The following is a 230,686-nucleotide window of genomic DNA, read 5'->3' as shown; positions in this document are numbered from 1 at the left end:
AAATTCCACTACTTCTGCGCCCATCAATGCAATAAAACGACCGTCTGACGTGCCACCACCTGTTTCGGCCTTTGGCGTTATGCCTGTGATTTCCTCAATAGCGGAGGTTATCGAATCTAATAATTTACCCGGTTTTGTTAAAAACGGTTTACCTGATAAATTCCATTCAATACGATATTTCAAATTATGTTTTTCTAGCATTTCAACCACTTTTTGCTTGATGATTTCATCTGTTACTTCTGTGCAATAACGCAAATTGAACTGAATATATAACTCGCCTGGAATCACATTATTACTTCCTGTACCCGCATGAATATTAGCAATTTGTAGGCTTGTGGGAGGGAAAAACTCATTGCCTTCATCCCATTGGTAAGTTGTTAATTCTTGCAAAAATGGGGCTGCTTTATGGATTGGGTTTTCGGCTAAATGCGGATATGCCACATGCCCTTGAATCCCCTGAATATAAAGATTTCCTGTAATTGAACCGCGGCGACCATTTTTGACAACATCGCCTAAGTTTTTAGCACTCGATGGCTCGCCAACCATACAATAAGTAATTTTTTCACCACGTGCCATTAAAGCTTCAACCACACGCACTGTACCATCTTTTGCAGCAGCCTCTTCATCAGATGTAATCAATAATGCAATGGTGCCCTTATGATTAGGATTTGCTTTTACATATTCTTCTGCCGCAACAATCATTGCAGCAAGGGAGCCTTTCATATCCGCCGCACCGCGACCATAAAGCATGCCATCAATAATTTCAGCAGAAAACGGCGAATATGACCATTGATTTTCATCGCCTGTAGGCACAACATCCGTATGTCCCGCAAAAGCAATCACAGGCTCACCCGCTCCGTGCTTTGCCCACAAATTCAGCGTATCATTAAAAGGCATCCATTCAATTTGAAAACCTAACTTTTCTAAACGTTCGGCGATAATTTGCTGACAGCCTTCGTCATTAGGGCTAATAGACGGTCGACGAATTAAATCTTGCGCCAACGAAACCACTTTTTCTCTCATAAAAACTCCTAAGAAAATAACCGCACTCTAGGCAAAAGCAGCCTGATATTCCTTCTCATTAAAACCAATTAATGCCTTCCCATCTTGTAAAATAATTGGGCGTTTAATCAAGGTTGGATTCTCAGCCAACACGGAAAGTGCGGTAGCTTTATCAAGAGAATTTTTAACTTGCTCAACCAAATTACGCCAAGTTGTACTACGTTTATTTACCAACACATCCCACCCAAATTGAGCTTCCGCTTGGACTAAAAAATTTGAATCTAAACCATCAACACGGTAGTCGTGAAGTTTGTGTTCAATATTGTGATCCGCCAGCCATTTCAACGCTTTCTTCACCGTATCGCAATTTTTAATGCCGTAAACTGTAATCATATTTCACCTAAAAAAGAAAAATCCCCAATCTAATTAGACTGAGGATTTTAACCCTTATACTACTTCATCTCAAATGAATTAACCTAACAACTTATTGATACGTTTAATAAACGCAGCTGGATTTTCCAAAGATCCGCGCTCTGCTAACATAGCTTGTTCAAGTAATAATTCCACCCAATCAGCAAATTCAGCTTCATCTGCAATATCAGCCACTTTTTTCACTAAGTGGTGTTCTGGATTCAGTTCAAAGGTGTATTTTACTTCTGGAACGGGTTGCCCTGCGGCGGCAAACAATTTCGCCATTTGGGTCGTCATTTGATCATTATCCGTAGAAACCACCGCTGGTGTATCCGTTAAATTGTGAGTTAAACGCACCGTTTTCACACGTTCACCAAGCAAGTTTTTCACACGCTCAATAAAACTACCAAAGGCTTCATCTTGTTGTTTTTGTGTTTCAGATTCTTTATCTGCTAAATCACCTAAATCCAAATCGGCTTTTGTAATACTTTGTAATTGTTTACCATCGAATTCAGTTAAATAGCTTAACATCCATTCATCAATGCGATCGGAAAGCAATAAAACCTCAATGCCTTTTTTATTGAATAATTCCAAGTGTGGGCTATTTTTCGCTGCAACATAGCTGTCCGCTGTAATGTAATAGATAGCTTTTTGCCCCTCTTTCATACGCGAGATGTAATCTTCTAAAGACACAGTTTGCTCGCTACTATCATTATGTGTCGAAACAAAACGCAATAACTTAGCGACAGTTTCTTTGTTAGCAAAATCTTCTGCAGGGCCTTCTTTCAAGACTAAACCAAACTCTTTCCAGAATTGAAGATATTTTTCTGCATCATTTTTTGCTAATTTTTCTAGCATTTGTAATGAACGCTTAGTTAATGCTTTGCGTAATGCAGCCGTAATTTTGTTATCTTGCAAAATTTCACGAGACACATTTAATGGCAAGTCATTGCTATCGATTAAACCACGCATAAAACGGAGATAATTCGGCATAAATTGCTCAGCATCATCCATAATAAATACACGTTGAACATAAAGTTTTAAGCCGTGTTTATGTTCGCGATTAAATAAATCCCAAGGTGCTTTAGCTGGCACATAAAGCAAACTAGTATATGCTTGATTTCCTTCCACTTTGTTATGCGCCCAAGTAACAGGATCAGCAAAATCATGGCTTAAGTGTTTATAAAACTCTTTGTATTCCTCATCGGAAACATCATTTTTAGAGCGCGTCCAAAGTGCATCGGATTTATTAATTTTCTCCCATTTTTCACCGCACTCTTTGCCTTCATCATCGTATTCTTTCGTCAGCATTTCCACTGGCAAGCCAATATGGTCAGAATATTTACCGATAATTTCACGCAAACGCCATTCGTTTAAAAATTCTTTTTCATCTTCGCGTAAATGTAAAATCACATCTGTGCCACGGGATTTTTTCTCAATATCCGCTACAGAATATTCGCCTTCGCCCGCAGATTCCCAAAGTACGCCTTTATCAGTTGCCTCACCTGCCGCACGGGTTTTCACCGTGACTTTATCGGCAACGATAAACGCCGAATAGAAACCTACACCAAATTGCCCAATAAGTTGGCTATTTTTTGCTTGGTCTTGGCCAAGTGCGGTTAAAAATTCTTTTGTTCCTGATTTCGCAATCGTACCCAAATGATCGATGACTTGCTCGCGAGTCATACCTATGCCGTTATCGCTAATTGTGATCGTTCCTTTATCCGCATCAAAGCTAACACGCACACGCAAGTCGCCATCGCCTTCATATAAAGCAGGGTTGGAAAGTGCTTTAAAGCGTAATTTATCTGCTGCATCAGAGGCATTAGAAATTAATTCACGTAAAAAAATTTCTTTGTTGGAATACAAAGAATGGATCATTAATTGGAGAAGTTGTTTGACTTCAGATTGGAAGCCGCGAGTTTCTTGATTTTGTGACATAATTTTTTCCTTCATAAAGATAAAAATTGAACGTCATAGATATAAGAATAAAAAGAAAGATTTCAAGGAAAAGCAAAGTGCGGTGAATTTTCACCGCACTTTTATCAAGCTAACATCAATTACTCTTTTCTTTCCTTCACATTTTCAACCCAGCGTTCTATTAATCGTTTCGCCTCTTGATCCGAACCAAATTTGATGAAATCAATATCAATCAATTTAAGTTTCGCAGGATCAGAAAGATGTGGATGCGCTTTGGCATGAATATTTGTTGGCAGTTGGTAAGAATCCGCCTCACGCCAAGGAATTTCTTGAGCTTCTGCAGAAAGAACAAAATCGACAAAGCGTTTAGCATTATCTAAATTGCGTCCATTTTTAATGATACTGACCGCCCCTAACGTATAGCCAGTGCCTTCGCAAGGTAAAGCACCAATAACCGGTGCACCTTTATCCTTTTCACGCACATAAGTATGCATAAAACCAATATCAACAGCGGCTGCGCCCGTAGAAATATTAGCCGTTGCTAATCCAGTTTTCGTGTATTGAGCAATGTTTTTGTCAAGTTCTTTCAAATAAGCAAAGGCTTTATCTTCGCCCATAATTTCAATTAAAGTTGTAAGAATAGTGTAGCCAGTACCCGATACTCGAGGATCTGGATATTGAATTAACCCTTTAAATTCTGGTTTTAATAAATCAGCATAACATTGAGGTTTCGCGATATTTTTTTCAGCTAGCAGTTTTTCATTCATCCCAATGCCAAGCTCCATAAGATAAATAATCGACGTAGTATCGCCACGTTGTTCCGTGAGCTTTTTGAATTGAGGCATAATTTCTTTTTGCAGAGGCGAACGATAAATTTCTAACAAACCTGCATCTCGTGCTTGAAAGTGCGGTTCCAATGTACCGCCATACCAAACGTCTGCTTGTGGGTTTTCTTTTTCAGCTTTGATTTTGCCTAATACAGTCCCTGTGCTATTACGCACAAACTGAGTGTCCACATTATATTTTTTGCTAAAAGCGTGAGCGACTTTTTCACAAGTCGTGTTTTGGACGCTGCAATAAAGCACTAATTTGCCTTCTGCTTGAGCAGGCGTTGATAAACTTAATCCTAATAAGCCGCAACCAAGCACGCTGGAAAGTGCGGTCAATTTAAAAGAATTTTTTAAAGAAAAAGAGAGTGTCATGATGCATCCTTACTTATATGAATACAGAAAAAAGTAAGTCAGCCCTTTAAGTAAGAAGGAGAGATTAGTTTCCTACGCCAGTGCTAACTGTTTCAGGTTCACGGGTATTTTCTCAGCGATGTCCGCACCCCGACTAACCTCGAATCAATATAAGTTGTAATACTATTTTTGTAAAGTCGGATAAGTTTATGATTTTCTTGATTGTGATATAAAAAAATTAGACTTATAATTCCTGTAAATTTGAACAGATAAAAATTTCATCATGGATATTTCTGAATTACTTGACGGACTTAACGATAAACAACGCGAAGCCGTAGCAGCCCCTCTTGGTAATCACTTAGTGCTAGCGGGTGCAGGCTCTGGCAAAACGCGTGTATTGACGCACCGTATCGCTTGGTTAATTGCGGTAGAAAATATTTCTGAAGGCAGCATTATGGCGGTGACATTTACTAATAAAGCAGCAGCAGAAATGCGTCATCGTATTCAATCTACCCTTGCCAAACACGCACAACATCAATTATTTGGTATGTGGATTGGCACCTTCCACAGCATTGCCCATCGTTTATTGCGAGCTCATCATTTAGATGTGGGATTGCCACAAGATTTCCAAATTTTGGATTCAGAAGATCAACTTCGTTTAATTAAACGGTTATTAAAATTACATAATTTTGATGAAAAAGCTTTTCCGCCTAAACAGGCTTGTTGGTACATCAATAACAAAAAAGATGAAGGCTTGCGACCAAATGACATTGAAGATTTTAATGATCGTCAAGAGCGTGAATGGATTAAAATTTATAAGATCTATCAAGACACCTGCGATCGCGCAGGATTGGTCGATTTTGCAGAATTATTAATTCGGGCCTATGAATTATTTGAGAAAAAACCATTAATTTTGCAACGTTATCAACAACGTTTTCAGCATATTTTGGTGGATGAGTTTCAAGATACCAATAAAATTCAATATAAATGGATCAAAATTCTCGCGGGAGAAACAGGCAAAGTCATGATCGTGGGCGATGACGATCAATCTATTTATGGTTGGCGTGGCGCACAAATCGAAAATATTCAAAAATTCTTGAAAGATTTTAAAGCCGAAACAATTCGCCTTGAACAAAACTATCGTTCTACCGCCAATATCCTAAACAGCGCAAATGAATTAATTGCAAACAATAGTGATCGTCTTGGTAAAAATTTATGGACAGAGGGTGAAAAAGGCGATCCCGTGGGCATCTATGCTGCGTTTAATGAATTAGACGAAGCAAAATTTGTCGCTTCACAAATTCAGGATTGGGTAGAACATGGCGGAAAACTTGATGATTGCGCTGTACTTTATCGTAGTAATAGCCAATCACGGGTTATTGAAGAAGCCTTAATTCGTTGTCAAATTCCATATCGTATTTATGGCGGTATGCGTTTCTTCGAACGCCAAGAAATTAAAGATGCGTTAGCCTATCTTCGTTTGATTAATAATCGTCAAGATGATGCGGCTTTTGAGCGTGTAATTAATACGCCAACCCGTGGCATTGGCGACCGCACTTTAGATATATTGCGTAACTTAACACGCGAACGCCAAATTACCTTGTGGCAAGCAGTACAAGTCGCGACACAAGAAAATATGTTGGCTGGACGAGCCTCAACAGCATTATTGCGTTTCCAGGAATTAATTAATTCACTACAACTTGATACCGCAGAAATGCCGCTTTTCGCACAAACTGATTTTGTGATTAAACATTCGGGTTTATATGAAATGTATAAACAAGAAAAAGGTGAAAAAGGCGAAGTGCGTATTGAAAACTTGGAAGAATTAGTTACCGCGACCCGTGAATTCATCAAACCTGATGATGCAGAAGATATGACGGAACTCACCGCCTTTTTAACTCACGCCTCTTTAGAAGCGGGTGAAGAACAAGCTTCTCCACATCAATCTTGTGTAGAAATGATGACATTACACTCCGCTAAAGGCCTAGAATTTCCTCGTGTATTTATGGTTGGCGTAGAAGAAGGTTTATTCCCAAGTTACCGTTCTTTTGAAGAACCTGGGCGTTTAGAAGAAGAACGTCGTTTAGCTTACGTCGGTATTACTCGCGCGAAGAAAAAACTGACCATCTCTTATGCGGAAAGCCGTCGATTATATGCCAAAGAAGAACGCCATTTACCATCACGTTTTATAGCCGAATTACCGAGAGAATGTATCCAAGAAATTCGTTTACGAGGAACTGTCACGCGCGCGATGAATCTAGCAAAAGTCGGTTCATTGTCGAATACCTGTGCGGTCGAAAATGAATGGAAAATGGGTCAAAAAGTCAAACATGAAAAATTCGGTTTTGGCACCGTCATTAATGTCGAAGGATCAGATAACAATACTCGCCTACAAATTGCCTTCCAAGCGCAAGGCATTAAATGGCTCATTGCACATTTGGCAAAACTGGAAAAAGTGCGGTAGAATCCAAGAGAGTTTTACTTCTACCGATTAATTTCTTTGAAAAGTGCGGTGAATTTTAACTGCACTTTTTTGTATTTGAGTGATTGAATGTTTAAATTTTTCTTCAAACGTATCTTAATGGTAATTCCAACTTTTATTGCCATTACTTTTATCACTTTTGCCCTTGTGCATTTTATTCCTGGCGATCCAGTTGAAATAATGATGGGTGAACGTGGCTTAACACCTGAAATACATCAACAAATGATGCATCAATTAGGATTAGATCTTCCTTTGCATGAACAATATTTTCATTATATTGCTAAAGTGCTACAAGGTGATTTTGGGGCATCATTCCGCACTCAACAACCTGTTCTTACCGAATTCTTTACACTTTTCCCTGCCACAGCTGAATTAGCATTTTTTGCGTTATTTTGGTCGTTATTAGGCGGAGTGATTTTAGGGACGATTGCAGCAGTAAAAAAAGATAGTTGGATTTCTCACACAGTTACAGCTGCATCGCTCACTGGTTATTCTATGCCAATTTTCTGGTGGGGATTGATTTTAATTTTATACGTTTCACCACAACTCGGTTTACCGCAAGGTGGACGTTTAGATAATGAATTTTGGATCGATACGCCGACAGGATTTATGCTCATTGACAGCTGGCTGTCTGGTATGCCCGCCGCCTTCGAAAATGCGGTTAAATCCTTAATTCTTCCTGCAATAGTCCTAGGCACAGTTCCTCTCGCCATTATTACGCGTATGACACGATCTGCGATGTTGGAAGTGTTAGGTGAAGATTACATTCGTACGGCAAAAGCAAAAGGTCTAAGTTATACTCGAATCGTTATTGTGCATGCATTGCGTAATGCATTAATTCCTGTTGTCACTGTGGTCGGATTAATTGTAGGTCAATTACTTTCTGGTGCAGTACTCACAGAAACCATTTTTTCATGGCCAGGAATTGGAAAATGGATTATTGATGCCATTCAAGCGCGCGATTATCCGGTATTACAGGGTTCTGTACTAATTATTGCGACGATTATTATTGTGGTGAATTTAACCGTCGATTTACTTTACGGCGTGGTCAATCCGCGTATCCGTCATTAATTGTAGGAGAAATTATGTCTGACACGCCTTCAACTTTCGCGCCGAAAACGCCCTTACAAGAATTTTGGTTTTACTTCAAACAAAACCGAGGCGCGCTAATCGGTTTAACCTTTATTGTGATTGTTGCCTTAATCAGCATTTTCGCGCCTTATATTGCGCCTTTTGATCCAACAGAACAAAATCGTACCGCACTTTTACTGCCTCCCTCTTGGTATGAAGGAGGCAATCCAGCCTATTTACTCGGAACAGATGATATTGGGCGAGATATCCTTTCTCGCATCATTTACGGAACGCGAATCTCTGTCTTTGCGGGATTTGTCATCGTATTACTATCTTGCGCCTTTGGTACCAGTCTTGGCTTGATTTCTGGCTATTATGGCGGCGTGCTAGATACAATTATTATTCGCCTAATTGATATTATGCTCGCGATTCCAAACCTGCTCTTGACGATTGTAGTCGTCTCTATTTTAGAGCCATCACTCGCCAATGCCACTTTAGCGATCGCCGTTGTATCAATTCCTAGCTATGTGCGTTTAACTCGAGCTGCGGTGATGAATGAAAAAAATCGTGATTATGTCACCTCCTCTAAAGTCGCTGGCGCAGGTGTTCTTCGCCTCATGTTTATTGTGATTTTACCAAACTGTTTAGCGCCCTTGATTGTGCAAATGACGATGGGAATTTCCAATGCAATCTTAGAGCTTGCGACACTTGGTTTCTTAGGCATTGGTGCAAAGCCACCAACACCTGAACTTGGTACAATGCTTTCAGAAGCTCGTGGTTTTATGCAAGCGGCAAACTGGTTGGTTACAATTCCTGGCTTAGTGATTTTATCTTTAGTGCTCGCCTTTAACTTAATGGGTGATGGCTTGCGTGATGCACTTGATCCAAAACTCAAACAATAGGAAAACAGAATGGCATTATTAGACGTAAAAGAACTTTCTGTTCACTTTGGCGATAAAAAAACGCCATTTAAAGCCGTGGATCGCATCAGCTATCAAGTTGCACAAGGCGAAGTGCTTGGCATTGTGGGAGAATCAGGCTCAGGTAAATCTGTAAGTTCTCTCGCAATTATGGGATTAATTGATCATCCAGGACGTGTATCGGCAGAATCCTTGCAATTTGAAAACACAAATTTACTCACTTTAGAGAGTAAAGCTAAACGTCAGCTTATTGGCGCTGATGTTGCGATGATTTTCCAAGATCCGATGACAAGCTTGAATCCAGCTTATACTGTGGGGTTCCAAATTATGGAAGCGTTAAAAACTCATGAAGGCGGTACAAAAAAGGCAAGAAAAGACCGCACTTTAGAGCTTTTAAGATTGGTCGGTATTTCTGATCCTGAATCTCGGATTGATGTTTATCCCCATCAGCTGTCTGGTGGAATGAGTCAGCGTGTGATGATTGCCATGGCAATTGCTTGCAGACCTAAATTATTGATTGCCGATGAGCCAACAACTGCGTTAGATGTCACTATTCAAGCACAAATTATGGAGCTCTTACTCGAATTGCAGAAAAAAGAATGCATGTCGCTGATTTTGATTACTCATGATCTTGCGCTTGTTGCTGAAGCTGCAGATCGAATTATCGTGATGTATGCAGGACAAATTGTTGAAGAAGGCACCGCAAAAGATATTTTCCGCGAGCCAAAACATCCTTACACTCAGGCCTTGTTACGTTCATTACCTGAATTTGCAGAAGGAAAATCTCGCTTAGCGTCATTACAAGGTGTAGTACCTGGAAAATACGATCGCCCAACAGGCTGTTTATTAAATCCTCGCTGTCCTTATGCAACCGAATACTGTCGCCAAGTCGAACCTCAATTGCATCATATCGGTTCTCGCAAAGTAAAATGCCATACTCCGCTGAACGAGCAAGGCAATCCCGTTGAATATCAAGGAGCTTAATAATGACGAATGAAGTAAAAGAAAATGCGCCATTATTAAATGCGATTGGCTTAAAAAAATATTACCCTGTAAAAAAAGGCTTGTTTGCAAAACCACAGCAAGTAAAAGCGTTAGATGGTGTCTCTTTTCAGCTTGAACGAGGTAAAACTTTAGCTGTCGTGGGTGAATCAGGTTGTGGAAAATCAACGCTAGGCCGTTTGCTAACCATGATTGAACAACCAACCGAAGGCGAGCTGTATTACAAAGGGCATAATTTTTTAGAAAATGATCCTGAAACAAAAGCATTACGTCGTAAAAAAATTCAGATTGTTTTCCAAAATCCTTATGCATCATTAAATCCACGCAAAAAAATTGGTTCAATTTTGGAAGAACCATTGATCATCAATACAAAATTTTCTGCCAAAGAACGTCGAGAAAAAGTTTTATCAATGATGGAAAAAGTGGGATTGCGCACTGAATTTTATGATCGTTATCCTCACATGTTCTCAGGCGGACAACGCCAGCGTATTGCCATCGCTCGAGGTTTAATGTTAGATCCTGATGTTGTCGTTGCCGATGAACCGGTTTCTGCATTGGATGTTTCCGTGCGTGCTCAAGTACTGAATTTAATGATGGATTTACAAGATGAATTAGGCTTGTCTTACGTGTTCATTTCACACGATCTTTCTGTGGTAGAACATATCGCTGATGAAGTGATGGTGATGTATTTAGGTCGTTGTGTCGAAAAAGGAACAACAGAGCAAATCTTCTCTAATCCTCAACATCCTTATACCAAGGCATTACTTTCCGCGACACCACGTTTGTCGCCAAACTTGCGCCGTGAACGTATAAAACTGACAGGCGAATTACCAAGCCCGATTAATCCGCCAAAAGGCTGTACATTTAATCCTCGTTGTTGGAAAGCGACAGAAAAATGTCGTGAAAATCAACCGTACTTGGAACAATATACTGATGGAAAATTAATTGCTTGTTTCCATATTGATTAAATTCATTTTGCCAGACTGATAAATAAGCTCATTTTTTCTATCGCCAATAGGTTGCAAATCGAGGTTTTCCACGACTCGTGATACCTCGATATTTATAAGTAATCACAGATCCTATCGGAGGGGGATTTTCCCGTTCGTTTAAATTAAAACCCGAACCGATTTTAAATTCTCCCCGATGATTTTTACAAGTTAAAGCACCCATCACATTTTCAAATTGTCCTTTGCCTTTATGATGTGCAATGACCGTACACTCTTCATCTTGAGTTGTTTTCAATTTTAAAATCCGATGGCTACGTTTTCGTTCATAAGATGCATGAGGATCTCGAACAACGACGCCTTCCCCCTTCAAAGACTCGATTTGACTAAGAAACTCATATAAATGCGCTTTATCTCTCACTGGGATTTGTTCAATAATTTCAATGTAAGTTGTTGGATGTTCAAGTAAATACGCTTTCAATTTAGCTAAACGATCAAATAAATTGCCCTCTGCATCAGGCACATCAAAAACATACAATTTAAGTTTGTCCCAACCATTGCCTTTAAAAGATTTTGTAATTGATGAAATTTCTTCAAAATGATTCCGCCCACTAAATAATTCACCATCAATCGCAAAAGGCGGAAAATCCTTAATGAAATAGGCGGGCGGAGATAAACGTTGCCCTTGTCGAGTTAATAATTGCTTTCCATCCCAATAACCGCGTACACCATCTAATTTTTCAGACATCACCCAACCTTCTATTGGTTGATTATCGTAGGTATGAAGAAGCATTAAATCTATGTTAGCCAAAGCGAAAGAGCTCACGAAGAAAAGTAACAAAGTGCGGTAAAATTTCATAATGTTTTTGTAAATTTTAGTACTGGTCATTTTTCTCAGAATAAGTTTATCTGGAGTAATCCCAAAACGTGTCATTTCACTATTGCGATCTAAATCGCAAAAAATCATTACTTCTTCGGAAAAAGATGAATTTTTATTTACGCTAGCGAAGAATGTTTATCTGCTATACAATGCCATCGCGATTTTATTCCCAACAAGGAGCAATCAATGTATTTAGAGCAAATCAAAGCAGAACTTGTGGAAGCACAAGATGTGTTAAACAAATTTATTTCTGATGAAAATAACATTAAATTAATTCAAAAAGCCGCATTATTAATTTCAAATAGCTTCAAACAAGGAGGCAAAGTGCTTTCTTGTGGTAATGGCGGTTCGCACTGTGATGCGATGCATTTTGCAGAAGAATTAACAGGTCGTTATCGTGAAAATCGTCCTGGCTACCCCGCTATTGCGATTTCAGATGTAAGTCATTTAAGCTGTGTAAGTAATGATTTTGGTTATGAATATGTCTTTTCACGCTATGTTGAAGCGGTGGGTCAAAAAGGTGATGTGTTATTCGGTTTATCGACTTCAGGTAATTCAAAAAATATTTTAAATGCTATTGAAGCCGCAAAAGCAAAAGGCATGAAAGTCATTGCGATGACAGGAAAAGACGGGGGAAAAATGGCTGGATTAGCGGATGTTGAAATTCGTGTGCCACATTTCCGTTATGCAGATCGTATTCAAGAAATCCATATCAAAGTCATTCATATTTTAATGATGTTAATTGAATTCGAGATGGCTAGAGAAGCGTAAAATGCGGTTGATTTCAATCAAATTTTTAAAATCCCAAGTTTTTTTGGGATTTTTTATTTACGCCACTTGCATAATTATGCATAAAAATGTAATATTTTTTCATCTTAAAAGACGAGAAAATTGAAATGACTATTCGTGTTAAAAATCTAAATTTCTTTTACGGTTCATCTCAAGCATTATTTGATATTAATCTTGAAGCTAATGAGGGTGATACCGTTGTATTGCTTGGCCCAAGTGGCGCAGGTAAAAGCACATTGATTCGCACATTAAATTTATTAGAAGTACCAAAATCTGGCGAATTAAGCATTGCAAACAATGATTTTAATTTATCCAATGCAATAGCAAATCCCAAAGCAATCCGACAATTACGCCAAGATGTAGGAATGGTATTTCAACAATATCATCTTTGGCCGCACTTAACGGTAATTGAAAACTTAATTGAAGCGCCAATGAAAGTGCGGGGCATAAGCGAAAATGAAGCCAAAGCAGATGCAATGGAGTTGCTAAAACGTTTACGTTTAGAACAACTGGCAGATCGCTTTCCATTACATTTATCAGGCGGTCAGCAACAACGTGTTGCAATTGCCCGCGCACTGATGATGAAACCACAAGTTCTTCTATTTGATGAACCAACGGCAGCGCTAGATCCAGAAATTACAGCGCAAGTTGTAGATATAATTAAAGAATTACAAGAAACTGGCATTACCCAAGTGATTGTGACCCACGAAGTCAATGTTGCACAAAAAGTCGCAACGAAAGTGGTGTATATGGAACAGGGAAAAATTGTCGAAATAGGCTCGGCAGATTGTTTTGAAAACCCGAAAACCGAACAATTTAAACAATATCTTTCTCACTAGAGAATAAGGATTTTATTATGAAAAAAACATTGTTAACTACAATTTTATTAGGCGCATCCGTAGCAGCAAGCGCACAAGAGCTTACTTTTGCAATGGAACCTAGCTATCCACCATTTGAAACCACAAATGAAAAAGGTGAGATTATTGGTTTTGATGTCGATGTGGCAAATGCAATTTGTAAAGAAATCCAAGCAACCTGTAAATTCAAAGGCGAAGCTTTTGATGCATTAATTCCAAATTTAAAAGCAAAACGCTTTGACGCTTCCATTTCCGCTATTGATATTACCGATGCGAGAGCAAAACAGGTTTTATTCTCTGATGCATATTACGATAGCACTGCAAGCTATGTAACCCTTAAAGGAAAAGCAACGTTAGAAAGTGCCAAAAATGTCGGCGTTCAAAATGGAACCACATTCCAACAATACACAGTAGCTGAAACTAAACAATATACAACTAAGGCTTATGCGAGCTTACAAAGCGCAATTTTAGACTTAAAGAGCGGTAGAATTGATATGATTTTTGGTGATACCGCAGTACTTGCAGATATGATTAGCAAAGAACCAGAAATGCAATTTGTTGGCGAAAAAGTAGCAAATAAAAAATATTTTGGTAATGGTTTAGGCATTGCTATGCATAAATCAAATAAAGAATTAGCTGAGCAATTAAACAAAGGTTTAGCTGCAATTAAAGCAAATGGTGAATACCAAAAAATCTATGATAAATGGATGACAAAATAATCTATGAGTTATGATTTTCTTTCTTTAATGCTTACCGCAGCCCTAATGACTTTAGGGCTTGCGGTCTGTTCATTAATCCTAGGCTTATTTTTAAGTCTAATTTTTGCCGTACTTGAAGCAAACCGTTTTGTTGGTAAACCAACGGCAATACTTATTGCCTTATTGCGTGGCTTACCTGAAATTCTCGTTGTATTACTCGTATATTTTGGTTCTACTGAATTAGTAGAAATGCTAACAGGAGAATACATTGAATTTGGGGCATTTGGCTGTGGTGTGTTTGCGCTTTCTCTCATTTTTGCAGCTTATGCTTCACAAACATTACGCGGCGCAATTCAAGCTATTCCGAAAGGTCAATGGGAGTCTGGCGCAGCGTTAGGCTTAAGCAAAAGCTATACGTTCATCCACATTGTCATGCCACAAGTATGGCGCCATGCCTTACCAGGTTTAAGCAATCAATGGCTTGTATTACTAAAAGATACAGCATTGGTTTCATTAATTGGCGTGGACGATTTGATGCGCCAAGCGGATCTGATTAATACCAATACACATCAACCCTTCACTTGGTACGGTATTGCTGCATTAATTTATTTGGCAGTGACATTAATTAGCCAAGTTGGTATTCGAAAATTAGAGCTACGTTTTACTCGTTTTGAAAGGGGCGTGAAATAATGTTTCAAGAATATTTAAGCGTAATCGCACAAGGGATTCCAACGAGTTTGTTGCTTACAGTCGTATCGTTGCTGATTGCCTTCTGTTTGGCATTATTTCTCACTTTTTTACTTTCAATGGAAAATAAATGGATAAAAAGTGCGGTCAATTTATACCTTACTTTATTCACAGGCACGCCACTATTAGTACAGTTCTTTTTAATTTATGCGGGGCCTGGCCAATTCCAATGGATTATTGACAGCCCATTATGGTATGTCTTATCCAATGCCTGGTTCTGTGCCGCATTAGCTTTAGCACTAAACAGTGCGGCCTACTCTACACAATTATTTCATGGTGCAGTGAAAGCTATTCCAAAAGGACAATGGGAAAGTTGTGCCGCATTAGGATTAAACCGCATACAAACTTTAAAAATTTTAATTCCTTATGCCTTAAAACGTGCGTTGCCTTCTTACAGTAACGAAATTATTTTGGTATTTAAAGGCACGGCATTAGCTTCCACGATTACGATTATGGATATTATGGGTTACGCACGCCAACTTTATGGTACCGAATATGATGCACTGACAATTTACGGCATCGCAGGCGCGATATATTTAATTATTACGGGCATTGCAACTTTATTGCTACGTAAATTAGAGAAAAAAGTATTAGCATTTGAACGTTTTGAAGTAAGCAAAGCGTAAAGTGCGGTAAAATCTTTAGTCATTTTTAAATCCCAACCTAGGTTGGGATTTTTTATATTTTAATGTGATAGTTTTCTCAAAAAGCTATTTAAAAATAAGATTTCCGAGAATTTTAACTGAACTTTTAGTCAACTATTTTCTACTCCGCCCTAAAATAAATAACGGTGATCGCCTTAGACAATCACCGTTAAATTAAAGTGTTTAATAAAAAGAATTTTACGTATTGTAAAAATTAGAATCCGTAACCTACACCAACTTTCGCACCATAGTTATTAACTTTGGTGTTATCAAAACTACCTAGGCGGTTATACTCAACACCACCATTTGCATACCAGTTACCATCTAATTTATATTTAGCACCCGCTACAACACCATAGCCAATTTTAGTTTCAGAAGAACTTTTATATACTTGGTTAGCTCTATTATCATATTTGAATTGGTTAGCTGCAACACGAGCCCCTACATAAGGTTCAACTTTAGAATTTGTATCAAAATCATATAATACTGATGCACCTAAACCGTGAATTTTCGCACCATCAACTTTTCCGTGATGAGTATAATCACCCGCAACACGCGTATTTCCTAATTTATAACCAACCGCTACACGAGGTTCAATTCGAGTGTTATTACTACCGTTTGCTTTAGTTTGAGATAAACCGATATCGCCTTCAGCATAGATATTCGCATTTGCAACAGAAGCAAAGGCAAATGCACCCACAATAACTGCTAATAAAGATTTTTTCATTGGATAACTCCTTTATTTATTGAATATAACTGGAAGAATATATCACAAAAATCATTCTGTTTCATCGACAAAAACTAATTTTCCTTTACATTTTCTACATAAATATTCAATCTTTTCTCTTACTATTCTATTATGGCGACGAATACTTAGAAAATGAGTTTGACACGTACATCGATATTCAAAGGTTTTACCTTGCACATTTTTTGTATCAAATTGATGGCAAGTATCTGAGGGAAGCTTAAAAATTTCATTCATTACAATCTGCCATTCCCGCCCATGTGGTTTTACACGACCAAACATTTGATACACAATCAAATGCGCAACCTCATGCGGCACGACTTGTCGAATAAATTCATCCGCGTTTTCTAATAACAAAGTGCGGTTAAATTTTATTTCATTTTTTTGTAGGTAAGCCACGCCTGCCTTTATGCCACGCAACTCATAATTTACCTCAGGCATTGTAAATTTTCGCTTAAAATAAGCCTCTGCAAGCTGCAAAGACTGATTCAATTTACGTTGCACTTGCATTTTTAGATGACGAAATGGAATTTGCTCTATTGATGTCATGATTGAAAAGAAAAAACCGCTAGATAAGCGGCTTTTATATAATTTACTAAATTAAAAAATAAGATTATTTTAATCCTGCTGCAACACGTAATTCTGCTGCACGATCCACTTTTTCCCAAGGGAATTGCTCACGACCGAAATGACCATAAGCTGCTGTTTCACGATAGATTGGTTGAATTAAATCTAACATTTTAATTAAGCCATAAGGACGTAAATCAAAGAATTCACGAACTAATGACACTAATAATTCATTCGCAACTTTTCCAGTTCCAAAGGTTTCAACCATGATTGATGTTGGATCAGCCACACCAATCGCATAAGAAAGTTGAATTTCACAACGATCTGCAAGACCTGCTGCAACAATATTTTTTGCGACATAGCGTGCAGCATAAGCAGCGGAACGGTCAACTTTAGATGGATCTTTTCCTGAGAATGCGCCACCACCGTGACGAGCGGCACCACCGTAAGTATCTACGATAATTTTACGACCAGTTAAACCACAATCCCCCATCGGTCCACCAATAACAAAACGGCCAGTCGGGTTAATAAAGAATTTTGTTTCTTTAGAAAGCCATTCACTTGGTAATACCGGTTTGATAATTTCTTCCATCACACCTTCATGTAAATCTTTTTGGCTAACTTCTTCAGAATGTTGAGTAGAAAGCACAACCGCATCCACACCAACAATTTTATTATCTTCATATTTTAACGTTACTTGGCTTTTCGCATCTGGGCGTAACCATGCTAGTTTACCGCTTTTACGCACTTCAGCTTGTTTTTCCATTAAACGGTGTGCATAAGTAATAGCTGCAGGCATTAATACATCCGTTTCATTTGTAGCATAACCAAACATTATACCTTGGTCGCCTGCGCCTTGATCTAATGGATTTTCACGATCAACGCCTTGATTAATATCTGCAGATTGTTTACCAATCGCATTTAGCACCGCACAAGAATGGCCATCAAAACCCATTTCAGAATGTTCATAACCAATATCACAAATCACTTTACGCGTTAAATTCTCAATATCGACCCATGCTGATGTGGTAATTTCACCACCAACCAATGCCATACCGGTTTTTACGTAGGTCTCACAAGCTACTCGTGCTTTTGGATCTTGTTTTAGAATTTCATCAAGTACCGCATCAGAAATTTGATCAGCAATTTTATCTGGATGCCCTTCAGAGACTGATTCGGATGTAAATAAATAGCTAGACATATTTTCTCTCTTTTTCTTTTAAATTTAGATGTATTGACGTATAGACGTCTATAATACGTATTTTTGCTTAATAAGCAAGCGCTATTATTGATTAATCGCAGCAGGAATAGTCAACCAATTACGCAAAATTTGCTCACCGAAGTCTGACATATAAGACTCTGGATGAAACTGAACACCATAAATTGGTAAAGATTTATGCTCCATAGCCATGACCACGCCTTCATCACAAAGTGCGGTAATTTCTAGGCAACTAGGAAAATCTTTTTTCTGTACGCCCCAAGAATGATATAGCCCGATATTAAATTCGCTTGGAAGGCTAAAAAATAATGGAGAATTTGACCGTACTTTTAAAATTCGTTTCTGGCCATGACGGACTTTCTGTAAGTTATACAATGTACCACCAAAAAATTCACATAAGGTTTGATGCCCTAAACACACACCTAAAATAGATTTTTGCTGATAATATTTTTCCAACATAGAAAAAAGTTGTGGATAAACTCGTGGTACATCAGGCCCTGGCGAAATCAATATATGACTATATTTTTCCGCTGTACTTTCCTTTAAATCTTCCACGTTTAAAACATCATAAGGCACATTTAATTTTCGAATTAAATCCACCAAGTTAAAAGTAAAAGAATCGTGATTATTAATGATGAGTAATTTCATAACCGCTCGGCATTCGTTATAATCGAGCAATTTTACGCAAAATGACACAAAGCACAATGCAACATTTTATTGAACAGGCTAATCATTATGGCAAACAACGCACGCCATTTTTCTTTCTCATTGATTTTGAAAAAGAAAAACCATTGATTTGTCCTCTCGAAAATTCTGCACAACAAGGCATTTATTTTGATATTTTAGGGAAAAGAAATTGCACAATTTCTCCACAACCTCTCCCTCTTAATTTTACCAAACATCCAATACCCTTCTCGCATTATCAACAAGGTTTTGAACTTGTTCAAAGTGAATTGCAAAAAGGCAATTCTTATTTATTGAATCTCACCTATCCGACTGAAATTTCAGGAAATATTTCACTTGAACAAATTTTTCATCAAACAAATGCACCTTATAAATTGTGGTTACAAGATCAATTTGTTTGCTTCTCACCAGAATGTTTTGTCAATATTCATGACAACAGCATTTTTACTTATCCCATGAAAGGGACAATTAATGCCTCTCTGCCCGATGCAGAAAATCAGTTACTCACAAATGAAAAAGAACAACGCGAGCATTACACAATTGTTGATTTAATGCGTAATGATTTATCCATGGTGGCAGAAAACATTCAGGTGAAAAAATTTCGTTATATCGATCGCATCAAAACACAAAAAGGTGAAATACTCCAAACCAGTTCTGAAATTTGCGGAAAATTGAATGAAAACTGGCAAAATCAAATTGGAGATATTTTATCGAAACTCTTGCCTGCTGGTTCAATTAGTGGCGCTCCAAAAGAAAAAACCACACAAATTATTCAACAAGCAGAAAAACAAAAACGCGGTTATTACACAGGAATTTTTGGCATATTTGATGGTAAAACACTACAAAGTGCGGTGGCCATTCGATTTATTTCCCAAGTAGATGAAAAATTTTATTTTCATAGTGGAGGCGGGATTACCATTCATAGCAATGTGCAAGATGAATATGAAGAATTGTTAGAAAAAGTCTATTTACCGATTGAAGGTGCTGATTAATGTATTCTCTATTTGAAACCCTTTGTATTGAAAACGGGACAATTCAAAATATCGATTTACACCAAACACGGTATGAACGTAGTTTGCGTGAATATTATGGCAAAAGTGCGGTGAAAATTTTTAATCTTTTTTCACTCATTCAACTGCCTGCTTACTTACAAAATCGATTAGTTCGCTGCCGCATTAATTACAATGCCGAAACCACACAAATTCAATATTTTGAATACCATCAAAAAATTTACCGCACTTTTCAACCTGTAATTTGTGATGACATAGAATATGGCTTGAAATACGCTGATCGCAGTTTAATTAATACATTATTTGCTCAACGTGGTGCTTGTGATGAAATTATTATTATCAAAAATGGAAAAGTGACAGATTGTTCCATTGGTAATTTAATTTTCCGCCAAGGAAAAAAATGGTACACGCCAGACACGCCATTGCTTTTAGGCACACAACGAGAAAAATTATTACAAGAAGGGAAAATTCAAGAAACCACTATATTTCAAGAAGATATTGTCAATTTTGATGAAATTAAAATCATTAACGCAATGAATAGCTTATAAAAAATAAGCCGACTGATTCAGCCGGCTATTTCATTACAATTATTTTTCAGAATTTTTCAATAATTCCGCATGAGCTTTTTTCTGACTTTTCATTTTCGCACTGATCTCACGACGTTGCGTAGAAAGCTCTGCATTGCGAATCGTATAATCATCAACACGACCTTCATAGTCATCACGCATACTTTCAATAATTCCACGCACCTCTTCGATGGTCATATCATCACGAATGTATTGATTTAAGTTATCTAACAATAATACGCGTTTTTGATTGTCACGGATTTTACGATTATTGTCTTCAATATCGCGCTTAATTTTGTTTTTCGAACGATACATACGCACGTATTCCAACACCTCTTGGAAAGATTGCTTGTTTACAGTTTCCATAATGACTCTCTTTTAGTAAGAAAATTGATGGCGGTAATGTAGCCTCTTTTTGGTAATTCGTCAAAAGCTGAAAGTAAATTTTGTGAGTCAGCTCAAAAAAATTTTTTATTTACCCAAAAAGCGTTTGATTCTCTGCTTTTGTAATGATAAAACAGATTCAACTATCTACAAAAATAAGGAAACACAATGTCACAAGTCTTTAATTTTAGCGCTGGCCCAGCGATGATTTTTCCAGAAGTACTACAAAAAGCACAAGGTGAACTGACAAACTGGCTCAATCAAGGTGTGTCCGTGATGGAAGTAAGCCATCGCGGTAAATATTTCATGGAACTTATTGCTCAAGCAGAAAAAGATCTACGTGAGGTTTACAATATTCCTGATAACTATCGCGTACTTTTCCTACAAGGCGGTGCTCGCGGTCAATTTTCAGCAATTCCGATGAACTTAATCGGTAAAAAAGGCAAAGCCCTTTATTTAAATAGTGGGCATTGGTCAGCTACAGCAGCAAAAGAAGCAAGAAATTTTGCAGAAATTGATGAAATCAGTATCGTAGAAAATGGCGAACAGACTCGAATTACTAATCTTGATTTTAGCCATATCGCTGATCAATATGACTACGTTCATTATTGCCCGAATGAAACTATCAGTGGTGTAGAGATTTTTGATGTACCAAATGTGGGCGATGCCATATTGGTCGCTGATATGTCTTCAAATATTCTTTCACGCCAAATCGATATCAGTAAATTTGGTGTAATTTATGCTGGTGCGCAAAAAAATCTTGGTCCTGCGGGCATTACATTAGTCATTATTCGTGATGATTTAATCGGTAATGCACGTAAAGAAACCCCATCTATTTGGAATTATGCTACTCAACGTGATGCAGACTCAATGATCAATACACCACCAACATTTGCTTGGTATTTATGTTCCCTCGTATTTAAACATCTTAAAGAAATGGGTGGCTTAGAGGTGATCGCAAAACGTAATACGCTAAAAGCACAAACCCTTTATGATTATATTGATTCGAGCAAACTTTACCGCAATGTGGTAGCAAAAGAAAACCGCTCAACAATGAATGTCACTTTCATCACAGGCAATCCTGAATTAGATGCCAAATTTGTCGCAGAGTCTACTGCTGCGGGCTTACAAGCATTGAAAGGTCACAAGGTTTTAGGTGGAATGCGAGCATCTATTTATAATGCTATGCCACAGGAAGGTGTTGAAGCACTCATTTCATTTATGAAAAAATTTGAAGCTGAAAATCTTCCTAAATAGTTAAAGAACATTTTCAATGGGCGTATTCACTACGCCCAAATTTACTTGAAAATTCATCCTAATCCACATCAATATTTTCAAATAACACTATGCAGTACATCAACATTGCCAATCATGGCGTAAAATCCTTATCACCTTACCAAGCTGGTAAACCGATTGAAGAATTAGAACGAGAAATTGGTATTTCCAATATCGTTAAACTTGCCTCAAATGAAAACCCATTTGGTTTTCCAGAAAGTGCAAAAAAAGCAATTTTCGAACAATTAGATAAACTGACTCGTTATCCAGATGCGAATGGCTTTGAACTAAAACAAACTATCGCAAAAAAATTTGGTGTTCAACCAAATCAAATTACGCTCGGAAATGGCTCAAATGATTTATTAGAACTTTTTGCTCACACCTTTGCAACCGAAGGCGATGAAATCATTTATTCACAATATGCCTTTATTGTTTATCCTTTAGTAACTAAAGCGATTAATGCAGTTGCAAAAGAAATTCCAGCTAGAAATTGGGGACACGATTTACAAGGATTTTTGACTGCACTTTCTGATAAAACAAAGCTAATTTACATTGCTAATCCCAATAATCCAACGGGTAATTTTTTAACGTCACAAGAAATTGAAGATTTTTTAGCAGAAGTTCCCCAAAATGTAATCGTGGTATTAGATGAAGCCTACACTGAATTTACCAGATCTGAAGAACGAGTAGACTCTTTCAGTTTATTAAAAAAATATTCAAATTTAATTATTTCACGCTCTCTTTCTAAGGCCTATGGCTTGGCGGGTTTACGCATTGGTTATGCTGTATCTAATCCTGAAATCGCAGATTTATTAAATCGAGTTCGACAACCATTTAACTGTAATTCTTTGGCGTTAACCGCTGCTGTTGCCGTAATGAATGATGATGAATTTGTTGAAAAAGTAGCTGAAAATAATCGATCAGAAATGAAACGTTATGAAGAATTCTGCCAACATCATCAATTAGAATATATTCCTTCCAAAGGAAATTTTATAACGATTGATTTCAAACAACCTGCCGCACCAATTTATGATGCATTATTACATGAAGGCGTAATTGTTCGCCCAATCGCTGGGTATGGCATGCCGAATCATTTGCGCGTAAGTATTGGTTTACCTGAAGAAAATGATCGATTTTTTACCGCACTTTCTAAGGTATTAAAGCTTGCCTAGACTATTTATTCAATAAAAAACAAATTTATTTGTATAAAAAAACCCGCTATAAGCGGGTTTCATTTTTCTCATATCTTAAGCGTGTTTTGCTGCAACTTCAGCTAATAAAGTTTGTAATTCACCAGATTGATACATCTCTAAAATGATATCACAACCACCAATTAATTCTCCCTCCACCCATAATTGTGGAAAAGTTGGCCAGTTTGCATATGCTGGTAATTCAGCACGAATATCTGGATGTTGCAAAATATCTACATAACCAAAAGGTACTTTACAATTCATCAATGCTTCAGATGCACGAGCAGAAAATCCACAAGATGGTAATTTTGGTGAACCTTTCATATAAATAAGAATTGGATTTTCACTAATTTGCTTTTTGATTTTGTCTAAGGTTTCCATAATGTTCCCTATAAATAAATGAGAACCGCATTCTATCATAAGTTAAAACTTGATTGAAATGCTTGGTTTTAGATTCATATAAAACAAAAGGCCTAAACCGAAGTTTAAGCCCTTTGCTGTATTTAATCTTTCGTTAAACGAATACTAAAATTATTTAGTACCGTTAACTGCGATTTCTACACGACGGTCTGGAGCAAGACAAGCGATAAGCGCTTTACGACCTTTAACTTGGTCACAAGTTGCGCCAGTCACTGGGTTTGCTTTACCATAACCAGTTGCAGAGATTGCATCTGCAGAAACACCTTTAGCTACGAAGTAGTTAGCTACAGTGTCAGCACGACGTTGAGAAAGTTTTAAGTTACCAGCGTCAGAACCGATACGGTCAGTGTAACCAGCAACAGCTACTTTAGCGTTGTTAACTTGTGCGATTTCACCGTAGATACCATCTAAAGCTGCTTGAGCTTGTGGTTTTAAGTTTGCTTTACCGAACGCGAAAGTTACATCAGAGTTTAAGTTGAAAGTTTTGCTTACAACTTCAGGTGCTGCTACAACTGGAGCAGCGCCTTGACCGAAACGGTAAGAAACACCAGCATTGATAGAACCAATCCATGGAGAATAGTTTACACGATGACCGTCTTCATCATTAAAACGACCCACCTTATTCACCCATTGATATTCTAAACGAGCTGCTAATTCAGGCAAAATAGCATATTCTAAACCAGCTGCAAACACAGGGGAAACATGTAAATTATGTTGTTTACGTTTTCCATCAAAAGTTGCATTTTCTTGAGGATCTGCTGCATATGCTGCTTTAGTAATTTTAATATCAGATCGAACTAAAGCGACACCTGCACGTCCATAAAGATCTAACCCATTTAAACCTACTAGGCTACCCACATCATAACTACCTTTTAAAGTTAGATGAGCACCATGAGCGGTATGCTTACCTAAAGGTTGAGCATCTGAACGGTATCTAACACGACCAAAATCGTCATAACCTAATTCAACCGCTAAACCTAAGTTATCTTGATTTAAAATTTGATAACCACCGAATACTCCATAAGTGAAAGAATTACGGTGATAACCTGGAGCTAGATCTCTGATACCATTATGGAAAGATGCTTGACCAGCTTTAACACCTGCATAGAAAGTGTTTTCTTGTGGAGCTGCTTGAGCTACTGAAGCTGCTGCTAAACCAGCAACTACTAATGCGATTGCAGTTTTTTTCATTTTTGATGTCCTCTATTTAGTCATCGAATAGTAATAAAAAAGTGTCCTTGTTTATACTGAACTTTTAATTAAAGTTGCATTCTAAACAGTCGCTTAACTAGGGTTTTGAATTTGCCCTACTTTTTACCTTTTGACAAATTCAATTCCTTTGTTTACGCCAAAGGAACGTTCAAAAGTGCGCTTATTATCCTATAAAAATCGAAAAGATCAAATTCTTTTGAACTTTTTGTTTGTTTTTTATCCAAAAATACTCTTTTCTTGACTAATTTACTCCATAAAACGCTTCTTAAAAACGCTCAAAATCTAATTCGACATTGTTCGCACCTTAAGATATTATCAAGAACCTGCCGTTTTTACCTTCAAATGAGTTAAATGCTATGTTGCCAAGTCTAAATCACACTCCACAAATTGAACAAGATGTCCTTAACTATCTCCAAGCACTTAAAAAGCAGCACTTTGAAGGTGATATAGCGACAAACTATTCAGATAGATTAAGTCTTGCTACGGATAACAGCGTTTACCAACAGCTTCCTCAAGCGATTCTTTTTCCAAAAACGGTTGCTGATATAGTGCGTATAACAAAATTGGCAAATTTACCTGAATATCAATCGCTCAGCTTTACACCTCGCGGTGGAGGTACGGGCACAAATGGACAATCTATCAATAACAATGTAATAGTGGATCTCTCTCGCTATATGACTGCTATTTTAGAGCTCAATGTAAAAGAACGTTGGGTTCGAGTACAAGCCGGCGTAGTAAAAGATCAACTTAATCAATTTTTAAAACCACATGGTTTGTTCTTTGCCCCAGAGTTATCCACCAGCAATCGAGCGACTTTAGGCGGAATGATTAATACGGATGCATCAGGACAAGGTTCATTGCAATATGGTAAAACCTCTAATCATGTTTTGGCATTACGCGCAGTATTAATGAACGGTGAGATTTTAGATACAAGTGCGGTCAATTCTATTGATGTTTTAGAAAACATCGATGCGCTTGAATTAAATGAGTGTAGCAAAAGACTCCATCAAACCATTGCGCAACACTGTAAAGAAAAAAGAGCGGTAATCATTAAAGATTTGCCACAACTTAACCGTTTTTTAACGGGATACGATCTCAAAAATGTATTCAATGAAGATGAAAGTGAATTTAATCTCACTAGAATTCTCACTGGCTCTGAAGGTTCTCTCGCATTTATTTGTGAAGCCAAACTCAATCTTCTGCCAATTCCTCAGTATCGCACGCTCATCAATATTAAATATCGTTCTTTTGATGCGGCATTACGCAATGCACCCTTTATGGTGAAAGCAAATGCGCTTTCTGTGGAAACCATTGATTCCAAAGTATTAAACCTCGCCAAACAAGATATTATTTGGCACTCGGTGAATGAACTTCTTACAGAAGATGAAAAAGATCCAATTCTTGGTTTAAATATTGTGGAATTTGCTGGTAACAATAAAGAAAAAATAGACCGCCAAGTCACCGCACTTTGTCGCTCACTTGATGAAAAAATTGAACACAATCAAGATCACATTATTGGCTACCAAGTTTGTTCTGATTTACCTTCTATTGAACGTATTTATGCAATGCGCAAAAAAGCAGTGGGCTTACTTGGCAATGCAAAAGGTGCAGCCAAACCGATTCCTTTTGTAGAAGATACTTGTGTCCCCCCAGAAAATCTTGCAGATTACATCAGTGAATTTCGCGCTTTATTAGACAAGCACAATTTACAATATGGCATGTTTGGGCACGTCGATGCGGGCGTGTTGCATGTTCGCCCTGCGCTTGATTTATGCGATAAAGAACAAGTGAAATTATTTAAACAAATTTCAGATGAAGTGGCAGAACTTACGATTAAATATGGTGGATTACTCTGGGGAGAGCATGGAAAAGGCGTGCGTTCCCATTACGGCGAAAAATTCTTTACGCCAGAACTCTGGCACGAACTTCGTTATATCAAAACCTTGTTTGATCCGAACAATCGCTTAAATCCTGGTAAAATCTGTACGCCTTTGGATTCCAAAGAGGAACTTTATTCTATTCTTTCGCCGATGCGAGCTGATAACGATCGTCAAATTCCTATCCAAATACGAGATGAATTTAAGGGTGCGATGAACTGCAATGGGAACGGATTATGTTTCAATTTTGATGAACACAGTATTATGTGCCCATCGATGAAAGTCAGTAAAAACCGCGTATTTTCACCTAAAGGTCGCGCAGCCATGGTTCGAGAATGGCTTCGATTGATGGCAAATAAAAATGTTTCGCCCGAACAATTAGACTTACGTAAAACAGAAATAAAAGTAACCGCACTTGTGAAAAGACTAAGCAATACGGTTCAAAAATGGCGAGGCGATTATGATTTTTCTCACGAAGTGAAAGCTGCAATGGACACTTGCCTTGCTTGTAAAGCCTGTGCGAACCAATGCCCGATTAAAATCGATGTACCAAGTTTCCGTGCGAAATTCTTTCATTTTTATCACAGCCGCTACTTACGACCGGCAAAAGATCACATTGTGGCAAATTTAGAAATCGCTGCGCCTTATATGGCAAAACAGGCAAAATTCTTTAATTATTTTACCAAGCTAAAAGTCACGAAAACATTAGTGGAAAAAACGCTAGGCATGACCGATTTGCCTTTGCTTTCTGAACCCAATTTGCAACAACAGCTGGTGGAAATTCATTATCAAGGCAAATCCTTGGAAGAATTGGAAGGCCTAAGTGCGGTAGAAAAAAACGATATTTTATTTATTGTGCAAGACCCTTATACCTCTTACTATGATGCGAAAGTGGTACGCGATTTTGTTATGCTTACGAAGAAATTAGGCTTTACACCAATTCTGTTGCCATTTAAACCAAACGGCAAAGCAATGCACATTAAAGGTTTCTTAAACCGCTTTAGCAAAACCGCACAAAACCAAGCCGAGTTTTTAAATCGAATGGCAAAATTAGGCATTCCACTTGTAGGCGTTGATCCAGCCATCGTGCTGTCTTATCGAGACGAATACAAAGAAGCACTACAAGAAAAACGGGGCGACTTTCACGTTCTCACCGCACATGAATGGTTAAAACAAAGATTACAAAATGCGGCGTTACAAGATAAACTGAAAAACATCGCCAAAACTGACCGCACTTCCGATTGGTATTTATTCCCGCATTGTACGGAATCTACTTTTATGCCCAACAGTCCAAAAGAATGGCAAGAAATTTTTGGAAGATTTGGACAACAACTTAATGTAGAAAAAGTAGGATGTTGCGGTATGGCTGGTGTATTTGGACATGAAGTGCAAAATCAAAAAATGAGCCGAGAAATTTACGATGTATCGTGGCATAAAAAGCTGCATGGAAAAGATCCGCACTTTTGTTTAGCAACTGGTTATTCTTGTCGCAGTCAGGTAAAACGTTATGAACATGTGGTGCTAAAACACCCTGTGCAGGCATTATTAGAAATTTTAGCGTAATGAAAGGAACATCATGATTTGGCAAAAAAACTTCACGCTCGAAAACTTAAATCAACTTTGCTCCAACAGTGCAGTTAGTCATCTTGGGATTGAAATTTCTGCTTTTGGCGAGGACTGGATTGAAGCGACAATGCCTGTGGATCATCGCACTATTCAGCCATTTGGTGTGTTGCACGGCGGGATTTCAGTTGCTTTAGCTGAAACAATTGGTTCTCTTGCGGGTTCGCTTTGTTTAGAAGAAGGCAAAACTGCGGTTGGATTGGATATTAACGCCAATCATCTTCGCCCAGTTCGTTCAGGTAAAGTAACCGCAAAAGCCACGCCAATTAATTTGGGCAGAAATATCCACGTTTGGCAAATTGACATCCGCACAGAAGAGAATAAACTTTGTTGTGTTTCCAGATTAACCCTTTCCGTAATTAATTTATGACAAAACCAGTGAAAATCGGCGTATTACTTGCCAATCTAGGTACGCCAGATAGCCCGACACCGAAGTCAATTAGCCGTTATTTATGGCAATTTTTAACGGATCCTCGCGTGGTAGATTTACCGCGTTGCAAATGGTATCCACTGCTAAAAGCCATTATTTTGCCATTGCGTTCAAAACGTATCGCTAAAAATTATCAATCGATTTGGACAGAACAAGGCTCGCCTTTACTTGCCATTTCACAACAACAAAAAGACGCATTACAAGCCTATTTAGATAAGCAAAATATCGATACTCAAGTAGAAATTGCCATGACGTACGGCAATCCCTCAATGCAAAGTGCGGTGAAAAACTTGCTTAAAAATCAAGTTGAGCGAATTATTGTTTTGCCTCTTTACCCACAATACTCTAGCTCAACCACGGGCGCAGTATTTGATGCATTCTCTAATGCTCTTAAAGAAGAACGAGGATTAGTGCCTTTTGATTTCATCCATTCTTATCATGTTGATGAAAATTACATTAACGCCTTAGCCGATTCCATAAAAGTGCGGTTAAAACCCGATGAGTTTTTACTATTTTCTTATCACGGTATTCCTCTGCGTTATGAAAAAATGGGCGATTATTATCGTGAACATTGTAAACAAACGACTATTGCAGTTGTTAATAAGCTGGGCTTAACAGAAAACCAATGGGGAATGACGTTTCAATCGCGCTTTGGGCGTGAAGAATGGCTACAGCCTTACACCGATAAATTTTTAGAATCAGCTGCAACACAGAACATTCAAAAAATTGCCGTTATTTGCCCAGGTTTCTCCGTAGATTGTTTAGAAACCATTGAAGAAATTGACAAAGAAAATCGAGAAAATTTCCTAAACAATGGCGGACACTCTTATCAATATATTCCCGCACTTAATGTAGAGCATGCACATATTGAAATGATGGGAAAATTGATCCTAGAAAAACTTGCTTAATAATAGAAATGGTAAAACGTTTCTAAAATCTTCCGCACTTTGCTAAAATCAGCCATTATTTTTTCACAAGGATAAAACATGGCTGATTTTCCTTTAATCGTTGACATCAACGAACAAAATCTTACTGAAATACTGCAACAATCCTTAGAAAAACCACTTGTCATCAATTTTTACGCGCCAACACATAAAGAATCGGCGGATTTTTTGGCACTACTTGAGCAAGTTGCAGAACAATATCAAGGACAATTTATTCTTGGGAAAGTAAATTGTGAAAAAGAGCAAATGATTGCCGCACAATTCCGCATCCAAGCATTGCCAACCACCTATTTGTTTAAAGAAGCACAGGCATTAGATGCATTCCCAGGTGCTCTTGATAAAGCGTCGTTAATCCAACGATTAAGCATTATTTTACCTAAAGAGGAAGATTTAAAATTCCAACAAGCATTAGATTTCTTGCAAGTAGAAAACTATGAGGCTGCATTGCCATTGTTGAAAGACGCATGGGAGCTTTCCGATAAGAAAAATAGTGATGTTGCCCTACTCTACGCTGAAACCTATATTGCAATGAAGAAAACGGAGCCAGCACAGGAAATTTTAAATCAAATTCCATTACAAGATCGCGATAGCCGTTGGCACGGATTACAGGCACAAATTGAGCTACAAATTCAAGCAGCCGATACACCTGAAATCCAGCAATTACAAGCCGATTATGCTAAAAACCCAACAGCTGAAATTGCAATAAAACTTGCTATACAACTTCATCAAGCTGGACGAAATGAAGAAGCGCTGACACTACTTTTCGGTATTTTAAAAACAGATTTAGGGGCACAGAATGGTGAAGTGAAACAACAATTTTTATCCATTTTAAGTGCAATGGGCAATGCTGATCCATTAACAAATAAGTTTCGCCGATTGCTTTATTCACTGCTCTATTAATCGAAAGGTTTATAATTGATAAGCTGTATGGAACAATTTCATGCATAGCAATCATTAGAATAAGCTTGAATTTAATTAATTCTCCTTTTACGAAAAACAAGGATTCTTTATGTCAGATATCAAACACGCAAAACTTTTAATTTTAGGCTCAGGCCCTGCTGGTTATACAGCAGCCATTTATGCGGCACGTGCAAACTTAAAACCTGTATTAGTGACTGGTTTGCAACAAGGTGGCCAACTTACCACCACAGATGAAATCGAAAACTGGCCAGGTGATTTTGAGATGACTACCGGTTCAGGTTTAATGCAACGCATGTTGCAACATGCAGAAAAATTTGAAACAGAAATCGTCTTCGATCATATCAATCGCGTAGATTTATCGTCTCGCCCATTCAAACTTTTTGGCGATGTACAAAATTTCACTTGTGATGCGTTAATTATCGCAACAGGCGCCTCTGCACGCTATATTGGCTTACCTTCAGAAGAAAACTACAAAGGTCGTGGCGTTTCTGCTTGTGCAACCTGTGATGGTTTCTTTTATCGTAATAAGCCAGTTGGTGTGATTGGTGGTGGAAATACTGCGGTAGAAGAAGCGCTTTACTTAGCCAATATCGCAAGTACAGTGCATTTAATCCACCGTCGCGATAGCTTCCGTGCGGAAAAAATCCTTATCGACCGTTTGTACAAAAAAGTGGAAGAAGGAAAAATCGTTCTGCATACTGACCGCACTTTAGATGAAGTGTTGGGTGACAACATGGGCGTAACCGGATTACGTTTAGCCAACACTAAAACTGGGGAGAAAGAAGAACTCAAATTAGATGGCTTATTCGTAGCGATTGGTCACTCGCCAAATACGGAAATTTTCCAAGGGCAACTAGAATTGAATAATGGCTATATCGTTGTAAAATCTGGTCTTGAAGGAAATGCAACTGCCACTTCTGTGGAAGGCGTGTTCGCAGCTGGCGATGTAATGGATCACAATTATCGCCAAGCCATTACCTCTGCCGGAACAGGTTGTATGGCAGCATTGGATGCAGAACGCTATTTAGATGCTCAAGAAGCATAAATTCTCTAACTAATTCCCCTCTTTTTAAAAGAGGGGAACTTTTTCTATATCACGATAAAACTATGAACAAACTTCGCCAAAAATATTTACAAAAATGGCTTCGCGCACAACAGGAACCTATCAAAAAATTAATGCGCGCAAACATTGTCCTAGCTACGCTTTCTGCACTCATTTTAGTCGCGCAAACTTATTTTCTTGCGACTTTGCTTGATAAACTGATTATGCAAAATGTGCCTCGTGATGAACTTATTCCTTATTTTCTCGGGCTAATTATCGGCTTCGGGATGCGTGCTATTATTTTATGGGCACGAGAAAAAATTGGTTTCCAAAGCGGACAATTATTACGCAATCATATTCGTCAAAAAATTCTGGATAAAATACATCTTGTGGGCCCTGCGACAATCAATCAAAAACCAGCTGGAAGTTGGGCAAGCATTATGTTGGAACAAGTAGAAAACTTACATAATTTCTATGCCCGTTTTCTGCCTCAACAAAGCCTTTCCGCTATTGTTCCAGTCGTTATTTTAATTGCTGTATTTCCGTTGAACTGGGCTGCAGGCTTAATCTTAATGATTACCGCACCGCTTGTTCCTCTGTTTATGATCATTGTCGGTATTGCTGCGGCTGACAACAGCCAAAAAAATATGGACACCCTTTCTCGCCTCAGTGCCCAATTTTTAGATCGCTTACGCGGCTTAGAAACCTTGCGTCTTTTTAACCGCACTTCTGAACAAACAGCGCATATTGAAAATGCCACTGAAGATTTCCGTGAAACCACAATGGATGTGCTAAAACTCGCTTTTCTCTCTTCTGCCGTATTGGAATTTTTTACCTCTATTTCCATTGCACTGATGGCGGTCTATTTTGGTTTTAGCTACTTAGGTCAAATTGAATTTGGCACCTATAATGCACCGCTTACACTTTTCACAGGTTTCTTTTGTTTAATTCTTGCACCTGAATTTTATCAACCCTTACGCGATCTTGGCGCTTATTACCACGACCGAGCAGCGGGTATTGGGGCAGCAGATGCCATTGTTGATTTCTTAGAATCCGATTATTTAACCGTTCATCAAAATGAAAAAACAATATCTTTAGAAAGTGCGGTTGAAATTTCTGCCGAAAATTTAGTGGTGCTTTCGACACAGGGTTCAGCGTTAACCAAGCCGTTAAATTTCCAAATCCCAGCAAATCACAATGTTGCACTTGTAGGACAAAGTGGCGCAGGGAAAACCTCGTTAATGAATGTAATTTTGGGCTTTTTACCTTATGAGGGCTCTCTCAAAATTAATGGTCAAGAACTTCGAGAAAGCAATCTAGCTGACTGGCGCATACATATTGCCTGGGTAGGACAAAATCCATTGTTATTACAAGGCACAATTAAAGAAAACTTACTACTTGGCGATATTCAAGCCAACGATGAAGAAATTAATCAAGCATTAATGCGTTCTCAAGCGAAAGAATTTACCGATAAACTTGGACTTCATCACGAAATAAAAGATGGTGGATTAGGCGTTTCTGTGGGTCAAGCGCAACGTCTTGCCATTGCTCGTGCTCTGTTACGCAAAGGCGATTTGCTTCTGCTCGATGAGCCAACCGCAAGCTTAGATGCGCAATCAGAAAATCTTGTTTTACAAGCATTGAATGAAGCAAGCCAGCATCAAACTACACTGATGATTACCCACCGAATTGAAGATTTGAAACAATGTGATCAAATTTTTGTGATGCAACGAGGAGAAATAGTACAGCAAGGTAAATTTGCCGAATTACAACATGAAGGTTTCTTTGCTGAGCTACTCGCTCAACGACAACAGGATATCCAATAATGCGCACATTACTTCCGTTTATACGTTTATTTAAATTCGCCAAATTTCCTCTTATTTTAGGCTTGGTGCTGATGATTTTAGGCTTAGGCTCTAGCATGGGCTTGCTTACCGTTTCAGGCTGGTTTTTAGCTGCTACAGCCATTGCAGGACTAGGCACGCTATTTAACTTTTTCTACCCATCAGCCAGCGTGCGAGGTTTAGCTATCGGACGAACCGTCATGCGCTATTTTGAAAAAATAGTGACGCATGATGCAACATTCCGTATTTTGTCCAAATTACGCGTACAAGTATTTGAAAAAATCATTCCTTTAAGCCCAGCAGTATTAAATCGTTATCGCAACAGCGATTTGTTAAATCGTTTAGTGTCCGATGTGGATACACTTGATAGTCTCTATTTACGTTTACTTGCGCCATTTTTCACTGCTGCATTTGTAATCATTGCCATGACGATTGGACTTAGCTTTATCAATATTCCACTCGCTCTTGGTTTAGGCTTATTTTTGTTAATTTTATTAATAATTATCCCAACTGTTTTCTATCGACTAGGACAGCAATTTGGTGAACGCTTAATCCAAGCACGCGCGACCTATCGAACCCAGTTTTTAGAATTTATCCAAGCACAAGCCGAGCTTTTATTATTTAATGCGGAAGATAAATTAAAAGAGAAAATGTCAGCTACAGAAAAAACATGGCAGGAAGATCAAGCCAAAGAAGCAAAATTAAGCGGATTTTCTACCGCACTTGTTCTCTTTCTTAATGGTTTATTAATTTCTGGAATGCTATGGTTTGCAAGTAACGCCGATTTTGGCACAGATGAATATCGCACGGCTTATATTGCACTTTTCACTTTTGCTGCACTTGCAGCCTTTGAGATCATCATGCCATTGGGTGCAGCATTTTTGCATATAGGTCAAGTTATTGCTGCTGCAGATCGAGTAACCGAAATCATTGAGCAAAAACCGCTTGTTGAGTTTAATGGCAACGAGGAATTTGAAACAAAAGTGCGGTTGATTTCTGCGAAGGATTTAAGTTTTTCCTATCCAGGGCAAGAAACGCTTGTATTAAAAAATCTTACATTAGATTTAGAACAACGCCAAAAAATTGCTATTTTAGGCAAAACTGGAAGTGGGAAATCTTCACTCCTTCAACTTTTAGTGCGCAATTATGATGCGAATCAAGGTGAACTTTTATTAGCAGAAAAACCCATTTCAGCATATTCAGAAGAGACATTACGCCGCAAAATTTGTTTTTTAACTCAACGTGTTCACGTATTCAGCGATACACTTCGTCAAAATTTACAATTTGCAAGTACGGATGAAATTTCTGATGAGAAAATGATTGAAGTGCTACATCAAGTTGGCTTAAGCAAATTACTTGAGCAAGAAGGAAAAGGTTTAAATCTTTGGCTTGGTGATGGCGGTCGTCCACTCTCCGGTGGGGAACAACGCCGTTTAGGTTTAGCGCGTATTTTACTCAATAATGCGCCAATTTTATTATTGGATGAACCAACAGAAGGCTTAGATCGCGAAACTGAACGTCAAATTTTACGTTTGATTCTACAACATGCCGAAAATAAAACCCTAATTATGGTCACTCACCGTCTCAGTTCAATTGAACAATTCAATAAAATTTGTGTAATTGATAACGGAAGATTAATCGAAGAAGGCGATTACAATAGCTTAATCACAAAAGAAAATGGGTTCTTTAAAAGATTGATTGAGCGGGTATAAGAAAGGAAGTTGGGCGGAAACCTTCCCAGCTTCTTCTCGGCACACAGTAATTCCGACTTTGGCTGCTTCCTTCCGGACCTGACCGAGTAAACCAGACACCGTTGCGAGAGACCGAGAAGGTTTCCATTGATATCGCAATGCGATTGCGCGCTATTATGCAGAAATTACCGCCGTATTGCAAAGACTAATTCAAAAGTGCGGTGAATTTGGCGAGAATTTAAGCCACATTTTCAGGATTTTAATGAAATGAACTACCTCCAATACTACCCGACCGATGTGATCAATGGCGAAGGTACAAGATGTACACTTTTCGTCAGTGGATGTACGCATGCTTGCAAAGGTTGCTATAACCAAAAAAGTTGGTCATTTTCAGCGGGTGTATTATTTGATGAAGAGATGGAACAACAAATCATCAATGATTTAAAAGACACACGCATTAAACGCCAAGGGTTGACGCTTTCAGGTGGCGATCCACTTCATCCGCGCAACGTAGAAACATTATTGCCATTTGTGCAACGCGTAAAACGAGAATGCCCTGATAAAGACATCTGGGTTTGGACGGGTTATAAACTAGATGAATTAGATAAACAACAACGTGCTATGTTGCCTTATATTGATGTGTTAATTGATGGGAAATTTATTCAAGAACAGGCAGATCCAAGTTTAGTTTGGCGAGGTTCAGCAAATCAAATTATTCATCGATTTAAGTTATAAAAGTGCGGCTAAAAATTCATTTAAAATTTCAACCGCACTTTTCAATAAAATCAAATTATTCTTCTAAAACAACTTTACCGATGTAGCCTAAATTACGATGGCGTTGCGCGTAATCGATACCATACCCAACCACAAATTCATCAGGAATTTCAAAACCAATCCATTCAACAGGCACTTCCACTTCCCGACGAGAAGGTTTATCAAGTAAAGTACAAATTGCAAGGCTAGCAGGCTCACGCAAATTCAAAATATCACGCACTTTTTCCAAGGTATAGCCCGTATCAATAATATCTTCCACAATTAAAACGTGTTTACCTTTTATATCACCGTCCAAATCTTTGGTAATACGAACGTCGTGATTAGTGGTCATGCCAGTGCCATAACTTGAAGTTGTCATAAATTCAATTTCCACAGGTAAATTTATCTGACGAACGATATCCGCCATAAACATAAAGGAACCACGTAAAAGCCCCACAACAACAAGGCTATCGATCTGTTTTTCTTGATAAAATTTTGTAATTTGAGCACCTAATTCAGCAATACGAGCATGAACATCGTTCTCTGAAATTAAAATGTCAACGTGGTGTTTTTTCATTGTGTTTCCTTATTAAATAACAGGGGATAAAATCGTTTGCTATTTTACAAAAAAAAGGCTGAAGTTTAAACCTTCAGCCTTTTTGAACCCTAACGAATTTACTTTCTACTCTACCTGTTGGAGCAACCTGCAATCGCTTAACAGATGTGCGTATAGTAACAGACATTTAGTTATTGTCAATAAGAATAATTCTCAATTTTAAAAATATTTTTTAATTTCCTGAAATTTTCATCTTATCTAACAAAATAGAACCAGTTTGGATGTTAGAACGATGCTCTATATCTTCAGCTACAGCAACCATATTCTTCAACATATCTTGCAATTGTCCCGCAATAGTAATTTCGGCGACTGGATATTGAATTTCACCATTTTCCACCCAAAAACCTGATGCGCCACGCGAATAATCGCCTGTAACAATATTGACACCTTGTCCCATGACATCCGTTACTAACAATCCTGTTCCCATTTGACGTAAAAGTGCGGTCAATCCTCCAGTTAAATTTGGCTTAACAAGCCAGTTGTGAATTCCACCAGCATGGCCAGTGCTTGGCATACCGAGTTTTTTACCACTGTAACTTGTCACTAAATAAGTTTGTAATATTCCATCTTCGACAATTTCACGATCTTGTGTACGAACACCTTCACTATCAAAAGGCGTTGAAGCCAAACGGCGCAATAAATGTGGTCTCTCACTGATATTGAACCAATCAGGTAAGACCTGTTTACCCAAATGATCGAGCAAGAAACTCGATTTTCTATATAAACTGCCACCACTTATTGCTGCGGCAAAATGAGAAATAAGGCCAGTTGCAACATCATTTAAGAAAATAACTGGCACTTCTCGTGTACTAAGTTTTTGAGGATTTAAACGAGAAACGACTTTCTTTGCACAATTTTCGCCAACCCAAATTGGCGATTGGAGTTTGTCAAATTCACGGGAAATTGTGTATTCGTAATCATTTTCTAAGGCATCTTCTACGCCACCAATAACCGAACAAGATAAGGAATAACGGCTTGATAAATAACTTTGCAACATGCCATGACTATTTCCATACACTTTCACGCCTGTATGTGAATTAAAACTTGCGCCATTACTATTTACAATGCGTTCATCAGCTTCTAAAGCCGCCTTTTCAGCCTGAAGTGCAAGTTCTGTTGCTTTATCAACATCCACATCAGCAGCATGATAAAGCGCTAAATCAGGCGCATCAAAAGCCATTAAATCCTTATCCGCAAGGCCTGTGCAATCATCGGGTGAAGTGTATTTTGCAATAGCAAGTGCGGCTTCCACTGCGTTTCGAATTGCACCTTCACTTAAATCTGATGTTGATGCATTGCCTTTTTGTTGTCCCATATAAACGGAAATACCCAATGCACCATCATTAGTAAATTCAACATTTTCAATTTCTTGCAAGCGTGTGGATACTGACAATCCGCTCACTTTAGTGACGGCGACTTCTGCAGTCGCGCCTGATTTTGTTGCTAATTCAACAGCAAAGCTAACTGCTTGACGTAATTCTTGTTCTTGAGCTTTCAAAAGTGCGGTTTGATTTTCGGCTATTTTCATTATTTTTTCCCGTTAAAAATTTGTCACATTTTATATTATTTTGAAACTTTGTGCTAAAATACGCGCCAAATTTTAGTTGAGAGAAATTATGGCAAAACGTAAGAAAAAAGAAGCTTTCGATTGGGAAGATAAAGACCAAGAAGAAATTATTTGGGTAAGTAAAAGCGAAATCAAACGCGATGCTGAAGATTTAAAACAACTTGGTGAAAAGATTGTCAATTTAACCAAAGCTAATCTTGCCAAAATCCCACTTGATGAATCCTTACTTGATGCCATTGAACTTGCACAGCGTTTACAAAAAGAAGCTCGTCGCCGTCAATTACAGTATATCGGCAAATTATTTCGAGGAATTGATGTTGAGCCTATTCGTGAAGCATTAGATAAAATCGAAAATAAACATAACCAACAGCAGGCCATGCTGCACAAAATCGAAAAAGTGCGGGATGAATTAGTAGAAAAAGGTGATGAGGCCCTAACCGATTTATTCAATGATTATCCTGATGTAGATCGTCAACAACTACGTAATCTTATTCGTTCTGCACAAAAAGAACGTGAGCAAAATAAACCATCGAAAGCCTATCGAGAAATTTATCAAATGCTCAAAACATTGATGTTAGAAGATTAAAAAATATTAAATTTTTATCCGCACTTTTCGAGTAACAAATTTAAAAATATGAATATTCGTTGGAATGTAATTTTGGGTCTTATCGCTCTCGGTTCACTGGGATGGTTTTATTCTTTAAATAGCGATAAACCTGATTTGTCAAACTTAGTAAAAAAACCAGATAGTCCAGATTATATTGGAAATAAAATGGAAACTACGGTGTTTTCTCCTGAAGGTAAGAAACAATATCTCTCGACCGCAGACAAAGTGAAACATTATACAGTTGATGGCCATACTGAGTTTGAAATGCCTTTGGTGTACTTATTCGATGTCTCTACATCTAATAATGCTGAAAAATCAAATAATTCAGCAAAATTATTAGAATCACAAAGTTGGAAACTTAGCGCAAAAAAAGCCAAATTGACGAAAGATGAAATGCTTTATTTAGAGGGTGATGTCGTTGCTGAAAGTTTAGAACCAACTTCTCGTTTACAGCGAATTGAAACACAAGTTGCAGAGGTTAACTTAAAAACTCAAGATATTTCATCAGATACAATGGTGAAAATAAACGGACAAAATTTTAACTCAACTGGCTTAAAAATGGTTGGCAATCTACGCCAACAAATTGCGACATTAAAAGAACAGGTAAAAACATATTATGAAATTAACAAACAATAAAATTATTTTACTCGCCACATTAATCATGACCTCTTTCTCTGCTTTCGCGTTGAAAGATGATACGAATCAACCAATTAACATTGTTTCCGATAATCAATCATTAGATATGGAAAAAAGTGTTGTCACTTTTACTGATAACGTTTCAATTACTCAGGGTTCAATTTTAATCAAGGCAAATAAAGTTGTCATTACACGCCCACCTGAAAATTCAGGTAAAAAAGAAACCGTAGAAGCATTTGGTACTCCAGTAACATTTCATCAAAAGCTAGATAATGGTAAGCCAGTAGATGGAAAAGCAAACAAAGTTCACTATGATCTTGGTACTGAATTTTTAACATTAACTGATAATGCTGAATTAAAGCAACTTGATAGTAAGATTAATGGACAACTAATTACCTACGATGTGAAAAAACAACAACTTAAAGCTAATGGTAATGGAAAATCACGTGTAACAACAGTCCTTATTCCATCGCAATTACAACAAGCTAAAGGGAAGTAATTTATGTCAATTCTGACTGCTGAAAATTTAGCTAAGAGCTATAAAAGCCGTAAAGTTGTTTCGGATGTAAGTTTAACTGTAAACTCTAATGAAATTGTCGGTTTGCTCGGACCAAACGGCGCTGGGAAAACAACAACCTTCTACATGGTTGTCGGATTAGTTCGCCAAGATCAAGGTAAAATTATTATTGACGGAGAAGACATTAGTTTGCTCCCAATGCATAATCGTGCGCAACGTGGAATCGGTTATTTGCCACAAGAAGCCTCTATTTTTCGTCGTTTGACTGTATACGAAAATCTAATGGCTGTATTAGAAATACGCAAAGATTTAACCTCTCAACAACGTCGAGAAAAAGCTGATGAGTTGATTGAGGAATTTAATATTGGCCATATTCGGGATAGTTTAGGTCAGTCATTATCTGGCGGTGAACGTCGTCGAGTGGAAATTGCACGAGCATTAGCTGCAAATCCTAAGTTTATTCTATTAGATGAGCCATTTGCTGGTGTAGATCCAATTTCTGTGAGCGATATTAAGAAAATTATCACCGACTTACGTAACCGAGGATTAGGTGTTTTGATTACCGATCATAATGTACGTGAAACACTTGATGTATGTGAACGGGCTTATATTGTTGGCGAAGGTAAAATTATCGCAACGGGTACACCAGAACAAGTTATGAACGATGAACACGTTAAACGAGTTTATTTAGGCGAACAATTCAAATTATAAAAATGAAAATAACTGAACTATTAAGCCCTGAGAATATTCGTCAAGGCGTTAGTTTTTCTAGCAAAAAACGATTATTTGAATCTATCGCACATTTTGTAGAAGAAAAACTTCACTGTGATAAAGGTGAACAAGCGTGCTTTGAATCCCTTTTTGAGCGAGAAAAGCTGGGTAACTCAGGGCTAGGCAATGGCATAGCAATGCCTAAGGCGAAAATGCCTCTTGAGGTATGTGACAAAGCAATTGCCATGTTTATGCAATTGGATACCCCAATTAATTATGATTCGCTTGATGGTAAACCTGTAGATTTAATTTTTGCTATACTCATTCCGGAGAATCAGTGCGAAACATACATCCCTATCTTGGCATCATTAATCGAAAAACTTACCGATAAAAATATGTTAAAACAATTACGCTCCGCCAAAAGTGCGGATGAAATTTGGCAAGTTTTTGAGATTTCAGATAGAGCAGAAAGTTCGCCGGAAGAAACGCAAGAATAATTTAAAGGGGGAATTATGGAAATTATCATTATTAGTGGACGTTCTGGCGCAGGAAAATCTGTAGCCTTACGAGCATTAGAAGATGCCGGATATTATTGTGTTGATAATATTCCTCTAGATTTACTTCCTCAATTGACGGATATTCTATCCCAATCCCAATCTTCGGTCGCAATCAGCCTTGATATTCGTAATATTCCTAATTCAGCCAATACTCTTGAACAAACTCTAAATACCTTACAAAAATATCATCAATTAAAGATTATTTTCCTTGAAGCAGATCGTGGCACATTGATTCGTCGTTATAGCGATTCACGCCGTCTGCACCCACTTTCCTTGAAAGATTTATCTCTTGAAGCAGCAATAGATGAAGAATATCGCTACCTTGAGCCATTAATTCAACACGCAAACTTTATTATTGATACCACTCATCTTTCTACTCATACCCTTGCGGAACGCCTACGCGAATTTTTACGAGGAAATAGTGATAAAGAACTAAAAATCGTTGTTGAATCTTTTGGCTTTAAATATGGAATTCCTTTAGATGCTGATTATGTTTTCGATGTACGTTTCTTACCTAACCCACATTGGGATCCAACATTACGCCCAATGACAGGATTAGATGCACCAGTAGCAGAATTTCTAAATAGTCACACGCAAGTGAATGAATTTATCTACCTCACTCGTAACTATATTGATACTTGGTTGCCAATGTTAGAAAAAAACAATCGTAGCTATTTAACCATTGCTATTGGATGTACTGGGGGAAAACACCGCTCCGTTTATATAGCACAGCAGTTAGGCGAATATTTTCAAGCTAAAGGGAAAATAGTCCAAATTCAGCACAAATCTTTAGAACGAAATAAAAAAGCATAAAAAAGTGCGGTCAAAAATAATTTTATTGACCGCACTTTCTTATAAATTAACTGGTTTTACAATCTCGCTAGGATAACAACCTAAAATCTTTAGATAGTTACTACAATTCTTTAACTCTTCCAAAGCTTGCTGAATATCAGGATGATGGATATTCGCTTCTATTTCGAGATAAAACATTTCTTCCCAAGGTTTCCCATAAATTGGACGAGACTCTAATTTCGTCATATTAATTTGATGTTTTTTGAAAACTAAAAGTGCATCAACTAATGAGCCAATTTGCTGTGAAGTTGTCATTAACAATAATGTTTTTGCCGGGATCTGTGGTGAAACCTCACGCTGTTCTTTAGCAACGACAATAAAACGCGTAATGTTGTTCTCTTGATTAGCAATATTAGTTTTTAATACGCTAAGTCCATATAATTTACCACCATCTTCATTCCCTAATGCCGCAATATTCGGCTTATTTAAACTTGCAATAAGTTGCATTGCATGGGAGCTACTTTCACAATACTCAATATGTACTCGATCAAGACTATGTATAAATTGACTACATTGTTGAATCACTTGAGGATGACTATATAAAGTATCGATTTGACTTAATTCAGTCGTGCCATTTACCAAAACACAATGCTGAATTGGGTAAGCTAGCTCGCCTACTAATGATAAGTCAGTATGCTGGAGCAAATCATAGACCTCATTAATAGCGCCTGATGTTGTATTTTCTAAAGGCAATACACCAAAATCTGCTTCACCATTTTGCACTTTTTCAAATACTTGCTCAAAAGACTGACATCCTAGCTCTACAAATTGTTTTTGATAACGAGCAGCATAATTACGTGCAGCTAAATTTGAATAAGACCCTCTCTTACCTAAAAAAGCAATATGTAAATTTTGATTACGTTGTTCATTAAGTTTATTCTGCAAATAGACTTGCTGGGTCAATACTGAATCTTCAATAATTTTTTGGAAAATTGAAGTGATATATTGTGGTTCAAGTTGATAATTCTCATTTTCTGAAAATTGAACTAATTCTTGTAAAAGTTGCTGTTCTCGCTCTACATCACGTAAAGCTTTTTGCGAGATCTCTTTACTTCTCACTACATCGAAAGCTAAACGATGACGCTCAGAAAGCAATTTTAATAAACTACGGTCTATTTGCGTAATTTGTTGACGAATTTCAGATAATTCTAGCTTCATAGCATCCTCTTATAAAAAACGAGAAAAACAAACAGCACTTTTAAGCATTAGCCATTTAAAGTGCGATGAAAATAAAAAAGCTATACTTCTTAGCAGAAATATAGCTTTTTCAAAAATAAAATGATTAGATAAATACTTGAACAGGAGCAACATATCCTTGCGGTACTTGTTCTTTATCTTCGAAAGTTACAAACTCCCACGCTTCTTGATTTGCTAATACAGCACGTAGTAACTTGTTATTTAAACCATGACCAGACTTATAAGCTTTAAAATCACCAATAATGTTATAACCAGCCATATAAAGATCGCCAATTGCATCTAACATTTTATGACGAACAAGTTCATCTTTAAAGCGTAAGCCATCTTCATTTAAAATTCTATAATCATCAAGAACAATAGCATTATCAAGGCTACCACCTAATGCTAAACCTTGAGATTGAAGATATTCTATATCTTTCATGAAACCAAATGTTCTTGCTCGACTAATTTGATGAACAAATGCTTGAGCAGAGAAATCCATGACATAATTACGAACATTTTTGCCAATAGCAGGATGATCAAAATCAATAGTGAAATCTAAACGGAAACCATTGTAAGGTTTAAATTCAGCCCATTTATCACCATCTTCAACTCGAACATATTCTTTAATACGAATAAATTTCTTAGGTGCATTTTGTTCTTCAATTCCAGCATCTAATAACAAATAGATAAATGGACTCGCGCTACCATCCATAATAGGAATCTCAGGCGCATCAACCTCAATAATGATATTATCAATACCAAGACCAGATAATGCTGCATTCAAATGTTCAACGGTAGAAATTCGTACACCTTGCTCATTAATTAATGCAGTACAAAGCATTGTATCACGTACTGAATTAGGATCAGCTGGGAATGCCACAGCTGGATTTAAATCTGTACGATAGTAAACAACACCAGTATTTGGCATAGCAGGACGTAATGTTAAAGTCACTTTCTTACCGCTATGCAAACCAACGCCTGTTACTTTAATACTTTGTTTTAATGTTCTTTGTTTAATCATTCTACTACCTTAATATTCCAGGTATTTCTTAAAACCAATTAAATTAATTCTCTTCACGTTGTGCAGGATTAAAGAAACTATTTTTCTTAAATGCTTCTAAACGATCTGTGATAGGTTTATCCAACGGACGATGATATTCTTCTGCTGGAGTTTTTTGAGTTTCTACAGGCTCACGAGTATGTATATCAGGCACAATATTTACGCGACCTGTACCTTCTGGCTCAACTGGACGAGAAGGACGCAATACTTGAACAGACTCAGTTGGAGCGATTTCGCCTAATCCTGTTGCCACAATAGTCACTCGAATTTCATCACTCATCTCAGGCACTAAACTCGTACCAATAACCACTGTTGCATCTTCTGAAGCAAAGCTACCGACAGTTTCACCAACAATATTAAATTCTTCAAAAGAAAGATCCATACCAGCTGTGATGTTTACCAAAATACCTTTAGCATTAGAAAGATCGATTTTTTCCAATAAATCATTACGCACTGCAATACGAGCGGCTTCTTCTGCTCTACCCTCACCTGCAGCACCAATAGCAGAACCGAAACCAATCATCGCTTGTCCCATTTCAGACATAACTGTTCTTACATCGGCAAAGTCCACATTGATTAGGCCAGGCGATGTAATCATATCCGAAATACCCATAACCGAATTACGTAACACATCGTTTGCTGCAGCAAAAGCATCAATTAATTTAGCATTTTTAGGGAGAACTTTTTGGATTTGTTGATTAGGAATAATTATCATCGAATCAACATACTGAGCTAAATCTTTAATACCAAGCTCTGCAAATTGCATACGCTTTTTGCCTTCAAAAGCAAATGGCTTGGTCACAACAGCAACAGTTAAAATGCCCAATTCTTTAGCAATTTTTGCGACAACAGGCGCTGCACCAGTACCAGTGCCCCCCCCCATACCAGCTGCAATAAAGACCATATCCGCACCTTCAAGCATTTTGCGAATTTCTTCCTGATCATCTTCCGCAGCTTTACGGCCAACATTTGGATTTGCCCCAGCGCCTAAACCTTTGGTAGTTTCTCCACCAATTTGTACGGTTTGTTGAACTTGGCTTTTACGTAATGCTTGAGCATCTGTATTTACAGCGTAAAAAATAATACGACCATGCTCTTCTGAAGTTAATGAGCTTTCACCTAAATAAGTACCACCCATTTCTTGCTTTACCATACTCATAACCATATGGTTTACAGCATTACCGCCACCGCCGCCAACGCCTACGACTTTGATCAGTGCGCCGGATTCATTAAAATTATCGTACTCAGGGTACTCTGGGTATAGCATTGATGTTCTCCGTTAAAGCCAGATAAGCTGGCTCAATATAAAACCTAAATTCTCTCTATTGTAGATGAAAAATCAAAATAATCAAAATTCTGACCGCACTTTATTCACAATTTTTTTAATTCCATTCCAAATTGGTTTTAGTACTCCGTCATCAGATTCATCATTTCCTGAAATCAAATCATCATCACTGTTACTATGGTTATACTGCAACAAACCCACCACCGTTGAATATTGAGGACGATTCACGTAATCTGTCAATCCAGTAATATTCAGCGGGCTACCAATACGTACTTGGCAATTAAATACGTCAGATGCACATTCTTTCAAATCTTCTATTTGGGCCCCACCGCCAGTAATCACTACGCCAGCAATAAGCTCAAACTTCACATGTTTTGTTTCCAACTCAGACTTTAATTTATCTAATTCATCTTTCACAACACCTAGAAGTTCCGTGTAGCGAGCAGATGTAATTAAGGATAAATCACTCTTTGTTAATGAACGAGGTGCTCGCCCACCAATACTTGCAACTTCAATTTTTTTATCACCGTGCAAACGAGCCGGGTAAAATGCACTTGCATAATTAACTTTAATTCGTTCAGCTTCTGCACGCGAAATAGTACAAGCGTGGGCAATATCGTTAGTCACAATATTTCCCGCATAAGGAATAACCTTACTGAAACGTAATGCTCCGTTTGTATAAACCATCACATTCATTGTGCCTGCACCGAAATCTATCAAGCAAACACCAAGATCTTTTTCATCTTCGGTTAATACTGAATGTGTTGCTGCAAAACCAGAAAAAACGACTTTATCCACTTGTAAACCACAGCGCTCAACCGCTTTTTTCAGGTTGTTTTGCCAATCTTGATGACAGGCGATTAAATGTACTTGTGCTTTTAAACGAACACCTTGCAAACCCAATGGATTTTTAATATTCAACTGGCGATCCACCGCATATTCTTGAGGAATCACATGCAATAAGGATAAGCCTTCAGGCAACTTGATGGAGCTCGCTGTATGCAGTGCGGAATCAATTTCATCTTGTGTTACTTCGCCATCTGAAATTGGCACAAAACCACTTTCATTTAAACTTTGAATATGTTCACCAGTAATTGCCAAAGTGACACTCATAATCTGACAATCAGCCATAGATTCAGCGGCTTCAATGGCTCTTTGAATAGAATTTACGACAGCTTCAAGATCGGTGATACTGCCACGATCAATCCCTTTAGATGGGCAACTACCAACACCTAACACATTCACTACACCATCAGGAAATACCTCGCCCACTACGGCAACAACTTTTGACGTACCGACTTCTAATCCTACAATTGTTTTAGCTTCCACACCTTTAACCATTTTCGCACCTAGTTTTTATTTATCAGCCATACCCACAGCAGCACCTGCCGCATATCGTAAATCTACATAATCTATTTTTTTATTTTCTGGAACATCAACTTGCGGATAAATCGTGACAAATCGTTCAAGCTTAGATTTCCATTCTCCACGACCTAACTTTAACACAATGTCATTATCAAGTGTTACTTGCCATGCACCGCGTTCATCAATATTCATGCCTTTTGCAATTAAATTTTTTGATTTAAAATCGGCATAAATCTGATTCCATGCTTCCAATACTTTTAAACTTTGATAATCTGGCCCACCTAAATAAGGCAAAGTATTCTCTTTTAAGCGTTCAATTGGAAGTTGGAATACAACACCATCCTGAGTAACAAATTGGTTCTGATTCCAAAATGCCACTGGTTGATATTCAGTAATCCAAATACTTAAACGATTTGGCCATATTTTTCGCACAATTGAGCTTTTAACCCAAGGTAAAGCTTCTATTTGCGCTTGAATTGGCTCGACATCTTGCCCCCAAAACCCTTTAAGAGAACCCATTTTTAATAAGCTTTCCTTAATATCGGCATCCGTGGTAAAAATCTTTTGTCCAGCCAATGCAAAACCACTAATAGGCTTATCATCCATTTTCTCTAGCAGAGTTTGCCAATTAAAATAGATGCTAAGAGCAAAAAGTATACCAAGCAAAGCCAAGAAAGCCCGAATATGAAAATAATATTTAGGCTTTTGTTCACTAAAACGAATATTCTGTGGAGTTTTCCTTTTCAGAATGTTCATTACACACTTAGCTCCAAGATTTTCACAACAAGCTGTTCAAAAGAAATACCCACGCTTGCGGCAGATTTTGGGAATAAACTATGGCTCGTCATTCCTGGATTCGTATTCACTTCAACTAAACGGAAATTACCTTTCGCATCGCACATAACATCAATACGGCTCCAACCACGACATCCTACTGCATCATAAGCGCGTTTCACTAATATAGCTAACTCTTGCTCGCGCTCAGGCGTTAAACCTGCAGGACAGAAATATTGAGTATTATCAGAAATATATTTCGCATTGTAATCATAGAACTCACCTTCAGGAACAATACGAATAGCTGGAAGTACCTGGCTATCCAATACGGGCACTGTTAATTCATCGCCAGCTAACCATTCTTCAATCAGAATCGTATTATCAAATTTAAGTGCATATTCCACCGCACTTTTTAGCTCATCCACGGCTTTAACTTTAGTTAATCCAACACTAGAGCCTTCCAAAGAAGGTTTCACCATTAATGGTAAGCCTAGTTTTTCCACTACAGCCTGAGCGTCTAATTCAGCAAAGGTTTCTCGGGTTACTACTTCCATATCTGCTACAGGTAATCCAAATGCTTTCCACAACATTTTTGTACGCATTTTATCCATAGTTAATGCGGAAGCCATCACCCCACAACCAGTGTAAGGTAAACCAATTTGCTCTAATAAACCTTGCATTGTGCCATCTTCACCACCTCGGCCATGTAAAATATTAAACACTCGATTAAAGCCATCCTTTTTAAGATTAGCAACATTATATTCTTTAGGATCAATAGGATGAGCATCATAACCTTGGTTTAACAAAGCCTCTAATACTGCTTTACCTGAATTAAGAGAAACTTCACGCTCAGCGGATGTTCCGCCTAATAACACTGCAATTTTTTCTTGTTTTAAATTCATTTTATCCTACTTATATATCTTATTCTGATATCCTTAATTAATAGATAAGGCCATCTCAAATTTCTAAAATCTGTTTATAAACGTCTTAATTTTTCCAAGATTGAGCTAAGCCACGAGAGATTTTACTTACGCTACCCGCACCTTGTGCCAAAATCAAATCGCCATCTTGAATAATTTGATCAAGAACATCGCCTAATTGTGATGTGTCAGAAACTAAAATTGGATCGATTTTTCCTAAGTTTCTAATTGAACGACAAAGAGATTTACTATCAGCTCCAACAATCGGCGCTTCTCCCGCTGCGTACACATCAAGCATAATTAATGCGTCCACTTGCGAAAGCACTTGTACAAAATCATCAAATAAATCACGAGTACGAGAATAACGATGCGGTTGGAAAATCATAACAATACGTTTATCTCCCCATCCTTCTCGTGCGGCTTTAATCGTTACGTCCACTTCTGTTGGGTGATGACCATAATCATCAACTAAACGAACCTTACCATTTGGACGAATAAACTCACCTAACTGATCAAAGCGACGACCTGCACCTTGGAAATCAGCAAGGGCTTCTAAAATAGCTTCATTGCCAATACCTTCTTCTTTTGCTACAGCAAGTGCAGCCGTTGCATTTAACGCATTATGTTTTCCTGGCACATTTAACAGTACATTAATACGTTCATTATTTGGGCAAATCACTGTGTAATGACCTTGAAAACCTGTTTGTTCATAATCTTCAATGCGATAATCTGCATGTTCACTAAAACCATATGTAATCACTTGGCGACCAACTTTTGGCACAAGTTCCATTAATACTGGATCATCTGCACACATCACGGCTAAACCATAGAAGGGTAAATTATGTAGAAACTTCACATAGGTCGCTTTCATTTTTTCGAAATCACCTTCGTAGGTATCCATATGATCTGGTTCCATATTAGTCACAACAGATACCATTGGCTGCAAATGCAAAAACGAGGCGTCACTTTCATCCGCTTCTACAATTAAATAACGACTTGCGCCTAGATGTGCATTTTTACCTGCTGATTTCACTAAACCACCATTAACGAACGTTGGATCGAGCTTTGCTTGAGTGTAAATCATGGAAATCATAGCGGTTGTTGTCGTCTTCCCATGGGTTCCTGCAACAGCAATACCATGGCGGAAACGCATGATTTCAGCCAACATTTGTGCTCGTTGAATCACTGGAATACGTTTTTGTTTTGCTGCAACTAATTCAGGGTTATCATCTTTTATCGCACTGGATACGACAACAACACTGGCACCTTCAATATGTTCTTCTGCATGGCCAATGTAAATTTTTGCTCCAGCCTGAGCTAAACGTTGAGTTACTAAGCTATCAGCAATATCTGAACCAGAGATTTGATAGCCTTCATTCAATAAAATCTCAGCAATACCACTCATTCCTGCGCCACCAATTCCAATAAAATGAATTTGTTGCACTCGACGCATTTCAGGGATAATTTTTCTAATTTCTTCGTGGGAATGTTTCATTTATTTTTCCTTTTTGACACATTTGGCAAAATATTGGTGCCTATTCTAAAAGTGCGGTTAAAAATCGCAATATTTTTCTTATTCTTTGGAATGTCAGTTAGTTTGAATTTTCTATAATAACCTCAGAAACTCGGTGTGCAGAGAGAGGTGTCGACATTGCTTTCGCTTTCTCAGCCATTTGTAATAAATTTTCACGAGTAAAGTTTTTTAAATAATTCACCAGAATTTCAGGCGTTAAATCTGCCTGTTCTACAATCTTTGCGGCACCCACGTCCGCCAAATATTTCGCATTCAAATATTGTTGACGATCTTTATGTTGGAAAGGTACAAAAATAGCTGCAGTGCCAACTGCCGCAATTTCACATACAGTTAATGCGCCAGAACGGCAAATTATCACATCTGCCCAGGCATAAGCCTCAGCCATATCATCAATAAATTCTGTTATTTTAACTTGTTCTGAATTCTCGCCATAAAGTTTGCTAACGTCTTCTACCGCACCTTTACCTACTTGATGACGAACGTCTAATTTATCTGCAAGCTGGGCGACTACTTTAGGTAAAGTATGGTTAAGCACTCTCGCGCCTTGGCTACCACCGACCACTAAGACACGTAATTTCTCCTCACGCTCCGCAAAACGAACTTCAGGATATGGCATCTTAAATAAATCTTCCCGAACTGGATTACCAACAACTTCAGCATGAGGAAAAGCACTTGGAAATGCTTGCAATACACGAGTTGCAATTTTTGCTAACCATTTATTCGTTAAACCCGCTATCGCATTTTGTTCATGCAAAATTATCGGTACACCACAAAGTTTTGCAGCAAGACCACCAGGACCTGAAACATACCCCCCCATTCCAAGTACAGCATCAGGCTTTTCTTCTTGAATAATTTTTTTTGCCTGCAATATAGCTCGGAAAATAGCAAAAGGAGCGCTTAATAAAGCTTTTATACCTTTACCACGCAAACCCGAAATTTGGATAAATCTAATCGGGATTCCATGTTTTGGTACAAGGTGAGCCTCCATTCGATCTTTCGTACCTAACCAGCAAATATCCCATCCTTGTTTTTGTAAAACTTGAGCAACAGCTATCGCTGGAAAAACATGGCCACCTGTTCCACCAGCCATCACTAATAATTTTTTATTTTTCATCTTCTTTATCTCTAATCATCGCGTAGGCGAGCTTGACCTGCGCGAAGTAAACGGTTTTCGTGATCAATACGTAATAAAATGCCAATAGTCGCTGACATAATAATAATACTCGAACCACCATAACTCACGAGTGGAAAGGTTAAACCTTTAGTCGGCAACATTCCAAGTGCCATACCTAAATTAACAAAGCCTTGGAAGAAAATCCAAAAGCCAATGCCTAAAGCTAAAAATCCTCTAAAACGTTGTTCTAACATTAAAGATTCCTTTCCGATCTTCAACGCACGAAATACAAGCAACCCGAGCAAAATAACAACAATTAAAATGCCTATAAAGCCAAACTCTTCACCAATAATAGCCATGATAAAGTCAGTATGCGCTTCAGGTAAATAATCTAGTTTTTGAATTGAATTACCTAACCCTTCCCCCGTTATTTCTCCACGACCAAATGCCATAAGAGAGTTCGTTAATTGGAAGCCTGTACCATAAGGGTCTTTAAATGGATCTAAAAAACCGGTGAAACGTTTTAAACGATAAGAAGCAGAGATGATTAACCAAGCGCCAAGAATTACACCTGTTGCACCAAGCAAAATAAATTGGAAAAAGTGCGCGCCGACGATAAATAGCATACCGAAAGTAATAACAAACAGTACAACTGTACTTCCCATATCAGGCTGAACTAAGAGGAACATCCCCATCACGCCCATTACAATAAAGGGTTTTATCGCACTAAATTTTCTACCTCTTACCTCATCATAACGACGAGTAAAATAGCTTGCCAAAAAACAAGTCAGTGCAAGCTTCGCAAATTCAGCTGGCTGAAAATTCAAAATTCCCAATGAAATCCAACGTTTAGCACCATTCACTGATGTACCGATAAATAATACGGCTATCAATAAAGCCACAGCTGCCCAGAAAATATTTACATTCCATTTTTCCAACTTTTCAGTTGGAATATACAACATGGCATAACAAGTCGCTAAAGAAAGAAATACATAAAAAGCATCGCGTTTTGCAAAGTAAAAAGAATCATTAAATAAACGAGAGCTATAAGGAATAGATGCAGATGTTACTGAAACTAAACCAATTAAAAGCAAAATAACAAATAACCAAAATAGCGCACGATCATACAGCAAACCTTGCGGTGTGATGCGTGTCCATTCATCGTAATTTTTTTTGATGTTTTGTAAAAATTCCATCTTATTTTTATTAATGACTAAATTGGGCTGAATATTGCGCTAAACGAGTAAATTCTTCACCGCGCTTTTCAAAAGAAGCAAACTGATCGAGGCTTGCACAAGCTGGCGACAATAATACCATATCTCCGCTTTGCAATGTTGGGCGTAAAAATTCTATCGCTTGCTCCATTGTATCGAACAAATAGCTTTGCGATGAAAGCTTAGCGAGTTGCGCACCATCTCGACCAAAACAATAACAAATAATATGTGGTTGATTAATTAAGTCAGCTAATTCTGAAAAATCAGCCCCTTTTCCATCACCGCCTAACAACAAATGCAATTTTCCTTCAACATAAAGGCCTGCTAATGCGGCAACTGTACTCCCTACATTTGTTGCTTTAGAGTCATTAATCCAACGAATTCCATTAGCTTGATGCGCTAATTGAAAACGATGTTCTAACCCTTTGAAATGACGAAGTGCGGTACGAATTGAATCTAAATTAATACCGACAGCTTGTGCCAATGCCGTTGCCGCCAAAATGTTCATATGATTATGGCGACCGACTAATGTTGCTTCTTCACAAGGCAAAATCACTTCATCTTTTGCCATTAAGTATTGCTTGCCGTTTTCCGTTTTCCGCCAATAATCTGCTGTATTTTCCGCAAAAGAAACGGTTTGTTTCGCTTGATTTTCACCTTCACCAAAAGTCAGCTTATCCTCATTATTCAAAACTCCGACCTCAGTATTGTGATAAATGCGTAATTTTGCTTGGCGATAATCTTCTAAATCCACATAGCGATCCATATGATCTTCTGTCACGTTCAAGACAGTTGCAGCGGCAGCTTTTAAGCTATAAGTCGTTTCAAGTTGAAAACTAGAAAGCTCTAGTACATAAAGTTCACAATCTTCATTCAACAATGACAAAGCTGGAATTCCAATATTGCCACCCATACCAACTTTCACGCCAGCAGCTTTCGCCATTTCATAAACTAAAGTAGTAACAGTACTTTTTCCATTTGAACCTGTAATCCCCACAATTGGCTTTGTCGCCGCGCAGCAGAATAATTCAATATCACCGATTACTTCTACGCCGGCTTTAAGTGCGGTTTGAATTTCAGGTGTTTTTACTGCAAGCCCTGGACTGATAACAATCATATCGCTTTCAAGTAACCATTCTTGATTTAAACTACCAGTATGAAGAGGGATATTTTTAGGAAGTTTATCAACACCAGTAGGATTTTTTCGGGTATCAATCACACGAATATTAGCCTGTTGGGATAAGAGATAATCCACGCAAGAAAGACCTGTTTTGCCAAGCCCGATGATAGTAATATTTTTGTTTTGATAGGCGTTCATTTTCTTTCTTCTTAATTGCTATAAATTTTAAAATTATATTATTGATGGAATATAAATTTCCTTTACTAACGTAAAAAAGGTCGCCCTTTCAAAAACTGAAAGAGCGAACCTAGCTATATTTATTAACGCAACTTCAAGGTGACCAATCCCATCAATACCAACATTAAGGAAATAATCCAAAACCGAATAATCACTCTTGGCTCTGGCCATCCCTTCAATTCAAAATGGTGGTGAATCGGTGCCATTCTAAAAATGCGTTGTTTACGTAACTTATAAGACCCTACTTGCAAAATAACAGAGAGCGCTTCAACAACAAATACCCCGCCCATTATCACAAGTAAAAATTCCTGACGAACTAGAATCGCCACGACACCAAGTGCTCCACCTAATGCAAGAGAACCTACATCACCCATAAAGACTTGCGCGGGATAAGTATTGAACCACAAGAATCCTAACCCTGCACCAACGATGGCGGTACAAAATACAACCACCTCAGAACTATATTTAATGTATGGGATGTGCAAGTATTCTGCGAAATTCACGTTACCCGTCGCCCATGCAATTAACGCAAACGCGCCTGCGACAAGCGCTGTTGGCATAATCGCTAATCCATCCAAACCATCTGTTAAATTCACCGCATTACCCGTTCCAACAATCACAAAGTAAGACAATACGATATAAAACAAACCTAATTGAGGCATAATGTCTTTAAAGAATGGAATCACTAAACGGGTGGCATCGGTGTTGTGGCCAAGCCAATAAAGCCAAAGGATTGCCACTAATGCCACAACAGACATCCAAAAATATTTCCAACGAGCAATTAAACCATCTGTATTTTTACGAGTAATTTTGCGGAAATCATCCACAAAACCAATTGCACCGTATCCAAATAATACAAATAAGCAAACCCAGATATAAGGATTCGCGAGATTTGCCCATAATAACGTACTTACGCCAATAGAGAATAAAATCATCACACCGCCCATAGTGGGGGTGCCTTTTTTGGCAAAGTGACTTTCAGGACCATCATTTCGCACTTCTTGGCCAAATTTTAAGATCTGTAAACGTTTGATCACTTTTGGGCCAATCCAAAGTGAGATAAAAAGTGCGGTTAATAATGCAAGAATTGCACGGACCGTAATATAAGAAATCGCATTAAACGCGGTTTCATAACGAACAAGATATTCAGCAAGCCAGACTAACATTTAATTTTATCCTTTAATGAATAGATTACATCTTCCATTTTCATTGAGCGCGAGCCTTTTCCTAGCACCACGACTTTGTTATTTTGTTGTAATTGGGTTTCAATCAATGGCACAAGAAAATCAACCATTTCCACCTTATCAGTAAAATGCTTACCCGAAACAGCCTCAGAAATAACCGCACTTTCATTGCCATAAGAACAAACTAAATCTAAATTTGCCGAGTTGGCATGTTGTCCTACTTCACGATGAATAGTGAGAGAGTTTTCGCCCAACTCTTTCATATCACCGACACACAAAATACGGAAAGCATCATAACCTTTTAAAACATCAATCGCAGCACATAGAGAATCTTTATTCGCATTATAAGTATCATCTAACAGCAATAAATTAGGCGTGACTTGAATGGGGAATAAACGCCCTTTCACTTGTGAACGTTGTTCTAATCCAGCTTTTACATCTGTAAGAGTGGCACCGACATTCATTGCAAGTGCGGTAGCAGCCAAGGCATTTTTTACATTATGTTCCCCCAGATAAGGCAAGTTAATCTCAATTTCACCTTGTGGGGAAATAAGTGTAAAAGTGGAACCTTGAGCAGTATGATGAATATTTTTTGCGGAATAATCTTTACCGTTGAAATATTGAATTTCATGTTCACCGATTTCTTTTTGCCAAACATTTAAATGATTATGTTCTGCGTTAATAATCGCTACACCATTCAATGTTAAACCGCGATAAATCTCACCTTTAGCTTGTGCTACGCCCTCTAAAGAACCAAAGCCCTCTAAATGCGCCGGCGCAATATTATTAATCAATGCAGCATCAGGTTGAGCTAATTTTGTGGTGTAATCAATTTCACCTTGATGATTTGCACCAAGTTCGATCACAGCGAAACGATGTTTTTCTGTTAAGCGAAGAAGGGTTAAGGGCACACCAATATCGTTATTAAAATTGCCATTGGTAAAAAGTACCGCTTCTGAATCACAAGCTGTATGTTGCAAAATACTCGCCGTCATTTCTTTTACCGTGGTTTTACCAGAAGACCCTGTCATCGCGACAGTACGCGGATTAATTTTCTCGCGTAACCATTTTGCAAGTTCGCCTAAAGCAATTCGAGTATCCTTAACCACAAGTTGTGGAACAGAAATGGATGAATTTTCTTGCTGAACAACCACGGCTACCGCACCTTGTGCTACCGCTTGTTCAAGATATTGGTGAGCATCAAACTTTTCACCTTTCAACGCAAAAAATAAACTATTTGATACTCTTTTTCGAGTATCTGTATTAATTTCTTCAACTTGCACATTTTTATCGCCAATTAATTTAGCTTGAAGAATCTGTGCTAATTGTTCAGTAGAGAGTTTAATCATAATTTAATTGTTATTATTTTAAAAAATCATGGGCAATTTCTTGGTCGGAAAAATGTACAATTTCAGTGCCAATAATCTGATAATTTTCATGACCTTTGCCAGCAATTAAAATCACATCACTTTCAACCGCACTTTCAATCGCAAATTGAATGGCCTGTTCTCGATCAAGAATAATGCCGACTTTATCCATATTTTTAAAGCCAGCGACAATATCTGATTCAATTTGGCTTTGTGATTCTGTTCTAGGATTATCTTTTGTCACGATAACCTTTTCAGCAAACTGCTCTGCAACTTGTGCCATTAATGGACGTTTACCTCTATCACGGTCTCCACCACAGCCAAAAATACACCATAACTCACCTTGGCAATGTTCACGCGCTGCCATCAAGGCTTTTTCTAGTGCGTCAGGTGTATGCGCATAATCTACAATAACTGTTGGTTTATTTGGATATTGAATCATTTCCATTCTTCCACATACTCCTTTCAAAGATTTCGCCGTAGCGAGTAAATTTTCTAATGGATAACCAAATGATAATAACGTGGTCATCACTAATAACAAATTGCTTACATTGAAAGCACCGATTAATGGACTATGCAATACACCATTACCCCAGCTAGATTCAAAAGTAATATCTGCGCCTTTAGCATGATAGTGGATATCTGTTGCCTTCATCCATTGATGTAAGTTTAATTGGAAATCAGCGCTCGTACTTACCGCAATAGCATTGGGCAATTCACTTAACCATTGGCATCCAATCTCATCATCAGCGTTAATCACTTTAATTTGCGTATCTAATTCTGTGAACAAGCGTTTTTTAGCGGAAGCATAATTTTCCATGGTCTGGTGATAATCTAAATGATCACGCGTTAAGTTCGTAAAAATCCCTGCTTTAAAACGCAGCGCCTCAACACGATGTTGTGCCAAACCATGCGATGAAACTTCAATAGAGGCAAAATCTGCGCCAGCTTGCTTAAAACTGAAAAGTGATGATTGAATTTCCACTGCTGAGCCCGTTGTATTTTTAGCTTCTACAACTTGACCTAAAAGGCCATTACCAATGGTTCCCATGACAGCCGCACGATGGCCTAATAATTCCGCCCATTGTGCTAATAATTGAGAAATAGTGGTTTTGCCATTTGTCCCCGTGACACCAACAAGCGTTAATTTTTTTGAAGGCGAATCATAGAAAATATCCGCCAAAGACGAAAGATGACGTGCAAGTTGATAAAACTTAACTACTGGCACATTCCCGATAAACGCTACAGTTAAATGCTCGCTAGATAATTCTGTCTCAGAAACCACCGCACTCGCACCAGAATGAATAGCCGAATCAATAAATTGATTTCCATCGACTTGATGCCCTTTTATCGCCACAAGAAGATCGCCAGCTTTAACTTTACGGCTATCCAACACCATATCATGGAGTTCTATATCATCCTTTAATTCAGGCAAATTAAAAAGTGCGGTGAGTTTTTTCATAATTTTTCCTTAATTCACTTTTTGATTCTTGTGATCACCAACATATACGATACGTTTTGCGCTTTTAGTTGCTGTTTTTTCAACAGGTTCAGCATCTTGTGGAATAGCATTTGCACGCAAAGCATAACCCATAATGCTAGAGAATACTGGCGCAGAAACTGCACCACCATAATATTCACCAGCTTTTGGATCATTAATCAAAATCACCAATGCATAACGAGGGTCACTAATCGGTGCAATACCCGCAGTAAATGCAACATATTTATTTACATAATGTCCATTTTCAATCTTACGTGCTGTACCTGTTTTCACGCCAACACGGTAGCCTTCCACCATTGCGCGTTTATTTTTAATTGCTACTTTCTCTAAAATCCCTACTATATCTTTAGTTATTTTTTCAGAGAAAACGCGTTTTCCAATGACTGGCGGATCGACTTTAGTGATCGACAGAGGGCGATAAACGCCAAAACTACCAAGGGTTGCATATGCTCTAGCGATTTGTAAAGGTGTCGCAGTAATACCATAACCATAAGCAACTGTTGCACGTTCAATATCTGCCCAGCGTTTACGGTTTGCGTTCAAAATCCCAACTTGTTCACCAATCAAGCCTAAATCTGTCGGTTTACTTAAACCTGCATTTTGATAAGTTTCCATCAATGCACTAGGCGGCATACGCAATGCAAGGCGACTCACACCACGGTTACTAGAATTAATTAAAATCTCATCTAAAGTTTGTTGTGCACGAGGTGCAACGTCCACAATTTCTTTACCACTCACTGTGAATGATCCCGTGTTGATGATTTCATCACGGCGCACTACTCCACGTTGAAGTGCTGTTAAAACTACGAAAGGTTTTACAGTAGAACCTGGCTCAAACGTATCGGTGATTGCACGGTTACGCATTAACTCAGATTTCACACCGACACGGTTGTTTGGATTGTAAGATGGTGCAGTAGCCATAGCCAACACTTCACCAGTTCTAACATCAACTAACACCGCAGTACCAGACTCGGCATTATTATCAGACACCGCCTTTTTAATCTCACGATATACCATGGATTGTAATTTTTCATCGATACTTAAGGTGACATCTTGCGCATCATATTTTTTCTCATCCGCAATATGTTCAACGATGTTTCCGCGTTTATCTTTACGGACAGTACGTGAACCATCTTTACCCACAAGCATGGAATTAAAGCTTTTCTCAATGCCCTCAATACCGTTTCCATCAATATCGGTATAACCCACCACATGCGCAGCTTCTTCTACGCGAGGATAAAAACGACGATGCTCAGTTTCTAAATTAATACCTTTAATCTTAAGTTTACGAATATAATCTGCCTTGTTAGATTCTACTTGACGGGCCAAATACAAATAACCAGATTTAGAATTCTTCTCGATTTTTTTCACCAAATCATTTTCGCTCATACCCAATTCTTGTGCCAACGCAGTAACCCTTTCTTTATCAGCAAGTGCATTTTCTTTTAACATGGTTTTCGGATCTGCAACCACAGCATTCATCGGTACACTTACAGATAAAAGCTGACCATTACGATCTAAAATTGAACCACGAACAGATAACACTTCATCCTTACGCAAAGAACGTTTATCAGCCTCTCCAGATAAGGTACTCGAATCAACAGACTGCACATAAGCCGCACGAGCGACTAAAGCACATAAACCGGCCAAAATAAAAAAAGCAGAAACCCAATAACGAACACGCATAAAACATTTTTCAAACACAATTTTCGGTTTGTTATGTTTTACGGCTTCAGGTGCGGCCAATTTTCTAATTGTTTTTTTTGCTTTACCTGATTTACGAGAAGAATTGAACTTAACCATCTTTTCTACCTATTATTCTCTAATTTCAACTTCTTGTTCTGGGGATATTGTTTTCATTTTTAAGGTTCCAACAGCAATAGATTCCACTCTAGTACTGTCTCCTTCTGTTGCTTCTTGCACTTGCAAATTTCGATATTCACTTTCAAGCGCTTGGCGCTGTAAAATCAATTGACCATTTTCAGAAATTAATCGACGTGCCTGATGAGTTACCCAAATCACGCTCATTGATGAAATCAAAATTGCAACCAATAACAACACAATTAATTTATTTGAAGAAAATAGATCTTCAACCAAAATCTGCTGTAACGGATAACGAGGTTTATTATTTTCAGACATCACTAAATTCTCTCCGCCACACGCAATACCGCACTTCTTGAACGAGGATTTGCTTGAATTTCTGCATCACTTGGTTGAATTGCTTTACCAATAGTTTTTAATTTTTGATTACGTTGAATTTGGTCTTCTCGCAATGGCAAACCTTTAGGGATATCCTCGCCTTTACTTTGTTTTTTCATAAAATGTTTCACCATTCTATCTTCTAAAGAATGGAAACTAATAATTGATAAACGCCCTTCTGGCGCTAGCATGTCTAAAGCAGAATTGAGTACACTTTCCAATTCATCTAATTCTGCATTGATGAAAATACGAATAGCTTGGAAACTACGAGTAGCTGGATGTTTATGTTTATCTTTGAAAGGTACCGCTTGTGAAATGAGCTCAGCTAATTGACTAGTTCGCGATAAAAATTCTGTGCCATTTTTAGCCGCACTTTTGTTGTAATCAACAATGGCAGTGGCAATACGTTTAGCAAAACGCTCTTCGCCAAAAGTTTTCAAAACCCAAGTTAAATCCTCAACCGATACTTGTTTTAACCATTCTTCTGCTGATAAACCTTGAGTCGTGTCCATACGCATATCAAGCGGGCCATCTTTCATAAAACTAAATCCACGTTCAGCTTCGTCAAGTTGAGGGGAAGACACACCAAGATCAAGCAAAATGCCGTCAATTTTGCCAACCAAATTTAATTTTTCACAAATTTCAGGAATATGGGAAAAGCTGTTGTGTTCAATCTGAAAACGTGAATCTTGAATTTTTTGAGCTTCAGCAATGGCTCTAGGATCGCGGTCAACGCTAATGAGACGACCATTTGGGGATAATTTAGAAAGGATTAAGCGAGAATGACCACCACGGCCAAAAGTACCGTCAATATAAATTCCATTTTCCTTCAATGCCAAGCCATTCACGGCTTCATGAAGTAAAACTGTGATATGTTCAGGTGAAGAAAAGGAATTTTTGGTATCCATAAATACAATATAAAAGTAAAAAACGGTGAATCATTTTCTATAATGAGAAATCTTTCAAAGCCTCAGACGCAAAGTCTGCACTTGAACCAATTTCCATATCTTCTTCAATTTGGGCATGCCATTCTACAGCACTCCAAATTTCAAATTTATTAAGTTGTCCCACCAACATTAAACCTTTTTCTAATTTTGCATGTTGACGTAATGGTCCACTAAGCAAAATACGGCCCTGAGCATCCATCTCACATTCAGTGGCGTGACCAAGCATTACTCGTTGCAAACGGCGTTGGGTAGGATCAAAGTTAGAAAGTGCGAGAAGTTTTTGTTCGATTTTTTCCCATTCATCAAGGGGATAAAGTAAAAGGCAAGGTTGGCGAATATCTACAGTACAAACCATTTGCCCTTGGTTCTTTTCAAGAATTTCAGAGCGATAGCGGGTTGGGATCGCTACACGTCCCTTAGAATCTAAATTAACCGCTGTTGCACCACGAAACATATTACGCCTTCAAATTAAACTTATTTTGAGAAATTTTTCTAAAAATCTCCACAAAACACCACTTTTCTCCACATCTACGTAAGTTTATAATTTGTTTGTTTAAGTTGCAAGCGATTATCCCTGAAATAACCCTATTTTTTATCAAAATAAAAAGCCGTTTGAGACAATATCTCAAACGGCTTTTTTCAACCAAATTATCTTGATTAATTATTCACATACGCTTCTTCATCACGCTCACCTAATGGCTTAAGCATAGCGAAGAATAACACGATACAAACAATTGTTGTTGCAAAACCAAGATAAACTGAAAGTTGATAATCTAAACCAAAACCGATTTTATTGTAGAACAAGTACGTTGCACATACTGTTGTAATAAACCAAGCCGGAATAGACGCAACCCAGTGGAATTTATGGTAGCGATATAAGTACGCAGCTGCAGTCCATAACATTACCATTGCTGTCATTTGGTTTGCCCAAGTGAAATAACGCCATAACACGCTAAAATCAATGGTTGACACAAAATAGCCCAATACGAATAGTGGTACAGCAATTAATAAACGTTTAGGTAATGAACGTTGGTCGATATGGAAAATTTCCGCTAATTGTAAACGAGCTGCACGGAATGCGGTATCGCCAGAAGTAATAGGTAAAACCACAACTCCTAACACTGCAAAAATACCACCGATAAAACCTAAGAAGTGTAATGAACTGTCATATACAACTTTAGATGGTGAACCTGCTGCAATTGCATCTTGTAATGCTTGTGGGTTTTCATAGAATGCAAGACCAACCATACACCAGATTAACGCGATTACACCTTCAGCAATCATTGCACCGTAAAAGATAAAACGACCTTCTTTTTCATTTTCAGCACAACGCGCCATTAAAGGAGTTTGAGTTGCATGGAAACCAGATAATGCACCACAAGAAATAGTTAAGAACAATAATGGCCAAATTGGAACATCACCCTTCACTTGGAAGTTTTGCGTGAATTTCTCTAAAGTTAAACCTTGACCATCTGCATTGATAGTACGGAAGAACTCAATAGGGTCCACAGCACTAAAGTGTGCAGAAACTAAGCCATACACCATACCCACAGACATAAATAGCAACAATGCGCCAAAGAGCGGATAGATTCGACCAATAATTTTATCGATTGGCAATAAAGTCGCAAGAATATAGTAAGCAAAAATAATAATCGTCCAAATTGCAACAACAGTTGCTTTATCCATTCCCCATACTTTGATACCACCCGCTTCAACTGCATGATGAACAGCCTCAGCATCACCTAATTGTAATGCACCTTGAGATGCGCCCAATAAGTCCATAGTAATCGTACCCATTAATTGAGCTGGGCTTGATACAAACACAACACCTACTAATAATAAAAGTATAAGTGCTAATGTGTTAATAAATACTTTTACAGGGCGACCTAAGAATTTACCAGCTAAATGAGGCATCGTTGCACCACCATGACGGATACTCAACATACCACAGAAATAGTCATGTACTGCACCGGCAAAAATACAACCGATTACAATCCAAAGCATTGCCACTGGTCCGTATAACGCACCAAGAATTGGACCAAAAATAGGACCAGTTCCAGCAATGTTTAATAATTGAATTAACCAAATTTTGGTTTTTGACATTGGCATATAATCCACGCCATCATTTACCCGGTAAGCAGGGGTCTGACGTTGTGGATTAATCACAAATATTTTTTCGATAATTTTTCCATAAACAAAGTAACCAAGAATCAAAATGGCTACACAAAAGAAAAACCATAACATAGAAAGGCTCCTCAAAAGATAAAAGAAAGTATTTAGTAGATGCCCTAAACAAGCTGCGGTATTCTATTTCAAATTATTTAAAATCAAAAATTGAATTTAAGAAATTTTATGGATTTGTGACTTGCATCACATTTGTAAAACCGAAGAATTCTATTAGAATACTAATAAATAAGTAATTTTATAATTATAGAGATAAAGATGGCCTTAACTCGATGCCCTGAATGCAGAAAAAAGATTAGTGAAAATGCAGAAAACTGCCCTAATTGTGGTTTTTCGTTCAAACAAGCAGATTTAGAAATTTATAAACAACAATTAGAAACACGTCGACAGCATAATGCTGAAATCAATCGGAAAAGTACAAAACTTCACATAATTTGGTTTTGCATCTTTGCTATTTTTATCGCGCTAGCTAGTTGGATTACAAATAAATAGAAAAATATCTCGTATGTATATAAAGTTACTTCAGATATCAACTATTAATTCGTTCATATCCACTATAGATATTCCCTTTACCTTCTCTTGCAAAACCAATCAAAGTCAAATTATGTGCTTCAGCCATTTTCACAGCAAGATCAGTTGCCCCAGAAATTGTCACTAACATTTCCACCCCACAAGAAATAGTTTTTTGAACCATTTCATAACTTGCACGACTCGAAGCAACAATAATTCCATTAGGCCTGCCTGATTTTGCATGCCAGCCAAGTAATTTATCAAGTGAAACATGACGCCCCACATCTTCAAAAATAGCAAGCATATTGCCTTCTAAATCAAAAAAACCACAAGCATGAGTCGAACCTGTTTGCTGACCTAATCGTTGATTTTTATGAAGTTCTGACAAACAACCATCTAGTAAATTCAAATCAAACTTAAAAGCGCGGCCTAATTTTGGAAAATTTTTATATACTTGATTAAGCTGCTCCGTGCCACAAATACCACACCCAGTACGCCCAGTTAGAGTACGACGATGCTCTTTTAATGCCACAAATTTTCGGCTAGACAGTTCAATTTGCACTTCAATACCATTGCAAACTTCCACAACATCAATACCGTAAATATCCGAAGGTTTTTCAATAATTCCTTCAGTGAGAGAAAACCCCAAAGCAAACACCTCTAAATCTTTCGGAGAACACATCATAACCGTATGAGAAATACCGTTATAAACTAATGAAACTGGCGTTTCGACAGCTAGAAAATCTTCTTTTGATTGTAAAAGTGCGGTTGAATTTTCTATACTTTTATTTCTTTTAAAAAAGTTAATCGTTTGTTTAATCAGCCAATCCATTCTTTACCTACCCATTACTAAAATGTAAAAAAAATGTTAATATTTTTATAAATTTATGATCTAGATCATAATATTTATACGTTATAATGCCATTTGATTATAGATTTATCGTTAAAAAATCGTTATTCTAGGCTCCCATAAATTGGCTTGTTTTTGAACCAATTTGCGATGTTGAGTAACGTTATTTTAACGAAATCAACCAAATTATCTAGTTACACTAGACGAATTTATTACTATCTAAACATCTCAACAACTTGTTGTTGAAAGGAGTGATTATGCAGATCTCAAGAAGAAAATTCTTTAAGGTCTGTGCAGGTGGTATGGCGGGAACATCGGCTGCGATGTTGGGTTTTGCTCCAGCAAGTGCGTTAGCTGCACCGCGTGAATACAAATTATTACGCGCATTTGAATCTCGTAACACTTGTACATATTGTTCCGTAAGCTGTGGTATGTTGCTTTATAGCACAGGCAAACCTTACGATACGTTAAGCGGCCACACTGGCACCAATACTCGTTCAAAATTATTCCATCTCGAGGGCGATCCTGATCATCCGGTTAGCCGTGGTGCACTCTGTCCTAAAGGTGCTGGCGCCCTTGATTACGTAAATAGCGAAAGCCGCTGTTTATATCCTGAATATCGCGCACCAGGCTCTAATAAATGGGAACGCATTTCTTGGCATGATGCTATTAAGCGTATTGCCCGTTTAATGAAAGATGACCGTGATGCCAACTTCGTTGAAAAAAATGCTGCAGGTAATACTGTAAACCGTTGGACCACCACAGGGATTATGACCGCATCCGCTATCAGTAATGAAGCCGCGTTACTCACCCATAAATGGATTCGAATGTTAGGGATGTTGCCAGTATGTAACCAAGCTAATACTTGACACGGACCAACGGTAGCAAGTCTTGCTCCATCATTTGGTCGCGGTGCCATGACAAATAACTGGGTTGATATCAAAAACGCAAACCTTATTCTTGTTCAAGGTGGTAACCCTGCTGAGGCTCACCCTGTCGGTTTCCGTTGGGCAATTGAAGCGAAGAAAAACGGTGCGAAAATCATCGTAGTTGATCCTCGCTTTAACCGTACTGCATCAGTTGCTGATCTTCACGCCCCAATTCGTTCTGGTTCTGATATTGCGTTCTTAATGGGCGTAATCCGTTACCTATTGGAAACTAATCAGATTCAACACGAATACGTTAAACACTATACCAATGCTTCCTTCTTAATTAATGAAGGCTATAAGTTTGAAGACGGTTTATTCTCTGGCTTTAACGAAGAAAAACGCAATTACGATAAATCAACTTGGAATTACCAATTTGATGAAAACGGCAATGCAAAACGTGATATGACATTACAACACCCTCGTTGTGTCATTAATATCTTAAAAGATCACGTTTCTCGTTATACTCCAGAAATGGTTGAACGCGTTACTGGCGTAAAACAAAAAGTGTTCTTACAAATTTGTGAAGAAATCGGTAAAACTTCTGCGCCAAATAAAACAATGACGCACTTATATGCATTAGGTTTTACAGAGCACACAATCGGTACACAAAATATTCGTTCTATGGCGATGATCCAATTACTTTTAGGTAATATTGGTATGCCTGGTGGCGGTATTAATGCACTTCGTGGACACTCGAACGTTCAAGGTACAACTGATATGGGTCTACTACCAACAATGTTGCCAGGCTATATGCGTTTACCAAACGAAAAAGAAACCTCTTACGAACAATATATGAATGCGATTACGCCGAAAGATATCGTGCCTAATCAAGTCAACTATTATCGTAATACCTCAAAATTCTTCGTAAGTATGATGAAAACCTTCTACGGAGATAAAGCTACAAAAGAAAATGGCTGGGGCTTTGACTTCATCCCTAAAGTTGACCGTGTTTATGACCCTATCACACATGTAAAAATGATGCATGATGGTGAATTAAACGGCTGGATTTTACAAGGTTTCAACGTATTAAACTCTTTACCGAACAAAAACAAAACTGTTGCGGGTATGAGTAAATTAAAATTCTTAGTTGTGCTTGATCCATTACAAACTGAAAGTTCTGAGTTCTGGAAAAACTTTGGTGAATCTAACAATGTAAATCCAGCAGAAATTCAAACCGAGGTATTCCGTTTACCAACAACCTGTTTCGCAGAAGAAGATGGTTCTATTGCCAACTCAGGTCGTTGGGCACAATGGCACTGGAAAGGTTGTGATCAACCTGGCGAAGCGATGCCTGATGTTGAAATTCTTTCCATGATTCGTGAAGAAATGCACGACCTTTATAAAAAAGAAGGTGGTCGAGGTATTGAATCCTTTGAAGCGATGACCTGGAATTATGCTCAACCACATTCACCAACCTCAGTTGAACTAGCCAAAGAGCTTAATGGTTATGCACTTGAGGATCTTTATGATGCGAATAACAATCTCATCTATAAGAAAGGTCAATTATTAAATGGATTTGCTCACTTAAGAGATGACGGTACTACCACATCTGGAAACTGGCTCTATGTTGGTCAATGGACAGAAAAAGGTAACCAAATGGCAAATCGTGATAATTCTGACCCTTCAGGATTAGGTTGTACTGTAGGTTGGGGCTTCTCATGGCCTGCGAACCGTCGTGTTCTTTACAATCGCGCATCATTAGATATCAACGGTAATCCATGGGACAAACACCGCCAATTAATTAAATGGAATGGTAAAAACTGGAACTGGTATGACATTGCTGACTACGGCGCGCAACCACCAGGTTCAGATGCAGGTCCATTTATTATGTCTGCGGAAGGTGTTGGTCGTCTATTTGCGGTTGATAAAATCAATAATGGTCCGGTACCAGAACACTTTGAACCGATTGAAAGCCCAATTGATACGAACCCACTTCATCCAAACGTAGTAACGGATCCAACTATCCGTATCTATAAGGAAGACCGTGAGTTTATTGGCTCAAATAAAGAGTATCCATTTGTGGCTACAACTTATCGTTTAACTGAACACTTCCACAGTTGGACAGCTCAATCTGCTCTAAACATCATCGCTCAACCACAACAGTTTGTGGAAATTGGCGAGAAATTAGCTGCAGAAAAAGGCATCCAAAAAGGTGATATGGTAAAAGTCACTTCAAGACGTGGTTACATCAAAGCGGTTGCCGTTGTGACTAAACGTTTGAAAGATTTAGAAATCGATGGACGCACAGTTCACCATATTGGTATTCCAATTCACTGGAATATGAAATCCTTAAATGGTAAAGGTAACCGTGGTTTCTCAGCAAATACCTTAACACCATCTTGGGGTGAATCAATTACACAAACACCAGAATATAAAACTTTCTTGGTGAACGTAGAAAAGGCGGAGGCATAATATGCGAGCAATGGATGTACAATCTCAAGATATTATTAAAATCTCCGCAACTTCAGGTTTAACGCCTGCACCACAAGCGCGTGATCATAAAGTTGAAGTGGCAAAATTAATCGATGTCAGTACATGTATCGGTTGTAAAGCTTGCCAAGTAGGCTGCTCAGAGTGGAATGACATCCGCTCTGATGTAAATGCGCAGTGTCATGGTATTTACGATAACCCTGTAGATCTAAATGCTAAAGCATGGACTGTGATGCGTTTTAACGAAGTAGAGGAAAACGATCGTTTAGAATGGCTAATCCGTAAAGATGGATGTATGCACTGTGCTGAACCAGGCTGTTTAAAAGCCTGTCCATCACCAGGTGCTATCATTCAATACAAAAACGGTATCGTCGACTTCCAATCTGATAAGTGTATCGGATGTGGTTATTGTATTGCTGGCTGTCCATTCAACATTCCACGTATGAACCCAGATGACAACCGTGTGTACAAATGTACCCTTTGTGTGGACCGTGTTTCTGTAGGTCAAGAGCCTGCATGTGTGAAAACTTGTCCAACTGGTGCGATTCGTTTTGGTTCTAAAGAAGAAATGAAACTCTACGCGGAAAAACGCATAGCTGATTTAAAATCTCGTGGTTATGAAAATGCAGGACTTTACGATCCTCCAGGCGTAGGCGGAACACACGTAATGTATGTGTTACATCACGCTGATAAACCAGAGCTTTACAATGGTCTTCCAAAAGATCCACAAATTGATTTAAGTGTGACCTTATGGAAAGATGTATTGAAACCAGTAGCGGCAGTTGCAATGGGTGGCTTGGCATTAGCTGAAATCGCTCACTACTTAACTGTAGGTCCTAATATTGAAGAAGATGTGGAAGATCATCACCACGAATTTGAAGAAGAAAAATCATCTAAGGGGGAAAACAATGAGTAAAATTGAGATCAACAACGATACTCGAATCGTCCGCCATAGAACACCAGCGCGTATCAGTCACTGGATGTTGGTAATTTGTTTCTTTATGACAATGTTCACTGGTGTTGCGTTTTTCTTCCCTGATTTCGCATGGTTAACAGAAATTTTAGGTACACCACAAATTGCGCGTGCAATTCACCCATTCACTGGGATTTTAATGTTCTTTGCCTTCATCTACTTGGCATTATTGTACTGGGATCACAATATTCCAGAGAAAAACGATATTCGCTGGGCAAAAGGTGTCGTTGAAGTTCTGAAAGGGAATGAACACGCGGTTGCTGATAATGGCAAATATAACCTTGGTCAAAAAATGCTCTTCTGGACATTAAATTTGGCGATGGTAACGTTATTAGTGACTGGCATCATTATGTGGCGTCAATATTTTTCGCACTACTTCTCAATCCCAGTATTGCGTTTCTCGATTCTGCTCCATTCTTTGAGTGCATTTATGTTATTCACTGGTATCTTAGTGCATATGTATATGGCATTCTGGATTAAAGGTTCAATTCGAGGAATCATAGAAGGTTGGGTAACCGTTCGTTGGGCGAAAAAACACCACCCGAAATGGTATCGCGAAGAAATTTTACCTGAGCTTGAAAAAGATTTACTCAACGAGCAATCAGGTAAAAAAGGCAAAACCAAAGTATTATTTAAAGGATTTGGCAAATAAGCTGAAATCTTGAAAAAGAAAAAAGTGCGGTTAAAATTGACCGCACTTTTTATTATGAAAGTGAGAAAAGAACATGAGTATCAAAATCTTATCAGAATCAGAAATCAAACAAGCAGCGAATTCTTTCCAAACACCTGCTGTATTATTTGCCAATCCTAAAAATCTTTACCAACGCAGAGCAAAACGTTTAAGAGACTTAGCACAAAATCACCCACTATCAGATTATTTATTATTTGCTGCAGACATAGTTGAAAGCCAACTTTCCACGTTAGAAAAAAATCCTTTACCGCCACAACAGTTTGAACAGCTAAATGATATCGAGCCACTAAATGCGAAAACCTTTAAAAGAAACAGCATCTGGCGTGAATACTTAACTGAAATTCTTTATGAGATTAAACCAAAGGCTAATGAGCAAGTCGCCTCAACAATTGAATTTCTTGAAAAAGCATCCTCTGCTGAATTAGAAGAAATGGCAAATAAACTATTAGCACAAGAATTTAATTTAGTCAGCAGTGATAAAGCCGTCTTTATTTGGGCCGCACTTTCCCTTTATTGGTTACAAGCAGCTCAACAAATTCCTCATAATAGCCGAGTTGAAAACGCCAAAAATTTACATCACTGCCCTGTTTGTGGTTCTTTACCTGTGGCAAGTATGGTACAAATTGGTACATCACAAGGTTTACGCTACTTACATTGTAATTTATGTGAAAGTGAATGGAATTTAGTACGTGCACAATGCACCAACTGTAATAGTCATGACAAACTTGAAATGTGGTCGTTAGATGAAGAACTTGCACTTGTTCGTGCTGAAACCTGTGGTAGCTGTGAAAGTTACTTGAAAATCATGTTCCAAGAAAAAGATCCTCATGTAGAGCCAGTAGCCGATGATTTGGCTTCTATTTTCTTAGACATTGAAATGGAAGAAAAAGGTTTCGCACGCAGCGGATTAAATCCATTTGTTTTTCCAGCAGAAGAAGCATAAAAAAATATAGCCTAGGATAAACATCCTAGGCTATATCATTCATGTCTATAAATAACAGGCCATTACTACGGCATTTTCTCGTCCACCACTGGGTTTCGGATAATAATTTTTTCGAATATCGACTTCATTAAAACCAATTTTTTCATACAAGAAACGAGCAGGATTAGACTCTCTAACTTCTAGCCATAAGGTCTGTACGCCTTTTTCTTTCAACCTAGCGATTAACTCATTCAACAATAATTTCCCAAATCCATTACCTTGATGAGTCGGTACAATAGCAATATTAAACAAAGTCGCTTCATCCAATACCGTTTGGCAAATAGCAAAACCAATAATCTGATTATTCTCTATTAATTTTAAATTGAGATAACGCTCACCTTGATTGTTTTTTAACGTACCAAATGACCAAGGCACAAGATGTGCTTGCTGCTCGATTTCATACAATCGGTCGAAATCACTGGCTTCAATTTGAGAAATAATAGACATAATTAAGGCTGCTGAATTTGTTGCCACAACTCGAGTTTGGCTTGGTGATTAAATTGAAATTGTTGCCAACTTGGCGAGCGATAAACACACTCAGCCTGCATACAAAATGATAAAGTGCGGTCAATTTTGTCGCTATTTTCTGATAATAACCAGTAACGAATAGGCTGCTTACATTCGATATGCTGGATTTGATCGTAATTCAAACATAAGCAATCTTCTTTTTTAAGATCAAGGCTAAGTAACACATCAGCCAACAAAGGCGAGCCACTTATATTTTCATCAGAAACAGTGATAAAGCGAATATTCTCAGCAACACTAATTCCTACCGAACCTTGTAGCACCTCTGGGCGATATAACGTCCACTGAGAAATACCCATTTCTTGTAAAAGAAGATCGCGTCTATTCATATTAACGAGCAATACTATCAAATGGATAATCGACTAATGCCTTAATAATCGCACGTTCTTCAGCCTGTGTGGGTTCCACTTGATATGAGGTATAACTACGATAAGCAATTATATTTTTATCTTTATGCACTAAAGCAACGTAACGTTTAAATTTATCACTGGCACAAGCATAATAATCATGAATATCTGATTTCACAGCTTGTAACTGACAGGTCTCTTTATTTTTTGCAAAATAACGTTCCGTAATAGCTTTCTCATGAGAAACATCAGTTAAATAGAATGTATCACTTAACACAGCTTTACGTGCCTCACTATTTTTACTTAATGCCAAACTCACAAAACGAGGATCATCACCTTTTACCGCTTGTGTTTGTTTCACATATTTCTCACCATTGAATTCAATTTCGATACCTTTAGCTGAAATACGCTGAAACTGTGCATCTAATTTTTGTAATACTTCAGTTTGAGCAGGCGTTAATACCGGCTTTGATACTTTAGATACCTTTTGAGGCGTACCTTGAACAAGGTCAAGAACTTGACATCCAGATAGTAACGTTGCCATTAAGGTTGCAGAGAGAATTTTTTTCATAAAGGATTTTCCTAAAATAGTTTTAATCAATTTTTATTAATAATTTTGCTAAAATAGCGCGTAATTTTAACTAATAACCCACAGGATTCAAAGCGTGATTTCTCTAGAAAGCCAAGTTTTAGAACGACATCTTTCATTTTTTGATGGAAAATCAGTATTATTTGCTGGCGGTATTTCTGATAATTTTCCTCAAACATTAGCCTCTAAATGCCAATCAATCCAAATTTGGAGTTGCTATTTTGACTATGCAAGAACACAAAATGCGGTCAATTTTTCCGTTGAATTTCAAGGTCAAACTGATTTAATCGTTTATTATTGGAGTAAAAACAAACAAGAAGTCAATTTCCAACTACTTCAACTATTAGCTCAGGCGCCTATTGGCCAAGAAATATTAATTATTGGAGAAAACCGTTGTGGCGTGCGTTCAGTCGAAAAAACATTAGAACCCTATGGTGAAATAGCAAAAATTGACTCTGCTCGTCGTTGTGGGTTATATCATTTTTCACTACAAAACAAACCGCACTTTGAACTTAAAAATTTCTGGAAAACCTACCAACATCCTACGATACAAGACTTAACTATATATAGTTTACCTGGTGTATTTAGTGCAGCGGAATTAGATACGGGCACAGAACTGTTACTTTCAACTATTGATAATAAAATAAAAGGAAAAGTGCTCGATCTTGGCTGTGGGGCGGGAGTAATTGGATCTATGATCAAAAAACGCTCTCCTAACACACAAATTACCATGACTGATATTCATGCGATGGCGTTAGAATCAGCGCGTAAAACACTTTCTGAAAATAAATTACAAGGCGAAGTTTACGCCAGTGATGTCTTTTCTGATATAGAAGGAAAATTTGATTTAATTATTTCGAATCCACCATTCCATGATGGTATTGATACTGCCTATCGAGCTGTGACAGAACTCATCACTCAAGCAAAATGGCACCTCAATCAAGGTGGAGAATTACGCATTGTCGCCAATTCATTTTTGCCTTATCCCGAATTACTTAGACAACATTTCGGTGATTACGAAATTCTTGCTCAAACAGGAAAATTTAAAGTGTATTCAGTGAAAAATTAGAAACAAAAAATCCCCACTACAATAATGGGGATTTTTCTATTTATTGCTTATGGATTTCACCGCACTTTATTCATCCATATATCCTAAACTACGCAGTGCACGTTCATCATCGGCCCAACCAGATTTGACCTTAACCCAAAGTTCGAGGTGAACTTTGTTATCAAATAAACGTTCCATATCAGCACGCGCTTCCATACCAATAGTTTTAATTTTTTGACCGCCCGCACCAATTACCATTTTTTTCTGACCTTCACGTTCAACGAGAATTAAGCCATTTATTTCATAAGTGCCACGTTCATTCACTTTGAACTGTTCAATTTCAACAGTAACAGAATAAGGTAATTCTTCACCCGTAAAACGCATTAATTTTTCACGGATTATTTCCGAGGCCATGAAACGTTGCGAACGGTCTGTGACATAATCTTCTGGAAAATGATGCACACCTTCACGTAAAGATTGGCGTACAATTTTCTCTAACTCATGAACATTATTACCACGCTGTGCAGAAATTGGTACAATGTGAGCAAAATTAAATTTACTGCTAAGTTCTGTAATAAACGGCAATAAATCATCTTTATTTTTAATGTTATCTACTTTGTTAATAGCTAACACAACGGGTGCTTTTACATTGCGTAATTTGTTTAGCACCATCTCATCATCTGCATTCCAGTATGTACCATCTACGACAAAAATAATTAAATCAACATCGCCGATAGCACTACTTGCTGCACGATTCATTAAACGGTTAATCGCACGCTTCTCTTCAATATGAAGTCCCGGAGTATCCACATAGATTTCTTGATATGCCTCTTCAGTTTTAATCCCAACAATACGGTGACGCGTGGTTTGTGCTTTACGCGATGTAATTGAAATTTTTTGTCCTAAAATTTTATTTAAGAGTGTTGATTTACCCACATTTGGGCGACCTACGATAGCAATAAAGCCGCAATAGGTTTTGTCGAATTGTTCGGTCATTTGATGTCCAGTTCTTTTAAAATTTGTTCTGCTGCCGCTTGTTCAGCTTTACGACGGCTAGATCCTTTTGCCACAAAAGTGCGGTCAATTTTATCCGCACTTTTCACTTTGCATTCAACAGTGAAAATTTGGCAATGGGCTTCCCCTTGAATATTGACCACTTCATAAGTTGGCAATGGCAGATGTTTACCTTGTAAATATTCTTGCAAACGAGTTTTCGCATCTTTTTGGTTATCACCTGGTTTGATTTCAGCCAATAATTGTTGATACCAATTTCGAATCACTTGAGTCGTCACGGCTAATCCTTGATCCAAAGACATTGCGCCAATAATCGCTTCTACACAATCGGCAAGAATAGATTCGCGGCGAAAACCACCGCTCTTTAGCTCACCAGAACCAAGAGACATATAATCGCCCAATTCAAATTGACGCGCTAAAATCGCTAAAGTGGGTTCTCTCACCAAAGTAGCACGCATACGGCTCAATTCACCTTCATTACAACGTGGAAACTGATGATAAAGCGCCTCAGCGATAGTGAAATTAAGAATAGAATCTCCTAGAAACTCTAGGCGTTCATTATGTTGAGTCGCCGCACTTCGATGCGTAAGTGCCTGCTTTAAGAGCGCAATATCATTAAAACGATAGCCGATTTTACACTCAAGTCGATCTAAATGATTCATCTTATTTTATTGCTGTAAAGAAACGATCAAAACGGAAACCTGTCGGCCACTCATTCGCTTCTTTTTCTAAGCTCATCCAAATATAAGTGGCTTTACCCACAATATTTTTTTCAGGAACAAAGCCCCAGAAACGGCTATCATCACTGTGATCGCGGTGATCTCCCATCACAAAATACTGTCCTTCTGGCACAAGCCATTCTGCAGTTTGCATACCTTCTTGTGGGAAAAATTCAGGACCTGAATAACGACGATATTCACTAATTAGCACGTTATGTGTTACATCGCCTTTTTCAGTCAATTCTAATTCATTCGGAAAAGCAGGATTTGTTGGATTTTGTGTATATTCAAACGCCTTGGTTTCGCAATCAACCTCACAAGCTTTACCTTCTTTGCCATATACCACTTTTAGCGTTTTTTGTTCCGCATCAAAAATTATGCGATCTCCGCCCTTTCCAATAATACGCTTAATATAATCGACACCAGACATATTATCTTTTGAACTTAACGCTAGATTTTCTGCAAAAGCCGCTCGCGTTGCCCCAAGACCAGTACGAATTAAAGCTTGTTGTGGTGCTTTAAACACAATCACATCGCCACGTTGTGGTTTTTCGCCCTCAATAATGGTGTTTTGGAAAATCGGATCTTTCACACCATAAGCATATTTGTTCACGACCAAAAAGTCACCAACTCGTAAGGTCGATTCCATTGAACCAGATGGAATTTGAAATGGTTCAAATAAAAAAGAGCGTACTAAGAATACGACAGAAAGCACCGGAAAAAGAGATGATAAAAACTCAGAGGCTTCGGAAATCGGTTCAATTTTTGCTTTTTCTTCGTTAGTTAATACTTGACCTGAACGCTGTTCAGCACGTGCAATTTTACGATTACGCTTTGGCGTTACCACAAAATAATGGTAGCACCATAATACGCCTGAAAGTGCGGTCAAAATTAGCAATACAATACTAAATGTGTTTGGTAATTGAAAATAATCTAAAACTTTCCAAACACCAAAACCAACAGCCAGTAAAATCACAAAAAATAAATTTGACATAATTTCCCTTATTTATCTTTTCCTACATGTAAAATTGCTAAAAACGCTTCTTGTGGTACTTCTACGTTACCTAAAGACTTCATACGTTTTTTACCTTCTTTCTGTTTCTGTAAGAGTTTTTTCTTACGGCTCACGTCACCACCATAACATTTTGCCAATACATTCTTACGTAATTGTTTCACCGTAGAACGAGCAATAATATGGTTTCCAATCGCGGCTTGAATAGCAATATCAAATTGCTGACGAGGAATTAACTCACGCATTTTTTCAACCAATTCACGACCACGATATTGTGAATTATCTTTATGAACGATTAAAGCCAAAGCATCTACTCGTTCGCTGTTAATCATAATATCCACGCGAACCATATCTGCAGCTTGGAAACGTTTGAAACCGTAATCTAACGAAGCATAACCACGCGATGTCGATTTTAAACGGTCAAAGAAGTCTAGAACAACTTCGCCCATTGGAATCTCATAAGTCAGCGCAATTTGATTACCGTGATATACCATATTGGTTTGTACGCCACGTTTTTCCACACAAAGTGTAATGACGTTACCTAAATATTCTTGCGGCACTAACATATTGCATTCAGCAATCGGTTCACGGATTTCAGCAATATTATTAAGCGGAGGCAATTTCGATGGGCTATCGACGTAAACAACATCACCATTCGTTAATTGCACTTCGTAAATAACCGTTGGCGCAGTAGTAATGAGATCTAAATCATACTCACGCTCTAGACGCTCTTGAATGATTTCCATGTGTAAAAGACCAAGGAAACCACAGCGGAAACCAAAGCCAAGTGCGGTTGAAGTTTCCGGCTCATAGAAAAGTGAAGCATCATTTAAGCTCAACTTACCCAGTGCATCACGAAATGCTTCATAATCATCTGAACTAACTGGGAAAAGACCTGCATACACTTGCGGTTTTACTTTTTTAAAGCCTGGTAAAACTTCACTTGCTGGATTATGTTGAAGCGTTAAAGTATCCCCAACTGGCGCACCTAAAATATCTTTAATCGCACAAACTACCCAACCAACTTCACCGCATTCTAAAACGGTAGTATCTTCTTGTTTTGGCGTGAAAATCCCTAAACGATCTACATTGTAAGCTTGTCCGGTAGACATCACTTTAATTTTATCGCCTTTACGTAATACCCCATTTTTAATACGCACTAAAGACACCACGCCCAAATAATTATCGAACCAAGAATCAATAATCAATGCTTGTAACGGTGCATCAGGATCACCTTCTGGAGCGGGAATTTTCGCAACAATTTCTTCTAATACATCTTCGATACCCACACCGGTTTTAGCTGAACAACGTACCGCTTCCATCGCATCAATACCCACGATGTCTTCAATTTCTTCTGCAACACGTTCAGGATCCGCGGCTGGTAAGTCAATTTTGTTTAAAATCGGTACTACTTCTAAATCCATTTCAATTGCGGTATAACAGTTTGCCAAGGTTTGAGCTTCTACCCCTTGACCAGCATCAACCACCAACAAAGCCCCTTCACAAGCAGCAAGAGAGCGAGACACCTCATAGGAAAAGTCCACATGTCCTGGTGTATCGATAAAATTTAATTGATAAGTTTCGCCATCTTTGGCTTTATAATTTAAAGTAACACTTTGTGCTTTGATGGTAATTCCGCGCTCACGCTCAAGATCCATTGAATCTAGCACTTGCGCTTCCATTTCACGATCCGAAAGGCCACCACAAGTTTGAATCAAACGGTCAGAAAGCGTCGATTTACCGTGGTCAATATGGGCAATAATAGAAAAGTTGCGAATATTCTTCATAAAAGATAGTTTTTCTCAAAAAATCAATAAATTTAACTGGCGGATTGTACCTGAAAAGTGCGGAAATCGCTAGGGATGAAAGGGAAAAGTGCGGTCAAATTTTTTAACCTTTTAGATAAAACAAAACCCCGAATTACTTCGGGGTTTCTTTTTTCACTCAAACTGAAATTATAGGCTTTCAGTGAAAGTACGAGTAATAACGTCGCGTTGTTGTTCTGGTGTTAAAGAGTTGAAACGTACTGCGTAACCAGAAACACGGATAGTTAATTGTGGATATTTATCTGGATTGTTTACCGCATCTTCTAAAGTTTCACGACGTAATACGTTTACGTTTAAGTGTTGACCACCTTCAACTTTAACAGTTGGCGCTACGTTTACCGGTAATTCACGGTATTCGATTTGACCTAATTCGCTAACTGCAACAACTTGGTCTTCAGCGAATTCGCCTTTTGCACATAAGCAACGCGCTTCATTTTTTTCGCTGTCTAATAACCAGAATGAATTAAGCAAATTGTCATTTGCCGCTTGAGTAATTTGAATACCTTTAATCATAATAGCCTCCTAATTAGCATTGGAATAATCATAAAAACTGTACAAATTTTATCAAATAATTTGAAGATTTCAAATTATTTTGGATTTTTTTTGATAAAGAACAGGTTATCTTTTTAAGACAATTTTACAAACTTGATCTAAATTAAACTTTACTTATTTAAATCACGATCCCCCCAAATAATTTAACATTAATTTAACCTTTAAACTTTTTATTGCCTTAATCTTTTTGTTTATAATAAGAGCAAACTTATTAATAGGATCAAAATAATGAAAACCTGGACAGATGTTATCGGAAAAGAAAAAGAACAACCTTACTTTCAACACGCACTACAACAGGTTCATCTTGCAAGAGCAAGCGGGAAAACGATTTATCCACCACAAGAAGATGTATTTAATGCATTCAAATATACCGCTTTTGAAGATGTAAAGGTGGTGATTTTAGGACAGGATCCTTATCATGGACCAAACCAAGCTCATGGATTGGCTTTTTCAGTAAAACCTAAAGTCGCCATTCCCCCTTCCCTAGTAAATATGTATAAAGAGCTTACACAAGATATTTCGGGATTCCAAATGCCATCACATGGTTATTTAGTCAAATGGGCAGAACAAGGGGTATTGCTGCTCAACACTGTGCTTACCGTAGAACGTGGCATAGCACATTCACATGCTAATTTCGGCTGGGAAACGTTTACGGATCGTGTTATTACAGCGCTTAATGAACATCGTGAAAAACTCGTGTTTTTACTTTGGGGCAGTCTCGCACAAAAAAAAGGGCAAATTATTGACCGCACTCGTCATCTTGTTTTAACGGCTCCACATCCTTCCCCACTTTCAGCTCATCGAGGTTTCTTTGGCTGTCATCATTTTTCCAAAACAAATTCATATTTGGAAAGCCACGGAATAAAACCGATAGATTGGCAAATCTAAAACCATATATCCCTAAAAAAATAACCGCACTTTAATTTCTCAAAGTGCGGTTAAATATTTCAAGATTTCAATTAGCCGTGATAACGCCCTACACCTAATTCATCTTCTTTACGTGTGCGATTCATCACTTCTTGTGGAGATTGCGCAATACGTAATCCCATTTCATCTTCTGTACGCACCACTTCACCGCGTAGAGAATTGGTATAAACATCAGTGATTTTCACATCCACAAATTTACCAATCATCTCCGGAGAACCTTGGAAATTGACAATACGATTCGTTTCAGTACGTCCCGTCAATTCCATAATGTCTTTCTTCGACGGCCCTTCAACTAGCACGCGTTGTTCTGTGCCAAGCATGCGACGGCTAAACTGTGCAGCTTGTTGATTAATACGCTCTTGTAACACATAAAGACGTTGTTTCTTTTCATCTTCCGTTACATCATCTGGCATATCTGCAGCAGGCGTACCTGGTCGGGCTGAGTACACAAAACTGAAGCTCATATCAAAGTTCACTTGTGCAATCAAATTCATAGTTTGCTCAAAATCTTCCGCAGTTTCCCCCGGGAAACCAACAATAAAGTCTGAGCTGATTTGAATATCAGGACGCACAGCACGAAGTTTACGAATAATAGATTTATATTCTAATGCTGTATGACCTCGTTTCATCATCGTTAATACACGGTCAGAACCCGCTTGGACTGGAAGATGCAAGAAACTCACCAATTCAGGCGTATCACGATATACGTCAATAATATCATCCGTAAATTCTATTGGATGACTGGTTGTAAAACGTAAACGGTCAATACCATCGATAGACGCCACGAGACGAAGCAACTCAGCAAAGCTACAAATTTGACCATCATGTGTCGGACCACGATAAGCATTTACATTTTGACCAAGTAGGTTGACCTCACGCACACCTTGATCCGCAAGCTGCGCAATTTCAAATAGCACGTCATCCACAGGACGGCTAACTTCTTCACCACGTGTATAAGGTACAACACAGAAAGTACAGTATTTATTACAGCCTTCCATAATCGAAACAAATGCTGTTGGACCTTCTGCACGAGGTTCAGGTAAGCGGTCAAATTTCTCAATTTCAGGGAAACTTACATCTACAACAGAACTCTTACCACCACGAATTTGGTTAATCATTTCAGGCAGGCGGTGCAAAGTTTGTGGACCAAAAATAATATCTACATAAGGTGCACGATGGCGAATATGTTCCCCTTCTTGAGAGGCCACACAGCCGCCCACACCAATCACTAAATTTGGCTTATTTTTCTTTAACTCTTTCCAACGACCAAGTTGGTGGAACACTTTTTCTTGTGCTTTTTCACGAATAGAACAGGTATTCAATAATAATACGTCTGCTTCTTCAGGAATTTCGGTAAGTTCTAATCCATGAGTACTTAATAAAAGATCTGCCATTTTAGATGAATCGTATTCGTTCATCTGGCAGCCCCAAGTTTTAATATGTAATTTTTGAGTCATTTTCTACAATATCGTCAGGTGTTATAAATAATTAGTCGAATAAAGCGGTCGGCTATTTTACAGGCTTGCAATAATTCTGGCTAGTAAATATTCGGTGAAACAAAACATCAAAAATAAACCGCACTTTTGTGACATGCTAAAAGTGCGGTTTAATTCAGCGCAATTTTTAATTATTTCACTAATCCGCCACTGGCTTGTAAATCAGCGTGATAAGAAGAGCGAACAAATGGTCCACAAGCCGCATGTTCAAAGCCCATTTCATTGGCTTTCTCACGGAATTCATCAAATTCAGCTGGCGGAACATAACGCGCAACTGGCAAATGATGGCGGCTAGGTTGAAGATATTGCCCCAACGTGAGCATTGTCACACCGTTATCACGTAAATCTTGCATGACTTGTAAAATCTCTTCATTAGTTTCACCTAATCCCACCATTAAACCAGATTTAGTTGGGATATTCGGGAACATTTCTTTAAATTCACGCAATAATTTAAGTGACCATTCGTAATCTGCCCCTGGGCGAATCTCTTTGTATAGGCGCGGCACGTTTTCTAAATTATGGTTAAAGACATCTGGCGGATTATCTTTTAATTTTTCCAATGCCTGTGTAATGCGACCACGGAAATCAGGCACTAAAATCTCAATCTTAATGTTAGGATTAAGTTCACGCACAGCTTTTACACATTCTGCAAAATGACCTGCGCCACGATCAGGCAAATCATCACGATCCACCGATGTAATCACCACATATTTAAGTTTCATATCTTGGATAGTTTCAGCTAATTTTTGTGGTTCTTCAGGATCGGGCGGTAATGGTTTCCCATGTGCAACATCACAGAACGGGCAACGGCGCGTGCAAATTGCGCCTAAAATCATAAAAGTTGCTGTTCCATGATTAAAACATTCGTGTAAATTTGGACAAGATGCTTCTTCACAAACGGAATGTAAACCATGACGACGCATTCCATTTTTGATGCTTTCAATTTTAAGTGAATTTGCCGGAAGTTTAATTTTCATCCATTCTGGCTTTTTCAATAGCTCTTGGTTTGGATCAATATTTTTTACTGGAATAATCGACGTTTTTGCCGCATCGCGATATTTTACACCACGTTCCATTTTGAAAGGCGTTGACATAAGCGTTCCTAAATAAAAATGCCCAAATAGGGCATTTTTGATCATTAAATATTACAAATTTGTTACATTATAGCCTAAAAGCTCGGCAAAGTGTTTAATTAATTTTGGTGAAACCTTATCGCAATTAGCTTCATCTTGATTAACAAAATCCGCTACTTGACACATTTCAAGACCAGCATAGCCGCATGGGTTAATATAATGAAATGGATTCAGATCCATATTGATATTCAATGCTAACCCGTGAAAAGAGCACCCACGACGAATACGCAGTCCAAGAGAACAAATCTTTTTTCCATCCACATACACGCCTGGTGCATCAGGTTTTGGATAACTTTCAATACCATATTCAGCTAAGGTTTTTACCACCGTTTGCTCAAGTGCGGTAACTAATTGACGCACATTTAAATTCTCATGACGCTTAATATCAATGAGCACATACATCACTTGCTGACCGGGTGCATGATAGGTTATTTGCCCACCACGATCCGACTGCACCACAGGTATTTCACTACGCTGTAAAAGATGCTCAGGTTTACCTGCTTGCCCTTGGGTAAATACAGGAGGATGTTGCACCAACCAAATTTCGTCTTGCGTTTCCGCGGTGCGACTATCTGTGAAATTCTGCATTTTATGCCAAATTTCTTGATAATCTTGCAACCCTAACTGGCGAACGATAAGGGAATTATTCATACTAGATAACCATTTTTACGCCTTCAACTTTAGCAAGTTCTTTATAAAGTGTTTCTACCTGCTCAAAGTTTTCAGCAATAATGTCGATTGAAACCGAATTGTAGGTACCTTTACTACTCCGTTTTTCCTTAGGAATATAATCACCTTTAATATATTTTTGAACGACTTGAATTAGATCTTGCGCTAACCCCTCGCGATTAATTCCAGCAACTTTAAATGTCATTTTTGCTGGAAATTCCATTAATTCTTTAAGTTTTGCGTAATCGTTTTCTGTTGTCATATTATTTCCCAATAATAAAAATGATGTGTGGATGGTACACCACCCACACATTACGAATGCCTCAGTTAAAAATGAAAAAAGTGCGGTAAGTTGCTGGCATATTTTATGCAAATAAGCCTTTTACAGTGAGCACGAGCCAATCCCAAGCTTTTCCGAAAATACCAGCTTCGCCCACTTCATCCATCACTTGTAAGTTTACCGCTGCAATATCTTTACCTTCTAATTGATAAATGACTTTACCTACGACTTGGCCTTTTGCTAAAGGCGCTTGTAAGTTTTTACTTTCTAACTCATAGCGAGCTTTCAGCTCATTTTGTTTGCCTTTCGGAACTGTGATAAAGCTATCTTGTAATGTGCCTAATTTCACACTATCTTTATTACCGTAATAAACAGGTTGCTCTGAAATTTCTTTGCCAGCCTCTAAAGTTTTAAATGTTTCGAAATTAGCAAAACCCCATTGTAAAAGTTTTTTACTTTCTACTTCACGACCTTTGTAAGTTGGGACACCCATTACTACAGAAATTAAACGCATATTATTTGGTGTAGTCGCTGAAGCAACTAAGTTATATCCAGCTTGGCTAGTATGACCTGTTTTCATTCCATCAACATTAATCGTTTTATCCCATAATAGTCCATTACGGTTAGGTTGTTTGATTTTGTTAAATGTAAAATCTTTTTCTGAGTAAATTTTATATTCTTCAGGTAAATCACGAATAATATGCGCACCAATAAGCGCCATATCACGCGCGGAAGAATATTGATTAGGATCGTCTAAACCATGCGGCGTGGTGAAATTTGTATTTTTCAAACCAAATTGTTGAACATATTTATTCATTGTTTCTACAAAGTTCGGTACATTGCCAGAGATATGTTCAGCCAATGCCACTGTTGCGTCATTACCGGATACAACAATCACACCACGATTCAAATCTGCTACAGATACTTGTGTATTTAAATCTAAAAACATTTTTGATGAGTCTGGGAAATTACGCCCCCATGCACTCTCACCAATGGTTACCATATCGGTATTGTGAATTTTACCCTGTTTTAAAGCACTCCCTACCACATAACTTGTCATCATTTTAGTTAAAGATGCGGGATATTGACGCTCGTCAGGATTAAGTGCGGCCAAAATTGCGCCAGAATTGTAATCCATCAATACATACGTTTGAGCAGTAATTTGTGGCGGAGTTACGCCAAACTGCATATCCTCTGCAGATACCGAAAAAGCACTAAGTGCCACAAAACTTGATAAAAATGCGATTTTTGTTGTTCTTTTCAACATAGTGTATTCCTACAATTAATTTTTATATGTGTAAACAATTAATGGCTTATTGACTGCCATTTTTTGTAATTTGGTTCTCACTTGTGACATTTGTGTTTCGTTATCAAAAGGCCCAATGTGAATTTCGTATTTATTGCCTGAACGATTTACTTCGGCTTGAATATTATCTAATGCGAGTTGTGTAATTAACTTATCAGCTTGGCTACGAGAGGTAACTTCAAGCATTTTCAAACGATAAACGTCATTTCCTTTTTTTTCATTTACCATCTTAAACGACTTATTAGAAGATGCAGTAAATTTTACTAAACGATCAGCTGCTTCTTTAGTTTTCGCATGCTTAGCCAACGTTCTTGTCGCAGCGCCCGATAAACTCCCATTTTTGGCAACATGCAACGCCTCAATTCTAACATGCCCCATACCGCGAGAAATTAATCCTATTTCTTTCGCCGCCGCATGAGAAAGATCAATTAAACGTTTATCACTAAAAGGCCCACGATCATTAATACGTACTATAACTTTACGGTTGTTATGTAAATTAGTCACCAAAGCATAAGAATTTATTGGCAATGTTTTATGTGCCGCAGTAAATTGTGTTGAATTATAAACATCACCACTTGCAGTTCTACGCCCATTAAATTTGAGATGATAGTAACTAGCCATCCCTTCTTTCGCATAGGATTTAGCATCATCTTCAGTTTTTGTCGTATAAGTTTGCCCTTTAACGGAATAAGTACTAGGGGCAGGTACTTTGGTTATAATCGAAAGTTTATCCCCTTGGATACCATACATTTTGTGAGTGTCTGCATGTACTGAAAAGCTAGTAATTATAGCAAACAAAGCAAATGCGGTCAGATTTAATAATGTTTTTAATTTCATAAGCGTTGACTATTTTCATTTATTTACCCTTTTAAGAAAAGTAAAAATGAAATTAGTTCCCTTTCATAAATTTTACTTGATGTGTATGAACTGACATCACCAAGCCAAAAGCAGCCATAATAGCAACGTAAGATGTACCGCCATAGCTGAATAAAGGTAATGGCACACCCACTACAGGCAAAATACCACTTACCATGCCTATGTTAACAAACACATAGACAAAGAAAATTAACGTCGTTGCACCAGCAAGAATTCGCCCAAAAGAAGTTTGCGCGTTCACAGCAATAATCAAACCACGTACAATAATGAACATATAAATGGAGATCAAAATAAGAAAACCAATCATTCCATGTTCTTCACTCATTACAGCAAAAATAAAATCTGTATGAGGTTCAGGTAAGAATTCAAGCTGAGATTGCGTACCCTGCATCCAGCCTTTTCCCCAAAGCCCCCCAGAACCAATCGCAATCTTTGATTGTAAAATATGATAGCCGGCACCGAGAGGATCTTTTTCTGGATCCAATAATGTGAGAACGCGAGTGCGTTGATAATCGTGCATTAGATATAGCCACATGATCGGAATAAATCCAGCTAAGCCAATCACTGCTGCTAAAATTAGCCACCAACTCATTCCCGCTAAAAATACTACAAATAAACCTGACGCACTTACCAAAATTGATGTGCCTAAATCTGGTTGTATAGCCACAAGTAAAGTCGGAATCATAATCATTGCAATCGCAATAAATGTTTCACTTAATTTAGGTGGAAGTGGTCGATTACCTAAATACACAGCAACCATTAATGGAACCGCAAGCTTTACAATTTCAGAGGGTTGAAAACGAATAAATCCAAGATCAAGCCAACGCTGTGCCCCTTTACTGGTTGTTCCAATAGCATCGACTAAAATCAACATGATAAAGCCTATCAGATAAAGATAAGGCGCAATGCGTTGATAAAATTTAGGTGGAAATTGTGCCATGACGAGCATAACAGTAAATCCAAGAAAAACCTGAATAATCCGGTTGTTAAACATAGTTTCACTCGCACCAGTGGCACTATAAAGCACAAGCATGCCATAGGCTGTTATTGCAACTAAGCCAATAAAAAGCCAAAAATCAATATGCAAACGTTGCCATGCGCGCAACCAGAAAGGGATTTTATCTTCCATTTATTTGCTCTCTCTCTTGTGGTAAATCTTCTTTTTGCTGAATGGTTGCATTATATTTTTCAACTTGTGGTAAACGCTGATTTAAATAGTAATCCATCACTTTACGCGCTAAGGGTGCGGCATTACTTGATCCACCACCCGCATTCTCTAAAATAACTGTCACAACCAATCTAGGGTTTTCATAAGGCGCATATGCGGTAAACCATGCGTGATCATGTAGTTCTTTTTTCAATCCCGCCGCATTGTATTTTTCATTTTCTTTTAAACTAAACACTTGAGCAGTACCTGATTTTCCTGCTACACGATAGTTTGCTCCAGCAAAAGCCTTTCTCCCCGTCCCTAAAGCTGAATTGACAACATTATACATTCCACGTTTTGCAGCATCCCAATAGCTTTGTTTAGCCTCTGTAATATCAGGATAAAGCAAAGGATCTTCATAAGGTTTTAGAGTAGATACTTCAATTGCTTTCATCAAATGTGGGGTATTCACCTTTCCATTGTTCACCAATACAGCTGTTGCTTTTGCTACTTGTAATGGTGTCGCAGTCCAATACCCTTGACCAATCCCCACAGAAATAGTATCACCTAGTACCCAAGGACGTTTATAACGTTTTTGTTTCCATTCGCGCGTTGGCATATTGGCTGCCGTTTCCTCTTGAATTTCAATCCCAGTTGGCATACCAAAGCCAAATCGTTTCATCCAATCAGAAAGACTATCAATTCCCATACTATGAGCCACTTGATAAAAATAAGTATCGGATGATTCTGTAATTGCTTTATTTAAATCTGTATAACCATGACCGCTCTTTTTCCAATCTCGGAATCGCTTAGTCGTATTTGGCAATACCCAATAGCCAGGGTCAAAAATCGTCGTATTTTGACTAATCACATTTTCAGTTTGTGCAGCTACTGCAATAAAAGGTTTCACCGTAGAAGCAGGAGGGTACACACCTTGGGTCGCTCGACTATAAAGCGGACGAGCTGGATCATTTAATAGGCGCTTATAATCTTCTGAGGAAATACCATCAACAAACAAATTATTGTCATAACTTGGCGTGGATACCATAGCCAGCACACCACTATCTTTAGGATCCAATACAACAATCGCGCCTTTTTGCCCTGCCAAAAGATCTGTGATGTAACGCTGCAACTCTAAATCGATAGTAAGATAAATGCTTTTTCCTGCTACTGAAGGTTGTTCACGTAACTTGCGAATAACTTTACCACGATTATTAATTTCTACTTCTTCAAAACCTGTTGTGCCATGTAACGCATCTTCGTAATAGCGTTCAATCCCCAATTTGCCCATATCATTGCTACCAGAATAATTGGCAAATTTTTCATCTTTTTTCAAACGTTCAACGTCTTTATCATTGATTTTGCCCACATAGCCTAAAATATGCGTCATAATCTCGCCATATAAGTAATAGCGTTTGAAATAAGGACGTACATCTAAACTCGGGTATTGATAGCCACTCACTGCAAAACGTGCGATTTGTTCTTCTGTTAAATTCGGTTTCAATAAAATAGGCGTGTAACGTGTTCCGCGGCGACGTTCCTTTTTAAAATTTTCAATATCGTTATCCGTCAATCCCACAATGTAGCGTAATTCATCTAAAGTGCGGTCTAAATTTTCGGTTTTTTCTGGCACAATGTATAAACCAAAAAAAGTAAGATTTTCGGCTAATAATTTACCGTAACGATCATAGATTAAGCCACGTGTTGGAGGTAAAGGTAATAATTTAATTCGGTTACCATTAGAACGAGTTTGGTAAGTATCGAAATTAACAATCTGTAGCTGATAAATATTGGTAAATAACACTCCTGTTAGCAACAAAATCCCCGAAAAAGCCACAAAAGTTCGGCGTGCAAAAAGGTTACGCTCCGCTTTTTTATCGCGGAACGGTTCATGAGTTGACGTATTGAAGAATCGTTTTAAATTCATCTGACTAAAAATGAGGATTTACTATTCTCGGTGATAAGGATGATTAGTCGTGAGCGACCACGCTCGATATAAACTTTCAGCCACCACAACACGAACAAGCGGATGAGGTAATGTCAAAGGTGAAAGCGACCAACTTTGTTCTGCAGCTGCTTTACATTCAGGTGAAAGTCCCTCAGGTCCCCCGATCAACAAACATACATCACGGCCATCGTTTTTCCACGCTTCTAGTTGCTCGGCTAACTGTGGTGTGGTCCAAGGTTTACCTGGAATGTCTAACGTCACGACTTTACCTTTCCCACAGGCAGCTAACATCGCTTTACCTTCTTGTTCTAAAATACGTTTAATATCAGCATTTTTTCCACGCTTGCCTGCTGGGATTTCAATCAGTTCAAAAGGCATATCTTTAGGAAAACGGCGTTGATATTCCTCAAAACCCGTTGTAACCCAAGAAGGCATTTTTGTTCCGACAGCAATTAACGTGATTTTCACAAGTCATCCTTATCTAAAAAGTGCGGTTATTTTTCACCGCACTTTACTAAAATTTACGCCCAAAGTTTCTCTAATTGATACATTTCACGCGCGTCACGTTGCATGATATGTACGATTGCTTGACCAAGATCCACCACAATCCAATCTGCAGTATTTTTACCTTCTTCACCAAAAGTTTCAAAACCTGCTTTTTTACATTCTGTAATTAAATTATCTGCCATTGCAGAAACTTGGCGGCTCGACGTCCCCGTGCAAATAATCATATTATCGGTAATCGATGATTTTCCACGTACATCAAAATGTACAATATCTGTTCCCTTTAACCCATCTAAGGTTTTCATCAAAAATTCAACTAATGCCATTTTGTTCTCGCTTCGCAATAAAAGTGCGAGATTCTATCATTTAATACCCTCTCGCGCAAAATCCACGCAAAACAAGTATGTTTTAATATTTTAATAAATCCCCCCACCATAAAAACTTAAAACTAATCTATTCATTATTACAATTATGGCTATATTCAAGGTAAACTAAAGAGTCAAGTCCTATAAATTACAAAATTCACTTTCTGAGTGAGGGAAATATAATCCTTCGAAATCAGATTAGCCATGGACTTTCGATAACAGTAATAATGTTTTAGGAGATTCGATGAAAAGTTTCAAATATTTTGCTCAGAGTTATGTGGATTGGGTTATTCGTCTTGGGCGCCTTCGTTTTTCTCTTTTAGGCGTGATGATTCTTGCGGTTTTAGCACTTTGTACTCAGATTTTATTTAGTTTATTTATTGTTCATCAGATTTCTTGGGTAGATATTTTTCGTTCGGTAACTTTTGGCTTACTCACTGCGCCTTTTGTTATTTATTTTTTCACTTTATTGGTCGAAAAGCTTGAACATTCTCGTCTTGATCTTTCTAGCTCGGTGAATCGGTTGGAAAATGAGGTCGCAGAGCGAATTGCCGCTCAGAAAAAATTATCCCAAGCATTGGAAAAGTTAGAAAAAAATAGCCGTGATAAAAGCACCTTACTTGCCACAATAAGCCATGAATTGCGCACGCCATTGAATGGGATTGTGGGGCTTAGCCAGATTTTACTTGATGATGAATTGGATGATCGCCAGCGTAATTATTTAAAAACTATCAACATAAGTGCGGTCAGTTTAGGCTATATTTTTAGCGATATTATTGATTTGGAAAAAATTGATGCCAGTCGAATTGAATTAAATCGCCAGCCAACAGATTTCCCCGCCTTATTAAACGATATTTATAATTTTGCTAGTTTCCTTGCTAAACAAAAAAATCTTATTTTTTCTTTAGAGCTTGAACCTAATTTGCCTAATTGGTTGAATCTTGATCGTGTTCGCTTGAGCCAAATTTTGTGGAACTTAATTAGTAATGCGGTGAAGTTTACCGATCAGGGAAATATTATTCTTAAAATTATGAGAAATCAGGATTGTTACCATTTTATTGTGAAAGATACAGGAATGGGGATTTCACCTGAAGAACAAAAACATATTTTTGAAATGTATTATCAAGTGAAAGAAAGTCGTCAGCAAAGTGCGGGTAGCGGTATTGGGTTGGCTATTTCTAAAAATCTCGCTCAGTTAATGGAAGGAGATTTAACAGTTGAAAGTGAGCGAGGAAAAGGCGCTACTTTCCATCTTACTCTCCATGCTCAGGAAAGTTCTGAAAAAGAATCCGTTAAGAAAAATATTCCATCCTTGAACATTCTTTTAGTGGAGGATGTTGACCTCAATATTATGGTTGCGAAAACTATTTTAGAAAAACTTGGGCATCATGTTGATGTTGCGACAAATGGCAAGCAGGCGATCACTTTATTTGAGAAAAATGTTTACGACATTTTATTGCTAGATATTAAATTACCAGATATGAGTGGTTTTGAAATCGCCCAATATTTGCGAGAGAATTATGAGAACGGTATTTATGATTTTTTACCGCCAATGATTGCTTTTACTGCCAATGTTATGCAAAGCGAGCAAGAATATTTAGAAATGGGCATGGATGGCGTATTACGCAAACCCATTTCAATTAAGGATTTACACCATTGTTTGCAGCAATTTTTTGCGGATGAAAGCGAATCTATTATAGACATGAATGATGATAATGAGCTTTCAGAACAGTTTGATTTAGAGCTGATAGAAACACTTGGAAAAAAACAAATTTTAGAAAATTTATCTTTATTCAAACAAACTATGCCAAATTATCTGACTCAATTATCAAAAGATAATATGAAAGACACAGAAGATACTGCCCATAAAATTAAAGGGGCTGCGGCATCAGTAGGGTTAAATCATTTACGTCAATTAGCGGATGCTTTAGAAAGTGCGGCTAAAAATTCTGATATTTTTAATTGTGGAGAATTGATTGATGAAATGGGGAATCATTGGTTAGAAAATGTAGAAGATTTAGCTAAATTTTGTAAAGTTGAGGAATAATCCTTTTAGGAATTTATTTAGATATCAAAGGTGGTTTATAGTCTGATCTTATAAGATAAAAATAACCCGGCTTTGGCCGGGTATTCTGTTTTTATTTTAATTATCTATTTAATATTCCTTTATGTCTTAACAACGCATCTAATTGCGGTTCACGGCCACGGAAGCGTTTGAAGAGTTCCATTGGTTCTTCAGAGCCACCACGAGTGAGAATTTCATCTAAGAATGATTTGCCAGTGATTGGGTTGAAAATACCTTCTTCTTCAAAGCGAGAATAAGCATCTGCTGATAAGACTTCAGCCCATAAATAGCTGTAATAACCTGCGGCGTAGCCCCCTGCAAAAATATGGCTGAAGCTGTGCGGAGTTCTTGCCCAATCTACACCTTTTATGACGGCAACTTGTGATTTCACCGCTTTAAGTGTCTCTAAAATTTGATTGGTTTTTTCCGCATCAAAGGTGTGATGCAAACGGAAATCAAAAATCCCAAATTCAAGTTGGCGCAAGATAAACATCGCAGCTTGAAAATTTTTCGCTTTTAATAATTGCATAAGTTTTTCTTTTGGCAACGGCTCGCCTGTTTCGTAATGTCCTGAAATAAACGCTAAAGCCTCTTCTTCCCAGCACCAGTTTTCCATAAATTGACTTGGTAATTCCACAGCATCCCAAGGCACGCCGTTAATACCCGCTACATCGGAGACATCAATTTGCGTGAGCATATGATGAATGCCGTGACCAAATTCATGGAATAGCGTGGTGACTTCATCGTGCGTAAATAAGGCTGGTTTATTCCCTATAGGTGCATTGAAGTTGCAAGTTAAATAAGCCACAGGAGTTTGAATGCTGCCATCCAGTTTACGCTTACGTCCGATACAATCATCCATCCAAGCCCCGCCACGTTTGTGTTCACGCGCATATAAATCAAGATAGAAACTGCCACGGAGTTGATCGTTTTCATCAATTAAATCAAAGAAGCGCACATCTTTATGCCAAGTATCCACGCCTTTGCGTTCAACTGCACGAATATTGAAAATACGTTTAATCAATTCAAACAATCCCGAAATTACGCGATTTTCAGGAAAATATGGGCGAAGTTCTTCATCATTAATGGCATATAAATGTTGTTTTTGTTTTTCGCTGTAAAAACCAATATCCCAAGGCGCAAGTTCAGTGACACCAAATTCTTTTTCGCAGTAATCTCTCAATTCTTGCAGTTCTTTTTCGCCTTGTGGTTTGGCACGTTCGGCAAGATGATCTAAGAAATTGAGCACTTGTTGTGGGTTTTCTGCCATTTTGGTGGCAAGTGAAAGTTCGGTGTAAGTATTAAAACCGAGTAATTTTGCTAGCTCTACGCGTAATGTAAGAATTTCTTCCATAACTTTACTGTTGTCCCATTTGCCAGCATTAGGGCCTTGTTCTGAGGCGCGTGTTGCATAAGCATGGTACATTTCTTCACGCAATGCACGATTTTCACAGTAAGTCATCACAGGCAAATAACTTGGAATTTCTAACGTAAAACGATAGCCTTTTAATCCTTTACTTTCGGCAGATTGTTGTGCAGCTTGTAGTGCAGATTCAGGTAACCCAGCAAGTTCTGCTTCGTTTTCAATGAGTTTTTCCCAACCCATGGTGGCATCTAATACGTTATTGCTAAATTGTGAATTTAATTCCGATAAGCGCGTCACAATTTCGCCATAACGTTGTTGTTTGTCTTCTGAAAGCCCGATACCTGAAAGTTCAAAATCACGCAGTGAATTTTCAATGGCTTTCTTTTGCGCAATAGAATAGTCAGTAAATTCAGCACTATTTTTTAACGCCAAATAGGCATTATAAAGCCCTTTATGCTGACCAACCCAAGTGCTGTATTCAGAAAGTAACGGCAAGCACACTTGATAGGCTTCACGTAATTCAGCACTGTTTTTTACTGAATTGAGATGAGAAACGGGTGACCAAGCTCGGTTTAAGCGATCATTGGTTTCCGTTAAAGGCAAAATGAAATTTTCCCAAGTAAAGTGCGGTTGTTTTAACACTTGTTCTATCGTATTGCGACAATCTTGAATTAATTTTTCAACAGCCGGTTGAATATGTTCTGGTTTTATTTGTGAAAATGGCGGTAGGCCTTGAATGTTAAGTAATGGATTTGACATAGACATAAATGTTCCTTTTTTGAAAATTACTCTTTATGTGACGGCAAATTCTATAATATCAAGGTTGAAAAATCTAAAAAATCAGTAATAATGGTTCGCATTTTCTTTTTATTAGGAACATTATGAAGTTTATTTACATTGTTTTAGGTTTTCTTTCTCTTGCACTTGGCATCATTGGAATTTTCCTTCCTATTTTACCGACCACGCCTTTTTTATTGCTTACCTTATTTTTCTTTACAAAAGGTTCAAAACGCTTAGAACAATGGTTTTTAGGCACAAGTATTTATCAAAAACATCTTAAGTCTTTTAATGAAAATCGATCATTAAAGAAAAATACCAAAATTTATATTTTGAGTTTTTCGACCACAATGTTGCTTATTGGTTTTTATTTCACGCCAAGCGTAATAGGGCGTAGCGTTATTGCAGCGTTGATTTGTATTAAGTATTGGTTCTTCTTGTTTTGGATTAAAACTGAAAATGAATAATTTTCTCGCTTTGTGCCAGCGAAGTACAGTTATTCTTTCTATCATTTTTACGGTGGTGGCTTGTGATAAATTGGATAATCCAAAATCTGCTTCACCACAAGTTGAGACACCTAAAAATACTCAATTGGAATCTAACCGAGTTGAATTAAAACGTGGTGTTTATAGCGATTTTACTTTGCAACCTTGGCAAGCACAAAACGAAGAACAAACGCAATTATTACGGGATCTTTTTGAGGGCTTAACAGCTTATGATGCCCAAGGTAATCTTGTTCCTGCCGTGGCAGAAAGCTGGCAAACTAAAGATAATAAAACGTGGATTTTCATTTTGCGTGAAAATGCCAAATGGTCAAATGGTGAAGCGGTGACTGCCTCTGATTTTGTACAATCTTGGCAAGCACTTTCTCAATCTGAAAGTCCACTTAAAAATTATTTGGCTTTCATGAATCTGAAAAATGCGAAGGCAGTATTGGAAAAAACACTAACTGTGGAATCGCTTGGATTGTTCGCTGAAAATGACCGCACTTTACGCATTGAATTAGATAAAGCATCGCCATATATACCTTCTATGCTGGCGCACGTCAGCCTTTTGCCTCGCTATACAAAATCGCCTGAAATGCTTATCAGCAATGGCGCCTATCAATTACAAAGCCAGGCTGAAAATCAGCATATTTTAACTGCCAATCCTTATTATTGGGCAAAGGAAAAAGTGATATTTCAGCAAGTGAAGTATCAAAAAATTGCAGCAGATAGAGATTTGTCTGATTTTGATGTTGTAATAAATCCGCAAAAAACAGTTCAAAATATCCAAGATTATCCGCAACTTTGTACTTACTTCTATGAGTTTAATCTTGCCGATCCTATGTTGCAAAAAAGTGCGATAAGAAAAGCGATTGCTTCGATGATTTCTACGAAAAATTTGGTTGCAGATATTTCTCATCTTCATCCAAGTAATACTTTTTTACCTAAATCTATGCTAGGTGAGCAAGAATCTGTTTGGGAGCCAGTTGTTGCAGAACAGCTTCTTCCCCATAATCAAATTAGTGAAACTAACCCGTTGAAATTACGCATTCGTTATGATGATTCGTCTCTGAATCAAACCATTGCAACGCGATTAAATCGTCAGTTATCGCAATCAGATTTATTACGAGTTGAACATCAAGGGATGAGTTGGCAAGAATTGCAAACGGCTCGCACAAAAGGCGATTTTCAATTAATTCGATCAGGTTGGTGCGCAGATTTTAATGATCCTGTCGCTTTCTTAAATTTGTTCTATTCCAAAAGCCCTGATAACAAAAATGGCTATAAAAATGCAGAATTTGATCGTTTATTTGAAAGTGCAATGACGACAACATCCGAAAAAGTGCGGTTAGAAAATTACGCGAAATTAAAAGGGATAGTTCAACAAGAATATTTAGTGTTACCCATTTTTCAATATAATACGCCAGTTTATCTTACGCCAAGTATAATGGGCGCACAAGCGAATTCTGTTGGAACCATTTATAGTAAAAATTTGTGGCGAAAGGTTAAAAATTAGTAATTTTAGATTAACTATGATTAAAAATAAAAACCATACTATTTTACCTGGATCATAATTAGAGATCTTTACTTTATAAGTATTAATTCTGCCATATATACTATTGAAACTACTTTCAATATTGGCATGTGGGAAAGAATAGCTTGTAAGAATTAAATTTTATAATCCTTACCAGCTTTTTTATTTGAAAAATCCTGCATAAATAAGATCTTATGCTTTCTCGTTAAACTAACGTGAGTAGCGTAATTTATTCTCAAGCACCTTAAACCGTCCTTTTATCCTATTTGTAGTTTTTTCAATATTTAATTCTATATATTTCTCATAAGTAAAAATATATTCATAATATAGGGAGTTAAGCACATTTTTAGCAACTATTTGATCCTATAGGCCTCCATATTTCATAACTGTAATAATAAATAAGCTATGTATGTATTCATATAAAAATACTTAATCTTTATCATTAATGATATATCTTACTAACATTTGTAATTCAGGAATAACTTGCTCTAGAAACCAAGGATTCTTTCTTACCCAAAGCTGATTACGTGGGGAAGGATGCACGAGAGGCATAAAGTGCGGTAAGCATTGACGATAATTTTTTACAGTCCCAGTTACATTATCTTTGTTTTCAGGTAGATAATATTTCTGTGCATATTGCCCAATAAGAATAGTGAGCTGAATATTAGGCAGGTGCTCTAAAATTATCGGATGCCATTTTTCTGCAAAACCTTGACGAGGTGGTAAGTCACCAGATTTACCTTTTCCAGGATAATAAAAATCCATAGGAAGAACCGCAAACATCCCAGAATTATAAAAATAATCGTAATCCACACCTAGCCAATCACGCAGACGATCACCGCTTTTATCATTCCAATATAAACGAGTCTGCTCAGCTTTTAACCCTGGAGCTTGACCAACGATATTAATTCGAGCTATTTTAGGAGCCGAAAATAAAGGGAAAATTCCACGTTCTGTAAAATTTTTATTTTGAGGATCAGCGATAATACTTGAAGTTATTTCGTCTAAAGTTTTAAACATAATGGCTGTCATTAGAAATGAGTGTATAAAGTCTATTTAAAAAATATGAAAAATCCAAACTCTAAATGATATAAATAGGTATATTTATTAAAACTATATTGTAGGCAATACAAGACTAAAAACTTAGTGCTGAAATAAAATCTCTATTTCCTGCTTTAATTCTTTTCATGAAATAATAAGTAGATTGTAAAAAACAAAAACCCCATATCTTTCGACACGGGGTTCTTCTTTTTTATTTAATTTAACTTAGATAAGTATTTGGTAACCTGGCGGTGCCCTACTCTCACATGGGGAAGCCCCACACTACCATCGGCATTACAGCGTTTCACTTCTGAGTTCGGTATGGTGTCAGGTGGTTCCACCGCACTATCGCCGCCAGGATAATTCTTTGATAACGTTTATTTTAAATTCTATCTATGTTCTTCATTGGCCACAAGCTGAACGTTTAGTTAATTTCTTTTTCTTTCACTCTGTTTTCCAAAAACACTTGAGCGTTGTATAGTTAAGCCTCTCGGGCAATTAGTATGCGTTAGCTCAATGTATCACTACACTTACACACCGCACCTATCTACGTCTTAGTCTTAAACAACCCTTACAGATTTATAATCTGGGAGAACTCATCTCTTGGCAAGTTTCGTGCTTAGATGCTTTCAGCACTTATCTCTTCCGCACTTAGCTACCCGGCAATGCGTCTGGCGACACAACCGGAACACCAGTGGTGCGTCCACTCCGGTCCTCTCGTACTAGGAGCAGCCCCAACCAATTCTCCAACGCCCACGGCAGATAGGGACCGAACTGTCTCACGACGTTCTAAACCCAGCTCGCGTACCACTTTAAATGGCGAACAGCCATACCCTTGGGACCTACTTCAGCCCCAGGATGTGATGAGCCGACATCGAGGTGCCAAACACCGCCGTCGATATGAACTCTTGGGCGGTATCAGCCTGTTATCCCCGGAGTACCTTTTATCCGTTGAGCGATGGCCCTTCCATTCAGAACCACCGGATCACTATGACCTACTTTCGTACCTGCTCGACTTGTCTGTCTCGCAGTTAAGCTTGCTTATACCATTGCACTAACCTCACGATGTCCGACCGTGATTAGCAAACCTTCGTGCTCCTCCGTTACTCTTTGGGAGGAGACCGCCCCAGTCAAACTACCCACCAGACACTGTCCGAGACCGCGTTCCGCAATCTTCGTTAGAACATCAAACGTTAAAGGGTGGTATTTCAAGGACGACTCCATAATCACTGGCGTGACTACTTCTAAGTCTCCCACCTATCCTACACATCAAAATTCAATGTTCAGTGTCAAGCTATAGTAAAGGTTCACGGGGTCTTTCCGTCTAGCCGCGGGTACACCGCATCTTCACGGCGATTTCAATTTCACTGAGTCTCGGGTGGAGACAGCCTGGCCATCATTATGCCATTCGTGCAGGTCGGAACTTACCCGACAAGGAATTTCGCTACCTTAGGACCGTTATAGTTACGGCCGCCGTTTACTGGGGCTTCGATCAGGAGCTTCTCTTTCGATTACACCATCAATTAACCTTCCAGCACCGGGCAGGCATCACACCCTATACGTCCACTTTCGTGTTTGCAGAGTGCTGTGTTTTTAATAAACAGTTGCAGCCAGCTGGTATCTTCGACCGGTTCAACCTTCGCCCGCGAGGGACTACAATCTACGCCGGCGCACCTTCTCCCGAAGTTACGGTGCTATTTTGCCTAGTTCCTTCACCCGAGTTCTCTCAAGCGCCTGAGTATTCTCTACCTGACCACCTGTGTCGGTTTTCAGTACGGTTTAGATAAACCTGAAGCTTAGTGGCTTTTCCTGGAAGTGTGGTATCGGTTACTTCAGCTCCGTAGAGCCTCGTCATCATCTCTCAGTGTTTAATAGAAGTCCGGATTTGCCTAAACTTCCCACCTACCAACTTAAACGCACATATCCAACAGTGCGATAACCTAACCTGCTCCGTCCCCACATCGCAGTTTATCCAAGTACAGGAATATTAACCTGTTTCCCATCGACTACGCTTTTCAGCCTCGCCTTAGGGGCCGACTCACCCTGCCCCGATTAACGTTGGACAGGAACCCTTGGTCTTCCGGCGAACGGGTTTTTCACCCGTTTTATCGTTACTTATGTCAGCATTCGCACTTCTGATACGTCCAGCAGCCCTCTCGAGCCACCTTCATCCGCTTACAGAACGCTCCCCTACCCAACAGACTTACGTCTGATGCCGCAGCTTCGGTGCTATATTTGAGCCCCGTTACATCTTCCGCGCAGGCCGACTCGACTAGTGAGCTATTACGCTTTCTTTAAATGATGGCTGCTTCTAAGCCAACATCCTAGCTGTCTAAGCCTTCCCACTTCGTTTCCCACTTAATATAGACTTTGGGACCTTAGCTGGCGGTCTGGGTTGTTTCCCTCTCCACGACGGACGTTAGCACCCGCCGTGTGTCTCCTGAGTATCACTCTTTGGTATTCGTAGTTTGCATCGGGTTGGTAATCCGGGATGGACCCCTAGCCGAAACAGTGCTCTACCCCCAAAGGTGTCCGCTCAAGGCTCTACCTAAATAGATTTCGGGGAGAACCAGCTATCTCCCGGTTTGATTGGCCTTTCACCCCCAGCCACAAGTCATCCGCTAATTTTTCAACATTAGTCGGTTCGGTCCTCCAGTTAGTGTTACCCAACCTTCAACCTGCCCATGGCTAGATCACCGGGTTTCGGGTCTATACCTTGCAACTATTCGCCCAGTTAAGACTCGGTTTCCCTTCGGCTCCCCTATTCGGTTAACCTCGCTACAAAATATAAGTCGCTGACCCATTATACAAAAGGTACGCAGTCACCCTTTCAGGCTCCCACTGCTTGTACGTACAAGGTTTCAGGTTCTATTTCACTCCCCTCACCGGGGTTCTTTTCGCCTTTCCTTCACAGTACTGGTTCACTATCGGTCAATCAGGAGTATTTAGCCTTGGAGGATGGTCCCCCCATCTTCAAACAGGATATCACGTGTCCCGCCCTACTTATCGTTAACTTAGTACCACAGCCTGGATGTCGAGTACGGGGCTATCACCCTGTGTCGCTAAGCTTCCCAGCTTATTCCTCTATCTCTGCTGCTATCATTAACAGGCTCTTTCGCTTTCGCTCGCCGCTACTGACGAAATCTCGGTTGATTTCTTTTCCTCGGGGTACTTAGATGTTTCAGTTCTCCCGGTTTGCCTCACCTACCTATGTATTCAGTAAGTGATAGTAGATTCTTCATCTACTGGGTTTCCCCATTCGGATATCTTGGATTAAACGCCTCTTATCGACTCATCCAAGCTTTTCGCAGATTAGCACGTCCTTCTTCGCCTCTGATTGCCAAGGCATCCACCTTGTACGCTTAGTCACTTAACTATACAACCTCAAATGTTTTCAATCACTTTAAGTTTTCACTTGAAAGTGCGGTCAATTTGATGCGTATCTTCATTCAACTAAACACTTGATTGCTTTTGTTCAATCAAGATTTTATGCAAAACAGGTTTTATTTTTAGATTTCCCTTTTCAGTTCCCTCTTTCACTTTCCTGCCTTGCCTACTCAGACTTTCTCTCGAAAATCTCTTGTTTTCAGCTTGTTTCCAATTTTTTAAAGAACAGTTGATAAAACTTTTCAGTTATCATCGTTAAATAAACTAAATAAATAAATTTACTTAACGATGATAAGTGGTGGAGATAAGCGGGATCGAACCGCTGACCTCCTGCGTGCAAGGCAGGCGCTCTCCCAGCTGAGCTATATCCCCATGTCATCGTTTATTTATCACCTTATTCACCTTCATCACTCACTCAGTTTGAGTGGTGGGTCTGAGTGGACTTGAACCACCGACCTCACCCTTATCAGGGGTGCGCTCTAACCACCTGAGCTACAGACCCAAGGGAATAACGGCTTTCTGCTCGATATTGTCTACAATATATCAATCAATCTGTGTGGACACTTATTGTCTCTCGTTTTCAGTAAGGAGGTGATCCAACCGCAGGTTCCCCTACGGTTACCTTGTTACGACTTCACCCCAGTCATGAATCATACCGTGGTAAACGCCCTCCAAAAGGTTAAGCTATCTACTTCTGGTACAACCCACTCCCATGGTGTGACGGGCGGTGTGTACAAGGCCCGGGAACGTATTCACCGCGACATTCTGATTCGCGATTACTAGCGATTCCGACTTCATGGAGTCGAGTTGCAGACTCCAATCCGGACTTAGACGTACTTTCTGAGATTCGCTCCACCTCGCAGTTTCGCCACCCTCTGTATACGCCATTGTAGCACGTGTGTAGCCCTACTCGTAAGGGCCATGATGACTTGACGTCATCCCCACCTTCCTCCAGTTTATCACTGGCAGTCTCCTTTGAGTTCCCGACCAAATCGCTGGCAACAAAGGATAAGGGTTGCGCTCGTTGCGGGACTTAACCCAACATTTCACAACACGAGCTGACGACAGCCATGCAGCACCTGTCTCATGGTTCCCGAAGGCACTCCCGTATCTCTACAGGATTCCATGGATGTCAAGAGTAGGTAAGGTTCTTCGCGTTGCATCGAATTAAACCACATGCTCCACCGCTTGTGCGGGCCCCCGTCAATTCATTTGAGTTTTAACCTTGCGGCCGTACTCCCCAGGCGGTCGATTTATCACGTTAGCTACGGGCACCAAGCTTTAAGCCCAATCCCCAAATCGACAGCGTTTACAGCGTGGACTACCAGGGTATCTAATCCTGTTTGCTCCCCACGCTTTCGCACATGAGCGTCAGTACATTCCCAAGGGGCTGCCTTCGCCTTCGGTATTCCTCCACATCTCTACGCATTTCACCGCTACACGTGGAATTCTACCCCTCCCTAAAGTACTCTAGTTACCCAGTCTGAAATGCAATTCCCAGGTTAAGCCCGGGGCTTTCACACCTCACTTAAATAACCGCCTGCGTGCCCTTTACGCCCAGTTATTCCGATTAACGCTCGCACCCTCCGTATTACCGCGGCTGCTGGCACGGAGTTAGCCGGTGCTTCTTCTGTATTTAACGTCAATGATGTCTACTATTAGCACACATCCCTTCCTCAATACCGAAAGAACTTTACAACCCGAAGGCCTTCTTCATTCACGCGGCATGGCTGCGTCAGGGTTCCCCCCATTGCGCAATATTCCCCACTGCTGCCTCCCGTAGGAGTCTGGACCGTGTCTCAGTTCCAGTGTGGCTGGTCATCCTCTCAGACCAGCTAGAGATCGTCGGCTTGGTAGGCCTTTACCCCACCAACTACCTAATCCCACTTGGGCTCATCTTATGGCATGTGGCCCGAAGGTCCCACACTTTAATCTTTCGATATTACGCGGTATTAGCTACAGTTTCCCGTAGTTATCCCCCTCCATAAGCCAGATTCCCAAGCATTACTCACCCGTCCGCCACTCGTCAGCAAGAAAGCAAGCTTTCTCCTGCTACCGTTCGACTTGCATGTGTTAAGCCTGCCGCCAGCGTTCAATCTGAGCCATGATCAAACTCTTCAATTCAAGTTCAATCGCTCAATACTGCTGACATAAAATGTCACTACTTAAAAAGTATAATGAATTTCTAGTTAGCACCTATTAAGACTTCAAAATTAAAAAATATTTTTAAAACAAGTCAATCAACAAGTGCCCACACAGATTGTCTGATACATTGTTAAAGAGCAAAATAAAGTGGTCGGCGAGATAGGATTTGAACCTACGACCCACTGGTCCCAAACCAGTTGCGCTACCAAGCTGCGCTACTCGCCGTCAGATCTTATAAAGATAAGATGGGGTGGCTAATGGGATTCGAACCCACGACAACTGGAATCACAATCCAGGGCTCTACCAACTGAGCTATAGCCACCATTAAAAGTTGTTATTGCACTGACCTGGCGCGCTCGACAAGATTCGAACTTGCGACCTTTGGCTCCGGAGGCCAACGCTCTATCCAACTGAGCTACGAACGCGTTATTGCGTCGTTGCGGAGGCGTATATTAATGATTTAATAAAACCTTGTCTAGCACTTTTTGAAAAAAAATGTTTGAGCGATAGTTTTTTATTCAGTTTGTTTAAAATTCACTATTTTTTCGACTATTTTTACAACTTAGCAAATCATTATATATGTTGAATCATCCAACAATTATGAATTTGTTTATTACGTTCAAAATCTAGTGGTAACGTTTTATGCGAAATTTCTGCCGCACTTAAACCTAATTCTTCCAACTCAACTAAATTCATTTTGAATCCACGTTTATTATTCGAAAAAACAATTGTGCCATTATTCGACAAAACTCGTTTTAGATTGCTCATCAATTTCACATGATCTCGTTGAACATCCCAACTCTCTTCCATACGTTTAGAATTTGAAAACGTTGGTGGATCCACAAATATCAAATCAAATTGACGATCACATTTTTCTAACCATTGAAGGCAATCTGCTTGAATTAATTTATGTTGTTTACCTTCAATATCATTCAAAATAAGATTTTGCTCCGCCCAATTAAGATAAGTATTGGACATATCAACGGTAGTTGTCGATTTAGCGCCACCAAGTGCTGCATGAACAGTGGCAGAACCTGTATAAGCAAATAAGTTCAAGAAATCTTTACCCTTTGCCAACTCACCAATCATTTTTCTTGTTAAACGGTGATCTAAGAATAATCCAGTGTCTAAATAATCTGTCAAATTTACCCAAAGTTGCGCGCCATATTCATTCACATAAAAGTATTCACCTTTATTGGCTAATTTCTCATATTGGTTGGTACCTTTTTGTTTCTGACGAACTTTGAGGATCAACTTATTCGTTTCTACACCTGTAACGTGCAAAGTTGCAGTAACAGCATCTAATAAACGTTGACGCGCTTTATTTTCATCAATATTTTTCGGCGCGGCATATTCTTGCACAACAATGTAATCTGCGTAACGATCGACGGCTAAATTATATTCAGGCAAATCAGCATCATATAAACGATAAGCGTCTAATCCTTGTTGCTTTGCCCATTTGCTAATTTTCTTAATATTTTTTTGTAATCGATTAGCAAAATCGGTTGCCACCTCCGAAGTGCGGTTAAATTCTAGTGCCTTTTCATCTGTAATTGCGTCAGATTTTCGTTCTGAAACTTGATAATTCTTCTGCACACAATCTAGTGGGCCATTTTTTGCTTTAAACTGTCGGCTGGCACGCATTCTCAAACAATCAAGCAATGTGGATTCGCTACTAAAAACAGAAACATTCCAACTGCAAAATTCTTTTTTAAGTCTTTGCCCAAATACAGAATAGAGCGCGATTAAAGCTGGGGTTGTGCCTAAACGTTCCCCATAAGGTGGATTACAGATAACCGTACCGACTTCATTTAAACGAGGATTTTTCAACGCTGCAACATCACCTTGTTGCCATTTAATTAAATGTGAAACACCTGCATTTTGTGCATTCTTCTGCGCCTTTTTTAATACGCGGTGATCGAGGTCAAATCCATAAAAGTGCGGTTGAATTTCACTTTGTTTTTCTTCTGCTAATTCAATCGCTTCATTTTTTACTTTTTCCCAAGCCGATTGATTATGCGCTTTCCAAAAATCAAATCCCCAATGTAAACGATAAAGTTGCGGTGCAATTTTGGCTTCCATTTGTGCCGCTTCAATTAAAAGCGTGCCTGACCCACACATTGGATCTACTAATGGAGAACCCGCTTGCCAACCTGAACGCATAACAATTGCCGCAGCTAGAGTTTCACGTAAAGGCGCTTGACCTGCATCTTCACGATAGCCTCGCAAATGTAATGCTTCCCCACTTAAATCTAAAGAAATCACTAAATTTTCACGATTCAAATAAGCATGAATACGTACGTCCGGCTGAATTTTATCTACATAAGGACGAGTTTTACCTTGACGTTCAAAGTAATCGACAATTCCATCTTTAACGCGCATCGCACCAAATTGAGTATGACGAATTTCTTGGTTGGTTCCATTAAAATCTACAAAGAATGTAACTCGTTCATCAAATTGCGCTAACCAATTAAAGCCCGAAACAGCCGCATAAAGATCCAAATCACTGTAAATTTTGGTTTCAATCAAAGGAAATAAAATGCGTGAAGCAAGGCGTGACCAAAGCAAAGTGCGGTATAAAGTTTCGTTATCTGCTTGATAATGAACGCCCCCTTGAACTACTTTTGCCTCTTGCGCGCCAAGTTCAGTGAGTTCAACTTTTAATAATTCTTCAAAGCCACGAGAAGTCGTTGCAAATAATTGTTTCATTTAGGTACCGATTTTAAAAATTTTGAGGGATTATAGCATAGAAAAAGATGATCTAATTGAGATCATCATAGCGAGTTAAACTGTAAAAAGAAAAGCCCTGATTTTCTTAAATCAGGGCTTTATAATTTGTTGGTTGCGGGGGCCGGATTTGAACCGACGGCCTTCGGGTTATGAGCCCGACGAGCTACCAAGCTGCTCCACCCCGCGTCTGATGTGGTGCACTATACGCTATTAATATTTTTTTGCAAGAATTAAACAAAAGTTTATGTTTCATTTGTTAATAAAATGTTCAATGTGCGTTTTTATTAATCAGCTTGACTAAATAACACTGGTCGTTTTGAAGGATTTTTGATAGCGTATGCAGCCTTATTTAAGCTTATTTAGGATTAAAAATGTCAGTTCGAAAATTTTTCTCATTAAAAACATTTTCTATTGCAGTGACAACCGCACTTTTAGTTGCCTGTGGTTCTTCTAATACAACAAAAACTCAAATTCCAACCACCTCAAATGGCAGCGATCCTCGACAATTTGGTGCTAAATATTCGGGTCGTAATTATCAACAAGCTGTGTTTATGCCAGTTTCTCAAGTTGAAAACCAAAGTGCGGTCATTAATCAGGGTGATTTTTTAACGCAACTTTCAAATGTACAAAGTTATTCAAGCAAACTATCTGATCGTTTCTATGGCAACTATGAAAAAATTACGAACTGGGTACTTTCTGGCGCCAATGTCAGTGAGCTTTCTAAATTTGGTATTAACCCGCAAATTATGCGTGGGTTCGATGGATATCAAAATGTTTTGATGACAGGCTACTACTCGCCTGTCCTTCATGCACGCCGTTCACCGCAAGGTCAATTCCAAAATCCAATTTATCGTATGCCAGCAAATAAACGTTTTAGCCGTGCGCAAATCTACGCCGGTGCATTAGCGGGTCAAGGATTAGAATTAGCATATAGTGATTCCATGTTAGAGAACTTTTTACTTGGGGTACAAGGCAGCGGCTATGTAGATTTTGGTGATGGCAACCTTAATTACTTCGCTTATGCAGGACAAAATGGCTTTCCTTATACCGCTGTTGGCCGTTTATTAGTTGAAGATGGTGAAGTACCAAAAGAGAAAATGTCTATTCAAGCAATTCGTGAATGGGGCAATCGTAATCCCTCTCGCGTACAAAGTTTGTTAGAACGTAATTCTTCTTATGTATTCTTTAAAAATGATCCGAGTGGCAAAGTAAAAGGTTCTGCTGGCGTACCACTTGTACCAATGGCTTCAGTAGCATCAGATCGTAGCGTTGTACCATCTGGTACTGTTCTTTTAGTCGAAGTGCCTGACATTGATAATAACGGAAACTGGCTTGGTACACACAAATTGCATTTAATGGTTGCACTTGATGTGGGCGGTGCGGTGAAAGGCCACCACTTTGACTTATATCGTGGCATTGGTGATCAAGCAGGCCATATTGCGGGATTATCAAAACACTATGGCCGAGTATGGGTGTTACAATAATGGCGCCAGTGGACAATTATGAACAGCGATTTGGCGGTATTGGTCGACTTTATACACCTGATGGACTCGCGCGCTTACGCAAAGCCCATATTTGCGTAATAGGCATTGGTGGCGTGGGTTCTTGGGTCGTAGAGGCCTTAGCACGTTCAGGCGTTGGTGAACTCACATTAATTGATATGGATGATATTTGCGTCACGAATATCAATCGCCAACTTCCTGCAATGAGCGGCACAATCGGCAAACTAAAAACTGAAGTGATGTCAGAACGAGTAAAGCTGATTAATCCTGAATGTACCATCAATATTATTGATGATTTTATCTCGCCAGAAAATCAATCGGATTACCTCAATCGAGGCTATGACTATGTCATTGATGCTATTGACAATGTGAAAACTAAAGCGTCGCTGATTGCTTATTGTAAACGCAACAAAATTAATGTGATTACTATTGGTGGGGCTGGCGGTCAAACTGATCCAACCCAAATTCAAATTGCCGATCTTAGTAAAACTATTCAAGATCCGCTGCTCGCTAAAGTGCGGTCAGTTTTACGCAAAGATTACAATTTTAGCCAAAATCCAAAACGCAAATTTAGTATCGATGCGGTATTTTCAACACAACCTCTAATATTCCCACAAATGACTGAAGGTTGTGCAATTTCTGCCACAATGAATTGCGCAAACGGATTTGGCGCAGCCACGATGATTACGGCAACCTTTGGTTTTTTTGCTGTTTCTCGTGTAATAGATAAATTACTAAAGAAAAAATCTTAATCTCCTCTTGAAAATGCACATTGACCATAAATGTGCATTTTTTATCGAATGAAACCTATTTACTTTGAAAATGAAAAATTTTCCCTCAGGTTCTCTATAAAATCGTTGCAATTTATATAAAAAGGCGTAGTCTTTTTCCCTTTGAGAATTATTACTAACAAGTAAGGAAACAGAAATATGAAAAAACTTTTAAAAATTAGCGCCGTTTCTGCCGCACTTTTAAGTGCGCCAATGATGGCGAATGCCGATGTATTGGCATCAGTAAAACCTTTAGGTTTTATTGTTTCATCTATTGCAGATGGCGTAACTGGCACACAAGTCCTTGTTCCTGCAGGCGCCTCTCCGCATGACTACAATTTGAAATTATCTGATATTCAAAAAGTAAAATCTGCAGATTTAGTTGTATGGATTGGTGAGGATGTTGATTCATTTTTAGACAAACCAATTAGCCAAATTGAACGTAAAAAAGTGATTACCATTGCAGATCTTGCTGATGTAGAACCTTTATTAAGTCAAGCTCACCACGAGCATTTCCATGAAGATGGCGATCACGATCATAAACATGAACATGAGCACAAACACGAACATAAACACGATCACGAACATGAACACGACCATGATCATAAGCACAAGCATGAACACCACGACCATGATCACGATCACCATGATCATGACGAAGGTTTAACAACAAATTGGCACGTTTGGTATTCTCCAGCGATCAGCAAAATTGTTGCACAAAAAGTAGCGGATAAATTAACTGCACAATTCCCAGATAAAAAAGATTTAATTGCACAAAATCTTTCAGATTTTAACCGCACTTTGGCAGAACAAGGTGAAAAAATTACGGCACAACTTGCGAATGTTAAAGATAAAGGTTTCTACGTTTTCCACGATGCTTATGGTTATTTCAACGATGCTTATGGTTTAAAACAAACCGGTTACTTCACCATCAATCCATTAGTTGCACCGGGGGCAAAAACTTTAGCGCACATTAAAGAAGAAATCGCAGAACATAAAGTAAATTGCTTATTCGCAGAACCACAATTTACGCCAAAAGTGATTGAATCTTTAGCTCAAAATACTAAAGTCAATGTAGGACAACTCGACCCAATTGGCGATAAAGTCAATTTAGGCAAAAATTCTTATGCAACATTCTTGCAATCTACCGCAGATAGTTACATGGAATGTTTAGCTAAATAAACCTTTCTAAAAACAATGACCGCACATAAAAGTGCGGTCATTTTCTTTTCTAAATTTGATATTTAGTTTTATCTCCAATGTCAAAATGCAAAGGCATTCGCCATTTTTGTATCGCTAAAACTAAAAGTAATACGCCAGAAATAATAGAAAAAATTCGTAGCGCAATAAGATTATTTAACACCCACGAAACCCACAAGCAAGCCACAAATATCGGCTGTAAATTTAGCAGAGGTACGCGGAAACAAAAATATTCTTTAAAACACAAACCACCTAAAGTAAGTAACGCACCGCCAAGAGCCAAAGCGGGATAATGATTAATATAAAAAAGTAATCCTATCCAAGTAGCAAATTGAAAAAGCAATCGGAAGGATTTGAGATAAATGTGTAATGAAGAGGCACAGCAAGTTGCCGCAATTAATATAAATGTAAGCGATAAATCTGGATACCAAGTCATAGCAAGAATAGCCAAGGCCGCTATCACAAAGCCAGAGCGATAAATAATGACGGTCAGATTATCTAAAAAATCCATCGGTGATTTAATATGTGGATCAGCCATTCTACAAAGATTCCTTTTATAAATTACAAATTAAAAATAAATGTTACGTTAACTCAATAAAAAGTGCGGTCAACTTAAAAACATTTTCTAAATTAACCGCACTTTGATTATTTCTGTTTAAGCTTATCAAGAATTTTTTGATGAATGCCACCAAAACTGCCGTTAGACATCACCAAAATATGATCTGTAGGTTGGGCCTCAGCGACAATCATATCGACTAATCGATCTAAATTTGCATTCCAATAGGCAGGTTGTACACATTGGTTTGCAATATCTGCCACTTCCCAAGGAAGCTGTTCTGGTTGAAGCATAAACACTTCATCAGCTCGGCCAAGTGCAGGCGCAATTTCATCTTTATGAACACCCATTTTCATTGTGTTAGAACGAGGTTCAAGCACTGCAAGAATTCGCACGCCACCACCTACTTTATCTCGTAAAGCCGTTAGCGTAGCAAGAATAGCCTCTGGATGATGAGCAAAATCATCATAAACAGTGATACCATTAACTTCACCTTTCACTTCTAAACGACGTTTAGCATTTACAAAAGATCCTAATGCTTTACATGCATCTTCAATAGACACACCCGCATGATGAGCAGCCGCTATTGCCATTAAAGCATTATGCATATTATGTTGTCCCACTACATTCCATTTTACTTCTGCCACTTTTTCACCATGATGGAAGACCGAAAAATGTGAGGCATCATTTGTAATACGTTCAGCAAACCACTCATTATCTTTGCCTAAAAATTGTTGTTGTGACCAACATCCCAATGCCAAAGTTTCTTTTGCACTTTGTTCACTCGCCGAACTTAATACCAAGCCACTTGCCGGAATAGTTCGAATCATATGATGAAATTGGCGTTGGATCGCTTTGAGATCATCAAAAATATCTGCATGGTCAAAACTAATGTTATTTACGATAAGTGTACGAGGATTGTAATGGACAAATTTCGAACGTTTATCAAAGAAAGCTGTATCATATTCATCAGCCTCAATAACAAAATAAGGACTGTCTCCTAAACGAGCTGAAATGCCAAAATTACCTGCAATTCCACCGATTAAAAAGCCTGGTTTTAAGCCATTTTGTTCTAAAATCCACGTTAGCATGCCTGTTGTAGTTGTCTTTCCATGCGTACCAGAAACTGCCAATACCCAACGATCGCGTAATAAATGATCATGTAGCCATTGAGGACCAGATGTGTATTTCAAATTATTTTCCAACACATATTCGACGCAAGGATTACCGCGTTTCATCGCATTACCAATGATTACCATGTCAGGCGCAGGTTGTAATTGTGCAACATCATAATTTGGAATAATCTGGATGCCTTGCTCTTCTAAAAAAGTGCTCATTGGAGGGTAAACATTAGTATCAGAACCCGTCACGTGATAGCCCATTTGTTTAGCAATCATCGCCACACCGCCCATAAAGGTGCCACAAATACCTAAGATATGAATATGTTTCATTATACTTCTCTACTTAGTCAAGGAAAATGAAAAGTATAATAAAACAACTTCTAGAACTTTCAAAATAAAAGACAGCAGTAAGAGGTTACATGGACTATAATTGAACCCTTAAAAAATAAGTACAACTCAGCTAACAAAATATAATGAAGGAATTTACAATGAAATTTAATAAATCTTTTCTCTTTGCAAGTATCATCGCCGGTTCAATTGCATTAACCGCTTGTAACGATAAAGAAGAAAAAGTAGCAGAAAAACCAGCAGCTAACAGAAACTACTCAATCGGTTCAACAAGCAGTACAACAACCTCAAGTAAAAACGGATGATTTAGTCACTCAAGCAAATGCAGAATTCCTAAAAGTTGCGAATGTAAAAGTAACAAATGTTTCTGTAACAGATGATTTAAAATCGTTTTCTATCACTTATGAAATCACAAACTTAAGTGATAAAGCTATTTTAGAAGCGCAATGGTTAACTGTTTATAAAGAAAATAACCAACCATTCTATGTAACAAATCTTCCAGCATTACAATTTGGAAAAACAATTGCACCAAAAGCTAGCGAAACAGTAACATTATCAACAACTGAAGAAGCTGTGCTTTCGCAAATTCGTCCACACTTACAGTAAGGAAAAAATATCCAAGTAGATATTATCGGGACTTCAGTACATTTTGCTGACGGTTCAAAAGTTGGCTTAGTGTCAGAGCAAAAATAATCCTATAAAAAATGCCTGTATAAAACAGGCATTTTTTTATCCGCACTTTTAAGCAATTCGCTCAAATCCAGCTTTTAAATCTGCAATCAATTCATCTACATCTTCAAAGCCGATATGCACACGAATTAATGAACCTGTAAGGTTACGTTTAATATTTGGACGAATATGTGCAATTTCTTCTGGTTGATTACAAAGAATTAGAGACTCAAATCCTCCCCATGAATAAGCCATAGTGAAAAGTTGAAAATGATCCATGAAATTTGAGACTTGTTCTGATGTCAATCGCTTATTTAATTCAAAAGAAAATAAACCGCTGCTACCACTAAAGTCTCGTAAAAAGAATTCATGGCCAGGGCAACTTGGTAAAGCTGGATGGTACACAGTTTTTACCTCTGGTTGCTCACTCAACCATTTTGCTACTTTAATACTGCTTTCCTGATGTTGTTTTAATCGTACACCCAATGTACGAATACCACGAGCGGTCGTATAAGCAGAATCCGCATCCACCATTTGTCCCATTAAATAGGAATGTTCTCTAAGTTGATCCCAAGTTTGCACATTCGCAACGGCAGTACCAATCATGATATCAGAATGCCCCACTAAATATTTCGTCCCCGCTTGAATAGAAATATCAATATCATGCTCTAACGCTTTAAATAGAACACCTGCAGACCAAGTATTATCAATCATAATCACAATATTAGGGTTCACCTTTCTTGCAGCCTTCACAATAGTCGGAATATCGGGAATTTCCATTGTGATAGAACTCGGTGCTTCCAAGAAAAGCACTTTTGTATTCGATTGAATAAGCGTTGCAATATCAGCACCAATAAGTGGATCGTAATAAGTTGTATCGATCTGCATTTTTTTTAGCACAATATTACAGAAATCTTGGGTTGGCTCGTAAGCTGCCCCGCTCATTAATACATGATCGCCAGTTTTAACAAAAGAAAGAATCGAATTAGTTACTGCTGCTGCACCACAAGGATAAAGATAACAGCCTGCCCCTCCCTCCATTTCACACATTAAATCTTGTAAAGCAAAATGTGTTAGTGTACCTCTTCTGCCATAAAATAATTCGCCTTTTGCTCTATGTTGAGTAGCGTGTTTTTTATCTTCAATACAGTCAAATACTAATGAAGAAGCTCGCTGTAAAACGGGGTTTACCGATCCTTGTGAAAAGCGTTTTTTACGCCCTGCATGGACAAATGTTGTTGAGAGATTGTGTTGTTGCATATTTCCACCTTATTTTAGATAAGATTAATTGCTTTAATAGATAAAATCGAGTATAAAATGTCGGCGTTTCAAATAGAACCGAGCCGCTATTTTGTGTGGCAAAACTTTAACTTAACTTTATATAGGAATTATGACTATGGTATTAGTAACCCGTCAAGCACCAGATTTTACTTCATCTGCTGTATTAGGCAATGGCGAAATCGTTGATAACTTCAACTTTAAAAAACACATTGCTGGAAAAGCTGCAGTAATCTTTTTCTACCCATTAGACTTTACCTTTGTTTGCCCTTCTGAGTTAATCGCATTTGACCACCGTTATGAAGAATTCAAAAAACGTGGCGTAGAAGTAGTTGGTGTTTCTATCGACTCTCAATTCACTCACAATGCATGGCGTAACACCCCAACTGAAAATGGTGGTATTGGCCAAGTTAAATATGCATTAGCAGCAGACGTAAAACACGAAATTGCTCAAGCATACGGTATTGAACATCCAGAAGCAGGCGTTGCATTACGCGCTTCATTCTTAATCGACAAAAATGGCGTCGTTCGTCACCAAGTAGTAAATGATCTTCCATTAGGTCGTAACATCGATGAAATGTTACGTATGGTTGATGCATTACAATTCCATGAAGATCACGGTGAAGTTTGCCCTGCTCAATGGGAAAAAGGTAAAGAAGGGATGAAAGATAACCCTGAAGGCGTTGCAAAATACTTAAAACAAAACGCTGATAAACTTTAATCCGTAATTATTTACAAGAAAGCCACATAATGTGGCTTTTTTTATATTCTTAGATACTTTAGAATAGGTGTATCTCTAACACCAAGAGCGGTTCATTTCTATGAAATTTAATATTCCTATTTTCCTAACGATGTTTCGTGTAATCCTGATTCCGTTTTTCGTGATTGCATTTTATTTACCTATCGAATCCTCCCCTTTTATTACTACATTCATATTCTTTATTGCTGGTGTTACTGATTGGCTTGATGGTTATTTGGCTCGTAAATGGAAACAAACTACAAGATTTGGCGCTTTTTTGGATCCTGTTGCGGATAAAGTAATGGTTGTCGCAGCCTTGGTTCTCATCGTTGAATATCAACACTCTCTTTGGATTACGATTCCTGCCATTATTATGATTTCTCGCGAAATTATAATTTCTGCATTACGTGAATGGATGGCAGAACTCGGAGAGCGTAGTAAAGTCGCTGTCTCTTGGTGGGGAAAATGGAAAACAACAGCCCAAATGTTAGCCCTAGGCGGATTATTATGGCGTTACAATAACTATATGGAAATTGCCGCTATAATCTTGCTTTACATCGCAGCCATTTTAACAGTATGGTCAATGATCCAATATTTACAAGCAGCAAAAGGTAGCCTACTAGATGACCTAAAACTCTAATTCTGGATAAAGTGCGGTATTTTCTACCGTACTTTTATTATTTTGTCTTATTTTTAATCAAATAAAGTTTTTTTTTATTTTTTCATTTGACACAAGACTATAAAACCGTAAAATACGCCCCGTTGTCACGCAGCAATGCTGATTGGTGATAAATGCGGGAATAGCTCAGTTGGTAGAGCACGACCTTGCCAAGGTCGGGGTCGCGAGTTCGAGCCTCGTTTCCCGCTCCAATTTGCCCGAGTGGTGGAATCGGTAGACACAAGGGATTTAAAATCCCTCGCCTTTCGAGGCGTGCCAGTTCAAGTCTGGCTTCGGGCACCATTTCAAAATGATTCCAGTGGGTCGTTAGCTCAGTCGGTAGAGCAGCGGACTTTTAATCCGTTGGTCGAAGGTTCGAATCCTTCACGACCCACCACTTTAAAATAAAGTAAGCACCGAAAGGTGTTTTTTTGTTATCTAAATTCCTGAAATTTACTATAAAAAATCCCCGACTCAAAGAATCAGGGACTTTTACAATCAAATGTGTTTATTAATTAACGCTCATTCCAACGTTTAATAGACTCACGAATCACTTCTTTCGCTTCTTCTACATCGCCCCAATGCGTTACTTTCGTTGAGCCAGGTTTCTTAAGCGCTTTATAGTTATTGAAATGGAACTCAATTTGTTTAATTAAGTTTGCTGGTAAATCTGCTAATGAATTGTACGCATTGCCTGTATCACGATCATCTGCAGGAACACAAACGATTTTGTCATCCACTTCGCCATCATCAACAAATTTCATGACACCAATTACTTTAGCTTCAAGGAATACACCTGTTGCTAATGGTTGGCGAGTGATTAATAACACATCTAACTCATCGCCATCTTCATCTAAAGTTTGTGGAATGAAGCCATAGTTAGTTGGTTTTGCAAAAATTGCTGGCTCAACACGATCTAATTGGAATGCCGCAACTTTACGGTTCCATTCGATTTTATGGCAGCTACCTTCTGGAATTTCATTTACTACATTGATAATGCCAGCATCTACATCGCCTGGCGTTAAAATTTGATTAAAATCAGCCATTTTGTTTCCTTCATTTTATCAAGTTAAAAAACGCGACAAGTATAGCAGTTTTTCTGCTGACTCGCAGTCTCATTTGTAGAGAAAATCAGCAAATAGATTATTTCATAACTATTCATAATTTTGACCGCACTTTATCCTAAACAAAACTCACGCAAACGTTTACTTATCATTTTTATGATGTAAAATAGCGCACCTTATTCACTTCAATTTTTCACTCAACTTTAAGGAACACTATGCCAACTTTAGAAAAAACATTTGAGCTCAAGCAACGTGGTTCAACTGTTCGTCAAGAAATTATCGCAGGTTTAACCACGTTCTTAGCAATGGTTTATTCTGTAATCGTGGTACCTAATATGCTAGGTGCTGCAGGTTTTCCTGCGGAATCTGTCTTTATTGCCACCTGTTTAGTTGCAGGGTTAGGCTCTATCTTAATCGGCTTATGGGCAAATGCACCAATGGCAATTGGTTGTGCAATTTCTCTTACTGCTTTTACAGCATTTAGCTTAGTGATTGGTCAAAAGGTCGCCATTCCCGTTGCGCTAGGCGCAGTATTCTTAATGGGGGTTGTGTTTACCTTAATTTCTGCCACAGGTATCCGTGCATGGATTTTACGTAATTTACCATCCAGTATCGCTCACGGGGCAGGCATTGGTATCGGACTCTTTTTACTTTTAATTGCCGCAAACGGCGTTGGTTTAGTCGTCAGCAACCAAGCGGGCTTACCAGTAAAATTAGGCGATTTCACCTCATTCCCAGTCATGATGTCCTTAATTGGTTTAGCACTCATTATCGGCCTTGAAAAAATGAAAATTAAAGGCGGTATTTTATGGGTAATCATTGCTATTACTATCGTAGGTTTAATTTTTGATCCAAATGTAAAATTTGGCGGAGAGATTTTCACAATGCCAACCTTTGGTGAAAATTCTCTTTTCTTACAATTAGACTTTATGGGCGCACTACAACCAGCAATCTTACCTGTCGTATTTGCTTTGGTGATGACTGCCGTATTTGATGCGACTGGTACAATTCGCGCAGTTGCAGGTCAAGCCGACTTACTTGATAAGGATGGTCAAATTATCAATGGCGGTAAAGCCCTAACTTCCGACTCAATCAGTAGCTTATTCTCAGGTTTATTCGGTACAGCACCAGCTGCCGTTTATATTGAGTCAGCAGCAGGGACAGCAGCTGGCGGTAAAACAGGTATTACTGCTATCGTTGTTGGTGTGTTATTCCTATTAATGCTTTTCTTCCAACCATTAGCGTTCTTAGTGCCAGGATACGCAACTGCCCCAGCATTAATGTACGTTGGTTTATTAATGTTAAGCAATGTAAGCAAATTAGATTTCGATGATTTCGTTGGCGCGATGAGCGGATTAATCTGCGCAGTATTTATCGTACTTACCGCTAACATCGTAACAGGCATTATGTTAGGTTTTGCGGCATTAGTGATTGGAAGAATCGTGAGTGGCGATATTAAACGCTTAAATGTAGGGACTGTGATTATTGCAATCGTACTCGTTGCATTCTATGCAGGCGGTTGGGCTATTTAATAACAGAAATAAAAAAGGGGAAAATCCTTCCCCTTAATTATAATCACAAAAGCGCGGTGAAATTTCACCGCACTTTTTTTATGTCTGAACTACTCTTTCTTCAATAAGAAAATACCGTGATCAGATAAATTGACATAAGCTTGTTTTAAATCGGCATTAAAATCTTCTGGCTTACAATTCACCAATAAATCTTTTCCTGACCAATTTGCGACCACTTCCCAATGGTTGCCCATATAGACCGCACTTTTAATCTCACAACGTTGAGCATCGTTGCCCTCTGCAGCAAGATAAATTGCTTCTGGGCGAATACCAACTAAGCATTCACCATCGGGTAAATTAAACTGTGCAGCGTCTTTTAAAGGTACATAATAGCCATTAATATCCACCACGCTATTTTCTAATTTTCCATCGAAAATACTAGATTCACCCATAAAGTTTGCTAAGAACAAAGAATTTGGTCGGAGATAAAGCTCTTTCGCTGGCGCTTTTTGCATAATTTTACCTTTATGCATAACGATAACTTCATCAGATACCGCAAAGGCCTCTGTTTGATCGTGTGTCACATAAAGCGAAGTAATGCCTAAACGTTGTTGCAATTCACGGATTTTTTCACGCATTGAACGACGTAAGTTTGCATCCAAATTACTTAATGGTTCATCAAACAATAGGACTTTTGGTTTCAATACCAAAGCACGAGCCAATGCAACACGTTGTTGTTGACCGCCAGAAATTTGATCTACAAAGCGGTCTTCGAACCCTGCTAAATCCACCAATTCTAAAGCCTCTTTTACACGCTGAGCACGTTCTTCTTTGCCAATGCCTTGCATTTTTAAGCCGTAGCCCACGTTATCGCCAATGCTCATATGCGGGAAAAGCGCATAAGATTGGAAGACAATACAAATATCTCGATTTTGAATAGAAGATTTTGTTACATCTTCACCATCAATAAAAATTTGGCCTGATGTTGGATTTTCTAATCCGGCAACCAAACGCAATACAGTTGTTTTGCCACAACCTGATGGCCCTAACAATGTCACCATCGTGCCCCGTTTGATCGTTAAATCTAAATTATCAATGACGACCGCTTTACCAAATGCTTTGGTAATATTTTTTAATACTAAGAAATCATTATTACTCATAATTTTTACCTACAACTTAACGAGTTAATTCATTTTTTTCGCTTTAGAACGAGAGATACGTGTATCACCTACAATCCAGTCGAAGAATAAAATAATTGCCATCATGACAACAATTAAGATTGAGCCGTATGCAATAGCGACACCGTATTCACCATCTTCAACGCGATTTAGGATATAAGCTGTTGCAACCCGAGTATCTGCTGTCACTAAGAATATAATTGCGCTCACCGTCGTCATTGCACGAACGAAGCTGGTAACAAGCGCTGAAAGCAATGCTGGTTTTAATAATGGCAACACGATATACCATAAGGTTTTCCACGAACTTCCTTTTAAAGAAAGCGATGCTTCATCAAGAGATTTATCAAGCTGACCTAAACCAGCAATCGCTGCTCGCATACCAATTGGTAAATCACGCATAACCATTGAAATAATCACGATAATGCCAGTTCCCGTAATATAAAGCGGCGCATTGTTGAAGGCTAAAATGTAAGACACCCCCGCCACGGTACCTGGCACGGCAAAGCAAAGCATGGTTAAGAACTCAAGGGATTTTTTACCTTGGAAATCTTTACGCACCACAATGTACGCAATCAATAATCCAAAGAATGCGGTCAATGGTGCGGCAATACCTGCATAGATTAAGGTATTGATTAGTGACGGCCACGCTCCATCGCTCAATCCTTGGCCGAATAACATGGCATAGTTTTTCAAGGTTAAAGTGTAATCTACGCCCCAGTTTACAGTGAAGCTTCCGTAGAAAATACTTCCGTAAAGCGCCATATTAAAGATTACCCAGAATCCAAGCATGCCGATGATGGTATATTTCAAACCAGTTGGAAGATCTTGCACATCACCACGATAAGATTTACCTGAAACGGTGACATAAGAGCGGTTACCAATCCAAATGTATTGAATGATAAAAATCGCTAGAGAGAAAATTAATAATATTGAACCTAAGGTACTTGCTGATGCGTAATCTAATTGTGAACCAGCAATATAGAAATAGATCTGTGTTGCAATCACATCAAAGCTACCACCCAATACCAATGGGTTACTAAAATCTGCAAGCGATTGGATAAATACAATTAAAAATGAGTTCGCCAATGCGGGGCGTAACAATGGAAAAATAATATTATAAAAAGTTTGATAGCGATTGGCTCGTAACGTATAAGAGGCTTCTTCAATAGAAGGATGTACCGATTTTAATGCGCCATCTAAAATCATAAAAGAAATCGGAGCAAATGCGAGAATTTGAGCAATCGCAATCCCATTAAAACCATACAGCCAGTTATGATTGGTGAAACCAAAATTCGTACTTAAAAATTCGGTTACATAACCAGAACGGCCAAGCATCAAAGTTACCCCTAATCCCACAACAAATGGTGGCGTAACAATTGGCAAAATAGAGAAAATTTTTCCGATAAATGCTGTTCTACGAGCGATACGCGTGGTATAAAGCGCAAAGGCTAAACCAAATACAGTAGACACTACGCCCACAAAGCCCGATAAGAAAAGAGAATTGGTAATTACGCGAACAATATAGCTCTGCGTTAAAATACGCATCACTTGTTGTGGCGCAAACGTGTCTCCGTCATAAAACATTGAAACGAAAATCGCCAATGTTGGACAAACGATAAAAAAGAAAATAAGCAAAATAATACAAAGTAAAGAAGCGATGATAAATTTATCACCTTGCATCACTTTTAGTTTTGCCAATGAAAGTGTTGCTAATGCGGTATAGCCCACAAGTAACACAATTACAGAATAGCCCATGCTGATTTTGTACACCGTCGCACTGATAAACATAAACAGTACAGAAAGTGCGGTCAAAAATAGCTCTGTTTTTGCTTGGGTTTGCTGTGGCAATCTAAATAACGGCAAAGCACCATACACAATAACAGGCAGGAACCAAGCCCAAGTTAAATTGAAAGAAGACCATCCCATTGCATCTAAATATTCATCTGAAGTACTTTCAAACAAACCGTAATCAAGTGCATTGGAAGGTAGGAGCGCAAACGCCAATAAGGATAAAATAATCCAAAAATAAGCAGAATGCATTATGGAAAGTTTTTTTGCGTTCATACAACCTCGCATAAGGTAAAAAAACGAAGCGATATGCGACATATCACTTCGTTAGTGACATCATTATTTGGCTAATTTTACTTCATCAACCCATTTTGTGATTAAGCGTTTACGTAAATCAGTCGCACCGTATTTATCAAAATCATAGTTAATTAAATTAATAGATTTAAAATCTAACGCATAAGGCGATTGTTGTGCGGTGGTGTTCGTTAAAATGGAATACGCCTCACCTTTTTGCCAAGTTAATTCTTGCGCCTCTTTGGATAACGCCCAATCAACAAAAAGTTTCGCATTAGCTAAATTTCGAGCGCCTTTAATGACACTCACACCGCCAATTTCATAGCCAGTACCTTCACAAGGTACAACTAATTCTACTGGCGCGCCTTTCGCTTTTTCTAAAGAATATTCATGTAAGAAACCAATGCCAATTGCCGTTTCTCCACGCGCTGTATTACGTGTTGCCGTATTACCAGATTTGGTATATTGCGATACGTTTTTATTCAACTCTTTTAAGAATTTAAACGCCTCGTCTTCTCCCCAAAGTTGCATATAAGTGGCTAGCTGAGTGTAACCCGTACCAGAACTTTGTGGATCTGCGGCTTGAATTTCATTTTTGTAAATTGGATTAGCTAAATCCTTCCAGCATTTTGGAATAGGTAAATTCAATTTTTTCAACCGTTCTGGATTTACCCCAAAACCTAACACGCCTAAATAAATCGCCGAAGAATAATTCCCTTTCATTTTGGCTGGATCACGGAATTTTTCTACGATCTGAGGAAGATTGGATGATTTATAAGGTTCTAATAACCCCATTTCCCCCGCTTGAGAATGAGGATCCATCGTTCCACCATACCAAACATCGCCTTGTGGATTATCTTTTTCAGCATCAATTTTTGCTAAAATGGTTCCCGTACCACCACGAATAAAACTTGTTTTAACATCAAATTTTTTCTCAAACGCCATCGCTTCTTGCTCACACATCGTATTTTGTGCACTGCAATAAATGACTAGACGTCCTTTTGCAAAAGATGGATTACTTAACACTAATCCACTTAGCATCACACCAGACAAGGTTACTGCGATTTTTGATAGTTTCATCTGATTATAACTCCCTTATGAATGAAGGTTTTGCAATATCTTAGAGGGAAAACGAAATCACATTAAAAATACGAAAAAGTGCGGTCAAAAACTTCAGTATTTTTTACCGCACTTATTCAGCGCTATTTCGCTAATTTAACTTCTTGTACCCATTTTTCAATTAAGGCTTTACGTTGTTCTGTTGCACCGTATTTTTCAAAGTCATAATTGATTAATTTAAGTTTATTTGGGTCAAACGCGGTTGGTGATTGCTCTGCGGTCGTGTTAGTTAAGATTTGTAAAGAATCCCCTTGTTTCCAAGCTAATTCTTGACCTTCTTTTGATAAAGCCCAATCGACGAATAATTTTGCATTATCAATATTACGCGCACCTTTTAAGATACTCACGCCACCTAACTCATAACCGGTTCCTTCGCAAGGCACGACTAATTCTAACGGTGCGCCATTGCGTTTTTCTAATGCATAATCATGTAAGAAACCTACCCCTATTGTCGCTTCACCACGCGCAGAGTTACGTGATGGCGTGATACCCGATTTGGTATATTGAGACACATTAGGATGCAATGCTTTTAAGTATTCAAACGCCTCTTTTTCACCCCATAATTGGACGAAAGTTGCCAATGCTGTGTAAGCTGTACCCGCACTTTGAGGGTCTGCAATTTGAACTTCGCCTTTTAAGCGTGGATCTGTTAGGTCTTTCCAGCATTTCGGCACTTCTTTAATGCCCAATTTTGCCAAACGTTCAGTATTCACACCAAAACCTAAGATACCCATATAAATTGAGGAAACATAGTGGCCTTTCGTTTTCGCAGGATCACGGAAACGTTCTACGATTTCATCAATGTGCTTGGATTTATAAGGCTCAATTAAGCCTAATTCTGCAGCTTGAGCTTGAGGGTCAAAAGTACCGCCAAACCAAACATCCGCTTGAGGGTTATTTTTTTCAGCTTCAACTTTAGCAAAAGTACTGCCTGAACCATTGCGAATAAAGGATGTTTTCACATCATATTTTTCGCCAAATGCTTTTGTGGTGGTTTCGCACAAAATATTGGTTGCACTACAGTACACAACTAAACGACCTTTAGCGTTAGCAGAACCAGAAATAGCCAAGCCTGCAGCTAAAAGTGCGGCAGAAACAGAAAGAGAAATTTTGTTGAACTTCATAATAAATACTCCTTATTGGATAGAATGATTCGAATCCTACGTGAAAAAGGCGAATAATACCGTGATGAAGCTCACACTTTTTAAAATTCAAGTGAAAAAATAAACGTGAAATTCACCGCACTTTTACTTATAATTGCCGAAATTTCCCTTACATCAAAACACAATTATGTCAGATTCTTGTATCATCATCGCCATCACTGGCGCATCCGCATCAGGCAAAAGTTCTATCGCCTCTACCGTTCACAAAGAACTCTGTAATGAATTAGGCTGCCAAGAAATTGGTATTATTGCCGAAGACAGTTACTACAAAGATCAAAGCCATTTAGAAATGAGCGAACGTATAAAAACAAATTATGACCATCCAAGCTCAATGGATCGCGATTTGCTCATTCAACATTTAAAAGATTTAAAATCAGGAAAATCGGTTGATGTGCCTGTTTATAGCTACGTTGATCATACTCGTACAGGTGAAACCACAACATTTACACCAAAACGTATTGTGATTTTAGAAGGGATTTTACTGCTTACTGATGAACGTGTTCGTCAACTTGCGGATATCTCCGTATTCGTGGATACACCATTAGACATTTGTTTTATTCGTCGTTTACAACGCGATATGGAAGAACGTGGTCGTTCCCTACAATCGGTTATTGATCAATATCGTGCAACCGTGCGCCCAATGTTCTTACAATTTATTGAGCCTTCTAAACAATATGCGGATATTGTTATTCCTCGTGGTGGTAAAAACCGTATTGCAATCAATATGTTAAAAGCTCAAATCCTTCATTTATTGAATCAAAAATAGGAAATCTTATGCGTCTTTGCGATACTGATATTGAACGCTATCTCGATGATGGCATTATTTCTTTAACTCCTCGTCCAAGTAATGACAAAATCAACGGTGCAACAATTGATGTTCGCTTGGGTAATTCTTTCCGCGTATTTCGTGAGCACTCGGCGCCTTTCATTGATTTAAGCGGCCCGAAAGAAGAAGTGTCCGCCCAGCTTGAATCGGTGATGAGCGATGAAATTATTGTGCCTGAAGGCGAAGCATTTTTCTTACATCCAGGTACTTTAGCATTAGCAACTACACTTGAATCCGTGAAATTACCCGCCAATATTATCGGTTGGTTAGATGGTCGATCTTCTTTAGCGCGTTTAGGCTTAATGGTACACGTCACGGCACACCGTATTGATCCAGGTTGGGAAGGAAGAATCGTGTTAGAATTTTATAATTCAGGGAAATTACCATTAGCATTACGTCCAAACATGGTGATTGGTGCATTGAGCTTTGAAATATTAAGTGGCGAAGCGAAACGACCATACAGTAGCCGCAAAGATGCAAAATATAAAAATCAACAAAGTGCGATTGCGAGTCGTATTGACGAAGACAAGGAATAATCAATGAAAAAGTTCGCGCTTGGCGTAGGGATCGTCGCTTTGGCGATCTTTTCTTTTTTGTATATCCAACTTTATCGAGTACAAAGTGCCATCGATGAACAACTAGCACAACAAAATATTGCGGTTCAATCAGTCAATTTATCTCTATTTCCACCCGCACTTTCCCTTAAAAATATAAAAACCACGCAATTTTCAATTCAAAAACTTGAGGCTAAACTCAATTTCTTGCCTCTTTTTTATGGCAACGCAAAACTTCACTCACTCAATCTTCAACAAATTACTCTAAATCAAAACGCACAAAACAGCGCAAATGTGTCAATGGATTTAGCTCCGTTTTCCTTAAATCAATTGTTATCTAAAAAAGTGATGTTGAATGGTGAAAGCCATATTCGTATTGAACTTGATAAACCTGTATATGGAAATAAAACATTCAATTTTACTTTCAACAAAGCGAATTTAGATTTTTCAAAAGCGAAATCAGCTCTAATTCAATTTGTAGATGCAAGCCTAAATAACCAGCCTCTTGGTTATATGGAAACCCACGCAGATTTTACGTCCCCACGCCAACACATGGTGACTTATATAAAACCGCAGTGTGATAACGATTGTTTAGCCGTATTGAAATATCAACAAATAGACAATCAAAGTGCGGTAAATTTATCAGGCAAATATTTCCCAGTTAAACGCTTATTCGCGCTATTAAATTTGCCAGAAATGTTAAGTGGACACTCAGATTTTAATATTGATTTCACATTTTTACATTCGCAACTTATTCAAGGAAAATTAAATATCCTCGCCCAAAATGGCGAAATTCTTGGTGTGAATTTATTGGATATGATCAGCCAATATCTCCCTATCAATTACAACGGTGATCTGTTACAAAACAAAGAATTAAACACTCGCTTTGAACAATTTTACTTACAATTATTTCTCCAACAAAATCAACTTATTGCTGAAAAACTTGAATTAAAAACACCCGCACTTTTGGGGCAAGGAAAAGGCATCATTGATTTAAATCGAATGGAATGCAATATGGATATCAATTTACATTCTACTGATCAACGCTATCAAAATTTAACACTACCAATCAATTTTTTTGGTAACTGCAGTTCACCACAATATAAAATTAATTTTACGAAGAAATTCCGCCATCAATTAATTGATGCGATTAAAGAAAAGTTACGTTAATGTCGTTATATTTAAAAGCTGAAAAAATCCAATCATGGCGCGTGCTTATTATGGCTTGCGCAGGATTTATTTTTAATACTACAGAATTCGTGCCCGTTGCAATGTTAAGTGACATTGCACAAAGTTTTAATATGCAAACCGCCGATACCGGTTTAATGATGACAGTTTATGCTTGGACGGTGCTAATTATGTCTTTACCGGCCATGCTTGCCACAGGCAATATGGAGCGTAAAAGTCTGCTTATTAAGCTTTTCATTATATTTATTGTTGGGCATATTTTATCAGTCATTGCCTGGAATTTCTGGATATTACTTCTCGCTCGAATGTGTATTGCATTAGCCCATTCAGTGTTTTGGTCAATTACTGCCTCACTTGTGATGCGCATCGCACCTAAACACAAGAAAACTCAAGCATTAGGAATGCTCGCTATCGGCACCGCACTTGCCACCATATTAGGCTTACCGATTGGACGAATTGTCGGACAGCTCGTCGGTTGGCGGGTTACTTTTGGCATTATTGCGGTACTGGCATTATCCATCATGTTTTTAATTATTCGATTATTGCCAAATTTACCCAGTAAAAATGCGGGCTCTATTGCAAGTTTACCCTTGCTAGCTAAGCGCCCATTATTACTTTGGCTTTATGTAACAACGGCAATCGTCATTTCAGCACACTTTACTGCTTATACTTACATCGAACCATTCATGATTGATGTCGGGCACTTGGATCCAAATTTTGCCACGGCTGTATTATTAATTTTTGGTTTCTCAGGTATTGCCGCAAGTCTATTATTTAACAGATTCTACCGACTTGCGCCCACAAAATTTATTATTGTTTCGATGAGTTTATTGATCTTCTCTCTCCTGCTACTCCTCTTTTCGACCGAAAGAATGATAGCAATGTTCAGCCTTGTGTTTATTTGGGGGATTGGCATTTCTTGTATCGGACTCTCTCTACAAATGCGCGTACTAAAACTTGCGCCAGATGCAACAGATGTTGCAACGGCTATTTACTCGGGCATTTTCAATGCAGGAATTGGAGCTGGCGCATTATTTGGAAACCTTGCGACAACCTATCTAGGATTAAACGAAATTGGTTATACGGGCGCTGCATTAAGTTCAATCGGCTTCATCATTTTTATTACAACGCACTTAAAATATCGCCATACGTTTCTTCTGCAAAACAAATAAAAAAATAACCGCACTTTAGTTCTCCCAAAAGAGTTTTAAAAGTTCGGTTAAATCTTTCTAAGTTTTATCTATCTCGAATTTAACGTTTCGCTTTCTTAATAAACTTCATCAAACGCTTACGTTTACGCAATTGGTTCGGGGTAAGTTTATTTTTACGCCCCGCAAATGGGTTCGAACCTTCTTGGAAAAGAAGGCGAATTGGTGAGCCAATAATTTTCAAACTCTTACGATAATAATTAGATAAATAACGTTTATAAGAATCGGGTAATTTATCCATTTGGTTACCGTGAACCACTATAATCGGCGGATTATAACCACCTGGATGAGCATATTTTAATTTAATTCGACGACCGCCAATCATCGGAGGTTGGTGCTCATCGGTTGCCATTTGTAAAATACGAGTTAAAAGCGAGGTCGTCATTTTTTGAGTCGCACAAGCATAGGCTTCTTTAATCGAATCAAAAAGATTACCCACACCACTGCCGTGCAATGCAGAAATAAAATGCACGCGAGCAAAATCAATAAAATCTAAACGACGATCAAGCTCAGATTTAACGCGGTCTTTCACATCTTGATCTAAACCATCCCATTTATTCACAACGATCACTAAAGAACGGCCTGCATTTAAAATAAAACCGAGCAAAGATAAATCCTGATCAGAAATGTTCTCTCTCGCATCAATAGTCAGTAATACAACATTAGCATCTTGAATCGCTTGCAAGGTTTTAATCACGGAGAATTTTTCAACAGCTAAATGTACTTTACCACGCTTACGCACACCAGCTGTATCAATCAACGTATATTGCTGTCCATCACGCTCCATTGGAATATAAATACTGTCGCGTGTCGTACCTGGCATATCGTAAACCACCACACGATCTTCACCTAAAATACGATTGGTTAAGGTAGATTTACCCACATTTGGGCGGCCAACAATGGCAATCTTAATATTTTTATCTTGCTCTTCTTCCGATTCTTCTAACGCCTCATCAAGCAAGGCCGTATCTTCTTCTGAATCAAAATCGAATTCTTGTTCCCATTCGTCTTGTTCCTCCTCAGAAGTGCGGTCATTTTCATCGGAGTTTCCCATTTGTTCCGCAAACGGTGCAAGCACTTGTTCCATTAATTGAGTAACACCACGACCCTGCGAAGCAGCGATTTGCTCAATTTCTCCTAAGCCTAACTGATAAAATTCAGCACAATGAGAATCCGCATCAATACCATCAGTTTTATTTGCCACCACAATCGTCGTTTTGTTTTGACGTTGACGTAAGTAATTAGCAATACCAATATCAGCTGCCGTTAAACCCGCTCTAGCATCCACAAGGAAAAGAACAATATCGGCTTCATCAATAGCAAGCAAAGATTGCTCCGCCATTTTTTCTTCTACGCCCTCTTCAGTTCCATCAATACCGCCAGTATCAATAACAATAAACTCATAGCCAGCAATATGAGCATGACCGTATTTTCTATCACGAGTTAGACCAGGAAAATCAGCGACTAACGCATCTCTTGTACGAGTAAGGCGATTAAATAATGTGGATTTTCCCACATTCGGGCGACCAACAAGGGCCACAACTGGAGTTGCCATAAAAAATCTCTTATTTTGTCAAAAATGGCGGCTATTATATCGGAAGTTAAAGGATTGGTAAAAAATGATTTCAACAAGGAAAAGAAAAAGCCACAGGATACAATCCTATGGCTTTCTAAACACTGTTTATTTATCTATAACTTAACGTTATAATAATCTCGCTTTCAAGTCATCACCTTGAAAGCGAGTGTTGCGCTTTTTCGCAACGTTTGAAGAGGATAAGAACATGATGAAACTCATTATCCTTGTTGTCATTTTATTATTAGTGAGCCCACCCGCTTACTAATAAGACAACATACTAGGGAGTTACAGCTCCCTAGTTCTTCAAATCTTAAAAGTTTACTTTATTTTTGTCAAGGATGAAGCAAATTTCACATACAAAAAAAGCACCATTAGGTGCTATCTTTATTTATCTTAATTGGCGGAATGGACGGGACTCGAACCCGCGACCCCCTGCGTGACAGGCAGGTATTCTAACCAGCTGAACTACCACTCCGAGATAAGATATTAATTTTAAATTGGCGGAATGGACGGGACTCGAACCCGCGACCCCCTGCGTGACAGGCAGGTATTCTAACCAGCTGAACTACCACTCCGCTAAGTGGTGCGTATCATAATGACGAACATAAATCTCGTCAATCTTTTTTTATTAAATTTTGCTTACCTGCTTAAATTCCAAACGATTAATGCACATTATCATTGCCAAAGCGTTTATCCCAAAGACAATTATTTCCACTTTTTTTATTAATCATTTTTAATAATTCCAAATGCGCTTGTAGTTCATCATCAGTAGGTTGAAGTAATTTTAAATTGTGCGCAAAATCCACCGCACTTTTTATTTCTTCCACAGCTTTTTCTTGCACAACATGGATAACTTCAGACTCAACAGATTCTTCTTCATCGAATAAATTTGTTTGTCCCCCCGTCATCATCAAATAAACATCCGCCAAGATCTCGGCATCCAGTAACGCACCGTGCAAAGTACGTTTGCTATTATCAATACCTAAGCGATCACAAAGTGCGTCCAAATTATTACGTTTTCCGGGATACATCTGGCGCGCCATTTGCAAAGTATCTGTCACCAAACAAATATCGTTAGTTTTCACATTGAGGTTAAGTTTACGAAATTCATAATCCATAAATCCAACGTCAAAGGGCGCATTGTGAATAAGCAATTCCGCACCATTAATATAATCCAAAAAATCTTGGGCAACTTCTTTGAATTCTGGTTTATCCGCTAACATTTCATCAGTAATACCATGAACTTTAATCGCATCAGGATCAACGGGACGATCTGGTTTAATGTAAATATGGAAATTATTACCTGTGTAACGACGATTTATTAATTCAACTGCACCAATTTCAATAATGCAGTGTCCTTCATAATGCGCGCCAAGCTGATTCATACCTGTAGTTTCAGTATCTAATACAATTTGGCGATTGGGATTAATCATTTGTTCAACCTATCTCTTTCCATTAAAATACTTGTCATTCTACACAACAACCTTTTTGTTATGCAAAAACAGATTGAAATTTTTACTGATGGATCTTGCTTAGGTAATCCCGGTGCGGGCGGAATTGGCGCCATATTGCGTTATAAACAGCATGAAAAAATGCTCTCAAAAGGCTATTTTAAAACTACCAATAATCGAATGGAATTACGTGCTGTCATTGAAGCATTAAATGCATTAAAAGAACCTTGTTTGATCACGATTTATAGTGATAGCCAGTATATGAAAAATGGCATAACAAAATGGATCTTTAACTGGAAAAAAAATAATTGGAAAGCAAGTTCTGGAAAGCCTGTAAAAAACCAAGATTTATGGATAGCCTTAGATGAATCCATCCAACGTCATAAAATTAATTGGCAATGGGTGAAAGGTCATGCAGGACACAGAGAAAATGAAATTTGCGATGAATTAGCTAAAAAAGGAGCAGAAAACCCAACACAGGAAGATATTGGCTACATGGAAGAATAATATAGAAACCGACATATCATTCTATTCCCCAATACCTAAAAATATTTATAGACGATACTCAAGCCTCAGAAACAGAACAAAAAACAGACAAAAATATACAAAAAGTGTGATCTCGATCAGATTTCAAGAAAATTAAAATTTTGGAGAGTTGACATCAAAATGCGAATTTGCAATGATTCGCCATGTCTATTTAGGCGGTTGGACAATCTTATATAAAAAGAGTTCAATCATAGATAGTAAACAACCATAAGGAATACAAATTATGAAAAAAACACTTGCAGCATTAATCATCGGTGCATTCGCAGCTTCAGCAGCGAACGCAGCAGTAGTTTACGATAACGAAGGAACTAAAGTTGAAATTGGCGGTTCTATTCGTGTTCAGTTAGAAAAAACTAACAAAGGCGGCAATAAAGCAGATACTAAACGTACTCATTCTGGATTAAAAAATGCTGGTTCTCGTTTAGAAGTTAAAGTAAAACATAATTTAGATAGCGGCTATTACGCATTAGGTCAGTTACAAGTTCGATTTGATGGAAAACAAGGAAATGGCGCTAAGGGCGACGGTTTCGGCGCTTTAGGTACTAGACGTGCGTTCGTTGGATTAGGTCACAAAGAACGTGGTGAACTTACATTTGGTCGCCAATTAACCACAGCAGACTCTTTAAGCACAGCTAACGATTACACCTACGGTATTATTGATAAAGACGAATATATCCCAACAGAAGGTGATTCAGTTATTCGCTATGCTTACAAAGGTATTGAAGGTTTAGTTATCAGTGCAGATTACTTATTCGCAAATGAACGCGATGCAAATAATGAAGTGTTAAGCGGTAAACTTCAAAATGGTTTCCAAGTTGGTGCATCTTATGAAAAAGATGGAATTATCGCTAAATTAGGACTTGGACGTACAAATTATAAAACTGGCACAGAAACTATTACTAAAGTAGTTCCTGGCGCAGCAAATGCCCCAGCTACAACTAAAATCACTACTGAAGACTATACTACTCAACATAAAGATGCAGTTCTTGCAAGCCTTGGTTATGAATTTGATGGTCTTACTCTTTCTGTAGATGGTGGTTATGCTAAAACTAAATTCATTAACACACCTAAGAATGAAAAACGTTTCTTTGTATCTCCAGGTTTCCAATATCAAGTTACTGATTTAAGTAGTGTATATGGTAACTATAAATACGAACAAATTAAAAATGGCGATGATTATCCAAAAACCAAACAACACGGTTTCTTGTTAGGTGTTGACTATAAACTTCATAAACAAGTTGTAACCTATGTTGAAGGTAAATACCAAGTTACTAAAGGGTATGATGCACAAGGTAATTACGACCAAAATAGTAAAGTTAAAGACAAAGCTATTGGCGTAGGTATGCGTGTATTCTTCTAATTAAACAATTAGAAACTATGAAGGCGAATCGAAAGGTTCGCCTTTTTGTTTGTTCTAAAATCAAATAAAGCAATCTAAAGTTTTTTAAATATTTAAGGCCGATAGGAATTGCAAAGTATGCAACGTTATTTTATAGTTATTCATTTCAATTTTTATCCACATTAAATCCTTCCATATATATCTATTCAATAATAGATACCACAAAATTCAGCTAAAGAAGATTTTGAGAATTATGAGGGAAATAAGATAAAGAATGAGTTATGTAAAATAAATATCTTGTGAAAGTTGAAAGAATATTTCATCGAACAAAAACGGTACAAACCATGAAGCTCGTACCGTTTTTCAAAGAAGGGAAATTATCTTGTTTTAATTTTGCTATAAGCTAATGCAATAACAAAAAAGACAGCTTGCAACAGAATAATACAAGCTCCAGTTGACGCATCAAAATGATAGCTCAATATTACGCCAATTAGGCTTGATGTAATGGAACTGACAATAGCAATCCATAACATTTTATCAAAAGATTTTGTAAGCGTAAGTGCGGTAATTCCTGGCGCAATTAACATTGCCACCACCAAAATAACGCCTACCACTTGCATCGTGCTTACAATGGTTAAAGCAAGCAACATTAATAAGCCATAATGTAAAATCTTTGGAGAAAGCCCTGCAACACGAGCATGACTTGGGTCAAAACAATAAAGTAAAAAGTCTTTACGTTTAAAGACAATCATACAAAAAATTATCGCAGAAATGACCGCACTTTGAATAAGCTCTTGATGACTAACACCCAATACATTACCAAACAAAATATGCGTTAAATGCTGTTCTGTTTGAATTTTGGTGAACATAACAAGACCAATGGCAAACATTCCAGAAAATACAATGCCCATTGCTGTATCTTCTTTTATACGACTATTTTCTTTTAAATATCCCACGCCAAGGGAGCAAAAAATGCCTGAGAAAAATGCGCCAATCGCTAAAGGAATTCCTGCCAAATAAGCAAGCACAATACCAGGCAACACCGCATGGGAAATCGCATCGCCCATTAACGACCAACCTTTCAAGACTAAATAGCAAGAAAGCAACGCACAAATAATTGAAACAATAAATGCAGTCAACAAAGCATTTTGCATAAACTCAAATTGTAGCGGTTCTAAAAGCCAATCAAACATTTTCTACCGCCTTTTTATTACGAGTGAGCAAACCATATTTTGGTGAAAATAAGAAAGCAGCCAAGAATAATAATGTTTGCAATGTCACAATCACACCGCCTGTGGCACCATCTAAATAATAGCTAATATAAACACCAACAAAACTTGTCACCGCCCCTAAAATAATCGCGATGATTGACAAGGTTTTGAATTTATCTGTCAGTAAATATGCTGTCGCACCCGGGGTAACGACCATCGCAATCACTAAAATTGCGCCGACAGTTTGCAATGCAGCTACCACACAAGCACTCAATAATGTGAAAAATAAAATTTTATAAAATAATGGAGAAAGACCAACTGTAATCGCTTGAGTTTCATCGAAAAAAATCAGTAGTAAATCCTTCCAAAATAATAAAAGCAATACTAAACAAACACCGATGATAATTGCCACTTGGTAAATATCTTCGTCAGCAATGCCTAAAATATTGCCTAAAATGATGCTTTGCACATCTACTGATGTTGGATTTAAAGAAATGATCAATAGACCTAATGCAAAGAAAGTACTGAAAATAAAACCTATCACAGCATCTTCTTTCAGTTTAGAAATGGATTTAATCCAAAGAATGGAAAGTGCGGCTAAAATTCCAGCAAAAAATGCACCAAGGGCATAAGGCAAAGAAAAGGCATAAGCTATCGCGACACCAGGCACAACAGAATGAGAAAGTGCATCACCAATCAAAGACCAGCCTTTAAGCATTAAATATGAAGACAAAAAAGCACAAATCCCACCCACTGCCGTACTCAAGATCATCGCCTTGAGCATATAATCATAGGAAAAAGGTTCTAATAATAATGCTAACATGCCTTAACCCTCCTCTTTTTTCACCGCACTTTTACAAGGACAGTCTTCGAAATGGCAATCCTTTGTTGTTGGTGCTGGTGGATCTTGTTTAGTTTCACCATAGAATACAACGGCTTTTTCATCATCCGTCAAGACGGTAACAGCACGTTTATCTTCATCGTTATGTAAATCTTCACCCAACAATTTAATATGGCGTAATACCCCACCAAACACAATTTCCAAATTATGTTGGTTAAAGGTATCTTCCGTTTTCCCTGCTGCAATCACCGTACGATTAATCATCACCACTTGATCACAAAAATCAGGAACAGAACCTAAGTTATGAGTTGAGACAAGAATCAGATGACCTTCTTCTCGAAGCTGTTGAAGAAGATCAACAATGGCATTTTCAGTTTTCACATCAACGCCAGTGAAAGGTTCATCCAATAAAATAATTGGACTTTGTTGTGCTAAAGCGCGGGCCAAAAACACGCGTTTTTTCTGCCCGCCAGATAACTCTCCAATTTGACGATGCGCGAGATGTTCAATGTTCACTCTCTGCATCGCCTCTTGAACTTTTTGTTTATCAATCGCCTTGGGAATACGAAGGAAATTCATATACCCATAACGTCCCATCATCACGACATCATACACTGACACAGGAAATTGCCAGTCAACTTCTTCAGATTGTGGAACATAAGCAACCAAATTACGTTTCAGTGCTTGGGAAATTGGCAGATCACAAAGTTTGATTTCGCCTTGTTGTGGCTTCACAAGCCCCATTATGCTTTTAAATAATGTGGACTTTCCACTGCCATTCACACCCACTAATGCACAAATAGTTCCACTGTTTAATGAGAACGTCATATTGTGAATAGCTGTGTGGCCATTGTTGTAACGAACAGTTACATCATTAACCCAAATTGATGTCGAGAAAGAGTCCATTATTTTCCGAATCCTTTAACAATGGTTGATACAGTTACGTTAAGCAAATCAATATAAGTTGGCACTGGGCCTTTTTTCGCAGAAAGAGAGTCAACATACAACACGCCACCGTATTTTGCGCCACTTTCTTTCGCTACTTGTTGTGCTGGTTTTGGTGAAATTGTACTTTCACTAAACACAACAGGAATATTGTTTTTACGAACTAAATCAATCACTTTACGCACTTGTTGTGGTGTGCCTTGTTGTTCAGCATTAATTGGCCATAAATAACCTTCTTTTAAGTTGTAATCTTTCGCCAAATAACTGAAAGCACCTTCACTTGTCACAAGCCAGCGTTGAGCTTCTGGAATCTGTGCTAATTTTGCACGAAGTGGCTCATCAAGTTGTTTAATTTTTTGAGCATAATCAGCAGCATTTTTTTCGTACATTGCTGCATTTTGTGGATCATATTTCACCAATGCATTTTTAATATTTTCAATATAAATTAATGCATTAGATGGCGACATCCACGCATGTGGATTAGGCGCATCTTTATACGGGCCTTCATAAATAGACAATGGTTGAATACCTTCAGTCACCACTACTGCTGGTTTGTCTTTAATATTTTGGAAGAAACGTTCAAACCAACGTTCCAAATTTAAGCCGTTCCATAGAATTAAATCGGCAGACTGTGCTTTCACAATGTCTTTTGGAGTAGGTTCATATTCATGAATTTCAGCACCTGGTTTGGTGATAGATTCCACTGTAGCTGCATTGCCTGCCACATTTTGTGCGATATCTTGAATCACGGTGAAGGTGGTGACGACTTTGAATTTTGCATTAGCCTGCATTGCAAATAAACCAAGTGCAAGTGCGGTCATAATTTTTAATGAATTTCGCATAAGATGTCCTTATAAAAAAGTATTAGATTGGATGCCTGAATAATCGCTCAACAGCTCAACAATTATTCATCACAGGTAATAGTACTATTTTTATTACGCATTTCAAATGAAAATAATTATCAAATTAAGTGATTATTTTTAATTATATAGAGAATAACAAAAAATGTGATAGATTTTCCCTATGTGTTCAACGGTTATTCTATTAGCCTGATACTTTCTTTATTAGGTCATTTAAACCTTCTTCATCATAACCATCTTCATATTGTGCCTCGCCTTCAACATCATGAATGGTTCGTCCATTCAATGCAGTACAACCGTATTTTTCTAATTTGCTTTTAGTAAAGCTAGAACGATATGCAGAAGAAGAATTATTGAGACTAATTACACCGATGGTAGAACTTTTACATGGGTGTTTATTGATGAAAACAAGGTTATAACCAGATTCTCGAATGTAGCCAGTCTTATTTACCACAGCATCAAAAATTTCATCACGCACTAATTTATTTGTATTTTTCATTAATACACTATGTCTTCCTGCTTGGATATTCGTAGCGCTGATGTTAGATAGTTGTCGAATTTCAGGTTTATTTAAAGAATGTCTAGCAAGTTTAACTAAATCCATAGGACTCGAGATATTGCTACTCGATAAACCAGAACTATCATGAAAACGAGTAGAATACATGCCTAATTGACGAGCTTTTTCATTCATTTTATTAATAAATTGTATTCTGCTCATTCCTGCTGCACGAGAAAGCGCATGGGCGGCATAGTTATCAGAATGTACAAGCATCGCCTTTAATAATTCTCTGCAAGCCATAGGAACATTCATCGGTAATTTGGTGCTTGTACCTTTAATGTAATCACGATCGTCACTGGTTATCGAAATGGTACAATTAGGATTTGTATTATTTTCTAGAAACACGTTTGCCGTCATTAATTTCGTTACAGAAGCAATGGGCTGAACGCTATCAGGCGCATAGCTTTCCAACACTCGATTATGCGTAAAATCGTACACAACATAAGACTGTGCCACCGCAAAAGAAGGACACAAAGAAAAAATAAATAAAGCTTTTTTAAACATTATTGGTCACCTTAGAAAATAGGCTTACATTTTACCGCACTTTTTACGCTGTAATTGGAAATATTTGCGATCTAGATCGCAAAAAATGCGGTGATATTTTCCATCGTTTTTCAATTCCGCTAGATTATGCGGTGACAAATCTGTACAATCGCCGTTCATTTTTTAATTGCGAATTTTTCGTTGTGAGTTTTTAATAAAAACACCAGCACAACGCTATCGCCACAATGTGTAATAACGAGGCTAAAATGTCAGAATTATTGTCAGTGCAATCAGATGCACCAGCTAAAAAAATTAATCTAATGGATTTAACGCGCCAACAAATGCGCGAATTTTTTAAAGAACTCGGCGAAAAACCATTCCGAGCCGATCAGTTAGTAAAATGGATTTATCATTTTGGCGAAGATAACTTCGACAATATGACAAACATTAATAAAAAATTACGAGAAAAACTTAAAGCTGTTGCAGAAATTAAAGCACCAGAAGTTGCCGTTGAACAGCGTTCAGCCGATGGCACGATAAAATGGGCAATGCAAGTAGGTGAACAACAAGTTGAAACTGTGTATATTCCCGAAGCAGATCGCGCGACGCTTTGTGTATCTTCCCAAGTTGGCTGCGCCTTAGCTTGTACATTCTGTTCAACCGCACAACAAGGGTTTAATCGCAATTTAACGGTTTCAGAAATTATCGGCCAAGTTTGGAGAGCCTCTAAAATTATTGGCAACTTTGGGGTGACTGGCGTTAGACCAATTACCAATGTGGTAATGATGGGAATGGGCGAGCCCTTGTTAAATGTCGCTAACGTTGTTCCCGCAATGGAAATTATGTTAGATGATTTTGCCTACGGTTTATCAAAACGTCGTGTCACTTTATCGACTTCTGGGGTTGTGCCGGCACTAGATAATTTGAGCAAAATGATCGATGTGGCTTTGGCTATTTCATTACATGCCCCAAACGATGAATTACGTGATGAAATTGTGCCAATCAACAAAAAATATAATATCAAAATGTTGATTGACTCGGTAAATCGTTATTTGAGTGTATCAAATGCGAATCACGGCAAAGTGACGATTGAATATGTCATGCTCGATCATGTAAATGATGGCGTTGAACATGCTCATCAACTTGCAGAAGTATTAAAAAATACGCCTTGTAAAATTAATTTAATTCCGTGGAATCCGTTCCCAGAAGCACCTTATGCAAAAAGCTCGAATACACGTATTGACCGCTTCCAAAAAACCTTGATGGAATATGGCTTTACCGTGATTATTCGTAAAACTCGAGGAGATGACATTGATGCAGCTTGCGGACAGTTAGCTGGAGATGTTATCGATCGAACTAAACGTACGGCAATGAAACGCCAATTTGGACAAAATATTGGGGTGACAGAAGTTAATTAATATTCTAGGCATGTGAATTAATCAAGTTCACATGCCCTATATTCTCATACAAATTAAAGCATATTAAATATTTCTTCCTGCCCTGTTAAAAGGAGAAAAAATGCAAACAATAAGTAAACAACTAAGAAGTAAACAACTCGGTGCGGTTATTTTCCCTTTCATTTTTTCTGCTTGCGTTTCGCAATCAACTATTCAAGATTTCAATCAACAATCAGCAGCTAAAGCGCGCTTAGAACTTGCCCTCGGTTACCTTCAACAAGGTAATCCTCAACTAGCCAAAATCAACTTAGATAAAGCACTTCAACACGATAAAAATTACTATCTCGTGCATTCAGCGCTTGCGCATTATTATCAACAACAAGGTGAAATTGAGAACGCACATCGTGAATATGAAATCGCTTTAAAACTCAATAATCAACAGGGAGACTTACATAATAATTTTGGCACATTTTTATGTCGTCAAAAGCAATTTGAACAAGCTCAACAGCAATTTCAACTCGCACTGAATTCACCTAATTATTATCATCAAGCAGATACATTTGAAAATATGGCTCTTTGTGCTTATTCCGCTCAAAAAATGGATATTTATCAACAAGCATTACAAAAATTGCGACAAACTGATAGTAAACGAGCGGAAAAATTTAATACCTTCAAATAAAGCATTGCCAAATCAAGCGTTGGACTTTAAAATTTAGTCTTTATTTATCGCATATTATTTGATTGAATTTATGAATCCAACAACTGAGCAAGAACTTTCACCAGGTGAGATTTTTCGCCAAGCACGTGAAAACTTGAATCTTTCTCTCGAAGACGTCGCCAAAGAAATTGCGCTACGTCCTTCCATATTACAGCAACTTGAAAACAACGAATTTATTCAAAAATCTACCCCTGCAATCTTTGTAAAAGGTTATGTGCGTAGCTATGCCAAGTTCTTACGCTTACCCGATTCTGTATGGGGAAATATTACATTTGCAGAAAATGATAAAAACGATCTGAGTAAAAATGCTCGTTCAACTCGAGAAGTAAATCAATATTCATCGCACTCTCGCTGGGTCGGGCGTTTATCTATCATTGTACTTATTTTAGTCCTTGGCATGACTGGACTTTGGTGGTGGCAAAGTTATCAGCAAAATAACCAAGAACGTGATGACTTAGTACAAAGCTATGTTGCTTCTACCGAAAACAATCAGCCAGCCACAGCTCTTGTAAAAACAGAAGAAAGCAATAAAACTGCACAAGAAACAACAGCAGCTGTCTCACAACCAGTAGAAATAACAAATAATGTGTTACCAGAAATAGCACAAGAAAATGCCGTTCCACAAACAAAAAACGATGAAAAATCAGTTTCAGACACTCAAAGTGCGGTAGAAAATCCATCAATTTCTCCAGCGGCTCCTACTGTTAAAGGAGACTTGATTGTAGAAATCTTAAATAATACGAGCTGGCTCAGCGTAAAAGATAAAAATCGCCGAGTATTAGCACAAAAAGAGTACAAAAAAGGTGAAATATTAACTTTTAATGGCGATGAGTTTTCATTAATTGTTGGTGCACCAAGTAATGTACGTATCACCTATAAAGGTGAAAATTATCCACTCAAAGTGGATGGCCGCATTGCAAAATTCAAACTTTCACAACCTTAATAAGGAAAAAGATGTCAGCTTTTCAACCAAGCATTAAGCGTCGTGAATCGACAAAAATTTATGTAGGAAATGTACCAGTTGGTGGTGATGCGCCAATTGCCGTGCAGTCAATGACAAATACTCGCACCACTGATGTGGAAGCGACAGTTGCTCAAATTAAATCATTAGAACGTGTTGGTGCAGATATCGTTCGCGTATCCGTTCCAACAATGGATGCTGCAGAAGCATTTAAACAAATTAAGCAGCAAGTAAATGTCCCTCTCGTAGCAGATATTCATTTCGACTATCGTATCGCGCTAAAAGTCGCAGAATATGGAGTAGATTGTTTACGTATCAATCCAGGCAATATTGGTCGTGAAGATCGCATCCGTGCCGTTGTTGATTGTGCTCGTGACAAAAATATTCCCATTCGTATCGGCGTAAACGCAGGCTCTTTAGAAAAAGATCTGCAAGAAAAATACGGCGAACCAACACCAGAGGCATTATTAGAATCAGCATTACGTCATGTAGAAATTCTAGATCGCCTTAACTTCGATCAATTTAAAGTGAGTGTAAAAGCCTCCGATGTCTTCTTAGCGGTAGAAGCTTATCGTTTACTTGCTAAATCTATCAAGCAACCATTGCATTTAGGGATTACAGAGGCAGGTGGCGCGCGTGCAGGTGCGGTCAAATCTGCAATAGGTCTAGGCATGTTACTTGCCGAAGGTATTGGCGACACATTACGTGTATCATTAGCTGCTGATCCCGTAGAGGAAATTAAAGTAGGCTTTGATATTCTTAAATCTTTACGAATTCGCTCTCGTGGCATTAATTTTATTGCATGCCCAACGTGCTCTCGCCAAGAGTTTGATGTAATCGGTACAGTAAATGCGTTAGAACAACGCCTTGAAGATATTATTACACCAATGGATGTATCAATTATCGGTTGCGTAGTGAATGGTCCAGGCGAAGCACTCGTATCTGATCTCGGGGTAACCGGTGGTAACAAAAAAAGCGGTTATTATCTTAATGGCGAACGTCAAAAAGAACGCTTCGATAACGAAGATATTGTTAACCAATTAGAAGCAAAAATTCGTGCAAAAGTCGCACAACAAGATCCCAAAAACAGAATTATTTAAGGAAAGCTCGTGGCTAAAACTATTCAAGCAATTCGTGGAATGAACGATTGCTCCCCTACTGAATCTCCATTATGGCAATGGATTGAAGCGCAAGTACGCCAAGTATTAAACAACTACGGTTATTCCGAAGTGCGTATGCCAGTTGTAGAAAGTACACCATTATTCGCTCGTGCAATCGGTGAAGTAACAGATGTTGTTTCAAAAGAGATGTACACATTTTGGGATAACGATGAACAATTAACCTTACGCCCTGAAGGCACTGCAGGTTGTGTGCGTGCCGCCATTGAACACGGTTGGATCTATAACAATGAACAACGCTTATGGTATATGGGGCCAATGTTCCGTCATGAACGTCCACAAAAAGGTCGTTACCGTCAATTCCATCAAGCAGGTGTTGAGGTATTCGGTATTGCGAATCCAGAAATCGATGCAGAATTAATCATGCTTACCTATCGTTTATGGAAAGCATTAGGTATCGATCAATATGTTACACTTCAACTTAACTCAATTGGCTCTTTAGAAGCTCGAGCAAATTATCGCTCAGCTTTAGTTGGATTCTTAGAAAACCATCAAGATTTAATGAGCGATGAAGAAAAAGATCGCTTGGTAAAAAATCCGCTTCGTATTTTGGATACCAAAAATCCAGAATTACAAAAAGTATTAGATAACGCACCAAAATTGCTTGATTATCTAGATGATGAAAGCCGTGAGCATTTTGAACAATTATGTTCATTATTAGATGCAGTGGGTATTCAATATGAAATTAATCCTAAACTCGTGCGTGGCTTAGATTATTACAACAAAACTGTATTTGAATGGGTAACCTCTGCTCTTGGCGCACAAGGTACTGTATGTGGTGGCGGACGTTATGACGGTTTAGTAGAACAACTTGGCGGACACTCAACACCAAGCATTGGATTTGCGATGGGTTTAGAGCGTTTAGTCCTGTTGGTACAAGAAGTTAATCCAAATATTCCTGTGAAAAGTGCGGTGGATATTTATGTTGTTTATCAAGGTGAAGGCGCAACATTAGCCGCTTTTGAATTAGCGGAAAAAGTACGCTCAGAATTACCGCACTTAAATACGATGTTACACTGCTCTGGTGGTAATTTCAAAAAACAATTTAAACGTGCAGATAAATCTGGTGCAACATTGGCATTAGTTATCGGCGAAAGCGAAGTACAAAATAAACAAGTCGTTGTTAAACACTTGCAGGGTGGTGCAGATCAGCAAACCTTAGATTTAGTGAATATAATCGACTATATTCAAACTCAATTTTAATTTAAAAGGGGAAAAACATGGCTTATTCCATTGAAGAAGAACAAGAGATTAACCAGTTGAAAGACTGGTGGAAAGAGAATGGCAAAACAATTATTGTCGCTTTTATCTTAGGTGTTGGTGGTATGTTTGGATGGCGTTATTGGCAAGCCCACCAAGCAGAACAAATCGCTCAAGCTTCTGCACAGTATGATGCTCTAATCTATTCCACACAACAAGATGAGCAGGCTAAAAAAGCAAATATAGAACAATTTGTGCAAACTAACAGCAAAACTGTATATGCTGTCTTTGCTTTGTTAGATGAAGCGAAAAAAGCGACAGAGAAACAAGACTTTGCAGCAGCAGAAGCAAACTTAAATCAAGCATTAACGCAATCTCAAGATGAAGTATTAACATCTATTGTTGCATTACGTCTCAGTGCGGTGCAATTTCAATTGGGTCAATTAGACAATGCATTAACCACCTTAAATCAAGTGAAGGGTGAAAGTTTTGATGCTCGTAAAGCGATTTTAACTGGTGATATCCAAGTCGCTAAAGGAGATAAAGTTGCGGCCAAAAACAGCTTTGAGCAAGCACAACAAAGTGGTAGCCAATTAGAACAACAAATGGCCAAAATGAAATTAAACAATCTTTAAAAAAGAATACCCGCATCAAAGTGCGGGTATTTTTTCAATCAAATTTCTAATTATTCAAATTCATCCAACCATTTCAACAAAATAGCCTCAAGAATTGCTTCGTTTGACTTATTAGGATCGTCATCAAAATCCTCAAGTTCACAAATCCATTTATGTAAATCAGTAAAACGAACTGTTTTTGGATCTAAATCTGGATTACGATCGTAAAGTTCTTCTGCAATTAATTGTGCATCAGTCCATTTCATTAGTGGGCCGCCTCATTGGCATGGTTGATGTTATATTTCGGAATTTCTACCACAAGATCTTCGTCTCCCACTACACATTGGCAAGATAAACGACTATCCATTTCTAATCCCCAAGCTTTATCCAGCATATCTTCTTCTTGATCACTCGTTTCATTTAGCGAGTCAAAACCTTCGCGGATAATCACATGACAGGTTGTACAAGCACAGGAGCCATCACAAGCATGATGAATTTCTACTCCTGCATTGTGTGCAACTTCTAATAAATTATCACCTGCAGCTGCATCAACTACCATACCTTCGGGACAAAATTCTTCATTAGGTAAAAAAATCACTTTTGGCATAACACTTTCCTCAAAATTATTTAATAATCTGACCGCACTTTTACGGTTTTTCAATATCTGACAAATTTTTGCCTGTCAAAGCTTTATTAATTGATGCATTCATTCGACGTGCTGCAAATTCTTGGGTAGCAGTATCCAAGGATTTAATTGCTTGCGCGATTGCATCACGATCTGAACCTTGTTTTACATCCATTAATTGTTTTAACACACTTTCAATATGATGAAATTCTTCTGTACTCAGCAATTCATCCCCATCTGCTTGTAACGCAACAATTACGCTTTCAATCACTCGATCTGCTTCTACTCGTTGCTCTGCTAATTCACGAGCTTGTAAATCCTCTTGCGCATTATCAAAAGAAGATTTTATCATTGCGGTCACTTCTTCATCGGTTAAACCATAGGAAGGTTTAATTTGAATTGATGCCTGCACTTTCGTCGATTTTTCCATTGCAGTCACACTTAATAAACCATCTGCATCGACTTGATAAGTCACTCGAATATGAGCAGCCCCCGCAGCCATTGCAGGAATACCTCGTAGAGTAAAACGCCCTAAAGAGCGACAATCATCTACCAGCTCACGTTCACCTTGTACGACATGAACGGTCATTGCTGTTTGGCCATCTTTGAAAGTAGTAAACTCTTGTGCACGAGCTACAGGAATTGTTGTGTTACGAGGAATAATTTTTTCCACTAATCCCCCCATCGTCTCAATTCCTAAAGAAAGCGGCACGACATCCAGCAACAACATATCAGAATCAGTTTTATTACCGACTAAAATATCCGCTTGAATTGCAGCACCAAGTGCCACAACTTTATCTGGATCAATGGAGGTGAGTGGTGTTTTACCAAAAAACTCGCCAACTTGTTCTCGTACGTATGGCACTCGAGTTGAACCACCAACCATCACCACAGCTTGCACTTCTTCAGATTCAACGTTGGCATCTTTCAAAGCTCGACGACAAGTTAGCAATGAACGTTTTACAAGTGAATGAATCAACTCATTAAATTGTTCCCGTGAAATTTCTACTGAAAAATTCTGCCAAGAAATGACCGCACTTTTCTCAGTACTTAAAGCAATTTTGGCTCGGCTCGCAAGGGTTATCAGTTCGCGCTGTTGATTTGGGGTTTGTGGTTTTAGTTGGGTTTGTTCTACAACCCAATCTGCTATTAAATGGTCAAAATCATCACCACCTAGCGCAGTATCGCCACCCGTTGCTAGGACTTCAAAGACACCTTTTGATAAACGTAAAATTGAAATATCAAATGTACCGCCACCTAAATCATAAACTGCAATAATCCCTTCCTGCCCGCTATCCAATCCATAAGCAACTGCAGCTGCAGTAGGCTCATTCAATAAACGTAATACATTTAGCCCTGCTAAACGCGCAGCATCCTTAGTACTTTGACGTTGAGCATCATCGAAATAAGCAGGAACCGTAATCACAACCCCAGAAAGCTCACCACCAAGGCGTTGTTCTGCAATATGATTTAAACGCGATAAAATATCTGAAGATACTTCAATTGGACTTTTGGGGCCCTGTGCCGTAACAATTAAAGGCAATCCATTTTCACTCGCCACAAATTCATAAGGCAAACTAGAATAACGAGACTGAACATCAGCAAGACTACGACCAATTAGACGTTTTACTGAAATCACCGTATTTTTTGGATCAAGTGATGCTTGTTCAAAGGCTTCTAAACCAACTTTCTTCTCTTCAACGCCATAATGAACAACTGACGGCACAAGACTACGTTCTTGTTCATCATTAAGAATCACGGATTGCCCACTACGCACGGACGCAACTAAAGAATTGGTTGTTCCTAAATCAATCCCAACGGCTAAACGATGTTGATGCGGTGCAGCAGCTTGTCCGGGTTCTGCAATTTGTAATAATGCCATATGCTATTTTTCTACTGGTTATGCGACGGAATACGCCAAATCAAATTTATTTTTTTCTGCAAAGCTTGCTTGGTAATGGGTTTCAATATTGACTTCATGTTTTTGACGTTCATCAATCGCTATTTTTCTATCTTCACTTAAGTCAGGCGAGAATACAAAAATTTGATTACCATCCAATTGTTTCACATCATCTTGCCAATTTTGCCAAAATAGACCTTGATAAAAAGCCTCTAAATCACCATTCAATACCCAAGCTAAAAATTCTGTATAAGTAAAATTTAAATTATGCCAAGTGAGATCTTTCGGTGAAAAATAATAAATTTTGCCAAGGTTATCGCCTAACGAACCACCATTTAATGCAAAGTAACCGCCTATCACATCATCTGCAACCAATAAATATTTTGGTTTTTCATCAGACTGACTAAAAGACTTACTAAAATTCCAATCCATCAATCCGCGCGGTAATTTCAAACTTCCTGAACCTAAAATACGCAACCAACCATAATGAATTAAAATCCCACCTGTTTCATAAATCACAGCCCCCATTGGTGATGATGTAGGCATTTGCATGGTAAAAAGTTCACGTTCTGCACTTGATTGATCTTTTTTAATGACATAACAATGATTACGTGCACTTTCAATCCATTGGGAAAGTATAGGCCAAGCAGAATTTTCAGGAGATATTAGTTGTTCGAGAGTTTGCATAATATCAAGAGATATTGAGATATAGATCTATTACAGTTCAAAAAGGCGTTCTTCTACACGTTCAATTTCTTCATAAAGCTTACGAGTAAAACGTAATTTATCACACTGTTGAGATGCTTTCGTCCATTGTTGGGATTTCAGACTCTCAGAAAGTGTGGTCAATAATGACTGAGTTTCTTGTTTAATTTCTTTTGCAAAAGAATTTAATGCTTCTTCATCTTTCTGATGTTCAAGTTCTTCTAGTTGTTCTCGCCACTGTAACTGTTGCATTAAAAACGCCACATCTTGCGTACTTTTTTGTTCAAGATCGATCTGTTCACCTGTATTAAGGGCAATGATAGCTTCTGCTCGCAAAATTGGGTCTTTTAACGTTTTTAAGGCATCATTCACTTCGGTGGATTTTTGCATCGCAACGCGTTGTTCTAACGCACTACTTGATACAAAATTATCTGGATGCAGCGCCTTTTGTAATTCTAAATAACGTATATTTAGCGCCTTCTCATCTAACTGAAGATCAACAGGTAAATCAAAAATTTGAAAAGGATTTAACATTAGATTATTACCTTAAACATGGAAACTTTCGCCACAGCCACAAGATTCTTTTACATTTGGATTATTGTATTTGAAGCCTTCATTTAAGCCTTCTTTCACGTAATCCAACTCAATACCATTAAGATAAACTAAGCTTTTTGGATCGACAATAATATTCACACCGTGCTGTTCAAAAACTTGATCTTCTTCATTTAAGACATCAACAAATTCAAGCACATAAGCTAAGCCAGAGCAGCCTGATGTTTTCACACCTAAACGTAAACCAATACCTTTGCCACGATTATCCAAAAAAGCTTTCACTCGTTGAGCCGCTTTTTCTGTTAATGTAATACTCATATATCTCCCAAAACCACTAAAAGTGCGGTCAAAACCGACCGCACTTTTTCATATTATTCGCCTTTTTTGGATTTGTAATCAGCAATTGCCGCTTTAATTGCATCTTCCGCTAAAATGGAACAGTGTACTTTCACTGGTGGCAATTCTAACTCTTCTGCAATTTGGCTATTTTTGATAGCGCCTGCTTCTTCTAAAGATTTACCTTTCACCCACTCTGTAATTAATGAGCTAGATGCAATAGCAGAACCACAACCATAAGTCTTGAATTTTGCATCTTCAATAATGCCGTTATCATTTACTTTGATTTGTAACTGCATTACATCGCCACAAGCTGGCGCACCCACCATGCCAGTACCAACATTGCTATCTTTTTTATCCATGGAACCCACATTGCGCGGATTTTCATAATGATCGATTACTTTTTCGCTATAAGCCATTTTAACTTTCCTTTTTTAAATCCTTGAGAAATGCCATTTAATAATAGCAGTTAAATCCTAGTGAGCTGACCACTCAATGGTACTAAGGTCTATGCCTTCTTTAAACATATCCCATAATGGTGATAATGCACGAAGTTTTTCCACCGCACTTTTCATTAAATTAATGGTATAATCAATTTCTTCTTCAGTAGTGTAACGACCCAACGTAAAACGAATTGAGCTATGTGCCAATTCATCATTTAAACCAAGTGCGCGCAATACATAAGATGGCTCTAGGCTAGCTGATGTACAAGCAGAACCAGAAGATACAGCGATATCACGTAACGCCATCATTAAAGATTCACCTTCAACATAGTTAAAGCTAATATTTAAGTTACTATCTAAACGGTGCTCCATTGAGCCATTTACGTAGGTTTCTTCAATATCTTTTAAGCCATTATATAAACGATCACGAAGAGCTTTTATACGTGGCATTTCAGATGCCATTTCTTCTTTTGCAATTCGATAAGCCTCGCCCATTCCCACGATTTGGTGGACAGGTAATGTACCTGAACGCATTCCACGCTCATGACCACCGCCATGAATAATCGCTTCTAAACGAATACGTGGTTTACGACGAACGTATAATGCACCAATACCTTTAGGTCCATAAAGTTTATGGCTAGACATAGATAATAAATCAACTGGTAGCTCTTCCAAGTTAATCGCAACCTTGCCCACACTTTGAGTTGCATCCACATGGAAAATCGTTTTATTTGCACGACAAAGCTCACCAATAGCTTTAATATCTTGCAACACACCAATTTCATTATTGGCATGCATAATTGAAACTAAAATAGTATCAGGACGAAGTGCGGCTTTAAATTTTTCTAAATCAATTAAACCATCAGACTCAGGTGATAAATAAGTCACTTCAAAACCTTCACGCTCTAATTGACGACAAGTATCTAATACGGCTTTATGCTCTGTTTTGCAAGTGATGATATGCTTACCTTTAGTTTGGTAAAAATGCGCAGCGCCTTTAATTGCAAGGTTATCTGATTCTGTCGCACCAGAAGTAAACACAATTTCACGAGAATCGGCACCAATAAGATCTGCAATTTGATTACGAGCCACGTCAACCGCTTCTTCTGCTTGCCAACCAAATTTATGCGAGCGAGAAGCTGGGTTACCGAATGTACCGTCAATGGTTAAAAATTCCATCATTTTCTTCGCAACACGCTCGTCCACAGGACAAGTTGCTGCATAGTCTAAATAAATAGGTAATTTCATTTTTCACTCCTAAATCATTCTAAATTTGACCGCACTTTAATGCATTCTGCACTGTACGGACTACTTTCCTTTATTGATTAACAATTAATAAATTCTCAAAATCGCTATGAGTTTGGCGTTTTGACTCACGTTTACTCACCAATTCAGCCAAAGTAATTTCATTGAGAAAACTTTCAATGCGATTACTCAGATCTTCCCACAATGTATGAGTTAAACATTCTACGCCATTTTGACAATTTCCACGACCAAGACATTTTGTCACATGAATATTTTCATTTACCGCTGAAATAATCATTCCCACTGAAATTTGATCACTTGGTAAACCTAGCTGATACCCACCGCCAGGTCCACGAACACTTTTTACTAATCCATCACGACGTAATTTAGCAAAAAGTTGTTCTAAATAAGATAACGAAATATGTTGACGTTCAGAAATATCTGCAAGGCTCACAGGACCTTTTTCTGCATTTAAAGCGATATCTAAAACCGCAGTGACTGCATAACGACCTTTCGATGTAAGTTTCATAAAGTGTTCCTAAAAAGTGATGTTGCAATATTTACATATCCTACCAAATCAGTCAATTAATCTAAATCAAGATCAATTCGTTTTTCGACCGTACTTAGCATGCCATTTAAAATATTTAATTCATTTTTTTCAAGTTGAGCGCGATAATATAAACGCTTTAATTTTTGCATAACACCTTGATTTTGAATGAATCCGAGTGACTGATATACACGCTCAGTATGCTCAAAAAAATAAGCGAGTTGTTCTGCAGTTGGATAGTTTTGTTCTATTAAAGAAAGTGAATTTTCCTTATTATCTTGAGCTAAAAATGCCATGCGCAATTCATAGCTTACCAACTGTACCGCCATTGCCAAATTTAAAGAAGAATAATCAGGATTAGCTGGGATATTCAAATGGTAATGACATTTCAACAATTCTTCATTCGTTAATCCAATACGTTCACGACCAAATACAATAGCTATCTTGCCTTCATGCGCTACAACTTTCTCCGCGCATTCTCTAGGCTCGATCAATGTACTTTGTAAATGACGTAAACGAGCACTTGTTCCAATCACCAGAGAGCAATCATCGACGGCCTCATCAAAACTATCGACAACTCTAGCATTTTTTACAATATCTTCTGCACCAGCTGAAAGAGCATAAGATTGTTCATCAACGGATTTTGGTGAAACAAGACAAAGCTGGGTCAATCCCATTGTTTTCATTGCTCTAGCAGCAGAACCAATATTACCGCTATGCGAAGTCTCAATTAAAACAATACGAATATTTTCCAACATAATGATGCCCGACTAAAATTTAAGGGTATTCTACCACAATAACCGCTAAAAATAGTCAAGAATTTAAGCAACTTAAAAGAAATTTAAAATATTAGAGATGAATAATACAAATAAGAATGGTGGGTTGTGAGAGGCTCGAACTCTCGACCAACGGATTAAGAGTCCGCTGCTCTACCAACTGAGCTAACAACCCAACTGGACAACTAAATCAGAGAGTGGTGGGTCGTGAAGGATTCGAACCTTCGACCAACGGATTAAAAGTCCGCTGCTCTACCGACTGAGCTAACGACCCACTGTGTTGATGAATTAATGATAGCGCATTTGTTTTAGAATCAAAAGAATAAATTCATTCTTTCAAGCTAATTGGTTAAATTACAAACGATGAAAACAAAACAGGATCCAATAAAAAATGGATCCTGTTTTTCAAGCATTAGAAATACTAAGAATTAGTACGCTAATACTGCACGACGGTTTTTAGAATATGCAGCTTCATCGTGACCTAATACTGCAGGTTTTTCTTCACCGTAAGATACTGTGCCTAATTTACCAGCATCAACACCTTTACCAGCTAAATAACCTTTAACTGCATCTGCACGACGTTGACCTAACGCGATGTTGTATTCTGGTGTACCGCGTTCGTCAGTGTTACCTTCTACTAATACTTTAGCAGCTGGAGTTGCATTTAAATATGCTGCGTGTGCATCTAAGATTTGAACGTATTCACCTTCGATGTTGTATTTGTCAAAACCGAAATATACGGTGTTGTAACGTTGTTGAAGATCAGAAACAGAGTAACCGCCAAAAGTTTGGCCTGCGCCATTGCCAGCAGCATCGTTGTTAGATGAACTACAAGCAGCTAATGCAGCTACAGAACCTGCAACTAATAATGATTTAACAAATTTGTTCATTAGATTTCTCCTCAATGAGTTTTCTTTATTTAGTTAAGTATGGCGACCAAGCAGGAAATTTCACTTGGCCATTACTTCCTGGAAGGCTCGCTTTGAAGCGACCATCTGCAGAAACTAATTGTAGCACCTTTCCTAAGCCTTGTGTAGAGCTATAAATAATCATAATTCCATTTGGTGAAAGACTTGGACTTTCGCCTAAGAAAGAGGTACTAAGTACTTCTGATGCACCAGATGTGAGATCTTGTTTAACAACATTATTGTTTCCATTAATCATCACAAGGGTTTTGCCATCAGCGCTAATTTGTGCACTACCGCGACCACCAACCGGTGTTGCACCACCACCGTTTGCACTCATACGATAAACTTGTGGTGAACCACTTCTATCGGATGTAAATAAAATTGAGCTACCGTCTGGAGACCAAGATGGTTCTGTATTATTACCTGCACCACGAGTTAATTGAGTCGGAGCGCCGCCGTGAGAGTTCATCACGTAAATATTTAATGAGCCATCCTGTGAAGAGGCGAAGGCTAAACGTGAACCATCTGGAGAGAATGCAGGAGCACCATTATGTCCAGGAAAAGAAGCCACCACTTTACGAGCACCAGAATTTAAATCTTGTACAACAAGTTGTGATTTTTTATTTTCAAAAGATACATACGCTAAACGTTGACCATCTGGAGACCAAGCTGGTGACATGATTGGTTGAGAGCTACGATTTACGATAAATTGATTATAGCCATCGTAGTCTGCAACACGCACTTCATAGGGTTGTGAACCGCCATTTTTTTGCACAACATAAGCGATACGAGTTCTAAACGCACCACGGATCGCAGTTAATTTTTCAAACACTTCATCACTAACAGTATGAGCACCATAGCGTAACCATTTATTTGTCACTGTATAGCTATTTTGCATTAATACCGCCCCTGGCGTACCTGATGCACCAACGGTATCAATTAATTGATAAGTAATACTATAACCATTACCAGATGGAACAACTTGTCCGACCACAATTGCGTCAATTCCAATATTAGACCAAGCTTCAGGATTTACCTCAGCTGCTGAAGTTGGACGTTGAGGCATCTGAGACACTGCAATAGGATTAAATTTACCACTGTTACGTAAATCATCAGCAACAATTTTGCTAATATCTTCCGGTGCAGATCCAGCAAACGGCACAACAGCTATAGGACGTGCACCATCAACCCCTTCATCAATTACAATGCGAACTTCATCATCTGCGAATGCATTGCTTGCAACAGCAAGTACAATCGCTAATACGCTCACTAAACGTTTTAATAATTTCATTTTGTTACCTTTAAAATTTAACAATAAATTTTTATAAAGAATTATCGAATATCAAAGTCAATAATTGGCGATTTATATTTCTCATAGATAGCATCCGATGGCGCTGCTGGAACTTTTTTCGTTCTAGCCACTGCACTTAATGCTGCTGTACAAATATCATCAGGACCTGAAATTTTTTGATATCCCAAGATTGTTCCATCTCGACTCAATTGAATTTTAATACGACAAACTTTCCCTGCAAAACTTGGATCTTTTAAGAAACGACGTTGAATCTCTTTCTTAATCACTCCAGCGTATTGATCTCCTACTTTGCCACCATCGCCAGAACCAAGCGCAGCACCGCTACCTTGAGATCCACCTTTATTCGCATTTCCGCCTTTAGATGCACTACCGCCACCAATATCTCCGCCATTTAAGAAATCATCTAAACTGGCTTGGTCCGCTTTTCGTTTTGCTGCATCCGCTTTAGCTTTAGCATCTGCAGCAGCCTTAGCTTTCGCCTCTGCCGCAGCCTTAGCTTCTGCATCTGCTTTTGCCTTAGCATCAGCAGCGGCTTTAGCTTTTGCATCTGCTTCAGCTTTCGCTTTAGCCTCAGCTTTTGCTTTAGCAGCGGCTTCAGCTTTTGCCTTGGCTTCTGCTTCTTGTTTTGCTTTTTGTGCTGCAAGTTCTGCCGCTTTAGCTTTCGCCTCTTCTTCAGCTTGTTTTGCTGCGGCAGCTAAACGTTTAGCTTCTGCATCTGCTTTTAATTTTGCAGCTTCAGCCGCTTGTTTAGCCTTAGCCTCTTCAGCTTGTTTCTGTTTTTCCGAAGCTTCTTGACGAGCTTGCTCTTGTTGTTTTTTTATTTCTTGCTGACGTTGCTGTTCTTGCTGACGTTTTAACTCTTCTTGTCGTTGAACTTCCTGTTGACGCTTAATCTCTTCTTGATTAGGTTGTGGCGGTTTTTCTTCAACAACGGGTTCTGGACGTTTCTGCTTATCCGCTTGCCCTTTTTTCTGTTGTTGAATTCTACCCCATTCTTGCGCTGCAGAGCCAGTATCGACCATTACCGCCCCCATTGCATCGCCCTCACCTTCACCACCACCCATAATTTCAACTGTATGGTAGAAAGAGCTGACAATCAACAATCCAAACAAAACAAGGTGCATCACTATAGAAATAACAAATGCATTTGCGCCTTTTTTTTGTCGATTATTTTGCACGGTTACCTACTTAGTTAAATTGGGTTTGTCATTAAACCAACAGATTTAATTCCAGCAAGGTGGAGCAGATTAAGTGCTTTAATCACTTCTTCATAGGGAACTTCCTTAGCTCCACCCACTAAAAATAGTGTGTTATTATCTTTATCAAATTCTTGTCGAGATAACTGTCTCACCATTTCTTCCGTTAACCCTTCTTGACGTTCTCCGCCAATAGAAATCGCATATTGTCCAACCCCTGAAACTTCAAGAATTACCGGCACTTTATCTTCATTAGATACATTTTGACTTTGCACTGAATCCGGCAATTCCACTTGTACACTTTGGCTAATAATTGGCGCTGTTGCCATAAAGATCAACACAAGCACTAACAATACATCCAAAAACGGGACAATATTAATTTCAGATTTAATATCTTTACGCTGACGACGAGCCATAATTCAAATCTCTCTTATTTTTCACCGCACTTAACGAAAGAGTGCGGTGTATTTTTTCTATATTTTAGTGTGGTGCTTTGCCGAAAGCTTGGCGATGTAAAATCGTCGTAAATTCATCAATAAAGTTACCATAATTCTGTTCAATAGCATTCACACGTAAACTTAAACGGTTATAAGCCATTACAGCTGGAATCGCAGCAAATAAACCGATTGCAGTAGCAATCAATGCCTCGGCGATACCAGGAGCAACCATTTGTAAAGTTGCTTGCTTAGCACCACTTAATGCCATAAAAGCGTGCATGATACCCCAAACGGTTCCGAATAAACCGATATAAGGGCTAACAGAAGCTACTGTAGCCAAAAATGGTACGCGACTTTCAAGGCTTTCAACTTCACGATTCATTGTAAGATTCATTGCTCGCGTGGTTCCTTTAATAATTGCCTCTGGCGCATCAGGATTCACTTGTTTCAAGCGAGAAAACTCTTTGAAACCAACAAAGAAAATTTGCTCACTACCCGTTAAAATATCACGACGATTTGATAATCCTTCATATAGCTTATTCAAATCTTCACCAGACCAGAAACGATCTTCAAAAGTATTCGCTTCTTTTAAAGCAGCCGTTAAAACTCGGCTACGTTGGATAATAATCGCCCAAGAAATAATTGAAAATGAAATCAAAATCACAATTACAAGTTGAACAACAATACTTGCTTTTAGAAAAAGATCTAAGAAATTCAATTCTGCAGTCATTGCATACTCCGAAAAGTTTATTTTAGGTTGTAAAATGCAGCTTTTACTTCTTTAGGAAGAGCCACAGGTTTCATATTGCCAAGATGAACACTGGCTACCTTGACTGTAGCCTTTGATAACATCACCGTATCACGCATAAGTCTTTGCTCAAAAAGGATTGTTGCACCTTTTATCTCTATGACATCTGTTTCTACCGTGAGTAAATCATCCAATTTTGCCGCAACGCAATAATCAATAGCGAGCGATTTGACAACAAACGCGAGTTGTTGTTCTTGTAATAAAGTTTGCTGCGTAAAATTTAACGCTCGCAAATATTCTGTTCTAGCCCGCTCAAAAAAATGCAAATAACGAGCATGATACACAACGCCACCAGCATCAGTATCTTCATAATATACTCGAACGGGAAGATAGAAGGTTTTTTCTGACATTATTAAGCTTTGCCCACCGCAATAGGTCGGATATTTTAGAACCTGTTTTTTAGATAAGCAATATGCCGAAGAAAAAAATCATCCTCGTAAATAAAAATGCTCTACAGCACTAATCAATATAATGATATAAGCGATATAAGGTAAGAAAAGTAGTTTCCAAATTACGCTTTTAATTTCAAATCCGATTCCATGAATCCAAACCGTAATCAATCCCCAAAAGATCATCAAAATCCACCAAGGAGAATCATTTCGTAACAACGTTGAAAAATTATCAATATTAAAGAAAAATACGGCTGTTAGTCCTAGCGCTAAAATAAATGAAAGGGTTCGAAACGAACCCTTATTAATTAATTGATAGAGTGAATGAATCATATTACTCGTCAAATTTTCCTGCTTTTTCTTTGCCAATGGTTAATTTTGCGCTGGCAAATATAGCTAATAACACACCCACTACCCAAATTACATATAACATATTAATCTCCTTAGTATAATGAGTGTTTATTTTCATCAATGAAATTCGCATCTAAGCGACCAAACATCTTCGAATAAGACCAAATGGTATAAACCAAAGAAATAGCCACAAAGATAAGTGCAAAAATCAACATTAACGTTAATGTTAATTCACTTGAAGTTGCATCCCACATTAACAAACTCTGTTCAGGGTGTGAGCTTGAAGGCATCACAAATGGGAACATAGATACTGCAGCAGTAATAATTACGCCAGCCATTGTTAATGCAGAGAAAAAGAATGCGAAACCACAACGATTAGCTTTAGAAAATGCCGCATTTAATAGCGCAGCAACTACTGCTAATGCAGGGAAAATCCAAAGAATTGGCATTTCATTGAAATTTCTAAACCATGCACCAGTTTCGACAGCAACTTCTTTATTTATTGGAGAAGATGGAGCGTAATGATCCACAACACTCGTTACTACATACCCCTCTTTAAAGTATAACCATGCACCAGCTAATACAAACGCAATTAAAGTGACAATAGCACCGATTTGGCTCACTGAGCGAGCGCGATCACGTAATTCTTCGGTTGTTTTCATTTGTAACCAGTTCGCACCGTGAGTCACAAGCATAGATAAGCTAATAACACCACACAACAATGCAAATGGATTTAATAATTCGAAGAATGAACCGGTATAAGTTACTTGAGTCAATTCATTGAAATGGAATGGAACGCCTTGTAATAAATTACCAAAAGCCACACCAAATACTAATGATGGTACAAAACCACCTGCGAATAGTCCCCAATCCCAAACAGAACGCCAAGTCGGGTTATCAATTTTTGCACGATATTCAAAACCCAATGGACGTAAGAATAACGCAGCTAAAACCAATACTAAAGCGATGTAGAAACCTGAGAATGAAACTGCATATACAATTGGCCATGCCGCAAATACTGCGCCGCCTGCAGTTAATAACCAAACTTGGTTACCATCCCAATGTGGGGCAATAGAGTTGATCATAATACGGCGTTCCACTTCTTTTTTACCTGTTACAGGTAAAAGTGCGGTCACGCCCATATCAAATCCATCAGTTACAGAGAAACCGATCAACAATACAACGACTAACACCCACCAAATAAAACGTAGAAATTCATAATCAATCATAATTCATCTCCTGCTTATTTAGATGATTGTTCAAAGTAGTATTTGCCGGTTTTTAACGCACTTGGACCCAAACGCGCATATTTAAACATCAAATACATCTCAACAATAATGAACGCAAGATAAAGCGCACAAATTAAACCAATAGAGAACCATAAATCGCCAGTACTTAACTGAGACGCCGACACTCCAACAGGTAAAACTTCATAAATTGCCCATGGTTGACGACCAAATTCAGCTAAGAACCAACCAAATTCAATCGCTAAGAATGGCAATGGAATACTCCAAAGTAATGCTTTAAGTAATAAGCGAGAAGAAGTCACTTTGTTACGTAAATTCTGAACAAATGCACCGAAAGCTAATAAGATAATTAAACCACCAGCCGCTAACATACCACGGAATGCCCAGAAGTTAGGACCGACATTTGGAATAGTATCACGTGCTGCTTGTTTAATTTGTTCATCCGTTGCATCAACAACTTTATCTGTGTAACGTTTTAATAATAAACCGAAACCTAAATCACCTTTGACTTCATCAAATTTAGCTTTAGTTTCTGGACTTACTTGGCCTGCTGATTTTTTCTCTGCTTTTAATTGTGTGAATAAATCATACGCTACCATACCATTACGAACACGACCTTCATTTTTCGCTTGAATATCTTTCAAACCAACAATTTCAGTATCTAAAGAACGCGTTGCAATTAAACCACCTAAGTAAGGGATTTCAATCGCAAAATCATTTTTCATTTCAGCAGTATTTGGAATCGCAACTGGATGGAATGGTGCTGGAGCTGCATGAGTATCAAACTCAGCTTCCATTGCAGCCAATTTCACAGGTTGTGCTTTACCGATGTCATAACCTGATTCATCACCCATAATTAATACCGCTGATGCAGCAATAAAACCAAATGTTGCCGCGACAGAGAATGAACGTTTAGAAAAACCAATATCGCGACCTTTTAATAAATAGAATGCGCTGATACCTAATACAAACATTGCACCGGTTGTATAACCTGCTGTTAATGTGTGTAAAAATTTACTTTGCGCAACTGGATTTAACCAAAGATCTAAGAAGCTAGTCATTTCCATACGAACGGTTTCAAAGTTAAACTCTGCCGCTACCGGATGTTGCATCCAACCATTTGCCACTAAAATCCACATCGCAGAAAGGTTTGAACCAAAGGCTACGCAGTAAGTTGCGAGTAAGTGTTTACCTTTAGTTAAACGATCCCAACCGAAAAAGAATAGACCCACGAAAGTGGACTCTAAGAAGAACGCAAGTAATGCTTCGATTGCTAATGGCGCACCGAAAATATCACCTACATAATGAGAATAATAAGACCAGTTAGTACCGAATTGGAATTCCATAATGATACCTGTGGTCACCCCAAGGGCAAAGTTAATACCAAATAACTTACCCCAAAATCTTGTCATATCTTTATAAACTTCTTTGCCTGTCGTCACATAAATGGTTTCCATAATCACAAGGACGAATGACAAACCTAATGTCAGCGGCACGAAAATGAAGTGATACAACGCAGTTAAAGCAAACTGCAAGCGAGAAAGGTCAACAACGTCCAACATTCTCAACTCCTCTGTATAAACAACATTAGTTCCAACAATGATTAAAAAGGCAAAGCCTTAAATAATCCCTAATCACTCAACTCCAATTAGCTAAGTTTAAATTGGTTTATCTACATAATCATTCTCAAATGGTTAAAAAACACCAATTATTATAGAGATAAACCAAATTGGCGGGTATTCTACTACTAAACATAAGTATAAAAAACAGTAAAAACCATATCTAGATCACATTTTTGACATAAAATATAAAATACCCATTATTTAGTAAAAATAATTTAGTTGATATAAATCAATTTTGCTATTTTTTGTACAAAAATATATGTTACACGTGATCCTTATCACAATTTAGAAGAAGAAATGACTTCAAAAGCTAGACATACTAAGTATATTTTGCTATTTTCCCGCCTAGTTTAATTTTTAGATTTCATAATAAAGAGAAACAAGGACTTAAAATGAAAAAAACATTCCTTATTTTAACCGCACTTTTCTCTGCTGTATCAACCTCTACTTTTGCATCAAATATTCTGCCACAACAATGTGAACAACTATTTAAAGAAACAGAGAATTTGATTGCGCAAGCAGAAAAACAACCAGGTACACATACACAAGTAGGAAAAATTAAAAATAAGTTAAACCAAAGTAAGCAACAGATTCTTCAAATGGAGTTAGCGACTCAGTTAAAAAGTTGTGAAGTGGGTTTAGCAAAATTAAGTAATTTGAAAAGTTATAGTGAGTAATTAAAAAAGCCTTATTGAGTACAATAAGGCTTTTTTAGTGGTTAAATTTATCTAGTCTGATAATTTCTGCAGACCGAAATGGCGATAAGTTTGCGATGTTGCGATACGGCCACGCGGCGTTCTTTGTAAAAAACCCTGTTGAATCAAATAAGGCTCTAACACATCTTCAATGGTATCGCGTTCTTCACTGATTGCAGCAGCAAGATTATCCAGTCCTACTGGCCCGCCGTCAAAACGCTCAATAACTGCAGACAATAATTTTCTATCTAAATAATCAAATCCGGCATCATCTACATCTAGCATTGAAAGCGCTTGTTTTGCCACATCTACAGAAATTACTCCCCCATTACGTACATCTGCATAATCACGCACGCGTCGTAATAAACGGTTTGCAATTCGAGGCGTGCCTCGTGAACGACGAGCTATCTCAAAAGCGGCTTGCTGTTCTAATTCAAGATTCAAACACCCCGCACTTCTTGCAACGATAGATGTTAAATCTTCTACAGAATAGAATTCCAAACGTTGTACAATACCAAAACGATCACGCAATGGCGAAGTCAAAGAACCCGCTCTTGTCGTCGCGCCAACCAAAGTAAAAGGTGGCAAATCTAATTTAATAGAACGCGCAGCAGGCCCTTCACCAATCATAATATCCAATTGATAATCTTCCATTGCTGGATAAAGGACTTCTTCAATTGCAGGGGAAAGTCGATGAATTTCATCAATAAATAACACATCGTGCGGTTCAAGATTAGTTAGCATTGCAGCCAAATCTCCCGCTTTTTCTAATACTGGCCCAGATGTCGTACGAATATTCACGCCCATTTCATTTGCCACAATATTAGCAAGAGTGGTTTTTCCTAAACCTGGAGGGCCAAAAATCAATAAATGATCTAAGGCATCTTGACGTAGTTTGGCTGCCTTGATGAAAATATCCATTTGCTCGCGCACTTGCGGCTGCCCAACATAATCTGCTAATAATTTCGGACGAATAGCGCGGTCAATAACATCTTCATCAAGTTTAGCTTGCCCGCTAATAATTCTATCTGCTTCAATCATGTCTCACCTACAGTGCGGCTTTTAAAGCTTCGCGAATAACTTGCTCACTGGTTAATTCTGGCTTAGCAACTCGTTTCACCATTTTTTCTGCTTCTGCAGGTTTATAACCTAAAGCAATCAAGGCTGAAATAGCTTCATCAGATGAATTTTCTACACGCGATTCAATAGATGGAAGTGACGGAATATGAGTACTTTCTACAAAGAAATCACTTTGTTTTACGCCTTTAAATTTACCTTTGAGCTCAACTAACAAACGTTCACCTGTTTTTTTGCCAACTCCTGGAATTTTAGTGAGTTTAGAGAGCTCTTCTCTCTCAATTGCGTAAGCAAATTGTTCGACTGACATGGCGGATAAAATCGCTAAGGCTAATTTAGGCCCCACCCCATTTGTTTTAATTAATTCACGAAATAAAGTGCGGTCTGTTTTCTGAGCAAATCCAAAAAGTAAATGAGCATCTTCACGAACAACAAGATGGGTGAATAAAGTAGTTTCTTGTCCAATTTCTGGTAAATCATAGAAACTCGTCATAGGCAAAAGCAATTCATAGCCTACGCCTTGCACATTGAGTAAAATTTCTGGAGGTTGTTTTTCTAAAAGAATGCCTTGTAAGCGACCGATCATAATTCTTCCGAATGATAAAAAACGTAACGCATAGAATAAAATAAAACTGGACGAACATCCAGTTAAATTTTTAATCTAAAGCGTCCTCGACTATATCTGGTCTTTAAAAGTGCGGTCATTTTTTCTTGCGTTTCTGTCATTTTCACAGAATTGGCAATATGTAAAGAATGTTGAATAGAATGAGCGTGTGTAATCGCGATAGCCAATGCATCCGCGGCATCGGCTTGAGGTTTATCTGACAACTTCAAAATACGAGTCACCATTTCTTGCACTTGCACTTTATCTGCGGAACCAATGCCCACAACCGTTTGTTTGACTAAACGTGCGGCATATTCAAAAACAGGTAAATCATGATTTACCGCGGCAACAATCGCCGTACCACGAGCCTGCCCGAGTTTCAAAGCTGAATCCGCATTCTTCGCCATAAACACTTGCTCAATCGCAAACATATCAGGTTGAAATTGCGTGATGATTTCAGTTACTCCAGCATAAATACGTTTCAAACGGGTTGGTAAATCTTCAACTTGAGTACGAATTGCGCCACTGCCAAGATATTCCAAATGTCTTCCTGTTTGACGAATCACACCATAACCAGTTACGCGAGAACCTGGGTCAATACCTAAAATAATGCTCATAATTTCTATAAAAAATGGGTAATTAAATTACCCATTTATTGCATTATTAAAGTTGAGATGCCACTTCGTCACTGATTTCACCGTTGTGATATACGTTTTGTACGTCATCACAATCTTCCAACATATCAATTAAACGAAGTAATTTTGGTGCAGTTTCAATATCAAGATCAACGGTTGTTGATGGAATCATCGTCACTTCAGCTTCTTGAACTTTAAAGCCAGCTGCTTCAATGCCATCACGTACTGAACCTAAATCTTCCCAAGCAGTATAGATTTCAAATGAACCATCATCTTGTGGTTGAATATCATCAGCACCCGCTTCTATAGCCGCTTCAGTTAACGCATCTTCATCTGCTTGTTCAATTAAAATTAAACCTTTTTTGCTAAATAAATAACCAACAGAACCTTCTGTTCCCAAGTTACCACCACATTTAGTAAAACTAGGGCGCACTTGTGAGATCGTACGGTTTGCATTATCACTTAAACATTCAACCATAACCGCTGTACCGCCTGGGCCATAGCCTTCATAGATTTTGGTTTCCATATTGGTGTCATCGCCACCACCTACGCCACGATCAATAGCGCGGTTGATAGTATCGCGTGTCATATTGTTGCTAAGCGCTTTATCTACTGCTGCACGTAAACGCGGGTTAGCACTCACATCGCCACCACCAATTTTAGCTGCGGTAACAAGTTCACGAATTAATTTAGTAAAAATTTTACCGCGTTGTGCATCTTGTGCTGCTTTGCGGTGTTTAATATTAGCCCACTTACTATGGCCTGCCATGTTGTTTTCCTTCTATTTATCTTTAAGAATATATTTTCTAATTGCTTCCGCGTTATTGGAAGATTTTGTCATTTGGATTGCTTGTTCAGGGGAACCCCATTGATATGCCAAATGCTCACTTAATACTGGTTCGAATTCTTGCTCCATTGCCAATAAAAACCAATGTTCACGGCAATGCGTCACATTCGGTGCGTATTTATATCGGAAATGTGGAAAAATTTCAAATTCTATGCTCTCTTTGCAATCAAAAAATGCGGTGGAATTTTCTGAAATTTCTAACCGTACTTCTTCCCAAAGCTCACGAATTGCTGTTTTTTTTGGTGTTTCACCACTTTCAATGGTGCCAGTAACAGACTGCCAAAAATCAGGATCATCTTGGCGTTGGAGCATTAAAACTCGGTTTGTATCTTTAGCGTAAATTACAACGAGAACCGATTGATTATTTTTATATTGCATCATTAAAAATGCGGCCAAATCTGACCGCACTTCATTCCTAATATTTCAAACTTATTCTGCTTTAACGACAGAAATTGCCAACTCACCCAACGCCTGCGGATTCGCAAAACTTGGTGCTTCTGTCATTAAACACGCTGCCGCGGTTGTTTTCGGGAATGCAATCACATCACGGATATTTTCGGTGCCAGTTAAAAGCATGGTTAAACGGTCTAAACCGAATGCTAAACCAGCATGTGGAGGTGTACCGAATTTTAATGCATCTAACAAGAAGCCGAATTTTTCGCGTTGCTCTTGTTCGTTAATACCAAGAATACGGAATACGGTTTGTTGCATTTTCGGATCGAAAATACGTACTGAACCACCACCTACTTCGTAGCCATTAATTACCATGTCGTAAGCATTTGCTACCGCACTTGTTGGATCGGCTTCTAATTGCTCAGGACTAAAATCTTTTGGTGAAGTGAATGGATGGTGCATTGCTGCAAGATTACCCTCTTCATCACGTTCAAACATAGGGAAGTCGATCACCCAAAGTGGTTGCCACTCATCTAAACGCGTTAACCCTAAATCGCGACCAAGTTTCAAACGCAATGCGCCCATTGCATCAGTAGTGGTTTGCCATTTATCTGCACCGAAGAATAAGATATCGCCAGTTTGTACATTCACACGTTCTGCTAATGCTTTCCATACATCTTCATTTAAGAATTTCGCAATCGGGCTTTGTACGCCTTCAAGGCCAGCATGAATGTCATTTACTTTCGCCCAAGCCAAACCTTTTGCACCGTAAATACCAACAAATTGTGTGTATTCATCAATTTGTTTACGAGTGATTTCAGTACCATTTGGTACACGAATCACTGCCACACGGCCGTTTGGATTGTTTGCAGGCTCATTAAATACTTTAAATTCAACATCTTTAATGATATCTGCCACATCGACTAATTCAAGCGGGTTACGCAAATCTGGTTTATCTGAACCAAAACGAGTCATCGCTTCTTGCCAGGTCATTTGTGGGAATTTACCTAAATCCACACCAATAATGTTTTGCCATAAACCGTGTACCATGCGTTCCATGATCTCACGTACTTCTGGTGCAGTTAAGAAAGAAGTTTCCACATCGATTTGGGTAAACTCAGGTTGGCGATCTGCACGTAAATCTTCATCACGGAAACATTTCACGATTTGATAATAACGATCAAAACCAGACATCATTAAAAGCTGTTTGAAAAGCTGTGGTGATTGCGGTAATGCATAGAATTTGCCTTTATGTACACGACTTGGCACTAAATAGTCACGCGCACCTTCTGGCGTTGCTTTGGTAAGCATTGGGGTTTCAATATCAAGGAAACCATTATCATCCATGAAACGACGCACAAAGCTGGTGATTTTTGCACGGGTTTTCAAGCGTTGAGCCATTTCAGGGCGACGTAAATCTAAATAACGGTATTTTAAACGTTGTTCTTCGGTGTTATTTTGGTTGAAGTCTAATGGTAAAACGTCAGAAGCATTGTAGATGCGTAATTCTTTCGCTAATACTTCTACTTCGCCTGTCGCCATATTTTTATTAACTTGATTATCAGGACGCGCAATCACCTCACCTTTAATTTGAATACAGAATTCATTACGTAACCCAGCAGCCGCTGTCAATGCATCTTGATATTTCGGATCAAAACAAACTTGCACAATGCCATCACGATCGCGCATATCAATAAAAATCAAGCCACCTAAATCACGACGGCGGTGAACCCAACCGCTTAATGTTACATCTTGTCCAATATGGTTGCGGTTTAATGCACCGCAATAATGTGTACGCATCATATTCAATTCCTTAACTCTCTATAAAAATGGAAAAATACCGCAGAATTATACGGAAAAAGGCGCGTCTTTTAAATCTTAAACGGAAATTTATTTGACCCCTTGAAAACTTTCCTTAAAATGACCGCACTTTTTAAATATTTTCTAATTCGTAGGGTATGGAAAAGTGAAAAACACACATACTCCACACAATGTAAACCATGAAAGATACTATTTTTTCTGCTCCAATTGAAAAACTCGGCGATTTTACCTTTGATGAAAACGTTGCTGAAGTCTTTCCAGATATGATTCAACGATCCGTACCTGGCTACTCCAACATTATCACGGCGATTGGTATGTTGGCTGAGCGTTTTGTGACTGCTGACAGCCAAGTCTATGATTTAGGCTGTTCACGCGGTGCGGCAGCTCTTTCTATGCGACGTAATATTAAACAACCGAATGTGAAAATTATCGGTGTCGATAATTCTCTGCCAATGGTGGAACGCTGCCGTCAGCACGTTGCGGCTTATCATAGTGATGTACCCGTAGAAATTCTTTGCGATGATATTCGTCAAATTGAAATTAAGAACGCCTCAATGGTAGTGCTCAACTTCACATTGCAATTTTTACCACCAGAAGATCGTGTAGCCTTGCTCACAAAAATCTACCAAGGTTTAAACCCAAACGGTGTGTTGGTGCTCTCTGAAAAATTCCGTTTTGAAGATGAAAAAGTGAATGAGTTGCTTATTGATCTCCATCACCAATTCAAACGTGCTAACGGTTACAGTGAGCTTGAAGTGAGCCAAAAACGCACTGCACTTGAAAATGTCATGCGTACTGACTCGATTAACATTCACAAAGAGCGGTTAAAAAACATCGGATTTTCACACGTAGAATTATGGTTCCAGTGTTTTAACTTTGGCTCGATGATTGCAGTTAAATAATTCATAACAAATTTATTTAATTCAACTTTTTTGTGGCATAATGCCCGCACTTTTTATCACAAAAGGATTAAACCAATGCGAATTTTACACACTATGTTACGCGTGGGCGATTTAGATCGTTCAATCAAATTTTATCAAGATGTTTTAGGTATGCGTTTATTGCGTACGAGTGAAAACCCGGAATATAAATATACACTTGCTTTTTTAGGTTATGAAGATGGCGAAAGTGCCGCAGAAATTGAATTAACATACAACTGGGGCGTAGATAAATATGAACATGGCACAGCATATGGACATATCGCTATCGGCGTGGATGATATTTATGCGACTTGTGAAGCTGTTCGCGCAAGCGGTGGTAACGTTACTCGCGAAGCAGGGCCAGTGAAAGGTGGCTCAACCGTAATTGCTTTTGTTGAAGATCCAGATGGTTATAAAATTGAATTTATCGAAAACAAAAGCACTAAATCTGGTTTAGGCAACTAAAGTGCGGTCAATTTTTATTGTATTTTTAATAACGTAGGGATTCCTACGTTATTTTATTTTTAAGAGATAGATTATGTCCGATTCTCAAGAAATCCCTTATCACAACCAATTAAAAAATCGCTTTCGTGGCTATTTCCCCGTCATCATTGATGTTGAAACTGCAGGTTTTGATGCAAAAAAAGATGCATTACTCGAACTAGCCGCAATCACATTAAAAATGGATGAACATGGTTATTTGCATCCTGATCAGAAATGCCATTTTCATATCGAGCCTTTTGAAGGGGCAAATATTAATCCAGAATCCTTGAAATTTAATGGCATTGATATTCATAATCCATTACGTGGTGCGGTGTCTGAACTCGATGCAATCACAGGGTTATTTCAAATGGTACGTCGAGGACAAAAAGATGCAGATTGCCAACGTTCTATCATTGTGGCGCACAATGCTGCTTTTGACCAAAGTTTTGTGATGGCTGCCGCTGAACGTACTGGCGTAAAGCGTAATCCCTTCCACCCTTTTGGGATGTTTGACACGGCAAGTTTAGCGGGCTTAATGTTTGGTCAGACTGTTCTCGTTAAGGCCTGTCTTGCCGCTAAAATCCCATTTGATGGGAAACAAGCGCACTCTGCGTTATACGACACCGAACGTACAGCAGAATTATTCTGTTATATGGTCAATCATTTAAAAGATTTAGGTGGCTTCCCACATATTGCGTCTGAACTAGAACAGGAAAAAACAACTGAAAAATAGACCGCACTTTAAGAAAAATAAAAAAGTGGTTGCAATAGTTTTATTTTTCCAGTAGTTTAAAAGCAATTCTTATTTGGAGATAAAAAATGAACATTATCCGTCGTCACCATCATCACCATTCAACTGAATAATCTTTCAGGTTTTTGGTGTGCTTGGAAGATTTCTTCCGAGCTGACAGGATAATAAAAATCTTACCCCTCGGAAGGCAACTTTCGAGGGGTTTTGTTTTGTTACTACACAGGAGTCATCAATGCAACGACATTATTATTTATTCGACAATCAAAAATTTTAAAGTAAAGTATTCACTATTTAATTCACAAGGAAAAATACAATGTTAACAAATCCCGTTGTTATTTCGATTATCGTTTTACTAGCACTAAGTTTGCTACGTATTAACGTAATTATTGCGTTAGTTATTGCCGCACTCACTGCCGGACTCTGTGGCGGTCTAGGTTTAAGCAAAACAATTGAAACCTTCACTGGAGGTTTAGGTGGCGGCGCAGAAGTCGCGATGAACTATGCGATGCTTGGTGCATTCGCGATTGCGATTTCTAAATCAGGTATTACCGATTTAATTGCCTATAAGATCATCACTAAAATGAATAAAACACCAAGTTCCAGCAACTTAACTTGGTTTAAATATTTAATTTTTGGTGTATTGGTATTATTCGCCATTTCTTCACAGAACTTACTTCCTGTACACATTGCTTTTATTCCAATCGTCGTGCCGCCGTTACTTTCTATTTTTAATCGTCTAAAAATAGACCGTCGCGCTGTAACCTGCGTACTTACATTCGGTTTAACCGCAACTTATATGTTACTTCCTGTAGGGTTTGGTAAAATCTTTATCGAAAGTATTTTAGTAAAAAACATCAATCAAGCTGGGGCTGCTCTAGGTTTACAAACCAATGTTGCTCAAGTATCCCTCGCGATGTTATTGCCTGTAATTGGTATGATTTTAGGGTTGCTCACCGCAATATTCATCACTTATCGCAAACCAAGAGAATATGATGTAACTATTCAAGAGCCAACCACAAAAGAAATTGAAGCGCACATCGCAAACATAAAACCAAAACAAATCACTGCAAGTTTAATCGCCATTGTAGCGACCTTCGCAACACAATTAGTGACAAGTTCGACTATTATTGGTGGTTTAGTTGGGATAGTCATTTTCGCAATATTTGGCATTTTCAAACTGAAAGAAAGTAACGATATCTTCCAACAAGGTTTACGTTTAATGGCTATGATTGGATTTGTTATGATTGCGGCATCCGGTTTCGCTAATGTTATTAATGCCACAACGGGCGTAACAGATTTAGTTCAAAGCTTAAGTAACGGAGCGATTCAAAGTAAAGGTTTGGCCGCATTCTTAATGTTACTGGTCGGATTGTTGATTACAATGGGAATTGGTTCATCATTCTCAACGGTACCAATCATTGCCTCTATCTATGTACCACTTTGTTTATCTTTTGGTTTCTCACCATTAGCCACCGTTTCAATCGTTGGTGTTGCTGCTGCATTAGGAGACGCTGGCTCCCCTGCATCTGACTCGACCTTAGGTCCAACATCAGGTTTAAATATGGATGGTAAACACGACCACATTTGGGACTCTGTTGTACCCACCTTCCTACACTACAATATTCCATTATTAGCGTTTGGCTGGATTGCAGCAATGTACCTTTAACGATTATAATCCCCCGAATTGGGGGATTTTTTATGACAGTTCAACAACTTATCCAGATTTTAGAGCAAAAAGTTCAGAGACTTTGTGAAGCTCATTTATCCAAACGAGAAGAAAAAATCTTCGCCAAATTTGACCGCACTTTGTTCAGTGAAAATGGACAGAATATTTCCTTTTATCTAAAGGAAATCAATCAAACGCTAGATAGAATAAAGACATTAGAATCTAGCAATCTTAATCACTATAATTTTCTGACAGAGCGTTTACTCGCCCAATGTTCCGTTCTTTCAGAAGCCCTAACTCGCAAGAATACTCATCTAACAGCCTCCCAAAAAATAACGAAACAAACCATTAAAAAATCTCAACATAGCATTCATAAATTACCGCCAAGAGAACGATTGGAAAAATACTATGAAGCATTAGAACGCTTGAATAAACTTTATCAACAACATAAAGATTTAGCACAGGCAGAAAAAAATAATGATGAAAAAATACGTTACGCTCAACTTGCGGAAGGTTATAAAAAACGCCAGCAAAAATGCCAAGAAGCAATAGATCTTTTAGAAGAATATTTGGTATTTAAAGAAGAAATGGAAAACCGTGAAAACACAGAAAATAGATGATCAGAAATAAAAAAACTAATCCTTTCGAATTAGTTAACTTTAAAAAGTTGATGGCGGAGGAATAGGGATTCGAACCCTAGGAGGGCGTAAACCCTCGCCGGTTTTCAAGACCGGTGCCTTCAACCACTCGACCATTCCTCCGTGATTTAATGCGCACGCATAATACGTTTTTTGAGAAAGACCGTCAAGCAAAAATCATCTCGTTTTTATCAAGTGATTATTTTTACTGCAACCTAAAAATAAAAAGAATTGACGTAATAAACATCACGCCAATTCTAATTTTTTATTTTAGATTACTCTGATTTTGCTCGGGTAGGCTCAGAATATACATGGCTAATCGCACAATGATGCCCTGCTGCCCCTTTACCGTAAAAATAATAGCGAGAATCTTGCCATTCAGTAATTGGGAAAGCTTCTGGCATTTCATCACTTGCTTTCGCCAAAGTCACCTCTGCTTTTGTATGAGTCACTGAAGAAATGGTACCTAAACGCCCATTAAACTCATAAGTGCGGATAAAGGCTGGTTCATTTACAGTTTCAGACTCATTTACGGTAATCGTTGACTCAATAGACTCAACTGTTTCCTGAGGTTTATGAAAATTTAAACGCTCTAAAGATTCTTGTACTTTTTTCTGTACAGATTCATTAGCTGGCTGAGTAATAAAATCTAATGCTGGTTTTACTTCAAGAGATTTTTCTTCAACCACAATACCCATTGCTGGCGTGATAAAACCTTTTTTAGTTTTTTCTTGCTCAAGCAATTCATCCACCGATAAGAAATTATTTTCTTTCGGAGTATTCACTGTTGAATAGTCCACCCAAGCTTTTCCACTTGCCAATTCAGGTGAAGCCACTGCAGCAAATAATGGCATTGGCGATTTAGGCTCTTGATTACGGCGACGACGTTGATTATTCGCTGCACGTAAATGACGTGGAGTGCGGCGTTGGCGATCTTGACGTTCAGAACGCTCTTGGTTTTGACGAACTGGTTTTTCATCATCTTGAACGGCCTGAACTTCGACAACATCCACTTCTGGCATTTGTTCAACAATGATTTCGTTATTTTCAACAGAAATCTCATTATCTTCAACGCGCACGCGTTTACGTAAATCACGACGTTGACGGCGTTGAGTCACTTGCTCAGTTTTTTCATCCTGAGCCTCAAAAACCGGTGTAGAATTTACCGCACTTTCAGCGATACTTTCTTCCACTAAGTTACGGCGAGGACGGCGTTGATTACGCTCGCGGATATTACGAACTTGCTCTTCGGTTCTTTCCGTTTCGTTATTTTCAGAACGTGGTCGACGAGAAGTACGGCGATCCTGTGGACGACGTTGATTACGATTAGAATTGCGCGAAGTGCGGTTATTTTTCGGTTTATTTTCTTCGGATTCAGAAGCAAACAAGCCTTTAATCTTCGCGATAATTTTAGCTAATAAAGACGGTTCATTCGATTTACGCTCAACTGGAGTTGGAGCTGCTTCAGAAATAGAAAGTGCCACTGCCGCACTTTCAACTGCTGGTTGTTCAGCAACAACAGTTGTTTCCACATTACGAGAAACAAGAGATTCCTCGGTACTTTCATCTTTCTCACAGTGAATTTTCGCTAAGTTATAGCTCAATTCATTCACCTCTTCGCCATCGCGTAAGCGGAAAACGCTAAAGTGCGGTGTTTCCATTGCTTCATTTGGCGCAACAATGACATCTACATTGTGACGTTTTTCAATATTGCTAATTGCTTTACGTTTTTCGTTAAGAAGATAAGAAGCAATTTGTATAGGCACAATCGTATGCACTTGCTTGGTGTTTTCTTTTAACGCTTCTTCCTCGATTAAACGCAAGATAGACAAGGAAAGAGATTCGTTATCACGCACTTTACCTGTTCCTTGACAACGAGGACAAATGTGATGTGAAGACTCACCTAATGAAGGACTTAAACGCTGACGCGACATTTCTAACAAACCGAAACGAGAAATGCGGCTAATTTGAATACGAGCACGATCTTGGCGAACGGCATCACGAATACGATTTTCCACTTCACGTTGGTGACGAACTGGCGTCATATCAATGAAATCGATAACAACTAAACCACCTAAGTCACGCAAACGTAATTGACGCGCAATTTCATCTGCCGCTTCAAGATTAGTATTCAATGCCGTTTCTTCAATATCGCCACCACGAGTAGAACGCGCGGAGTTAATATCAATAGCAGTTAAGGCTTCAGTTACATCAATAACGATTGAACCACCAGAAGGTAAACGCACTTCACGTTGGAATGCTGACTCGATTTGAGATTCGATCTGATAGTGGCTGAAAAGAGGCACTTCGCCTTGATAAAGTTTCACACGATTGATGAAATCAGGGCGAACAAGTTTGATATGCTCTTTTGCTTTTTCAAACACTTTCGGGCTATCAATAAGAATCTCACCAATATCACGGCGCAAATAATCACGAATAGCGCGCACAATCACATCACTTTCTTGATGAATCAAGAAAGGCGCTGGACGATTTTGAGATGCTTGTTTAATCGCTTCCCAATGGTGAAGTAAAACTTTTAAGTCCCACTGCAACTCTTCTGGAGATTTCCCCACACCAGCAGTACGAACAATCAAGCCCACGCCTTCAGGCACATCTAATGAACTTAATGCCTCTTTTAATTCAGTGCGCTCATCCCCTTCGATACGACGAGAGATCCCACCGGCACGCGGATTATTTGGCATAATAACCAAATAACTACCCGCAAGAGAAACGAAAGTGGTTAAGGCTGCGCCTTTGTTTCCGCGTTCTTCTTTATTAACTTGAACGATAACTTCTTGGCCTTCGCTCAAGATATCGCGAATATTCGGACGGCCTTGGAAAACATAATCATCGGGAAAATATTCACGAGCAATTTCTTTTAATGGCAAAAAACCATGACGTTCTGCACCATAATCTACAAAAGCCGCTTCTAAGCTTGGCTCAACGCGAGTAATTTTCCCTTTGTAGATATTCGCTTTTTTTTGCTCGTGTCCTGGACTTTCAATATCCAGGTCAAATAAGCGCTGTCCATCAACAAGCGCTACACGCAACTCTTCTTTTTGAGTCGCATTGATTAACATTCTTTTCATTGTCAATTCTCTTATTAAATTTTTAAAAGGCCTCAAAATAAACCGCACTTTGCTTCGTTATCGACCTCGTGTTTCTCGCGCCAGTCAATCTCACGACTGTATGTTGCTGGGTGCATTGATAACGTTATTAAGCATAAACGTTTGCTTTATAAAACAACGCGATATTCCACACGCGTTGCAAGCGGCTAATTTATTTCAAGAAAAATGTTGATTATCAATGTCTTATGCCGATTGCTGCATTGAGTTTTCACCAACAAAACTCATCCTTTTTTACGCAAATTCTTAGGCGCAAAAAGACGCTCTATTATCCATAGAAAACGATTAATTAGCAAGGTGAATATTACGTTCATAGAGTTACGTTAATAGCGCCTTTGTGATATGATTCGCGCCAATTTTCAAAAGGAAAAAAGATGACAGAACAAAACGAAAAAATCATTAATTCATCAGTAAAAATGCTGACAATTAGTGAAGATGAAAGCGGCCAACGTATCGATAATTATTTATTAGCAAAACTCAAAGGCGTGCCCAAAAGTTTAATTTATCGTATTGTGCGTAAAGGTGAAGTGCGGGTAAATAAAGGCCGGATTAAGCCAGAATATAAACTGCAAACAGGTGATATTGTTCGCGTTCCGCCAGTGCGTGTGGCTGAAAAAAACGACGCGTCGATTTCAAAAAATCTCAATAAAGTCGCCGCACTTGAAAACCAAATTTTGTTTGAAGATGATTGTTTAATTGTTTTAAATAAACCTTCAGGAATCGCTGTGCATGGCGGGAGTGGTTTAAATTTTGGTGTGATTGAAGCCTTGCGGGCATTGCGTCCAGAAGCACGCTTTTTAGAACTGGTTCATCGTTTAGATCGCGATACATCAGGCATTTTATTAATTGCTAAAAAACGTTCAGCATTGCGTAATTTACATGAACAACTTCGCGTAAAAACTGTTCAAAAAGATTATTTAGCGTTAGTACGAGGGCAATGGCAATCCCATGTAAAAGTTGTTCAAGCACCGCTTTTGAAAAATGAATTATCCAGCGGAGAGCGCATTGTGCGTGTCAGCGAGCAAGGCAAACCATCTGAAACCCGATTTAGCATTGAAGAACGCTATATAAATGCTACGCTCGTGAAGGCTTCACCAGTCACGGGGAGAACTCATCAAATTCGTGTACACACACAATATGCAGGACATCCTATTGCATTAGATGATAAATACGGTGATAAAGATTTTGATAAACAAATGAGTGAATTGGGATTGAATCGTTTGTTCCTACATGCCTTTTCAATTCGGTTTGAGCACCCTAAAAATGGCGAAACACTACGTTTCAATGCACCACTAGATCATAAAATGAAAGCAATTTTACAAAAGTTACGGGAAAGCAAATAGACAATATTTGTGTTTATTGCTACACTTGCGCGCGGAGACAACTAGTTTCTATCAGCAAAATTTCATAATAACGACAACAAAGGATAGCAAAATGGCAAAAGGACAATCTTTACAAGATCCTTATTTAAATGCGCTTCGTCGCGAACGCATTCCTGTATCAATCTACCTTGTAAACGGAATCAAACTTCAAGGTCAAATTGAATCATTCGATCAATTCGTGATTTTATTAAAAAACACTGTGAACCAAATGGTATATAAACACGCAATTTCAACTGTTGTGCCTGCGCGCTCTGTTTCTCATCACAATAGCAGCCATCATGTAGCAACAACTGAAGCCGTTGAAAGCGTGGAAACTCAAACAGAATAATCACAACTCCATCAATGGATAATCAATATTTATTAAGTGCGGTTGAAAATTCTCAGGAAATTTCAACCGCACTTTCTTCATCCCAACAATCTGAAAAAACGCGTGATACCGCCATCGTGGTTCACGTTTTCTTTGCGCAAGATAAAAACACTGACGATCTACAAGAGTTTTTGCTACTCGCTGATTCTGCCAATGTAGATGTATTGGATACAATCACCACAAGCCGTAGCACTCCTCAAGCTAAATATTTTGTAGGCGAGGGAAAAGCTCAAGAAATTGCAGATGCAGTGCAATCACATAATGCTGATGTTGTACTTTTTAACCATCAATTAACCCCAGCACAAACACGTAACTTAGAAAGTTTATGTCATTGTCGAGTGGTCGATCGCACTGGCGTCATTTTAGATATTTTCGCCCAACGAGCGCGCTCTCATGAGGGAAAATTGCAGGTTGAACTTGCGCAATTAAAACACTTATCTACTCGATTAGTCCGTCGCAAAACAGGCTTAGATCAACAAAAAGGGGCTGTAGGATTACGCGGGCCAGGTGAAACTCAGTTAGAAACCGATCGTCGCTTGATTAAAGTACGCATTTCTCAATTACAAAATCGCTTGGCAAAAGTGGAGAAACAGCGTAATCAAAATCGCCAAACACGCCAAAAGGCAGATATCCCGACCATTTCACTTGTTGGCTATACCAATGCAGGGAAATCAACCTTATTTAATCGTTTAACCAATGCAGAGGTTTATGCCGCAGATCAGCTTTTTGCAACATTAGATCCCACTTTACGAAAATTACAGATTCAAGATGTAGGTACAGCAATTTTAGCGGATACGGTAGGATTTGTTCGACAGCTTCCGCATGATCTGGTTTCAGCCTTTAAATCGACTTTACAAGAAACGGTAGAAGCCAGCTTATTACTCCATGTGATTGATGCGGCTGATTCACGAAAACAAGAAAATATCGATGCAGTCAATGATGTGCTAGAAGAAATTGGTGCAGGAGAAGCTCCTGTTCTATTGGTATATAACAAAATTGATTTGTTGGAAAATGTTACGCAGCATATCGAATACAATGATGAAAACCAGCCTGTTGCAGTCTATCTCTCTGCGCAAGATGATCTGGGTATTCATTTATTGTTTGAAGCCATTAAAGTGCGGTTAAAAAACGAGATACTTTCTCTTTCTTTAATTTTGCAACCGCACGAAGGCAAACTTCGCCATACTTTTTATCAGCTTGATTGTGTACGACATGAACAAATTTCTGAACAAGGAGAATTCTTGTTAGATGTGCAGATTGATAAGATTATGTGGTTAAAGTTATGTAAGCAATTTTCTAGATTAGCAGATATTAAAATATAATCTGAGAATGCTTAATTTATAGAAAATTATTTTCCAATCCCATATTGTTTCAATTTATTCGCAATCGCAGTATGGGAAACGCCTAAACGCAGAGCTAATTTTCTCGTGCTTGGGTATTCTGCATAAAATAATTTTAGAACTTGTGCCTCATAAGAACCGATGATTTCATCTAAGGTTTTATTTTCAAATTCATCCAAAGAAATCACTGCACTTTGTGGCGGAGCAAGATTTAAACTTTCGATATTTAAATGATTATCTTGTACCAGAGAGCAGGTACGATAAAGGGTGTTATAAAGCTCACGAACATTCCCTTTCCAATCATATTTCTGCAAATAAAGAAGAAAATCTTTATCGAAAGTTGGTTTGGCAATTTTTAATTCTTCACTGATTTCCTGTAAAAACCCTTGTGCTAGCGGCTCAATATCTGCCATGCGATCACGTAATGGTGGCACATTAATAGTGAGAACATTTAAACGATGAAACAAATCAGCACGCACTTTACCTTGCTCAACAAGCAAATAAAGCGGAACCTGTGATGTGCAAATCACTCGTACGTTTGCATGATGCTCCTTCTCTTCACCCACTCGACGGAAAGATCCATCCGTTAAAAAACGTAATAATTTAGCCTGTAAACCCAATGAAAGTTCTGCGATGCCATCTAGTAATACGGTTCCCTCATTCGCGTATTCAAAAAAACCGATGGTTTCACTGTCTCCAACTTTTCGACCAAACATTTCACTTTCGGCATCTTCATCAGGCAAACCTGCACAGTTTACTGCGATAAATTTTTTATCACGACGCAAACTCTGATAATGGCAGGCTTTCGCCAACAAATCTTTTCCAGTCCCTGTTTCGCCTTGAATTAACAAAGGCGCATCAAACATAGCAAAACGTTTCGCGTTTTCTACAGCTCTTTTCATGGATTCACTTTGCACAATAAAACAATCAAAAGGATTTTGTGGATTAAATTTGAAACTGGTCATATATCAGAAATGTAGGGAAAATAAGATTGGATTATGATAGTTTTTTTACATAAAGGTGTAAATATTATTTTACACATTAGGGAATGAAAATGCGGTCGTATTTGACCGCACTTTATATGATTATAATTTTAACATTCGCTCTGCTTCACGTGCACGAACAAGGAATTGTTTACGTTCGGCAGTTCCCATACCACTACTTGTACCAGGCAATTTAACCGTCAACGGATTGACCGCCCGTCCATTAATATGGAATTCATAGTGTAGATGTGGTCCTGTTGAAATTCCGGTATTACCAGAAAGCGCAATTCTCTCACCTTTTTTAATTTCTTGTCCTGCGCGTACAAGCGGTTTACTTAAGTGCATATAAACAGTCTCATACTCACGACCATGGCGCATAACAATATAACGTCCAGCACCTCCAGCCTGATATGCCACTTTTTCAACTACGCCATCTGCAGGGGCGATAATCGGTGTACCTTGAGAAACGGAGAAATCCACACCTTTATGCGGTCGTACACGCCCAGTTACTGGATGGCGACGATTCGGATTAAATGATGAAGAAACTCGCGCTTGTCGTTGCAATGGATAACGAGCAAAACCTTTACCTAAGGTTTCCCCTTGTTGGCTATAGTAACGACCATTGGCAGCCTGAACTGCATAATAACTCTTACCTTCAGACGAAATATGTAACGCTTCAACATTACCTTGACCAGTCAGTTTATCGCCTAAATATTCGCGAGAAACTAAAATTGCAAATTTAGTCCCCTTTTTCAACTTCTGAATGCTCACTTGCCATTGAAGTGCGGTGGTTAATTGGTTGATTTGACGATTATCCAATCCCTGAGCTTTTAAACTAGTTGCAAACGTTCCGTTAATTTCACCTTTTAATACTTCTTTTCGCCAAACACTTGTTTTTTCAACAACTTGACGTTTAAACTTACCACCTTCAACACGTTCATAAATGCGTTCTTCTTTTTCAGATACAAGCCAATTTAAATATTCTAGTTCATCATTTTTATCTAAAATCCAATAGAACTGTTGACCCGCTTTCAAATTTGCCAATTCCCCGTCCACAGCAATTAAACGCTGTGCGGTATCATCTTCCAAACCAGAAAGTTCCAATACGTCTTTTAGGCTATCGCCACGCGTCACAGTATGGCTAAATTGATCGGTAATACGAATTGCTTGATCGGCAGCATCTAATAAGCCACTTAATGCATCTTGTGCATTTTGCGGCAAATTATCCAGTTCATCTGTTGAAGGCTTCACTTCATCAACTTCATCATCTTTAGCCTGTAATTCATCATCATAAGATGTTGCATCTTCATCATTAAGATGCCCAGTTGCCTGATGCTCAACTGAAGTGTGTACTGTTTTTTCTTCTTGTTTATTTGAGGTATTTAATGATTGATATTCAACATTATCTACCACCGCTGGAATAACTTGTTCCGGTGAATCATGATGTTCTGAATTATCTTTTAGAGTAAGTAAAATCCCTGAGAAAATCAGTAAAATAGCAATAAAAAACACTCCCTCTTTAATACGAGAGCGTTTTTTTCTTCTATCTCTAGCTAATTTTACGTGTTGCACAAGGATTCCTAAAATAAAAAAGTTTTCAGCATTCAGACTACATATTATAAAGAAAATTCATTTCTACGGGAAAAGCATTATTCAAACGCTTAAATATTCGACATTGGCTAGAAAATCTTGAGAATTCTATAAAAATGCGTTATTTTCCCCAACCATTGTTGAAAACACGGCGATTTTATGAATATCACAGCCATTCGCAACGAGCAAAACCAACAACCGCTCATTCAATTAAAAAATATCAATGTGGTTTTCGCACAAAAAACTGCACTACAAAATATTAATTTAAATATTTATCCGAATTCTATTATCACTATTGTTGGGCCAAATGGTGGCGGCAAATCAACGTTATTAAAAACCTTATTAAAACTACAAACGCCCACTTCTGGCGAAGTCATTTACAGTAAAAATGTTCGCATTGGTTATGTACCACAAAAAATCCATTTGGATCATAGTTTGCCTATTACGGTTGAGAGATTTCTTTCACTAAAAAAAGGTCTTAAAACACAAGAAATATCCATCGCACTTGAGCAACTTTCAATTTCACATTTACGCAAAAGTAATATGCAAAAACTTTCTGGCGGTGAAATGCAACGCGTATTATTGGCGCGTGCAATTTTAAATAAACCAAATTTACTTGTGCTAGACGAACCCACTCAAGGCGTAGACATTACTGGACAAGCAGAGCTTTATCAGCTCATTCATCAAACCCAACAAAAATTAAATTGTGCCGTATTGATGGTATCACACGATTTACACATTGTGATGGCGGATAGTAAAGAAGTATTGTGTATTAACCAACATATTTGCTGTGCTGGCACGCCTGATGTTCTCTCAAATGATCCAACATTTATGCGTTTATGGGGAAATCAGCTCGCACAAAATGTCGGCTTTTATACCCATCATCATAATCATCACCACACCTTACACGGTGATGTGTGCGGTTGTAATTCATCAGCAGTGCATTGTCAAAATAAGGATAAATAATGTTTGAGATTTTATTTCCTGCCCTTTTAACAGGCATTTTGCTTTCGCTAATTACCGCGCCACTTGGCGTATTTGTGGTGTGGCGGAAAATGGCTTATTTTGGCGACACCCTTTCTCATTCTGCCTTGCTCGGTGTGGCATTAGGTATTTTCTTACAAGTCAATCCTTACATTGCGATTATCGTGCTGACCTTGATTCTTGCTATCGCAATGGTGTGGTTAGAAAGCAACACGCAATTTTCCATTGATACCTTGCTCGGCATTATCGCCCATAGCTGCTTATCTCTCGGAGTTGTGACAGTGGGATTACTACAAAATGTAAGAGTAGATTTGATGAGTTACTTATTTGGGGATTTGCTCGCAATTAATTATACCGATTTAATTTATATTGGGATTGGTGTGATAATAGTGCTTTCAACATTAATTTACTTTTGGCAATCCTTACTTTCCACCACCGTATCGCCAGAACTCGCGCAAGTTGAAGGCATTAATATCAAAAAAATGCGTTTTATTTTGATGATATTAACCGCATTGACTATTGCCTTGAGCATGAAATTTGTCGGTGCATTAATTATCACATCCTTATTAATAATCCCTGCGGCAACCGCTCGTCGTTTTGCGAGAACGCCAGAATCTATGGTGGGCAGGGCAATTGTAGTCAGTATGTTATCGATTATAGCTGGGCTAATATTATCAGCCTTTTATGATACCGCTGCTGGGCCTTCCGTTGTCATTTGTTCCGCATTTTTATTTGTCTTATCACTCTTCAAAAAAGAGCGATTATAAGCTTGCCCAACCAGTGAAAACCATTTGCGCCACAGTTTAATTCTTGATAAAGTGCGGTCAATTTTTACGGTCTTTTTAGGATAAGAAAATGAGCCAAGAATATTTAGATTTTGAATTGCCGATTGCAGAATTAGAAGCAAAAATTGAAGCATTACGTGCAGCATCGGATGATAAAGTTGATTTGACTGATGAAATCAAACGCTTACAAAAGAAAAGTAACGAACTCACTAAAAAAACCTTTGCTAACCTCGATGCTTGGCAAGTTTCACGTATGGCGCGTCATCCAAACCGCCCTTATACATTAGATTATATCGAACATATTTTTACTGAATTTGAAGAACTTGCAGGTGATCGCGCATTTGCTAATGATAAAGCGATCGTGGGCGGTCTTGCACGTTTAGATGGTCGCCCAGTGATGGTGATTGGTCATCAAAAAGGTCGTTCCGTAAAAGAAAAAGTACAACGCAATTTTGGTATGCCGGCACCTGAAGGCTATCGTAAAGCGTTACGTTTAATGGAAATGGCTGAACGTTTTAAATTGCCAATTATCACATTTATTGATACCCCAGGAGCTTATCCAGGTATTGGCGCAGAAGAGCGCGGTCAAGCGGAAGCTATCGCTCGCAACTTACGCGAAATGGCGCAACTTACCGTTCCCGTTATTTGTACCGTTATCGGTGAAGGCGGTTCTGGCGGTGCATTAGCTATTGGCGTGGGCGATAAAGTGAATATGTTACAGTATTCCACTTATTCTGTTATTTCTCCAGAAGGCTGTGCTTCTATTCTTTGGAAAAGTGCAGAAAAAGCATCAACCGCAGCTGAAGTAATGGGATTAACTGCAAGCCGTTTAAAAGAATTAAATCTCATCGACAGCATTGTGCAAGAACCTTTGGGTGGAGCACATCGTAATTATGCGAAAATGTCTGAAAACTTAAAACTTCGTTTAAAAGAAGATTTAGCAGAGCTCGATGGACTAAGCAAAGAAGAATTATTAAATAGACGCTATGAACGTTTAATGTCTTACGGTTATTGCTAACTAACATTCTAAAAGAGCGGTGATTTTTGCCGCTCTTTTTTGATCTAAATATAACAACAAAGGAGCAAACACAATGAAAAACGTACTTTCGATCCAATCCCACGTGGTCTATGGTTTTGCGGGTAACAAATCCGCGACTTTTCCAATGCAGTTGTTAGGCGTAGATGTATGGGCATTAAATACCGTTCAATTTTCTAATCACACCCAATACGGAAAATGGACAGGCATGGTCATTCCACAAGAACAAATCCGAGAAATTGTGACCGGACTCGATAACATTGAAAAACTACAAGAATGTGATGCCTTGTTATCTGGTTACTTGGGTTCTGCGGAACAAGTTGATCAAATTCTTTTTGCCTTAGAACAAATCAAACTGCGTAATCCAAATGCGCTTTATTTATGCGACCCTGTAATGCCACATCCGAAAAAAATCTGCGTGGTTGCCAATGGTGTTCGCGAGGCTCTTATTGAAAAAGCGATTCCAGTGGCAGACATTATGACGCCAAACTTGCATGAATTGCGTCAGCTCACAGAATTCCCAATTAATACCTTTGATGATGTGTTAAAAGCAGTGAATGCGCTGATTGCAAAAGGCGTGAAGAAAGTTCTTGTTAAACATTTAGGCAGTGCGGGTAAAATTAACGATCCTGATACATTTGAAATTATTATGGCAACCCCAGAGGGTGTTTGGCATTTAAACCGTCCGCTTTATAAATTTAACTTTGAACCTGTTGGTGTGGGTGATTTAATTGCGGGGACTTTCTTAGCAAATTTACTCAATGGCAAATCTGATGTAGAAGCCTTTGAAGCTATGAATAATGAAGTAGCGGGCGTAATGAAAACCACCTTTGAACTGGGTTCTTACGAATTACAAACCATTGCCGCACGTTTTGAAATTCTCAATCCAAGCAGCCATTATAAAGCTGAAAAAGTTGCCTAATGGACTTACTTTCAGACATTGAAAAACAACTCAAACAAACCACCTATCAAGCATTTCTTATTGCCTTGAGTGGTGGTTTGGACTCCACTGTACTTCTTTCTTTATTTGCAAAGCTTCGTCAAAAACAACCGCACTTACCGCCTTTATCAGTACGAGCAATCCACATTCATCACGGATTAAGCCAAAACGCAGATAATTGGGCCAAACACTGCCAAAACTTATGTGATCAATTTCAAATTCCGTTGATTATCGAGCGCGTACAAGTAGATAAAACCAATGGTATTGAGGCTGGGGCGCGTGAAGCACGCTATCAAGCCATAAAAAAACATCTTCAAACACAAGAAATACTCGTCACAGCGCATCATCTAAACGATCAAACAGAAACCTTTTTCTTAGCCCTAAAACGTGGCAGCGGACTACAAGGCTTAGGCGCAATGCAACAACAAAGCGTATTATTCGGCATGCCAATTTTACGTCCTTTGTTAGGCTTTACTCGCACACAGTTAGAAGATTATGCACAAAAAGAAAATCTCAACTGGATTACAGATGAAAGTAATGAGGATAATAGATATGATCGTAATTTCTTGCGCAATGAAACTTTGCCAAAATTACGTGAACGCTGGGCTCATTTTGATTTAGCCGTACAACGTTCCGCACAACATTGTTTTGAACAGCAACAATTAATTAATGATTTATTGAGCGAATCCTTTGCAGAACATTGTCAAATTAAAAACCAATTTAAACTGCTCCAATTTCGCCAATATTCACCTGCAAAACAAACCGCACTTTTGCGTATGTGGCTTGCCGAAAACCAACTTGAAATGCCAAGTAAACGCCAGCTTACACAACTTATTAATGATGTTGTTTTTGCAAAAGAAGAGGCAAATCCTCAATTTCAGCTTGTAAATAAAGTTATTCGACGTTATCAAGATAGTTTATATTTAACTAAGCCGTTTTCAGATCTAACTAAATACACCCTAAAATTAGAACAAAACACGCTAAGTTTACCTGATGATTTAGGGAATCTCACAATTCAAGAAAATGAACACAATCTGATTTTCTACTGGCAGGATTACTCTATTACACTAGACAAAACAGACTTGCCTATTTCTATCCGCTTTAGCTATTCGGGCAAAGTTAAACATCATCCGAAACGCCCAAGAGAAGATATAAAAAAAATCTGGCAAGAATTAGGCGTGCCAGTTTGGGAACGAAATCGGATCCCTTTAGTTTTTTATGGCAACAAACTAAAAAGTGCGGTAGGTTTTTTTCGTGTTTTTGACGAATATTAAAATCAAGTTAAAGCGAATTTACATCTAAAAACGCTTTCAAAATTTGAGCAGTGAATTCTTTTCTTAGATAAAAACCTAAAGGCAAGGTATCTATAATTTCGCCATTTTTTCCTATGCCTTTTGTCACAGCACGGCTATTTGCACCCTTCGGGCGAAGTTGCATAACCTCCCCAATTCGAGCGGTAATCTGCTCCAATTTGCCAAGTACAATTAAATCCATCAATTCTTCCCAATCTTTTCGTAATTGATGATCCTGTTCACTCGAAGGTTGCCATAAGATAGGTTGGCCAATATGCCGCTCACGCAAAGGAATATCACGACTGCCTTCAATGGGAATCCACAAGACTTTCGATAATTTATGACGAACGTGTGAATTTTCCCAATTCACTCCCGAATTTTGAACTAAAGGTGCAAGGCTCACAAATGTAGTTTCTAACGGAAAGCCTTCTGCATTAATGGGTAACGTTTTTAATTCAATGCCTAAATGGGAAAAATCCTGCTCTGCTTTACTGCCAGCAGTCGCTCCTAATGCGATTTCGAGTAACATTCCAACCCACCCTTTATCGCGTTTTAAATCGGGTGGAACGGGAATATTTAACTCATCTGCAAGTTCGCCAAAGGTTAACCCCGCAATAGATTGTGCTTTTTCTAATAAGGCTTGTTCGGTTTGTGGGATCATTCGTGGTATTTCTTCAATAATTTCGGTTTAACGTATTCTACGCCTTTGTCTATGTAAGGAATATTTTCTAGTTTCAATAAAAAGCGTTTTGCCGGCAATCCACCACCAAAACCGGTGATTTCACATTTTTTCCCTAATACACGATGACATGGAATGATAATACTAATTGGATTACTCCCAACAGCACCGCCAACGGCTCGCACCGCCTTAGAGTTATTAATACTTTCGGCTAATCCACCATAACTGGCTGTTTTACCATAAGGAATTTGACGCAATGCTGTCCAAATCGCTTGTTGAAATGCGGTACCTTTAGGCGATAAAGGTATATCGGAGAAACTTTCTGGCTCGCCATTAAAATAACGCCTTAAAGCGCACCGTACTTTTTCAAAAAGCGGTAAATCTTCTCGTAAAATCCAATTTGGATTTGGCGTGGTTTGTTCTAACTCACAATCTAAATTTGTAAGGTTTTCACCATCAGAAAGCATTAATAACCGACCAATTGGTGAATCCATATAAGCATAAAAAAGTGCGGTCATTTTTCTCTCATTTTTATGAAGTCATATAAGAAAAAAGCACACCGAACATACATTCGGTGTGCTACGTATTATGCTAAATTTTTTACAAATTAGAAACTGTAGTTTAAGTTTAAACCGTAAAGGTTAGCACTTGCTTTAGACGTATAGTTTGCTGTAACAGTCGCTAAGTTGCTAATTGATTGTTTCTCGGTAAAGTTAAGTTTTTTACCACGTAAGTGAGCAAAGCCCGCATCAATAGAAAGATTCGGGGTAAATTTATAAGTTGCTCCTACGCTATACCACATACGATCAGTATCAGGAATAGACGCACTTGCGTGTTCAGTTGGCGCTGCTGCTTCATCATAAGCAATACCTGCACGAACTGTTAATTTATCATTCACGTCATAGGTTGCACCTAATGCATAACGAGAGTTGCTACGGTATTTTTCATCTTTATGGAAAGCCACTTCACCATCATTAAATGTTGCGTGTAACTCTTTGAAACGGCTCCAATGTGTAAATTTGTAGCTATAGTGCAATGCCAAATTATCTGTAACTTGGTGGAAACCTGATAATTCTAAATAATCTGGTAAGTGTAGTGTTAATCCACCTTTTGCTGGGCCTTGGCCGCGAAGTGTACGGCTCGCACTCACCGCATTATCATCTTCAAAATCGATATCGACTTTTGAGTGATAGGCTAAACCAACTCGGTTGCGCTCATTAAACTCATAGGCTAAACCTGCGTTCCAACCAAAACCCCATGCATTTTTATCTTGTAAGTGGGTTAATACAGTTTCTTTATTCACACCTTGTAATTTTGCTAAAGAAGCGGCGGCGTTTGGTGAAACTTGTCCATTTCTCACTAATGCAGGAAGTAATGGTGCAACATTTTTCACTGCATCACTTAAAATACCAGCACGACGCTCAATTTCCGCTTTTGCATAAACTGCATTTAACCCCACACCAGCAGTTAAACCTTGAGAAACACGATATGAACCGCTTAAATTTAAGTTAATCGCGCTTAAATCGGTTTTACCGCCGAATACACCTGCATTGTAATCTGATTCATATTCACTTTTTAATCCAAAATTCACATTCATACCACCACCAATGGCAAATTTGTCATTAATTGGTGCCACAAAATACATATTTGGAATCAATGAACCAGGAACAACACTATTATGAGCTGCAGAACCAACAGCAACGGTACGACCTAGTGCATTAACTGTAACTGGACCACTCATGTGAATTTTAGAATCCACATAAACGCCCCCAACAGAAAATTGATTCGTTTTAAATAAACTCATCAACGCTGGGTTCGTTGCCACTACAGATGCATTATCTGCTACTGCTGCATTACCTGCATAAGCCATACCAAGACCCGAAGTCGATACTTCCGCCAATTGAAACGCTGCAGCATTTGCCCCACCAGCAGCGAATAACATTGCAGTTACTAAGACAGATTGATTAAATTTTTTCATTTGGAAACCTTTGTTATAAATAAAAATCTGGGCGATTCTAAAACCCGAATCTATTGAGTGCAAATCCATTTCCTTGTTTTTATTAGAGTTCCGACCAGTTAGCGGGAACTTTTTGCATTTAATGGGCTATTTTGTTCAATTTTTGTCATTTATGGACAAACAGAAAAATGATAAAATGCACAAAAATATTCATATAAGGAAAAGAAAATGACCGTAAAATGCAAAGCAGAAGAATCCTTAACTTGTAGCTGTGTTGATGTAGGCACGATTATTGATGGCTCTGACTGCACCGTAGAAGTACATCAAGTTTATAACACAGAAGCTGATGCTAATGCGGCGCTTGAACGATTAACGAAGAAAGCGCGCGATACAGAAAGTGATCCTTGCGAAATTAAAAGCGAAATCGTGGCGGTTGAAAACGGTGTTCAATTAAATGCCTCTTTTACTTTTAGTTGCCAAGCAGAAGCGATGATTTTTGAACTCGCAAATCGTTAAAAACAATGAGAAACTCGACCGCACTTTTTCTAAAGTGCGGTCTTTTTTTATCTCAAAATTTAAATCGCAAACGTTTGCTTAAGCTGTTAAAATAAATGGCAATTTATTTTTCAATACTTATCGATATAGGAAAACACTGTGAGCAAACAATCATTAAGCTATAAAGATGCCGGAGTTGACATTAATGCTGGCAATGCCTTGGTTGAACGAATTAAACCAGAAGTAAAACGTACCACTCGTGCAGAAGTGATCGGGGGATTAGGTGGGTTTGGCGCCTTATGTGCGATACCAAGCAAATATAAAGAACCTGTTTTAGTATCTGGCACCGATGGAGTCGGCACGAAATTACGCTTAGCCATTGATTTAAAAAAACACGACACGATTGGCATTGATTTGGTCGCTATGTGTGTCAATGATTTAGTCGTTCAAGGTGCTGAACCACTATTTTTCTTAGATTATTATGCAACAGGAAAACTAGATGTTGATGTAGCTGCTGACGTTGTAAAAGGAATTGCAGATGGTTGTGTGCAATCGGGTTGTGCATTAGTGGGTGGCGAAACAGCAGAAATGCCTGGCATGTATCATGAAGGCGATTATGATTTAGCTGGATTCTGTGTAGGCGTTGTAGAAAAATCTGAAATTATTGATGGTAGCCGTGTAAAAAATGGTGATGCGTTAATTGCCTTAGGTTCCAGTGGCCCACATTCAAACGGTTATTCTTTAGTTCGTAAAGTGATTAATGTCGCGGGCGTTAATCCTGCAACAGAACTGCTTGATAATAAACCATTAAGCGAGCATTTACTTGCGCCAACAAAAATCTATGTCAAATCCGTGTTAGCACTTATTAAGCAATCCGATGTACATGCGATTGCGCATTTAACAGGTGGCGGGTTCTGGGAAAACATTCCGCGCGTATTGCCTAAAAACACCAAAGCAGTAATTGATGAAAAAAGCTGGGAATGGCCTTCCGTGTTTAATTGGTTACAAGAAAAAGGCAATATCGACACATATGAAATGTACCGAACCTTCAATTGTGGTGTGGGCATGGTAATTGCACTTCCTCAGGAACAGGTCGAAACTGCATTAGCGATCTTAAAACAAGCGGGTGAGAATGCATGGTTAATCGGGCGTATTGAACACGCTGAAGACGATGCTGAACAAGTTGTGATTGCGTAATAAAATCATAAAAAAATGGTACAGATTTACTGATGTGTACCATTTCTAACGAGAAAAAAGTGCGGTGAATTTTCACCGCACTTCAATTTGATTAATACCCTTCTTCTTGCATATTCGGCAAAAATTCCGCTTGCTGAATGCGCTTTACTTCCGTACGAATTGAACCATCTGAATGTAGCTCAATTTCACGCCAACCTGGCTGTAACGTATCAAGAGAAAAATACTGGCAATCAGGTTTAAATTGAATACAAGTCGCTGGTGTTGCCATCACTTGATAACCATTCCATTCACTGTTTACTTCTTGATGAATATGCCCATACAAAATAGCCTTCACATTAGTAAAAGGCGCAAGCACTTCTGCCAATTCGTGAGAATTACGAAGGTTATGTTGATCAAGCCATGCAGAATTAGTTGGTAATAAATGATGGTGTAATACAACTAACGTATAACGTTCAGGATTTTTTTCTAAGGTTTCTTTTAATAAATCGAGTTGATACTGACTTAGTTGTCCATGCGGCACACCATACACTTGGCTATCCAACAATAAAGCTTGCCAATGTTCGCCTAGTAGAAGATGTTTTGCTCCATCCATTGGCAACTGATTTAAGAATTCCGCCATTTTAGGCTGAAAATCGTGATTTCCCGGAATCCAAAACACAGGTTTATTGAAAGGTTTCATCATTTTTACAAAACGAGTGTAACCCTCATCACTACTATCCTGCACAAGATCGCCTGTAGCAAGAATCACATCAAATTCGTTATTTTCTTGCTGAATTTCCTTTAATACTTGAGCAAAACTTGCTTGTGTATTTACCCCCAATAATTCCGCACTTTCATCTTTAAATAAATGGGGATCCGTAATTTGTAATAACTTAATAACAGGCTTTTCCGCCTGATAAACAAACGTATTTTTCATTAATGCCCCCTAACTACATTTCCAACTTTGTTGTAACTGAGCATAATTTAATTGAAGCCACTGCAATCCAATCACTGCAATGCCATTATCAATTTTCCCCTCGCACATCCATTGATACGCCTGTTCACGTTTTACTACGTGTACTCGAATGTCTTCATTTTCTTCAGCCAAACCATGAATACCTTTTGCTTGTGAACTATCAACCTCACCAGCAAACAAATGAATTCGCTCCACTGTTCCACCTGGGCTATCCCATACACTTAAGCAATGCGTTAAATTTTTTACTTGAATTCCCGCTTCTTCTTCACTCTCACGCAAAGCAACGTCTTCCGGGTTTTCACCTTTTTCCACCATGCCTGCAATTAATTCGAGTAACCAAGGCGAACGATGAGATTCAGGATAATAAGCCGCGCCAATACGAACTTGTTCAACTAAAATCACCGAATCTTCTTTTGGATCATAAGCGATGACGGCAGAGGCTGCACCTTTAATAAGTAATTCACGCATTACTACATCGCTTTCACCACCAGCAAAAAGCTTATGTTTAAATTGAATTCGTTTGAGTGTGAAAAAACCTTCATACAAAGTTTGTTCACCCAATATTTCTATATCTTGTTGGCTAAAGTGTTGAATTTCTGACATCTTTTTCTCCAAAACTGCGCGCAAAATCATACGCTTAAAAGACTATAAAAAAAATAGAAGGTTTCCACTTTTTGTTGAAAGTTTGAAGTGAGTCACAAAAAAATAAAATGCCATGATTATTTATTCAACAATCACAGCATTCTTTTTTAGAAGTAAGCGAAACAGTATTTCACTCCATTTTTATGAAATAGGCATCCTACAAAACTTTACTCACAATTTTTCCATCAGCCACTTGAGTTGTAATTAAGTCCCCTTGATTGACATCTTTCATGCTAACAATGGCTTTACCTTGCGGGTTCTCTGCAATGGAATAACCTCTTGCCAATACCTTCAACGGGCTTAAACCATCCAATTTTCCGCATAACGTTGCCAGTTTATTTTGACGTTCTGTCACTTGGCGATTGACACAAAAATTTAACCGCACTTGTAACTGCTCTAAGCGTTGTTGATGACGTTGCACTCGATATGGCAATGGATTTTGTTTCAAACGAGAAGAAAGTGCGGTAAATTTTTGTTGTGTATTTTCAAATTGACGCCACATAGCAAGTTGCAAACGATGCATAAGCTGTTCATTTTTTACTTGTTGAGCTCGTAACTGATTCTGCGGATGCTGATTTTGCAATCGTAAGGTTAGCTGTTTCAAACGCTGGCTTTTTCGCGTAAATAAACGATCAAATGCCATATCTAAACGTTGCTGTTGATGGCGAAATTGTTGCAATAATTCATCTTGATTACGACTAACTAACTCTGCCGCTGCAGAAGGGGTCGGCGCACGAAGATCTGCAACAAAATCGGCAATCGTCACATCTGTTTCATGTCCCACCGCACTGATAATGGGTAAGGTTGAATGAAAAATCGCTCGCGCCACTTCTTCTTCATTAAAACACCAAAGATCTTCTAATGAACCACCACCACGCCCCACAATTAATACATCCACTTCTTGTCGCGCATTAGCAAGTTCAATCATTTGCACAATTTCTGCGGTCGCCTCTTTACCCTGAACCGCAGTGGGATAAATAACAACTTTTAAACTTGGATCACGGCGTGCCAAAATATGCAAAATATCTTGCAATGCTGCACCTGTAGAAGAAGTTATAATTCCAACCGCTTTACTAAAGTGCGGTAGATTTTTCTTGAGGTTTTGAGCAAATAATCCTTCCGCAGCCAACTTCATTTTTAACGCTTCAAATTGCTGTTGCAACAAGCCCTCGCCAGCAGGGTGCATAGAATCAATAATAAGCTGATAATCACCACGAGGCTCATATAAACTCACATTAGCACGCACAAGCACTTGCATCCCATTTTGCGGACGAAAAGCAACACGCAAATTTTTCATGCGAAACATCGCACAACGCACCTGAGCGTTTTCATCTTTCAGCGTTAAATACCAATGCCCAGACACAGGTTGCGTAAAATTGGAAATTTCACCCGTTAACCAAATTTGTGAAAATTTGCCCTCAAGCATCTGACGCGCAGCAGAGTTGAGTTGAGATACGGAATAAATATTGTCTGACATAGTTTGTTCTATATTAAAGGTAAAAGATAATCCCCCTCTTTAGCAAAGAGGGGGGAAGGGGAGATTTGGCAGAAGTAAAATCAACCTCGTAAGTAATTAAACATCGTTATCAAATCTCCCCCATCCCCTCTTTTCTAAAGAGGGGAGCTTGATTATTCTATAATTACCCAACCATCATCGACCCAGTTACAAATTGAATCCAACAACAAATCCATCGAAGTTTCAGGATCTTCGGTTTCATTCACTAAATTAGATAGAAATGCCCAATCCAAACTTTCACCATCAGATAAACGTTTCAATACTTCGGTCTCAATCACATTAAGTTCATCTAGCCATTCACCGTTCGCATAAATACGCAACGGATTTTCAGTGTAAAGCAATTTACAATTGTTGTCTTGAAAAAGGAATGCTCCATCCTCTTCTAAAATTGACCGAACTTCATCAGGATCACACATTTCATCAGAGACTAATAACTCGTAACGACGAGAACTCACCGCACTTGCTACGGCTTGTTTAAACAATGCATCAAAAGCTTCTGAATGAGCCAATTTATCTAATAAAAGCTGTTTCATTGCTTGAATATTTTCATCCGCAAGTTTACCTGTACGTTGTTCAGACTGGCTTAAACGTAGCGGCAAATCAAACTCACTTAAATTCAAATCAGGATCTTGATGACAAAAACCTTTGCTTATTCCATCAATCAAATTACTTAAATTTGGATAACGCAAGCCAAAAGAGAAGGTTAAACAATCATCTTCAGCTACGCCATAATGTGCCATACGCGCTGGAATATAGAGGATGTCGCCCGGATTCATCACTTCATCAATCACCAATTCGCCCATATCATCAAAAATTCGGATTGGCTGATTAGGTTTAAATTCGGTACTTGGATCACACCATTTACCTAATTGCCAACGACGATGACCATATCCTTGCACCAAGAATACATCATACTCATCATAATGCTTACCAACTGAGCCTCCTTTCGGTGCGTAAGACACCATAATGTCGTCACGTTGCCATTGAGGAATAAAGCCAAATTTATTCCAAAGTTGTCCTAATTCAGGCGACCATTGCTCCAAATTTTGAACCAACACCGACCATTTTTCTGGCAATTTTTGGAAATCCTTTTCGCTTAAAGGACTAAAAAAAACTTTCCAATCATCAGAAAATGTCTTCACTAAACGAGCGGTGACATCTTCATTTTGCGCGAGCTCAATAATATCTTGTGGCTCAAACTGCCCAACAATTTCAGGCAAACCGTTCCGAATCACAAGTGGCTTTTTCTGCCAATAATCACGTAGAAAAATTTCTGGCGTGATATGTTCAGGTAAACAAAAATCAACAGATGAAAGTGCGGTCATTTTTAAGCTCCTTTTTCTTTGTCTTTGGCTGCAGCTTGCTCTGCTGCACGCTTACGGCGAATTTCTTTCGGATCAGCAAGTAATGGACGATAAATTTCAATACGATCGCCCTCTTTTAATACATCAGTCAATTTTATTGGACGACTGAAAATCCCAATTTTATTTGTGCTCAAATCAATCTCTGGAAATTGGCTTAAAATCCCTGATTGCGTAATCGCCGTTTGCACGGTGATTCCTTCATCAAATTGAAAAGATTTCAAATAATAACGTTCGGGCAAAGCATAAGCGATTTCAATATTAATCTGATTCATTTTTACTTCTTTGTTAAAAAATTTTAACCATTATAACGGAAAAGTGCGGTGACTTTTAATGATAAATCACGAGCAATAACATCACTCAATTATAGCGGCTTGTTTTAGCGTTATAGATTGAGAATTTAAGGCTTTTTCGCTACAATACGCCACTATTTTTTACATCATCAAATAAAAATGTCAGAAATAAAACTCATTGTTGGTTTAGGAAATCCTGGCGATAAATATACCGATACGCGCCACAATGCGGGCGAATGGCTTATTGAACGCTTGGCACGTCGTTTTAACGTTTCGCTAAATCCAGAAAGTAAATTCTTCGGAAAAACTGCCCGCACTTTAGTGGATGGAAAAGAAGTTCGCCTTTTAGTGCCGACAACTTTTATGAATTTAAGCGGTAAAGCGGTTGGGGCATTGGCAAGTTTTTACCGTATTAAACCTGAAGAAATTTTAGTGATTCATGATGAATTAGATTTACCGCCAGGCACAGCAAAACTCAAACAAGGCGGTGGGCACGGCGGACATAACGGCTTAAAAGATATTGTGGCTCAATTAGGCAATAACAATAATTTCTACCGCTTACGTATTGGCATTGGACATCCAGGCCATCGTGATTTAGTGGCGGGTTATGTTTTAAATAAACCATCACCGGCAGATCGCGATGCACTTGAAAAAGTGCTAGATGAGGCAACCGATTGTGTAGAAATGATTTTCAAAGATGGAATGGTCAAAGCAACCAACCGTTTAAACAGTTTCAAAATTTAAAAGTGCGGTTAGTTTTACAACCGTTTTACTCAAAATAAGGAAAAATTATGGGATTCAAATGTGGTATTGTGGGATTGCCAAATGTCGGCAAATCTACTCTTTTTAACGCGCTCACTAAAGCTGGTATTGAAGCCGCAAACTATCCATTCTGTACTATCGAACCAAATACGGGTGTAGTACCAATGCCAGATCCGCGTTTAGATGCATTGGCAGAAATCGTTAAACCTGAACGCGTATTACCCACCACGATGGAATTCGTGGACATCGCAGGCTTAGTTGCGGGAGCAAGTAAAGGTGAAGGCTTAGGTAACAAATTCCTCGCTAATATTCGTGAAACCGATGCGATCGGCCACGTTGTTCGTTGCTTTGAAAATGACGATATCGTACACGTTGCGGGGAAAATTGACCCACAAGATGACATTGATACCATCAATACCGAATTAGCCTTAGCAGACTTAGACAGCTGCGAACGCGCGATTCAACGCTTACAAAAACGTGCCAAAGGTGGAGACAAAGAGGCTAAATTTGAACTTTCCGTTATGGAAAAAATCCTCCCTGTGCTTGAAAATGCTGGAATGATTCGCTCTGTTGGGTTAGATAAAGAAGAATTGCAAGCAATCAAGAGTTACAACTTCTTAACTTTAAAACCAACAATGTACATCGCAAACGTGAATGAAGATGGCTTTGAAAATAACCCATATTTAGATCGCGTTCGTGAAATTGCCGCAAAAGAAGGGGCGGTAGTTGTTCCTGTATGTGCAGCGATTGAATCTGAAATTGCAGAACTTGATGATGAAGAAAAAGTCGAATTTTTACAAGATTTAGGCATTGAAGAACCTGGATTGAACCGCGTAATTCGTGCTGGTTACGCACTTTTAAATCTTCAAACTTACTTTACCGCAGGCGTAAAAGAAGTACGAGCTTGGACAGTTTCAGTCGGCGCAACCGCACCAAAAGCAGCAGCTGTAATCCATACCGACTTTGAAAAAGGCTTTATCCGAGCAGAAGTTATCGCTTATGAAGACTTTATCCAATTCAACGGTGAAAACGGTGCAAAAGAAGCGGGTAAATGGCGTTTAGAAGGCAAAGATTACATCGTACAAGATGGCGATGTAATGCACTTCCGATTCAACGTATAAAAATACACAAAAAATAACCGCACTTTTTAAGTGCGGTTATTTGTTATGTTCACTTGATGAGATCAACTAACTTTTCACCAATAAGTTTGCGCCATCCAATCAGCAACTCTGGTAGTTTGTCTTGAGAACAATCATATTTCCAAACCCATTTAATCAATTCTTCTAAAGTTCGTTTACTTGCAACGATTTCAGGGGTTAAACCTTCCGGTGTTAAGCTATTCACTTTTTCTTGTAATAATCGAATTGTTTTTTTATAACGAGGATCTTCAGAAATACGTTCAATAGTTTTTGGATAGTCATTAGAAGAAACTCGTCTTGCTTGAGCAAGTAATTGCAAAATCTTTTTACCACGTACACGCACTTCATTTTCAGTTAATCCCATTTCTAACATTTCAGATGTATTACGTGGATTATTCTTTGCCACTTTCCAAAGATTATCTGATTTCACAATATAAGAAAGTGCTAAATCACGCTCTATTGCGACGTTTTGTCGCCACTGCGCCAAAATTCTTAAACGAGACAATTCTAATGGATTTAATTTCCAAACATTTGGAATGTCTAAATAAGCTTTTTCTGAATCTCGTTCTTGCAATTTATGCGTTTTAGAAATAGCAAGTTCGCAATCATCTCTTAGTGCTTGTTCCCAAGGTGTTTTCGCTAACTCTTTTTCAAGAATATGATAAAGCGGCAACAAATACCAAACATCACCTGCGGCATATTGAAGTTGAATATCAGAAAGGGGGCGCTTAATCCAATTGGTGCGAGTTGCGCCTTTATCGATTTCTACATTTAAGTATTGTTGTGCTAATTTAGCCAATCCTACTGATGTACCAAGCCCAAGAAAGCGCGCCATAATTTGCGTATCAATCATTGGGCGTGGAAGCTGATCAAATTCTTGTAAAAAAACCAATAAATCTTCACTACAAGAATGTAAGATTTTTAATACCTTAGGATTGGCTAATAGTGCAACAAAAGGCGAAAAATCCGTAATCGCTAAAGGATCAACTAAAGAGACGCGCTCGCCATCATAAAGCTGGATTAATCCCAATTTAGGAAAATAAGTGGAAACACGCATAAATTCTGTATCTAGGGCAACCGCACTTTGCTGCTGAGCTAAATTGCAAATTTCCAATAGCGCAGTATTATCCGTAATGACTGTAAAGTGCGGTAGATTTTGACATTCTTTTATCATAGTGATTTTTTATTTAAAAAGAACAAAAATGGGATATTGCTATCCCATTTTGACATTAATGTTTTGAACGTTTTGCGATCTCTTCATCGCGTAAAACCCGACGTAAAATCTTACCTACATTGGTTTTTGGCAGTTCGTCTCGGAACTCAATTTCTTTTGGTACTTTATAGCCAGTGAGATATTGGCGACAATGGTTTCGAAGTTCATCACGGGTTAAACTATCATCTTTTTTCACCACAAATACTTTAATCGTTTCACCAGAAACTTCATGAGGTACACCGATTGCCACGGCTTCGGCAACTTTGTAATTCAACATAACGACATCTTCAATTTCATTTGGATAGACATTAAAACCAGAAACCAAAATCATATCTTTTTTACGATCCACAATGCGTAAGCTATATGATTCATCCATAATGACAATATCGCCAGTTGCCATCCAACCATCTTTTAAAACTTCGCTAGTTGCTTCTGGTCGTTGCCAATAGCCTCGCATGACTTGGTCACCTTTAACCCATAATTCACCAGGCTCGCCAATTTTTGCGTCTAAACCATCATCTTTAATGATTTTTATATCAGTATTTGGCACTGGCACACCAATAGTGCCATTATGTTTCACAACATTAATCGGACAAGCAGCAATTAATGGCGAACACTCCGTCATTCCATAACCTTCAATGATGTTACAGCCCGTCAATTCATGCCAACGTGTTGCTACAGACTGTTGAATAGCCATACCGCCACCTACAGAAAGTTTTAAAGCTGAAAAATCAACTTCTTTGAAATTTTCATTATTTAATAGAGCATTAAATAAGGTATTCACACCCGTGATTGCTTCAAAACGATATTTTTTCAACTCTTTCACAAACCCTTCAATATCTCTCGGATTGGTGATTAAGATCGCCGTAACACCTAACTCTAAAAATAATAAGCAATTTACGGTTAAGGCAAATACGTGATAAAGGGGCAAAGCTAAAATAGCTGAGCGAGTTCGAGAATGATCACCGATAAATGGCTCTGCAATCCATTTTGCTTGAAATACATTGGTTATAATATTTCCGTGCGTCAGCATTGCACCTTTCGCTACCCCCGTTGTGCCGCCAGTATATTGTAAAAAGGCCAAATCTTCACGCTCCATTTCAGGACGAACATATTGGCGATATTTACCAATACTTAATACTTCTCGGAACGTCACTGCGTGCGGTAATTTATATTTCGGCACCAGTTTCTTCACATATTTCACAAAAAAATTGACTAAAGTACGTTTACCAAATGAAAGTTGATCGCCCATTCGGGTAAGAATAACGTGTTTAACATTGGTATTGAAAACGACTTTTTCCAAGGTAGAAGCAAAATTTGATACCACGACAATCGCTACCGCACCACTATCTTGCAACTGATGCTCTAATTCTCTCGGTGTATAAAGAGGATTCACATTTACTGCAATTAAGCCCGCACGCAAAATACCAAAAAGTGCGATAGGATATTGCAATAAATTTGGCATCATTAATGCCACACGATCACCACGTTGAAGTTTAAATTCATTTTGCAAATACGCGGCAAATGCACGACTACGCTCTTCTAATTTACGGAAAGTAAGTACTTGCCCCATATTAATGTAAGCGGGGCGATCTGGATGTTCGCGCACAGCTTTGTCGAACATATCCAAAATAGATTCATATTTTGAGGTATCCAGAAATTTTTCAGAACCTTCTGGATAATTTTGAAACCAAATTTTTTCCATTTTTAATCCTAATTTATTGGAAAATCTTTAAGATTTTATCATTTAATTCAAATAATAGCGAATTTCAGGCTGAACATACCAAGGGCGATGTCTCCATCTAAAAAATCCCCAATCATCGTCTTCATCCCAATCATCTGTCGGATAACCATAGGTGGTACTGAGTGTCCAAATACGGTATTTATCAGGTTGAATAACAGGATAAGTATAATCAGCTTGTTCTATCTTGCCTTTCTCTGTTCCAGCTAATAGCCCGCCCACAGTAATATAACGTTCTTTTAAATTTTCAGGGTCAACAAAACCATTGAAATACACGATGAATCGGCCATCTGATTGAAATTCAACGAATGGTTTACCTGAAATTGATGACACCGGTAAACTTAACACTTCAATTTTTGTTTGATTTGGTAAAACAGCCGCCTGAACAATTTTCCCGCCAAGTCGAACAGTTTTACAATGACAGGTTAAATCTTGAGGTGAAATATCGCGATAGGAATTAATAGAAAACCGCTCTTCTTCTAATCCTTTCGGCGGTACCATACAGCCTGTCAATCCCAAACAAAGTGCGGTAAAAAATAAGGTAATTTTTCCTTTCATTTTCTATCCTCCAGTTATTATTCACGTCCTGGCAATTTCTTCCAAGTAACTTCGTTCCGTAAATAAATCGGTTCAATTTCTAAAGCTGATATTGTGCGTTTTTGCAAGTATTCTACTCGTGCGAGCTCCAGCATATATAATGCATTAGGCAACGCTATATCTGAGCTCGTTAGATTTTTTTCAGTAAATTGAGAATACGCTGCCCAACCTGTTCCAACTCTAAATGCATTATGATCTCGAAGCTGATTAATCGCTTGTTCTGGGGAACAAACTTGTTCAGTTATCATTTCTCGCCATTGAAAAAATTCCCCGACATCAGACCGCACTTTTTCTCTCACTAATTGAGAAAAATAAACTTCGTTCATTCTCGCATCAATCGCTGCAACGACATTTTCTACTTGATGTAATTCAAATGCTGCCTGTGCCATTGCGGTTAAATTTGAAATAGGAATGACAGGCAAATCCGCACCAAACGCTAAACCTTGTGCAATCCCAGCACCAACACGAACACCAGTAAAACTCCCCGGACCTCGCCCAAAGGCAAGTGCATCAACTTGATTTAAACCTACCCCTGAATTTGCCAAAATTTCATCGATCATAGGTAAAATTCGTTTGGTGTGAGTGCGTTGAGCAAGTTCATTAATATGTGTTTTCTCACCACGATACAATAAAGCGACAGAACAAGCCTCAGTTGAAGTATCTAGCGCCAATAAAGTTAAATTTTGCATTATTATTCTCGTTTATTTATTTTGTAAGAATTGTATCACTTTGTTGAGATCACGGGTACGACTTGAGTTAGGTAAACTTTTCAAAAAAGTTTCGCCATAATTGCGCATCACTAATCGATTATCACAAATAATCACAACGCCACGATCTGTAACATCGCGAATTAAACGCCCAACGCCTTGCTTCAAGGTAATTACCGCTTCGGGCAGCTGAATGTCGTTAAATGGATCGCCACCTTGCAAACGACAATCCTCAATACGGGCTTTCAACAAAGGTTCATCTGGCGCGGTAAAGGGAAGTTTATCAATAATCACTAAAGAAAGTGCATCACCGCGCACATCTACCCCCTCCCAAAAGCTAGAAGTTGCTACCAAAACACTATGCGTTTCTTTTATAAATTGCTCGAGTAATTTTCCTTTTGAGGTTTCACCTTGTAATAGAATAGAAAGATTACTTTTTTCACGAAAGTATTCTGATAAACCACGCATCATTGAATAAGAAGTGCAAAGAACAAAGCAACGCCCTTTGTTTGCTTCAATCACGGGTAATAACATTTCGCCTAGTGAATTTAATGTATTCACTTGATTGGTATTCGGCAAATATCGAGGCACACAAAGCAAAGATTGTTCAGGATAATTAAAGGGACTATATAAAATTTTTTGTGTCGCATTTTCAATACCTAAACGTTGGCAGAAATGATTAAAAGTCCCCCCCACCTCTAATGTCGCGGATGTAAATATCCAAGCGGCTTCTTTAGCTTCAAGCTGAGCACCAAATTTATCGGCCACCGTCAATGGCGTCATATGTAAACCAAACTGGCGACCATTTCCTTCATACCAATAACAATAACCTACAATATTTGTTTCAGATAAACGCTTGAGCTGAATTTTAATGGATTCAACACGTTCAAAAATACTATCCAAAGTTTGGGAGCGACCAAGAGCTAATTTAATTACCTCAGCTAAAAAATCTATTTTCTCCTGTAATAATTCAAAGGATTTTTTCACCGCACTTTGCGTGTAAAGCTCACGCCAATTTCCTCGAACATTACTCCCATTACCCAGTAATAAACGAAAATCTTGTACAACCTTCAGTAAGGTATCAGATGTTGTGCCAAGCTGCTGCATATCTTTAAGTTCTGTGCGATAGACAATATTAATATCCTTACACAAATCAAAAAGCTGGCGTGATGTTAAAGATTGACCAAAATATTGACTCGCAATATCTGGTAACTGATGAGCTTCGTCAAAAATAATCACTTCTGCATTCGGAATGAGTTCTCCAAAACCACTTTCTTTCACGGCCATATCTGCAAAAAATAAGTGATGATTAACTACAACTAAATCAGCATTTAATGCTTTTTTACGCGCACTTGCTACATAACATTCTGAATAATTAGGGCAATCGGTACCTAAACAACTTTCCGCTGTACTAGTAAGTTGAGGAATAATTGGGCTATCTTCTGCAAGCTCAATACATTCTGTAAAATCACCTGTCTTAGTACTGTTATTCCATTTACGTACTTTGCTTAATTCAGCTAAAACAGACTTATCTCCAAGCACACCCTGAGCAATCACTTGATCTAAACGCTCTAAACAAAGATAGTTTGCCCGACCTTTTAGCAACGCAATTTTTCCTGTGAAATTAAGGGCTTTTTTAATAGCAGGAAGATCTCGATTAAAAAGCTGATCTTGAAGATTTTTAGATCCTGTAGAAATAATTGTTTTTTTACCAAATACTAGAGCTGGAGCCAGATATGCGAAGGTCTTTCCTGTACCCGTTCCAGCTTCAATAACAAGGGAAGATTTATTTTGGATTGACTCGCCAACAGCACGTGCCATTTCAATCTGCTCAGTTCGAGGTCTAAAACCTTTGATACTTTGACTTAATTCGCCATTAACAGAGAAAATATTAGAAATGCGATCTTGATAATTCATTAAATTAGGAAAACATAAATTTTTATTAGTTTAACAAACTTATAAAAAATCGTATATGAAGATAGTTGTTTTATTAAAACTAAAATCAGACTCTTGTTTCTTTAATATTATAAATAGATTATGAAAAACAAAAACCCCATATCTTTCGACACGGGGTTCTTATCTTTTATTCTACTCTGCTTTATTCTATTTATGTATTTGGTAACCTGGCGGTGCCCTACTCTCACATGGGGAAGCCCCACACTACCATCGGCATTACAGCGTTTCACTTCTGAGTTCGGTATGGTGTCAGGTGGTTCCACCGCACTATCGCCGCCAGGATAATTCTTTGATAACGTTTATTTTAAATTCTATCTATGTTCTTCATTGGCCACAAGCTGAACGTTTAGTTAATTTCTTTTTCTTTCACTCTGTTTTCCAAAAACACTTGAGCGTTGTATAGTTAAGCCTCTCGGGCAATTAGTATGCGTTAGCTCAATGTATCACTACACTTACACACCGCACCTATCTACGTCTTAGTCTTAAACAACCCTTACAGATTTATAATCTGGGAGAACTCATCTCTTGGCAAGTTTCGTGCTTAGATGCTTTCAGCACTTATCTCTTCCGCACTTAGCTACCCGGCAATGCGTCTGGCGACACAACCGGAACACCAGTGGTGCGTCCACTCCGGTCCTCTCGTACTAGGAGCAGCCCCAACCAATTCTCCAACGCCCACGGCAGATAGGGACCGAACTGTCTCACGACGTTCTAAACCCAGCTCGCGTACCACTTTAAATGGCGAACAGCCATACCCTTGGGACCTACTTCAGCCCCAGGATGTGATGAGCCGACATCGAGGTGCCAAACACCGCCGTCGATATGAACTCTTGGGCGGTATCAGCCTGTTATCCCCGGAGTACCTTTTATCCGTTGAGCGATGGCCCTTCCATTCAGAACCACCGGATCACTATGACCTACTTTCGTACCTGCTCGACTTGTCTGTCTCGCAGTTAAGCTTGCTTATACCATTGCACTAACCTCACGATGTCCGACCGTGATTAGCAAACCTTCGTGCTCCTCCGTTACTCTTTGGGAGGAGACCGCCCCAGTCAAACTACCCACCAGACACTGTCCGAGACCGCGTTCCGCAATCTTCGTTAGAACATCAAACGTTAAAGGGTGGTATTTCAAGGACGACTCCATAATCACTGGCGTGACTACTTCTAAGTCTCCCACCTATCCTACACATCAAAATTCAATGTTCAGTGTCAAGCTATAGTAAAGGTTCACGGGGTCTTTCCGTCTAGCCGCGGGTACACCGCATCTTCACGGCGATTTCAATTTCACTGAGTCTCGGGTGGAGACAGCCTGGCCATCATTATGCCATTCGTGCAGGTCGGAACTTACCCGACAAGGAATTTCGCTACCTTAGGACCGTTATAGTTACGGCCGCCGTTTACTGGGGCTTCGATCAGGAGCTTCTCTTTCGATTACACCATCAATTAACCTTCCAGCACCGGGCAGGCATCACACCCTATACGTCCACTTTCGTGTTTGCAGAGTGCTGTGTTTTTAATAAACAGTTGCAGCCAGCTGGTATCTTCGACCGGTTCAACCTTCGCCCGCGAGGGACTACAATCTACGCCGGCGCACCTTCTCCCGAAGTTACGGTGCTATTTTGCCTAGTTCCTTCACCCGAGTTCTCTCAAGCGCCTGAGTATTCTCTACCTGACCACCTGTGTCGGTTTTCAGTACGGTTTAGATAAACCTGAAGCTTAGTGGCTTTTCCTGGAAGTGTGGTATCGGTTACTTCAGCTCCGTAGAGCCTCGTCATCATCTCTCAGTGTTTAATAGAAGTCCGGATTTGCCTAAACTTCCCACCTACCAACTTAAACGCACATATCCAACAGTGCGATAACCTAACCTGCTCCGTCCCCACATCGCAGTTTATCCAAGTACAGGAATATTAACCTGTTTCCCATCGACTACGCTTTTCAGCCTCGCCTTAGGGGCCGACTCACCCTGCCCCGATTAACGTTGGACAGGAACCCTTGGTCTTCCGGCGAACGGGTTTTTCACCCGTTTTATCGTTACTTATGTCAGCATTCGCACTTCTGATACGTCCAGCAGCCCTCTCGAGCCACCTTCATCCGCTTACAGAACGCTCCCCTACCCAACAGACTTACGTCTGATGCCGCAGCTTCGGTGCTATATTTGAGCCCCGTTACATCTTCCGCGCAGGCCGACTCGACTAGTGAGCTATTACGCTTTCTTTAAATGATGGCTGCTTCTAAGCCAACATCCTAGCTGTCTAAGCCTTCCCACTTCGTTTCCCACTTAATATAGACTTTGGGACCTTAGCTGGCGGTCTGGGTTGTTTCCCTCTCCACGACGGACGTTAGCACCCGCCGTGTGTCTCCTGAGTATCACTCTTTGGTATTCGTAGTTTGCATCGGGTTGGTAATCCGGGATGGACCCCTAGCCGAAACAGTGCTCTACCCCCAAAGGTGTCCGCTCAAGGCTCTACCTAAATAGATTTCGGGGAGAACCAGCTATCTCCCGGTTTGATTGGCCTTTCACCCCCAGCCACAAGTCATCCGCTAATTTTTCAACATTAGTCGGTTCGGTCCTCCAGTTAGTGTTACCCAACCTTCAACCTGCCCATGGCTAGATCACCGGGTTTCGGGTCTATACCTTGCAACTATTCGCCCAGTTAAGACTCGGTTTCCCTTCGGCTCCCCTATTCGGTTAACCTCGCTACAAAATATAAGTCGCTGACCCATTATACAAAAGGTACGCAGTCACCCTTTCAGGCTCCCACTGCTTGTACGTACAAGGTTTCAGGTTCTATTTCACTCCCCTCACCGGGGTTCTTTTCGCCTTTCCTTCACAGTACTGGTTCACTATCGGTCAATCAGGAGTATTTAGCCTTGGAGGATGGTCCCCCCATCTTCAAACAGGATATCACGTGTCCCGCCCTACTTATCGTTAACTTAGTACCACAGCCTGGATGTCGAGTACGGGGCTATCACCCTGTGTCGCTAAGCTTCCCAGCTTATTCCTCTATCTCTGCTGCTATCATTAACAGGCTCTTTCGCTTTCGCTCGCCGCTACTGACGAAATCTCGGTTGATTTCTTTTCCTCGGGGTACTTAGATGTTTCAGTTCTCCCGGTTTGCCTCACCTACCTATGTATTCAGTAAGTGATAGTAGATTCTTCATCTACTGGGTTTCCCCATTCGGATATCTTGGATTAAACGCCTCTTATCGACTCATCCAAGCTTTTCGCAGATTAGCACGTCCTTCTTCGCCTCTGATTGCCAAGGCATCCACCTTGTACGCTTAGTCACTTAACTATACAACCTCAAATGTTTTCAATCACTTTAAGTTTTCACTTGAAAGTGCGGTCAATTTGATGCGTATCTTCATTCAACTAAACACTTGATTGCTTTTGTTCAATCAAGATTTTATGCAAAACAGGTTTTATTTTTAGATTTCCCTTTTCAGTTCCCTCTTTCACTTTCCTGCCTTGCCTACTCAGACTTTCTCTCGAAAATCTCTTGTTTTCAGCTTGTTTCCAATTTTTTAAAGAACAGTTGATAAAACTTTTCAGTTATCATCGTTAAATAAACTAAATAAATAAATTTACTTAACGATGATAAGTGGTGGAGATAAGCGGGATCGAACCGCTGACCTCCTGCGTGCAAGGCAGGCGCTCTCCCAGCTGAGCTATATCCCCATGTCATCGTTTATTTATCACCTTATTCACCTTCATCACTCACTCAGTTTGAGTGGTGGGTCTGAGTGGACTTGAACCACCGACCTCACCCTTATCAGGGGTGCGCTCTAACCACCTGAGCTACAGACCCAAGGGAATAACGGCTTTCTGCTCGATATTGTCTACAATATATCAATCAATCTGTGTGGACACTTATTGTCTCTCGTTTTCAGTAAGGAGGTGATCCAACCGCAGGTTCCCCTACGGTTACCTTGTTACGACTTCACCCCAGTCATGAATCATACCGTGGTAAACGCCCTCCAAAAGGTTAAGCTATCTACTTCTGGTACAACCCACTCCCATGGTGTGACGGGCGGTGTGTACAAGGCCCGGGAACGTATTCACCGCGACATTCTGATTCGCGATTACTAGCGATTCCGACTTCATGGAGTCGAGTTGCAGACTCCAATCCGGACTTAGACGTACTTTCTGAGATTCGCTCCACCTCGCAGTTTCGCCACCCTCTGTATACGCCATTGTAGCACGTGTGTAGCCCTACTCGTAAGGGCCATGATGACTTGACGTCATCCCCACCTTCCTCCAGTTTATCACTGGCAGTCTCCTTTGAGTTCCCGACCAAATCGCTGGCAACAAAGGATAAGGGTTGCGCTCGTTGCGGGACTTAACCCAACATTTCACAACACGAGCTGACGACAGCCATGCAGCACCTGTCTCATGGTTCCCGAAGGCACTCCCGTATCTCTACAGGATTCCATGGATGTCAAGAGTAGGTAAGGTTCTTCGCGTTGCATCGAATTAAACCACATGCTCCACCGCTTGTGCGGGCCCCCGTCAATTCATTTGAGTTTTAACCTTGCGGCCGTACTCCCCAGGCGGTCGATTTATCACGTTAGCTACGGGCACCAAGCTTTAAGCCCAATCCCCAAATCGACAGCGTTTACAGCGTGGACTACCAGGGTATCTAATCCTGTTTGCTCCCCACGCTTTCGCACATGAGCGTCAGTACATTCCCAAGGGGCTGCCTTCGCCTTCGGTATTCCTCCACATCTCTACGCATTTCACCGCTACACGTGGAATTCTACCCCTCCCTAAAGTACTCTAGTTACCCAGTCTGAAATGCAATTCCCAGGTTAAGCCCGGGGCTTTCACACCTCACTTAAATAACCGCCTGCGTGCCCTTTACGCCCAGTTATTCCGATTAACGCTCGCACCCTCCGTATTACCGCGGCTGCTGGCACGGAGTTAGCCGGTGCTTCTTCTGTATTTAACGTCAATGATGTCTACTATTAGCACACATCCCTTCCTCAATACCGAAAGAACTTTACAACCCGAAGGCCTTCTTCATTCACGCGGCATGGCTGCGTCAGGGTTCCCCCCATTGCGCAATATTCCCCACTGCTGCCTCCCGTAGGAGTCTGGACCGTGTCTCAGTTCCAGTGTGGCTGGTCATCCTCTCAGACCAGCTAGAGATCGTCGGCTTGGTAGGCCTTTACCCCACCAACTACCTAATCCCACTTGGGCTCATCTTATGGCATGTGGCCCGAAGGTCCCACACTTTAATCTTTCGATATTACGCGGTATTAGCTACAGTTTCCCGTAGTTATCCCCCTCCATAAGCCAGATTCCCAAGCATTACTCACCCGTCCGCCACTCGTCAGCAAGAAAGCAAGCTTTCTCCTGCTACCGTTCGACTTGCATGTGTTAAGCCTGCCGCCAGCGTTCAATCTGAGCCATGATCAAACTCTTCAATTCAAGTTCAATCGCTCAATACTGCTGACATAAAATGTCACTACTTAAAAAGTATAATGAATTTCTAGTTAGCACCTATTAAGACTTCAAAATTAAAAAATATTTTTAAAACAAGTCAATCAACAAGTGCCCACACAGATTGTCTGATATATTGTTAAAGAGCAAAAAACAACGACGCACGTGCAAACTTAAATATTTCACAACAGTGCGTCGTTGTGTGCGGTGCATTATAGGGATTTTCAAAACCCTTGCAAGTACTTTTTTGTAAAAATATTTAAAAAAATGATCTTTTGATGGAAATATAAACATTTCATCAAAAAGTGCGGTTAGAATGCTCAAATTTTTATCGCTATAATTTCTTACGTAATGAAACTTCACCACCATTAAACATCTGAATTTTATTGCCACATAATACTTTTAAATAACCGTGTTCATCTATGCCTTGTTCAATACCTGAAATAACGCCTTGTTCAGTCAGCACATTTACTTCACTATTTGAAAATGCATTATATAATTGCCATGCTTGTTGAAATTCCGTATTAATACCATTTTTCTCAAAGATATTTAAACGTGTATATAAATGTTGTGTGAGTTTGGGTAATAAGGTTTGTCGGTCTACATCAGGATCTATTTCACATACTTCCGCATAAGGCTGACTAATTTCTGTTTGTTTTGGCAACAACACATTAATACCTACGCCAATCACTAAATTGAGCATACCATTTTTATGGTTAGCGATTTCAACCAAAATTCCACCTAACTTTCGCCCATCAAACAAAATATCATTAGGCCATTTCACTTGCACGTTTAACACTTCAGCAATCGCCAAACCAATGACCAAACTCAGGCCTTCGATAGGTTTTCTCGGATCAAACGTCCAATAAAAACTAAAAATGATTTGCCCGGCAAAAGGCGATAACCATTGGCGACCACGTCGACCGCGTCCTGCAGTTTGATATTCAGCCACACAAAGATCGCCTTTTTTTAAGGAAGGAATATTTTGTAGTATCCATTCATTTGTAGAGGAAATAATCGGCTGATAATGGATACTATAAGGAAAAAGTACGGTTGAAATTTGCTGAGGATTTAATAAAGGAAGGCTAGGCACTAAGCAATAATTTTGGCCATCAACGACAATTTCCAAACCTAGCTCGCATAATTGTTTAATATCCTCTTCAATATCCAGAGAAAACTTTTCCAATTCTAACCGCACTTTCGACTGACAGTCAGCTAAATATCTCAATAAAGCGAAATTCATTATTTATTCCTTGTACCAAACGGAGCGAAAATCATAGCACAAATCCAAAAATTTCGTTTTCAAAATCAAGTAAAATCTGTATAATCCCACCGCAATATTTTTTAACTTCAACTTAGCGAGAATATTGCAATGTCATTACGCATTAAACAAGAAGCCCTTACTTTTGACGATGTTCTACTCGTCCCGGCACATTCAACTGTGCTTCCAAATACAGCCAATCTTTCAACCAAACTCACTAAAGAAATTAGTTTGAATATTCCTATGCTTTCAGCTGCAATGGATACCGTAACCGAAACCAAACTTGCGATCTCTTTAGCACAAGAAGGTGGCATCGGCTTTATTCATAAAAATATGACGATCGAACGCCAAGCGGATCGTGTTCGTAAAGTGAAAAAATTCGAAAGTGGTATCGTTTCTGAGCCTGTGACTGTTTCGCCAGATTTAACTCTTGCAGCACTTGCTGAAATGGTGAAGAAAAACGGCTTCGCTGGCTATCCTGTTGTAGACGGTGAAAATAACTTAATCGGTATCATCACTGGCCGTGACACACGTTTCGTAAAAGATTTAAGCAAAACTGTTTCACAAGTAATGACGAAAAAAGAAAACTTGGTGACAGTAAAAGAAGGGGCTAGTCGCGAAGAAATTTTGGAATTAATGCATCAACACCGTGTTGAAAAAGTGTTAGTGGTTAATGATAGTTTCAAACTTAAAGGTATGATTACCGTTAAAGACTTCCAAAAAGCAGAACAAAAACCAAATGCATGTAAAGATGAATTCGGTCGTTTACGCGTGGGTGCCGCTGTAGGTGCAGGTCCTGGTAACGAAGAACGTATCGATGCTTTAGTGAAAGCAGGTGTAGATGTATTGTTAATCGACTCTTCACATGGTCACTCTGAAGGCGTGTTACAACGCGTTCGTGAAACTCGTGCAAAATATCCAAGCTTACCGATCGTTGCGGGTAACGTAGCAACCGCTGAAGGTGCAATCGCATTAGCAGATGCAGGTGCAAGTGCTGTGAAAGTAGGTATTGGCCCTGGTTCTATTTGTACTACTCGTATCGTGACCGGTGTAGGTGTACCACAAATCACCGCTATCGCAGATGCTGCTGCGGCATTAAAAGATCGTGGTATTCCTGTAATTGCTGACGGTGGTATCCGTTTCTCTGGCGACATTGCGAAAGCTATCGCCGCAGGTGCAAGCTGTGTAATGGTTGGCTCTATGTTTGCCGGTACTGAAGAAGCACCAGGTGAAATCGAACTTTATCAAGGTCGTGCATTTAAATCTTACCGTGGTATGGGCTCATTAGGTGCCATGGCGAAAGGCTCATCAGACCGTTATTTCCAATCTGATAACGCAGCCGATAAACTTGTACCAGAAGGTATCGAAGGCCGTATTCCATACAAAGGTTACTTAAAAGAAATCATCCACCAACAAATGGGTGGCTTACGTTCTTGCATGGGCTTAACTGGCTGCGCAACCATCGAAGAATTACGCACGAAAGCGGAATTTGTTCGCATCAGTGGTGCGGGTATTAAAGAATCTCACGTTCATGATGTGACGATTACGAAAGAAGCGCCTAACTACCGTATGGGCTAATCCGCAAGGTGGGCTTTAGTCCACCTTTTGTTGTTTTAAAGTGCTGCTAATTTTAAAAATATTTCTTACTTATTTTTCAATACAAGGAAATTCTATGTCATTTGATGCAAAAGTATATAAAGTTCTAATCGCTAGTCCTGGTGACGTTCCAGATGAAAGAACCGCAATATCAGAAGTTATTTCCAATTGGAATAACATCAATTCAGAACAACAAAAAGTGGTATTAATGCCTGTTGGTTGGGAAACTCACTCTGCTCCACTATTAGGTAAACGCCCTCAAGGAATTATCAATGACCAAATAGTAACTGGTTGTGATATGCTTATCGGAGTATTTTGGACAAGACTTGGCTCACCAACAGGTGTGAGCGATAGTGGTACAGTAGAAGAAATTGAGCACTTCATTCAAGCTGGCAAACCAGTAATGCTGTATTTTTCAGGAAGAAAAGTAGAATTAGCAACTTTAGATCTATCCCAATTACAAAATTTGCGTGAATTCCAAGCAAAAATGCAAAAAATAGGTTTAATAGGCTCTTATGTAGATATTAATGATTTTAAAGAGCAACTCAGAAACCAAATTAGTATAAATGTTAAGAACCTTTTAACAAATACTACTATAACTCCGCCTACGGTAAAAGAAAGAACCGAACAAGTAAAATCCATCGAAAAAATTTTAAAGCAAGGCAAAATCTATATCGAAGACTATAAGAAAGATGACGAAATTAAGTCCTTTTTAGTCAAGGGAGATACTAGTCCAATTAAAGAGGATATTAAAAAACTAGGAGGAAAGTGGAATAACTCTCTTAAAGGGTGGATATTCCCTAAATTTAAAGAAATTGAAATCGCTGAATTTATAAAAAATTATTTGAATAATAAAGCATAAATACTACTGGTACACAAAATGACAAACATCCACAACCATAAAATCCTGATCCTCGACTTCGGTTCACAATATACACAACTGATTGCACGTCGTGTGCGTGAAATCGGTGTGTACTGCGAACTTTGGGCCTGGGATGTGACTGAAGAACAAATCCGTGAATTTAATCCAGGCGGTATCATTCTTTCTGGTGGCCCTGAAAGTACCACTGAAGAAAACAGCCCGCGTGCACCTGAATATGTATTTAATGCCGGAGTGCCTGTATTGGGTATTTGCTACGGCATGCAAACCATGGCAATGCAACTTGGTGGTTTAACTGAGACCTCTGATCATCGTGAATTCGGCTATGCTTCTGTTTTAATGGATAATCCAACCGCACTTTTCGCTCATTTAAATGATGGCGATAGCAAATTAGATGTATGGATGAGCCATGGCGATAAAGTAACGCGTTTACCTGAAAACTTCCAAGTTACCGGTACGACTCCAACCTGCCCAATTGCGGCAATGTCTGACGAAAATCGTCGTTTCTACGGCGTACAATTCCACCCTGAAGTAACCCATACCAAAAAAGGTTTGGAATTATTGATGAATTTCGTGGTGAACATTTGTGGTTGCGAAACCAAATGGACAGCAGAAAACATTATCGAAGATGCCGTTGCTCGTATTAAAAAGCAAGTGGGCGATGATGAAGTGATTTTAGGTTTATCTGGTGGTGTGGACTCTTCTGTGGTTGCATTACTTTTACACCGTGCTATCGGCAAAAACTTACACTGCGTATTCGTGGATAACGGTTTACTCCGCTTACACGAAGGCGATCAAGTCATGGAAATGTTCGGTGACAAATTCGGTTTAAATATTACCCGTGTTGATGCTGAAAGCCGTTTCTTAGGCGAACTTGCTGGCGTATCCGATCCTGAGGCGAAACGCAAAATTATCGGTAAAGTGTTCGTGGATGTATTCGATGATGAATCGAAAAAACTCACTAACGTGAAATGGTTGGCACAAGGTACGATCTACCCTGACGTGATCGAATCTGCAGCAAGCAAAACTGGTAAAGCGCATGTGATAAAATCACACCACAACGTAGGTGGCTTACCAGACTATATGAAACTTGGTTTAGTTGAACCTTTACGTGAATTATTTAAAGATGAAGTACGTAAAATCGGTTTAGCATTAGGCTTACCGGCTGAAATGATCAACCGTCACCCATTCCCTGGCCCAGGTTTAGGCGTGCGTGTATTAGGCGAAGTGAAAAAAGAATACTGTGATTTATTACGCCGTGCAGATGCAATCTTTATCGAAGAATTGCGCAATAGCGGTTGGTATGAAAAAACCAGCCAAGCCTTCAGCGTATTCTTGCCAGTGAAATCTGTAGGTGTGATGGGCGATGGCCGTAAATACGATTGGGTTATCTCACTACGTGCAGTAGAAACCATCGATTTTATGACCGCACATTGGGCGCACCTGCCTTATGATTTATTAGGCAAAGTGTCTAACCGCATCATCAACGAAGTGAACGGCATTTCCCGCGTGGTGTATGACATTAGCGGAAAACCACCAGCCACTATCGAGTGGGAGTAAAAAAGCACTTTTTCAGATACGTTCTAATTATTTCAGTAACTTTAATAAGTGCGGTTAATTTTCACCGCACTTTATTTTTGTTTAAAAGCCCTTCTATGCCAATCACAATGAGACTTAACCAAATAGGCACATAGGTAAAATAGTCGCTTGTGGTTATTTGATTATCCAGCACAAAGACAGCTATTAAAAAAAGCAATATGGGTTCGATATAACTCAACACCGCAAAAATACTGACTGGAATTTGTTGGCTTGATTTTAAGTTGGCTGAAAGCGAAATCGCACTCACCATGCCAAGTGCTGGTAGCAATAACCAATAACGATATTCTTGCGTAACTAAAGAAAGCGTCGTACTTTGATAAAGAATATAAATAACGCAAGGAATCGAAATTAAAATAATATCCAATGTAATCCCTTGTAGGGCAGGGATTTTCATCAATTTACGGCTTAGATAATAAAATGGATAAACCGTACAAACCCACAAGCTTGTCCATGAAAAACTTTGAGTGTGCCATAATTCATGTGCAACACCGCAGGCAGCCAGTAAAAGTGCGATTTTCTGAATAAGTGATAAGCGTTCTTTTAACCAAACCCATCCTAAAACAGCCATAATCAGCGGAAAAAGGAAATATCCCATCGCAATATTTACCCCTTCGCCATTGAGCGGAGCCCACATAAAGAGCCAGAATTGACTTCCCGCATCTAATGTCCCCAGTAAAAATAAAACCCAACGCATCCAACTTTTTCCTAAAGTTGTCGTAATAAGAGACAAAAGAGAGCGGCAACCAATAGTCGGGAATAAAATTAAAAGTAACCCAAAGATCATGGTTAACATACGCCACGCAAAAACATCCGTTCCGCTAAGTGGTTGGAGCCATATGCTAAATAAATACAATATGCCAAATAAACATTGTGAAAAAATGCACAATAATACGCCTTGAGTGACTACTTTCATCTTGGACCTCATCTCATCAATATGATTATTATAAAATCCCAAGACAATAAAAAATCTCAACTTTATTTTTATTGTGATAATATTTTTCCCAATTATTACATTTTTGAGAAATTATCTTATGCAAACACTGGATAAATTAGATCGTCATATTTTGAATGTATTACAACAAGATGCCATGATTCCGTTAAAAGAATTGTCAGAAAAAGTGAATAGTTCTGTTGCAACCTGTCAACGACGTGTACAAGCATTAACTGATTCGGGAGTTATTACAAAACGAGTTGCGGTAGTTTCCCCAAAAGCCGTTGGGCGTACGATTAGCGTGTTTGTTTATGGTTGAAATGGACAATCAACACTCTTATTATCAAGAGCAATTTGAACGAAAAATGCGCCAAGAAGACGAAGTGGTGAGCTGTTACGAAATCTCAGGTGACTATGATTTTATGTTGCTACTCCATGCAAAAGATATGGAAAGCTATCACGCATTCACACGTCGAGTATTGACTGGCGAATTTCATGTAAGAACTTATAAAAGTTTATTTGTAATGAATTTTACCAAAGCAGATAGTGGAATTATCTTATAGAACAAGTGCGGTAAATTTTGCTCTTCTCCCACAAAGTGGAGCTAAATAATTACCGATAAATTCAACTGAAATTAAAAGGACTGGGTTCGATACAATATCGTCATCAGTCCTCAAGTAAATAATTTAGTTTTTGAGGTCAAAGCAAATTTACCGCACTTTTCTTATGAACCTAAGCGCTGACGTACAATTTCAAATAAACATACCCCTGTTGCGACAGATACATTTAATGATGAAACTGAACCAGCCATTGGAATACTAATCAGTTGATCGCAATGTTCACGCGTTAAACGACGCATCCCTTCGCCTTCAGCTCCCATAACAAGTGCTAGTGGCCCTGTCAGTTTGCTTTGATAAATGGTTTCAGTTGCTTCGCCAGCAGTGCCAACCACCCAAATATTATGATTTTGCTGTAAATCGCGTAGCGTGCGAGAAAGATTGGTTACACGAATTAACGGCACAGTTTCTGCTGCACCACAAGCAACTTTACGCGCGATAGATGTTAATTGTGCTGATTTATCTTTTGGTACGATCACGGCCACTGCGCCAGCCGTATCAGCTGTTCGTAAACATGCTCCCAAGTTGTGTGGATCCGTCACGCCATCCAAAACTAATAAAAGCGGATTTTGTTTATTTGCAAGAATTTCATCAAGATCATTTTCATTAAGTTCTTTTGCCGCTTGTACTCGAGCAATGACACCTTGATGAACTTCGCCATCGGCTTTTTTATCGAGTGTTTGCCGATTAACGAATTGCACACCAATTCCGAGGGAATAAAGCTCATTTAAGAGTGGCTGTAGGCGTTTATCTTCACGTCCTTTAAGTACGAAAACTTCAATTAAACGTTCTGGTGAATGGGTTAAAATACTATTAACAGCATGAATGCCGTAGATTTGTTCTGACATAAATTTCTCTTTTTCTTATTTGAATTTTTAATTCATTCTTACAATGGGAAGTGAATTATTTTCGTTTTCTAGATGTTTTCTTCGAAATTTTTTTCTTTTTTACCGCACTTTTTCGTTTTTGGGAGGCTTTAGACGGTAGTTCTTTAAAGACTTTCTTGGATTTTTCTTTCGCGGTTTTTCCAGCACGACGAGGTTTACGTTCACTGCCCATCAGCGAGAAATCGACCATTTTATTTTCTAAATGTACTGCTTCAACTTTGATGCGAACTTTATCGCCTAAGCGATATTGCATTCCGCTATTTTCGCCGATTAAACGTTGTTTTGCTGCATCGAATTGGTAATAATCATTTTCTAAGGTGGAAATATGGACTAAACCATCGATGAATAAATCATCTAAGCGTACAAATAAACCAAACCCCGTCACAGATGAAATAACACCGCTAAATTCACCGCCAACATGATCTTGCATATATTCGCATTTCAGCCAATCAGCCACTTCACGAGTGGCGTCGTCAGCACGGCGTTCCGTCATTGAACAGTGATTGCCAAGTAAATCCATTTCATCAAAAGAGTAATGATAACCGCCAGTATCCGTTGTTTTACGTTTTGCGCCTTGTTCTTTAGCGAGTAAATACTTGATGCCTCGATGAAGTGTTAAGTCAGGATAACGGCGAATTGGTGAAGTAAAGTGTGCATACTCTTCCAAAGCTAAACCAAAGTGCCCAATATTATCAGCGTGATAGACAGCTTGGCTTAATGAACGTAGCAACATTGTTTGAATAAGTTCATGATCTGGTCGTTCTTTAACTTTTTCTAAGAGAGCAGCATAGTCTTTTGTGGTTGGTTTTAATCCACCTTCTAAAGTTAAACCAAACTCACTTAAGAAAGTGCGGAACGATGTTAATTTTTCTTCGCTCGGGGTGGCATGAATACGATATAACGCAGGCTCTTTATGTTTTTCCATAAAATTGGCTGCTGCGATATTCGCAAGAATCATACATTCCTCAATGATTTTGTGGGCATCGTTACGAACAACGGGTTCAATGCGCTCGATTCGCCCCATTGCATTGAAAATAAATTTAGTTTCAATGGTTTCAAAATCGATCGCACCACGTTGATGACGTGCACTAAGCAAAGCTTGATAGAGTTTATAAAGTTCTTCTAAATGAGGCACAAGCGTAGAATAACGAGTGCGTAATTCTTCATCGCCTTCAAGCATTTTTGCTACTTTGGTATAAGTGAGGCGGGCATGAGAATTCATCGCCGCTTCATAAAAGCGATAATCTGTGAGCTTACCTTTGGCAGAAATTTGCATCTCACACACCATACACAAACGATCCACTTGTGGGTTAAGAGAACATAAGCCGTTTGATAAAATTTCAGGTAGCATTGGTACAACTCGGTTCGGAAAATAGACCGAGTTACCACGATTATGCGCTTCTACATCCAAAGCGGAACGTAAACGTACGTAATAACTAACGTCCGCAATCGCTACCCAAAGTTTCCAGCCTTTACCATGTTTTTCACAATAAACAGCATCGTCAAAATCGCGAGCATCTTCACCATCAATGGTCACAAGCGGTAAATTTCGTAAATCCACACGGCCTTTTTTGGCTTCTTCAGGGACTTCTTCAGTGAATTTTTTTACGTATTTTTCCACCGCACTTGGAAACTTATGGGGAATATCGTGATTACGCAAGGCGATTTCCACTTCCATTCCTTTCGCCATATTGTCGCCTAGAATTTCAGTGATTACGCCAATTGGTTGGCTAAAACTGGCAGAGCGTTCTTGCAATTCGACAACGACAACTTGTCCCATTCGTGCGCCATTACGATGTTCATTTGGAACGAGAATATCTCGGCCGATTCTGTTGTCATCAGGCACCACATAGCTAAAACCGTTTTCTAAGAAAAAGCGACCCACAATTTGTTTTTTACGACTTTCTAATACGCGTACAATTCGTACTTCACGGCGACCACGACGATCTAATCCTGCAGGTTGCGCTAAGACAAAATCTCCATGCATGACTCTTTGCATTTGATGGTTTGGAATGAATAAATCATCTTTTTTGCCATCGACCTGTAAAAAACCAAAACCTTCGCGATGACCAATTACCGTGCCTTTAAATAAATCTAATTTTTCTGGTAAGGCATAGCGTTTACGTTTGGTGAACACTAATTGGCCGTCATTTTCCATCGCGCGTAATCGGCGACGCATCGCTTCTATTTGCTCTTCATTTTGAATGGAAAGTGCGGTCAAAATTTCATCCCGATTCATCGGCGCATTATTGTCTCGAATAACGCTTAAAATAAATTCACGGCTCGGGATTGGATTGCCGTATTTTTCCAATTCTCGTTTGTAATGAGGATCTTGGTTGATTAAGTTTTTACGTTTTTTTGTCATTATTTTTTACAGTTTTAAAAAGTGCGGAAAGTTTGACACTGTAAGGGGGATAATGCAAGGAAAAGAAAATCTGCACTCATGATGAGTGCAGATAAAAAGTGAATTAAGCCGATTTTTTGGTAAAGCCAATATAGGCGCAGAATATAAATCCAAGAACTAAAGCGTAAGGCGTGAATTCACCAATGCCAGAGCCTGAAGCTGCAAGGCTTAAACGATGTGCAGCGGCTGCACCTAAAAGCATACCAAGCACAAAAATAGCGGAGTCATTATCGCCTTCACCAAGATGAACTAAATGTTTGCCTGGGCAACCACCGCCAAGGGCGAAGCATAATCCGCAAAGTGCCATGCCGAGGAAATTCCAAAGATATTGATTATGTGCGCCAGGTTGTTGTTCAAACCCTAAATGGAATTGACCAAGTAAAGCATTGGTAATAGCAGCAAATACCACTAAAGCGATGACCCCATTCAATAATGAAGAATCACGGAATAGAATGAAATTGCGAAATGCGCCAATTGAGCAGAAACGTGATTTTTGCATTAATACGCCTATGATTAACCCGCCTGCTAAAGATAATGCCCAAAATGCATGTTGTGCGCCGGGGCCTTTTTGTGAGAAATAAAGGGGTAAGCCTTCGCCAAAACTAAATTGTGTGATAACGCCAATAAGTAATAAACCCGCGATAATCACAGAAATCCAGCCTGTAATAGGAGCTTGTTCTTTTGCTTTGCCGAGCGAAAATCCTCGATTGCTAAAGAAAATTCCGACTAGTACGCCGACAAATAAACCGACTATACCTGCAATCGCAGATAAATCTCCGCCTCCTAAACGCAAATATGCACGCCATGGACAACCTAAGAATGTTAGGGCACCAATCATGGCAAATGCCCCTAAAATTAAACGAATAAATGGTGATGAACCACCACGAGCTCGGAATTCTTTTGCAAATAACGCACTCACTAATGCACCGAATATTAATCCGATGAGTTCTGGGCGAATATATTGAAGTGGAGCGGCTTGATGTAAGCCAATGGAGCCAGCTGTATCGCGTAAGAAACAGGCCGCGCAAAATCCCATATTGCCAGGATTTCCGCTATAAGTAAGTAGTGGAGCGATGATACCAAGTGCAGCACCTGCAACCACAGGCCATTTTGATCCTTTCATAATGAAACCCTTGTGATATCTAAAGTTAAACTAAATTGTGTACTCTCGAATACTCGAAAAGCATGTTCATTTTAATCTAAGAAGTTAAATGGTAAAGAATGTTTTGATGAAAAGATGAGATAAATCAAAAATTTGGTAGGAAGAAAGTGCGGTAAAATTTTTATTGATTGTCGTAATGAAAATAAAAGATCTATACTAACTCCGTTTATTTTTTACTCGGAAGATACGATGACAGAACGTTCAGCCAATATCATTACCCACGATCCTTTTGGTAGCTTACTTGGATATGCGCCTGGTGGCGTGGCAATTTATTCCTCAGATTACAATACTGCGGATGATAAAGAGTTCCCAAATGATGCTGCATTTCGGAGTTATCTAGGGCGAGAATATATGGGCTATAAATGGCAGTGTGTGGAATTTGCACGTCGTTATCTATATCTCAATCATGGCGTCGTGTTTGCTGATGTCGGTATGGCGTATGAGATCTTTTCTTTACGTTTTTTACGCCAAGTAGTGAACGATGCCTTGTTGCCCTTGCAGGCATTTGCTAATGGTTGCAAACGTAAACCTCAAGCAGGTTCCTTATTAATTTGGCAAGAAGGGGGCGAATTTAAACACACGGGGCATGTGGCAATTATCACTGAGGTATTGGCTGATAGAATTCGAATCGCCGAGCAAAATGTGATTCATTCCCGCTTGCCAAGTGGTCAGCAATGGACGCGTGAATTGCCGATGATTGTTTCAGAACAAGGATATTTTTTACAGGATACTTTTAATGATACTAAAATTCTTGGTTGGATGATTCAAACGAACGATACTGAATTTTCAGAACCTCAACCTTTTCCAAAATCAACCGCACTTCGGTTACAAGCTCATCATGTTGATAATCATGGGCAATTTAGTGGGAAATGGTTAAATGAAAATGAACCATTTGATACGGCTTATATCAAGGCGATGGGCGGACATAAAGTAAGTCATTCTGATCAATATCGCTATTTCGCTATGTCTGAAAGTGCTCAACAGGAATTAATTCACGCCACGAACGAACTGCATTTAATGTATTTACATGCGACAGATAAGGTACTCAAAGATGATAACCTATTGCAGTATTTCAATATTCCGAAGCTCCTTTGGCCACGCTTAAGACTTTCTTGGCAAAATCGCCGTTATCAGACGATTACTGGTCGTTTAGATTTCTGTATGAGTGAACGAGGTTTGAAAGTCTATGAATATAATGCCGACTCAGCTTCTTGCCATGCTGAAGCAGGCGATATTATGAATCGCTGGGCAAAACAAGCTGATTGTGTATTGGGGGAAAATCCATCCGATGGTTTGCGTAATGCATTGGCTGATTGTTGGCAACATAGTCAAGCCTCAAAATTAGTTCATATTCTGCAAGATCACGATGATGAAGAAGATTATCATGCCATGTTTATGCAACAAGCATTGGTACAAGCGGGATTTCAAGCCAAAATTATTCATGGAACAGAAGGCTTACATTGGGATAATCGTGGCCGCCTGATTGATGATGAAAATAACCAAGTTCAAACCGTTTGGAAAACCTGGGCATGGGAGACCATGCTAGAACAACTTCGTGAAGATACAACAGGAATGGAAGTCGCTCCACCTATTCGCACAGGTTATCCTGAAGATAAAGTGCGGTTAATTGACGTACTACTTCGCCCTGAAGTGTTGGTTTATGAACCGCTTTGGACGGCAATTCCAAGCAATAAAGCAATTTTACCGGTGCTTTGGTCTTTATTCCCTAATCATCGTTATTTGTTAGAGGCAAGTTTTCATCTCACACCAAACTTAATTCAAAATGGCTATGCACAAAAACCAATTGCAGGTCGCCGAGGTGATAACGTTAAATTGATTGGTGAAAATAATTCGATGCTAGACACAACCGATGGACAGTTTGGTCAGCAAGATAGTATTTATCAACAACTTTGGTGCTTACCACAAGTGGAAGAGCAATATTTGCAAGTCTGCACTTTTACCGTGGGGGGGCATTATGGTGGAACTTGCCTACGTTCTGATTCGAGTCGAGTGATTGTAGGCAATAGTGATATGCAACCATTGAGAGTGTTGAAGGATAAATAAAACACCTTGTGATATTAAGAATGGGTTTTACGCAATGCTTTTCCAATTAAAATGCTTGCAACTAACATCACTAAAGTCGGAACCAACCAAGCCATTCCTTCAGATGAAAGAGGGAAGTGTTCCAATAATGAATTAATGCTTTCTGGTAACATTTTAACGTTATTTAAGCTGTCACATAAACTAAAACAAACAGTTACGATTAATGTGCTGTTGTATGTAAATTTTATTGATGGAAGTTTTTTGCGTAAGAATTGCAATAATACAAGCACAATAGCTACTGGATAAATTAATAACAAAGCTGGGATCGTTATGCGAAGTAGATCCGTTAAACCATATTGTGAAACAGTGATTGTCATTGCGGTAAAAAGTGCGACCCAAAACGGATAAGAAAAACGCACAGAGAATTTTGAAAAATAGTCAGCGGCAGCACTCGTTACACCAACAAGGGTTGTTAAGCTCGCTAATACAATAATACCCGCCATAATCCAAGTCCCAGCAGAACCGAATAAGACATTTACATAACGAGAGAAAATTTGTCCGCCATTAGTTGCACCTTCTGCAACTGCAGCACTAGTCGCACCTAGATAGAAAAGCGAAAAATATAAACCCGCAAGTAGAATGACTGAAACAAATCCGGCTGAGATAGTGTATTTAACGATATCTTTGGGTTCAGTTACATTTTTTGCGGCAAGTGCGCGAGCGACGATTCCACCGAAAGCAATGGCTGCGAGTACATCCATGGTTTGATAACCACTGGTTAAGCCGATTAATAAAGAATGGCCATTTTCATACGCTTTACTTGGCGCTTGAATTTCAGATAAAGGTGAAATGAAGACAGTGACGGCTACAGCAACTAATAACACAAGCAATGCAGGTGTCATGAATTTACCAACACTTGAAATAATGGTATTTGGGCGAATCATAAAGCCCATCGCAATTAAGTTGAAAATTAATGAAAAGAGGAAACGAACACTCTTATTATCTTCCACTAATCCTAAAGGTAACCACGCCATTTCGTAAGCAACATTCGTGATACGTGGCATTGCAAAGGTAGAGCCAATGGTTAGATAAAGTATAACAAGAAAACCTGCGCCCGCCCATTTAGGTAAATCTTTCGTGAGTTCTTCACCACGACCTAAAATAGATACAATAACAAGTGTAATAAAAGGCATTAAAACGCCAGTTAATACAAAACCAAAGGAGGCTCCTGCCCAATGTTGTCCAGAAGTAAAGCCTTCCATTGGTGGAAAAATGATATTACCTGCACCTAAAAATAAGGCGAAGATCATCATTCCTAAAACGATAATATCTTTACGTGAAAACATAATTTTTTAACTCTAAAAATAAAAAGGCCTGCATTCTACTACAAAGTGTAGAAAATCCCTATTCTGTAAAACTAAAAATGTGAATTTCGTCACAATATGAAGAATCTTATCGACAATTCGATAAAAATCCCTGCAAAATCGACCGCACTTTTCCCTTTGAGGGCAAAAATATGCTAGGATTCAGCCTCTGTTAATTTTTTGTTATTTATTTTTGGAAGGAGTTTGCGTGGTACAACTGATTCAACGTTTTTTAAAATTAGAATCCGCTGGTGGTATTTTGTTGCTTTTTTCTGCTGCAGTAGCGATGTTGCTGGCTAATTCGCCATTAAGCAGTCAATATCATGATTTTTTGAATTTGCCAGTCAGTTTGCAAATTGGCAGTTTCTCTATTAATAAAACCTTAATCCACTGGATTAACGATGGTTTTATGGCGGTGTTTTTTGTGTTAGTGGGAATGGAAGTTAAAAAAGAATTATTTGAAGGTGCACTTTCTTCCTACCAACAAGCTATTTTCCCTGCCATTGCTGCAGTGGGTGGAATGATCGTGCCCGCATTGGTTTATTGGTTTATTGCAAAACAGGATCCTAGCCTTGCAAATGGCTGGGCTATTCCTATGGCGACAGATATCGCTTTTGCACTTGGCATCATGGCATTATTGAGCAAGCAAGTGCCATTGCCTCTAAAGATTTTTTTACTCGCACTCGCTATTATTGATGACTTAGGCGCGATTGTTGTAATTGCGCTGTTCTTCTCTCATGAATTAAGTGTGCAGGCTCTAATTTTCTCAGGTATTTCTATTTTGACTTTGGTTTTATTAAACCGCTTTAGAGTTAGCGCGCTTTGCGCCTATATGGTGGTTGGAGCAATTTTATGGGCGTCTGTTTTAAAATCTGGTGTTCATGCGACGTTGGCTGGCGTGATTATTGGTTTTTGCATTCCATTAAAAGGTAAAAAAGGTGAACGACCATTACACGATTTTGAGCACATTCTAGCGCCTTGGTCATCCTTCGTTATTTTACCGCTCTTTGCATTTGCCAATGCAGGCGTTAGTTTTGACGGTATTGATGTGAGTATGATTTCATCGCCATTATTATTGGCTATTGCGTGCGGTTTAATTATAGGTAAACCAGTCGGCGTTTTCGGATTTAGTTATATTTCCGTTAAGTTGGGATTAGCTAAATTACCGGATGGAATCAATTTTAAACAAATTTTTGCCGTCGCAGTTTTATGTGGTATCGGCTTTACGATGTCAATGTTCTTAGCAAGCCTTGCTTTTAATGCGGATGCTGGAGAAAGTGTCAATACGCTTTCTCGTTTAGGAATCTTACTCGGTTCAACGGTTTCGGCAACTCTTGGGTATTTATTCTTAAAACAAACGACAAAACTAAACTAATCATACACAAAGTGAGGTAAATTGATCTGCAGCCCTAAAAGTTGGACTAAATAAGCGACCGATGACATACAAACTATGTCAAGAAAAGAAAACTATCTAAACAATGCGGAAATGGAAAGTTTATTTGGTCGATTAAAAACGGAATGTTTTTATAGTTGAGAATTTAACTGTAGCGAGGAAATAATTGATACAGTAAGATATTACTATCATTACTACTCCTTAAATAAACATTCCTTTTTAGCAGATCAATTTACAGAACTTTTGTTTTATAAATTCAAGCAAAATGAGATAATGCAATTTCTAATTTATTAGTTGCAATTATTTCGTTGGTTCGAGAATTTTAGTCACCACTTTCAAATACTCAATCGCCAAGCTATGTTGCGCAACACTGGCATTAAAAACTAAGTCTTCGGAAAGTACGCCACAAGGTTGCTCTTTCGGTACCTCGCCATTTTCGTAAGCCTCGAAATCCTCTCGCCAATCCCCTTCGAAGTAATAATGTTCTAAGCTTTTCATCTTGGGTAAAAACACCTGCCATTTTTCCAAAAACTGCTCCGCCTCTGCAAGAAAACCATTTGCCTCATCTAAAATACTTTCCATTTCGACAAGTTGAGATAATCGTTCTTTTGATAGCATGTTTTTCTCCCATTCAATTAAAGTGCGGTTAAATTTTACCGCACTTTTCCCATATTAATATCTTACTAACTCTCGGAAAGCATAGCATAAATAATCTATATTGAATGTAAAGATTGTAAAGTTTGGTAAAGTGATCCCTCCAAAAGTTGGACTAAACAAACCAACAATTTAGGTGCAGATTTTATTATGGGCAAACAAGATAATTGAGTCATTTTATATCCAGACCAAGACTGGCGTATCTGATAATAGCTTATCGTCTAATTTTGGCTACAAATCGCATCATTCCAAAGTATGTCTAGAAAAGGAGATAGTTAATACAGTAAAGGATTATTGGGATTACTATAATCACTAACGAATTCAACTGAAATTAAAAAGGACTGAATACGATACAATATCGTCATCAGTCCTTAAGTAAATATCCCAGTTTTTTTGAACTCAGTTCAAATTTACCGCACTTTTTAACACCTATTGTCTAGCTTGAACTTCTGCGTTGGCGTAATCAATAGTAACAACCTTACCAGGTAATAACGCACCAGATAGAATTTGTTGTGCCAAGCTATTTTCGATCTCTTGTTGAATTGCACGTTTCAATGGACGCGCGCCATAAATTGGGTCGTAACCCACTTCACCAATGAAATCTAATAAAGCATCGGTAAACACCAATTCGTAACCACGAGTTTCCATACGTTTTGCTAAGCGCTCTAATTGAATATTTGCAATCGCACGAATATTCTCTTTACCAAGCGGATGGAATACCACTGTCTCATCAATACGGTTGATAAATTCCGGACGGAAATGCTGGCTCACCACAGACATCACTAAGGCCTTCATTTCGCTATAACTTTCGTCTTTGCTGCCCTGAATTAAATCAGAACCCAAGTTAGAGGTCATAATCACCACGGTGTTACGGAAGTCCACAGTACGACCTTGCCCGTCAGTTAAACGACCATCATCCAACACCTGTAATAAGATATTGAACACATCCGCATGGGCTTTTTCAACTTCATCTAATAAGATCACTGAATACGGACGACGACGAACAGCTTCAGTTAAATAACCGCCTTCTTCATAACCAACATAACCCGGAGGTGCCCCAACTAAGCGAGAGACACTGTGTTTTTCCATAAACTCTGACATATCAATGCGTACCATCGCATCTTCACTATCAAACAAGAATTTAGCCAAAGTTTTGCAAAGCTCTGTTTTACCTACGCCTGTTGGCCCTAGGAACAAGAAAGAACCAATTGGGCGATTAGGATCGGAAAGACCAGCACGACTACGACGAATTGCATTTGAGACGGCATCAACTGCTTCTTCTTGGCCAATCACTCGTTTATGTAGTTCATTTTCCATGCGCAAGAGTTTTTCTTTCTCGCCTTCCATCATTTTTGATACTGGAATGCCAGTGGCTTTAGAAAGCACTTCTGCGATTTCTTCATCTGTGACGCGATAGCGCAAAAGCGTCATTTCTTTTCCTTCGCTGGTTTCAGCTTGCTCAAGTTGCTTTTCAAGAGCAGGGATACGGCCATATTGCAACTCAGACATTTTAGCTAAATCACCCGCACGACGAGCTTGTTCTAGTTCGGTTTTTGCAGTATCTAACTCTTGTTTAATATGTTGAGAGCCAGAAAGCGTTGCTTTTTCAGATTTCCACACTTCTTCAAGTTCGACATATTCACGTTCTTTGTCAGCCAATTCTTTCTCTAACATTTCTAAACGTTTGCGACTTGCTTCGTCTTCTTCTTTTTGTAACGCCTGTTGTTCCAATTTTAATTGGATAATACGACGTTCAAGGCGATCAAGCGGTTCAGGTTTAGAATCTATTTCCATACGAATGCTAGACGCTGCTTCATCGATCAAATCAATCGCTTTATCTGGTAACTGACGATCGGAAATATAACGATGTGAAAGCGTTGCTGCAGCGACAATCGCAGGGTCAGTAATATCTACATGGTGGTGAATTTCATAGCGTTCTTTCAAACCACGTAAGATCGCAATCGTATCTTCGACACTTGGTTCATCCACAAAGACTTTTTGGAAACGACGTTCAAGTGCGGCATCTTTCTCGATATATTGACGATATTCGTCTAGTGTTGTTGCGCCCACACAGTGCAATTCACCGCGAGCTAAACTTGGTTTTAACAAGTTACCGGCATCCATCGCACCATCGGTTTTACCTGCGCCAACCATAGTATGAATTTCATCAATAAAGAGGATAACGCGACCTTCTTCTTTCGAAAGTTCATTGAGTACCGCTTTTAAACGTTCTTCAAATTCACCACGATATTTCGCCCCAGCAATTAATGCGCCCATATCTAATGAAAGTACGCGTTTATTTTTCAAACCTTCTGGCACTTCGCCATTTACAATACGTTGTGCTAAACCTTCTACAATCGCCGTTTTCCCCACACCGGGCTCACCAATTAATACTGGGTTGTTTTTGGTACGACGTTGTAATACTTGAATCGCTCGACGAATTTCTTCATCACGTCCAATCACAGGATCAAGTTTGCCACTTTCGGCACGAGCGGTTAAATCAATCGTATATTTTTCTAATGCTTGTCTGCTTTCTTCTGCATTTTGATCGTTCACGTTTTGTCCCCCTCTAATTTGCTGAATGGCTTGCGAAATTTGCTCTTTTTTCGCACCGCACTTTTTCAGAATATCGCTGATCATTCCACGTTCTTCTAAAGCTGCCAGCAAAAACAATTCGCTTGAAATAAATTTATCTTGGTTTTGCTGTGCAAATTTATCACATAGATTAAGTAAATTAATGAGCTGGCGTGAAAGTTGTACATCACCGCCATTGCCAATAACCTGTGGCAATTTATTTAGTTCAGTTTTTAATTCATTACGCAATAAAGTTACATTTACGCCACTTGCAGTTAAAATTGGTGCAATGGACCCGCCCTGTTGATTTAAAAGTGCGGTCAATAAATGCACTGGTTCAATAAATTGATTATCTTTTCCGATAGCAAGTGATTGTGCTTCGCTTAAAGCGTCTTGGAATTTTGTCGTAAATTTTTCAATGTTCATACACTTTCCTCAATTTAGTTTTGGCTTTCGCCGTTTGCCTAAATTAAGTAAGATCGTTTGAAAAGATTTCAAGAGAAAAAATGAAATATTTTTGATTTTATCTATCAATAAAAATCTAATGATAGGTTTCAGCCCACCAAAATATCGAATAGTGAGACATCCCAATGCTCAGTGGGAAGATTTTCTACTTGCTGACATTGATGCGCTAAACCTACAGGAATAAAAGACTTATTTTGCCAATTCTGCAATGTGCGATCATAAAATCCACCGCCCATGCCAAGGCGATTTCCCTGTTTATCAAAAGCCACTAACGGCGTAAATAAAATATCCAGTTCATCTAATGGTAAAACATTTTGAACATTCAGCTTTGGCTCCCAAATACCAAACTGATTTTGTTCCATTGGCGTATCAGGTAAATAGCGTAAAAACAATAAATGATGTTTAGTAAAAGGGTGTAAAATAGGCAAATACACATTTTTATTTTGCATCCAAAGGGACTGGATTAAGGCCTTTGTAGAAATTTCACCATCAAAAGAAAAATATAATGCAATATTTTTGGCTTGTCGTTGGTCGATAAGATTTAACGCCTGTTGAGTCACTGATTGTTCAGCTTTTTGCTGTTGAAGTGCGGTTAAATTTGCGCGTATTTTTCGAATTTCAGCGCGTATTTGCTGGCGTTTTTGAGTATTCATAGACATGAAAAGAGAAGATAGGACCCAGAGTGCCGCTGCGGGCGGTAGTCCTTGAACCCGACGGTTCAAGGAAATCAGTTGATACCGTTTTCAGGTTTCTTAGCCCAATGAACGAGTCAAAGGTTAAGCCTACACACCAACGATAGGAAACCAATTTATAAGATTTAAAGTATCGGCTCAGGGACATAGCCTACTGACGAACACTCCAGGTAATTCTTATGGGTTTATACTAGCCCAAATTCTCAGTATTGACTAGCATTTATTTATCAATTTTGATGAGTTGATTATAAAACGACAAAACAGGTGTGATAACACAAATTAGTTTTAGGTATTTATTGATCTTGGAGAGGAGAATCTAAAGAATATGGCGGTGACTTAAGTAATTTTTAACTAATTGCGCTGAATTAGCTACATCTTTTAATTTGAAAAAATCTCAGCTCTATTTCACCGCACTTTACAATTTAATATTGTTCTTTATTTACACGAATATTTTCTAACGAATGGTCTAATTGTTGGATACCCGTTCTCAATACCTCTTCAATTTTAGCTGCTTTATTTTTTTCTTGGCTTAATTCAAAACTCAAATTGAGCGCCACAATCGAAAGCACACGCTCAAGCTGAATAAGGCCTGTCTTTTCTTTCATTTCGGAAACCAATATATCTAAATTACGCGCAGCTTGGCGCAATAATTCTTCTTGTTCAATGGGCACGTTTAAACGCAAGACCTGACCCAAAACTAAAATTTCGACCAATTTTAACGACATTTGATTTCCTTAAATTAAATATTTGAGTGGCTGATATTATGCCATAGCAAAAAACGTTCGTCACAAATTTTACATTGAATCCGCCGTTCGCTCATCACCATAAATTACGCTATAATGCCCGCATTTTTCAGTTTAAAACGAGATTTTTATGGCCCAAATTGCAACAAATCCACTTGTATTAGTAGATGGTTCTTCTTATTTATATCGTGCATTTCATGCCTTTCCTCCTTTAACTAATGCCGCAGGTGAGCCAACGGGTGCGATGTACGGCGTGTTAAATATGCTAAAAAGCCTCATCTCACAAGTACAACCCACTCATATAGCTGTTGTTTTTGATGCAAAAGGAAAAACTTTCCGTGATGAAATGTTTGAACAATATAAATCTCACCGTCCACCAATGCCTGATGATTTACGCAAACAAATTCAGCCTTTGCACGATATGATTCGCGCATTGGGGATTCCACTTTTAGTGGTGGAAGGGGTTGAAGCTGATGATGTGATCGGTACGCTCGCACTACAAGCATCTAGTTTGGGTAAAAAAGTGCTCATTAGTACTGGCGATAAAGATATGGCACAGTTAGTTGATGACAATATTATGCTCATCAACACCATGAATAATAGCTTATTGGATCGCGAGGGTGTGATTGAAAAATACGGTATTCCACCTGAACTCATCATTGATTATCTAGCACTCATGGGCGATAGTGCAGATAACATTCCGGGCGTTGCTGGCGTTGGAGAAAAAACCGCACTTGGTTTACTACAAGGCATCGGAAGTATGGCTGAAATTTATGCCAATCTTGAAAAAGTAGCTGAATTGCCAATTCGTGGTGCAAAAAAACTAGGTGAAAAATTACTGGCTGAAAAATCCAATGCAGATCTTTCTTATACATTAGCAACCATCAAAACAGATGTTGAACTTAACGTGACAACAGATGAATTGTTGCTTGGAGAAAGTCAAAACGATCAACTCATTGAATATTTTGGTCGCTACGAATTTAAACGCTGGCTTAATGAAGTGATGAATGGCGCAGACTCCATTACCCAAACCACTGAACAGCCTATGAAAATGAACCAGTATCAGGCGACCTCACCAGCTAAAAATTCTGTGGAAAATAGTGCGGTGGAAAATACGCCTAAAATTCAAATCGATCGTACAAAATATGAAACCTTGCTCACTCAAGCGGATTTAACCCGCTGGATTGAAAAACTCAATGCAGCAAAACTCATTGCAGTGGATACTGAAACAGACAGTCTTGATTATATGTCTGCAAATTTAGTAGGTATCTCTTTTGCTCTTGAAAATGGCGAAGCCGCTTATTTACCATTGCAATTGGATTATTTGGATGCACCAAAAACACTCGAAAAATCGACCGCACTTGTGGCTATCAAACCCGTTTTAGAAAATCCTGATATTCACAAAATTGGACAAAACATTAAATTTGATGAAAGTATTTTTGCCCGTCATGGCATTGAATTACGAGGTGTTGAATTTGATACGATGTTGCTTTCTTATACGCTAAATAGTACGGGTCGTCATAATATGGATGATTTAGCTAAACGTTATTTAGGGCATGAGACTATCGCATTTGAAAGCATTGCAGGAAAAGGAAAAGGCCAGCTGACATTTAATCAAATTCCATTAGAACAAGCCACAGAATACGCGGCAGAAGATGCAGATGTGACAATGAAGTTACAACAAGCGCTATGGTTAAAATTGCAAGAAGAACCAACGCTTGTTGAATTGTATAAAACAATGGAATTACCATTACTCCATGTGCTTTCTCGCATGGAACGTACGGGCGTTTTGATTGATAGTGATGCCCTCTTTATACAATCTAACGAAATTGCCACAAGATTAACCGCACTTGAAGAACAAGCTTACGCATTAGCGGGTCAGCCATTTAATTTGGCCTCCACAAAACAATTACAAGAAATTTTGTTCGATAAACTTGGGCTACCTGTTTTACAAAAAACACCAAAAGGTGCGCCATCAACGAATGAAGAAGTATTGGAAGAATTAGCTTATAGCCACGAATTACCAAAAATTTTGGTCGAACATCGTGGCTTGAGTAAACTTAAATCCACTTACACGGATAAACTGCCTCAAATGGTCAATTCACAAACAGGCCGAGTGCATACCTCTTATCATCAAGCGGTGACGGCGACAGGACGTTTATCATCAAGTGATCCAAACTTACAAAATATTCCAATTCGGAATGAAGAAGGTCGTCGTATTCGACAAGCATTTATCGCGCGTGAGGGTTATTCTATTGTCGCCGCTGACTATTCTCAAATTGAGTTACGCATTATGGCGCATCTTTCGGGCGATCAAGGCTTAATTAATGCCTTCTCTCAAGGCAAGGATATTCACCGATCCACGGCTGCTGAAATCTTCGGTGTATCATTAGATGAAGTCACCAGCGAGCAACGTCGCAATGCTAAAGCAATTAATTTCGGCTTAATTTATGGAATGTCCGCCTTTGGACTTTCACGCCAGCTTGGTATTTCCCGTCTTGATGCACAAAAATACATGGATTTATATTTCCAACGCTACCCTGGCGTACAGCAATTTATGACCGATATCCGTGAAAAAGCGAAAGAACAAGGCTATGTGGAAACGTTATTTGGTCGCCGTTTATATTTACCTGATATTAATTCTAGCAATGCCATGCGTCGTAAAGGAGCAGAACGCGTAGCGATAAATGCACCGATGCAAGGCACGGCTGCGGATATTATTAAACGAGCGATGATTAAGCTTGACGAAGTAATCCGTCACGATCCAGATATTGAAATGATTATGCAAGTACACGATGAATTAGTGTTTGAAGTGCGGTCAGAAAAAGTAGAATTTTTCCGTGAGCAAATTAAACAACACATGGAAGCCGCTGCGAAATTAGTTGTTCCGTTGATTGTGGAAGTGGGTGTTGGACAAAATTGGGATGAAGCGCACTAAGGAATTTAGCCATGAATAAAGTTATTCAAAGTCGCCACTTTACGGCAGAACGTGCCTGGGGAGCCCTTGATATTACCAATATGAATGGTATTTCGGTGCGTCTTCACTGGACAAATAAACCTTACAAATGGCATATCAATGACGGTGAAGAAGTCTTTGCGGTGATGGATGGTACGGTGGAAATGCGCTACAAAGAAGAGGGCCTAAAGAAAGCCGTATTGCTCCATACGGGTGATATTTTTTATGCGAGTATCGGTACCGAACATGTTGCTCATCCACAAGGTGAAGCGCGCATATTAGTCATAGAGAAAGAAGACAGTATTTAAAAAGAATTTTATGAATCAAGAAAGACTCAACGAAATCGAAAAACCATTAATTCAAATTGTAGAACGCGATGTTGTTCCTGCACTTGGATGTACAGAGCCTATTTCTCTGGCACTTGCATCTGCAACAGCGGCTAAACATTTAGGAAAAACACCTGAACGCATTGAAGCCAAAGTGTCTCCTAACTTAATGAAAAATGGATTAGGCGTTGCAGTACCAGGAACGGGCATGGTGGGCTTACCAATTGCCGCAGCGATTGGTGCTTTGGGCGGTGACCCTGAAGGTGAGTTAGAAGTGTTAAAGCACATCACGCCAGAGCAAGTTTCCCAAGCTAAAGCGATGCTTGATAAAAAGCTCGTTAATGTGGATATTCATCAAACCGAGCATATTTTATATTCAGAAGCTGTGTTGTTTACGGATAATGACCGAGTGAAAGTCGCCATTCAAGATCAACACACTAACATCATTTTGATTGAAAAAAATGGCGAGATCATTTTTGAGAAAGAGCATGATGAATGCGCTGATTGTGATCCTTATGATATTTTCAAGCAGGTGAGCGCACGTGAAATTTTTGAATTTTCTTGTGAAGTTGATCTCGATAAAATTCGCTTTATCGAACAAGCTGCCACACTCAATCGAGCACTATCTAACGAAGGATTGAGCGAAAATTACGGCCTACATATTGGTAGAACGCTACGCAAACAAGTTGGTAGTGGCTTAATGTCAGATGATTTACTCAGTAAAATTATAATCGAAACCACTGCAGCCTCCGATGCCCGTATGGGCGGGGCTACATTGCCAGCAATGAGTAATTCAGGCTCTGGCAACCAAGGTATTGCCGCGACTATGCCTGTGGTTGTGGTCGCCGATTATTTAAACGTGAGTGAAGAAAAACGTCTCCGAGCGCTCTTCTTATCACACTTAATGGCCATTTATATCCACAGTAAATTGCCCAAACTCTCTGCCCTTTGCGCAGTAACAACTGCATCAATGGGAAGCTGTGCAGGTATCGCCTATTTGCTTACAGGGAAATTTGAAACCATGAGCATGGGGATTTGTAGTATGATTGGTGACATCAGCGGAATCATCTGCGATGGTGCATCTAATAGCTGTGCAATGAAAGTCTCCACCAGCGTGGCTTCAGGCTATAAATCAGTACTTATGGCAATGGATGAGACCCATGTTACTGGCAATGAAGGTATTGTCGAACACGATCTTGATCGAACCATTGATAATCTCTGCGCTATTGCATCAAAAAGTATGCAACATATCGACAGACAGGTTATTGAAATTATGGTGAGTAAACCTTGTCCTTAATGAAAATAAAGTGCGGTGAAAAATAAAGAAATTTCAATTTCACTCGAATTTATCGTAAACAAAAGGGTTGAGTATAAATTTATACTCAACCCTTTATCTTCATTAAGAGACGATATTATTTATCGCTTTCTTTTTCGTGTGGATTTCCTTTAACACCAATATGAGAAATTTCCCCATTAGCATCAATCAAATAAGCTTGGCCAAAACCTCTCACAAAACGACCTGTTCCAAGTGTAAGTTCAAATAAATCAAAATCAGTAAATTCACGAATCGTTTTAATTCCGCCCACATCATTCATCGTTTCCGCTAATTTATCTAAAACTTTTTCAACAATTGGATCTTCACGAGGAATAAAACGTGCACTTGCTTTATAACGTAAGCGAGTACGCACAATAATTGATTTCGCTTTATTTTCATCTTCTAAAAACATCACTTCCACTTGATTTGGATTGCGTTTTAAATTGTCATAATGCTCTGCAATGGCACTGATATAAATATAATATTTTCCATCAAGCGAAATAATTGGCGCATAAGATGCCATCGGTAAGCCATCTTTATCTAAAGTGGCAAGCACACAGCTTTTAAATTCTTGACGAAATTCATCAATTTTAGCTTTGATACGATCGTAATTTGCAACTGGTTTATTTTCTACACAAAGATTGATGATTGCTTGTTTAATTGAACCTTCGTCAGCTTGTTGTGGAAATTCCACGCGTAATGTTTTTCCACCATTATATTTAAAATCTAAACCACCAAAATCTACATTAACTAATGTCACATCCGTGATTTCCTTTTCGCCACCAAATTTTTTACAAAGAGCAACCATATCATCTTGGTGATGATCATTCATGTGAGTAATAATTCTATTGAAATCCATTTTTGTTCCTTATATTTACGATTAATCTCATTATTCTACAGATTATCTTCCGTAGGGAATAATGCTGAGCATTATACTCAAGTAAAATATATTTAACATATTTTTTACAAAATAATAATATTTCAAATAAAAAGGCCCTTACGAAATAAGGGCCCAAAAAGAACTGAAATAGTATTAATTATTTACCGTCTACACTCACGCCATAGAAAGCATCATAGCCAAATGGGCTTTGTACATAGCCTTTTACGCGTGGACTAAGTGGTGCAAAACCTACAGAGTGCGCAACTGGAATCCAAGGTGCCTGATTATGAATGATGACTTGCGCTTGTTTATAAAGTGTGGTGCGTTCTTCCTTATTTGTTAATCCGATTGCTTTATCTAGTAATGCATCAAATTCTGGATTTTTAAAACGAGCCATATTGGAATTACCCGCATTTGAACTTGCCAATAATGGAGATAAGAAGTTATCAGGGTCACCATTATCACCAGACCAGCCAAAGATACCAGCAGTTAACTCACCTGCTTTCGCACGTTTTTGGTAATCCGCCCATTCATAGGTAACAGGGTTGGTTTT

General features: G+C 38.7%; 205 protein-coding genes, 16 tRNA genes, 6 rRNA genes, 2 other RNA genes, 1 pseudogene, 1 riboswitch and 1 other annotated feature (2 of these 232 running past the window's edge). Of the genes and pseudogenes, 87 read left to right on the top strand and 143 right to left on the bottom strand.

Annotated elements, in window-relative coordinates:
• The 4 genes from dapE to AC6H22_RS01940 form a co-directional block, all read right to left on the bottom strand.
• Positions 1 to 1,023 carry the 5' portion of a succinyl-diaminopimelate desuccinylase gene (gene dapE / locus AC6H22_RS01955; protein WP_497515253.1) on the bottom strand. Its footprint begins 111 nt before the window's first position, so 1,023 of the gene's 1,134 nt are visible here — the first part of the coding sequence; the start codon lies at positions 1,021 to 1,023; its stop codon lies beyond the left edge, outside the window.
• Positions 1,024 to 1,050: 27 nt separating this feature from the next.
• Positions 1,051 to 1,395: an ArsC family reductase gene (locus AC6H22_RS01950; RefSeq protein ID WP_497515252.1), complete on the bottom strand. Its 345-nt coding sequence runs from the start codon at positions 1,393 to 1,395 to the stop codon at positions 1,051 to 1,053.
• A 78-nt stretch (positions 1,396 to 1,473) separates the two neighbouring features.
• Complete coding sequence (gene htpG, locus AC6H22_RS01945) at positions 1,474 to 3,354, bottom strand: molecular chaperone HtpG (RefSeq protein ID WP_497515251.1); 1,881 nt, start codon at positions 3,352 to 3,354, stop codon at positions 1,474 to 1,476.
• Positions 3,355 to 3,473: 119 nt separating this feature from the next.
• Positions 3,474 to 4,535 carry an ABC transporter substrate-binding protein gene (locus tag AC6H22_RS01940; RefSeq protein WP_497515250.1) on the bottom strand — a complete coding sequence of 354 codons (1,062 nt, stop codon included), beginning with the start codon at positions 4,533 to 4,535 and terminating at the stop codon, positions 3,474 to 3,476.
• Between the two features lie 52 nt (positions 4,536 to 4,587).
• Positions 4,588 to 4,677: riboswitch (TPP riboswitch) on the bottom strand.
• 120 nt (positions 4,678 to 4,797) lie between these two features.
• Here AC6H22_RS01940 and uvrD point away from each other — a divergent pair.
• The 5 genes from uvrD (at position 4,798) to AC6H22_RS01915 (ending at position 10,957) form a co-directional block, all read left to right on the top strand.
• On the top strand, positions 4,798 to 6,978 hold the full coding sequence (uvrD, locus tag AC6H22_RS01935) for a DNA helicase II (RefSeq protein WP_005625757.1): 2,181 nt from the start codon (positions 4,798 to 4,800) through the stop codon (positions 6,976 to 6,978).
• An 87-nt stretch (positions 6,979 to 7,065) separates the two neighbouring features.
• Complete coding sequence (locus AC6H22_RS01930; RefSeq protein WP_192885345.1) at positions 7,066 to 8,067, top strand: ABC transporter permease subunit; 1,002 nt, start codon at positions 7,066 to 7,068, stop codon at positions 8,065 to 8,067.
• A 14-nt stretch (positions 8,068 to 8,081) separates the two neighbouring features.
• Positions 8,082 to 8,969, top strand: coding sequence for an ABC transporter permease subunit (locus AC6H22_RS01925; RefSeq protein WP_111407612.1), 888 nt, complete (start codon positions 8,082 to 8,084; stop codon positions 8,967 to 8,969).
• A 9-nt stretch (positions 8,970 to 8,978) separates the two neighbouring features.
• Positions 8,979 to 9,971: a dipeptide ABC transporter ATP-binding protein gene (gene dppD / locus AC6H22_RS01920; protein ID WP_118817431.1), complete on the top strand. Its 993-nt coding sequence runs from the start codon at positions 8,979 to 8,981 to the stop codon at positions 9,969 to 9,971.
• A gap of 2 nt (positions 9,972 to 9,973) precedes the next feature.
• Positions 9,974 to 10,957, top strand: coding sequence for a peptide ABC transporter ATP-binding protein (locus AC6H22_RS01915; protein ID WP_497515249.1), 984 nt, complete (start codon positions 9,974 to 9,976; stop codon positions 10,955 to 10,957).
• Positions 10,958 to 10,994: 37 nt separating this feature from the next.
• Here AC6H22_RS01915 and AC6H22_RS01910 read toward each other — a convergent pair whose 3' ends face one another.
• Positions 10,995 to 11,792 carry a DNA ligase gene (locus tag AC6H22_RS01910; protein ID WP_118817446.1) on the bottom strand — a complete coding sequence of 266 codons (798 nt, stop codon included), beginning with the start codon at positions 11,790 to 11,792 and terminating at the stop codon, positions 10,995 to 10,997.
• Between the two features lie 207 nt (positions 11,793 to 11,999).
• Between AC6H22_RS01910 and lpcA the strand changes: the two genes are divergently transcribed.
• From lpcA to artM, 5 genes are all read left to right on the top strand, one after another.
• Positions 12,000 to 12,584: a D-sedoheptulose 7-phosphate isomerase gene (lpcA, locus tag AC6H22_RS01905; protein WP_118817429.1), complete on the top strand. Its 585-nt coding sequence runs from the start codon at positions 12,000 to 12,002 to the stop codon at positions 12,582 to 12,584.
• Positions 12,585 to 12,709: 125 nt separating this feature from the next.
• Complete coding sequence (gene artP, locus AC6H22_RS01900; RefSeq protein WP_118817428.1) at positions 12,710 to 13,441, top strand: arginine ABC transporter ATP-binding protein ArtP; 732 nt, start codon at positions 12,710 to 12,712, stop codon at positions 13,439 to 13,441.
• Positions 13,442 to 13,458: 17 nt separating this feature from the next.
• Positions 13,459 to 14,178: a lysine/arginine/ornithine ABC transporter substrate-binding protein gene (locus tag AC6H22_RS01895; protein WP_118817427.1), complete on the top strand. Its 720-nt coding sequence runs from the start codon at positions 13,459 to 13,461 to the stop codon at positions 14,176 to 14,178.
• 3 nt (positions 14,179 to 14,181) lie between these two features.
• Positions 14,182 to 14,847 (top strand): arginine ABC transporter permease ArtQ, encoded by a 666-nt coding sequence (gene artQ, locus AC6H22_RS01890; protein WP_005646437.1) that lies wholly within the window; start codon positions 14,182 to 14,184, stop codon positions 14,845 to 14,847.
• Positions 14,847 to 15,530: an arginine ABC transporter permease ArtM gene (artM, locus tag AC6H22_RS01885; protein WP_046953519.1), complete on the top strand. Its 684-nt coding sequence runs from the start codon at positions 14,847 to 14,849 to the stop codon at positions 15,528 to 15,530. The genes artQ and artM overlap by 1 nt, the downstream gene beginning before the upstream one ends.
• 232 nt (positions 15,531 to 15,762) lie before the next feature.
• Here artM and AC6H22_RS01880 read toward each other — a convergent pair whose 3' ends face one another.
• From AC6H22_RS01880 to AC6H22_RS01865, 4 genes are all read right to left on the bottom strand, one after another.
• A complete protein-coding gene (locus AC6H22_RS01880) occupies positions 15,763 to 16,275 on the bottom strand; it encodes an opacity family porin (protein ID WP_005634965.1) in 513 nt (170 codons plus the stop codon).
• 51 nt (positions 16,276 to 16,326) lie between these two features.
• Entirely contained in the window at positions 16,327 to 16,842 is a 516-nt protein-coding gene (locus tag AC6H22_RS01875) for a SprT family zinc-dependent metalloprotease (RefSeq protein ID WP_046953520.1), read from the bottom strand.
• A gap of 64 nt (positions 16,843 to 16,906) precedes the next feature.
• Positions 16,907 to 18,061 (bottom strand): methionine adenosyltransferase, encoded by a 1,155-nt coding sequence (gene metK / locus AC6H22_RS01870; protein ID WP_005627231.1) that lies wholly within the window; start codon positions 18,059 to 18,061, stop codon positions 16,907 to 16,909.
• An 84-nt stretch (positions 18,062 to 18,145) separates the two neighbouring features.
• Positions 18,146 to 18,727, bottom strand: a complete 582-nt coding sequence (locus tag AC6H22_RS01865; protein ID WP_032825562.1) for an anthranilate synthase component II — start codon at positions 18,725 to 18,727, stop codon at positions 18,146 to 18,148.
• A gap of 41 nt (positions 18,728 to 18,768) precedes the next feature.
• Here AC6H22_RS01865 and AC6H22_RS01860 point away from each other — a divergent pair, with 41 nt between their 5' ends.
• On the top strand, positions 18,769 to 19,755 hold the full coding sequence (locus AC6H22_RS01860; RefSeq protein ID WP_046953521.1) for an aminodeoxychorismate synthase component I: 987 nt from the start codon (positions 18,769 to 18,771) through the stop codon (positions 19,753 to 19,755).
• A complete protein-coding gene (locus AC6H22_RS01855; RefSeq protein ID WP_497515244.1) occupies positions 19,755 to 20,321 on the top strand; it encodes an aminotransferase class IV family protein in 567 nt (188 codons plus the stop codon). The genes AC6H22_RS01860 and AC6H22_RS01855 overlap by 1 nt, the downstream gene beginning before the upstream one ends.
• 39 nt (positions 20,322 to 20,360) lie before the next feature.
• On the opposite strand, the gene AC6H22_RS01850 is transcribed toward AC6H22_RS01855, so the two are convergent.
• Positions 20,361 to 20,705, bottom strand: coding sequence for a DUF496 family protein (locus tag AC6H22_RS01850; RefSeq protein WP_497515242.1), 345 nt, complete (start codon positions 20,703 to 20,705; stop codon positions 20,361 to 20,363).
• A gap of 186 nt (positions 20,706 to 20,891) precedes the next feature.
• On the opposite strand from AC6H22_RS01850, the gene serC reads away from it, so the two are divergent.
• Together serC and hisC are read left to right on the top strand one after the other, a co-directional pair.
• The gene (gene serC / locus AC6H22_RS01845; RefSeq protein WP_497515240.1) at positions 20,892 to 21,980 is read left to right on the top strand and encodes a 3-phosphoserine/phosphohydroxythreonine transaminase; all 1,089 of its coding nucleotides are present in this window, start codon (positions 20,892 to 20,894) and stop codon (positions 21,978 to 21,980) included.
• A gap of 89 nt (positions 21,981 to 22,069) precedes the next feature.
• Positions 22,070 to 23,170 (top strand): histidinol-phosphate transaminase, encoded by a 1,101-nt coding sequence (gene hisC, locus AC6H22_RS01840; protein WP_497515238.1) that lies wholly within the window; start codon positions 22,070 to 22,072, stop codon positions 23,168 to 23,170.
• A 75-nt stretch (positions 23,171 to 23,245) separates the two neighbouring features.
• Here hisC and grxD read toward each other — a convergent pair whose 3' ends face one another.
• Together grxD and ompA are read right to left on the bottom strand one after the other, a co-directional pair.
• Entirely contained in the window at positions 23,246 to 23,569 is a 324-nt protein-coding gene (gene grxD / locus AC6H22_RS01835) for a Grx4 family monothiol glutaredoxin (RefSeq protein ID WP_005627223.1), read from the bottom strand.
• Between the two features lie 150 nt (positions 23,570 to 23,719).
• Positions 23,720 to 24,799 carry a porin OmpA gene (ompA, locus tag AC6H22_RS01830; protein WP_497515236.1) on the bottom strand — a complete coding sequence of 360 codons (1,080 nt, stop codon included), beginning with the start codon at positions 24,797 to 24,799 and terminating at the stop codon, positions 23,720 to 23,722.
• Positions 24,800 to 25,176: 377 nt separating this feature from the next.
• Between ompA and ydiJ the strand changes: the two genes are divergently transcribed.
• From ydiJ to cydC, 7 genes are all read left to right on the top strand, one after another.
• Positions 25,177 to 28,260 carry a D-2-hydroxyglutarate dehydrogenase YdiJ gene (gene ydiJ, locus AC6H22_RS01825; protein ID WP_497515233.1) on the top strand — a complete coding sequence of 1,028 codons (3,084 nt, stop codon included), beginning with the start codon at positions 25,177 to 25,179 and terminating at the stop codon, positions 28,258 to 28,260.
• 13 nt (positions 28,261 to 28,273) lie between these two features.
• A complete protein-coding gene (locus tag AC6H22_RS01820) occupies positions 28,274 to 28,690 on the top strand; it encodes a hotdog fold thioesterase (RefSeq protein ID WP_497515232.1) in 417 nt (138 codons plus the stop codon).
• The gene (gene hemH, locus AC6H22_RS01815; RefSeq protein WP_497513489.1) at positions 28,687 to 29,658 is read left to right on the top strand and encodes a ferrochelatase; all 972 of its coding nucleotides are present in this window, start codon (positions 28,687 to 28,689) and stop codon (positions 29,656 to 29,658) included. The genes AC6H22_RS01820 and hemH overlap by 4 nt, the downstream gene beginning before the upstream one ends.
• A gap of 78 nt (positions 29,659 to 29,736) precedes the next feature.
• On the top strand, positions 29,737 to 30,594 hold the full coding sequence (locus tag AC6H22_RS01810; protein WP_046953528.1) for a co-chaperone YbbN: 858 nt from the start codon (positions 29,737 to 29,739) through the stop codon (positions 30,592 to 30,594).
• A gap of 109 nt (positions 30,595 to 30,703) precedes the next feature.
• Entirely contained in the window at positions 30,704 to 31,660 is a 957-nt protein-coding gene (trxB, locus tag AC6H22_RS01805; RefSeq protein ID WP_005646388.1) for a thioredoxin-disulfide reductase, read from the top strand.
• A gap of 62 nt (positions 31,661 to 31,722) precedes the next feature.
• Positions 31,723 to 33,483, top strand: coding sequence for a heme ABC transporter permease/ATP-binding protein CydD (gene cydD / locus AC6H22_RS01800; RefSeq protein ID WP_046953529.1), 1,761 nt, complete (start codon positions 31,723 to 31,725; stop codon positions 33,481 to 33,483).
• Complete coding sequence (cydC, locus tag AC6H22_RS01795; RefSeq protein ID WP_046953530.1) at positions 33,483 to 35,213, top strand: heme ABC transporter ATP-binding protein/permease CydC; 1,731 nt, start codon at positions 33,483 to 33,485, stop codon at positions 35,211 to 35,213. The genes cydD and cydC overlap by 1 nt, the downstream gene beginning before the upstream one ends.
• 19 nt (positions 35,214 to 35,232) lie before the next feature.
• Here cydC and ffs read toward each other — a convergent pair.
• Positions 35,233 to 35,331, bottom strand: an RNA gene (gene ffs, locus AC6H22_RS01790) — signal recognition particle sRNA small type.
• A gap of 128 nt (positions 35,332 to 35,459) precedes the next feature.
• Between ffs and nrdG the strand changes: the two genes are divergently transcribed.
• Positions 35,460 to 35,927, top strand: coding sequence for an anaerobic ribonucleoside-triphosphate reductase-activating protein (gene nrdG / locus AC6H22_RS01785; RefSeq protein ID WP_046953531.1), 468 nt, complete (start codon positions 35,460 to 35,462; stop codon positions 35,925 to 35,927).
• A gap of 55 nt (positions 35,928 to 35,982) precedes the next feature.
• On the opposite strand, the gene hpt is transcribed toward nrdG, so the two are convergent.
• Both hpt and pmbA read right to left on the bottom strand, forming a co-directional pair.
• Positions 35,983 to 36,522: a hypoxanthine phosphoribosyltransferase gene (hpt, locus tag AC6H22_RS01780; protein ID WP_046953532.1), complete on the bottom strand. Its 540-nt coding sequence runs from the start codon at positions 36,520 to 36,522 to the stop codon at positions 35,983 to 35,985.
• A gap of 211 nt (positions 36,523 to 36,733) precedes the next feature.
• A complete protein-coding gene (pmbA, locus tag AC6H22_RS01775; RefSeq protein WP_046953533.1) occupies positions 36,734 to 38,089 on the bottom strand; it encodes a metalloprotease PmbA in 1,356 nt (451 codons plus the stop codon).
• 88 nt (positions 38,090 to 38,177) lie between these two features.
• Between pmbA and yjgA the strand changes: the two genes are divergently transcribed.
• The 6 genes from yjgA to rapZ are packed head-to-tail and all read left to right on the top strand — an operon-like array spanning position 38,178 to position 41,969.
• Positions 38,178 to 38,714: a ribosome biogenesis factor YjgA gene (yjgA, locus tag AC6H22_RS01770; protein ID WP_046953534.1), complete on the top strand. Its 537-nt coding sequence runs from the start codon at positions 38,178 to 38,180 to the stop codon at positions 38,712 to 38,714.
• A 48-nt stretch (positions 38,715 to 38,762) separates the two neighbouring features.
• Complete coding sequence (gene lptC / locus AC6H22_RS01765) at positions 38,763 to 39,371, top strand: LPS export ABC transporter periplasmic protein LptC (protein WP_046953535.1); 609 nt, start codon at positions 38,763 to 38,765, stop codon at positions 39,369 to 39,371.
• Positions 39,352 to 39,870 carry a lipopolysaccharide transport periplasmic protein LptA gene (gene lptA, locus AC6H22_RS01760; RefSeq protein ID WP_046953536.1) on the top strand — a complete coding sequence of 173 codons (519 nt, stop codon included), beginning with the start codon at positions 39,352 to 39,354 and terminating at the stop codon, positions 39,868 to 39,870. The genes lptC and lptA overlap by 20 nt, the downstream gene beginning before the upstream one ends.
• Positions 39,871 to 39,873: 3 nt before the next feature.
• Positions 39,874 to 40,599, top strand: a complete 726-nt coding sequence (gene lptB, locus AC6H22_RS01755; protein WP_005627189.1) for an LPS export ABC transporter ATP-binding protein — start codon at positions 39,874 to 39,876, stop codon at positions 40,597 to 40,599.
• Between the two features lie 2 nt (positions 40,600 to 40,601).
• Complete coding sequence (ptsN, locus tag AC6H22_RS01750; RefSeq protein ID WP_046953537.1) at positions 40,602 to 41,096, top strand: PTS IIA-like nitrogen regulatory protein PtsN; 495 nt, start codon at positions 40,602 to 40,604, stop codon at positions 41,094 to 41,096.
• A gap of 15 nt (positions 41,097 to 41,111) precedes the next feature.
• Complete coding sequence (gene rapZ / locus AC6H22_RS01745; RefSeq protein WP_005637682.1) at positions 41,112 to 41,969, top strand: RNase adapter RapZ; 858 nt, start codon at positions 41,112 to 41,114, stop codon at positions 41,967 to 41,969.
• A gap of 39 nt (positions 41,970 to 42,008) precedes the next feature.
• Here rapZ and AC6H22_RS01740 read toward each other — a convergent pair whose 3' ends face one another.
• The 18 genes from AC6H22_RS01740 to AC6H22_RS01655 form a co-directional block, all read right to left on the bottom strand.
• Positions 42,009 to 43,166, bottom strand: a complete 1,158-nt coding sequence (locus AC6H22_RS01740; RefSeq protein WP_046953538.1) for a chorismate mutase — start codon at positions 43,164 to 43,166, stop codon at positions 42,009 to 42,011.
• Between the two features lie 124 nt (positions 43,167 to 43,290).
• On the bottom strand, positions 43,291 to 44,208 hold the full coding sequence (lpxC, locus tag AC6H22_RS01735) for a UDP-3-O-acyl-N-acetylglucosamine deacetylase (protein ID WP_005630366.1): 918 nt from the start codon (positions 44,206 to 44,208) through the stop codon (positions 43,291 to 43,293).
• Positions 44,209 to 44,251: 43 nt separating this feature from the next.
• A complete protein-coding gene (gene ftsZ, locus AC6H22_RS01730) occupies positions 44,252 to 45,514 on the bottom strand; it encodes a cell division protein FtsZ (protein ID WP_005637676.1) in 1,263 nt (420 codons plus the stop codon).
• Between the two features lie 81 nt (positions 45,515 to 45,595).
• The gene (gene ftsA, locus AC6H22_RS01725; protein ID WP_005646429.1) at positions 45,596 to 46,873 is read right to left on the bottom strand and encodes a cell division protein FtsA; all 1,278 of its coding nucleotides are present in this window, start codon (positions 46,871 to 46,873) and stop codon (positions 45,596 to 45,598) included.
• Positions 46,874 to 46,888: 15 nt separating this feature from the next.
• Positions 46,889 to 47,653, bottom strand: a complete 765-nt coding sequence (locus AC6H22_RS01720) for a cell division protein FtsQ/DivIB (RefSeq protein WP_046953579.1) — start codon at positions 47,651 to 47,653, stop codon at positions 46,889 to 46,891.
• Positions 47,653 to 48,573 (bottom strand): D-alanine--D-alanine ligase, encoded by a 921-nt coding sequence (locus AC6H22_RS01715; RefSeq protein WP_497515229.1) that lies wholly within the window; start codon positions 48,571 to 48,573, stop codon positions 47,653 to 47,655. Before AC6H22_RS01715 ends, AC6H22_RS01720 begins: the two co-directional genes overlap by 1 nt.
• A gap of 85 nt (positions 48,574 to 48,658) precedes the next feature.
• Positions 48,659 to 50,086, bottom strand: coding sequence for a UDP-N-acetylmuramate--L-alanine ligase (gene murC, locus AC6H22_RS01710; RefSeq protein WP_497515228.1), 1,428 nt, complete (start codon positions 50,084 to 50,086; stop codon positions 48,659 to 48,661).
• 97 nt (positions 50,087 to 50,183) lie between these two features.
• A complete protein-coding gene (gene murG, locus AC6H22_RS01705; protein WP_046953576.1) occupies positions 50,184 to 51,239 on the bottom strand; it encodes an undecaprenyldiphospho-muramoylpentapeptide beta-N-acetylglucosaminyltransferase in 1,056 nt (351 codons plus the stop codon).
• A gap of 11 nt (positions 51,240 to 51,250) precedes the next feature.
• A complete protein-coding gene (ftsW, locus tag AC6H22_RS01700; protein ID WP_046953575.1) occupies positions 51,251 to 52,435 on the bottom strand; it encodes a putative lipid II flippase FtsW in 1,185 nt (394 codons plus the stop codon).
• 10 nt (positions 52,436 to 52,445) lie between these two features.
• Positions 52,446 to 53,771: a UDP-N-acetylmuramoyl-L-alanine--D-glutamate ligase gene (gene murD / locus AC6H22_RS01695; RefSeq protein ID WP_046953574.1), complete on the bottom strand. Its 1,326-nt coding sequence runs from the start codon at positions 53,769 to 53,771 to the stop codon at positions 52,446 to 52,448.
• Positions 53,772 to 53,893: 122 nt separating this feature from the next.
• Entirely contained in the window at positions 53,894 to 54,976 is a 1,083-nt protein-coding gene (mraY, locus tag AC6H22_RS01690; protein WP_005628287.1) for a phospho-N-acetylmuramoyl-pentapeptide-transferase, read from the bottom strand.
• Positions 54,970 to 56,343 carry a UDP-N-acetylmuramoyl-tripeptide--D-alanyl-D-alanine ligase gene (gene murF, locus AC6H22_RS01685; RefSeq protein ID WP_046953573.1) on the bottom strand — a complete coding sequence of 458 codons (1,374 nt, stop codon included), beginning with the start codon at positions 56,341 to 56,343 and terminating at the stop codon, positions 54,970 to 54,972. The genes mraY and murF overlap by 7 nt, the downstream gene beginning before the upstream one ends.
• A 13-nt stretch (positions 56,344 to 56,356) precedes the next feature.
• Entirely contained in the window at positions 56,357 to 57,823 is a 1,467-nt protein-coding gene (gene murE / locus AC6H22_RS01680) for a UDP-N-acetylmuramoyl-L-alanyl-D-glutamate--2,6-diaminopimelate ligase (protein ID WP_118817416.1), read from the bottom strand.
• Between the two features lie 9 nt (positions 57,824 to 57,832).
• Entirely contained in the window at positions 57,833 to 59,665 is a 1,833-nt protein-coding gene (locus tag AC6H22_RS01675; protein WP_118817415.1) for a penicillin-binding transpeptidase domain-containing protein, read from the bottom strand.
• A gap of 12 nt (positions 59,666 to 59,677) precedes the next feature.
• Positions 59,678 to 60,001: a cell division protein FtsL gene (gene ftsL / locus AC6H22_RS01670; protein ID WP_046953570.1), complete on the bottom strand. Its 324-nt coding sequence runs from the start codon at positions 59,999 to 60,001 to the stop codon at positions 59,678 to 59,680.
• Between the two features lie 2 nt (positions 60,002 to 60,003).
• Positions 60,004 to 60,969, bottom strand: coding sequence for a 16S rRNA (cytosine(1402)-N(4))-methyltransferase RsmH (gene rsmH / locus AC6H22_RS01665; protein WP_046953569.1), 966 nt, complete (start codon positions 60,967 to 60,969; stop codon positions 60,004 to 60,006).
• Positions 60,970 to 61,006: 37 nt separating this feature from the next.
• A complete protein-coding gene (gene mraZ, locus AC6H22_RS01660) occupies positions 61,007 to 61,462 on the bottom strand; it encodes a division/cell wall cluster transcriptional repressor MraZ (RefSeq protein WP_005628276.1) in 456 nt (151 codons plus the stop codon).
• A 203-nt stretch (positions 61,463 to 61,665) separates the two neighbouring features.
• On the bottom strand, positions 61,666 to 63,252 hold the full coding sequence (locus AC6H22_RS01655) for a carbon starvation CstA family protein (protein WP_118817414.1): 1,587 nt from the start codon (positions 63,250 to 63,252) through the stop codon (positions 61,666 to 61,668).
• Positions 63,253 to 63,450: 198 nt separating this feature from the next.
• On the opposite strand from AC6H22_RS01655, the gene AC6H22_RS01650 reads away from it, so the two are divergent.
• On the top strand, positions 63,451 to 63,684 hold the full coding sequence (locus tag AC6H22_RS01650; protein ID WP_118817413.1) for a zinc ribbon domain-containing protein: 234 nt from the start codon (positions 63,451 to 63,453) through the stop codon (positions 63,682 to 63,684).
• A 37-nt stretch (positions 63,685 to 63,721) separates the two neighbouring features.
• Here AC6H22_RS01650 and fdhD read toward each other — a convergent pair whose 3' ends face one another.
• Positions 63,722 to 64,534: a formate dehydrogenase accessory sulfurtransferase FdhD gene (gene fdhD, locus AC6H22_RS01645; protein WP_118817412.1), complete on the bottom strand. Its 813-nt coding sequence runs from the start codon at positions 64,532 to 64,534 to the stop codon at positions 63,722 to 63,724.
• A gap of 275 nt (positions 64,535 to 64,809) precedes the next feature.
• On the opposite strand from fdhD, the gene fdnG reads away from it, so the two are divergent.
• From fdnG to fdhE, 4 genes are all read left to right on the top strand, one after another.
• On the top strand, positions 64,810 to 67,893 hold the full coding sequence (gene fdnG / locus AC6H22_RS01640) for a formate dehydrogenase-N subunit alpha (RefSeq protein WP_151238350.1): 3,084 nt from the start codon (positions 64,810 to 64,812) through the stop codon (positions 67,891 to 67,893).
• 1 nt (position 67,894) lies between these two features.
• A complete protein-coding gene (gene fdxH / locus AC6H22_RS01635) occupies positions 67,895 to 68,827 on the top strand; it encodes a formate dehydrogenase subunit beta (RefSeq protein ID WP_118817411.1) in 933 nt (310 codons plus the stop codon).
• Positions 68,820 to 69,536, top strand: a complete 717-nt coding sequence (locus AC6H22_RS01630) for a formate dehydrogenase subunit gamma (RefSeq protein ID WP_005628717.1) — start codon at positions 68,820 to 68,822, stop codon at positions 69,534 to 69,536. The genes fdxH and AC6H22_RS01630 overlap by 8 nt, the downstream gene beginning before the upstream one ends.
• Positions 69,537 to 69,609: 73 nt before the next feature.
• Positions 69,610 to 70,518, top strand: a complete 909-nt coding sequence (fdhE, locus tag AC6H22_RS01625) for a formate dehydrogenase accessory protein FdhE (protein WP_118817410.1) — start codon at positions 69,610 to 69,612, stop codon at positions 70,516 to 70,518.
• A gap of 45 nt (positions 70,519 to 70,563) precedes the next feature.
• Here fdhE and rimI read toward each other — a convergent pair whose 3' ends face one another.
• Genes rimI through AC6H22_RS01610 form a run of 3 tightly spaced genes read right to left on the bottom strand, consistent with a single transcriptional unit; the run spans position 70,564 to position 72,000 of the window.
• On the bottom strand, positions 70,564 to 71,004 hold the full coding sequence (rimI, locus tag AC6H22_RS01620) for a ribosomal protein S18-alanine N-acetyltransferase (RefSeq protein ID WP_118817409.1): 441 nt from the start codon (positions 71,002 to 71,004) through the stop codon (positions 70,564 to 70,566).
• 2 nt (positions 71,005 to 71,006) lie between these two features.
• Positions 71,007 to 71,411: a DNA polymerase III subunit psi gene (gene holD / locus AC6H22_RS01615; RefSeq protein ID WP_118817408.1), complete on the bottom strand. Its 405-nt coding sequence runs from the start codon at positions 71,409 to 71,411 to the stop codon at positions 71,007 to 71,009.
• 1 nt (position 71,412) lies between these two features.
• Complete coding sequence (locus AC6H22_RS01610) at positions 71,413 to 72,000, bottom strand: YdgH/BhsA/McbA family protein (protein WP_118817407.1); 588 nt, start codon at positions 71,998 to 72,000, stop codon at positions 71,413 to 71,415.
• Between the two features lie 94 nt (positions 72,001 to 72,094).
• Between AC6H22_RS01610 and rsmC the strand changes: the two genes are divergently transcribed.
• Positions 72,095 to 73,087, top strand: coding sequence for a 16S rRNA (guanine(1207)-N(2))-methyltransferase RsmC (gene rsmC, locus AC6H22_RS01605; RefSeq protein ID WP_118817406.1), 993 nt, complete (start codon positions 72,095 to 72,097; stop codon positions 73,085 to 73,087).
• Between the two features lie 66 nt (positions 73,088 to 73,153).
• On the opposite strand, the gene era is transcribed toward rsmC, so the two are convergent.
• The 5 genes from era to grcA form a co-directional block, all read right to left on the bottom strand.
• Entirely contained in the window at positions 73,154 to 74,062 is a 909-nt protein-coding gene (gene era / locus AC6H22_RS01600; protein ID WP_118817405.1) for a GTPase Era, read from the bottom strand.
• Positions 74,059 to 74,742: a ribonuclease III gene (gene rnc / locus AC6H22_RS01595; RefSeq protein ID WP_497513511.1), complete on the bottom strand. Its 684-nt coding sequence runs from the start codon at positions 74,740 to 74,742 to the stop codon at positions 74,059 to 74,061. Before rnc ends, era begins: the two co-directional genes overlap by 4 nt.
• A gap of 1 nt (position 74,743) precedes the next feature.
• Positions 74,744 to 75,793: a signal peptidase I gene (gene lepB / locus AC6H22_RS01590; protein ID WP_118817404.1), complete on the bottom strand. Its 1,050-nt coding sequence runs from the start codon at positions 75,791 to 75,793 to the stop codon at positions 74,744 to 74,746.
• 8 nt (positions 75,794 to 75,801) lie between these two features.
• On the bottom strand, positions 75,802 to 77,598 hold the full coding sequence (lepA, locus tag AC6H22_RS01585) for a translation elongation factor 4 (protein ID WP_118817403.1): 1,797 nt from the start codon (positions 77,596 to 77,598) through the stop codon (positions 75,802 to 75,804).
• Between the two features lie 168 nt (positions 77,599 to 77,766).
• The gene (gene grcA, locus AC6H22_RS01580; protein ID WP_005628746.1) at positions 77,767 to 78,150 is read right to left on the bottom strand and encodes an autonomous glycyl radical cofactor GrcA; all 384 of its coding nucleotides are present in this window, start codon (positions 78,148 to 78,150) and stop codon (positions 77,767 to 77,769) included.
• A gap of 267 nt (positions 78,151 to 78,417) precedes the next feature.
• Here grcA and ung point away from each other — a divergent pair, with 267 nt between their 5' ends.
• Positions 78,418 to 79,077, top strand: coding sequence for a uracil-DNA glycosylase (gene ung / locus AC6H22_RS01575; RefSeq protein ID WP_005628749.1), 660 nt, complete (start codon positions 78,418 to 78,420; stop codon positions 79,075 to 79,077).
• A gap of 71 nt (positions 79,078 to 79,148) precedes the next feature.
• Here ung and miaB read toward each other — a convergent pair whose 3' ends face one another.
• The 10 genes from miaB to rsfS all read right to left on the bottom strand — a co-directional run bounded on the left by miaB (position 79,149) and on the right by rsfS (position 88,801).
• A complete protein-coding gene (gene miaB / locus AC6H22_RS01570; RefSeq protein WP_005628752.1) occupies positions 79,149 to 80,573 on the bottom strand; it encodes a tRNA (N6-isopentenyl adenosine(37)-C2)-methylthiotransferase MiaB in 1,425 nt (474 codons plus the stop codon).
• Between the two features lie 170 nt (positions 80,574 to 80,743).
• Positions 80,744 to 81,706 carry a lipoyl synthase gene (lipA, locus tag AC6H22_RS01565; protein ID WP_005628755.1) on the bottom strand — a complete coding sequence of 321 codons (963 nt, stop codon included), beginning with the start codon at positions 81,704 to 81,706 and terminating at the stop codon, positions 80,744 to 80,746.
• Positions 81,707 to 81,757: 51 nt separating this feature from the next.
• The gene (gene lipB / locus AC6H22_RS01560) at positions 81,758 to 82,396 is read right to left on the bottom strand and encodes a lipoyl(octanoyl) transferase LipB (protein WP_005628757.1); all 639 of its coding nucleotides are present in this window, start codon (positions 82,394 to 82,396) and stop codon (positions 81,758 to 81,760) included.
• Position 82,397: 1 nt separating this feature from the next.
• Positions 82,398 to 82,676, bottom strand: a complete 279-nt coding sequence (gene ybeD / locus AC6H22_RS01555) for a DUF493 family protein YbeD (protein WP_006995721.1) — start codon at positions 82,674 to 82,676, stop codon at positions 82,398 to 82,400.
• A 103-nt stretch (positions 82,677 to 82,779) separates the two neighbouring features.
• Positions 82,780 to 83,961: a D-alanyl-D-alanine carboxypeptidase family protein gene (locus tag AC6H22_RS01550; protein WP_005628763.1), complete on the bottom strand. Its 1,182-nt coding sequence runs from the start codon at positions 83,959 to 83,961 to the stop codon at positions 82,780 to 82,782.
• A 15-nt stretch (positions 83,962 to 83,976) separates the two neighbouring features.
• A complete protein-coding gene (locus AC6H22_RS01545) occupies positions 83,977 to 84,837 on the bottom strand; it encodes a septal ring lytic transglycosylase RlpA family protein (protein WP_497513515.1) in 861 nt (286 codons plus the stop codon).
• A gap of 52 nt (positions 84,838 to 84,889) precedes the next feature.
• On the bottom strand, positions 84,890 to 86,005 hold the full coding sequence (gene rodA, locus AC6H22_RS01540; RefSeq protein ID WP_005628767.1) for a rod shape-determining protein RodA: 1,116 nt from the start codon (positions 86,003 to 86,005) through the stop codon (positions 84,890 to 84,892).
• A complete protein-coding gene (gene mrdA / locus AC6H22_RS01535) occupies positions 85,995 to 87,950 on the bottom strand; it encodes a penicillin-binding protein 2 (RefSeq protein WP_005628768.1) in 1,956 nt (651 codons plus the stop codon). The genes rodA and mrdA overlap by 11 nt, the downstream gene beginning before the upstream one ends.
• A 21-nt stretch (positions 87,951 to 87,971) precedes the next feature.
• Positions 87,972 to 88,439 carry a 23S rRNA (pseudouridine(1915)-N(3))-methyltransferase RlmH gene (gene rlmH / locus AC6H22_RS01530; RefSeq protein WP_005649848.1) on the bottom strand — a complete coding sequence of 156 codons (468 nt, stop codon included), beginning with the start codon at positions 88,437 to 88,439 and terminating at the stop codon, positions 87,972 to 87,974.
• A gap of 53 nt (positions 88,440 to 88,492) precedes the next feature.
• Positions 88,493 to 88,801, bottom strand: coding sequence for a ribosome silencing factor (rsfS, locus tag AC6H22_RS01525; RefSeq protein WP_005628770.1), 309 nt, complete (start codon positions 88,799 to 88,801; stop codon positions 88,493 to 88,495).
• Positions 88,802 to 89,084: 283 nt separating this feature from the next.
• Here rsfS and AC6H22_RS01520 point away from each other — a divergent pair, with 283 nt between their 5' ends.
• Entirely contained in the window at positions 89,085 to 90,887 is a 1,803-nt protein-coding gene (locus AC6H22_RS01520; protein WP_497513518.1) for an ATP-binding protein, read from the top strand.
• Positions 90,888 to 90,987: 100 nt separating this feature from the next.
• Here AC6H22_RS01520 and prlC read toward each other — a convergent pair whose 3' ends face one another.
• A complete protein-coding gene (gene prlC, locus AC6H22_RS01515; protein ID WP_032825572.1) occupies positions 90,988 to 93,030 on the bottom strand; it encodes an oligopeptidase A in 2,043 nt (680 codons plus the stop codon).
• A 122-nt stretch (positions 93,031 to 93,152) separates the two neighbouring features.
• On the opposite strand from prlC, the gene AC6H22_RS01510 reads away from it, so the two are divergent.
• Together AC6H22_RS01510 and AC6H22_RS01505 are read left to right on the top strand one after the other, a co-directional pair.
• Complete coding sequence (locus AC6H22_RS01510) at positions 93,153 to 93,515, top strand: YbaN family protein (RefSeq protein ID WP_005627297.1); 363 nt, start codon at positions 93,153 to 93,155, stop codon at positions 93,513 to 93,515.
• Positions 93,508 to 95,049: a peptide ABC transporter substrate-binding protein gene (locus tag AC6H22_RS01505; RefSeq protein ID WP_046953550.1), complete on the top strand. Its 1,542-nt coding sequence runs from the start codon at positions 93,508 to 93,510 to the stop codon at positions 95,047 to 95,049. The genes AC6H22_RS01510 and AC6H22_RS01505 overlap by 8 nt, the downstream gene beginning before the upstream one ends.
• 447 nt (positions 95,050 to 95,496) lie before the next feature.
• Here AC6H22_RS01505 and AC6H22_RS01500 read toward each other — a convergent pair whose 3' ends face one another.
• The 11 genes from AC6H22_RS01500 to AC6H22_RS01450 all read right to left on the bottom strand — a co-directional run bounded on the left by AC6H22_RS01500 (position 95,497) and on the right by AC6H22_RS01450 (position 104,556).
• On the bottom strand, positions 95,497 to 96,087 hold the full coding sequence (locus AC6H22_RS01500; protein WP_046953549.1) for a uracil-DNA glycosylase family protein: 591 nt from the start codon (positions 96,085 to 96,087) through the stop codon (positions 95,497 to 95,499).
• 264 nt (positions 96,088 to 96,351) lie between these two features.
• A 5S ribosomal RNA gene (rrf, locus tag AC6H22_RS01495) occupies positions 96,352 to 96,467 on the bottom strand.
• Between the two features lie 118 nt (positions 96,468 to 96,585).
• Positions 96,586 to 99,484 (bottom strand): 23S ribosomal RNA (locus AC6H22_RS01490).
• Between the two features lie 307 nt (positions 99,485 to 99,791).
• A tRNA-Ala gene (locus AC6H22_RS01485) sits at positions 99,792 to 99,867 on the bottom strand.
• A 53-nt stretch (positions 99,868 to 99,920) separates the two neighbouring features.
• Positions 99,921 to 99,997 (bottom strand) — tRNA-Ile (locus AC6H22_RS01480).
• 82 nt (positions 99,998 to 100,079) lie between these two features.
• Positions 100,080 to 101,619: ribosomal RNA gene (locus AC6H22_RS01475) — 16S ribosomal RNA — on the bottom strand.
• The 16S, 23S and 5S rRNA genes sit together here with 5 tRNA genes alongside, the layout of an rRNA operon.
• A 169-nt stretch (positions 101,620 to 101,788) precedes the next feature.
• Positions 101,789 to 101,865, bottom strand: a tRNA-Pro gene (locus AC6H22_RS01470).
• Positions 101,866 to 101,886: 21 nt separating this feature from the next.
• Positions 101,887 to 101,962: transfer RNA gene (locus AC6H22_RS01465), tRNA-His, on the bottom strand.
• A 26-nt stretch (positions 101,963 to 101,988) separates the two neighbouring features.
• Positions 101,989 to 102,065 (bottom strand) — tRNA-Arg (locus AC6H22_RS01460).
• A 148-nt stretch (positions 102,066 to 102,213) separates the two neighbouring features.
• On the bottom strand, positions 102,214 to 104,349 hold the full coding sequence (gene rlmKL, locus AC6H22_RS01455; RefSeq protein ID WP_046952626.1) for a bifunctional 23S rRNA (guanine(2069)-N(7))-methyltransferase RlmK/23S rRNA (guanine(2445)-N(2))-methyltransferase RlmL: 2,136 nt from the start codon (positions 104,347 to 104,349) through the stop codon (positions 102,214 to 102,216).
• Positions 104,350 to 104,479: 130 nt separating this feature from the next.
• Positions 104,480 to 104,556, bottom strand: a tRNA-Met gene (locus AC6H22_RS01450).
• A gap of 185 nt (positions 104,557 to 104,741) precedes the next feature.
• Between AC6H22_RS01450 and mltA the strand changes: the two genes are divergently transcribed.
• From mltA to znuA, 3 genes are all read left to right on the top strand, one after another.
• Positions 104,742 to 105,854 carry a murein transglycosylase A gene (gene mltA / locus AC6H22_RS01445; RefSeq protein WP_005625936.1) on the top strand — a complete coding sequence of 371 codons (1,113 nt, stop codon included), beginning with the start codon at positions 104,742 to 104,744 and terminating at the stop codon, positions 105,852 to 105,854.
• The gene (gene tcdA / locus AC6H22_RS01440) at positions 105,854 to 106,624 is read left to right on the top strand and encodes a tRNA cyclic N6-threonylcarbamoyladenosine(37) synthase TcdA (RefSeq protein WP_005625938.1); all 771 of its coding nucleotides are present in this window, start codon (positions 105,854 to 105,856) and stop codon (positions 106,622 to 106,624) included. Before mltA ends, tcdA begins: the two co-directional genes overlap by 1 nt.
• Positions 106,625 to 106,801: 177 nt before the next feature.
• Positions 106,802 to 107,824: a zinc ABC transporter substrate-binding protein ZnuA gene (znuA, locus tag AC6H22_RS01435; RefSeq protein WP_046952624.1), complete on the top strand. Its 1,023-nt coding sequence runs from the start codon at positions 106,802 to 106,804 to the stop codon at positions 107,822 to 107,824.
• 49 nt (positions 107,825 to 107,873) lie between these two features.
• On the opposite strand, the gene AC6H22_RS01430 is transcribed toward znuA, so the two are convergent.
• The gene (locus AC6H22_RS01430; protein WP_005625942.1) at positions 107,874 to 108,380 is read right to left on the bottom strand and encodes a DUF2301 domain-containing membrane protein; all 507 of its coding nucleotides are present in this window, start codon (positions 108,378 to 108,380) and stop codon (positions 107,874 to 107,876) included.
• Between the two features lie 107 nt (positions 108,381 to 108,487).
• The gene (gene mpl / locus AC6H22_RS01425; RefSeq protein WP_005625944.1) at positions 108,488 to 109,849 is read right to left on the bottom strand and encodes a UDP-N-acetylmuramate:L-alanyl-gamma-D-glutamyl-meso-diaminopimelate ligase; all 1,362 of its coding nucleotides are present in this window, start codon (positions 109,847 to 109,849) and stop codon (positions 108,488 to 108,490) included.
• A 158-nt stretch (positions 109,850 to 110,007) separates the two neighbouring features.
• Here mpl and AC6H22_RS01420 point away from each other — a divergent pair, with 158 nt between their 5' ends.
• A complete protein-coding gene (locus tag AC6H22_RS01420; protein ID WP_155397202.1) occupies positions 110,008 to 110,172 on the top strand; it encodes a hypothetical protein in 165 nt (54 codons plus the stop codon).
• A 436-nt stretch (positions 110,173 to 110,608) separates the two neighbouring features.
• Here the strand turns inward: AC6H22_RS01420 and metC are convergent, their stop codons facing one another.
• Positions 110,609 to 111,796 carry a cystathionine beta-lyase gene (gene metC, locus AC6H22_RS01415; RefSeq protein WP_005625598.1) on the bottom strand — a complete coding sequence of 396 codons (1,188 nt, stop codon included), beginning with the start codon at positions 111,794 to 111,796 and terminating at the stop codon, positions 110,609 to 110,611.
• A gap of 136 nt (positions 111,797 to 111,932) precedes the next feature.
• On the opposite strand from metC, the gene AC6H22_RS01410 reads away from it, so the two are divergent.
• The 5 genes from AC6H22_RS01410 (at position 111,933) to AC6H22_RS01390 (ending at position 113,608) form a co-directional block, all read left to right on the top strand.
• Positions 111,933 to 112,535 carry a peroxiredoxin C gene (locus AC6H22_RS01410; RefSeq protein ID WP_005625599.1) on the top strand — a complete coding sequence of 201 codons (603 nt, stop codon included), beginning with the start codon at positions 111,933 to 111,935 and terminating at the stop codon, positions 112,533 to 112,535.
• 100 nt (positions 112,536 to 112,635) lie between these two features.
• Positions 112,636 to 113,193 (top strand): CDP-diacylglycerol--glycerol-3-phosphate 3-phosphatidyltransferase, encoded by a 558-nt coding sequence (pgsA, locus tag AC6H22_RS01405; protein WP_005625600.1) that lies wholly within the window; start codon positions 112,636 to 112,638, stop codon positions 113,191 to 113,193.
• A 154-nt stretch (positions 113,194 to 113,347) separates the two neighbouring features.
• Positions 113,348 to 113,423 (top strand) — tRNA-Gly (locus AC6H22_RS01400).
• A 4-nt stretch (positions 113,424 to 113,427) separates the two neighbouring features.
• A tRNA-Leu gene (locus AC6H22_RS01395) sits at positions 113,428 to 113,514 on the top strand.
• Positions 113,515 to 113,532: 18 nt separating this feature from the next.
• Positions 113,533 to 113,608 (top strand) — tRNA-Lys (locus tag AC6H22_RS01390).
• A gap of 118 nt (positions 113,609 to 113,726) precedes the next feature.
• On the opposite strand, the gene AC6H22_RS01385 is transcribed toward AC6H22_RS01390, so the two are convergent.
• Positions 113,727 to 114,257, bottom strand: coding sequence for an inorganic diphosphatase (locus AC6H22_RS01385; RefSeq protein WP_005630160.1), 531 nt, complete (start codon positions 114,255 to 114,257; stop codon positions 113,727 to 113,729).
• A gap of 233 nt (positions 114,258 to 114,490) precedes the next feature.
• Here AC6H22_RS01385 and AC6H22_RS01380 point away from each other — a divergent pair, with 233 nt between their 5' ends.
• Positions 114,491 to 115,807, top strand: a complete 1,317-nt coding sequence (locus AC6H22_RS01380; RefSeq protein ID WP_118817475.1) for an NCS2 family permease — start codon at positions 114,491 to 114,493, stop codon at positions 115,805 to 115,807.
• Positions 115,808 to 115,896: 89 nt separating this feature from the next.
• Here AC6H22_RS01380 and fbpC read toward each other — a convergent pair whose 3' ends face one another.
• The 4 genes from fbpC to AC6H22_RS01360 all read right to left on the bottom strand — a co-directional run bounded on the left by fbpC (position 115,897) and on the right by AC6H22_RS01360 (position 121,289).
• Positions 115,897 to 116,946 (bottom strand): ferric ABC transporter ATP-binding protein, encoded by a 1,050-nt coding sequence (fbpC, locus tag AC6H22_RS01375; RefSeq protein ID WP_118817474.1) that lies wholly within the window; start codon positions 116,944 to 116,946, stop codon positions 115,897 to 115,899.
• Positions 116,947 to 116,970: 24 nt separating this feature from the next.
• Complete coding sequence (locus AC6H22_RS01370) at positions 116,971 to 119,028, bottom strand: ABC transporter permease (RefSeq protein ID WP_192885351.1); 2,058 nt, start codon at positions 119,026 to 119,028, stop codon at positions 116,971 to 116,973.
• Positions 119,029 to 119,091: 63 nt separating this feature from the next.
• Positions 119,092 to 120,126: an ABC transporter substrate-binding protein gene (locus AC6H22_RS01365; RefSeq protein ID WP_497515222.1), complete on the bottom strand. Its 1,035-nt coding sequence runs from the start codon at positions 120,124 to 120,126 to the stop codon at positions 119,092 to 119,094.
• A 122-nt stretch (positions 120,127 to 120,248) separates the two neighbouring features.
• On the bottom strand, positions 120,249 to 121,289 hold the full coding sequence (locus AC6H22_RS01360; RefSeq protein WP_005630149.1) for an ABC transporter substrate-binding protein: 1,041 nt from the start codon (positions 121,287 to 121,289) through the stop codon (positions 120,249 to 120,251).
• Between the two features lie 166 nt (positions 121,290 to 121,455).
• On the opposite strand from AC6H22_RS01360, the gene udk reads away from it, so the two are divergent.
• The 4 genes from udk to AC6H22_RS01340 are packed head-to-tail and all read left to right on the top strand — an operon-like array spanning position 121,456 to position 125,068.
• The gene (gene udk / locus AC6H22_RS01355) at positions 121,456 to 122,094 is read left to right on the top strand and encodes a uridine kinase (RefSeq protein ID WP_005627960.1); all 639 of its coding nucleotides are present in this window, start codon (positions 121,456 to 121,458) and stop codon (positions 122,092 to 122,094) included.
• Positions 122,095 to 122,102: 8 nt separating this feature from the next.
• A complete protein-coding gene (gene dcd / locus AC6H22_RS01350) occupies positions 122,103 to 122,690 on the top strand; it encodes a dCTP deaminase (RefSeq protein ID WP_497515219.1) in 588 nt (195 codons plus the stop codon).
• A gap of 3 nt (positions 122,691 to 122,693) precedes the next feature.
• The gene (locus AC6H22_RS01345) at positions 122,694 to 123,878 is read left to right on the top strand and encodes a hypothetical protein (protein ID WP_118817471.1); all 1,185 of its coding nucleotides are present in this window, start codon (positions 122,694 to 122,696) and stop codon (positions 123,876 to 123,878) included.
• Entirely contained in the window at positions 123,878 to 125,068 is a 1,191-nt protein-coding gene (locus tag AC6H22_RS01340) for a sugar transporter (RefSeq protein ID WP_118817470.1), read from the top strand. Before AC6H22_RS01345 ends, AC6H22_RS01340 begins: the two co-directional genes overlap by 1 nt.
• Positions 125,069 to 125,147: 79 nt before the next feature.
• Here the strand turns inward: AC6H22_RS01340 and der are convergent, their stop codons facing one another.
• The 4 genes from der to dnaQ form a co-directional block, all read right to left on the bottom strand.
• Positions 125,148 to 126,659: a ribosome biogenesis GTPase Der gene (der, locus tag AC6H22_RS01335; RefSeq protein ID WP_065250182.1), complete on the bottom strand. Its 1,512-nt coding sequence runs from the start codon at positions 126,657 to 126,659 to the stop codon at positions 125,148 to 125,150.
• A 419-nt stretch (positions 126,660 to 127,078) separates the two neighbouring features.
• Positions 127,079 to 127,155, bottom strand: a tRNA-Asp gene (locus tag AC6H22_RS01330).
• A 23-nt stretch (positions 127,156 to 127,178) separates the two neighbouring features.
• Positions 127,179 to 127,255 (bottom strand) — tRNA-Asp (locus tag AC6H22_RS01325).
• 87 nt (positions 127,256 to 127,342) lie between these two features.
• Complete coding sequence (dnaQ, locus tag AC6H22_RS01320; RefSeq protein WP_497515217.1) at positions 127,343 to 128,113, bottom strand: DNA polymerase III subunit epsilon; 771 nt, start codon at positions 128,111 to 128,113, stop codon at positions 127,343 to 127,345.
• Positions 128,114 to 128,173: 60 nt separating this feature from the next.
• On the opposite strand from dnaQ, the gene rnhA reads away from it, so the two are divergent.
• Entirely contained in the window at positions 128,174 to 128,638 is a 465-nt protein-coding gene (rnhA, locus tag AC6H22_RS01315; protein ID WP_046939521.1) for a ribonuclease HI, read from the top strand.
• Between the two features lie 262 nt (positions 128,639 to 128,900).
• Positions 128,901 to 130,037 (top strand): porin, encoded by a 1,137-nt coding sequence (locus AC6H22_RS01310; protein WP_046939522.1) that lies wholly within the window; start codon positions 128,901 to 128,903, stop codon positions 130,035 to 130,037.
• A gap of 356 nt (positions 130,038 to 130,393) precedes the next feature.
• Here AC6H22_RS01310 and AC6H22_RS01305 read toward each other — a convergent pair whose 3' ends face one another.
• From AC6H22_RS01305 to AC6H22_RS01285, 5 genes are all read right to left on the bottom strand, one after another.
• Positions 130,394 to 131,209, bottom strand: coding sequence for a metal ABC transporter permease (locus AC6H22_RS01305; protein WP_005637468.1), 816 nt, complete (start codon positions 131,207 to 131,209; stop codon positions 130,394 to 130,396).
• Positions 131,202 to 132,050, bottom strand: coding sequence for a metal ABC transporter permease (locus AC6H22_RS01300; protein WP_497515214.1), 849 nt, complete (start codon positions 132,048 to 132,050; stop codon positions 131,202 to 131,204). The genes AC6H22_RS01305 and AC6H22_RS01300 overlap by 8 nt, the downstream gene beginning before the upstream one ends.
• Before the next feature lie 3 nt (positions 132,051 to 132,053).
• Positions 132,054 to 132,974 carry an ATP-binding cassette domain-containing protein gene (locus AC6H22_RS01295; protein WP_497515212.1) on the bottom strand — a complete coding sequence of 307 codons (921 nt, stop codon included), beginning with the start codon at positions 132,972 to 132,974 and terminating at the stop codon, positions 132,054 to 132,056.
• The gene (locus AC6H22_RS01290; RefSeq protein WP_497512926.1) at positions 132,974 to 133,855 is read right to left on the bottom strand and encodes a metal ABC transporter substrate-binding protein; all 882 of its coding nucleotides are present in this window, start codon (positions 133,853 to 133,855) and stop codon (positions 132,974 to 132,976) included. Before AC6H22_RS01290 ends, AC6H22_RS01295 begins: the two co-directional genes overlap by 1 nt.
• Positions 133,856 to 134,057: 202 nt before the next feature.
• Positions 134,058 to 134,936: a D-alanyl-D-alanine carboxypeptidase family protein gene (locus AC6H22_RS01285; protein ID WP_118817464.1), complete on the bottom strand. Its 879-nt coding sequence runs from the start codon at positions 134,934 to 134,936 to the stop codon at positions 134,058 to 134,060.
• Between the two features lie 245 nt (positions 134,937 to 135,181).
• Here AC6H22_RS01285 and rlmN point away from each other — a divergent pair, with 245 nt between their 5' ends.
• From rlmN to AC6H22_RS01255, 6 genes are all read left to right on the top strand, one after another.
• Positions 135,182 to 136,333: a dual-specificity RNA methyltransferase RlmN gene (rlmN, locus tag AC6H22_RS01280; RefSeq protein WP_181147133.1), complete on the top strand. Its 1,152-nt coding sequence runs from the start codon at positions 135,182 to 135,184 to the stop codon at positions 136,331 to 136,333.
• A 100-nt stretch (positions 136,334 to 136,433) separates the two neighbouring features.
• The gene (gene pilW, locus AC6H22_RS01275; RefSeq protein ID WP_005626944.1) at positions 136,434 to 136,991 is read left to right on the top strand and encodes a type IV pilus biogenesis/stability protein PilW; all 558 of its coding nucleotides are present in this window, start codon (positions 136,434 to 136,436) and stop codon (positions 136,989 to 136,991) included.
• Positions 136,992 to 137,061: 70 nt separating this feature from the next.
• A complete protein-coding gene (locus AC6H22_RS01270; protein WP_118817463.1) occupies positions 137,062 to 137,973 on the top strand; it encodes a RodZ domain-containing protein in 912 nt (303 codons plus the stop codon).
• An 11-nt stretch (positions 137,974 to 137,984) separates the two neighbouring features.
• Positions 137,985 to 139,091, top strand: a complete 1,107-nt coding sequence (gene ispG / locus AC6H22_RS01265) for a flavodoxin-dependent (E)-4-hydroxy-3-methylbut-2-enyl-diphosphate synthase (RefSeq protein WP_005630108.1) — start codon at positions 137,985 to 137,987, stop codon at positions 139,089 to 139,091.
• A gap of 9 nt (positions 139,092 to 139,100) precedes the next feature.
• On the top strand, positions 139,101 to 140,372 hold the full coding sequence (gene hisS, locus AC6H22_RS01260) for a histidine--tRNA ligase (RefSeq protein ID WP_497512919.1): 1,272 nt from the start codon (positions 139,101 to 139,103) through the stop codon (positions 140,370 to 140,372).
• A gap of 17 nt (positions 140,373 to 140,389) precedes the next feature.
• Entirely contained in the window at positions 140,390 to 141,004 is a 615-nt protein-coding gene (locus AC6H22_RS01255; RefSeq protein ID WP_118817461.1) for a YfgM family protein, read from the top strand.
• A 50-nt stretch (positions 141,005 to 141,054) separates the two neighbouring features.
• Here the strand turns inward: AC6H22_RS01255 and iscX are convergent, their stop codons facing one another.
• The 21 genes from iscX to AC6H22_RS01150 all read right to left on the bottom strand — a co-directional run bounded on the left by iscX (position 141,055) and on the right by AC6H22_RS01150 (position 156,322).
• Positions 141,055 to 141,249: a Fe-S cluster assembly protein IscX gene (gene iscX, locus AC6H22_RS01250; RefSeq protein WP_005630102.1), complete on the bottom strand. Its 195-nt coding sequence runs from the start codon at positions 141,247 to 141,249 to the stop codon at positions 141,055 to 141,057.
• Entirely contained in the window at positions 141,249 to 141,590 is a 342-nt protein-coding gene (gene fdx, locus AC6H22_RS01245) for an ISC system 2Fe-2S type ferredoxin (protein WP_005629440.1), read from the bottom strand. Before fdx ends, iscX begins: the two co-directional genes overlap by 1 nt.
• A 40-nt stretch (positions 141,591 to 141,630) precedes the next feature.
• The gene (gene hscA, locus AC6H22_RS01240) at positions 141,631 to 143,490 is read right to left on the bottom strand and encodes a Fe-S protein assembly chaperone HscA (protein WP_118817460.1); all 1,860 of its coding nucleotides are present in this window, start codon (positions 143,488 to 143,490) and stop codon (positions 141,631 to 141,633) included.
• Between the two features lie 18 nt (positions 143,491 to 143,508).
• A complete protein-coding gene (locus tag AC6H22_RS01235; RefSeq protein ID WP_118817459.1) occupies positions 143,509 to 144,195 on the bottom strand; it encodes a DUF2625 domain-containing protein in 687 nt (228 codons plus the stop codon).
• A 30-nt stretch (positions 144,196 to 144,225) separates the two neighbouring features.
• Positions 144,226 to 144,747 carry a Fe-S protein assembly co-chaperone HscB gene (gene hscB, locus AC6H22_RS01230; protein ID WP_118817458.1) on the bottom strand — a complete coding sequence of 174 codons (522 nt, stop codon included), beginning with the start codon at positions 144,745 to 144,747 and terminating at the stop codon, positions 144,226 to 144,228.
• A gap of 12 nt (positions 144,748 to 144,759) precedes the next feature.
• Positions 144,760 to 145,083, bottom strand: coding sequence for an iron-sulfur cluster assembly protein IscA (gene iscA, locus AC6H22_RS01225; protein WP_005626961.1), 324 nt, complete (start codon positions 145,081 to 145,083; stop codon positions 144,760 to 144,762).
• A gap of 53 nt (positions 145,084 to 145,136) precedes the next feature.
• A complete protein-coding gene (gene iscU / locus AC6H22_RS01220) occupies positions 145,137 to 145,520 on the bottom strand; it encodes a Fe-S cluster assembly scaffold IscU (RefSeq protein WP_005626962.1) in 384 nt (127 codons plus the stop codon).
• A gap of 57 nt (positions 145,521 to 145,577) precedes the next feature.
• The gene (locus AC6H22_RS01215) at positions 145,578 to 146,792 is read right to left on the bottom strand and encodes an IscS subfamily cysteine desulfurase (RefSeq protein WP_497515210.1); all 1,215 of its coding nucleotides are present in this window, start codon (positions 146,790 to 146,792) and stop codon (positions 145,578 to 145,580) included.
• Positions 146,793 to 146,862: 70 nt separating this feature from the next.
• A complete protein-coding gene (gene iscR / locus AC6H22_RS01210) occupies positions 146,863 to 147,318 on the bottom strand; it encodes a Fe-S cluster assembly transcriptional regulator IscR (RefSeq protein WP_005630093.1) in 456 nt (151 codons plus the stop codon).
• Positions 147,319 to 147,374: 56 nt separating this feature from the next.
• Positions 147,375 to 148,094: a tRNA (cytosine(32)/uridine(32)-2'-O)-methyltransferase TrmJ gene (gene trmJ, locus AC6H22_RS01205; protein ID WP_005626965.1), complete on the bottom strand. Its 720-nt coding sequence runs from the start codon at positions 148,092 to 148,094 to the stop codon at positions 147,375 to 147,377.
• A 117-nt stretch (positions 148,095 to 148,211) separates the two neighbouring features.
• Positions 148,212 to 148,287, bottom strand: a tRNA-Lys gene (locus tag AC6H22_RS01200).
• A 23-nt stretch (positions 148,288 to 148,310) separates the two neighbouring features.
• Positions 148,311 to 148,386, bottom strand: a tRNA-Lys gene (locus tag AC6H22_RS01195).
• A 154-nt stretch (positions 148,387 to 148,540) separates the two neighbouring features.
• Positions 148,541 to 149,002, bottom strand: coding sequence for a peptidoglycan-associated lipoprotein Pal (gene pal, locus AC6H22_RS01190; RefSeq protein WP_005626966.1), 462 nt, complete (start codon positions 149,000 to 149,002; stop codon positions 148,541 to 148,543).
• A 25-nt stretch (positions 149,003 to 149,027) separates the two neighbouring features.
• Complete coding sequence (gene tolB, locus AC6H22_RS01185; RefSeq protein WP_005626967.1) at positions 149,028 to 150,311, bottom strand: Tol-Pal system beta propeller repeat protein TolB; 1,284 nt, start codon at positions 150,309 to 150,311, stop codon at positions 149,028 to 149,030.
• 41 nt (positions 150,312 to 150,352) lie between these two features.
• Entirely contained in the window at positions 150,353 to 151,510 is a 1,158-nt protein-coding gene (gene tolA, locus AC6H22_RS01180; RefSeq protein ID WP_497512914.1) for a cell envelope integrity protein TolA, read from the bottom strand.
• Positions 151,511 to 151,524: 14 nt separating this feature from the next.
• The gene (tolR, locus tag AC6H22_RS01175; RefSeq protein WP_005626970.1) at positions 151,525 to 151,944 is read right to left on the bottom strand and encodes a colicin uptake protein TolR; all 420 of its coding nucleotides are present in this window, start codon (positions 151,942 to 151,944) and stop codon (positions 151,525 to 151,527) included.
• Between the two features lie 64 nt (positions 151,945 to 152,008).
• Positions 152,009 to 152,695, bottom strand: a complete 687-nt coding sequence (gene tolQ / locus AC6H22_RS01170) for a protein TolQ (RefSeq protein WP_005626973.1) — start codon at positions 152,693 to 152,695, stop codon at positions 152,009 to 152,011.
• Between the two features lie 17 nt (positions 152,696 to 152,712).
• Entirely contained in the window at positions 152,713 to 153,123 is a 411-nt protein-coding gene (gene ybgC, locus AC6H22_RS01165; RefSeq protein ID WP_005626975.1) for a tol-pal system-associated acyl-CoA thioesterase, read from the bottom strand.
• Positions 153,124 to 153,201: 78 nt separating this feature from the next.
• Positions 153,202 to 153,495: a cyd operon protein YbgE gene (gene ybgE, locus AC6H22_RS01160; protein WP_005626977.1), complete on the bottom strand. Its 294-nt coding sequence runs from the start codon at positions 153,493 to 153,495 to the stop codon at positions 153,202 to 153,204.
• 110 nt (positions 153,496 to 153,605) lie between these two features.
• Positions 153,606 to 154,742, bottom strand: a complete 1,137-nt coding sequence (gene cydB, locus AC6H22_RS01155; protein ID WP_032825774.1) for a cytochrome d ubiquinol oxidase subunit II — start codon at positions 154,740 to 154,742, stop codon at positions 153,606 to 153,608.
• 14 nt (positions 154,743 to 154,756) lie between these two features.
• Positions 154,757 to 156,322, bottom strand: a complete 1,566-nt coding sequence (locus AC6H22_RS01150; RefSeq protein ID WP_497515208.1) for a cytochrome ubiquinol oxidase subunit I — start codon at positions 156,320 to 156,322, stop codon at positions 154,757 to 154,759.
• 452 nt (positions 156,323 to 156,774) lie between these two features.
• Between AC6H22_RS01150 and AC6H22_RS01145 the strand changes: the two genes are divergently transcribed.
• Positions 156,775 to 157,059 carry a DUF5339 domain-containing protein gene (locus tag AC6H22_RS01145; RefSeq protein WP_005634127.1) on the top strand — a complete coding sequence of 95 codons (285 nt, stop codon included), beginning with the start codon at positions 156,775 to 156,777 and terminating at the stop codon, positions 157,057 to 157,059.
• Between the two features lie 51 nt (positions 157,060 to 157,110).
• Here AC6H22_RS01145 and ruvB read toward each other — a convergent pair whose 3' ends face one another.
• From ruvB to aspS, 6 genes are all read right to left on the bottom strand, one after another.
• Positions 157,111 to 158,118, bottom strand: coding sequence for a Holliday junction branch migration DNA helicase RuvB (gene ruvB, locus AC6H22_RS01140; protein WP_005628532.1), 1,008 nt, complete (start codon positions 158,116 to 158,118; stop codon positions 157,111 to 157,113).
• Between the two features lie 7 nt (positions 158,119 to 158,125).
• On the bottom strand, positions 158,126 to 158,740 hold the full coding sequence (gene ruvA, locus AC6H22_RS01135; protein WP_005628534.1) for a Holliday junction branch migration protein RuvA: 615 nt from the start codon (positions 158,738 to 158,740) through the stop codon (positions 158,126 to 158,128).
• A gap of 62 nt (positions 158,741 to 158,802) precedes the next feature.
• A complete protein-coding gene (gene ruvC / locus AC6H22_RS01130; protein ID WP_005628536.1) occupies positions 158,803 to 159,375 on the bottom strand; it encodes a crossover junction endodeoxyribonuclease RuvC in 573 nt (190 codons plus the stop codon).
• Between the two features lie 46 nt (positions 159,376 to 159,421).
• Positions 159,422 to 160,162 (bottom strand): YebC/PmpR family DNA-binding transcriptional regulator, encoded by a 741-nt coding sequence (locus tag AC6H22_RS01125; protein ID WP_005637404.1) that lies wholly within the window; start codon positions 160,160 to 160,162, stop codon positions 159,422 to 159,424.
• A 12-nt stretch (positions 160,163 to 160,174) separates the two neighbouring features.
• Positions 160,175 to 160,648, bottom strand: coding sequence for a dihydroneopterin triphosphate diphosphatase (nudB, locus tag AC6H22_RS01120; protein WP_046953111.1), 474 nt, complete (start codon positions 160,646 to 160,648; stop codon positions 160,175 to 160,177).
• Positions 160,649 to 160,669: 21 nt separating this feature from the next.
• Positions 160,670 to 162,436: an aspartate--tRNA ligase gene (gene aspS, locus AC6H22_RS01115; RefSeq protein ID WP_005628544.1), complete on the bottom strand. Its 1,767-nt coding sequence runs from the start codon at positions 162,434 to 162,436 to the stop codon at positions 160,670 to 160,672.
• 197 nt (positions 162,437 to 162,633) lie between these two features.
• Here aspS and cmoA point away from each other — a divergent pair, with 197 nt between their 5' ends.
• The 5 genes from cmoA (at position 162,634) to priC (ending at position 166,894) form a co-directional block, all read left to right on the top strand.
• Positions 162,634 to 163,356, top strand: a complete 723-nt coding sequence (gene cmoA, locus AC6H22_RS01110; protein ID WP_005628546.1) for a carboxy-S-adenosyl-L-methionine synthase CmoA — start codon at positions 162,634 to 162,636, stop codon at positions 163,354 to 163,356.
• Between the two features lie 75 nt (positions 163,357 to 163,431).
• Positions 163,432 to 163,839 carry a lactoylglutathione lyase gene (gene gloA, locus AC6H22_RS01105; protein ID WP_005628548.1) on the top strand — a complete coding sequence of 136 codons (408 nt, stop codon included), beginning with the start codon at positions 163,432 to 163,434 and terminating at the stop codon, positions 163,837 to 163,839.
• Between the two features lie 73 nt (positions 163,840 to 163,912).
• Positions 163,913 to 164,590 carry a ribonuclease T gene (rnt, locus tag AC6H22_RS01100; protein WP_005628550.1) on the top strand — a complete coding sequence of 226 codons (678 nt, stop codon included), beginning with the start codon at positions 163,913 to 163,915 and terminating at the stop codon, positions 164,588 to 164,590.
• Between the two features lie 106 nt (positions 164,591 to 164,696).
• Positions 164,697 to 164,818 (top strand) — a sequence feature (His leader region).
• Between the two features lie 103 nt (positions 164,819 to 164,921).
• Positions 164,922 to 166,274 (top strand): Na+/H+ antiporter family protein, encoded by a 1,353-nt coding sequence (locus tag AC6H22_RS01095; protein WP_005628552.1) that lies wholly within the window; start codon positions 164,922 to 164,924, stop codon positions 166,272 to 166,274.
• Between the two features lie 32 nt (positions 166,275 to 166,306).
• Complete coding sequence (gene priC, locus AC6H22_RS01090) at positions 166,307 to 166,894, top strand: primosomal replication protein PriC (protein WP_005628554.1); 588 nt, start codon at positions 166,307 to 166,309, stop codon at positions 166,892 to 166,894.
• Positions 166,895 to 166,945: 51 nt separating this feature from the next.
• Here the strand turns inward: priC and AC6H22_RS01085 are convergent.
• A tRNA-Ser gene (locus AC6H22_RS01085) sits at positions 166,946 to 167,035 on the bottom strand.
• A 152-nt stretch (positions 167,036 to 167,187) separates the two neighbouring features.
• Positions 167,188 to 170,001, bottom strand: coding sequence for a ribonuclease E (gene rne / locus AC6H22_RS01080; protein WP_118817455.1), 2,814 nt, complete (start codon positions 169,999 to 170,001; stop codon positions 167,188 to 167,190).
• A gap of 410 nt (positions 170,002 to 170,411) precedes the next feature.
• Between rne and rluC the strand changes: the two genes are divergently transcribed.
• From rluC to hflX, 3 genes are all read left to right on the top strand, one after another.
• Positions 170,412 to 171,380, top strand: a complete 969-nt coding sequence (gene rluC, locus AC6H22_RS01075; RefSeq protein WP_118817454.1) for a 23S rRNA pseudouridine(955/2504/2580) synthase RluC — start codon at positions 170,412 to 170,414, stop codon at positions 171,378 to 171,380.
• A gap of 91 nt (positions 171,381 to 171,471) precedes the next feature.
• Positions 171,472 to 171,747: an RNA chaperone Hfq gene (gene hfq / locus AC6H22_RS01070; RefSeq protein WP_005628557.1), complete on the top strand. Its 276-nt coding sequence runs from the start codon at positions 171,472 to 171,474 to the stop codon at positions 171,745 to 171,747.
• 14 nt (positions 171,748 to 171,761) lie between these two features.
• Positions 171,762 to 173,108, top strand: coding sequence for a ribosome rescue GTPase HflX (gene hflX / locus AC6H22_RS01065; protein ID WP_118817453.1), 1,347 nt, complete (start codon positions 171,762 to 171,764; stop codon positions 173,106 to 173,108).
• Between the two features lie 26 nt (positions 173,109 to 173,134).
• Here hflX and AC6H22_RS01060 read toward each other — a convergent pair whose 3' ends face one another.
• Both AC6H22_RS01060 and mepM read right to left on the bottom strand, forming a co-directional pair.
• Positions 173,135 to 174,091: a sigma 54-interacting transcriptional regulator gene (locus AC6H22_RS01060; protein WP_005628559.1), complete on the bottom strand. Its 957-nt coding sequence runs from the start codon at positions 174,089 to 174,091 to the stop codon at positions 173,135 to 173,137.
• Positions 174,092 to 174,211: 120 nt separating this feature from the next.
• Entirely contained in the window at positions 174,212 to 175,681 is a 1,470-nt protein-coding gene (mepM, locus tag AC6H22_RS01055) for a murein DD-endopeptidase MepM (protein ID WP_192885349.1), read from the bottom strand.
• Between the two features lie 177 nt (positions 175,682 to 175,858).
• Between mepM and znuC the strand changes: the two genes are divergently transcribed.
• The 5 genes from znuC (at position 175,859) to tilS (ending at position 180,718) form a co-directional block, all read left to right on the top strand.
• On the top strand, positions 175,859 to 176,665 hold the full coding sequence (znuC, locus tag AC6H22_RS01050) for a zinc ABC transporter ATP-binding protein ZnuC (RefSeq protein ID WP_118817451.1): 807 nt from the start codon (positions 175,859 to 175,861) through the stop codon (positions 176,663 to 176,665).
• A complete protein-coding gene (gene znuB / locus AC6H22_RS01045; RefSeq protein WP_005628564.1) occupies positions 176,665 to 177,450 on the top strand; it encodes a zinc ABC transporter permease subunit ZnuB in 786 nt (261 codons plus the stop codon). The genes znuC and znuB overlap by 1 nt, the downstream gene beginning before the upstream one ends.
• Positions 177,451 to 177,538: 88 nt before the next feature.
• Positions 177,539 to 178,486: an acetyl-CoA carboxylase carboxyl transferase subunit alpha gene (accA, locus tag AC6H22_RS01040; protein ID WP_005628566.1), complete on the top strand. Its 948-nt coding sequence runs from the start codon at positions 177,539 to 177,541 to the stop codon at positions 178,484 to 178,486.
• A gap of 73 nt (positions 178,487 to 178,559) precedes the next feature.
• Positions 178,560 to 179,426 carry a pyridoxal kinase gene (gene pdxY, locus AC6H22_RS01035; RefSeq protein ID WP_005628568.1) on the top strand — a complete coding sequence of 289 codons (867 nt, stop codon included), beginning with the start codon at positions 178,560 to 178,562 and terminating at the stop codon, positions 179,424 to 179,426.
• Positions 179,426 to 180,718 carry a tRNA lysidine(34) synthetase TilS gene (tilS, locus tag AC6H22_RS01030; protein WP_005628570.1) on the top strand — a complete coding sequence of 431 codons (1,293 nt, stop codon included), beginning with the start codon at positions 179,426 to 179,428 and terminating at the stop codon, positions 180,716 to 180,718. The genes pdxY and tilS overlap by 1 nt, the downstream gene beginning before the upstream one ends.
• A gap of 7 nt (positions 180,719 to 180,725) precedes the next feature.
• On the opposite strand, the gene mutH is transcribed toward tilS, so the two are convergent.
• The 3 genes from mutH to AC6H22_RS01015 form a co-directional block, all read right to left on the bottom strand.
• Positions 180,726 to 181,397 carry a DNA mismatch repair endonuclease MutH gene (gene mutH, locus AC6H22_RS01025; protein ID WP_005628573.1) on the bottom strand — a complete coding sequence of 224 codons (672 nt, stop codon included), beginning with the start codon at positions 181,395 to 181,397 and terminating at the stop codon, positions 180,726 to 180,728.
• Positions 181,394 to 181,933 (bottom strand): methylated-DNA--[protein]-cysteine S-methyltransferase, encoded by a 540-nt coding sequence (locus AC6H22_RS01020; RefSeq protein ID WP_005628574.1) that lies wholly within the window; start codon positions 181,931 to 181,933, stop codon positions 181,394 to 181,396. The genes mutH and AC6H22_RS01020 overlap by 4 nt, the downstream gene beginning before the upstream one ends.
• Positions 181,934 to 182,022: 89 nt before the next feature.
• Positions 182,023 to 183,393, bottom strand: coding sequence for an outer membrane protein transport protein (locus tag AC6H22_RS01015; RefSeq protein ID WP_032825718.1), 1,371 nt, complete (start codon positions 183,391 to 183,393; stop codon positions 182,023 to 182,025).
• 207 nt (positions 183,394 to 183,600) lie between these two features.
• On the opposite strand from AC6H22_RS01015, the gene AC6H22_RS01010 reads away from it, so the two are divergent.
• Positions 183,601 to 183,888, top strand: a complete 288-nt coding sequence (locus AC6H22_RS01010; RefSeq protein ID WP_005628579.1) for a YfcZ/YiiS family protein — start codon at positions 183,601 to 183,603, stop codon at positions 183,886 to 183,888.
• Between the two features lie 138 nt (positions 183,889 to 184,026).
• Complete coding sequence (gene purM, locus AC6H22_RS01005) at positions 184,027 to 185,064, top strand: phosphoribosylformylglycinamidine cyclo-ligase (RefSeq protein ID WP_005628580.1); 1,038 nt, start codon at positions 184,027 to 184,029, stop codon at positions 185,062 to 185,064.
• Between the two features lie 91 nt (positions 185,065 to 185,155).
• Here the strand turns inward: purM and cpdA are convergent, their stop codons facing one another.
• The 5 genes from cpdA to AC6H22_RS00980 all read right to left on the bottom strand — a co-directional run bounded on the left by cpdA (position 185,156) and on the right by AC6H22_RS00980 (position 189,813).
• Entirely contained in the window at positions 185,156 to 185,980 is an 825-nt protein-coding gene (cpdA, locus tag AC6H22_RS01000; protein ID WP_005628581.1) for a 3',5'-cyclic-AMP phosphodiesterase, read from the bottom strand.
• A gap of 9 nt (positions 185,981 to 185,989) precedes the next feature.
• Entirely contained in the window at positions 185,990 to 186,622 is a 633-nt protein-coding gene (gene nudF, locus AC6H22_RS00995) for an ADP-ribose diphosphatase (RefSeq protein ID WP_032825717.1), read from the bottom strand.
• A 196-nt stretch (positions 186,623 to 186,818) separates the two neighbouring features.
• Positions 186,819 to 188,138: an exodeoxyribonuclease VII large subunit gene (xseA, locus tag AC6H22_RS00990; protein WP_497515205.1), complete on the bottom strand. Its 1,320-nt coding sequence runs from the start codon at positions 188,136 to 188,138 to the stop codon at positions 186,819 to 186,821.
• 152 nt (positions 188,139 to 188,290) lie between these two features.
• On the bottom strand, positions 188,291 to 189,502 hold the full coding sequence (locus AC6H22_RS00985) for a ribosomal protein uL16 3-hydroxylase (RefSeq protein WP_118817449.1): 1,212 nt from the start codon (positions 189,500 to 189,502) through the stop codon (positions 188,291 to 188,293).
• Positions 189,503 to 189,504: 2 nt separating this feature from the next.
• Positions 189,505 to 189,813, bottom strand: a complete 309-nt coding sequence (locus AC6H22_RS00980) for an RnfH family protein (RefSeq protein WP_111407544.1) — start codon at positions 189,811 to 189,813, stop codon at positions 189,505 to 189,507.
• Between the two features lie 177 nt (positions 189,814 to 189,990).
• Here AC6H22_RS00980 and pth point away from each other — a divergent pair, with 177 nt between their 5' ends.
• The gene (gene pth, locus AC6H22_RS00975; RefSeq protein WP_118817448.1) at positions 189,991 to 190,575 is read left to right on the top strand and encodes an aminoacyl-tRNA hydrolase; all 585 of its coding nucleotides are present in this window, start codon (positions 189,991 to 189,993) and stop codon (positions 190,573 to 190,575) included.
• Positions 190,576 to 190,622: 47 nt separating this feature from the next.
• Positions 190,623 to 191,714 (top strand): redox-regulated ATPase YchF, encoded by a 1,092-nt coding sequence (gene ychF / locus AC6H22_RS00970; RefSeq protein WP_005627284.1) that lies wholly within the window; start codon positions 190,623 to 190,625, stop codon positions 191,712 to 191,714.
• Between the two features lie 49 nt (positions 191,715 to 191,763).
• On the opposite strand, the gene rnd is transcribed toward ychF, so the two are convergent.
• The 11 genes from rnd to birA all read right to left on the bottom strand — a co-directional run bounded on the left by rnd (position 191,764) and on the right by birA (position 204,634).
• On the bottom strand, positions 191,764 to 192,906 hold the full coding sequence (rnd, locus tag AC6H22_RS00965) for a ribonuclease D (protein WP_005627283.1): 1,143 nt from the start codon (positions 192,904 to 192,906) through the stop codon (positions 191,764 to 191,766).
• Positions 192,907 to 192,961: 55 nt separating this feature from the next.
• Positions 192,962 to 194,650 (bottom strand): long-chain-fatty-acid--CoA ligase FadD, encoded by a 1,689-nt coding sequence (fadD, locus tag AC6H22_RS00960; RefSeq protein ID WP_005627282.1) that lies wholly within the window; start codon positions 194,648 to 194,650, stop codon positions 192,962 to 192,964.
• Between the two features lie 42 nt (positions 194,651 to 194,692).
• Positions 194,693 to 195,244: a Slp family lipoprotein gene (locus tag AC6H22_RS00955; RefSeq protein WP_005627281.1), complete on the bottom strand. Its 552-nt coding sequence runs from the start codon at positions 195,242 to 195,244 to the stop codon at positions 194,693 to 194,695.
• Positions 195,245 to 195,261: 17 nt separating this feature from the next.
• Positions 195,262 to 195,972, bottom strand: a complete 711-nt coding sequence (tsaB, locus tag AC6H22_RS00950; protein ID WP_005627280.1) for a tRNA (adenosine(37)-N6)-threonylcarbamoyltransferase complex dimerization subunit type 1 TsaB — start codon at positions 195,970 to 195,972, stop codon at positions 195,262 to 195,264.
• Positions 195,973 to 195,984: 12 nt separating this feature from the next.
• Positions 195,985 to 197,907, bottom strand: coding sequence for a DNA repair helicase YoaA (yoaA, locus tag AC6H22_RS00945; RefSeq protein WP_005627279.1), 1,923 nt, complete (start codon positions 197,905 to 197,907; stop codon positions 195,985 to 195,987).
• 204 nt (positions 197,908 to 198,111) lie between these two features.
• A 5S ribosomal RNA gene (gene rrf / locus AC6H22_RS00940) occupies positions 198,112 to 198,227 on the bottom strand.
• A 118-nt stretch (positions 198,228 to 198,345) separates the two neighbouring features.
• A 23S ribosomal RNA gene (locus AC6H22_RS00935) occupies positions 198,346 to 201,244 on the bottom strand.
• A gap of 307 nt (positions 201,245 to 201,551) precedes the next feature.
• Positions 201,552 to 201,627: transfer RNA gene (locus AC6H22_RS00930), tRNA-Ala, on the bottom strand.
• A gap of 53 nt (positions 201,628 to 201,680) precedes the next feature.
• Positions 201,681 to 201,757: transfer RNA gene (locus tag AC6H22_RS00925), tRNA-Ile, on the bottom strand.
• 82 nt (positions 201,758 to 201,839) lie between these two features.
• A 16S ribosomal RNA gene (locus AC6H22_RS00920) occupies positions 201,840 to 203,379 on the bottom strand.
• 346 nt (positions 203,380 to 203,725) lie between these two features.
• Entirely contained in the window at positions 203,726 to 204,634 is a 909-nt protein-coding gene (birA, locus tag AC6H22_RS00915) for a bifunctional biotin--[acetyl-CoA-carboxylase] ligase/biotin operon repressor BirA (protein ID WP_497515203.1), read from the bottom strand.
• A 129-nt stretch (positions 204,635 to 204,763) separates the two neighbouring features.
• Here birA and guaB point away from each other — a divergent pair, with 129 nt between their 5' ends.
• The 3 genes from guaB to guaA all read left to right on the top strand — a co-directional run bounded on the left by guaB (position 204,764) and on the right by guaA (position 208,688).
• Positions 204,764 to 206,230: an IMP dehydrogenase gene (gene guaB / locus AC6H22_RS00910; RefSeq protein WP_005629423.1), complete on the top strand. Its 1,467-nt coding sequence runs from the start codon at positions 204,764 to 204,766 to the stop codon at positions 206,228 to 206,230.
• A gap of 94 nt (positions 206,231 to 206,324) precedes the next feature.
• Positions 206,325 to 207,110, top strand: a complete 786-nt coding sequence (locus tag AC6H22_RS00905) for a DUF4062 domain-containing protein (RefSeq protein ID WP_032825805.1) — start codon at positions 206,325 to 206,327, stop codon at positions 207,108 to 207,110.
• 18 nt (positions 207,111 to 207,128) lie between these two features.
• On the top strand, positions 207,129 to 208,688 hold the full coding sequence (guaA, locus tag AC6H22_RS00900; protein ID WP_005629425.1) for a glutamine-hydrolyzing GMP synthase: 1,560 nt from the start codon (positions 207,129 to 207,131) through the stop codon (positions 208,686 to 208,688).
• Between the two features lie 61 nt (positions 208,689 to 208,749).
• Here guaA and rarD read toward each other — a convergent pair whose 3' ends face one another.
• The gene (gene rarD, locus AC6H22_RS00895) at positions 208,750 to 209,640 is read right to left on the bottom strand and encodes an EamA family transporter RarD (protein ID WP_032825806.1); all 891 of its coding nucleotides are present in this window, start codon (positions 209,638 to 209,640) and stop codon (positions 208,750 to 208,752) included.
• Positions 209,641 to 209,758: 118 nt separating this feature from the next.
• Between rarD and AC6H22_RS00890 the strand changes: the two are divergent.
• Positions 209,759 to 210,221: pseudogene (locus AC6H22_RS00890) on the top strand (Lrp/AsnC family transcriptional regulator).
• A 161-nt stretch (positions 210,222 to 210,382) separates the two neighbouring features.
• Here AC6H22_RS00890 and rlmB read toward each other — a convergent pair.
• The 3 genes from rlmB to yedE form a co-directional block, all read right to left on the bottom strand.
• Complete coding sequence (gene rlmB, locus AC6H22_RS00885; RefSeq protein ID WP_118817249.1) at positions 210,383 to 211,123, bottom strand: 23S rRNA (guanosine(2251)-2'-O)-methyltransferase RlmB; 741 nt, start codon at positions 211,121 to 211,123, stop codon at positions 210,383 to 210,385.
• A 55-nt stretch (positions 211,124 to 211,178) separates the two neighbouring features.
• On the bottom strand, positions 211,179 to 213,527 hold the full coding sequence (rnr, locus tag AC6H22_RS00880; RefSeq protein ID WP_118817250.1) for a ribonuclease R: 2,349 nt from the start codon (positions 213,525 to 213,527) through the stop codon (positions 211,179 to 211,181).
• Positions 213,528 to 213,630: 103 nt separating this feature from the next.
• On the bottom strand, positions 213,631 to 214,689 hold the full coding sequence (gene yedE, locus AC6H22_RS00875) for a YedE family putative selenium transporter (protein WP_118817251.1): 1,059 nt from the start codon (positions 214,687 to 214,689) through the stop codon (positions 213,631 to 213,633).
• A 228-nt stretch (positions 214,690 to 214,917) separates the two neighbouring features.
• Here yedE and gss point away from each other — a divergent pair, with 228 nt between their 5' ends.
• Complete coding sequence (gene gss, locus AC6H22_RS00870) at positions 214,918 to 216,792, top strand: bifunctional glutathionylspermidine amidase/synthase (RefSeq protein WP_046952693.1); 1,875 nt, start codon at positions 214,918 to 214,920, stop codon at positions 216,790 to 216,792.
• A gap of 14 nt (positions 216,793 to 216,806) precedes the next feature.
• Here gss and brnQ read toward each other — a convergent pair whose 3' ends face one another.
• The gene (gene brnQ / locus AC6H22_RS00865; RefSeq protein WP_118817252.1) at positions 216,807 to 218,117 is read right to left on the bottom strand and encodes a branched-chain amino acid transport system II carrier protein; all 1,311 of its coding nucleotides are present in this window, start codon (positions 218,115 to 218,117) and stop codon (positions 216,807 to 216,809) included.
• A 226-nt stretch (positions 218,118 to 218,343) separates the two neighbouring features.
• On the opposite strand from brnQ, the gene nhaA reads away from it, so the two are divergent.
• Positions 218,344 to 219,510: a Na+/H+ antiporter NhaA gene (nhaA, locus tag AC6H22_RS00860; protein WP_046952691.1), complete on the top strand. Its 1,167-nt coding sequence runs from the start codon at positions 218,344 to 218,346 to the stop codon at positions 219,508 to 219,510.
• 318 nt (positions 219,511 to 219,828) lie between these two features.
• Here nhaA and AC6H22_RS00855 read toward each other — a convergent pair whose 3' ends face one another.
• The 5 genes from AC6H22_RS00855 to AC6H22_RS00835 form a co-directional block, all read right to left on the bottom strand.
• Complete coding sequence (locus tag AC6H22_RS00855; protein ID WP_118817253.1) at positions 219,829 to 220,146, bottom strand: DUF4298 domain-containing protein; 318 nt, start codon at positions 220,144 to 220,146, stop codon at positions 219,829 to 219,831.
• 465 nt (positions 220,147 to 220,611) lie between these two features.
• Positions 220,612 to 223,182 (bottom strand): ATP-dependent chaperone ClpB, encoded by a 2,571-nt coding sequence (gene clpB / locus AC6H22_RS00850; protein ID WP_118817254.1) that lies wholly within the window; start codon positions 223,180 to 223,182, stop codon positions 220,612 to 220,614.
• A gap of 128 nt (positions 223,183 to 223,310) precedes the next feature.
• Entirely contained in the window at positions 223,311 to 223,874 is a 564-nt protein-coding gene (locus AC6H22_RS00845) for a 5-formyltetrahydrofolate cyclo-ligase (RefSeq protein WP_046952688.1), read from the bottom strand.
• Between the two features lie 17 nt (positions 223,875 to 223,891).
• Positions 223,892 to 224,089: non-coding RNA, 6S RNA (gene ssrS / locus AC6H22_RS00840), on the bottom strand.
• 246 nt (positions 224,090 to 224,335) lie between these two features.
• Positions 224,336 to 224,638 carry a cell division protein ZapA gene (locus AC6H22_RS00835; protein ID WP_046952687.1) on the bottom strand — a complete coding sequence of 101 codons (303 nt, stop codon included), beginning with the start codon at positions 224,636 to 224,638 and terminating at the stop codon, positions 224,336 to 224,338.
• 148 nt (positions 224,639 to 224,786) lie between these two features.
• Between AC6H22_RS00835 and polA the strand changes: the two genes are divergently transcribed.
• From polA to AC6H22_RS00820, 3 genes are read left to right on the top strand one after another with little or no spacing between them, the layout of a single operon-like run.
• The gene (gene polA / locus AC6H22_RS00830) at positions 224,787 to 227,594 is read left to right on the top strand and encodes a DNA polymerase I (protein WP_118817255.1); all 2,808 of its coding nucleotides are present in this window, start codon (positions 224,787 to 224,789) and stop codon (positions 227,592 to 227,594) included.
• A gap of 11 nt (positions 227,595 to 227,605) precedes the next feature.
• Positions 227,606 to 227,920 (top strand): cupin domain-containing protein, encoded by a 315-nt coding sequence (locus tag AC6H22_RS00825; protein ID WP_046952685.1) that lies wholly within the window; start codon positions 227,606 to 227,608, stop codon positions 227,918 to 227,920.
• Positions 227,921 to 227,930: 10 nt separating this feature from the next.
• Positions 227,931 to 229,235 (top strand): L-cysteine desulfidase family protein, encoded by a 1,305-nt coding sequence (locus AC6H22_RS00820; RefSeq protein WP_046952684.1) that lies wholly within the window; start codon positions 227,931 to 227,933, stop codon positions 229,233 to 229,235.
• 115 nt (positions 229,236 to 229,350) lie between these two features.
• On the opposite strand, the gene AC6H22_RS00815 is transcribed toward AC6H22_RS00820, so the two are convergent.
• Together AC6H22_RS00815 and AC6H22_RS00810 are read right to left on the bottom strand one after the other, a co-directional pair.
• Positions 229,351 to 230,112 (bottom strand): HugZ family heme oxygenase, encoded by a 762-nt coding sequence (locus AC6H22_RS00815; protein WP_046952683.1) that lies wholly within the window; start codon positions 230,110 to 230,112, stop codon positions 229,351 to 229,353.
• 178 nt (positions 230,113 to 230,290) lie between these two features.
• Positions 230,291 to 230,686, bottom strand: the 3' end of a protein-coding gene (locus AC6H22_RS00810) for an ABC transporter substrate-binding protein (RefSeq protein WP_046952682.1). It continues 1,248 nt past the right edge of the window; only the last 396 of its 1,644 coding nucleotides appear in the window; its start codon lies beyond the right edge, outside the window — the gene reads right to left on this strand; the stop codon is at positions 230,291 to 230,293.

It is taken from the genome of Haemophilus sp. THUN1690 (assembly GCF_059704375.1).
The sequence above is the reverse complement of the archived record's forward strand: the minus strand, read 5'-3'. Positions and strand labels throughout refer to the sequence as shown.

What these genes read in the sequence shown, in the direction of transcription:
- AC6H22_RS01950 (WP_497515252.1), bottom strand. Translation starts at nt 1,395, where the DNA reads ATGATTACAGTTTACGGCATTAAAAATTGCGATACGGTGAAGAAAGCG.
- htpG (WP_497515251.1), bottom strand. Translation starts at nt 3,354, where the DNA reads ATGTCACAAAATCAAGAAACTCGCGGCTTCCAATCTGAAGTCAAACAA.
- AC6H22_RS01940 (WP_497515250.1), bottom strand. Translation starts at nt 4,535, where the DNA reads ATGACACTCTCTTTTTCTTTAAAAAATTCTTTTAAATTGACCGCACTT.
- uvrD (WP_005625757.1), top strand. Translation starts at nt 4,798, where the DNA reads ATGGATATTTCTGAATTACTTGACGGACTTAACGATAAACAACGCGAA.
- AC6H22_RS01930 (WP_192885345.1), top strand. Translation starts at nt 7,066, where the DNA reads ATGTTTAAATTTTTCTTCAAACGTATCTTAATGGTAATTCCAACTTTT.
- AC6H22_RS01925 (WP_111407612.1), top strand. Translation starts at nt 8,082, where the DNA reads ATGTCTGACACGCCTTCAACTTTCGCGCCGAAAACGCCCTTACAAGAA.
- dppD (WP_118817431.1), top strand. Translation starts at nt 8,979, where the DNA reads ATGGCATTATTAGACGTAAAAGAACTTTCTGTTCACTTTGGCGATAAA.
- AC6H22_RS01915 (WP_497515249.1), top strand. Translation starts at nt 9,974, where the DNA reads ATGACGAATGAAGTAAAAGAAAATGCGCCATTATTAAATGCGATTGGC.
- AC6H22_RS01910 (WP_118817446.1), bottom strand. Translation starts at nt 11,792, where the DNA reads ATGAAATTTTACCGCACTTTGTTACTTTTCTTCGTGAGCTCTTTCGCT.
- lpcA (WP_118817429.1), top strand. Translation starts at nt 12,000, where the DNA reads ATGTATTTAGAGCAAATCAAAGCAGAACTTGTGGAAGCACAAGATGTG.
- artP (WP_118817428.1), top strand. Translation starts at nt 12,710, where the DNA reads ATGACTATTCGTGTTAAAAATCTAAATTTCTTTTACGGTTCATCTCAA.
- AC6H22_RS01895 (WP_118817427.1), top strand. Translation starts at nt 13,459, where the DNA reads ATGAAAAAAACATTGTTAACTACAATTTTATTAGGCGCATCCGTAGCA.
- artQ (WP_005646437.1), top strand. Translation starts at nt 14,182, where the DNA reads ATGAGTTATGATTTTCTTTCTTTAATGCTTACCGCAGCCCTAATGACT.
- artM (WP_046953519.1), top strand. Translation starts at nt 14,847, where the DNA reads ATGTTTCAAGAATATTTAAGCGTAATCGCACAAGGGATTCCAACGAGT.
- AC6H22_RS01880 (WP_005634965.1), bottom strand. Translation starts at nt 16,275, where the DNA reads ATGAAAAAATCTTTATTAGCAGTTATTGTGGGTGCATTTGCCTTTGCT.
- AC6H22_RS01875 (WP_046953520.1), bottom strand. Translation starts at nt 16,842, where the DNA reads ATGACATCAATAGAGCAAATTCCATTTCGTCATCTAAAAATGCAAGTG.
- metK (WP_005627231.1), bottom strand. Translation starts at nt 18,061, where the DNA reads ATGTCTAGCTATTTATTTACATCCGAATCAGTCTCTGAAGGGCATCCA.
- AC6H22_RS01865 (WP_032825562.1), bottom strand. Translation starts at nt 18,727, where the DNA reads ATGAAATTACTCATCATTAATAATCACGATTCTTTTACTTTTAACTTG.
- AC6H22_RS01860 (WP_046953521.1), top strand. Translation starts at nt 18,769, where the DNA reads ATGACACAAAGCACAATGCAACATTTTATTGAACAGGCTAATCATTAT.
- AC6H22_RS01855 (WP_497515244.1), top strand. Translation starts at nt 19,755, where the DNA reads ATGTATTCTCTATTTGAAACCCTTTGTATTGAAAACGGGACAATTCAA.
- AC6H22_RS01850 (WP_497515242.1), bottom strand. Translation starts at nt 20,705, where the DNA reads ATGGAAACTGTAAACAAGCAATCTTTCCAAGAGGTGTTGGAATACGTG.
- serC (WP_497515240.1), top strand. Translation starts at nt 20,892, where the DNA reads ATGTCACAAGTCTTTAATTTTAGCGCTGGCCCAGCGATGATTTTTCCA.
- hisC (WP_497515238.1), top strand. Translation starts at nt 22,070, where the DNA reads ATGCAGTACATCAACATTGCCAATCATGGCGTAAAATCCTTATCACCT.
- grxD (WP_005627223.1), bottom strand. Translation starts at nt 23,569, where the DNA reads ATGGAAACCTTAGACAAAATCAAAAAGCAAATTAGTGAAAATCCAATT.
- ompA (WP_497515236.1), bottom strand. Translation starts at nt 24,799, where the DNA reads ATGAAAAAAACTGCAATCGCATTAGTAGTTGCTGGTTTAGCAGCAGCT.
- ydiJ (WP_497515233.1), top strand. Translation starts at nt 25,177, where the DNA reads ATGTTGCCAAGTCTAAATCACACTCCACAAATTGAACAAGATGTCCTT.
- AC6H22_RS01820 (WP_497515232.1), top strand. Translation starts at nt 28,274, where the DNA reads ATGATTTGGCAAAAAAACTTCACGCTCGAAAACTTAAATCAACTTTGC.
- hemH (WP_497513489.1), top strand. Translation starts at nt 28,687, where the DNA reads ATGACAAAACCAGTGAAAATCGGCGTATTACTTGCCAATCTAGGTACG.
- AC6H22_RS01810 (WP_046953528.1), top strand. Translation starts at nt 29,737, where the DNA reads ATGGCTGATTTTCCTTTAATCGTTGACATCAACGAACAAAATCTTACT.
- trxB (WP_005646388.1), top strand. Translation starts at nt 30,704, where the DNA reads ATGTCAGATATCAAACACGCAAAACTTTTAATTTTAGGCTCAGGCCCT.
- cydD (WP_046953529.1), top strand. Translation starts at nt 31,723, where the DNA reads ATGAACAAACTTCGCCAAAAATATTTACAAAAATGGCTTCGCGCACAA.
- cydC (WP_046953530.1), top strand. Translation starts at nt 33,483, where the DNA reads ATGCGCACATTACTTCCGTTTATACGTTTATTTAAATTCGCCAAATTT.
- nrdG (WP_046953531.1), top strand. Translation starts at nt 35,460, where the DNA reads ATGAACTACCTCCAATACTACCCGACCGATGTGATCAATGGCGAAGGT.
- hpt (WP_046953532.1), bottom strand. Translation starts at nt 36,522, where the DNA reads ATGAAAAAACACCACGTTGACATTTTAATTTCAGAGAACGATGTTCAT.
- pmbA (WP_046953533.1), bottom strand. Translation starts at nt 38,089, where the DNA reads ATGAAAATAGCCGAAAATCAAACCGCACTTTTGAAAGCTCAAGAACAA.
- yjgA (WP_046953534.1), top strand. Translation starts at nt 38,178, where the DNA reads ATGGCAAAACGTAAGAAAAAAGAAGCTTTCGATTGGGAAGATAAAGAC.
- lptC (WP_046953535.1), top strand. Translation starts at nt 38,763, where the DNA reads ATGAATATTCGTTGGAATGTAATTTTGGGTCTTATCGCTCTCGGTTCA.
- lptA (WP_046953536.1), top strand. Translation starts at nt 39,352, where the DNA reads ATGAAATTAACAAACAATAAAATTATTTTACTCGCCACATTAATCATG.
- lptB (WP_005627189.1), top strand. Translation starts at nt 39,874, where the DNA reads ATGTCAATTCTGACTGCTGAAAATTTAGCTAAGAGCTATAAAAGCCGT.
- ptsN (WP_046953537.1), top strand. Translation starts at nt 40,602, where the DNA reads ATGAAAATAACTGAACTATTAAGCCCTGAGAATATTCGTCAAGGCGTT.
- rapZ (WP_005637682.1), top strand. Translation starts at nt 41,112, where the DNA reads ATGGAAATTATCATTATTAGTGGACGTTCTGGCGCAGGAAAATCTGTA.
- AC6H22_RS01740 (WP_046953538.1), bottom strand. Translation starts at nt 43,166, where the DNA reads ATGAAGCTAGAATTATCTGAAATTCGTCAACAAATTACGCAAATAGAC.
- lpxC (WP_005630366.1), bottom strand. Translation starts at nt 44,208, where the DNA reads ATGATTAAACAAAGAACATTAAAACAAAGTATTAAAGTAACAGGCGTT.
- ftsZ (WP_005637676.1), bottom strand. Translation starts at nt 45,514, where the DNA reads ATGCTATACCCAGAGTACCCTGAGTACGATAATTTTAATGAATCCGGC.
- ftsA (WP_005646429.1), bottom strand. Translation starts at nt 46,873, where the DNA reads ATGGTTAAAGGTGTGGAAGCTAAAACAATTGTAGGATTAGAAGTCGGT.
- AC6H22_RS01720 (WP_046953579.1), bottom strand. Translation starts at nt 47,653, where the DNA reads ATGAACATTCTGAAAAGGAAAACTCCACAGAATATTCGTTTTAGTGAA.
- AC6H22_RS01715 (WP_497515229.1), bottom strand. Translation starts at nt 48,573, where the DNA reads ATGAATTTAAAACAAGAAAAAATTGCAGTGTTATTAGGCGGAACATCC.
- murC (WP_497515228.1), bottom strand. Translation starts at nt 50,086, where the DNA reads ATGAAACATTCCCACGAAGAAATTAGAAAAATTATCCCTGAAATGCGT.
- murG (WP_046953576.1), bottom strand. Translation starts at nt 51,239, where the DNA reads ATGAAAAATAAAAAATTATTAGTGATGGCTGGTGGAACAGGTGGCCAT.
- ftsW (WP_046953575.1), bottom strand. Translation starts at nt 52,435, where the DNA reads ATGGAATTTTTACAAAACATCAAAAAAAATTACGATGAATGGACACGC.
- murD (WP_046953574.1), bottom strand. Translation starts at nt 53,771, where the DNA reads ATGAACGCCTATCAAAACAAAAATATTACTATCATCGGGCTTGGCAAA.
- mraY (WP_005628287.1), bottom strand. Translation starts at nt 54,976, where the DNA reads ATGTTAGTCTGGCTTGCTGAATATCTTGTTCGTTATGAAACCGCGTTT.
- murF (WP_046953573.1), bottom strand. Translation starts at nt 56,343, where the DNA reads ATGATTAAACTCTCTACTGAACAATTAGCACAGATTCTTCAAGCTAAA.
- murE (WP_118817416.1), bottom strand. Translation starts at nt 57,823, where the DNA reads ATGAAAAAACTCACCGCACTTTTTAATTTGCCTGAATTAAAGGATGAT.
- AC6H22_RS01675 (WP_118817415.1), bottom strand. Translation starts at nt 59,665, where the DNA reads ATGGTTAAGTTCAATTCTTCTCGTAAATCAGGTAAAGCAAAAAAAACA.
- ftsL (WP_046953570.1), bottom strand. Translation starts at nt 60,001, where the DNA reads ATGTCTGAAAATAATAAACCTCGTTATCCGTTACAGCAGATTTTGGTT.
- rsmH (WP_046953569.1), bottom strand. Translation starts at nt 60,969, where the DNA reads ATGGATACCAAAAATTCCTTTTCTTCACCTGAACATATCACAGTTTTA.
- mraZ (WP_005628276.1), bottom strand. Translation starts at nt 61,462, where the DNA reads ATGTTTCGTGGTGCAACAGCGGTTAATTTAGATTCTAAGGGACGTGTA.
- AC6H22_RS01655 (WP_118817414.1), bottom strand. Translation starts at nt 63,252, where the DNA reads ATGTTATGGTTTTTCTTTTGTGTAGCCATTTTGATTCTTGGTTACTTT.
- AC6H22_RS01650 (WP_118817413.1), top strand. Translation starts at nt 63,451, where the DNA reads ATGGCCTTAACTCGATGCCCTGAATGCAGAAAAAAGATTAGTGAAAAT.
- fdhD (WP_118817412.1), bottom strand. Translation starts at nt 64,534, where the DNA reads ATGGATTGGCTGATTAAACAAACGATTAACTTTTTTAAAAGAAATAAA.
- fdxH (WP_118817411.1), top strand. Translation starts at nt 67,895, where the DNA reads ATGCGAGCAATGGATGTACAATCTCAAGATATTATTAAAATCTCCGCA.
- AC6H22_RS01630 (WP_005628717.1), top strand. Translation starts at nt 68,820, where the DNA reads ATGAGTAAAATTGAGATCAACAACGATACTCGAATCGTCCGCCATAGA.
- fdhE (WP_118817410.1), top strand. Translation starts at nt 69,610, where the DNA reads ATGAGTATCAAAATCTTATCAGAATCAGAAATCAAACAAGCAGCGAAT.
- rimI (WP_118817409.1), bottom strand. Translation starts at nt 71,004, where the DNA reads ATGTCTATTATTTCTCAAATTGAAGCCAGTGATTTCGACCGATTGTAT.
- holD (WP_118817408.1), bottom strand. Translation starts at nt 71,411, where the DNA reads ATGAATAGACGCGATCTTCTTTTACAAGAAATGGGTATTTCTCAGTGG.
- AC6H22_RS01610 (WP_118817407.1), bottom strand. Translation starts at nt 72,000, where the DNA reads ATGAAAAAAATTCTCTCTGCAACCTTAATGGCAACGTTACTATCTGGA.
- era (WP_118817405.1), bottom strand. Translation starts at nt 74,062, where the DNA reads ATGACCGAACAATTCGACAAAACCTATTGCGGCTTTATTGCTATCGTA.
- rnc (WP_497513511.1), bottom strand. Translation starts at nt 74,742, where the DNA reads ATGAATCATTTAGATCGACTTGAGTGTAAAATCGGCTATCGTTTTAAT.
- lepB (WP_118817404.1), bottom strand. Translation starts at nt 75,793, where the DNA reads ATGTCAAATTTATTTTTTGTGATTTTACTGGCTGTTGGTTTTGGTGTT.
- lepA (WP_118817403.1), bottom strand. Translation starts at nt 77,598, where the DNA reads ATGAAGAATATTCGCAACTTTTCTATTATTGCCCATATTGACCACGGT.
- grcA (WP_005628746.1), bottom strand. Translation starts at nt 78,150, where the DNA reads ATGATTAAAGGTATTCAAATTACTCAAGCGGCAAATGACAATTTGCTT.
- ung (WP_005628749.1), top strand. Translation starts at nt 78,418, where the DNA reads ATGAAAACCTGGACAGATGTTATCGGAAAAGAAAAAGAACAACCTTAC.
- miaB (WP_005628752.1), bottom strand. Translation starts at nt 80,573, where the DNA reads ATGACTCAAAAATTACATATTAAAACTTGGGGCTGCCAGATGAACGAA.
- lipA (WP_005628755.1), bottom strand. Translation starts at nt 81,706, where the DNA reads ATGTCAACGCCTTTCAAAATGGAACGTGGTGTAAAATATCGCGATGCG.
- lipB (WP_005628757.1), bottom strand. Translation starts at nt 82,396, where the DNA reads ATGAATAATTCCCTTATCGTTCGCCAGTTAGGGTTGCAAGATTATCAA.
- ybeD (WP_006995721.1), bottom strand. Translation starts at nt 82,676, where the DNA reads ATGACAACAGAAAACGATTACGCAAAACTTAAAGAATTAATGGAATTT.
- AC6H22_RS01550 (WP_005628763.1), bottom strand. Translation starts at nt 83,961, where the DNA reads ATGTTGAAAAGAACAACAAAAATCGCATTTTTATCAAGTTTTGTGGCA.
- AC6H22_RS01545 (WP_497513515.1), bottom strand. Translation starts at nt 84,837, where the DNA reads ATGAAATTAAAAACATTATTAAATCTGACCGCATTTGCTTTGTTTGCT.
- rodA (WP_005628767.1), bottom strand. Translation starts at nt 86,005, where the DNA reads ATGGAAGATAAAATCCCTTTCTGGTTGCGCGCATGGCAACGTTTGCAT.
- mrdA (WP_005628768.1), bottom strand. Translation starts at nt 87,950, where the DNA reads ATGAATTTAAAACGATTCTTCAATACGTCAACTCATGAACCGTTCCGC.
- rsfS (WP_005628770.1), bottom strand. Translation starts at nt 88,801, where the DNA reads ATGGCATTAGTTGAATTTTTGATGAAAACCTTAGATGGGTTAAAGGGA.
- AC6H22_RS01520 (WP_497513518.1), top strand. Translation starts at nt 89,085, where the DNA reads ATGAAAAGTTTCAAATATTTTGCTCAGAGTTATGTGGATTGGGTTATT.
- prlC (WP_032825572.1), bottom strand. Translation starts at nt 93,030, where the DNA reads ATGTCAAATCCATTACTTAACATTCAAGGCCTACCGCCATTTTCACAA.
- AC6H22_RS01510 (WP_005627297.1), top strand. Translation starts at nt 93,153, where the DNA reads ATGAAGTTTATTTACATTGTTTTAGGTTTTCTTTCTCTTGCACTTGGC.
- AC6H22_RS01505 (WP_046953550.1), top strand. Translation starts at nt 93,508, where the DNA reads ATGAATAATTTTCTCGCTTTGTGCCAGCGAAGTACAGTTATTCTTTCT.
- AC6H22_RS01500 (WP_046953549.1), bottom strand. Translation starts at nt 96,087, where the DNA reads ATGTTTAAAACTTTAGACGAAATAACTTCAAGTATTATCGCTGATCCT.
- rlmKL (WP_046952626.1), bottom strand. Translation starts at nt 104,349, where the DNA reads ATGAAACAATTATTTGCAACGACTTCTCGTGGCTTTGAAGAATTATTA.
- mltA (WP_005625936.1), top strand. Translation starts at nt 104,742, where the DNA reads ATGTCAGTTCGAAAATTTTTCTCATTAAAAACATTTTCTATTGCAGTG.
- tcdA (WP_005625938.1), top strand. Translation starts at nt 105,854, where the DNA reads ATGGCGCCAGTGGACAATTATGAACAGCGATTTGGCGGTATTGGTCGA.
- znuA (WP_046952624.1), top strand. Translation starts at nt 106,802, where the DNA reads ATGAAAAAACTTTTAAAAATTAGCGCCGTTTCTGCCGCACTTTTAAGT.
- AC6H22_RS01430 (WP_005625942.1), bottom strand. Translation starts at nt 108,380, where the DNA reads ATGGCTGATCCACATATTAAATCACCGATGGATTTTTTAGATAATCTG.
- mpl (WP_005625944.1), bottom strand. Translation starts at nt 109,849, where the DNA reads ATGAAACATATTCATATCTTAGGTATTTGTGGCACCTTTATGGGCGGT.
- AC6H22_RS01420 (WP_155397202.1), top strand. Translation starts at nt 110,008, where the DNA reads ATGAAATTTAATAAATCTTTTCTCTTTGCAAGTATCATCGCCGGTTCA.
- metC (WP_005625598.1), bottom strand. Translation starts at nt 111,796, where the DNA reads ATGCAACAACACAATCTCTCAACAACATTTGTCCATGCAGGGCGTAAA.
- AC6H22_RS01410 (WP_005625599.1), top strand. Translation starts at nt 111,933, where the DNA reads ATGGTATTAGTAACCCGTCAAGCACCAGATTTTACTTCATCTGCTGTA.
- pgsA (WP_005625600.1), top strand. Translation starts at nt 112,636, where the DNA reads ATGAAATTTAATATTCCTATTTTCCTAACGATGTTTCGTGTAATCCTG.
- AC6H22_RS01385 (WP_005630160.1), bottom strand. Translation starts at nt 114,257, where the DNA reads ATGGCTGATTTTAATCAAATTTTAACGCCAGGCGATGTAGATGCTGGC.
- AC6H22_RS01380 (WP_118817475.1), top strand. Translation starts at nt 114,491, where the DNA reads ATGCCAACTTTAGAAAAAACATTTGAGCTCAAGCAACGTGGTTCAACT.
- fbpC (WP_118817474.1), bottom strand. Translation starts at nt 116,946, where the DNA reads ATGAGTAATAATGATTTCTTAGTATTAAAAAATATTACCAAAGCATTT.
- AC6H22_RS01370 (WP_192885351.1), bottom strand. Translation starts at nt 119,028, where the DNA reads ATGAACGCAAAAAAACTTTCCATAATGCATTCTGCTTATTTTTGGATT.
- AC6H22_RS01365 (WP_497515222.1), bottom strand. Translation starts at nt 120,126, where the DNA reads ATGAAACTATCAAAAATCGCAGTAACCTTGTCTGGTGTGATGCTAAGT.
- AC6H22_RS01360 (WP_005630149.1), bottom strand. Translation starts at nt 121,289, where the DNA reads ATGAAGTTCAACAAAATTTCTCTTTCTGTTTCTGCCGCACTTTTAGCT.
- udk (WP_005627960.1), top strand. Translation starts at nt 121,456, where the DNA reads ATGTCAGATTCTTGTATCATCATCGCCATCACTGGCGCATCCGCATCA.
- dcd (WP_497515219.1), top strand. Translation starts at nt 122,103, where the DNA reads ATGCGTCTTTGCGATACTGATATTGAACGCTATCTCGATGATGGCATT.
- AC6H22_RS01345 (WP_118817471.1), top strand. Translation starts at nt 122,694, where the DNA reads ATGAAAAAGTTCGCGCTTGGCGTAGGGATCGTCGCTTTGGCGATCTTT.
- AC6H22_RS01340 (WP_118817470.1), top strand. Translation starts at nt 123,878, where the DNA reads ATGTCGTTATATTTAAAAGCTGAAAAAATCCAATCATGGCGCGTGCTT.
- der (WP_065250182.1), bottom strand. Translation starts at nt 126,659, where the DNA reads ATGGCAACTCCAGTTGTGGCCCTTGTTGGTCGCCCGAATGTGGGAAAA.
- dnaQ (WP_497515217.1), bottom strand. Translation starts at nt 128,113, where the DNA reads ATGATTAATCCCAATCGCCAAATTGTATTAGATACTGAAACTACAGGT.
- rnhA (WP_046939521.1), top strand. Translation starts at nt 128,174, where the DNA reads ATGCAAAAACAGATTGAAATTTTTACTGATGGATCTTGCTTAGGTAAT.
- AC6H22_RS01310 (WP_046939522.1), top strand. Translation starts at nt 128,901, where the DNA reads ATGAAAAAAACACTTGCAGCATTAATCATCGGTGCATTCGCAGCTTCA.
- AC6H22_RS01305 (WP_005637468.1), bottom strand. Translation starts at nt 131,209, where the DNA reads ATGTTTGATTGGCTTTTAGAACCGCTACAATTTGAGTTTATGCAAAAT.
- AC6H22_RS01300 (WP_497515214.1), bottom strand. Translation starts at nt 132,050, where the DNA reads ATGTTAGCATTATTATTAGAACCTTTTTCCTATGATTATATGCTCAAG.
- AC6H22_RS01295 (WP_497515212.1), bottom strand. Translation starts at nt 132,974, where the DNA reads ATGGACTCTTTCTCGACATCAATTTGGGTTAATGATGTAACTGTTCGT.
- AC6H22_RS01290 (WP_497512926.1), bottom strand. Translation starts at nt 133,855, where the DNA reads ATGCGAAATTCATTAAAAATTATGACCGCACTTGCACTTGGTTTATTT.
- AC6H22_RS01285 (WP_118817464.1), bottom strand. Translation starts at nt 134,936, where the DNA reads ATGTTTAAAAAAGCTTTATTTATTTTTTCTTTGTGTCCTTCTTTTGCG.
- rlmN (WP_181147133.1), top strand. Translation starts at nt 135,182, where the DNA reads ATGTCAGAATTATTGTCAGTGCAATCAGATGCACCAGCTAAAAAAATT.
- pilW (WP_005626944.1), top strand. Translation starts at nt 136,434, where the DNA reads ATGCAAACAATAAGTAAACAACTAAGAAGTAAACAACTCGGTGCGGTT.
- AC6H22_RS01270 (WP_118817463.1), top strand. Translation starts at nt 137,062, where the DNA reads ATGAATCCAACAACTGAGCAAGAACTTTCACCAGGTGAGATTTTTCGC.
- ispG (WP_005630108.1), top strand. Translation starts at nt 137,985, where the DNA reads ATGTCAGCTTTTCAACCAAGCATTAAGCGTCGTGAATCGACAAAAATT.
- AC6H22_RS01255 (WP_118817461.1), top strand. Translation starts at nt 140,390, where the DNA reads ATGGCTTATTCCATTGAAGAAGAACAAGAGATTAACCAGTTGAAAGAC.
- iscX (WP_005630102.1), bottom strand. Translation starts at nt 141,249, where the DNA reads ATGAAATGGACTGATGCACAATTAATTGCAGAAGAACTTTACGATCGT.
- fdx (WP_005629440.1), bottom strand. Translation starts at nt 141,590, where the DNA reads ATGCCAAAAGTGATTTTTTTACCTAATGAAGAATTTTGTCCCGAAGGT.
- hscA (WP_118817460.1), bottom strand. Translation starts at nt 143,490, where the DNA reads ATGGCATTATTACAAATTGCAGAACCCGGACAAGCTGCTGCACCGCAT.
- AC6H22_RS01235 (WP_118817459.1), bottom strand. Translation starts at nt 144,195, where the DNA reads ATGCAAACTCTCGAACAACTAATATCTCCTGAAAATTCTGCTTGGCCT.
- hscB (WP_118817458.1), bottom strand. Translation starts at nt 144,747, where the DNA reads ATGTTAAATCCTTTTCAAATTTTTGATTTACCTGTTGATCTTCAGTTA.
- iscA (WP_005626961.1), bottom strand. Translation starts at nt 145,083, where the DNA reads ATGAGTATTACATTAACAGAAAAAGCGGCTCAACGAGTGAAAGCTTTT.
- iscU (WP_005626962.1), bottom strand. Translation starts at nt 145,520, where the DNA reads ATGGCTTATAGCGAAAAAGTAATCGATCATTATGAAAATCCGCGCAAT.
- AC6H22_RS01215 (WP_497515210.1), bottom strand. Translation starts at nt 146,792, where the DNA reads ATGAAATTACCTATTTATTTAGACTATGCAGCAACTTGTCCTGTGGAC.
- iscR (WP_005630093.1), bottom strand. Translation starts at nt 147,318, where the DNA reads ATGAAACTTACATCGAAAGGTCGTTATGCAGTCACTGCGGTTTTAGAT.
- trmJ (WP_005626965.1), bottom strand. Translation starts at nt 148,094, where the DNA reads ATGTTGGAAAATATTCGTATTGTTTTAATTGAGACTTCGCATAGCGGT.
- pal (WP_005626966.1), bottom strand. Translation starts at nt 149,002, where the DNA reads ATGAACAAATTTGTTAAATCATTATTAGTTGCAGGTTCTGTAGCTGCA.
- tolB (WP_005626967.1), bottom strand. Translation starts at nt 150,311, where the DNA reads ATGAAATTATTAAAACGTTTAGTGAGCGTATTAGCGATTGTACTTGCT.
- tolR (WP_005626970.1), bottom strand. Translation starts at nt 151,944, where the DNA reads ATGGCTCGTCGTCAGCGTAAAGATATTAAATCTGAAATTAATATTGTC.
- tolQ (WP_005626973.1), bottom strand. Translation starts at nt 152,695, where the DNA reads ATGACTGCAGAATTGAATTTCTTAGATCTTTTTCTAAAAGCAAGTATT.
- ybgC (WP_005626975.1), bottom strand. Translation starts at nt 153,123, where the DNA reads ATGTCAGAAAAAACCTTCTATCTTCCCGTTCGAGTATATTATGAAGAT.
- ybgE (WP_005626977.1), bottom strand. Translation starts at nt 153,495, where the DNA reads ATGATTCATTCACTCTATCAATTAATTAATAAGGGTTCGTTTCGAACC.
- cydB (WP_032825774.1), bottom strand. Translation starts at nt 154,742, where the DNA reads ATGATTGATTATGAATTTCTACGTTTTATTTGGTGGGTGTTAGTCGTT.
- AC6H22_RS01150 (WP_497515208.1), bottom strand. Translation starts at nt 156,322, where the DNA reads ATGTTGGACGTTGTTGACCTTTCTCGCTTGCAGTTTGCTTTAACTGCG.
- AC6H22_RS01145 (WP_005634127.1), top strand. Translation starts at nt 156,775, where the DNA reads ATGAAAAAAACATTCCTTATTTTAACCGCACTTTTCTCTGCTGTATCA.
- ruvB (WP_005628532.1), bottom strand. Translation starts at nt 158,118, where the DNA reads ATGATTGAAGCAGATAGAATTATTAGCGGGCAAGCTAAACTTGATGAA.
- ruvA (WP_005628534.1), bottom strand. Translation starts at nt 158,740, where the DNA reads ATGATCGGTCGCTTACAAGGCATTCTTTTAGAAAAACAACCTCCAGAA.
- ruvC (WP_005628536.1), bottom strand. Translation starts at nt 159,375, where the DNA reads ATGAGCATTATTTTAGGTATTGACCCAGGTTCTCGCGTAACTGGTTAT.
- AC6H22_RS01125 (WP_005637404.1), bottom strand. Translation starts at nt 160,162, where the DNA reads ATGGCAGGCCATAGTAAGTGGGCTAATATTAAACACCGCAAAGCAGCA.
- aspS (WP_005628544.1), bottom strand. Translation starts at nt 162,436, where the DNA reads ATGATGCGTACACATTATTGCGGTGCATTAAACCGCAACCATATTGGA.
- cmoA (WP_005628546.1), top strand. Translation starts at nt 162,634, where the DNA reads ATGAAAGATACTATTTTTTCTGCTCCAATTGAAAAACTCGGCGATTTT.
- gloA (WP_005628548.1), top strand. Translation starts at nt 163,432, where the DNA reads ATGCGAATTTTACACACTATGTTACGCGTGGGCGATTTAGATCGTTCA.
- rnt (WP_005628550.1), top strand. Translation starts at nt 163,913, where the DNA reads ATGTCCGATTCTCAAGAAATCCCTTATCACAACCAATTAAAAAATCGC.
- AC6H22_RS01095 (WP_005628552.1), top strand. Translation starts at nt 164,922, where the DNA reads ATGTTAACAAATCCCGTTGTTATTTCGATTATCGTTTTACTAGCACTA.
- priC (WP_005628554.1), top strand. Translation starts at nt 166,307, where the DNA reads ATGACAGTTCAACAACTTATCCAGATTTTAGAGCAAAAAGTTCAGAGA.
- rne (WP_118817455.1), bottom strand. Translation starts at nt 170,001, where the DNA reads ATGAAAAGAATGTTAATCAATGCGACTCAAAAAGAAGAGTTGCGTGTA.
- rluC (WP_118817454.1), top strand. Translation starts at nt 170,412, where the DNA reads ATGACAGAACAAAACGAAAAAATCATTAATTCATCAGTAAAAATGCTG.
- hfq (WP_005628557.1), top strand. Translation starts at nt 171,472, where the DNA reads ATGGCAAAAGGACAATCTTTACAAGATCCTTATTTAAATGCGCTTCGT.
- hflX (WP_118817453.1), top strand. Translation starts at nt 171,762, where the DNA reads ATGGATAATCAATATTTATTAAGTGCGGTTGAAAATTCTCAGGAAATT.
- AC6H22_RS01060 (WP_005628559.1), bottom strand. Translation starts at nt 174,091, where the DNA reads ATGACCAGTTTCAAATTTAATCCACAAAATCCTTTTGATTGTTTTATT.
- znuC (WP_118817451.1), top strand. Translation starts at nt 175,859, where the DNA reads ATGAATATCACAGCCATTCGCAACGAGCAAAACCAACAACCGCTCATT.
- znuB (WP_005628564.1), top strand. Translation starts at nt 176,665, where the DNA reads ATGTTTGAGATTTTATTTCCTGCCCTTTTAACAGGCATTTTGCTTTCG.
- accA (WP_005628566.1), top strand. Translation starts at nt 177,539, where the DNA reads ATGAGCCAAGAATATTTAGATTTTGAATTGCCGATTGCAGAATTAGAA.
- pdxY (WP_005628568.1), top strand. Translation starts at nt 178,560, where the DNA reads ATGAAAAACGTACTTTCGATCCAATCCCACGTGGTCTATGGTTTTGCG.
- tilS (WP_005628570.1), top strand. Translation starts at nt 179,426, where the DNA reads ATGGACTTACTTTCAGACATTGAAAAACAACTCAAACAAACCACCTAT.
- mutH (WP_005628573.1), bottom strand. Translation starts at nt 181,397, where the DNA reads ATGATCCCACAAACCGAACAAGCCTTATTAGAAAAAGCACAATCTATT.
- AC6H22_RS01020 (WP_005628574.1), bottom strand. Translation starts at nt 181,933, where the DNA reads ATGACCGCACTTTTTTATGCTTATATGGATTCACCAATTGGTCGGTTA.
- AC6H22_RS01015 (WP_032825718.1), bottom strand. Translation starts at nt 183,393, where the DNA reads ATGAAAAAATTTAATCAATCTGTCTTAGTAACTGCAATGTTATTCGCT.
- AC6H22_RS01010 (WP_005628579.1), top strand. Translation starts at nt 183,601, where the DNA reads ATGACCGTAAAATGCAAAGCAGAAGAATCCTTAACTTGTAGCTGTGTT.
- cpdA (WP_005628581.1), bottom strand. Translation starts at nt 185,980, where the DNA reads ATGAAAAATACGTTTGTTTATCAGGCGGAAAAGCCTGTTATTAAGTTA.
- nudF (WP_032825717.1), bottom strand. Translation starts at nt 186,622, where the DNA reads ATGTCAGAAATTCAACACTTTAGCCAACAAGATATAGAAATATTGGGT.
- xseA (WP_497515205.1), bottom strand. Translation starts at nt 188,138, where the DNA reads ATGTCAGACAATATTTATTCCGTATCTCAACTCAACTCTGCTGCGCGT.
- AC6H22_RS00985 (WP_118817449.1), bottom strand. Translation starts at nt 189,502, where the DNA reads ATGACCGCACTTTCATCTGTTGATTTTTGTTTACCTGAACATATCACG.
- AC6H22_RS00980 (WP_111407544.1), bottom strand. Translation starts at nt 189,813, where the DNA reads ATGAATCAGATTAATATTGAAATCGCTTATGCTTTGCCCGAACGTTAT.
- pth (WP_118817448.1), top strand. Translation starts at nt 189,991, where the DNA reads ATGTCAGAAATAAAACTCATTGTTGGTTTAGGAAATCCTGGCGATAAA.
- ychF (WP_005627284.1), top strand. Translation starts at nt 190,623, where the DNA reads ATGGGATTCAAATGTGGTATTGTGGGATTGCCAAATGTCGGCAAATCT.
- rnd (WP_005627283.1), bottom strand. Translation starts at nt 192,906, where the DNA reads ATGATAAAAGAATGTCAAAATCTACCGCACTTTACAGTCATTACGGAT.
- fadD (WP_005627282.1), bottom strand. Translation starts at nt 194,650, where the DNA reads ATGGAAAAAATTTGGTTTCAAAATTATCCAGAAGGTTCTGAAAAATTT.
- AC6H22_RS00955 (WP_005627281.1), bottom strand. Translation starts at nt 195,244, where the DNA reads ATGAAAGGAAAAATTACCTTATTTTTTACCGCACTTTGTTTGGGATTG.
- tsaB (WP_005627280.1), bottom strand. Translation starts at nt 195,972, where the DNA reads ATGCAAAATTTAACTTTATTGGCGCTAGATACTTCAACTGAGGCTTGT.
- yoaA (WP_005627279.1), bottom strand. Translation starts at nt 197,907, where the DNA reads ATGAATTATCAAGATCGCATTTCTAATATTTTCTCTGTTAATGGCGAA.
- birA (WP_497515203.1), bottom strand. Translation starts at nt 204,634, where the DNA reads ATGAATTTCGCTTTATTGAGATATTTAGCTGACTGTCAGTCGAAAGTG.
- guaB (WP_005629423.1), top strand. Translation starts at nt 204,764, where the DNA reads ATGTCATTACGCATTAAACAAGAAGCCCTTACTTTTGACGATGTTCTA.
- AC6H22_RS00905 (WP_032825805.1), top strand. Translation starts at nt 206,325, where the DNA reads ATGTCATTTGATGCAAAAGTATATAAAGTTCTAATCGCTAGTCCTGGT.
- guaA (WP_005629425.1), top strand. Translation starts at nt 207,129, where the DNA reads ATGACAAACATCCACAACCATAAAATCCTGATCCTCGACTTCGGTTCA.
- rarD (WP_032825806.1), bottom strand. Translation starts at nt 209,640, where the DNA reads ATGAAAGTAGTCACTCAAGGCGTATTATTGTGCATTTTTTCACAATGT.
- rlmB (WP_118817249.1), bottom strand. Translation starts at nt 211,123, where the DNA reads ATGTCAGAACAAATCTACGGCATTCATGCTGTTAATAGTATTTTAACC.
- rnr (WP_118817250.1), bottom strand. Translation starts at nt 213,527, where the DNA reads ATGACAAAAAAACGTAAAAACTTAATCAACCAAGATCCTCATTACAAA.
- yedE (WP_118817251.1), bottom strand. Translation starts at nt 214,689, where the DNA reads ATGAAAGGATCAAAATGGCCTGTGGTTGCAGGTGCTGCACTTGGTATC.
- gss (WP_046952693.1), top strand. Translation starts at nt 214,918, where the DNA reads ATGACAGAACGTTCAGCCAATATCATTACCCACGATCCTTTTGGTAGC.
- brnQ (WP_118817252.1), bottom strand. Translation starts at nt 218,117, where the DNA reads ATGTTTTCACGTAAAGATATTATCGTTTTAGGAATGATGATCTTCGCC.
- AC6H22_RS00855 (WP_118817253.1), bottom strand. Translation starts at nt 220,146, where the DNA reads ATGCTATCAAAAGAACGATTATCTCAACTTGTCGAAATGGAAAGTATT.
- clpB (WP_118817254.1), bottom strand. Translation starts at nt 223,182, where the DNA reads ATGAACATTGAAAAATTTACGACAAAATTCCAAGACGCTTTAAGCGAA.
- AC6H22_RS00845 (WP_046952688.1), bottom strand. Translation starts at nt 223,874, where the DNA reads ATGAATACTCAAAAACGCCAGCAAATACGCGCTGAAATTCGAAAAATA.
- AC6H22_RS00835 (WP_046952687.1), bottom strand. Translation starts at nt 224,638, where the DNA reads ATGTCGTTAAAATTGGTCGAAATTTTAGTTTTGGGTCAGGTCTTGCGT.
- polA (WP_118817255.1), top strand. Translation starts at nt 224,787, where the DNA reads ATGGCCCAAATTGCAACAAATCCACTTGTATTAGTAGATGGTTCTTCT.
- AC6H22_RS00825 (WP_046952685.1), top strand. Translation starts at nt 227,606, where the DNA reads ATGAATAAAGTTATTCAAAGTCGCCACTTTACGGCAGAACGTGCCTGG.
- AC6H22_RS00820 (WP_046952684.1), top strand. Translation starts at nt 227,931, where the DNA reads ATGAATCAAGAAAGACTCAACGAAATCGAAAAACCATTAATTCAAATT.
- AC6H22_RS00815 (WP_046952683.1), bottom strand. Translation starts at nt 230,112, where the DNA reads ATGGATTTCAATAGAATTATTACTCACATGAATGATCATCACCAAGAT.